This window comes from Pseudoxanthomonas sp. UTMC 1351 (genome assembly GCF_040948865.1).
GTDB lineage: Bacteria > Pseudomonadota > Gammaproteobacteria > Xanthomonadales > Xanthomonadaceae > Pseudoxanthomonas_A.
Window position 1 is genome coordinate 1 of record NZ_JAVGJT010000005.1, and the last position, 183,387, is coordinate 183,387.

The 183,387-nt window shown below is 61.7% G+C and carries 185 protein-coding genes, 1 tRNA gene and 2 pseudogenes; 61 read left to right on the forward strand and 127 right to left on the reverse strand.

All coding sequences use genetic code 11. The features are described 5' to 3' along the window. The 5 genes from AB6O04_RS03015 to surE form a co-directional block, all read right to left on the reverse strand. A partial coding sequence (locus AB6O04_RS03015) for an endonuclease/exonuclease/phosphatase family protein (RefSeq protein WP_368562221.1) occupies window positions 1–775 on the reverse strand: 775 nt, incomplete at its 3' end. Between the two features lie 120 nt (window positions 776–895). Then, on the reverse strand, window positions 896–1,618 hold the full coding sequence (locus AB6O04_RS03020) for a peptidoglycan DD-metalloendopeptidase family protein (protein WP_368562464.1): 723 nt from the start codon (window positions 1,616–1,618) through the stop codon (window positions 896–898). Window positions 1,619–1,704: 86 nt separating this feature from the next. Beyond that, entirely contained in the window at window positions 1,705–2,358 is a 654-nt protein-coding gene (locus AB6O04_RS03025; protein ID WP_368562222.1) for an exopolysaccharide biosynthesis protein, read from the reverse strand. Window positions 2,359–2,363: 5 nt separating this feature from the next. Beyond that, window positions 2,364–3,056, reverse strand: a complete 693-nt coding sequence (locus AB6O04_RS03030) for a protein-L-isoaspartate(D-aspartate) O-methyltransferase (RefSeq protein WP_368562224.1) — start codon at window positions 3,054–3,056, stop codon at window positions 2,364–2,366. After that, window positions 3,053–3,832: a 5'/3'-nucleotidase SurE gene (surE, locus tag AB6O04_RS03035; RefSeq protein ID WP_368562225.1), complete on the reverse strand. Its 780-nt coding sequence runs from the start codon at window positions 3,830–3,832 to the stop codon at window positions 3,053–3,055. The genes AB6O04_RS03030 and surE overlap by 4 nt, the downstream gene beginning before the upstream one ends. A 120-nt stretch (window positions 3,833–3,952) precedes the next feature. Here surE and AB6O04_RS03040 point away from each other — a divergent pair, with 120 nt between their 5' ends. Next, on the forward strand, window positions 3,953–4,507 hold the full coding sequence (locus AB6O04_RS03040) for a Smr/MutS family protein (protein WP_368562226.1): 555 nt from the start codon (window positions 3,953–3,955) through the stop codon (window positions 4,505–4,507). Window positions 4,508–4,574: 67 nt separating this feature from the next. Here the strand turns inward: AB6O04_RS03040 and AB6O04_RS03045 are convergent, their stop codons facing one another. From AB6O04_RS03045 to AB6O04_RS03090, 10 genes are all read right to left on the reverse strand, one after another. Further along, window positions 4,575–4,802 (reverse strand): hypothetical protein, encoded by a 228-nt coding sequence (locus AB6O04_RS03045; protein WP_368562227.1) that lies wholly within the window; start codon window positions 4,800–4,802, stop codon window positions 4,575–4,577. A gap of 289 nt (window positions 4,803–5,091) precedes the next feature. Beyond that, window positions 5,092–6,123: a tRNA pseudouridine(13) synthase TruD gene (gene truD / locus AB6O04_RS03050; RefSeq protein WP_368562228.1), complete on the reverse strand. Its 1,032-nt coding sequence runs from the start codon at window positions 6,121–6,123 to the stop codon at window positions 5,092–5,094. After that, window positions 6,120–6,611 (reverse strand): 2-C-methyl-D-erythritol 2,4-cyclodiphosphate synthase, encoded by a 492-nt coding sequence (ispF, locus tag AB6O04_RS03055; RefSeq protein ID WP_368562229.1) that lies wholly within the window; start codon window positions 6,609–6,611, stop codon window positions 6,120–6,122. The genes truD and ispF overlap by 4 nt, the downstream gene beginning before the upstream one ends. Window positions 6,612–6,767: 156 nt before the next feature. After that, complete coding sequence (gene ispD / locus AB6O04_RS03060) at window positions 6,768–7,460, reverse strand: 2-C-methyl-D-erythritol 4-phosphate cytidylyltransferase (RefSeq protein WP_368562230.1); 693 nt, start codon at window positions 7,458–7,460, stop codon at window positions 6,768–6,770. Continuing rightward, a complete protein-coding gene (ftsB, locus tag AB6O04_RS03065; protein WP_368562231.1) occupies window positions 7,460–7,801 on the reverse strand; it encodes a cell division protein FtsB in 342 nt (113 codons plus the stop codon). The genes ispD and ftsB overlap by 1 nt, the downstream gene beginning before the upstream one ends. An 11-nt stretch (window positions 7,802–7,812) precedes the next feature. Next, a complete protein-coding gene (gene eno, locus AB6O04_RS03070; protein WP_368562232.1) occupies window positions 7,813–9,096 on the reverse strand; it encodes a phosphopyruvate hydratase in 1,284 nt (427 codons plus the stop codon). A gap of 290 nt (window positions 9,097–9,386) precedes the next feature. After that, window positions 9,387–9,920, reverse strand: a complete 534-nt coding sequence (locus tag AB6O04_RS03075) for a hypothetical protein (protein WP_368562233.1) — start codon at window positions 9,918–9,920, stop codon at window positions 9,387–9,389. A gap of 3 nt (window positions 9,921–9,923) precedes the next feature. After that, window positions 9,924–10,757, reverse strand: a complete 834-nt coding sequence (gene kdsA, locus AB6O04_RS03080; RefSeq protein ID WP_368562234.1) for a 3-deoxy-8-phosphooctulonate synthase — start codon at window positions 10,755–10,757, stop codon at window positions 9,924–9,926. A 159-nt stretch (window positions 10,758–10,916) separates the two neighbouring features. Then, window positions 10,917–12,578, reverse strand: a complete 1,662-nt coding sequence (locus AB6O04_RS03085) for a CTP synthase (protein WP_368562235.1) — start codon at window positions 12,576–12,578, stop codon at window positions 10,917–10,919. Window positions 12,579–12,724: 146 nt separating this feature from the next. After that, window positions 12,725–12,982, reverse strand: coding sequence for a hypothetical protein (locus AB6O04_RS03090; RefSeq protein WP_368562236.1), 258 nt, complete (start codon window positions 12,980–12,982; stop codon window positions 12,725–12,727). A gap of 204 nt (window positions 12,983–13,186) precedes the next feature. Between AB6O04_RS03090 and parE the strand changes: the two genes are divergently transcribed. From parE to AB6O04_RS03105, 3 genes are all read left to right on the forward strand, one after another. After that, entirely contained in the window at window positions 13,187–15,076 is a 1,890-nt protein-coding gene (gene parE / locus AB6O04_RS03095; RefSeq protein ID WP_368562237.1) for a DNA topoisomerase IV subunit B, read from the forward strand. A 108-nt stretch (window positions 15,077–15,184) separates the two neighbouring features. Next, window positions 15,185–15,273: transfer RNA gene (locus tag AB6O04_RS03100), tRNA-Gly, on the forward strand. Window positions 15,274–15,385: 112 nt separating this feature from the next. Next, window positions 15,386–16,510: a carboxylate-amine ligase gene (locus AB6O04_RS03105; protein WP_368562238.1), complete on the forward strand. Its 1,125-nt coding sequence runs from the start codon at window positions 15,386–15,388 to the stop codon at window positions 16,508–16,510. Window positions 16,511–16,663: 153 nt separating this feature from the next. On the opposite strand, the gene hutG is transcribed toward AB6O04_RS03105, so the two are convergent. Together hutG and AB6O04_RS03115 are read right to left on the reverse strand one after the other, a co-directional pair. Then, on the reverse strand, window positions 16,664–17,440 hold the full coding sequence (gene hutG, locus AB6O04_RS03110) for an N-formylglutamate deformylase (protein WP_368562239.1): 777 nt from the start codon (window positions 17,438–17,440) through the stop codon (window positions 16,664–16,666). Between the two features lie 9 nt (window positions 17,441–17,449). After that, window positions 17,450–18,367 carry a MurR/RpiR family transcriptional regulator gene (locus AB6O04_RS03115; RefSeq protein WP_368562240.1) on the reverse strand — a complete coding sequence of 306 codons (918 nt, stop codon included), beginning with the start codon at window positions 18,365–18,367 and terminating at the stop codon, window positions 17,450–17,452. A gap of 104 nt (window positions 18,368–18,471) precedes the next feature. Between AB6O04_RS03115 and AB6O04_RS03120 the strand changes: the two genes are divergently transcribed. The 5 genes from AB6O04_RS03120 (at window position 18,472) to AB6O04_RS03140 (ending at window position 24,937) form a co-directional block, all read left to right on the forward strand. Then, window positions 18,472–19,290 (forward strand): N-formylglutamate amidohydrolase, encoded by an 819-nt coding sequence (locus AB6O04_RS03120; protein ID WP_368562242.1) that lies wholly within the window; start codon window positions 18,472–18,474, stop codon window positions 19,288–19,290. A 35-nt stretch (window positions 19,291–19,325) separates the two neighbouring features. Beyond that, complete coding sequence (locus tag AB6O04_RS03125; protein WP_368562243.1) at window positions 19,326–20,819, forward strand: amino acid permease; 1,494 nt, start codon at window positions 19,326–19,328, stop codon at window positions 20,817–20,819. A 55-nt stretch (window positions 20,820–20,874) separates the two neighbouring features. Next, window positions 20,875–22,242, forward strand: coding sequence for a glutamine synthetase family protein (locus AB6O04_RS03130; RefSeq protein ID WP_368562245.1), 1,368 nt, complete (start codon window positions 20,875–20,877; stop codon window positions 22,240–22,242). Between the two features lie 129 nt (window positions 22,243–22,371). Next, complete coding sequence (locus AB6O04_RS03135) at window positions 22,372–23,769, forward strand: aldehyde dehydrogenase family protein (RefSeq protein WP_368562247.1); 1,398 nt, start codon at window positions 22,372–22,374, stop codon at window positions 23,767–23,769. Between the two features lie 10 nt (window positions 23,770–23,779). Next, complete coding sequence (locus tag AB6O04_RS03140; protein WP_368562250.1) at window positions 23,780–24,937, forward strand: iron-containing alcohol dehydrogenase; 1,158 nt, start codon at window positions 23,780–23,782, stop codon at window positions 24,935–24,937. A 373-nt stretch (window positions 24,938–25,310) separates the two neighbouring features. On the opposite strand, the gene gorA is transcribed toward AB6O04_RS03140, so the two are convergent. The 4 genes from gorA to AB6O04_RS03160 all read right to left on the reverse strand — a co-directional run bounded on the left by gorA (window position 25,311) and on the right by AB6O04_RS03160 (window position 29,868). Next, window positions 25,311–26,660, reverse strand: coding sequence for a glutathione-disulfide reductase (gorA, locus tag AB6O04_RS03145; RefSeq protein ID WP_368562252.1), 1,350 nt, complete (start codon window positions 26,658–26,660; stop codon window positions 25,311–25,313). Next, window positions 26,657–27,919 (reverse strand): NAD(P)/FAD-dependent oxidoreductase, encoded by a 1,263-nt coding sequence (locus AB6O04_RS03150; RefSeq protein ID WP_368562254.1) that lies wholly within the window; start codon window positions 27,917–27,919, stop codon window positions 26,657–26,659. Before AB6O04_RS03150 ends, gorA begins: the two co-directional genes overlap by 4 nt. A gap of 99 nt (window positions 27,920–28,018) precedes the next feature. Further along, complete coding sequence (locus tag AB6O04_RS03155; RefSeq protein WP_368562255.1) at window positions 28,019–29,275, reverse strand: DUF418 domain-containing protein; 1,257 nt, start codon at window positions 29,273–29,275, stop codon at window positions 28,019–28,021. Between the two features lie 104 nt (window positions 29,276–29,379). Further along, window positions 29,380–29,868 (reverse strand): peptidylprolyl isomerase, encoded by a 489-nt coding sequence (locus AB6O04_RS03160; protein WP_368562257.1) that lies wholly within the window; start codon window positions 29,866–29,868, stop codon window positions 29,380–29,382. 155 nt (window positions 29,869–30,023) lie between these two features. Here AB6O04_RS03160 and AB6O04_RS03165 point away from each other — a divergent pair, with 155 nt between their 5' ends. Beyond that, a complete protein-coding gene (locus tag AB6O04_RS03165; protein WP_368562465.1) occupies window positions 30,024–30,530 on the forward strand; it encodes a C40 family peptidase in 507 nt (168 codons plus the stop codon). Window positions 30,531–30,868: 338 nt separating this feature from the next. Next, window positions 30,869–31,483, forward strand: a complete 615-nt coding sequence (locus AB6O04_RS03170; RefSeq protein WP_368562466.1) for a C40 family peptidase — start codon at window positions 30,869–30,871, stop codon at window positions 31,481–31,483. A 51-nt stretch (window positions 31,484–31,534) separates the two neighbouring features. Here the strand turns inward: AB6O04_RS03170 and AB6O04_RS03175 are convergent, their stop codons facing one another. Then, a complete protein-coding gene (locus AB6O04_RS03175) occupies window positions 31,535–32,035 on the reverse strand; it encodes an acyl-CoA thioesterase (protein ID WP_368562259.1) in 501 nt (166 codons plus the stop codon). Window positions 32,036–32,193: 158 nt separating this feature from the next. Here AB6O04_RS03175 and AB6O04_RS03180 point away from each other — a divergent pair, with 158 nt between their 5' ends. Continuing rightward, complete coding sequence (locus tag AB6O04_RS03180) at window positions 32,194–33,069, forward strand: bile acid:sodium symporter family protein (protein ID WP_368562261.1); 876 nt, start codon at window positions 32,194–32,196, stop codon at window positions 33,067–33,069. Between the two features lie 172 nt (window positions 33,070–33,241). On the opposite strand, the gene AB6O04_RS03185 is transcribed toward AB6O04_RS03180, so the two are convergent. Together AB6O04_RS03185 and AB6O04_RS03190 are read right to left on the reverse strand one after the other, a co-directional pair. Then, window positions 33,242–33,664 carry a GNAT family N-acetyltransferase gene (locus tag AB6O04_RS03185; protein WP_368562262.1) on the reverse strand — a complete coding sequence of 141 codons (423 nt, stop codon included), beginning with the start codon at window positions 33,662–33,664 and terminating at the stop codon, window positions 33,242–33,244. Beyond that, window positions 33,661–34,995: a dicarboxylate/amino acid:cation symporter gene (locus tag AB6O04_RS03190; protein WP_368562264.1), complete on the reverse strand. Its 1,335-nt coding sequence runs from the start codon at window positions 34,993–34,995 to the stop codon at window positions 33,661–33,663. Before AB6O04_RS03190 ends, AB6O04_RS03185 begins: the two co-directional genes overlap by 4 nt. Window positions 34,996–35,134: 139 nt before the next feature. On the opposite strand from AB6O04_RS03190, the gene AB6O04_RS03195 reads away from it, so the two are divergent. Further along, the gene (locus AB6O04_RS03195) at window positions 35,135–36,835 is read left to right on the forward strand and encodes an alkaline phosphatase (protein WP_368562265.1); all 1,701 of its coding nucleotides are present in this window, start codon (window positions 35,135–35,137) and stop codon (window positions 36,833–36,835) included. A gap of 273 nt (window positions 36,836–37,108) precedes the next feature. Here the strand turns inward: AB6O04_RS03195 and AB6O04_RS03200 are convergent, their stop codons facing one another. Then, on the reverse strand, window positions 37,109–37,528 hold the full coding sequence (locus tag AB6O04_RS03200) for a CopD family protein (RefSeq protein WP_368562267.1): 420 nt from the start codon (window positions 37,526–37,528) through the stop codon (window positions 37,109–37,111). 333 nt (window positions 37,529–37,861) lie between these two features. On the opposite strand from AB6O04_RS03200, the gene AB6O04_RS03205 reads away from it, so the two are divergent. Together AB6O04_RS03205 and AB6O04_RS03210 are read left to right on the forward strand one after the other, a co-directional pair. Next, window positions 37,862–38,452: a class I SAM-dependent methyltransferase gene (locus AB6O04_RS03205; RefSeq protein ID WP_368562269.1), complete on the forward strand. Its 591-nt coding sequence runs from the start codon at window positions 37,862–37,864 to the stop codon at window positions 38,450–38,452. Between the two features lie 104 nt (window positions 38,453–38,556). After that, a complete protein-coding gene (locus AB6O04_RS03210) occupies window positions 38,557–39,804 on the forward strand; it encodes a polyhydroxyalkanoate depolymerase (RefSeq protein WP_368562270.1) in 1,248 nt (415 codons plus the stop codon). A 78-nt stretch (window positions 39,805–39,882) separates the two neighbouring features. On the opposite strand, the gene AB6O04_RS03215 is transcribed toward AB6O04_RS03210, so the two are convergent. The 3 genes from AB6O04_RS03215 to AB6O04_RS03225 form a co-directional block, all read right to left on the reverse strand. Next, on the reverse strand, window positions 39,883–40,098 hold the full coding sequence (locus AB6O04_RS03215) for a DUF6289 family protein (RefSeq protein WP_368562271.1): 216 nt from the start codon (window positions 40,096–40,098) through the stop codon (window positions 39,883–39,885). 291 nt (window positions 40,099–40,389) lie between these two features. Continuing rightward, window positions 40,390–41,295, reverse strand: a complete 906-nt coding sequence (locus AB6O04_RS03220; protein ID WP_368562273.1) for a sensor domain-containing protein — start codon at window positions 41,293–41,295, stop codon at window positions 40,390–40,392. Beyond that, window positions 41,292–41,657 (reverse strand): PadR family transcriptional regulator, encoded by a 366-nt coding sequence (locus AB6O04_RS03225; RefSeq protein WP_368562275.1) that lies wholly within the window; start codon window positions 41,655–41,657, stop codon window positions 41,292–41,294. The genes AB6O04_RS03220 and AB6O04_RS03225 overlap by 4 nt, the downstream gene beginning before the upstream one ends. Window positions 41,658–42,090: 433 nt before the next feature. On the opposite strand from AB6O04_RS03225, the gene AB6O04_RS03230 reads away from it, so the two are divergent. From AB6O04_RS03230 to AB6O04_RS03250, 5 genes and pseudogenes are all read left to right on the forward strand, one after another. Beyond that, window positions 42,091–44,043 carry a TonB-dependent receptor plug domain-containing protein gene (locus AB6O04_RS03230; RefSeq protein ID WP_368562277.1) on the forward strand — a complete coding sequence of 651 codons (1,953 nt, stop codon included), beginning with the start codon at window positions 42,091–42,093 and terminating at the stop codon, window positions 44,041–44,043. Window positions 44,044–44,096: 53 nt separating this feature from the next. Continuing rightward, window positions 44,097–44,594: a YfiR family protein gene (locus AB6O04_RS03235; protein WP_368562279.1), complete on the forward strand. Its 498-nt coding sequence runs from the start codon at window positions 44,097–44,099 to the stop codon at window positions 44,592–44,594. Then, window positions 44,591–46,444: a putative bifunctional diguanylate cyclase/phosphodiesterase gene (locus AB6O04_RS03240; RefSeq protein WP_368562281.1), complete on the forward strand. Its 1,854-nt coding sequence runs from the start codon at window positions 44,591–44,593 to the stop codon at window positions 46,442–46,444. The genes AB6O04_RS03235 and AB6O04_RS03240 overlap by 4 nt, the downstream gene beginning before the upstream one ends. Window positions 46,445–46,669: 225 nt before the next feature. After that, on the forward strand, window positions 46,670–47,596 hold the full coding sequence (locus AB6O04_RS03245; protein WP_368562283.1) for a peptidylprolyl isomerase: 927 nt from the start codon (window positions 46,670–46,672) through the stop codon (window positions 47,594–47,596). A 213-nt stretch (window positions 47,597–47,809) separates the two neighbouring features. After that, a pseudogene (locus AB6O04_RS03250) lies at window positions 47,810–48,112 on the forward strand (hypothetical protein); the annotation flags it as partial. On the opposite strand, the gene AB6O04_RS03255 reads toward AB6O04_RS03250, so the two are convergent. Continuing rightward, window positions 48,023–48,928: a DMT family transporter gene (locus AB6O04_RS03255; RefSeq protein ID WP_368562467.1), complete on the reverse strand. Its 906-nt coding sequence runs from the start codon at window positions 48,926–48,928 to the stop codon at window positions 48,023–48,025. The pseudogene AB6O04_RS03250 and the gene AB6O04_RS03255 overlap by 90 nt on opposite strands. A gap of 98 nt (window positions 48,929–49,026) precedes the next feature. On the opposite strand from AB6O04_RS03255, the gene AB6O04_RS03260 reads away from it, so the two are divergent. After that, window positions 49,027–49,977 (forward strand): LysR substrate-binding domain-containing protein, encoded by a 951-nt coding sequence (locus AB6O04_RS03260; RefSeq protein WP_368562285.1) that lies wholly within the window; start codon window positions 49,027–49,029, stop codon window positions 49,975–49,977. 202 nt (window positions 49,978–50,179) lie between these two features. Here the strand turns inward: AB6O04_RS03260 and AB6O04_RS03265 are convergent, their stop codons facing one another. Further along, window positions 50,180–52,534, reverse strand: a complete 2,355-nt coding sequence (locus AB6O04_RS03265) for a TonB-dependent receptor plug domain-containing protein (protein ID WP_368562287.1) — start codon at window positions 52,532–52,534, stop codon at window positions 50,180–50,182. 331 nt (window positions 52,535–52,865) lie between these two features. On the opposite strand from AB6O04_RS03265, the gene AB6O04_RS03270 reads away from it, so the two are divergent. The 6 genes from AB6O04_RS03270 to AB6O04_RS03295 all read left to right on the forward strand — a co-directional run bounded on the left by AB6O04_RS03270 (window position 52,866) and on the right by AB6O04_RS03295 (window position 63,320). After that, entirely contained in the window at window positions 52,866–54,677 is a 1,812-nt protein-coding gene (locus AB6O04_RS03270) for a DUF885 domain-containing protein (protein WP_368562289.1), read from the forward strand. A 262-nt stretch (window positions 54,678–54,939) separates the two neighbouring features. After that, a complete protein-coding gene (locus AB6O04_RS03275) occupies window positions 54,940–55,749 on the forward strand; it encodes a helix-turn-helix domain-containing protein (RefSeq protein ID WP_368562291.1) in 810 nt (269 codons plus the stop codon). A 54-nt stretch (window positions 55,750–55,803) separates the two neighbouring features. Next, a complete protein-coding gene (locus AB6O04_RS03280) occupies window positions 55,804–56,247 on the forward strand; it encodes a VOC family protein (RefSeq protein ID WP_368562293.1) in 444 nt (147 codons plus the stop codon). A gap of 431 nt (window positions 56,248–56,678) precedes the next feature. Beyond that, complete coding sequence (locus tag AB6O04_RS03285; protein WP_368562294.1) at window positions 56,679–61,205, forward strand: PAS domain S-box protein; 4,527 nt, start codon at window positions 56,679–56,681, stop codon at window positions 61,203–61,205. A 34-nt stretch (window positions 61,206–61,239) separates the two neighbouring features. After that, window positions 61,240–62,238, forward strand: coding sequence for a two-component system response regulator (locus AB6O04_RS03290; RefSeq protein ID WP_368562295.1), 999 nt, complete (start codon window positions 61,240–61,242; stop codon window positions 62,236–62,238). 254 nt (window positions 62,239–62,492) lie between these two features. Further along, the gene (locus tag AB6O04_RS03295) at window positions 62,493–63,320 is read left to right on the forward strand and encodes a DUF72 domain-containing protein (protein ID WP_368562296.1); all 828 of its coding nucleotides are present in this window, start codon (window positions 62,493–62,495) and stop codon (window positions 63,318–63,320) included. Here AB6O04_RS03295 and AB6O04_RS03300 read toward each other — a convergent pair. From AB6O04_RS03300 to AB6O04_RS03310, 3 genes are all read right to left on the reverse strand, one after another. After that, on the reverse strand, window positions 63,317–64,618 hold the full coding sequence (locus AB6O04_RS03300) for an MFS transporter (RefSeq protein ID WP_368562297.1): 1,302 nt from the start codon (window positions 64,616–64,618) through the stop codon (window positions 63,317–63,319). The two genes, AB6O04_RS03295 and AB6O04_RS03300, sit on opposite strands and share 4 nt — an antisense overlap. A gap of 226 nt (window positions 64,619–64,844) precedes the next feature. Then, window positions 64,845–65,495: a Pr6Pr family membrane protein gene (locus AB6O04_RS03305; RefSeq protein ID WP_368562298.1), complete on the reverse strand. Its 651-nt coding sequence runs from the start codon at window positions 65,493–65,495 to the stop codon at window positions 64,845–64,847. Between the two features lie 283 nt (window positions 65,496–65,778). Then, window positions 65,779–66,150 (reverse strand): TfoX/Sxy family protein, encoded by a 372-nt coding sequence (locus AB6O04_RS03310; protein ID WP_368562299.1) that lies wholly within the window; start codon window positions 66,148–66,150, stop codon window positions 65,779–65,781. Between the two features lie 70 nt (window positions 66,151–66,220). Here AB6O04_RS03310 and AB6O04_RS03315 point away from each other — a divergent pair, with 70 nt between their 5' ends. Then, window positions 66,221–67,177, forward strand: coding sequence for a DMT family transporter (locus AB6O04_RS03315; RefSeq protein WP_368562300.1), 957 nt, complete (start codon window positions 66,221–66,223; stop codon window positions 67,175–67,177). A gap of 258 nt (window positions 67,178–67,435) precedes the next feature. Here AB6O04_RS03315 and AB6O04_RS03320 read toward each other — a convergent pair whose 3' ends face one another. From AB6O04_RS03320 to AB6O04_RS03350, 7 genes are all read right to left on the reverse strand, one after another. Then, complete coding sequence (locus tag AB6O04_RS03320) at window positions 67,436–67,858, reverse strand: universal stress protein (RefSeq protein ID WP_368562301.1); 423 nt, start codon at window positions 67,856–67,858, stop codon at window positions 67,436–67,438. A 140-nt stretch (window positions 67,859–67,998) separates the two neighbouring features. Continuing rightward, entirely contained in the window at window positions 67,999–68,718 is a 720-nt protein-coding gene (locus AB6O04_RS03325) for a pseudouridine synthase (RefSeq protein WP_368562468.1), read from the reverse strand. A 78-nt stretch (window positions 68,719–68,796) separates the two neighbouring features. Further along, on the reverse strand, window positions 68,797–69,111 hold the full coding sequence (locus AB6O04_RS03330) for a metalloregulator ArsR/SmtB family transcription factor (protein ID WP_337343016.1): 315 nt from the start codon (window positions 69,109–69,111) through the stop codon (window positions 68,797–68,799). Continuing rightward, window positions 69,108–69,641 (reverse strand): hypothetical protein, encoded by a 534-nt coding sequence (locus AB6O04_RS03335; protein WP_368562302.1) that lies wholly within the window; start codon window positions 69,639–69,641, stop codon window positions 69,108–69,110. Before AB6O04_RS03335 ends, AB6O04_RS03330 begins: the two co-directional genes overlap by 4 nt. 64 nt (window positions 69,642–69,705) lie before the next feature. Continuing rightward, entirely contained in the window at window positions 69,706–70,125 is a 420-nt protein-coding gene (locus AB6O04_RS03340) for a hypothetical protein (protein ID WP_368562304.1), read from the reverse strand. A 338-nt stretch (window positions 70,126–70,463) separates the two neighbouring features. Continuing rightward, window positions 70,464–72,437, reverse strand: coding sequence for a DEAD/DEAH box helicase (locus AB6O04_RS03345; protein WP_368562306.1), 1,974 nt, complete (start codon window positions 72,435–72,437; stop codon window positions 70,464–70,466). A 207-nt stretch (window positions 72,438–72,644) separates the two neighbouring features. Further along, window positions 72,645–73,676, reverse strand: coding sequence for a fatty acid desaturase (locus tag AB6O04_RS03350; RefSeq protein WP_368562307.1), 1,032 nt, complete (start codon window positions 73,674–73,676; stop codon window positions 72,645–72,647). Between the two features lie 400 nt (window positions 73,677–74,076). Here AB6O04_RS03350 and AB6O04_RS03355 point away from each other — a divergent pair, with 400 nt between their 5' ends. After that, on the forward strand, window positions 74,077–74,298 hold the full coding sequence (locus tag AB6O04_RS03355) for an RNA-binding S4 domain-containing protein (RefSeq protein ID WP_368562308.1): 222 nt from the start codon (window positions 74,077–74,079) through the stop codon (window positions 74,296–74,298). Between the two features lie 18 nt (window positions 74,299–74,316). On the opposite strand, the gene AB6O04_RS03360 is transcribed toward AB6O04_RS03355, so the two are convergent. Together AB6O04_RS03360 and AB6O04_RS03365 are read right to left on the reverse strand one after the other, a co-directional pair. Further along, window positions 74,317–75,429, reverse strand: coding sequence for a hypothetical protein (locus AB6O04_RS03360; protein WP_368562309.1), 1,113 nt, complete (start codon window positions 75,427–75,429; stop codon window positions 74,317–74,319). Between the two features lie 296 nt (window positions 75,430–75,725). Beyond that, complete coding sequence (locus tag AB6O04_RS03365; protein WP_368562310.1) at window positions 75,726–76,301, reverse strand: OmpA family protein; 576 nt, start codon at window positions 76,299–76,301, stop codon at window positions 75,726–75,728. Between AB6O04_RS03365 and AB6O04_RS03370 the strand changes: the two genes are divergently transcribed. Beyond that, window positions 76,300–76,545, forward strand: coding sequence for a hypothetical protein (locus AB6O04_RS03370; RefSeq protein ID WP_368562311.1), 246 nt, complete (start codon window positions 76,300–76,302; stop codon window positions 76,543–76,545). The two genes, AB6O04_RS03365 and AB6O04_RS03370, sit on opposite strands and share 2 nt — an antisense overlap. Before the next feature lie 48 nt (window positions 76,546–76,593). Here AB6O04_RS03370 and AB6O04_RS03375 read toward each other — a convergent pair whose 3' ends face one another. From AB6O04_RS03375 to AB6O04_RS03395, 5 genes are all read right to left on the reverse strand, one after another. Next, window positions 76,594–77,700 carry a WD40/YVTN/BNR-like repeat-containing protein gene (locus AB6O04_RS03375; RefSeq protein ID WP_368562313.1) on the reverse strand — a complete coding sequence of 369 codons (1,107 nt, stop codon included), beginning with the start codon at window positions 77,698–77,700 and terminating at the stop codon, window positions 76,594–76,596. Between the two features lies 1 nt (window position 77,701). Next, window positions 77,702–78,031 (reverse strand): hypothetical protein, encoded by a 330-nt coding sequence (locus AB6O04_RS03380; RefSeq protein WP_368562315.1) that lies wholly within the window; start codon window positions 78,029–78,031, stop codon window positions 77,702–77,704. A 236-nt stretch (window positions 78,032–78,267) separates the two neighbouring features. Next, a complete protein-coding gene (locus tag AB6O04_RS03385; RefSeq protein WP_368562316.1) occupies window positions 78,268–79,416 on the reverse strand; it encodes a DUF1501 domain-containing protein in 1,149 nt (382 codons plus the stop codon). A 1-nt stretch (window position 79,417) separates the two neighbouring features. Then, on the reverse strand, window positions 79,418–80,830 hold the full coding sequence (locus AB6O04_RS03390; protein WP_368562317.1) for a DUF1800 family protein: 1,413 nt from the start codon (window positions 80,828–80,830) through the stop codon (window positions 79,418–79,420). Window positions 80,831–80,969: 139 nt separating this feature from the next. Then, a complete protein-coding gene (locus AB6O04_RS03395) occupies window positions 80,970–81,392 on the reverse strand; it encodes a RidA family protein (RefSeq protein ID WP_368562318.1) in 423 nt (140 codons plus the stop codon). Window positions 81,393–81,585: 193 nt separating this feature from the next. Here AB6O04_RS03395 and AB6O04_RS03400 point away from each other — a divergent pair, with 193 nt between their 5' ends. Together AB6O04_RS03400 and sigJ are read left to right on the forward strand one after the other, a co-directional pair. Then, window positions 81,586–82,017 carry a carboxymuconolactone decarboxylase family protein gene (locus AB6O04_RS03400; RefSeq protein ID WP_368562319.1) on the forward strand — a complete coding sequence of 144 codons (432 nt, stop codon included), beginning with the start codon at window positions 81,586–81,588 and terminating at the stop codon, window positions 82,015–82,017. Then, the gene (gene sigJ / locus AB6O04_RS03405) at window positions 82,018–82,905 is read left to right on the forward strand and encodes an RNA polymerase sigma factor SigJ (protein WP_368562320.1); all 888 of its coding nucleotides are present in this window, start codon (window positions 82,018–82,020) and stop codon (window positions 82,903–82,905) included. A 201-nt stretch (window positions 82,906–83,106) separates the two neighbouring features. On the opposite strand, the gene AB6O04_RS03410 is transcribed toward sigJ, so the two are convergent. The 3 genes from AB6O04_RS03410 to AB6O04_RS03420 all read right to left on the reverse strand — a co-directional run bounded on the left by AB6O04_RS03410 (window position 83,107) and on the right by AB6O04_RS03420 (window position 85,679). Further along, a complete protein-coding gene (locus tag AB6O04_RS03410) occupies window positions 83,107–84,087 on the reverse strand; it encodes a DMT family transporter (RefSeq protein WP_368562322.1) in 981 nt (326 codons plus the stop codon). Between the two features lie 255 nt (window positions 84,088–84,342). Continuing rightward, a complete protein-coding gene (locus tag AB6O04_RS03415; protein WP_368562323.1) occupies window positions 84,343–85,176 on the reverse strand; it encodes an AraC family ligand binding domain-containing protein in 834 nt (277 codons plus the stop codon). A gap of 50 nt (window positions 85,177–85,226) precedes the next feature. Then, window positions 85,227–85,679, reverse strand: coding sequence for a nuclear transport factor 2 family protein (locus tag AB6O04_RS03420; protein WP_368562325.1), 453 nt, complete (start codon window positions 85,677–85,679; stop codon window positions 85,227–85,229). Between the two features lie 280 nt (window positions 85,680–85,959). Here AB6O04_RS03420 and AB6O04_RS03425 point away from each other — a divergent pair, with 280 nt between their 5' ends. After that, on the forward strand, window positions 85,960–86,193 hold the full coding sequence (locus AB6O04_RS03425; RefSeq protein WP_368562326.1) for a hypothetical protein: 234 nt from the start codon (window positions 85,960–85,962) through the stop codon (window positions 86,191–86,193). Here the strand turns inward: AB6O04_RS03425 and AB6O04_RS03430 are convergent, their stop codons facing one another. From AB6O04_RS03430 to bla, 3 genes are all read right to left on the reverse strand, one after another. Further along, complete coding sequence (locus AB6O04_RS03430) at window positions 86,194–87,096, reverse strand: hypothetical protein (RefSeq protein ID WP_368562327.1); 903 nt, start codon at window positions 87,094–87,096, stop codon at window positions 86,194–86,196. Between the two features lie 171 nt (window positions 87,097–87,267). Beyond that, window positions 87,268–87,960, reverse strand: coding sequence for a GNAT family N-acetyltransferase (locus tag AB6O04_RS03435; RefSeq protein WP_368562329.1), 693 nt, complete (start codon window positions 87,958–87,960; stop codon window positions 87,268–87,270). Window positions 87,961–88,047: 87 nt separating this feature from the next. Then, complete coding sequence (gene bla, locus AB6O04_RS03440; RefSeq protein ID WP_368562330.1) at window positions 88,048–88,938, reverse strand: class A beta-lactamase; 891 nt, start codon at window positions 88,936–88,938, stop codon at window positions 88,048–88,050. 166 nt (window positions 88,939–89,104) lie between these two features. Between bla and AB6O04_RS03445 the strand changes: the two genes are divergently transcribed. Next, a complete protein-coding gene (locus AB6O04_RS03445; RefSeq protein WP_368562331.1) occupies window positions 89,105–89,470 on the forward strand; it encodes a DUF1428 domain-containing protein in 366 nt (121 codons plus the stop codon). A gap of 60 nt (window positions 89,471–89,530) precedes the next feature. Here the strand turns inward: AB6O04_RS03445 and AB6O04_RS03450 are convergent, their stop codons facing one another. Both AB6O04_RS03450 and AB6O04_RS03455 read right to left on the reverse strand, forming a co-directional pair. Then, window positions 89,531–90,427, reverse strand: a complete 897-nt coding sequence (locus AB6O04_RS03450) for a TolB family protein (RefSeq protein ID WP_368562332.1) — start codon at window positions 90,425–90,427, stop codon at window positions 89,531–89,533. Window positions 90,428–90,666: 239 nt separating this feature from the next. Beyond that, the gene (locus AB6O04_RS03455) at window positions 90,667–91,383 is read right to left on the reverse strand and encodes a hypothetical protein (protein ID WP_368562333.1); all 717 of its coding nucleotides are present in this window, start codon (window positions 91,381–91,383) and stop codon (window positions 90,667–90,669) included. A 291-nt stretch (window positions 91,384–91,674) separates the two neighbouring features. Between AB6O04_RS03455 and AB6O04_RS03460 the strand changes: the two genes are divergently transcribed. Next, the gene (locus AB6O04_RS03460) at window positions 91,675–92,124 is read left to right on the forward strand and encodes an SRPBCC family protein (RefSeq protein ID WP_368562335.1); all 450 of its coding nucleotides are present in this window, start codon (window positions 91,675–91,677) and stop codon (window positions 92,122–92,124) included. A 36-nt stretch (window positions 92,125–92,160) separates the two neighbouring features. Here AB6O04_RS03460 and AB6O04_RS03465 read toward each other — a convergent pair whose 3' ends face one another. The 4 genes from AB6O04_RS03465 to AB6O04_RS03480 form a co-directional block, all read right to left on the reverse strand. Continuing rightward, on the reverse strand, window positions 92,161–92,727 hold the full coding sequence (locus AB6O04_RS03465) for a transposase (RefSeq protein WP_368562336.1): 567 nt from the start codon (window positions 92,725–92,727) through the stop codon (window positions 92,161–92,163). Window positions 92,728–92,929: 202 nt separating this feature from the next. Beyond that, window positions 92,930–94,384: an MATE family efflux transporter gene (locus tag AB6O04_RS03470; RefSeq protein ID WP_368562337.1), complete on the reverse strand. Its 1,455-nt coding sequence runs from the start codon at window positions 94,382–94,384 to the stop codon at window positions 92,930–92,932. Beyond that, window positions 94,381–94,554: a hypothetical protein gene (locus tag AB6O04_RS03475; RefSeq protein ID WP_368562338.1), complete on the reverse strand. Its 174-nt coding sequence runs from the start codon at window positions 94,552–94,554 to the stop codon at window positions 94,381–94,383. Before AB6O04_RS03475 ends, AB6O04_RS03470 begins: the two co-directional genes overlap by 4 nt. 251 nt (window positions 94,555–94,805) lie before the next feature. Further along, window positions 94,806–96,029 (reverse strand): alpha/beta hydrolase family protein, encoded by a 1,224-nt coding sequence (locus AB6O04_RS03480; protein ID WP_368562340.1) that lies wholly within the window; start codon window positions 96,027–96,029, stop codon window positions 94,806–94,808. Window positions 96,030–96,533: 504 nt separating this feature from the next. Between AB6O04_RS03480 and AB6O04_RS03485 the strand changes: the two genes are divergently transcribed. Next, window positions 96,534–96,983 (forward strand): GFA family protein, encoded by a 450-nt coding sequence (locus AB6O04_RS03485; protein ID WP_368562341.1) that lies wholly within the window; start codon window positions 96,534–96,536, stop codon window positions 96,981–96,983. Window positions 96,984–97,483: 500 nt separating this feature from the next. On the opposite strand, the gene hutU is transcribed toward AB6O04_RS03485, so the two are convergent. Next, complete coding sequence (gene hutU, locus AB6O04_RS03490; protein ID WP_368562343.1) at window positions 97,484–99,151, reverse strand: urocanate hydratase; 1,668 nt, start codon at window positions 99,149–99,151, stop codon at window positions 97,484–97,486. 69 nt (window positions 99,152–99,220) lie between these two features. Here hutU and AB6O04_RS03495 point away from each other — a divergent pair, with 69 nt between their 5' ends. Then, window positions 99,221–99,961, forward strand: a complete 741-nt coding sequence (locus AB6O04_RS03495; RefSeq protein ID WP_368562344.1) for a ThuA domain-containing protein — start codon at window positions 99,221–99,223, stop codon at window positions 99,959–99,961. 167 nt (window positions 99,962–100,128) lie between these two features. On the opposite strand, the gene AB6O04_RS03500 is transcribed toward AB6O04_RS03495, so the two are convergent. Continuing rightward, window positions 100,129–100,491, reverse strand: a complete 363-nt coding sequence (locus AB6O04_RS03500; RefSeq protein WP_368562345.1) for a hypothetical protein — start codon at window positions 100,489–100,491, stop codon at window positions 100,129–100,131. 233 nt (window positions 100,492–100,724) lie between these two features. Continuing rightward, a complete protein-coding gene (locus AB6O04_RS03505; protein ID WP_368562346.1) occupies window positions 100,725–101,261 on the reverse strand; it encodes a DUF4440 domain-containing protein in 537 nt (178 codons plus the stop codon). On the opposite strand from AB6O04_RS03505, the gene AB6O04_RS03510 reads away from it, so the two are divergent. The 3 genes from AB6O04_RS03510 to AB6O04_RS03520 all read left to right on the forward strand — a co-directional run bounded on the left by AB6O04_RS03510 (window position 101,260) and on the right by AB6O04_RS03520 (window position 104,790). Further along, window positions 101,260–102,597, forward strand: a complete 1,338-nt coding sequence (locus tag AB6O04_RS03510) for an ectonucleotide pyrophosphatase/phosphodiesterase (protein WP_368562348.1) — start codon at window positions 101,260–101,262, stop codon at window positions 102,595–102,597. The two genes, AB6O04_RS03505 and AB6O04_RS03510, sit on opposite strands and share 2 nt — an antisense overlap. Window positions 102,598–102,646: 49 nt before the next feature. Next, a complete protein-coding gene (locus AB6O04_RS03515) occupies window positions 102,647–104,170 on the forward strand; it encodes an AlkA N-terminal domain-containing protein (protein ID WP_368562349.1) in 1,524 nt (507 codons plus the stop codon). Window positions 104,171–104,292: 122 nt separating this feature from the next. Further along, complete coding sequence (locus AB6O04_RS03520) at window positions 104,293–104,790, forward strand: methylated-DNA--[protein]-cysteine S-methyltransferase (protein WP_368562350.1); 498 nt, start codon at window positions 104,293–104,295, stop codon at window positions 104,788–104,790. 105 nt (window positions 104,791–104,895) lie between these two features. On the opposite strand, the gene AB6O04_RS03525 is transcribed toward AB6O04_RS03520, so the two are convergent. Next, on the reverse strand, window positions 104,896–106,170 hold the full coding sequence (locus AB6O04_RS03525; RefSeq protein ID WP_368562351.1) for a formimidoylglutamate deiminase: 1,275 nt from the start codon (window positions 106,168–106,170) through the stop codon (window positions 104,896–104,898). 95 nt (window positions 106,171–106,265) lie between these two features. On the opposite strand from AB6O04_RS03525, the gene hutI reads away from it, so the two are divergent. After that, entirely contained in the window at window positions 106,266–107,510 is a 1,245-nt protein-coding gene (gene hutI, locus AB6O04_RS03530; protein WP_368562352.1) for an imidazolonepropionase, read from the forward strand. A 198-nt stretch (window positions 107,511–107,708) separates the two neighbouring features. On the opposite strand, the gene AB6O04_RS03535 is transcribed toward hutI, so the two are convergent. Both AB6O04_RS03535 and AB6O04_RS03540 read right to left on the reverse strand, forming a co-directional pair. Then, the gene (locus tag AB6O04_RS03535) at window positions 107,709–107,888 is read right to left on the reverse strand and encodes a 30S ribosomal protein THX (RefSeq protein ID WP_368562354.1); all 180 of its coding nucleotides are present in this window, start codon (window positions 107,886–107,888) and stop codon (window positions 107,709–107,711) included. A gap of 236 nt (window positions 107,889–108,124) precedes the next feature. Continuing rightward, complete coding sequence (locus AB6O04_RS03540) at window positions 108,125–108,532, reverse strand: MerC domain-containing protein (RefSeq protein ID WP_368562356.1); 408 nt, start codon at window positions 108,530–108,532, stop codon at window positions 108,125–108,127. Between the two features lie 93 nt (window positions 108,533–108,625). Between AB6O04_RS03540 and AB6O04_RS03545 the strand changes: the two genes are divergently transcribed. The 3 genes from AB6O04_RS03545 to AB6O04_RS03555 all read left to right on the forward strand — a co-directional run bounded on the left by AB6O04_RS03545 (window position 108,626) and on the right by AB6O04_RS03555 (window position 112,575). Then, window positions 108,626–110,785: a TonB-dependent receptor gene (locus tag AB6O04_RS03545; protein ID WP_368562358.1), complete on the forward strand. Its 2,160-nt coding sequence runs from the start codon at window positions 108,626–108,628 to the stop codon at window positions 110,783–110,785. Between the two features lie 117 nt (window positions 110,786–110,902). After that, window positions 110,903–111,349 (forward strand): MarR family winged helix-turn-helix transcriptional regulator, encoded by a 447-nt coding sequence (locus AB6O04_RS03550; RefSeq protein ID WP_368562360.1) that lies wholly within the window; start codon window positions 110,903–110,905, stop codon window positions 111,347–111,349. Next, a complete protein-coding gene (locus tag AB6O04_RS03555; protein ID WP_368562362.1) occupies window positions 111,346–112,575 on the forward strand; it encodes an MFS transporter in 1,230 nt (409 codons plus the stop codon). Before AB6O04_RS03550 ends, AB6O04_RS03555 begins: the two co-directional genes overlap by 4 nt. Before the next feature lie 192 nt (window positions 112,576–112,767). Here AB6O04_RS03555 and AB6O04_RS03560 read toward each other — a convergent pair whose 3' ends face one another. Both AB6O04_RS03560 and gltX read right to left on the reverse strand, forming a co-directional pair. Next, window positions 112,768–113,262 carry a transcriptional repressor gene (locus tag AB6O04_RS03560; RefSeq protein WP_368562364.1) on the reverse strand — a complete coding sequence of 165 codons (495 nt, stop codon included), beginning with the start codon at window positions 113,260–113,262 and terminating at the stop codon, window positions 112,768–112,770. Between the two features lie 12 nt (window positions 113,263–113,274). Continuing rightward, window positions 113,275–114,681 carry a glutamate--tRNA ligase gene (gltX, locus tag AB6O04_RS03565; protein WP_368562366.1) on the reverse strand — a complete coding sequence of 469 codons (1,407 nt, stop codon included), beginning with the start codon at window positions 114,679–114,681 and terminating at the stop codon, window positions 113,275–113,277. 285 nt (window positions 114,682–114,966) lie between these two features. On the opposite strand from gltX, the gene lpxH reads away from it, so the two are divergent. Then, window positions 114,967–115,704, forward strand: a complete 738-nt coding sequence (gene lpxH / locus AB6O04_RS03570; RefSeq protein ID WP_368562368.1) for a UDP-2,3-diacylglucosamine diphosphatase — start codon at window positions 114,967–114,969, stop codon at window positions 115,702–115,704. A gap of 98 nt (window positions 115,705–115,802) precedes the next feature. Here lpxH and AB6O04_RS03575 read toward each other — a convergent pair whose 3' ends face one another. The 8 genes from AB6O04_RS03575 to AB6O04_RS03610 form a co-directional block, all read right to left on the reverse strand. Next, a complete protein-coding gene (locus AB6O04_RS03575; protein ID WP_368562370.1) occupies window positions 115,803–116,663 on the reverse strand; it encodes a ferritin-like domain-containing protein in 861 nt (286 codons plus the stop codon). Window positions 116,664–116,677: 14 nt separating this feature from the next. Further along, a complete protein-coding gene (fosX, locus tag AB6O04_RS03580; protein ID WP_368562372.1) occupies window positions 116,678–117,115 on the reverse strand; it encodes a FosX/FosE/FosI family fosfomycin resistance hydrolase in 438 nt (145 codons plus the stop codon). A gap of 10 nt (window positions 117,116–117,125) precedes the next feature. Next, window positions 117,126–118,595 (reverse strand): amidophosphoribosyltransferase, encoded by a 1,470-nt coding sequence (gene purF, locus AB6O04_RS03585; RefSeq protein ID WP_368562374.1) that lies wholly within the window; start codon window positions 118,593–118,595, stop codon window positions 117,126–117,128. A 17-nt stretch (window positions 118,596–118,612) separates the two neighbouring features. Beyond that, complete coding sequence (locus tag AB6O04_RS03590) at window positions 118,613–119,302, reverse strand: CvpA family protein (RefSeq protein ID WP_368562376.1); 690 nt, start codon at window positions 119,300–119,302, stop codon at window positions 118,613–118,615. A 126-nt stretch (window positions 119,303–119,428) separates the two neighbouring features. Continuing rightward, window positions 119,429–120,421: an SPOR domain-containing protein gene (locus AB6O04_RS03595; RefSeq protein WP_368562378.1), complete on the reverse strand. Its 993-nt coding sequence runs from the start codon at window positions 120,419–120,421 to the stop codon at window positions 119,429–119,431. A gap of 65 nt (window positions 120,422–120,486) precedes the next feature. Next, window positions 120,487–121,887 carry a folylpolyglutamate synthase/dihydrofolate synthase family protein gene (locus AB6O04_RS03600; RefSeq protein WP_368562379.1) on the reverse strand — a complete coding sequence of 467 codons (1,401 nt, stop codon included), beginning with the start codon at window positions 121,885–121,887 and terminating at the stop codon, window positions 120,487–120,489. 61 nt (window positions 121,888–121,948) lie between these two features. After that, the gene (locus tag AB6O04_RS03605; RefSeq protein ID WP_368562381.1) at window positions 121,949–122,593 is read right to left on the reverse strand and encodes a histidine phosphatase family protein; all 645 of its coding nucleotides are present in this window, start codon (window positions 122,591–122,593) and stop codon (window positions 121,949–121,951) included. A gap of 174 nt (window positions 122,594–122,767) precedes the next feature. Continuing rightward, window positions 122,768–124,933 carry a S46 family peptidase gene (locus AB6O04_RS03610; protein ID WP_368562383.1) on the reverse strand — a complete coding sequence of 722 codons (2,166 nt, stop codon included), beginning with the start codon at window positions 124,931–124,933 and terminating at the stop codon, window positions 122,768–122,770. 182 nt (window positions 124,934–125,115) lie between these two features. On the opposite strand from AB6O04_RS03610, the gene tdh reads away from it, so the two are divergent. Then, entirely contained in the window at window positions 125,116–126,150 is a 1,035-nt protein-coding gene (gene tdh, locus AB6O04_RS03615; protein ID WP_368562385.1) for an L-threonine 3-dehydrogenase, read from the forward strand. A gap of 134 nt (window positions 126,151–126,284) precedes the next feature. Here the strand turns inward: tdh and AB6O04_RS03620 are convergent, their stop codons facing one another. Next, the gene (locus tag AB6O04_RS03620) at window positions 126,285–127,280 is read right to left on the reverse strand and encodes a helix-turn-helix transcriptional regulator (protein WP_368562387.1); all 996 of its coding nucleotides are present in this window, start codon (window positions 127,278–127,280) and stop codon (window positions 126,285–126,287) included. A gap of 147 nt (window positions 127,281–127,427) precedes the next feature. Here AB6O04_RS03620 and AB6O04_RS03625 point away from each other — a divergent pair, with 147 nt between their 5' ends. Both AB6O04_RS03625 and AB6O04_RS03630 read left to right on the forward strand, forming a co-directional pair. After that, on the forward strand, window positions 127,428–128,513 hold the full coding sequence (locus tag AB6O04_RS03625) for a sensor histidine kinase (protein WP_368562389.1): 1,086 nt from the start codon (window positions 127,428–127,430) through the stop codon (window positions 128,511–128,513). Beyond that, window positions 128,510–129,256, forward strand: coding sequence for a LytR/AlgR family response regulator transcription factor (locus AB6O04_RS03630; protein ID WP_368562391.1), 747 nt, complete (start codon window positions 128,510–128,512; stop codon window positions 129,254–129,256). Before AB6O04_RS03625 ends, AB6O04_RS03630 begins: the two co-directional genes overlap by 4 nt. A gap of 198 nt (window positions 129,257–129,454) precedes the next feature. On the opposite strand, the gene AB6O04_RS03635 is transcribed toward AB6O04_RS03630, so the two are convergent. Further along, window positions 129,455–130,225: a TonB-dependent receptor gene (locus AB6O04_RS03635; protein WP_368562393.1), complete on the reverse strand. Its 771-nt coding sequence runs from the start codon at window positions 130,223–130,225 to the stop codon at window positions 129,455–129,457. A 386-nt stretch (window positions 130,226–130,611) separates the two neighbouring features. Here AB6O04_RS03635 and AB6O04_RS03640 point away from each other — a divergent pair, with 386 nt between their 5' ends. After that, complete coding sequence (locus AB6O04_RS03640; protein WP_368562469.1) at window positions 130,612–131,070, forward strand: DoxX family protein; 459 nt, start codon at window positions 130,612–130,614, stop codon at window positions 131,068–131,070. A gap of 354 nt (window positions 131,071–131,424) precedes the next feature. On the opposite strand, the gene AB6O04_RS03645 is transcribed toward AB6O04_RS03640, so the two are convergent. The 5 genes from AB6O04_RS03645 to AB6O04_RS03665 all read right to left on the reverse strand — a co-directional run bounded on the left by AB6O04_RS03645 (window position 131,425) and on the right by AB6O04_RS03665 (window position 136,283). After that, on the reverse strand, window positions 131,425–132,171 hold the full coding sequence (locus tag AB6O04_RS03645) for a TorF family putative porin (RefSeq protein WP_368562395.1): 747 nt from the start codon (window positions 132,169–132,171) through the stop codon (window positions 131,425–131,427). A 195-nt stretch (window positions 132,172–132,366) separates the two neighbouring features. Next, window positions 132,367–133,428, reverse strand: a complete 1,062-nt coding sequence (locus AB6O04_RS03650; protein WP_368562397.1) for a sulfate/molybdate ABC transporter ATP-binding protein — start codon at window positions 133,426–133,428, stop codon at window positions 132,367–132,369. 9 nt (window positions 133,429–133,437) lie between these two features. Beyond that, entirely contained in the window at window positions 133,438–134,406 is a 969-nt protein-coding gene (gene cysW / locus AB6O04_RS03655; RefSeq protein ID WP_368562399.1) for a sulfate ABC transporter permease subunit CysW, read from the reverse strand. Then, window positions 134,403–135,257 (reverse strand): sulfate ABC transporter permease subunit CysT, encoded by an 855-nt coding sequence (cysT, locus tag AB6O04_RS03660; RefSeq protein WP_368562401.1) that lies wholly within the window; start codon window positions 135,255–135,257, stop codon window positions 134,403–134,405. The genes cysW and cysT overlap by 4 nt, the downstream gene beginning before the upstream one ends. 3 nt (window positions 135,258–135,260) lie before the next feature. After that, window positions 135,261–136,283, reverse strand: coding sequence for a sulfate ABC transporter substrate-binding protein (locus AB6O04_RS03665; protein ID WP_368562403.1), 1,023 nt, complete (start codon window positions 136,281–136,283; stop codon window positions 135,261–135,263). A 400-nt stretch (window positions 136,284–136,683) separates the two neighbouring features. Between AB6O04_RS03665 and kbl the strand changes: the two genes are divergently transcribed. After that, window positions 136,684–137,901 carry a glycine C-acetyltransferase gene (gene kbl, locus AB6O04_RS03670; RefSeq protein WP_368562405.1) on the forward strand — a complete coding sequence of 406 codons (1,218 nt, stop codon included), beginning with the start codon at window positions 136,684–136,686 and terminating at the stop codon, window positions 137,899–137,901. Window positions 137,902–137,998: 97 nt separating this feature from the next. Here the strand turns inward: kbl and AB6O04_RS03675 are convergent, their stop codons facing one another. The 4 genes from AB6O04_RS03675 to AB6O04_RS03690 all read right to left on the reverse strand — a co-directional run bounded on the left by AB6O04_RS03675 (window position 137,999) and on the right by AB6O04_RS03690 (window position 142,374). Then, entirely contained in the window at window positions 137,999–138,781 is a 783-nt protein-coding gene (locus AB6O04_RS03675) for a pseudouridine synthase (protein WP_368562407.1), read from the reverse strand. Between the two features lie 85 nt (window positions 138,782–138,866). Next, the gene (locus AB6O04_RS03680; RefSeq protein WP_368562408.1) at window positions 138,867–139,358 is read right to left on the reverse strand and encodes a hypothetical protein; all 492 of its coding nucleotides are present in this window, start codon (window positions 139,356–139,358) and stop codon (window positions 138,867–138,869) included. 300 nt (window positions 139,359–139,658) lie between these two features. Then, a complete protein-coding gene (locus AB6O04_RS03685) occupies window positions 139,659–140,738 on the reverse strand; it encodes an OmpA family protein (protein ID WP_368562411.1) in 1,080 nt (359 codons plus the stop codon). A 181-nt stretch (window positions 140,739–140,919) separates the two neighbouring features. Beyond that, the gene (locus tag AB6O04_RS03690) at window positions 140,920–142,374 is read right to left on the reverse strand and encodes a bifunctional 2-methylcitrate dehydratase/aconitate hydratase (protein WP_368562413.1); all 1,455 of its coding nucleotides are present in this window, start codon (window positions 142,372–142,374) and stop codon (window positions 140,920–140,922) included. Window positions 142,375–142,534: 160 nt separating this feature from the next. On the opposite strand from AB6O04_RS03690, the gene AB6O04_RS03695 reads away from it, so the two are divergent. Further along, a complete protein-coding gene (locus AB6O04_RS03695) occupies window positions 142,535–143,317 on the forward strand; it encodes a dioxygenase (RefSeq protein WP_368562414.1) in 783 nt (260 codons plus the stop codon). A gap of 185 nt (window positions 143,318–143,502) precedes the next feature. On the opposite strand, the gene AB6O04_RS03700 is transcribed toward AB6O04_RS03695, so the two are convergent. After that, window positions 143,503–144,423: a LysR family transcriptional regulator gene (locus AB6O04_RS03700; RefSeq protein WP_368562417.1), complete on the reverse strand. Its 921-nt coding sequence runs from the start codon at window positions 144,421–144,423 to the stop codon at window positions 143,503–143,505. Window positions 144,424–144,524: 101 nt separating this feature from the next. On the opposite strand from AB6O04_RS03700, the gene AB6O04_RS03705 reads away from it, so the two are divergent. Genes AB6O04_RS03705 through AB6O04_RS03715 form a run of 3 tightly spaced genes read left to right on the forward strand, consistent with a single transcriptional unit; the run spans window position 144,525 to window position 147,842 of the window. After that, the gene (locus AB6O04_RS03705) at window positions 144,525–145,736 is read left to right on the forward strand and encodes an MFS transporter (protein WP_368562420.1); all 1,212 of its coding nucleotides are present in this window, start codon (window positions 144,525–144,527) and stop codon (window positions 145,734–145,736) included. A 35-nt stretch (window positions 145,737–145,771) separates the two neighbouring features. After that, the gene (locus AB6O04_RS03710; RefSeq protein ID WP_368562471.1) at window positions 145,772–146,803 is read left to right on the forward strand and encodes an aldo/keto reductase; all 1,032 of its coding nucleotides are present in this window, start codon (window positions 145,772–145,774) and stop codon (window positions 146,801–146,803) included. 22 nt (window positions 146,804–146,825) lie between these two features. Beyond that, the gene (locus tag AB6O04_RS03715) at window positions 146,826–147,842 is read left to right on the forward strand and encodes a zinc-binding alcohol dehydrogenase family protein (RefSeq protein WP_368562423.1); all 1,017 of its coding nucleotides are present in this window, start codon (window positions 146,826–146,828) and stop codon (window positions 147,840–147,842) included. On the opposite strand, the gene AB6O04_RS03720 is transcribed toward AB6O04_RS03715, so the two are convergent. Further along, window positions 147,811–148,116 carry a hypothetical protein gene (locus tag AB6O04_RS03720; RefSeq protein ID WP_368562425.1) on the reverse strand — a complete coding sequence of 102 codons (306 nt, stop codon included), beginning with the start codon at window positions 148,114–148,116 and terminating at the stop codon, window positions 147,811–147,813. The genes AB6O04_RS03715 and AB6O04_RS03720 overlap by 32 nt on opposite strands. 41 nt (window positions 148,117–148,157) lie before the next feature. On the opposite strand from AB6O04_RS03720, the gene AB6O04_RS03725 reads away from it, so the two are divergent. The 3 genes from AB6O04_RS03725 to AB6O04_RS03735 all read left to right on the forward strand — a co-directional run bounded on the left by AB6O04_RS03725 (window position 148,158) and on the right by AB6O04_RS03735 (window position 151,549). Further along, window positions 148,158–148,508, forward strand: coding sequence for a LysE family translocator (locus AB6O04_RS03725; RefSeq protein ID WP_368562428.1), 351 nt, complete (start codon window positions 148,158–148,160; stop codon window positions 148,506–148,508). A gap of 111 nt (window positions 148,509–148,619) precedes the next feature. After that, a complete protein-coding gene (locus AB6O04_RS03730; protein WP_368562472.1) occupies window positions 148,620–150,695 on the forward strand; it encodes an FAD-dependent oxidoreductase in 2,076 nt (691 codons plus the stop codon). Between the two features lie 395 nt (window positions 150,696–151,090). Beyond that, window positions 151,091–151,549, forward strand: a complete 459-nt coding sequence (locus AB6O04_RS03735; protein WP_368562431.1) for a cell wall hydrolase — start codon at window positions 151,091–151,093, stop codon at window positions 151,547–151,549. Between the two features lie 160 nt (window positions 151,550–151,709). Here AB6O04_RS03735 and AB6O04_RS03740 read toward each other — a convergent pair whose 3' ends face one another. From AB6O04_RS03740 to AB6O04_RS03780, 9 genes are all read right to left on the reverse strand, one after another. Continuing rightward, on the reverse strand, window positions 151,710–152,033 hold the full coding sequence (locus AB6O04_RS03740) for a type II toxin-antitoxin system RelE/ParE family toxin (RefSeq protein ID WP_368562433.1): 324 nt from the start codon (window positions 152,031–152,033) through the stop codon (window positions 151,710–151,712). After that, window positions 152,030–152,269, reverse strand: coding sequence for a type II toxin-antitoxin system ParD family antitoxin (locus tag AB6O04_RS03745; protein WP_368562434.1), 240 nt, complete (start codon window positions 152,267–152,269; stop codon window positions 152,030–152,032). The genes AB6O04_RS03740 and AB6O04_RS03745 overlap by 4 nt, the downstream gene beginning before the upstream one ends. A 164-nt stretch (window positions 152,270–152,433) precedes the next feature. Then, window positions 152,434–152,841, reverse strand: a complete 408-nt coding sequence (locus tag AB6O04_RS03750; RefSeq protein ID WP_368562435.1) for a hypothetical protein — start codon at window positions 152,839–152,841, stop codon at window positions 152,434–152,436. A gap of 320 nt (window positions 152,842–153,161) precedes the next feature. Further along, window positions 153,162–154,313 (reverse strand): 2-methylcitrate synthase, encoded by a 1,152-nt coding sequence (gene prpC / locus AB6O04_RS03755; protein WP_368562436.1) that lies wholly within the window; start codon window positions 154,311–154,313, stop codon window positions 153,162–153,164. A 71-nt stretch (window positions 154,314–154,384) separates the two neighbouring features. Beyond that, complete coding sequence (gene prpB, locus AB6O04_RS03760; protein WP_368562437.1) at window positions 154,385–155,272, reverse strand: methylisocitrate lyase; 888 nt, start codon at window positions 155,270–155,272, stop codon at window positions 154,385–154,387. Between the two features lie 174 nt (window positions 155,273–155,446). Beyond that, window positions 155,447–156,433, reverse strand: coding sequence for a malate dehydrogenase (locus AB6O04_RS03765; RefSeq protein ID WP_368562438.1), 987 nt, complete (start codon window positions 156,431–156,433; stop codon window positions 155,447–155,449). A 193-nt stretch (window positions 156,434–156,626) separates the two neighbouring features. Then, entirely contained in the window at window positions 156,627–156,986 is a 360-nt protein-coding gene (locus AB6O04_RS03770; RefSeq protein ID WP_368562440.1) for a glutaredoxin family protein, read from the reverse strand. Between the two features lie 18 nt (window positions 156,987–157,004). Continuing rightward, complete coding sequence (locus tag AB6O04_RS03775) at window positions 157,005–158,207, reverse strand: aminotransferase class I/II-fold pyridoxal phosphate-dependent enzyme (protein ID WP_368562442.1); 1,203 nt, start codon at window positions 158,205–158,207, stop codon at window positions 157,005–157,007. A gap of 146 nt (window positions 158,208–158,353) precedes the next feature. Beyond that, window positions 158,354–158,848 carry a peptidylprolyl isomerase gene (locus AB6O04_RS03780; RefSeq protein WP_368562443.1) on the reverse strand — a complete coding sequence of 165 codons (495 nt, stop codon included), beginning with the start codon at window positions 158,846–158,848 and terminating at the stop codon, window positions 158,354–158,356. Between the two features lie 192 nt (window positions 158,849–159,040). On the opposite strand from AB6O04_RS03780, the gene typA reads away from it, so the two are divergent. The 4 genes from typA to AB6O04_RS03800 all read left to right on the forward strand — a co-directional run bounded on the left by typA (window position 159,041) and on the right by AB6O04_RS03800 (window position 166,029). Continuing rightward, the gene (gene typA / locus AB6O04_RS03785) at window positions 159,041–160,870 is read left to right on the forward strand and encodes a translational GTPase TypA (RefSeq protein ID WP_368562444.1); all 1,830 of its coding nucleotides are present in this window, start codon (window positions 159,041–159,043) and stop codon (window positions 160,868–160,870) included. A gap of 17 nt (window positions 160,871–160,887) precedes the next feature. Continuing rightward, window positions 160,888–161,379 (forward strand): DUF2127 domain-containing protein, encoded by a 492-nt coding sequence (locus tag AB6O04_RS03790; RefSeq protein ID WP_368562445.1) that lies wholly within the window; start codon window positions 160,888–160,890, stop codon window positions 161,377–161,379. 51 nt (window positions 161,380–161,430) lie between these two features. Continuing rightward, on the forward strand, window positions 161,431–163,038 hold the full coding sequence (locus AB6O04_RS03795) for an amidase (protein WP_368562446.1): 1,608 nt from the start codon (window positions 161,431–161,433) through the stop codon (window positions 163,036–163,038). A gap of 279 nt (window positions 163,039–163,317) precedes the next feature. Next, window positions 163,318–166,029 carry an EAL domain-containing protein gene (locus AB6O04_RS03800; RefSeq protein WP_368562447.1) on the forward strand — a complete coding sequence of 904 codons (2,712 nt, stop codon included), beginning with the start codon at window positions 163,318–163,320 and terminating at the stop codon, window positions 166,027–166,029. Window positions 166,030–166,350: 321 nt separating this feature from the next. On the opposite strand, the gene AB6O04_RS03805 is transcribed toward AB6O04_RS03800, so the two are convergent. The 30 genes and pseudogenes from AB6O04_RS03805 to AB6O04_RS03950 all read right to left on the reverse strand — a co-directional run. Beyond that, window positions 166,351–167,748, reverse strand: coding sequence for a class II 3-deoxy-7-phosphoheptulonate synthase (locus AB6O04_RS03805; protein ID WP_368562448.1), 1,398 nt, complete (start codon window positions 167,746–167,748; stop codon window positions 166,351–166,353). A 49-nt stretch (window positions 167,749–167,797) separates the two neighbouring features. Continuing rightward, window positions 167,798–168,316 carry a disulfide bond formation protein B gene (locus tag AB6O04_RS03810; protein WP_368562449.1) on the reverse strand — a complete coding sequence of 173 codons (519 nt, stop codon included), beginning with the start codon at window positions 168,314–168,316 and terminating at the stop codon, window positions 167,798–167,800. A gap of 159 nt (window positions 168,317–168,475) precedes the next feature. Further along, the gene (rplQ, locus tag AB6O04_RS03815; protein WP_368562450.1) at window positions 168,476–168,850 is read right to left on the reverse strand and encodes a 50S ribosomal protein L17; all 375 of its coding nucleotides are present in this window, start codon (window positions 168,848–168,850) and stop codon (window positions 168,476–168,478) included. A 186-nt stretch (window positions 168,851–169,036) separates the two neighbouring features. Next, window positions 169,037–170,035 carry a DNA-directed RNA polymerase subunit alpha gene (rpoA, locus tag AB6O04_RS03820; RefSeq protein WP_337343120.1) on the reverse strand — a complete coding sequence of 333 codons (999 nt, stop codon included), beginning with the start codon at window positions 170,033–170,035 and terminating at the stop codon, window positions 169,037–169,039. A 51-nt stretch (window positions 170,036–170,086) separates the two neighbouring features. Continuing rightward, window positions 170,087–170,713 (reverse strand): 30S ribosomal protein S4, encoded by a 627-nt coding sequence (gene rpsD / locus AB6O04_RS03825; RefSeq protein ID WP_337343121.1) that lies wholly within the window; start codon window positions 170,711–170,713, stop codon window positions 170,087–170,089. Between the two features lie 14 nt (window positions 170,714–170,727). After that, entirely contained in the window at window positions 170,728–171,120 is a 393-nt protein-coding gene (gene rpsK / locus AB6O04_RS03830) for a 30S ribosomal protein S11 (RefSeq protein ID WP_337343122.1), read from the reverse strand. Window positions 171,121–171,132: 12 nt separating this feature from the next. After that, window positions 171,133–171,489 carry a 30S ribosomal protein S13 gene (gene rpsM / locus AB6O04_RS03835; RefSeq protein WP_337343123.1) on the reverse strand — a complete coding sequence of 119 codons (357 nt, stop codon included), beginning with the start codon at window positions 171,487–171,489 and terminating at the stop codon, window positions 171,133–171,135. Window positions 171,490–171,836: 347 nt separating this feature from the next. After that, on the reverse strand, window positions 171,837–173,195 hold the full coding sequence (gene secY / locus AB6O04_RS03840) for a preprotein translocase subunit SecY (RefSeq protein ID WP_368562451.1): 1,359 nt from the start codon (window positions 173,193–173,195) through the stop codon (window positions 171,837–171,839). 7 nt (window positions 173,196–173,202) lie between these two features. Further along, window positions 173,203–173,646, reverse strand: coding sequence for a 50S ribosomal protein L15 (gene rplO, locus AB6O04_RS03845; RefSeq protein ID WP_368562473.1), 444 nt, complete (start codon window positions 173,644–173,646; stop codon window positions 173,203–173,205). Then, window positions 173,646–173,852 (reverse strand): 50S ribosomal protein L30, encoded by a 207-nt coding sequence (gene rpmD / locus AB6O04_RS03850; RefSeq protein WP_337343125.1) that lies wholly within the window; start codon window positions 173,850–173,852, stop codon window positions 173,646–173,648. Before rpmD ends, rplO begins: the two co-directional genes overlap by 1 nt. Next, on the reverse strand, window positions 173,845–174,387 hold the full coding sequence (rpsE, locus tag AB6O04_RS03855) for a 30S ribosomal protein S5 (protein WP_337343126.1): 543 nt from the start codon (window positions 174,385–174,387) through the stop codon (window positions 173,845–173,847). Before rpsE ends, rpmD begins: the two co-directional genes overlap by 8 nt. 155 nt (window positions 174,388–174,542) lie before the next feature. Next, complete coding sequence (gene rplR, locus AB6O04_RS03860; protein ID WP_337343127.1) at window positions 174,543–174,899, reverse strand: 50S ribosomal protein L18; 357 nt, start codon at window positions 174,897–174,899, stop codon at window positions 174,543–174,545. A gap of 29 nt (window positions 174,900–174,928) precedes the next feature. Beyond that, window positions 174,929–175,456: a 50S ribosomal protein L6 gene (rplF, locus tag AB6O04_RS03865; protein ID WP_368562452.1), complete on the reverse strand. Its 528-nt coding sequence runs from the start codon at window positions 175,454–175,456 to the stop codon at window positions 174,929–174,931. A 12-nt stretch (window positions 175,457–175,468) separates the two neighbouring features. Then, the gene (gene rpsH, locus AB6O04_RS03870) at window positions 175,469–175,867 is read right to left on the reverse strand and encodes a 30S ribosomal protein S8 (RefSeq protein WP_337343129.1); all 399 of its coding nucleotides are present in this window, start codon (window positions 175,865–175,867) and stop codon (window positions 175,469–175,471) included. Window positions 175,868–176,068: 201 nt separating this feature from the next. Continuing rightward, a complete protein-coding gene (gene rpsN / locus AB6O04_RS03875) occupies window positions 176,069–176,374 on the reverse strand; it encodes a 30S ribosomal protein S14 (RefSeq protein WP_337343130.1) in 306 nt (101 codons plus the stop codon). A gap of 18 nt (window positions 176,375–176,392) precedes the next feature. After that, window positions 176,393–176,935 (reverse strand): 50S ribosomal protein L5, encoded by a 543-nt coding sequence (gene rplE / locus AB6O04_RS03880; protein ID WP_368562453.1) that lies wholly within the window; start codon window positions 176,933–176,935, stop codon window positions 176,393–176,395. An 11-nt stretch (window positions 176,936–176,946) separates the two neighbouring features. Next, on the reverse strand, window positions 176,947–177,264 hold the full coding sequence (rplX, locus tag AB6O04_RS03885) for a 50S ribosomal protein L24 (RefSeq protein WP_337343132.1): 318 nt from the start codon (window positions 177,262–177,264) through the stop codon (window positions 176,947–176,949). A gap of 15 nt (window positions 177,265–177,279) precedes the next feature. Continuing rightward, a complete protein-coding gene (gene rplN / locus AB6O04_RS03890; protein ID WP_042614221.1) occupies window positions 177,280–177,648 on the reverse strand; it encodes a 50S ribosomal protein L14 in 369 nt (122 codons plus the stop codon). A gap of 14 nt (window positions 177,649–177,662) precedes the next feature. Then, complete coding sequence (rpsQ, locus tag AB6O04_RS03895; protein ID WP_368562456.1) at window positions 177,663–177,929, reverse strand: 30S ribosomal protein S17; 267 nt, start codon at window positions 177,927–177,929, stop codon at window positions 177,663–177,665. 11 nt (window positions 177,930–177,940) lie between these two features. Continuing rightward, window positions 177,941–178,126, reverse strand: coding sequence for a 50S ribosomal protein L29 (gene rpmC / locus AB6O04_RS03900; RefSeq protein ID WP_368562457.1), 186 nt, complete (start codon window positions 178,124–178,126; stop codon window positions 177,941–177,943). After that, window positions 178,126–178,539 (reverse strand): 50S ribosomal protein L16, encoded by a 414-nt coding sequence (rplP, locus tag AB6O04_RS03905; RefSeq protein ID WP_097121890.1) that lies wholly within the window; start codon window positions 178,537–178,539, stop codon window positions 178,126–178,128. The genes rpmC and rplP overlap by 1 nt, the downstream gene beginning before the upstream one ends. Window positions 178,540–178,545: 6 nt before the next feature. Beyond that, window positions 178,546–179,265, reverse strand: a complete 720-nt coding sequence (gene rpsC, locus AB6O04_RS03910; RefSeq protein ID WP_368562458.1) for a 30S ribosomal protein S3 — start codon at window positions 179,263–179,265, stop codon at window positions 178,546–178,548. A gap of 4 nt (window positions 179,266–179,269) precedes the next feature. Further along, window positions 179,270–179,617, reverse strand: coding sequence for a 50S ribosomal protein L22 (gene rplV, locus AB6O04_RS03915; RefSeq protein WP_337343136.1), 348 nt, complete (start codon window positions 179,615–179,617; stop codon window positions 179,270–179,272). A gap of 12 nt (window positions 179,618–179,629) precedes the next feature. Continuing rightward, a complete protein-coding gene (gene rpsS / locus AB6O04_RS03920; RefSeq protein ID WP_337343137.1) occupies window positions 179,630–179,905 on the reverse strand; it encodes a 30S ribosomal protein S19 in 276 nt (91 codons plus the stop codon). A gap of 6 nt (window positions 179,906–179,911) precedes the next feature. Continuing rightward, window positions 179,912–180,739 (reverse strand): 50S ribosomal protein L2, encoded by an 828-nt coding sequence (rplB, locus tag AB6O04_RS03925; protein WP_368562459.1) that lies wholly within the window; start codon window positions 180,737–180,739, stop codon window positions 179,912–179,914. Window positions 180,740–180,750: 11 nt separating this feature from the next. After that, window positions 180,751–181,047 (reverse strand): 50S ribosomal protein L23, encoded by a 297-nt coding sequence (gene rplW / locus AB6O04_RS03930; RefSeq protein ID WP_368562460.1) that lies wholly within the window; start codon window positions 181,045–181,047, stop codon window positions 180,751–180,753. Then, window positions 181,044–181,649, reverse strand: a complete 606-nt coding sequence (gene rplD / locus AB6O04_RS03935) for a 50S ribosomal protein L4 (protein WP_368562461.1) — start codon at window positions 181,647–181,649, stop codon at window positions 181,044–181,046. The genes rplW and rplD overlap by 4 nt, the downstream gene beginning before the upstream one ends. A 12-nt stretch (window positions 181,650–181,661) precedes the next feature. Continuing rightward, window positions 181,662–182,315, reverse strand: coding sequence for a 50S ribosomal protein L3 (gene rplC, locus AB6O04_RS03940; RefSeq protein ID WP_368562462.1), 654 nt, complete (start codon window positions 182,313–182,315; stop codon window positions 181,662–181,664). Between the two features lie 10 nt (window positions 182,316–182,325). Then, window positions 182,326–182,637, reverse strand: a complete 312-nt coding sequence (gene rpsJ / locus AB6O04_RS03945; protein WP_162109793.1) for a 30S ribosomal protein S10 — start codon at window positions 182,635–182,637, stop codon at window positions 182,326–182,328. A 657-nt stretch (window positions 182,638–183,294) separates the two neighbouring features. Further along, window positions 183,295–183,387: pseudogene (locus tag AB6O04_RS03950) on the reverse strand (elongation factor Tu); the annotation flags it as partial.

Genomic DNA, 183,387 nt, shown 5'->3' on the forward strand with positions numbered 1-183,387 from the left:
TCACCCACACTCCGTAATGATCCGATGGCCAGGCGCCATCGCTATCCGGCCGGTTCAAGATGATCCGCGCTTCAGTAACGCGGAATGCATCCTTCTGGAAGAACACATGATCGATGCGTACCGGAGGATGACCCAAATGGGTGTTCAACGTGGTGTGTTCCGGAGCATTAACCGCTTCGTTCGGGCGCGCCACCGCATAGGCGTCGACGAAGGTTGCCGTTAGAGGCTGTAGCTCTGGTGCGTCGGCGCGAGTGTTGAAATCCCCGGCCAATATGGAGTGCGCGTCGCCTCGAGTAGAACCGATGAACTCCAACAGACTGCGCACCTGCTGCGCACGAACAGCGCCGCCATCGGGCGCGTGATTCAGATGCGTGACATAGAGGCTCAAGGGGCCGCTGGCACCTTCGACACGCACCCAGCCTACGTTACGGTAGTCGTTGAGCGGCAGCACCTTGAATTCCTGCACTTGCTGCGGGGAAACCCGAGTGAGGATGGCATTGCCGTAACGGCGTGCCCGCTGCGACGGATCCGCGGAAAAGAAGCGGTAGTGATAGCCCAACCGTTGCGCGAGCGTGGCGGCTTGGTTGGGCAGCGCCGCGTCTTGCAACACTTCCTGCAACAGGATCGCGTCGGGCTTAAGCGCCTGCAGTTCGCGCAGGATCATGTTCTGCCGTTTCGGCCAGTCCTGCTTGTCGTGCCACAGGTTGAGGCTGACGACACTCAGCGAAGTCGCCTGCTCTGGTGCTTGCGCCGTGATGGACGTGGCGTCGGGCATGGATTGGCATGCTGACAGCACCATCAAGGCAGCCAGTGCGATCCCCGATGCGATCAGTGATCCAACACGAGATTTCGGCACAAGCGAACCTTCGAATACGAACTCACGAACAGATGGTGCTCAGCGCCTGGGAAGATACTGCTGCGGATCCACCGGCTTGCCGTTGTAGCGGATTTCGAAGTGCAGCATTTCCCGAGACGCGCCGCTGCTACCCATTTCGGCGATCTGCTGGCCGGCTTTGACGTTCTGCCCTTCGTTGACCAGCCGCTTGCGGTTGTGGCCGTACGCGGACAACCAGGCCTCGCTGTGCTTGACGATGATCAACTCGCCATAGCCGACCAACCCCGCGCCCGAATAAACCACGACTCCATCCGCAGCGGCACGCACCGACTGGCCGCTGCTACCGGCAATATCGACGCCTTGCTTGGTGGCGTCGTTGGCGACGAAACGGCCGATGACGTGTCCGTCGGCCGGCCAGCGCCACGAAATACCGCTATTGACGGGCGCCGGTGCTGGCACGGCAGGCTTGGGGGTAGCAGGACGAGTGGGCGCCGGGGTTGCAGTAACTGGACGCGTCGACGATGAAGTCGAACCGGTCCCGGGATACAGTTTGATGGTCTGCCCGGGATAGATGGTGTAAGGCGCGGGAATGCCGTTCCAACTGGCCAGATCGCTCATGTTGATGCCATTGCGCGAGGCGATGCCATACAGCGTGTCGCCACGTTGCACGCGCACCGTGACACCCGGCCTTGGCTGCGACGCTGTCGGGCGCGAAGCCCCGGAAGAAGTCTCCCGCACAACGGTGGACGAACACGCCACGAGTATCAGGGAGGCAAAGCCCATGATGAGAAAACCAAGCCATTGCCCAGAGCGGATATTCGTGGTCATGCGTTTTGTCGTGTCTCCGAAATTATGGGCCTGCGTACTGATCAACCCGTGAAGCGCTGCAGAAGCCCATGCGCCGCTACTCCACCGCCGCCGATCAGTACACCGAAGTAGATGATCGTTCCGATATTGGAAAGATGCCCCAGTAATACCGCTCCGCCATCGCGTTGCATGAACCCAATGGCGTATAGCAACAATGCCAAGGCTGGCAGGGTATTGCTGAATGGCACGAATCCAAACGGCGCCATCAGCAACACGGCCGCAAGTATGAAAGCCAGGTTGTTGAGTAGGTCGGGCATGCGCCCATCGACAAAGCCGCGCAACCGATGCGGCCGGCTGATCTTTTCCATACGCCGCACCCACACCATGCCGGTGTTCAGACCGGGGCGCAGCTTGCTGGCGGGCAGTTGCTTGTGCAGGAGTTTGGCAGGCAACCATAGCGGCCGCTTCAGCAGCCGGCTGATACCGATCAGCAGAATCGCCGCGCCGAACACCGTGCTGACACCCGGAATAGACACCGGAATCAGGAACACCAGCGTCAGCAGGATCGTCAGCAGCAGCATGCCTTCGTCGCTGAAAGTTTCCAGCAGTTCGCCCAACGTCAGCTTGTCTTCGGGAAGCCGTTCGATGATTCCCGCCAGCTGCTCTCCCAAAGAACCGGCGGAATTCGAGGCGCGCGGAGAATCCGGGTGCGGCATCGGGCTCAATCCAACGTGCCCGACAGCAAGGGAACGAACACCACTGGCGCCAGCGTGGTTTCGGTCACCGAGCCGTCGGCTTGCTTGCTCAGCATGATCAACGACTGCGAAGACGCGCCACCCACGGGAGCGATGAGATTGCCACCTACTGCTAATTGCTCGACCAATACGCTCACCAGCGCCGGTGCGGCAGCCGTCACCAGAATGCCGTCGTAAGGCGCGTGCTCCGGCCACCCGATGCGGCCGTCATCGTGTTTGCTGCGCACATTCATGCCCAACTGGCGCAAGCGCTTGCGTGCCTGCCGCAGCAGATCGCCAATCCGCTCGACCGTGTAGACCTCCAGCCCCAGCGCAGCCAGCACAGCGGCCTGGTAGCCTGAGCCGGTGCCGATCTCCAGCACTTTCTTCGGCGAATTCAGCAGCAGTGCCTCGGTCATGCGCGCGACCACCCATGGCTGCGAGATGGTCTGGCTGTGGCCTATCGGCAGCGCCGTATCTTCGTAAGCGCGGGTGGCCAGCGCCTCGTCGACAAACAAATGACGCGGCACGGTGCGAATGGCATTGAGCACTCGCTCATCGCGGATACCCGCGCCGTTGGCGGTACCGTCACGAAGGCGCTCAACCAGACGGTCTCGGACGCGTTGCGATGTCATGCCAACGCCGACAGCTTCCGGCTGCAGGCGCAACCGCGGCGTCATGCCGAAACCTCCAGCGCCGCGCTCAGCCCGTCCACCCAGCTGGCCACTTTTTCCAACGCCTGGTAGCGGGTCAGGTCCACATGAATCGGCGTGATGGAGATGTTGCCGGTGCGCACGGCGTGGAAATCGGTGCCCGGACCCGCGTCCTGTTCCGGGCCGGCGGGACCGATCCAATAGACCGTGCGGCCGCGTGGATCCGACTGTGGAACGCAAGGCTCGGAACGGTGGCGGTTGCCCAGGCGGGTCACTTCGAAACCGGCAACGTCCGACCAGGCCAGATCGGGCACATTGACGTTCAGGATGGTGTCGGCCGGTAGAGGGTCGGCCTTCAGGCGCGCGACGATCTCGACGGCGGCGCGCGCGGCGGTCTCGAAGTGCTTGGGGTCGTGGTTATGTGTCACCAATGACATCGCTACAGCCGGCAAACCGAGGAAGCGCCCTTCCATCGCCGCGGACACGGTGCCCGAATAGATCACGTCATCGCCCAGGTTGGCCGAATTGTTGATGCCGGACACCACGATATCGGGTTCGAAGTCCAGCATGCCGGTCAGCGCCAAGTGCACGCAGTCGGTGGGCGTGCCGGCGATGCTGCAGGTGTACTGATCGATCCGCTTCAGCCGGATCGGCAGATCCAGCGTCAGCGAATTGCTTGCACCAGAACGGTCGCGGTCCGGCGCGACCACGAATACTTCGTGGCCGGCGGCTCGCAGGCCTTCTGCCAAGATTCGGATGCCGGGGGCGTCGACGCCATCGTCGTTGCTGACCAATACGCGCATGGGGTTCCTCGAAAACCACCCCATGATACCGGAAGCGCCGGCTCCATTCCGCGCTTGCTCATTCCTGTCCCGCTCCATTCTTGCGCTTGCGTCACACTGCGATGCCGCTACGCTGTGGCCATGGTCAGATCTCCCGGCGACGAAGACGAAGATAAGGACGACGCGGCGCTGTTTCGCTCTGCCATCGGGAACGTCAAGCCTTTAGCTGACGTCCCTGCGCCACCGGCGAAACCACGCCCGAAGCCCGCCGCGCGCATGGCGGAGCAGGACGAGCTCGACGCACGCAGCGAATTCCAACGTGGGTTGGATGAGATGGCAGTGCTGGAAGCGGGCGATGTATTGAGCTATCGGCGTGAGAACGTACCTGCACGGGTATTCCAGCGGCTCAAGCGCGGCCAGTTCTCGGTGCAGGACGAGTTGGACCTGCATGGCGCGACCGCTCTACAGGCGGAATCGCTGATCCGGCGATTCCTGGCCGAGGCGCACGATCATGAGTTCGGCTGCGTGCGGATCATCCATGGCAAAGGACAACGTTCCGATCGCGAGGCGCCGGTGCTGAAGAATCTGGTGGACCGGATTCTGCGCCAGCGTGCCGACGTCCTGGCGTTCCACTCCGCTCCGCCCACGCAGGGCGGAACCGGAGCGGCAGTGGTGTTGCTTGCGCGGAGAAGTTGAAGCGGGCAAACAAAGAAGCCCTGCCCGCTCTGAAGCAGGCTACAGAGCGCTGTGCCCAGAGTACGCGCTACTTCTTCTCTAACGTCTTCGGCGGGTTCACCCAGGTCAAGTGAATACCGCGGCGCTTGGCGATGCGCTCGACATAGGCGATGTATAGCTGGTCGCTGGTCAGTTCAGGCTGAGCCTGTGGTTCGGAAGCCGGTGCGCCGGTCGAGGTCATTTCCTGAGTACCCGCGCAGGCACCCAGCAGCATGACGACGAACGAAATGGCGGCGATGCGAAGCGATGCTTTCATGACAATCTCTCCGTTGTATCTCGCGTTGGCCTAGCGGCGCCTGGCACCCCTAAAACGCCGAAATGCCAAGCTCGCAACTTGGCTTATACGCCGGCCATCGCCGCCTACCAGTGCTCTTATGTGCTTTCCGACGAACGGTGCCGGATGCCGCCGCAATCGGTGGTAGGGCGTGTTGAGCCGGCACGGCCGCCAGCCGGCGCCCGCGCGGCTTGACCCTGCCTTCTGACGGCCAGTCAAGCGCTACGCCACGCAACCCCAGCTGGCGGCCGTATCGACCCAACGCGGGCGGCTACCCAGTGGATGACACGCCCTCGCCCAGTTCGTGTAGCACCGCAGTGGCATAGCTGCCCGGCGGCAGGTCGAAACTAAGGCGCACGGTGGCAGAGTCCGGCCATTCCCACTGCAGCGCTTCCGGTCGCAACCGCAGCGCGCGGCGCTCCTGTTTCAGGCCGGCTTGCTCCAGACCACTACGGATAGCCAGCGCATCCGCGTCTGACAACGCATCCAACTCGATCTGCGCCGCATGATCCTCACTGCGCAACTCGCCTACACCCCACAGGGGACCGGAAGGATGAATGTCGAACGCCGCCAACCGCTGGGCCAAGGTTTCGCTCCAGGGTTCCGGTCCGAACACGCTGCGGCTGCCGTTCAATGCCCAGACTTCGCCTTCCAATCCGCTGTCCCAACTGCCGTCGGCCAAACGCGCCGCCAATACCCGGTTGAACAACTCAGAACGCGCCGCCGACAGCAGGATGGAACGCTGATCGCGATGTACCCGCTGTCCGCCGAACATGGCGAGCGCGGCTTGGACGTTGCCGCCGTCGCGGCCGAAGCGCTGCTCGCCGAACCAATTAGGCAGGCCACGTGCGGCGATCTGAGCCAAGCGCGCTTCGATAGCCACCTGATTTCCCTCGACCTGTCGGAGCACCAGCACGAACCGATTGCCGGCCAAGGCGCCGCGCGGCAGCTTGCGGTTGTGCCAAGTGGCTTCCAGCACCCGGAGATCATCCGATTGCAATGTCGCCGTGTCCGGTGCCACTCGCTTCGGCAAGTGCACGCTGAAGCGCTGGCGCGTCACCGCATGGCGATCCTTCAATCCAGCGTAACCGATGGCGTGTTCCGGCAAGCGGGCCCACGCGGCGATGCGCTTGGCGGCGAAGGCGGTATTCATGCCACGCTTTTCCACCGTCAGCAGCAAATGTTCACCCTCGCCCGCCGGCTCGAAACCGGCGATTTCCTCAACCAGGAAATCCTCAGGCGTGGTGCGGATGTTCGCCTTCAAGACCGGATCGCCGAAGGCGCGAGGCAGCGTGTCGCTCATGCCTTCACCAGCAAGACCACGGCTTGCGCCGCAATGCCTTCGCCGCGACCGGTGAAGCCAAGTTTTTCGCTGGTGGTCGCCTTCACGCTGATGTCGCCGATGTCGATACCCATGTCTTCAGCCATCAACCTGCGCATCGCGTCGGCATGGGGCCCCACCTTGGGCCGTTCGCAAATGACGGTGACATCGGCATTGCCGACCCGCCAACCCCGCTCGGCAATCAACGTGTTGCACTGGCGCAGGAACGTACGGCTATCGGCATCTTTCCAACGCGCATCGGATGGTGGGAAGTGCTGGCCGATATCGCCCAGCGCCAGTGCGCCCAGCATCGCGTCGCACAATGCATGCAGCACCACATCACCGTCGCTGTGGGCCAGCACCCCGCGATCATGCGGCACGTGGACACCCCCGAGCATGACATGGTCGCCTCCGCCAAAGGCATGCACGTCGAAGCCCTGGCCGATGCGAATGGAAGGAAAATCTGGCATGGCGAAATTTCCGGTAATAGCCTGAAACCATGTAAGAGCGGCCGTCGACTGGTAGGAGCGCCGTCTCGGCGCGAACTCTTCGCCTCTATCGCAATTCGACGGGAAGAGCTCGCGCCGAGACGGCGCTCCTACCAACCTGCGGCTGCTCCTACATGGCTACGAAGCGCGTTGAGACAACAGGAAGATAAAGCGATTCAAGTCCGCCGGCGTAGTGACCTTGAAGTTGTCCTCAGAACCTTCCACCAGCAACGGCCGCAACCCCAGCCGCTCCATCGCCATGGATTCATCGGTGCATTCCACGCCTGCTGCATCGGCGGTTTCCAGCGCGCGCGACAACTGCAGGCGGCGGAACAATTGCGGGGTGAATGCGCGCCACAGCCGTGAACGGGGTTCGGTTCCATCGATACCGCCGTCATCGCCGGCACGCTTGAGCGTGTCGCGTACCGGAGCGGCCAGGATCGCACCCACCGGATCGTTGCGCCCGCGCTCCAGCAACTGCTCCAGATCGGCCGCGGAAAGGTTGGGGCGCGCCGCGTCATGCACCAGCACGAAGTCGTCAGAACGCACGTTGTCGGGCAATGCCTTCAAACCAGCCAGCACCGATTGCGCACGCGTGGCGCCCCCGATGCAGGTCAGAACCGGCTTACCTCCGTATTGCGTCCAGCCCGGCCAGTCGGCGTCGTTTTCGGAAATCGCCACTACCGCGCCTTCCACCGCCGGATGCGCCAGCAATGCGGACAACGCATACGCGATCAGTGGCTTGCCGCCAGCATGCAGATACTGCTTGGGAGTTTCGCCACCAAAGCGCAGTCCCCGTCCGGCCGCCGGAATCACCACCCAGATGGGCATCAGGGCGTCTCCGCCTCGGATTCCGAAGCATTGTCGTCAGCCGGCGGTGGTATGGACGAGACGGGCTCGACTACCCGGTAGAACTTCTCGCCCGGCTTGATCATTCCCAACTCACTGCGGGCACGTTCTTCCACCGCCGCTTCGCCGGACTTCAGATCCTCGACTTCCGCGGCCAGTGCGTCGTTGCGCTCCTGCAAGCCGGCGTTCTCGCGCTTCTGGTGGGCGACCTGATTCTCCAACGCGACCACTTGGCCCGAGCTGGCGGCACTGAACCAGAACCGGTACTGCAGCCATCCCAGCAGCAGTACCAGCACCAGCAGTACCCAGCGGAGTCCCCGCACGGCAGGACCTGTTAACGCTTCAGCGATACGAAAGCTTGACGGCCGGCGTACTGAGCCGCGCTGCCCAGCGCTTCTTCGATACGCAGCAACTGGTTGTACTTGGCCACGCGATCGCTGCGGCACAGCGAGCCGGTCTTGATCTGGGTAGCCGTCGTTGCCACCGCGATGTCGGCGATGGTGGTGTCTTCGGTTTCGCCGGAACGATGCGACACGACGGCAGCGTAGTTGGCCCGGTGCGCCATGGCGATGGCTTCCAAGGTCTCGCTGAGCGTACCGATCTGATTGACCTTGATCAGGATGGCGTTGGCGGTGCCGGACTCGATGCCTTCCTTGAAGATCTTGGGGTTGGTGACAAACAGGTCATCGCCGACCAGCTGCACCTTGTGTCCGATGCGCTCGGTCAGCAGCTTCCAGCCGGCCCAGTCGTCCTCCGCCAAGCCGTCTTCAATGGTGATGATGGGGTACTGCGCGGACCAGTCGGCCAGGAAATCGACGAACTGCTCGCTGGTCAGGCGCTTGCCTTCGCCCACCAAGTGGTACTTGCCGTTGTCGTAGAACTCGCTGGAAGCCACATCCAGGCCCAGCAGGACGTCTTCGCCCGCGGTGTAGCCGGCCTTGCCGATGGCTTCCAGAATCGTATCCAGCGCTTCCACGTTGCTGCGGAAGTCCGGTGCGAAGCCGCCTTCGTCGCCCACCGCCGTGCTCAGGCCATGACCCTTCAGCACCGATTTCAGCGAATGGAATATCTCGGTGCCGGCGCGCAGCGATTCGGCGAACGAGTCGAATCCGACTGGCAGCACCATGAACTCCTGGAAGTCCACGTTGTTGTCGGCATGCGCGCCGCCATTGATGATGTTCATCATCGCCACCGGCAGCGTGACCTTGCCGGTGGACAGGTGCTGCCACAGCGGAATCTTGCGGGAGGCGGCCACCGCATGCGCATTGGCCAGCGAAACGCCCAGCAGCGCGTTGGCTCCCAGGCGGCCCTTGTTTTCGGTGCCGTCCAGATCGATCAGCCGGCGGTCCAGCCCCTCCTGGTCATTGGCGTCGAAATCCTTCAGCGCGTTGGCGATAGGACCGTTGACGTTGGCCACCGCGTTGCGCACGCCCTTGCCCAAGTAGCGGGTCTTGTCGCCATCGCGAAGTTCCACGGCTTCCTTGGCACCGGTGGAGGCGCCTGACGGCACCATGGCGCGACCAAAGGAGCCATCTCCCAGCGTGACCTCGGCTTCGAGGGTGGGATTACCGCGGCTGTCGAGGATTTCACGGGCGTGGATCTTGGCGATGTTGGTCATGGTGGGTGGTCTTGGCTCATGAGATGAAGACGGTCGGCACTTCATCGGCATGGGTGGCTATCTGGATCGGGCCGAATCAATTCGGGATCGATCCAGTCCAATACCAATCCATCCGATGAAGGTTTCCTGAGTGTAAAGATTAGCGCGGTTTTCTCACGTTATCCGGGTGGATCAGAAATGAGTGGGCAGTGCATAGCGGCGAAAGGCCGACAAGTAGCTAGTGCGAAAGCAAAATGGCACCGCGCAGCCCGCTGCCTGGGCACGCAGGATTCTGCTCGTGACGTCGCGGTTCAAGGACCAATACCTTGGCTTTGCTGATGAATTCGCAGGATCAGCTCCAGGTCGTCGTCAGCGGAGCCCGCCGTCGGATCCAATCGGCTTGAAAATGGATCGATGCCCACATAGTCCAACCCGCCCTGAGAATAAGCACGGGTCATGACGAGTGCGATAGCGCCCTCGCTATGGGGACTAATCAACCAAGGCCCGCAGGCAATTCCTGGCGGATTACCAGGCAATGGCGCGTAAGGATCAAATTCTGTCAGGACGCCGTACGACGCGGGCTGGCCTTTGACGGCTTCGATCAGCTCGTAGTCCAGCTGACGCAACATGTATTTCCCGCCTGCGGGCGGCGCGACCACGCGATACGAAGTTAAGCGGGCAACGAATACTTCATCGCTGGATTCGTAGGACCGCTTCAGGTCTTGCTCGCGAATGCCCGAGCCTATCGAACAAGCGTCAGCATCTACAGCGCAGACTGCAAGCGCAACAGCGATCACGACGCTGAGCGCCCCCATCGACCGCCGTGCACACGAGACAGCAGCCATACGTCAGACCTGCTGCTCCAAGAACCCATTCTTCTTCGTGATCGAATCCAGCGCCAGCAAGGTTTCCAGCAGCGCTTCCATCTTGTCCAGGGGCCAGGCATTGGGACCATCGGACAGCGCCTTGGCGGGGTCCGGATGGGTTTCGGCAAATAGGCCGGCCACGCCCACAGCCACTGCCGCGCGTGCCAGCACCGGCACGAACTCACGCTGGCCGCCGGAGCTGGTGCCCTGCCCGCCCGGCAGCTGCACCGAATGCGTGGCATCGAACACCACCGGGCAGTTCGTCTCGCGCATCACGCTGAGGCTGCGCATATCGCTGACCAGATTGTTGTAGCCGAAGCTCGCACCGCGCTCGCAGACCATGATGGCCTGATTGCCGGTGGACTTGGCCTTCTCGACGACCGGCTTCATGTCCCAAGGGGACAAGAACTGGCCCTTCTTGATATTGACGGGTTTGCCGGCCGCGCAAACCTTCTTGATGAAGTCGGTCTGCCGCACCAGGAAGGCCGGCGTCTGCAGCACATCCACCACTGCCGCGACTTCATCCATCGGCGTGTATTCGTGCACGTCGGTCAGCACCGGTACGCCGATCTGCTTCTTCACCTCGGCCAGCACTTTCAGGCCTTCTTCCATCCCAGGACCACGGAAACTGGTGCCGGAGGTGCGATTGGCCTTATCGAAGCTGGATTTGAAGATGAAGTTCATCCCCAGCTTGCCGGTGATTTCTTTCAAACGGCCAGCGACGTCGAGCTGCAACTGCATCGACTCGATCACACAGGGACCGGCGATCAGGAACAAGGGCTGATCCAGACCAACTTCGAAACCGCAGAGTTTCATTGAGACTCCAACTGGTGGTGCCCCTCTCCCGCCGGGAGAGGGGTTGGGGTGAGGGTACGGCGAAGTCCGGATGGGGCAGGCGTCATGTTGTCGCCGGACCCTCATCCGCCCCTTCGGGGCACCTTCTCATGGAGGGAGAAGGGGACAGCGCGGGTTTGTTCACGCCCGCGCTTCCTTCAACAACTTGCCGCCAGCCTTTTTTTCGCGCGCAGCGCGGATGAAGCCGACGAACAGCGGGTGGCCATCGCGAGGGGTAGACAGGAATTCCGGATGCGCCTGGCAGGCCAGGAACCATGGGTGCTGACTGCGCGGCAGTTCGACCATCTCCACCAGCAGGTCGTCCATCGACTTGGCGGAGATCACCAGGCCGGCATCTTCCAGCTGAGTGCGGTAGCGGTTGTTGAACTCGTAACGGTGGCGATGGCGTTCTGACACCACGTCCTTGCCATACAGCTCGCGCGCCAGTGCGCCCGGTTTCAGACGCGCTTCCTGCAGGCCCAGGCGCATGGTGCCGCCCAGGTCGGATTTCTCGTCGCGCTTTTCCACGTCGCCGCTGGCGGTGCGCCATTCGGTAATCAGGCCGATGACCGGGTGCGGGGATTGCTTGTCGTTCTCGGTGCTGTTGGCGCCGGTCAGGCCAGCCACGTGCCGGGCATAGTCGACCACGGCGGCCTGCATGCCGTAACAGATGCCGAAATACGGCACATGATGTTCCCGCGCGAACTGCGAGGTAAGCACTTTGCCTTCGAAGCCGCGGTCACCGAACCCGCCCGGCACCAGGATGCCATCCACACCCTGCAACACCGACATATCGGTACCTTCCAGCTCCTGCGCTTCGATCCACTTCAGGTTGACCCGTGTGCGCTGGCGCAGGCCGCCGTGCTTCAGCGCTTCACCGACGGATTTGTAGGCGTCCTGGTGGTCGACATACTTGCCGACGACGGCGATGGTCACTTCGTCCAGCGGGTTGAGCGTGGCGTCGACGGCCGCTTCCCATTCGGAAAGATTTGCCGGCTTGGTCACTTCCAGGCGCAGCTGGCGGATGGCGATGTCGTCCAGGCCCTGGTCATGCAGGCTCAACGGAATCTTGTACAGCACGTCCACGTCGGGGACGCTGATGACCGCGCGCTCGGGCACGTTGGTGAACAGCGAAATCTTGCGGCGTTCGGAATCGGGAATGACCTGCTCGGAACGGCACAGCAACACGTCGGGCTGGATACCGATCGAACGCAGCTCCTTGACCGAATGCTGAGTGGGCTTGGTCTTCAGCTCTCCGGCCGCGGCAACATAAGGCACCAGCGTCAGGTGCATGAACAGTGCCTTTTCCGGACCGCGTTCAGTGCGGATCTGGCGGATGGCTTCCAGGAAAGGCAGCGACTCGATATCGCCCACCGTGCCGCCGATTTCCACCAGCGCCACATCGAAGCCTTCGGTGGCTTCGTCGATACAGCGGCGGATTTCGTCGGTGATGTGCGGGATCACCTGCACGGTGGCGCCGAGATAGTCGCCACGACGCTCCTTGCGGATGACGTTCTCGTAGATGCGGCCGGTGGTGATGGAGTTCTTGCGCGACAGCCGGGTGCGGACGAAGCGTTCGTAATGGCCCAGATCCAGATCGGTTTCGGCGCCGTCGTCGGTGACGTACACCTCACCGTGCTGGAACGGGCTCATCGTGCCCGGGTCCACGTTGATATAAGGGTCCAGCTTCATCATGGTGACCGTCAGGCCACGTGCTTCCAGGATGGACGCAAGCGAAGCGGCGGCAATACCCTTGCCTAGCGAGGACACGACGCCGCCGGTAACGAAAATGAGGGGAGTCATTTGGCAGGGCTCCGGAAAGCCATAGTCTACCGGCAAGGCCGGGTTTCTCAAAGCACGACGCCCCGCCGAAGCGGGGCGCCAACTGTCGCCGCGGTGCCTGGAAGGCCTTGTGCGGCAAGGGTTTCAGCAGAAGATAAAGACGTGAATCAAGGCTTGCGCTCTTCTTCCTCTTCCTGCGGGCCGGACTTCTTGCCCTCCTCGCCCTGCTTCTTGGCGCGCGCCGCTGCCGCGGCTTCATTGGCGGCGCGGCGCTTGGCTTTCATATCGGCCTCGGAGTCACTGGATTGCGACTTCTGGTCGCCGCTTTGGGCTCCGGCACCGGTGCGCGATTGAGCAAAGCTCGCCGTCGCGGCAAGCGCGGCAGTAATGGCGGTGGTGAGCAACAGGATATTTCGCAGTTTCATTCGGCATTCTCCGGTGACGCGGAATCTCAGCTGGGCAGACGCGGCCCGTCTAAAGTTCGATGACTTTAGCCCTCCCCGCCCAACTTGCCGGTGAACGTGCAAAAAACGCCGCCAAGCCGCACACTTCCGCGCCGGTCGCAGCCGCCCATGCTCGCCGTCCCGGAAGCCGCATACGTCCAGTGATCCGAGAAACGAAACAAACTTATGAGTAGCCGCTACAACGCCGCCGATATCGAAGTCCTCTCTGGCCTGGACCCGGTCAAACGCCGCCCTGGCATGTACACCGACACCACGCGCCCCAACCATCTGGCGCAGGAAGTGATCGACAACGCCGTGGACGAAGCCTTGGCCGGCCATGCCCGCGAGATCGAGGTGACACTGTTCAAGGACGGCAGCTGCGAAGTGAGCGATGACGGCCGCGGCATGCCGGTGGACATCCATCCGGAAGAGAAGATTCCCGGCGTCGAACTGATCCTCACCCGCCTGCACGCCGGCGGCAAGTTCAACAACCGCAACTACACCTTCAGCGGCGGCTTGCACGGCGTGGGTGTCAGTGTGGTCAACGCGTTGTCGAAGAAGGTGGAGCTCTTCATCAAGCGAGACGGCAACGAATACCGCATGGAGTTCCGCGATGGTGATGCGGCGTCCAAGCTGGAAACCGTCGGCACCGTCGGCAAGAAGAACACCGGCACCCGCCTGCGTTTCTGGGCCGACCCGAAATACTTCGATACACCTAAATTCAATGTGCGCGCCCTGCGCCACTTGCTGCGTGCCAAGGCGGTGCTCTGCCCCGGCCTGAATGTCAGCCTGTTCGACGAGGCCACCGGCGAGCGCGATTCGTGGCGTTATGAGGATGGTCTACGCGACTACCTGAAGGGCGAAATGCAGGGCCGCGAACTGCTGCCGCCAGAGTTGTTCGTCGGCCATGTAAAGAAGGACATGGAGATCGTCGACTGGGCGGTGGCCTGGGTCCCGGAAGGCGAGTTGGTGCAGGAAAGCTACGTCAATCTGATCCCCACCGCTCAGCACGGCACCCACGTCAACGGATTGCGCAGTGGCCTGACCGACGCGTTGCGCGAGTTCTGCGACTTCCGCAATCTGCTGCCGCGTGGCGTCAAGCTGGCGCCGGAAGATGTCTGGGACCGCGTAGCGTTCGTATTGTCGCTGAAGCTGACCGATCCGCAATTCAGCGGACAGACCAAAGAGCGTCTGAGTTCGCGCCAAGCGGCTGGCTTTATCGAAGGTGCCGCGCACGATGCGTTTTCGCTATGGTTGAACCAGCACGTCGAAACCGGCGAGAAGATCGCGCAGATCGCCATCGATCGCGCCAGCGCTCGCCTGAAGACGGAAAAGCAGATCGTCCGCAAGAAGGTCACTCAAGGCCCCGCCCTGCCCGGCAAGCTGGCCGACTGCATCAGCCAGGATCTTTCCCGCACCGAACTGTTCCTGGTGGAAGGCGACTCGGCCGGTGGCAGCGCCAAGCAGGCGCGCGACAAAGACTTTCAGGCCATTCTTCCGCTGCGCGGCAAGATCCTGAACACCTGGGAAGTCGCTTCGACCGGCGTGCTGGCATCAACCGAAGTGCACGACCTGGCGGTGGCGATCGGCTGCGATCCAGGCAAGGACGACATCACCGGCCTGCGCTACGGCAAGGTCATCATCCTGGCCGACGCCGACTCTGATGGCCTGCACATCGCGACATTGCTCACCGCGCTTTTCCTGCGCCACTTCCCTGCACTGGTCGATGCCGGCCATGTCTTCGTCGCCATGCCGCCGCTGTTCCGTGTGGACGTAGGCAAGCAGGTGTTCTACGCGCTGGATGAAGAAGAGAAGCGCGTGCTGCTGGACAAGATCGAGCGCGAAAAGATCCGTGGCGCGATTAACGTCACCCGCTTCAAAGGCCTCGGCGAAATGAACGCACCACAGCTGCGCGAATCCACCATCCATCCGGACACGCGGCGGTTGGTGCAGTTGACGGTGGACGACGTCGCCGAAACGCGGTCCTTGATGGACATGCTGCTGGCGAAAAAGCGCGCGGGAGACCGCAAGGCCTGGTTGGAGAACAAGGGCGATCTGGCTTCGTTGGAAGTCTGATCAGCCCGTAAGATTGGTCGAGCGCAGCGACACCCATCAATCCGTCCGGTAGATGGGTGTCGCTGCGCTCGACCCATCCTACGAATCTTCTGGGCGCAGGGATTCTTTGCCGACGTGAAGGGATAGGTAGACGTACTGCCACAGTAGTCCCCATCGGATTTCCGGTGCGGGTGCAGGTTCAATCCCTGCCGTCGGCACCCGGCTCATAAGATAAGCCAATCAGGCACCGGCCCTGTCACAGCCCGTTCAACGAATCATTCACCAGCCCAATGCGATAAACGAAATCGCGCTACCGCGTTGGGAGAACGGATGCAGGATCATCCCTACACCTTCGGCATCGAGGAAGAATATTTCCTGATCCGCCGCAACGCGCGGCGGCTTCGCCATATGCCGCGGGCCTTTTTTGACGAATGCGTGCGGACACTCGGCGAACGGTTCGGTAGCGAAATGCTGCAGACCCAGGTCGAAGTGCAGACCACGGTGCACCACTCGCCCAGCGAGGCGCTGGCCGACCTCACCGAGATGCGCGGCAGACTGGGCGAGATCGCGGGCCGCCACGGCTTGGCCATCATCGCCGCCGGCACTCACCCGTTAGGTTTCTGGCGCGGCCAGCGCAGCACCGACAAGCCGCATTACGACCAAGTCATGGACGAATTGCAGATGCTCGGACAACGCAACCTGCTGTGCGGCTTGCATGTGCATGTGCAGCCTGAGCAACAAGCATCGCGCATCAGTCTACTCAGCCGATTGCAGCCATTCCTGCCGCTGCTGCTGGCATTCAGCACGTCCTCGCCGTTCTGGATGGGCCACCCCACCGGTCTGATGGGGTACCGGCAGACGGCGTATCAGGAAATCCCGCGCTCCGGACTGCCGCCGCTTTTCCATAGCGAGGGCGAGTACAACAAATATGTGCAACGCCTCACGCAGGGAGGCGCGATCAAGAACGCGAGTTTCCTATGGTGGGCGCTACGTCCCTCGTTGGCGTTTCCCACTATCGAACTGCGCGTCACCGACTGCTGTACGGACCTACGGGACGCTTTGGCGATCGCGCAGTTGTTCCGCTGCCTGGTTCGGCACCTTGAGCGCCACCCCGACCTACACCGTTCGTTGGACGCCGGAGGCCAAGCCGTCATCGACGAGAACCTGTGGCGCGCGCAGCGCTATGGGTTTGATGCAGGCCTGATCGACCTGTCCAGCAACCGGCTGGTCTCGGTACGGGAAACACTGCGCAGCACTTTGGATGCACTGGCGGACGACATCCAGGCACTGGAGTGCGGGTCACAAATAGAACGGCTGTGGACGATCATGGCCGAAGGCAGCAGCGCACATCGGCAACTGGCGCTCTACCGTGAACAACGCATGCTGGGAAGGAACCGCACCGAGGCATTGCAGGCGGTAGTCGATTGGCTGGCGGAGGCCAGCGTCGCGGTTTGATTTTCTTGATGGCGCCGCACTTCGACACTGTCGTAGCGTGCGCTGTGCGCACGGGCGCCTTCACGCACTCCGTCAACGTGCGCACAGCGCACGCTACGTCTTTGCCGCGAGACCCCGCTCCACTCATTACCGTGCCGCTTCATGATTCGGCGGTCATGACAGAGTGAGCTCCAGCAACTGGCGAATCAGCCCCTGCGTCTTTTCCGCACGTTGCGGCAAGTACTCGAAACTGTCTTCATCCATGTAGTTCAACTGCGCCAGTTCCAGTTGCACGGTTTCCACGCCCGCGGCGACGTCGCTGTAGTGGCGGGTGATGTAGCCACCGCGAAAACGTCCATCCACGATGAAGCTGCAGTCCGCCTGCGTTTCCAAAGCCTGTACCAGGCGCTGCCGCAATGCCGGCGAACAACTGATGCCTCCCGCGGTGCCCAGATTGAAATCGGGCAATCGTCCTTCAAACAGGAACGGCACCACGCTGCGGATGGAATGGCCCTCCCATAGCACCACGCGGCCATGCGCCGCACGAATGCGGGCGATCTCTTCGGTGAGCGCCTGATGATAAGGACGCCAGTAGCGATCGACGCGCGCGGTGATCTCGTCCGGCGTCGGTTGCTGCCCGTCGCGATATACAGGCTCGCCAGTGAATTGCACGATTGGGCACAGGCCAGTGGTGTTCTGTCCGGGATAAAGCGAAACATCGTCTTCCGGACGATTAAGGTCGACCACATAACGCGAATAATGCGGGACCAGGATCGAAGCGCCCAGGACGCGTGCGAAATCGTACAGTCGCGCGACATGCCAATCGGTATCGGGAACGCGCTTTGCGGTACCGGTAAGACGGTCCGCGACATCGTCGGGCAATGCAGTGCCGTTGTGCGGGAGGCTGATCAGCAGGGGTGCCGAACCCCGGTGCAGAGTAAAGATATCCATTCGAATATTTTAGCGCTTGCCGGCAGCCCCTCGGCGAACAGGCGCTTTCTTCGCCGCGCTTACGGCTTTGGCGGATGACGGTGCCGCGTCTCGTACCGCTTCCAGTTCGCGCATCCGCTTCTGACCGTATTCCCAATCCAGCTGAGTGGCCTCCGCCAACAAGGCTTCCACGATCGCCATCAATGCCACGCTGGAATCCCAAACCGATGGGACCGCCACCCGGGCCGGCAGCACATGCGCCGCCAGCCGGGAAATCGGCGACAGCCATTGATCGGTGACCAGCACCAATCGGGCCTGACGCTTGGCGGCGGCTTCAGCCAGCCGCAGCAAGCTGGGTTGGTAGCGGCGGATGTCGAACACAATCAATACATCTCGCTTGCCCATATCCAACACCTGGTCATACCAGTTGTCTTCCTGGTCTTCCAGGTGATTGACGCCAGGACGGACGATGCGCAACTGCGCCGACAAATAGCGGGCCAGTGCATCGGTGAAACGACCGCCAATCAGGTGCAGGCGCAGGCGGCGGTCGGCCAATAACCGCACTACCCGGTCGAACTCGGCGGTGGGTAGATGGGTAAAGGTTTCGTGCAGATTGCCTTCCAACACAGTGACGAATTTCTGTAGGCGTGGCGCTACCGTCGTACCCATCTGCCGGCGCGTCGCGGCAGGCGATTTACTGAGCGGCGAGCTGAGTTGGGCGGTCAGTTCTTCGCGCATTACCCGCTGAAAATCCGGATACGAGGCGAACCCCATGCGTGACACCATCCGCAGCACGGACGGCGCGCTCACCCCCACATCGCGGGCCAGGTCGCTCGCACTTTGCAGCCCGGCGACCGGGTAATCGGCCAGAATCCGGTGCGCCACCCGCCGCTCCGTGGCGGGAAAACCGTCCAGTCCGTCGCGCAATCTCTCCATCACCGTCCGCATGGCTTTCACGTCCCAGTTGACAATTGGCTCCAATTGTTAGACTTTTTTCAGGAAAGGCAATCTCTTCATGTTCTGTACTTTTCATTACAGGGCGGCAAACAGCCATGTCGGACGCGGTAAATTCCGAAGCGACGAATACTGAAGCGACGCACGACGAGAGCACGGTGCGCATCGTGGGTGCGGGCCGCGGTGGCGCCTTCGTCATTACCTGCGACCATGCCAGCCATTACATCCCACCGCACTACCAAGGGCTCGGCTTGGCGGATGCCGACTTGCTGCGCCACATCGCGTGGGACATAGGAGCGCTGGCGTTGTCGGAACATCTGGCCGAAGCGCTGGACGCGCCACTGCTGCACCCCACCATTTCCCGCTTGCTGCTGGACGTCAATCGCCACCCGGACGCACACGATTCCATCCCAGCAACCAGCGAAAACACCACGATCCCGGGTAATACCAGCCTCGACGCTGAAGAACGCCGGCGTCGCCGCAACCGCATCTACGCGCCCTACCACGACGCCATTGCCGAAATGATCGCCAAGCGCCGGGAACAGCAACGGCCCACTGCGGTCATCGCCATACATTCGTTCACGCCTGTCTATCGCGACCATGCGCGCCCTTGGAAAATCGGCGTGCTTTCGCATCGCGACCGCCGAATGGCCGATCCATTACTGGCGGCATTGCGCGCAAGCGACGCCTCGTTGGACATCGGCGACAACGAACCCTATGCGCCGGAGAACGGCGTCTACCACACGCTCGACCGCCACGCCGAAGCCCATGGCCTACCCTGCGTGATGATCGAAGTCCGCAACGATCTGATTTCCGAACCATCCGACCAGCGCGCCTGGGCAGACCGCCTGGCGCCGCTGCTGGTGCGCGCATTCCAAGATGCCACTGCAGGCCAGGAGGCCACTGTACGCAGCTAACCGTCCATCGCTGTAACCACCGCAAGGGGATTTACATGTCTCAGCAATCGGGTATCAGCTACACCAAGGTCGATCAGGCGTACTTCGAAAAACGCGGCTTGCGACGATATGCCGGCGTGTGGTCGTTGTGGGCGCTCGGGGTGGGCGCGGTTATTTCCGGACATTTTTCCGGTTGGAACCTGGGCTTGAGCAACGGCTGGGGCAGCATGCTGGTGGCCGGCATCATCATCGCGGTGATGTACTTGGGCCTGACCTTCTCAATCGCCGAGATGAGCCCCGCGCTACCGCATACCGGCGCTGCCTATTCTTTCGCGCGCACGGCAATGGGGCCTTGGGGTGGATTCTTGACCGGCCTGTCGGAAAACGTGGAGTACGTACTCACGCCGGCGGTCATCGTGTTCTTCATCGGCAGCTACATGGGAGGAATATTCGGCACGCCCGATGCGGCGCAGCCGCTGTGGTGGATCGGCTTCTACGTTGTCTTCATCGGCTTGAACATCATCGGCGTGGAATTGTCTTTCCGGATCACGCTGGTCGTGACCTTGCTGGCGCTGGGCTGTCTGGTGGCGTTCTGGATCAGCGCGTTACCGCATATCGACTTCAATCGCTGGGCGCTCAATATCGGGGCGGGCCCGGATGGTAAGCCCATCGAACTGCCCGATGGCGGCGGCAGTTGGTTCCCCTTCGGCTGGAAAGGCGTACTGGCCACGCTGCCGTTCGCGGTCTGGCTGTTCCTGGCCATCGAGCAACTGCCGTTGGCTGCTGAAGAATCTGTGGATCCCAAGCGCGACATGCCGCGCGGCATCATCCTGGGCATGTTTACCTTGATCGTGTCCGCTTTCATGATCATGTGGCTGAATCCAGCCGTCGCCGGCATCGGCTCGTTCAAGCTCGCCACCTCCGGCGAACCGTTGCTGGACGGTTTCAAGGCCATCTATGGCGAAGGCATCGCCAGCCTGCTCGCGCTGGTGGCGGTGCTGGGCTTGGTGGCCAGCTTCCACACCATCATTTTCGCCAAGGGTCGACAGGTCTACTCACTGAGCCGCGCGGGCTACTTCCCGCCCGGGCTTTCCGTAACGCACGGCACGCGCAAGACCCCGTACGTGGCGATGATTTTTGGTGCACTGGTCGCGCTGGCGGTGATGTTCGCCCTGTGGTTTGGCCTTGGCACCGATCGCGGCGGGGCCGTTATCGGTGCGACGCTGTTGAACATGGCGGTATTCGGTGCGATGTTCAGCTACTTCATGCAGGCGCTGTCATTCATCGTGCTGCGCAAGAAGCTACCGCACATTCATCGGCCTTACCGCAGTCCATTCGGGATATTCGGCGCTGCGTTGACCATGATCATCGCGGTCGCCACGCTGTATTACCAACTGACCGATCCGGTCTATCGCCAAGCGGTGCTTTGGGTGGCGATCTGGTTCGTCATCGGCATCCTGTACTTTGCTGTACGCGGCAGGCACCGGCTGATCCTTTCGCCGGAAGAGGAGTTCGCGCTGGAGCACAAAGAGAAAGCTGCTGCTCGCTAATCGAATCGGGCGGTGGCACTGCGCCACCGCCTCTTTGGCACGACGGATGGAACTCATGACCGCACCTCTAAGCTTCGCCGACCTCAAGCGCGCCGTCGCGGACGGCAGCATCGACACCGTGTTGGCCTGCATGGTGGACATGCAGGGACGACTGATCGGCAAGCGCTTCCAGGCCGAGTTTTTCCTGGATAGCGCACACGACGAAACCCACGGCTGTAACTATCTGCTGGCCGACGACATCGACATGGAGCCGGTACCGGGTTATGCCGCGGCCAGTTGGGACAAAGGCTATGGCGACTTCGCGCTGAAGCCGGACCTAACCACACTGCGCCGCATACCCTGGCTGGAAGGCACCGCGCTGGTGCTCTGCGATGTACTGGATCACCACCACAATGATCTGCCGCACAGCCCGCGCGCGATATTGAAGAAACAGATCGCCCGTTTGAAGGAACGTGGGTATGTGGGCATGTTCGCTTCGGAACTGGAGTTCTATCTGTTCGACGAAACCTACGAAGCGTTGAATGCGCGCGACTACCGCAATCCCAAGACCGCGGGCTACTACATTGAGGATTACCACATCCTGCAGACCACCCGCGAAGAGCCGGTGATGCGGGCGATGCGGCGCGGGATGCAGGCGGCCGGCATTCCGGTGGAGAACACCAAAGGTGAATGGGGACCCGGACAGGAAGAAATCAACGTGCGCTACGCCGAAGCGCTGGAAATGGCCGACCGCCACGCGATCATGAAGAACGGCTGCAAGGAGATCGCCATGCAGTACGGCAAATCGATCACCTTCATGGCCAAGTGGAAATACGACCTGGCAGGTTCCAGCAGCCATATCCACAATTCGTTGTGGGACGCGAAGACCGGCAAACCGAATTTCCACGACCCCAAGGACGAGCACGGAATGTCCGAGCTGATGCGCCAATGGGTGGCCGGCCAAGTGAAGTACGCGCGCGACATCACCTGGTTCCTGGCGCCTTACATCAACTCCTACAAGCGCTTCCAGGCAGGCACTTTCGCCCCGACCAAGGCGATCTGGAGCGTCGACAATCGCACGGCCGGCTTCCGCCTATGCGGCGAAGGCGGCAAAGGCATCCGCATCGAATGCCGCATCGGCGGCGCCGACCTGAACCCCTACCTCGCCTACGCCGCACTGATCGCCGCGGGGCTGGCCGGCATCGACGAGAAACTGAAACTCGGCAAGCCGCATGATGGAGACGCCTACCACGGCGACAAACTCCCCGAGGTACCCAAGACGCTGCGCGACGCCACCGATGCGTTGCGTGGGTCGAAGATGCTGCGCAAGGCACTGGGCGATGAAGTGGTCGATCACTACGTCCACACGGCCGAATGGGAACAATTCGAGTACGACCGGCGGGTGACCGATTGGGAAGTCCGGCGCGGTTTTGAGCGGTATTGAAAAGCAGCTCCTTGTAGGAGTGGTGCCGGCATGCCGGCACCGGTGAGTCGCGATAGGGCGTTATCGGCAAAGCTTCATCGCGACTCACGTCGCTCCCACAGGGAAAGTACTCCAGCACGAAGGAAACGCATGACCAACGAAGTAAAACTGATTTCCCCAGTGGATGGCCGCGTCTATGCGGAACGCCATTACGCCAGCGACCAGACGGTCGCCGCAGCGCTAGACGCCGCGGGCCATGCACAGCGCGCATGGAAGCGGGTACCGCTGGCCGAGCGCGCGGCGTATTGCCATGCCGCCGTCGATGCGATGCTGGCGATGCGGGAAGAAATCGCGCCGGAGCTGGCCTGGCAGATGGGTCGCCCAGTGCGCTACGGTGCCGGCGAACTGCGCGGCTTCGAGGAACGCGCACGCCACATGATCGATATCGCGCCATCGGCTTTGGCTGATATCCATCCGGAACCGAAGTCCGGCTTCCGCCGTTACATCCGGCGCGAACCGCTGGGCACCGTCTTCGTAATCGCGCCCTGGAATTATCCGTATCTGACCGCGGTCAACTCCATCATTCCTGCGCTGATGGCAGGCAATGCGGTCATCCTGAAGCACGCCACCCAGACCTTGCTGGTCGGTGAGCGCTTCGAACAGGCATTTCGAGAAGCGGGACTGCCGCCTGGTCTGTTTCGCAATCTGTTGCTGGATCACGACCAAGCCGCACGCGTCATTGGGTCGGGCCGGGTGCAACAGGTCAATTTCACCGGCTCGGTGGAAGGCGGACGCGCGATGGAAGGCGCCGCAAGCGGCCATTTCCTGGGACTGGGCCTAGAGTTGGGCGGCAAGGATCCCGCTTATGTACGTGCCGATGCCGATCTTGCCTTCACCGTCGAGAACCTGGTGGACGGCAGCTTCTTCAATTCGGGACAGAGTTGTTGCGGCATCGAACGCATATACGTGGCGCGGAAGTTGTACTCCGAGTTCGTCGAACGCTTCGCCGAACTGACGCGCACCTACGTGCTGGGCGATCCATTGGACAAAGCCACCACGTTAGGGCCAATGGTCAAGGCGTCCAGTGCTGATTTTGTACGCGCGCAGATTGCGCAAGCCATCGGCCATGGCGCGCGTGCACTGATCGACGCGACCACGTTTACTGCCGACGCCATCGGCACACCGTATCTGGCACCGCAGGTCCTGATCGATGTGGATCATTCGATGTCGGTGATGCGCGAGGAAAGCTTCGGCCCGGTTGTCGGCATCATGGCGGTGGAGAACGACGAGCAAGCGGTGAAGCTGATGAACGACAGCGCCTACGGCCTGACTGCTTCGCTCTGGACGCGCGATCTGGAAGCGGCGGAAGACCTCGGCGATGCCATCGCCACCGGCACGGTCTACATGAATCGCTGCGATTATCTGGACCCCGCATTGGCGTGGACCGGCGTCAAACATACCGGGCGCGGCGCCACGCTGTCGCGCGTGGGCTACGAAACACTGACCCGCCCGAAATCCTTCCATCTTCGCCACGAGATCACCTCTTAAGGGGTTCTGCATGACTCGCGCCAACTGGAACTACCCCACCGCCATCCGTTTCGGCGCCGGCCGTATCGCCGAACTCGCCGAGGTCTGCCTGGCTAATGGCATCCGCAAACCCCTGCTGGTCACCGATGCCGGTCTGGCGTCTTCGCCGATCACCATCGGCGCGCTTGCCGGTTTACGCGCGGCGGGATTGGACGCCGAACTGTTTGCCGATCTCAAATCCAATCCTGTCGAAGCCAACCTCAACGATGGTCTGTTGGCTTATCGCGACGGCGGCCATGACGGCGTGGTGGCTTTCGGTGGCGGCAGCGGACTGGACACCGGCAAGTTGATCGCTTTCATGAGCGGACAATCGCGGCCGATCTGGGACTTCGAAGACATCGGTGATTGGTGGACACGTGCAGATCCGGACGGCATTGCGCCGATCATCGCAGTCCCCACCACCGCGGGCACGGGTTCGGAAGTGGGCCGCGCCGGCGTATTGACCGATGAAACAACCCACACCAAGAAGATCATCTTTCACCCGAAGATGATGCCGCGCGCGGTGATCTGCGATCCGCAACTCACTGTGGGCATGCCGCCGCGGATCACCGCCGGCACCGGCATGGACGCGCTGTCGCACTGCCTGGAAGCTTATTGCGCGCCCGGCTATCACCCGATGGCCGACGGCATTGCCCTGGAAGGCATGCGCCTGGTGAAGAACGCCCTGCCCCGCGCCTACGCGCGGCCCGACGACATCGACGCACGCGGCGACATGATGACCGCGGCCGCCATGGGCGCCACCGCCTTCCAGAAAGGCCTGGGCGGCATGCATGCTTTGTCGCATCCGATCGGCGCGCTATACGACACTCATCACGGCATGACCAATGCGGTGTTCATGCCCTACGTACTGGCGTTCAATCGCAGCGCCATTGAGGAACGCATTGCGCGACTGGCCGCTTACCTGCAGCTGCCACGTACGGATTTCGTCGGTTTTCTGGATTGGATCCTGGAGCTGCGCGCGCAGTTAGGCGTGCCGCATACGCTGCCGGAGTTCGGCGTGGATGGAAACCGCGCCGGCGAGATTGCGACGATGGCCGAAGCGGATCCGTCGGCGGGTGGGAATCCGATCAAGTTCGACGCGGCGGCAGCGGCGAAGGTGTTGGACGCGGCATTGGTGGGGCGTGTGTGATACATCCAGCCCGTGACAACCCAAAGCGGGTTGGCCGCCAGCATTAACGTAGAGCGGAGCTTGCTCCGCTGCTTTTGCTCCGGACCAAGAATTTAAAGCTCGGCTCCACAAGAAGCATCTTTCAAGCGAGTATTCGGTATTGCCTGCCGTTGCTACGGCCTCACCGCTACTGACACATTCCTATCGCGGGGCGCAGCTCGCTCTACAAACGCGGACATGTCCCTTGTGGGAGTGGTGCCGGCATGCCGGCACCAGTGAGCCGCGACCGGGAAGATCAACGTCGCGACTCACGTCGCTCCCACAAGGACGCTATACCGATGTTCCTGCCATAACGTGTTGACCGCCAACACAGCATCTCGGCTCTACACCAGACCTACCGCATCAACACCACTTCTTCCGCGCTGGTCGGGTGAATGGCCACGGTGTCGTGCAGATCAGACAGGGTGATGCCCTTCTTCATCGCCACCGCGAAGCCCTGCAGGATTTCGTCGGCGCCCTCGCCCAGCAGATGCAATCCCACCACGCGCTCTTCGGGGCCCACGCAAACCAGCTTGAACAGGCTGCGTTGCGGCGAATCGGCCAGCGCGTGCAGCATGGGGCGAAAGCGTGTCCGGTAAACTGCGACGGCGTTGCCGTAACGGTCCCGTGCTTCCTGTTCGGTCAGCCCGATCTTGCCGATGGGCGGATGCGAAAACACCACCGTGGCGATATCCGAATAATCCAGCTTTGCTTCGGGCTTGCCGCCGAAGACCCGATCCATCAGCCGGCGCGCCGCCGCGATCGCGACCGGCGTCAATGCGGGTCGGTCGGTGACGTCGCCAACCGCGTAGATACCGGGCGCCGTCGTGTTCTGATAGTCGTCCACCTGGATATAACCCGATAAATCCAGCTCGACGCCTGCAAGCTCCAGCCCCAGGCCTGCCGTGGTCGCGCTGCGCCCGGTGGCAAAGATAAGGCAGTCGAAGCGCTCGCTGCGCACTTGCGCCGTATTGATCAGCGCGACGCCATTGTCAGCGGTCGATTCCACACCCGCCAGCGAATAGCCAAAGCGCGCATGGATGCCATGCTGCTTCGTATCCTCCAGTAGCTCGGCGGTCAGGTCGGGCTCAAAGCTATCCAGCAATCTCTGGCCGCGCACGAACAATTCGACTTGGCTGCCCAATGCCTGCAGCACGCCGGCCAATTCCACAGCCACATAGCCAGCGCCCACGATTGCCACGCGCGGCGGCGCTTCGCAGAAATTGAAGAAGTCATCCGAGACCAAACCATGTTCCGCACCCGGCACGGCCGGGCGCCGCGGCCGGCCACCGGTGGCGATCAGAATGTGCTGCGCCGTCAGCCGAGTGCCGTCTTCACTCTCGACGGTGTGACGGTCGATCAGTCGGCCACGGCACGGCATCCACACGATGCCGTTCTCATCCAGACGCTTGCGATAGCTGGTGTGGATACCGGCAATGTAGCGCTGGCGATGGACGATGAATTCGCGCCAGTCCAGCTTTGGCGCCGGCGTGTCGAATCCCAGTTCTCCCGCCAGGGTGATGTGCTGCGACAGCTCGGCCGCCAGCCACATCGCCTTCTTCGGCACGCAACCCACATTGACGCAAGTACCACCGAGTTCGCCGGGTTCCAGCAGCGCCACGCGCGCGCCGTGCGCCGCCGCGCGGAATGCGCCCGCCAAGCCGCCGGAACCACCGCCAACAACGATCAGGTCGAAATCGCTCATGCGAAGCGCTCCACGCGATAAGGCGCAGGATCGAAGGCCGGCGCGCGTTGGTTGATCAAATCCGCCATCAGTTGTCCCGTTGCAGTGCTCATGCTGATTCCCAGCATGCCATGGCCGGCAGCAAGCCACAGTCGCGAATGATTCGGCACGCGCCCCAGTAGCGGAAGATCGTCGTAGGTCATCGGTCGCCAGCCGTACCAGCGCTCTTGCACTACTTCACCCACCGGTTCGCGCAGGTACTCGCGCGCGGCACGCTCCAATGCGGCCAGCCGGGTGGTATTGAGTGTGGTGTCGGGCCCTGAGAACTCCATGGTGCTGCCCAAGCGGAAACCGCTGTCCCACACGGTCACGCACACCGAGCGATCCTTCAACACCATCGGGCGTTGCGGCACCAGCGCAGGCCGCGAATAGGTAATCGAATAGCCTTTGCCGGGCTGGATGGGCAGCTTTAAACCCAGTGGCTTGGCGAATGGGGCCGACCATGCGCCGAGTGCGATCACCACATCGCGGCCGTGGCGAACCCCCAGCACCGTGTCGACGATAACGCCGCTTTCCCGCGGGTCCAGACGCTCTACTGTGCATTGTTCTTCGATGACGCCGCCACGCTCACGCACCGCCCGCGCCAGTTCGGCGACATAGCGGTCCGGCCGCAGGCGTGCGTCACCAGGAAAACGGATGGCGCCGGCGACACCGGGCAAAATTGCGGGTTCGTTACGTTCGTACTCCTGGCCGGCGATTATCTCGCTGGCGATACCGAATTCGCGCAAGGCTTCGCATTCGGCGGTATAGCGTTCGAAATTGCGTGATTCGCGAAAGACATAGTCCAGGCCTTCCTGTTCGAATTCGCAGTCCAGTCCATAACGCTCCACCCAGTCAACCAGACGAACTCGTGCGTCGTTGAGCAGCACGGACCGGGCCGAAGTGCTTTGGCGCCAATCGCGCAGATTGCAGCGCGCGGCAAAACGCGCGAGCCAGCGCCACAACGCGGGATCTACTCGAGGTTTCAGGTAAAGCGGCGCATCCGGCACGAACATCCATCGCAGCGCCTGCACGACGACGCCGGGCGCCGCCAATGGTGGTGCATGGCTGGGAGTGATGGTGCCGCAGTTGCCATGCGAGGCGCCGCCGCCGATCTTGCCGGCTTCCAGCACGCGAACTCCACGACCGGATTCCAACAACGCCAAAGCGGTGGCAAGGCCGATCGCGCCGCCGCCGATGATTAGTATGTCGTCCTGCGATGGAGTGGTTTGAGCGCTCACCTGCGCAGTTTAGAGCGTGTCACGCGCTTTGGGATGAGATGCTGTGTTGCCGCAACCACGCGTTGCGAGTCCGCACACCACGACGAGCGGGCGATCTTGTCAGCGTGTTGCTCGCATTGGCTGAAGCTTCAAATACGTCAGTGATCGCCACAGCCATTCCATCGGACCGAAGCGATAGCGCCTCAGCCATGCATGGCTGAGCAGCACCTGCGCCGCGAACAGCACCACGACGAACGGCACCTGCCACGCGCGCGGAAGCCGTTCGAAGTAGCCCAAACCATAACCGTAGAAAATCCATGTGCAAACCAGCGACTGCAGCAAATAATTGCTGAGCGCCATACGGCCAGCCGGCGCCAACCCTTGCAACAATCGCTTCCAGGGCGGCGACTGCAGGCCCCGCACGATCCAGGCCATGTACCCCAGACACATCAGCGCGCTGCCAAAGGCATTCAATGCGAAAGCGGTGGCCGTGGCGATGTTGAAGGTGACGAAATCCATCGTGGGTTCCAGCGCATAGGCGCCCAGCATCGCCACCAAGCCAACTGGCAACGCCAGCCAGCGGAGCCGCAGGAACAAAGGCGAATGCTGCTCCGGCCGCGCAATAGCCCCGCTCTTCACGAACCAACTACCCAGCAAAAACATGCCGAGCACCGAGAATCCCATCACCGGCAGATTGCCGAGCATGAACCCGGTGTCCTCGACGCGTTGCACCGTCGCTTGCAGGAAGGTTCCGACGCTGTAGGCCTGCCGTTCGCCCTCGCGCAGTGCTTCCATCTGCCCGCCGAGTTCGGCCATGGACTTACTCCATTCCGCGGCCGCCGTAGGCTCCAGCTGCATCAGCGTGCCGAGCAGACCGAGTGCTCCCATGAAAGCCACCGGCAGCAGATAGACGCCTGCCGCCAACCATGGCAGCCATTTTTGCGGCGTGGGGCGAAAGGCCAGCAACAGGAACGACACCAGCGCGTACGTCACCAGAATGTCGCCAGCCCAGATCAGCAAGGCGTGCATCAGCCCGATGCCCAGCAGGACCAAACCGCGACGCCAGTACATCCCCGCGAACGGACGCTTCGTCGCCTCGGCACGTTGCGACATCACCGCGAATCCCATGCCGAACAACAGCGAGAACAAGGTGTAGAACTTTCCCTGGATCAGCACGTAGATCGCCGCGTCCACCCAGCGATCCGCGCCGGTCAACGTGGGATCGAGGCCGGTGAGGGCACCGACCAGCGTCCCGGCGAACCCTTCGATATTCATCAGCAGGATGCCCAGCAAGGCGAAGCCACGCAGCACATCCAGCGTCCCGATACGCTCGGCAGGAGCGATCGGCGATAGATTCTGAATTTGCGATGGCTCCATTGCCTGCCCCTGGCGGTTTTCCGGATTAGATCACGGCACCTGCGACCGAATACGACAACGGCCCGATACCCGGGCCGTTGCAGCGACTACATACGGGAAATCGGTCAGTGCTGGTGGCCGCCGTCGCCGTGCACGTGGCCGTGCTCCAGCTCTTCCTTGCTCGCTTCGCGTACATCGACGATTTCCACATCGAAATGCAAGTCCTTGCCGGCCATGGGATGGTTCAGATCCACATCCACCACGCTCATTCCGATCTTCTCGACGGTTACCGCGCGCGGGCCGAAGTTGGTCTGCAGGATGACCTGCTGGCCCGGGGTGAGCTTCTGGTTGCCGAAATGCTTCTTCGGCACACGCTGGGTAAGACCCTCACGACGCTCGCCGTACGCATCCGTCGCTGCGACATCCACACCGAAGCTTTCGCCGGCTTCGCGGTCCTGCATGGCGTTTTCCAGGCCAGGAATGATGTTGCCGTGGCCGATCAGCACGGCCAGCGGTTCGCGTTCCTTGGAGGTTTCCAGCGGCTCCTGTTCGTGGGCGGTGCGCTCGGATACGGAGTAATGGAAACGGACGACGCTGTCTTTTGCGATTTTCATACTGGACTCTGTAATAGGCTGCCGCTGGGCAGGCAGGAACGGCTTGTAGGCCGCGATGGATTGAGGCGAAGATGCGCCCGATGAAGACCGACCATTATCCCGGCTTGACCGCCAGCACGCCACCGATCACGCGAACGCGCCGGTTTTCCCACCGGATGGTCCTGCCCAGTCTGGGCTTGGCTTTAGCGGTGTTGCTGACCAGCTGCGGCGGCAAGGGAAATACGCGCCCCACCTCCGCACCGGCATCTCCACGCCCTTGGCCCGTCGTGCAAGCCGCCGATCCGGCCGGCGCCAATGCGGTGCTGATGCGGGCTATAGGGCTGGTCGGCACACCGTATCGGTACGGCGGCAACACGCCCGAATCGGGCTTCGACTGCAGCGGCCTGGTGGCCTATGTTTATCGGGACGTGCTGGATCTGCGCCTGCCACGCACCTCACGGGAATTGGCCCAGGTACAGGGCCCGCGCATCGCGCCGCGGCAGCTGGCACCGGCCGACCTGGTGTTTTTCGGCAGCCGCGGGAATGTCAGCCACGTAGGGATCTATGTCGGCGAGGGCCGCTTCGTGCATGCCCCCAGCACCGGCGGCACCGTCCGCCTGGATCACCTGGATGGCGCATATTGGCGGGACCATTACACTGGCGCGAAACGCGTGTTGAACTGACGGCAGGTCAGTTCTGTGACGGGGCACTGCTGAACTTAACTAAATTTTAACTATTTGTGAACAAAATGAAGGCGGCATGAAGGCATCATCGCCCCTTCGTATGTAACCAGCCCGCCCGAGTGATCGACGACGACCTGCCAACAGGCCTGCCTGCCGCCACCCTCTACCGCACTTCAAAGAGCGAGACTTCCCAGGGCTGGACTTCAAAGAGTAATTTCCGCTTCGTTGTAGCTACCCTGCTCTTCTCCTGCAGCGCGGCGGTCTGGGCTCAGACCACTCCCGCGGAAATTCCGGCTGACGCTGCCGCCGAAACCGTCGCCTCTACCGACGTCGTATCCATCGAAGCCAAGCCCGGCGCCGCTTCGGCAGGCGTATCGGCTATCGATAACGTCAAAGCCAAGGCGACCGAAGCCGCCGCCGCCACGCTGACGGCATTGCTCCCACGTTTGGCTGCCAGCGACACGGTGCCGTTGCTGGACCGGTCGACCTTGGTCGCCGGCGATCTCAGCCGCCTGCTGGCCAGCTACGACCTGACCCGCACCGGAGTGATCGCCCAAGAGGAAGAAGGCGGCAAGATCCAGTCGCTGCTCAAGCGTGCGCTAACGCTGATGGGTACGCCGTACCGCTGGGGCGGCACTTCACCGGACAGTGGATTCGATTGCAGCGGTCTGGTGGGTTACGTTTTCCAAACCGCCCTGGGTATCGAGCTGCCGCGCGTCTCGCGCGAGATGGCCGCCAAGGCCGACGCGGAACTGATCAAGAATCGCGAAGATCTCAAGCAGGGCGACCTGGTGTTCTTCGGACCGAAAGGCCGCGTCAACCACGTGGGCATCTACGTCGGCGAAGGCCGCTTCCTGCATTCGCCCAGCCGCGGCAAGGACGTACGCGTGGATAGCCTGACCACCGGCTATTGGGGCAACCGCTTTCTGCAGGCGCGCCGGGTCGCCCTGTAAGCTTTGCAACCTCGTTAGACCCGCTCTTAAGCGAGACACGGAAGGCCGCTATCAAGCGGCCTTTATCGTTGCCGCATCTTGGTAATGCGCGACGGTCTGTTCGATGTTCTTGCTCAGCTCCATCACCTTGGTGGCGTACTCAGCCAGCTGGCAGTCTTCAGGCGCTTGCGGTTGCCATGAAGGCACCGGCGTAGGCTTGCCTTCCACCGCATCCAACGCCACGAACACGATAATGCAGTGGGTACACAAGCGGTTTTCGCCGCCCATGGGATCGCGAGCCCGCACATCCACCGCGAAATGCATGCTGCTGGTACCGGTGTAGACCAGCTTCGCCGATATCGTCACCAGGTCGCTGATGCGGATCGGTGAAACGAAGCGGATGCCGCCGACCGCCACGGTGACGCTGTAATTTCCACTCCAACCTACCGCCGCGGCGTAACCCACCTGGTCGATCCATTTCATGACCACGCCGCCATGCACCTTTCCGCCATAGTTGACGTCCGCGGGCTCGGCCAGAAAACGGAAAGTCAATTCGCGTTGCTCGCCACTCATTGTCGGGCTCCTTGGTTGGGGCGTGTCATTGCTGGAGGGGAACAGGGTATGCCGCCTTGCGGCGTCGCAGGTTAGCCGCCATGCTGCGCCGACCCCGGCCGGTGGAATGGCACCGGTCGTTCCTTCAGTACAAGAGCCTCACTCAGGAGCCGTACGCAATGCAAGCTTCTCTGCTGACGAATCTGCTGTTGCCGCTGGCATTGGGCATCATCATGCTAGGCCTGGGCTTGGGCCTGACCACCGAAGATTTCCGGCGAGTGGCGCGTTACCCGCGTGCGGTATTGACGGGCTTGAGTTTGCAGACGCTGGTGCTGCCGTGGGTGGCGTTCGCATTGGCGCTGGGCTTCGGCCTGCCGCCCGAGCTGGCCGTGGGATTGATGCTGCTGGCGGCATCGCCAGGTGGCGCGACCGCCAACATCTACAGTCATCTGGCACGTGGCGACGTCGCGTTGAACATCACCTTGACCGCCATCAACAGCCTGCTTTGCCTGCTCACTCTGCCGCTGATCCTGAATCTTTCGCTGGAATACTTTCTCGGCGCCGGCCAGTACGTACCGCCGCCGACAAAAAAAGTCATCGAAGTCGCCGTCATCATCGTCTTGCCGGTTGCGTTGGGCATGCTGATCCGCGCCAAGGCGCCCGGCTTCGCCGCGCGGACTGAAAAGCCGTTGCGCCTGCTCTCCGTGCTGGTATTGGTGCTGTTGATCGTCGCGGCCGTGAGGCAGGAATGGAACACACTGACACGCTACTTCGCCGTCGTCGGTCTGGCGTGCTTGTTGTTCAACCTGATCAGCATGGCGACCGGCTACGCCGCGCCGCGAGCGTTGAAGCTACCCAAGCGCCAGGCGATCGCCATTGCGATGGAAATTGGCATCCACAACGGAACGCTGGCGATCTTCATCGCGCTCAACGTCCTGCAGAACCCCACCGTGTCGGTACCGGCCGCGGTCTACAGCCTGCTGATGTTCTTCACCGCGGCGCTGTTCGCCTTCTGGTCGGCGCGAGGTCGCGCGACGGCAGGCGATAGTGAATAACCGTTTACCGCGCTCTCGTAGAGCGTAGCTTGCTGCGCTGCTTTTCGCGTATTGGCTCCGGAGACGATCAGCCGAGCAAGCTCGGCTCTACATGAGGTCACGGCTATTCACTATCGCCCGCCGTTGCGACGACCTTATTGTCATTGACTAGGGGCTATCGCGGGGCGCACCCTCAGCGGCGAACCGTGTAGTCCATACCGACCGAAACCGGCCCGACTTCAGCAAAGCCGAAACGTGCGTACAAATGCTTGGCATCGCCATCGGCGATCAGCGAGACATTGGAACTGTCGGGCGCATTCGCACGCAGCCAGGCGTCCAGCGCCGACATGATGCCCCTGCCCAGGCCGCGTCCCTGATGCTCGGGCTCCACCGCGATATCGACCACGATGAAGAAACAGCCGCCGTCACCAATCACGCGTCCCATGCCGACGGTTCTTTGAGCGTGTAGCACGCTCACACCATACAAAGTGTTGGGCAATCCGCGCGCGGCGGCTTCCGCCGAACGTGGCGCCATTCCGGCAACCGAACGCAGGCGCCGATAGTCGTCGGCCTGTGGGAATTGATCCAGCAACTGATAACCGTCCGGCAACGTCATGATGTCCTGCCTGTCGCTTCAGTATCTTCCAGGCCTACATTGGACGATGCCGCTTGGTAGACCTGCGCATCCAGCAATCCGGTCTCTTTGGCGACCAGTACCGGCACCAGCATCTGGCCGGTCACATTGGTCATGGTCCGCATCATGTCCAGCACGCGATCGATCGCATACAGATAGCCGATGGTTTCCAGCGGCAGACCCGCCGCGCTCAGCACCACGGTCGCCATCACCACCGCGGTGCCTGGCACGCCGGCAGTGCCGAAGCTGCCGAGCACCGAAGCGATCAGCACGATCAAATACTGATCCGGAGTGAGCGCGTGCCCCGTGTATTGCGCGATGAATATCGCGCACAGCGCCGGATAGATAGCGCCGCATCCATCCATCTTGATGCTCGCACCTAGCGGAACCGCAAACGCCGCATAGTCCTTGTCGACACCCAGATTGTGGGTGACCGCTCGTAGCGACGCGGGCATGGCGGCAAAGCTGGATGAACTGACGAATGCCACCTGCATTCCGGGCGCAGCGCCGCGGAAGAATTTCAGGGGATTCAACCGGTGTGCCAACAATAGGCCGCTATAGACCACCACGATGTGCAAGGCGCAGGCGATATAGAGCGCGCCGACGAAGTTCGCCAGCGGCAGCAACTTACTGAAACCGTAAGACCCTACCAGTGAAGCGATGAGGCCGAAGGTACCCAGCGGCGTGATTTCCAGCACGAAACGCGTGATCTGGATCATGATCTCGCTGGCTTCGTCTGCCAGCTTGCGCGCGCCGGCAACGCGTTCGCCCAGCTTCACCATCGCAAAACCAATCAGGCCGGCGAAGAAGATCACCGGCAGGATCGAGCCCCTGCCCGCAGCCAGCACGGTCTCGCCCGCCGCATTCTTGGTCGTACCGATGCCGGTGAGTGCCTGGAACGGATTGGAGGGCACCACGTTGAGCAGCACCTGGATCGGACTGGGAATGTCCCTGGGCTTGTAACCGGGATCGACCTGCAGGCTGGCGACGCCCACGCCAGGCTGCATCACCACACCCACCGCCAAACCAATAGAGACCGCCAGCACGGCGGTGATCACGAACCACAGGAAGGTGCGTCCGCCCAGCGCCGCGACCGATTTCTGCCCATGCAGGCGCGACACCGCATTGATCACCGCGAAGAACACCAGCGGTATTGCGATCATCTTGATCAGCGTGACGTACAAGTCGCCCAAAGGTCCAAACCAGGTATCGGCCGCCGGACCCATCAGCCAACCGGCCAACGCGCCCAGTACGAAACCAGCGAGCACGCGCTGCCAGAACGGAATCTTGAACCAAGCAGCAACCAGCTTCATGCCATCAACCTGTGGGGGGTGTCCGCACGATAGCCGACCCCGCCACCCGAGGCGACCGCACCATTGGAATACCGGTGTGTCATCAGCGGGACACTGTATACGCGGCATAATCGCCTTTCGTCATTTCTCCGGTACCCGTATGCGTCGCAGCCTTTTCGCCTTGCCAGTGCTCGGCACCACTTTGATCACTCTGCTCGCAGGTTGCGCTTCCAGCCCAGGCAGGGTCGGCACCGCCAAGACTTATCAGGTAGACGTCACACCTGTCACACATCCCCAAGGCGAGACGCCCGCGTGGTGGTACCGCAGCGGCGCTGCTCGCGCTGCCGGCAACGGTGCCATGCAAGGGCGTGCGAAGAACGTGATCCTGTTCCTGGGCGATGGCATGAGCCTGACCACGGTCGCCGCCGCCCGCATCCTGCAGGGACAGCGTAAAGGCCAACCCGGCGAAGAGAACCTGCTGTCGTGGGAACACTTTCCCCATACCGCGCTCGCCAAGACTTACAACACCGATTCGCAAACCCCCGACTCCGCCGGCACCATGACCGCGATCGTGGCTGGTGTAAAAACGCACATGGGTGCCATCGGCGTTTCCACCGGCCACCGCAACGACTGCGCGGGCAGTTTGCAGAAGCCGCTGCTCAACTGGCTGCAATTGGCTGACAGCGCCGGTCTGGCGACCGGCATTGTGTCGACCGCGCGCCTCACCCATGCCACGCCCGCCGCGTTGTACGCGCACTCGCCGGATCGCAATTGGGAAAACGACACCGACCTGCCCGCCAACGCTGTGGCGGAAGGCTGCAAGGACATCGCACAGCAACTGCTATCTGCTTCGCGCTTCGGCCAAGGTCCCACAGTGGCACTGGGTGGCGGTCGCGCCGAGTTCACCAGCACCGAACAACGCGACCCCGAGTACGACGACAAAGTCGGCGAACGCCTGGACGGACGCGACCTGACTGAAGAATGGCGGCGCGCCAATCCGCAGGGCGCCTACGTCTGGAATGCGCAACAGCTGCAAGCGGCAAAGAACGCGCCGCGGCTGCTGGGTTTGTTCGAACCGGATCATATGCAGTTCGAGCATGATCGCCCCAAGGACGTCGCCGGCGAACCTTCGCTGGCCGAGCTCACCCGCGCGGCCATCGGCGTGCTGGCGGACAATCCGGAAGGGTACGTATTGATGGTTGAAGGCGCGCGCATCGATCACGCCAATCACTACGGCAACGCCTACCGTGCGCTAGACGAAACCATCGCGATGTCCGATGCGGTGCAGGCTGCGCTGGATGCCACGTCGCGGGAGGACACGCTGATCATCGTCACCGCTGATCATTCGCACACGCTGAACTTCGTCGGTTATCCGGTGCGTGGCAATCCCATCCTGGGCAAGGTTCGTGGCCAAGGCAGCGAAGACGACACGCCTGGCGACTGGGCTCGCGATCAGACCGGGCAGACCTTCACCACGCTCAGCTACGCCAACGGGCCGGGTTATACCGGCGCCAGCAATCAACAGCCCGCCGGACCCAAGCACTTCCTGCACGCGCCCAGCAGTGTCGAAGCGGCGGAAGGCCGTCCCGACCTGGGTCACGTGGATACCGAACATCCGGATTATCTGCAGGAAGCACTGGTGCCACTGAAATCCGAATCGCACGGCGGCGACGATGTCGGCATCTGGGCCATCGGCCCGGGCAGCGACGCCGTGCGCGGCACGGTGGAACAGAACGTGATCTACCACTTCGTCGTACAAGCCACGCCCAAGCTGCGCGAACGCCTGTGCGCCGCCAACACCTGCAATGCTGATGGTGTGCCGGTGGAACTGCCTAAGCCAGGGGATTTCGAGAAGGAATAGTCGCTTTGGTAGACCCGAGGTCCTCGTGCCTTGGTAGAGCCGAGCTTGCTCGGCTGCTTTTGGCTTGCGAGCCTTGACGCGAAGATCAGCGGAGCAAGCTCCGTTCTACGAGAAGCGCTTTTCATAAGCCGTTTAATGGCTGAAAAGCGGCTATTCGCTATCGTCTGCCGTTGCGACGGCCTCATTGCTGTTGACTCGTCACAATCCCGGGGCGCAGCTCCGCTCTACGAGAAGCGGAGCCGCGCATAGGCTTTTATATGCTGGAGGCGGACCTTAAAACGGTTTCGCCAGCACCAGCCACACCACACCGATCAACAACAATACCGGCGCTTCGTTGAACAGCCTCAGTTTGAACGAAGAAGGTAACGCACGGCCTTTCTCGGTGCCTTTCAACCAACGTCCGGCAATGATGAAGTGCGCCAGAAGCAGCACCACCAGCGTCAGCTTGGCGTGCAACCAACCGCCCGCGATGCCGAAGTAGAACCACAGCACCAGACCCAGGATCATCGCGATGCCGAACATGTTGTGCCCGAACCGGTACAACTTGCGCCCCATCAGCAACAACCGCGCCTGCGTTTCGGATTGTCCCTGCGTTTCCGCCAGATTGACCAGAATGCGCGGGAGATAGAAAACCGTGGCCATCCACGCGATCACGAAAACGAGATGGAAAGTCTTGACCCAAGGGTAGAGCATCGCTTTATCCACGCTGGCCGTCTCCGTTGCTGGCAATTGGGCGTGGATTCTCCGCTATCGGAATCAAGACTGTCCAATCAGTGAGCGGTGAGCGTTTAAAGCTTTTGCTTTACCTCCCCCTTTTGTAAAGGGGGATGACCCGCCATTCGGCGGTTGAAAAACATTTGAGGGGGATTTGCTTTTGCTCTTAAAAAGAACAAAAACACAGCGAAAAGCAAATCCCCCGTAGCCCCCTTTACAATGCTTTTTAACCGCCGAATGGCTGGTCAAGGGGCAAAAGCCGCATGCTTTCACCGCTGACCGCTCATCATTTCTACTGACCGCTCCCCACCCATGCCCAAACAATACGACCAACACTACTTCCAACATTGGTACCGCCAGAAAGATATCGGCGGGCCGCAGCGGTTGGCGAGGAAGGTGGCGTTGGCGGTCTCTACCGCTGAATATTATCTGGAGCGACCCATCCGGACCGTGCTGGACATCGGGTGCGGTGAAGGCGCTTGGCGCGCGCCGCTGATGAAGCTTCGCCCAAAGCTGCGCTACATGGGATTCGACAGCAGCGAGTATGCGATCGCCCGCTATGGACGGACCCGCAACCTGCATTTCGCTCGATTCGGCGATTTCGAATTCCTGCGCCCCTGCCCGCCCGTGGATCTGCTGGTCTGCGCCGACGTCCTGCATTACCTGCCCTCACGCGAGTTGCAACGTGGCCTATCTGGCGTTGCCGATCTTTGTGGCGGCGTTGCATTCCTGGAGACCTTCACCCACGAGGATGAGTTCGAAGGCGACCACGCTGGCTTCCAGCCCCGCACTGCCGCTTGGTACCGGGCACAACTGCAGAAGCACGGCCTGCGCTCAGCGGGCTCGCATTGCTGGCTATCGCCCGCGCTGGCCGGCGAAACCGCGGCGCTGGAATCGGCCTGATTTTCCGCCCAGCCCCTACCTGAACAGGGGAGGCCCGGGACACGCGGGTTTGCGGTATGCTGCAACGCAGCACTTTGCACCAAATTCGGGATTCCCCAACCGCTATGAATCTTTACCAATTGCACGAACTCAGCCGCGCATGGATGGCACCGCTGGTTTACATGGCCGAAGCGAACGCGCACATGTTTTCCACGCCGAGCAGTTGGTTGTCCAGCATGCCGGGCGCCGATCAATTCGCCGCCGGCAACGAATTGATCTATCGCATCGGTAAGGATTACGAAAAGCCGGCTTGGGAAATCCATGAAATCGAAGCCAACGGGCACACCGTGCCGGTGGTCGAGCAGGAAGTGCTGAAGAAGCCGTTCTGCCGCCTGCTGCGCTTCAAGCGTTACACCGATGATGCGCAGAGCATCGCGGCGCTGAAGGACGACCCCGCGGTATTGGTGGTGGCGCCGCTATCCGGCCACCATGCCACCCTGTTGCGCGACACCGTGCGCACGCTGCTGCGCGACCACAAGGTGTATGTCACTGACTGGGTCGACGCGCGCATGGTGCCCACCGAAGAGGGTGCCTTTGGCCTGGACGACTACGTCGCCTATGTTGAGGAATTCATCCGCCACATTGGTGCCGAGAAGCTCCACGTCATCAGCGTCTGCCAACCCACCGTGCCGGTGCTGGCGGCGGTCTCGCTGATGGCGGCACGCGGCGAAGCCACACCGCGTTCGCTGGTGATGATGGGCGGCCCGATCGATGCGCGGCTCAATCCCACCCAGGTCAACGGCCTGGCCACGCGCAATCCACTGTCGTGGTTCGAGAACAACGTCATCCACACCGTGCCCGCCCCGTATCCGGGTCAAGGCCGGCATGTGTATCCGGGATTCCTGCAACACGCCGGCTTCATCGCCATGAATCCCAGCCGCCACTTCATGTCGCACTGGGATTTCTACGCGAACCTGATCAAGGGCGATCTGCAGGATGCGCAATCGCACCGCCGCTTCTACGACGAATACAACGCCGTGTTGGACATGCCGGCCGAGTACTACCTGGACACCATCCAGACCGTCTTCCAAGAGTTTTCATTACCGCGCGGCAAGTGGAAGATCAACGGCGAGCGGGTCAATCCGGCCGCCATCAAGAAGACCGCGCTGATGAGTGTGGAAGGCGAGTTGGACGACATTTCCGGATTGGGCCAGACCGCCGCCGCGCACGATCTTTGCACCGGTATTCCCAAGGCGCATCACCAGCATCTGACGGTGGAAGGCGCTGGCCATTACGGCATCTTCAGTGGCCGCCGCTGGCGCGAGAATGTCTATCCGCAAGTACGCGACTTCATCGCCAAGTACGCGGCCTAAACCTCCGTCGTTTTAGACGGCGCAGTTAAGACGAAGCCCCGCTGACGCGGGGCTTCTTTTTTAGCGTCCTGGCGGAGCTCAGCTTTCCGAGCGACAACCCTGGGTAAAGCTCTTGTTGTCGGTTTCCACACCCCAGCGCCCGTCGGCAGCGCCGCAACCGGCGGTCCACCCACCGACCAATGCGCCTTCCTCATCGTAGTAGTGCCAAGTGCCTTGCCAATTCGCCGAGGCATTGAACGAAGCTGCGGCCGGCATGGCCAATAACAAAGCGACTGCGAAGTTCCGAATACGCATGTACTTCTCCTTTGGGTGATGCGGCTTACTTGCCGCGCCGCAAAGGTAAGTGAGCCGGCGTGGTGGTTCCGTCAACACCGCCGGTAGGCCGGGGTGCATCTCGTACGCACGTGGAATAGTGAGCGTGCCACGGATCGCCCAACAGGCACTATAGAAACGGCTGGAAGCAAGCTCTTCCTATCAGATCGCGGGAGAAGCTAAGAGCTCGCGGCGGGACGCCGCTCCTACCGCCGAGACGGCGCTCCTACCTAGCACTCGTTAGCTAATTTGCGTTGAAAGCTAAATTCCAGCTCATACCACCGGGTTGCGCACCAGCAGCAGCTTGGCGAACTGGCCATGTATCTTCCCGACGCCACGCGCCAGGTGAAGGGTAGCGAACAGCATCAGGATGCCGACGATGCTCACCAGTGGCAGCAGCCACGGGGCCTGTTCCGTCAGGCTCCAATGGAAGAACGTGACGTCGAAGTAATGCGGCAGAAGCAGACTCAGCGGTGCGGCAACAAACGCCAGCGAAACGCTCAACAGGGTGACCACCAGAGTGAAGTACAAGATGCCCAGCGGCAACATCAGCAGCATGTACAGCATGGCGGTCCAGGTGCGCGCATCGGTAAACAATTCGGTGATCCGCGTCATCCATGGCTTGTCGCGTTGCGTGTACAGCGGCCGGCGCGGCATGCGCTCACCCAGCAGCACTTCCACCATGCGTCCTTCCACAAGCGACAGCAGGCGCACCGACGCAAGAAACAGCAGTAGCAGCGGAATGCCAACGATCAGGATCAGCAGGCCACCTGACAAACTTGCACCGGTCACCACCCAGGTGAAATAGAAAATGCCGGTCGCCAGCGACAACAGCATGTAGAACAGCGCGCCGTACGTGTGCGGATCGGCCACGACACCGAAAAAGCGACCCAGCGTCGACTGACGCTTCGGCGGAGCCGGCGGCCGCAGCGCGCGCGTCACCGTCACTTCGGTATCGCGATAGATATCGGCCACTTCCTCCGGCGCGCCGTAGCTGCCTGCCACAGATGCGATCACTTCCGCTTCGCTCTTGCCGGGCTGCTCGGCCAACTCCGCGCGCAGATATTCCTCGGCGTCGTAAAGCGCGTCCTGGATCATGGCGGGGTCGGCGCCGCGCAGCGCCGCACGCAGCTGCTCCAGGTACTCGGGAATCGTGGTGGGCAGGGCGGTGGTGTTCATTCTGGAATCCCCATCAGGACGGAATCGACGGAATCGCGGGTCGCGCGCCAGGCTGCGGCCCATTCGCGCAGGGTGTGCCGCCCTGCTTCGGTGATGCGGTAGTAGCGGCGTGGCGGGCCGGATACCGAAGGCTCGATGAAACTCTCCAGCAATCCGGCCCCCTCCAGGTTTCGCAAGACCGGATAGAGCGCGCTCTGCTTGCCGCTAAGCACGCCCTCGCCCACGCGTTCCAGCTGCTTGGCGATCAAATAGCCGTACATCGGTTCCCCTTCCCGCGCCAGGACAGCCAGCAGTGCCAACGAAACCGTGCCGGCACTCAGCTCCTTCTGGAACTTCTTCAGCTGGGCATCGGCGTCGTTCATGGCCTCCCCTCGTCCCGGCGGACTGCTAGGTTGAAGGCCACACTACTGTTGAGTTAGCTATAGTGAATGTGCCATTAGTCATTCGGCGCAAATTCGGCACGAACCGGGACTTGGCGCTGACGAGAATCCGGACGTGTGCGACTCTTCCCAAAGGCGCTCTGGCAGATGTTTCTCCGCCTCCGTCTGGGAGAAGTTGGTGGTTGTCTCAACCAGGCACCGCCACCAAAGCAGCACACAGGGGAACCGCAAAGATGAACAGTGCGGGGATTTTTCCGACTTTAGTCGCCGCCGGCCGCGCCGATAGCTCTTCCAATGCGGATCCCCGCGGTTAGGCCATTCGGCAATGCAGTCGAACAACGTAAGCCGGTCGGTTGAAGTGTCGTGTGCGGGACAGCGGCTACGGCGTGCCTGCCGAAAGCTGTTTCTGGTACAGATGCTTTTCGTCTACATCGCCGCGCAAGCCAACGCCCAGGAAAATCCAGCCGACTTGGCGAGCCTGTCGCTGGAACAGCTGCTGGATATGGAAGTCGTCACCGCATCGCGCTTCGATCAGAAAGTCGATCACGCGCCTTCCGCGGTGCAGGTGATCAGCGCCCAGGACATCCGCGCTCACGGCTGGCGCACCCTGGGTGAGGCCCTGGAAAGTTTGCCGGGCCTGTATTTGAGCGACACCGGCCTGTACACCTACATGGGCGCACGCGGTCAGTTGCGCGCGGGCGACTACAACACCCGCTTTCTGCTGCTGATCGACGGGCATCGCATCAACGATCCGGTATACAGCCAAAGTCCGGTCGGTGCGGAATTCCCGCTGGACATGGCGTTGGTGGAACGCATCGAGTACGTGCCCGGTCCTGGCTCGGCGGTCTATGGATCCAACGCCTTCTTTGGTGTCATCAATGTCCTGACCAAATCGCCCGGACAGCCCGGCAGCGGCGAACTGGCGGTCGATGGCGGAAGCTACGGCAGCCATGGCGCTCGAGCGGTGCTGTCCACCAGCGGCGCATGGGGTCAGACCTTGATGTCGGTCAGTCATTCGCATTCGCGAGGGCGCGACTTCTACTTCCCGGAATTTGCAGGAACGGAAACCAACGGGGTGATCTCCGACGGTGTCGTCCGCAATCAGGACGACGAACGCAGCCAGCGTCTGTTCTTGCGCCACATCGCAGGCGATTTGACTGTGATGCTGCTGGCCAGCGATCGCCGCAAGGACGACCCGGTCGCGCCATACAACCAGGCGTTCGGCATGCCGGGTGCCAATATCCAGGACAGCTGGGTGGTGCTGGGCACGAAGTACGGCCGCGCGCTGAGCGAAACCACGCACTGGCAGGCGCAGCTGGATTTGATCGACTATCGCTATGTGGGCAACTACGCGTACGACGATCCGTACACCGTCATCAACCGGGACATCTCCACGGGCCAATCGATCGTGCTGGGAAGCCGCATCGTCACCAAATGGCGGCGCCATACCATGGCGGCCGGCTTCGAAGCGCAGCTGGATAGAGCGGTCGAGCAGCGCAACATCGATCTCGATCCTTACCTCAGCTATCTCGAATCCAAGCACGACGTTTCCAGCCTGGGATTCTTCGTCAACGATGAGTTCGCGATGGGAGGAGACTGGCTGCTCAACAGCGGCCTGCGCCTGGACCGCAGCGATGTCGGCACGCTCCGCTTGAGCCCGCGCGTGGCACTGATTTCGGCACGTCCTGGCGGCACCACCTTCAAGGCGATCGTCGGCAAGGCCTATCGCTCCCCGAATGCTTACGAACGCTTCTACAACCTCGAGACCGACAGCGGCAGCCAACTGACCAATCCAGGGCTCAGAGCCGAGAGCATCCGGACCGCGGAACTGTTCTTCGGCCGCACCCTGGGCCAACACAGCCGTGCGGAAGTCTCCCTGTATGACTACAGGTTGCACGATCTCATTACATTGGTGGGCGACGAGGAGATGCTCACGCTGGAAAACGCCGCGAGCGCCTCTACCACCGGCGCTGAAATCGCACTTCTGTATCACTGGGAAAACGGCGCGCTGCTGCGTACCAGCTACGCCTACAACCGCGTGCGCGATTCCAGGGATGGGCCGGTGTTGAATGCGCCACGCGGTATCGCCCGGCTATCGGCCACGGTGCCATTGGGCAACGGCATATCGGTCGCAGCCGCCGCACAGCACGTTGGCCGCCGCGCGACCAAACTCGGCTCGGTGGACCACCACACCGTGGTCAACGCGAACCTTCTGTGGGAGCCCGCAGCTCTGCCATTGGCACTGTCGGCAGGCGTTCGTAATCTCCTGGACGAAAAATACGCCGATCCGGTCGGGCCTGAATTCGTCCAGGATGCGATTCCCCGCCGCGGGCGCGAATATCGCGTCGAACTGTCGTGGCGGTTCTGATGAGACCACCGCGCTTGCGCCCAGGCAGGCAGTCGTCTGGCAGACTCAGGGTAATGCTGACGCTGCTTGCGCTGCTGGTCGTTGGCCCGCCGTCCGCCTTCGCGCAAGTGGACGAGTCGGCGCTGAAGGCCGCATTCGTCTACAACATCGTGGCGTTCGCCAGTTGGGGCAGCGAAGACGCGACGGGCGCGGGCACCATCATCGATCCCAACGCACTGGTCATCTGCACTGACGCCAACAAGTCTCTGGACGCTGCGCTCGCGCATCTGACGGGCAGAGCGATAGGACGCCGCCGCATCACCGTGCATCCTGCAGCAGTGGAAGGGACCTGCAACGTCCTGGTCCACGCCGGCCGCCCAGATCCCACCTATACCACCATGTCCAATGCATTGGTCATTTGTGATGGCTGTGATCTTCCGGATGGCAACACGGCTGTCGCGCTGGTCCGCGAAGGCAACAGGATCCGTTTCGATGTGGATCCTGCATCCGCCGCCAAAGCCGGCGTCAGTTTCAGCAGCCAGCTGTTGCGGCTCGCCCGGCGGGTGATGTGAACGTGTCTATTCCGAACACCCGGGCGGCGAACCTACGATCCACGGCGGGCGGCGCCGGATTGGCATTGGTCCTGGCCGGTGGCCTATTGCTGATGCTGCAATACCTGAGCCTGCGGCGCGAGGCACTGGACGATGCGCGCGCGCAAGCCCAGATCATCGCATCCAGCAGCGCCGCCGCGGTGATGTTCCAAGACTCGGAAGCCGCTGGCGACACGTTGGATTCGCTCAGCACATTGGCCTCGATCCAGAGCGCTCGGATCAGCGATGCAGCAGGCAACGTGATCGCCGTCCATCCGCGGTCTGAAGACCTGGCGTCAGTGTCTAACACCGAATGCGGTTTCCGCTGCGCCCGGGTCAGCGCGCCTATTGCGCTGCAAGGGCAGCCAGTCGGCACGGTGCAGCTGCAGCTTGATTTGCGTCGAGTGCACACGCGCCTGCTGGGCTTGGCGGGTGCGTTCCTGATCGCCGCGATGGCGGCGCTGGCGTTGACGTTGCCGTTGATGAAACGCATGCGCGCACGCGTGAGTGCGGCCGAGTCGCGGCTGGAGTACCTGGCGCACTTCGATCCGGTAACCGGACAGAAAAACCGCAACGCTTTCAATGCTTGTCTCAATCGCTCGTTGCAGCGCGAAAGCGGCGTACGCCAAGCACTGATGCAGTTGGACATCGACCGTTTCAAGGAAGTCAACGACACGCTGGGGCACCTTGGCGGCGACGAACTGCTACGGCAGGTCGGCAGCCGCATAGCATCGGCGATGCGGCCAGGCGACCAACTGTTCCGCCTGGGTGGCGATGAGTTTGGCGTGGTGATGGGTGCGGTGAAGTCCGCGACAGAAGCCCGTTTGGTAGCCGAAGCGATCCTCGATCAGTTCGGTGCGCCCTTCCGTATCGACGGCCAGCAACTGATTGTCACGGCGAGCGCCGGTATCAGCCTGTGGCCGGACGATGCCGAACAGTTCCAGGAACTGGCCGGCAATGCCGATGCCGCCATGTATGCGGCCAAGCGCGAAGGCCGCAACCGGGTGGCATTGTTCGAACCGCGGTTGCGCGAAGCGCAAATAGCGAAATTGAAGCTGCAAACGGATCTGCGGCGTGCGCTGGAGCAGAATCAATTCCAACTGCATTATCAACCGCAAGTACGTACCCAGGATGGACAGCTGCAAGGCGCCGAGGCACTGTTGCGCTGGAGTCATCCTGAGCTCGGACGGATATTGCCGGGCACGTTCATTCCCATCGCCGAAGACTGCGGCCTCATCGTCGAGATCGGCCGCTGGGTCATTCACGAAGCCTGTCGCCAAGCTGCAGTCTGGCGCACGCAGGGCTACGGCAACATCCGGCTGGCGGTCAATCTTTCGGTACGCCAGACGCGCGACGAGCAGCTGCCCGCCTTCATCGATTCGGTGCTGGCGGACACCGGCATGCCCCCCAACTACCTGGAGCTGGAGATCACCGAAAGCGTACTGATGGAAGAAGCCGATCTGGCGATTGCCCAGTTGGCCCGGCTACGCGCGCGTGGTTTGCATCTGGCTATCGATGATTTCGGCACCGGCTATTCGTCGATGGTGTATCTGAAGAGGCTTCCCATCGACAAACTGAAGATCGACATGACCTTCGTGCAGGCTATTCCCGGCGATGGCGAAGCAATCACCACCGCCATTCTGGCGATGGCGAACGGGCTGGGCTTGGCCGTGGTGGCCGAGGGTGTGGAGACTGCCCTGCAACACGAATTCCTTCGCCGCAACGGCTGCGAACAGGTCCAGGGCTTCCGCATCGGAGCGGCAGTACCTCCCGAGGAGTTCGCCGCATGCTGGCTGGCACCCGCGACACAGCAGGATTTGCGAATGGTTTGACGGTGGTCGCCGTAGGGTGGGCCCAGGCCCACCATTGCCATCTCGACGCGTGCACCCAATGACTGTCGAAGCCGTCTCGCGGTATTTCGAGCCAGCTTCGCTGATTGCCGTCGTGAGTTCGGGCATGGCAATGGTGGGCCAGGGCCCACCCTACGCTTGGCGAGGACAGCAATAGGCATGCCGCTCGCCTACAATCGGGCCACCACACTTATCGGGTTCCCGCCCATGCGCCTTCGCCCTGCTCTGCTCACCTGCGTTCTCGCTTCGATCTGCTTGCCGTTGTCCGCGCAGGAGACGCCCAAATACAAGAGCTCGCAAGAAATCCTGGATGCTTCACCGGCCAGCGATTGGCGCATGTTGGATCCCGCCAATACGCTGTATCTGGAACTGGAAGATACAGATGGGAGCAAGGGTCGCGTCGTCATCGAGCTAGCGCCTGCCTTCGCACCCGAGCACGTAGCCAATATCCGCACATTGGCGCGCGAGGGCTTCTGGAATGGCTTGAGTATCTATCGCTCGCAAGACAACTTCGTGGTGCAGTTCGGCGATCCGGATGCCGAAGATGCGAGCAAAGCCAAGTCGCAAGGCTCGGCAAAAAAATCACTGCCGGCCGAATTCGCGCGCAAGGCAAAAGGACTCGACTTCACTCGGCTGCCCGACAGCGACGGCTGGGCGCCTGAGGTTGGATTCGTCGACGGCTTCCCTGCCGCGCGCGATCCGAAAACAGGCGAGGCCTGGCTGGCGCATTGCTACGGCGCCTTGGGTGCCGGCCGTGGTGCCGAGCCGGATAGCAGCAACGGCAGCGAGTTGTACGTGGCGACCGGACAGTCGCCGCGGCAGTTGGACCGCAACATCACGGTGGTCGGCCGCGTCGTACAGGGGATGGAGTTGCTGAGCATCATCGATCGCGGCCCACCGCCGATGGGCTTCTACGAAAAACCGGACCAGCGCACGCCGATCAAGGCAATCCGCCTGGCCAGCGAAGTACCGGAAAGCCAGCGTACGCCGCTGCAGTTGCTGCGCACCGATACCAAGACGTTCCTTGAGGCCACCGAAGCGCGCCGCAACCGCCGCGACGGCTGGTATGTTCGCCCCGCCGGCCACATCGATTTGTGCAACGTACCCCTGCCGGTGCGCACGCCGAAGGGTTAATCCGATCGAATAGGGCGGGCCCCGGCCCGCCATTGCCATCTTTCCGACTACATCGCTAACAATCGAAAAAGGGCTTCCATATCCGTAGGGCGGGTCTCGACCCGCGCTTCCGACCATCTAAAGCATGCGTGGCGATGACGAAGCGCATATTCCGCTTGTTGGCGATGCCATCGGCGGGATGGCAATGGCGGGCCTGGGCCCGCCCTACGCACGCTTGTGCGCTTCTACGATGATGCGTTTGTCCAGGATGCGTACGCTGCCAACCATCAGCAGGCGCAGATCACGGACGATGTAGTCGGCCAATGCTTCCTCGGCGATGTCGTCGCCATCGATGTCCAGCCGAAAACCCTGTCCTTGCAGGCCGCCCCCGTTGCTGAAATCGATCTCGAAATCGAATACCACGCGCTTCTGCATCTTCGTTACCCGTTATGTGCGCGGCGCGCGCTGGCTGACAGCCACGCTGCCCAGGATCAATCCACCCGCCAAAACCATCATCGGCGTTACCGGCTCGTCTAAAAACATCCAGGCGAACGCAGCACCAAACAGCGGCACCAGGTACGTCACCGTGGCCGCACGAGCCGCACCGATGCGCTGGATCAAGCGGTAGTACAGCAAGAAGGCATAGCCGGTGCAGAGCAGGCCAATGGCGATGGCGCTGCCCCAGGCGGCTGCGGGAATCGGCCCGGCAGGCCAATACATGACGGCGAACGGCATCAGCAGCAGGGCCGCGCAACTTAGGGTGGCGGCAGCGGCGGCTGCCGGTGGAATGCCACCCAGGTGCCTGCGCACCAGGTTCACGCCAACGCCATACAGCAACGCGGCCGTGGCGCCCGCAGCCACCGCTGGACCAACGCTCAAGCCACCCGCCTTGCTGGTGGCCAACACAACCACACCCAGGAAACCGACCAGCAGCGCTATGGCGCGTCGCATCCCAATCTTTTCGCCGAAGAACAGAAACGCCACCAAGGCCGCGAACAGCACCGTCATCGCATTGCAGATCGCACCAATCGCGGCCGGGGACCGCTGCGCGGCCCAGGCGAACAACAAGAAGGGAACCGCGGAATTGATGGCACCGATCAGCGCCAGCTTGGGCCAAAGACCCCGGGAGAAGGCCGCGCGCTCGCGCCACAGAAAGGGCAGCAGAATCAGTGCGCCCAACGCCAGCCGCACTTCGACCAGCGCGAATGCACCAAACGGCTTTGCCGCCACCCGCATAAACAGGAACGACCCGCCCCAGATGGCGCCCAGCAACAACAACTCCGCTGGCGTGCGCCAATCACGCACCAGGGGCTCGGAAACCAGCGTACCCACCGCACCACTGTTGCCTGCCATGCCCGTTGCCTCGCTTTTGCCTGGTGCCATTCTCCCAGCACCTAACGGCTCTACAAGCGGATATTATCTGGCCAAGCCACAAATCTGGTGCGTGTCTCATGAATCTACGCCCTTCCCTACTGCCGGCGCTGGGCGTGTTCGCAGCCGCCGCCCGCCATCAGAATTTCGCCCACGCCGCCGATGAGCTGCACCTCACCGCCAGCGCCGTCAGCCATCACGTGCGCAAGCTGGAATCGCTGCTGGGGGTGACCTTATTCCAACGCCATGCCCGCGGAGTGAAACTGACCACTGAAGGCCGGCAACTGGCCGATGCCGCGACGGTCGCGTTGAACGACATCGAAGCGGTCGCGGCCAATCTGCACCAGACCGGCGACGTCGTGACCTTGCGCATCACCACGTTGCACTCGCTGGCCTACTGCTGGTTGTTGCCGCGACTGCCGCGCTTTTGTTCCCAACATCCCAATATCCGGCTCAGCCTGGACACCGGTACGGCACTGACGCGCTTCGATGAAGGCGGACCGGACCTGGGCATCCGGCATGGAACGGGACATTGGCCCGGGCTCACGGCGCACCACCTGATGGACGACGAATTGTTTCCTGTTGCATCCCCTGGTTTGGCTGGCGTCGGCGCCGTACGCGAACCGCGCGATATCGCGCGACTGCCGCTGGTGACCGATCTCGCGCTGCAAGGCTGGCGCGATTGGTTCCGCGGGGCCGGTGTGCGTGGGCTGCGGCTACCCGACATGCACAGCTTCAGCGACAGCACCGACGCGATGCGTGCGGCGGTGTACGGCATCGGCGCCGCACTGGCGCGCAAACACATCGCCACACCGTATTTGCAACGTTACGAACTGATCCGCCTGCCCGGCCCCGCCCTGAAGGCGCGCTTCGCTTACTACGCGATACACCCGGCGCACCGCCCGCTGCATCCAGCGGCGATTCCGTTTATCGATTGGCTGAAGCGAGAGGCATTGGACGAACGCACTCCGCTGCCGCCTATGCCGGATGATTTGTTGGGTAGGGATTCGGTGGCACCGGGAGCTTCCTAGCACTGATAAATTAGTCGCTCGCAAGCTGTTGCTTCCCTTCTCCCTCCGGGAGAAGGTGGCGCGCAGCGACGGATGAGGGAGTGAAGTGTCCGCTTGTAACGAATTTCGCTACCGAATCATCGCTATTCCCTCATCCGCCCTTCGGGCACCTTCTCCCGGAGGGAGAAGGAAAAGCCCTGCCTCCCCTTGGTAGGAAGTCACCTCAAAACCTATACCAAAACCGCGCAAAGTAAGCCCGGCCATTCAAACCGAACTGCAGGCTCTCATAGATGTGCCCGTTGTCGGTTTCGTTCGGATCCTGCCGCGTGGGGAACACGTCGAAGATGTTCGCGCCCCCTACCGTCAACTTGGCGTTTTCGGTAAAGCTATACGTCAGGCTGAGGTCGGCCGATGTCTTGGCGGCGTAGCGCTGATTGGGCACCGGCGGACCTGAGAAGGTGCCCAACGTCTGCTTGCCGAAGTGGATCACTTTCAGATTGGTGTTCCACTTGCCCCACTCATGGTCGAAGCCAAGCACTGCCTTGCTGCGCGGCGCACCGTTTTCCACGAACAGGCGGTCGCGCTCGGGCAACACCACTTCCTCCCGTCCTTCGAATCCTGCCGGCAGATTAACGTTGGTCACTTCGGTCTTGCTGTAGTTGACGCCCAAATAGCTCGACAGTTTGCCCTCGCCCAGCGCCATGTCATGCGAAAGCGTCAGGTCCACGCCTTCGGTACGCGTATCCACTGCGTTGAAGAAGAAGCGCGCCAGTCCCACGCCCAGGTCTTCCAGGATCGGGCCGATATCCGGGTCGCTGGTATCGAAGTCGCCGCTCAACACGATGCGGTCATCGATATCGATACGGTACGCATCCAGCGTCAGCGACAGATTGTCGCGCGGCTCCCATGTCAAGCCCATGGTGTAGCCACGCGAAGTTTCCTCGACCAGATTGGGCACGCCCGCTGCACGCGCCAGTTCACTGTCGTTGGATGCGATCACCACGTCCACCGCTTCGCCACTGATGAAATCAGTGATGGTGGAAGAGAAGTATTTCTGCTGCAGCGACGGCGCGCGGAAACCGGTGCTGACCGAACCGCGCAGCAGCAGCGTGTCGCTGGCGCGGAACGCCGCCGCGACTTTTCCGTCCAGGGTGGACCCGAAATCGCTGTAGTCCTCGTAACGAGTCGCCACGCTGGCCATGAATCGGTCGGTGAAGTCGATTTCCACATCCGCATAACCAGCCCAGGCCTCGCGGCTGCGATTGGTCACGTCGCCAGGCTGGAAACCCGGGAAACCCTGACTGCCTGGGTTGCCGCCGTCCGGACCGTCGACGTCGATGTAGGAACCCGCTTCACCAGCGCGGATGCGGTAGTTCTCATCGCGATGTTCCAGGCCGAAGGCGACATTCATGCCGTTGAGCACGCCATCGAAATAGCGCGACACGTCGAAGTTGGTGGTGTTCTGCTTGAACGAGAAACCGCCGGCGTCGAAGCTGCTGGGGCTGATGCCGGTGCCGCCATTCAATAGATCCAGGTTGGCGATGGAAGCATTGAGCGTGTTGTTGATGGTGTAGCGCAGCTCGTTGTAGCCGAAGGTGTGCGATAGATCCCAGTGCCATTCGCCCGCGTCGCCGCGCAGTCCGACGATCGAATAGCGGTCCTGCAGATCGCCATCGATGAAAGGCACGAAACCATTGGGATACATCGCTTCGGAGTTGCGCGAAGGAATGTCGTCCGAACCCACGCCGCCGCGCGCGAATGCGGCCGATGATGCGTCGCGGCTCTGCATGCCAGCGGTGAAATAGAACTCCGCCACATCACCCAGCGGAATATCGCCGTTGATGTAGAGCGTACGGTTCTCCACCTGGCTATCGCCGATGATGCGCAGCGGGTTTTCCGCCGTCGTGCGATTGGAACGATCACGGTCCTGCCATTCCCCCGTGATGGCGAAATGGCCTCCATTGGACATTTCCAAACCGCAGTACGCGGATGCCAGCCAGTTCTCGCCATCGCCACGCGAATACTCACCCCAGCCCAGCACGCTCTCGCAGCCGGGGCGCCGCTTGAGTGCAATGTTCATCACGCCCGCGATCGCATCCGAACCGTATTGCGCCGCGGCGCCATCGCGCAGCACTTCCACGCGGTCGATGGCCAACACAGGAATCGAGTTCAAGTCGGTGCCGGTATTGCCGCGATTGCGCGCGCCATAGATGTTGACCAGCGATACGGTATGTCGGCGCTTGCCGTTGACCAGCACCAGCGTCTGGTCCGAACCCAGGCCGCGCAATGCGGCACCGTCGATCAGGTCGGCGCCATCGGCGCCGGTCTGGCGAGTAGAGGTGAACGACGGCGCGGCGTATTGCAGCGTCTGCGCCAGATCGAACTGCGCGCCCTGTTCGGCCAGCTTCTCCATGGGGATCACATCCACCGGCACCGGCGTCTGGGTATCCGAAGAGCGCTCCACGCGCCGCGAACCCAACACCGTGACTTGGTCCAGCGTCTTGGCCTCCGAGCCCTCCTCTCCCGTGGACGCTTCCTGTGCCGACACCGCGGTGGTCATTCCGTACAACGGAAGCATCAACGCCAGATTCAAAACGGTATAAAGCCGATTCCTTCGCATACGAGAGCCCTTGGATCAGTGAAGTTATAAAGAGACGGCGCAACACGGCCTGGCCCCGGAATCTACGCTTGGCTTGTCCACAGCGTCCAGTCGGCAGCGGGACTCTTCGCCAGAACGTAATCGTGTTTACCGCCGAATCGCGGAACGCGTCCAATCGTCGCTTGACTGCTTAGAACTAGCGTCAACTATCGTCGCATCCGTGTTTGCGCAAGGGTAACGGATGGCAGATGCATCGTCATTCCCTAATCCTTATGCTTGGCGTTCCCTGCTGCATAGCAACGAGAATCCCATGCGCAAAAGTCTGTTAGCCGCCGCTCTTCTTGCCGCCCTGGCCGCCTGCCAGAAAGCCGAATCCCCTACCGCGCCTACCACCGGTGCTTCGCCAGCCACCGCTGAAGCGACCGCGGCAGCCGATGCCCGATTCGCCGACCTTTCCAAGCGTGCACTGGAAGGCTGGTTGCAGCTCTCGCCGGTCAGCGCAACCCAGATAGGCGAGCACCGCTACGACGGCGAACTGGACGACTTGGGCGCGGCGGGCCGGCAGAAAGGCCTGGAGTTTGGCAAGAAGATGCTGGCCGAACTCGACGCGTTGGATGTCGCCCAGCTTTCTCGCGAAAACCAGGTGGACGCGGCGATCCTGCGCAACCAGTTGCAGTACGACGTCTGGAGCACGGAAACGCTGCAAAGCTGGGCCTGGGATCCGCAGGTCTACAACAACCTCGCCGGTGGCGCATTGTATGGCCTGATGGCGCGCGAGTTCGCACCGCTGCCCGACCGCCTGAAATCGGCCACCGCCCGCATGGAAAAGATCCCGGCGCTGCTGGCGCAGGCGCGCGAAAACCTGGAGCCGGCACGCGTGCCCAAACCGCATGCCGAGACAGTAGCCAAGCAGAATGCCGGCATCCTGAGCATCGTCGATACCTTCATCACACCGCATGTGAAGGAACTTCCAGAGACGGACCGCCAGCGTCTGGAAACGGCGACAGCAACGCTGAAGAAAGCCGTTACCGAACACCAGGCCTGGCTGGACAAGACTCTGGTTCCCAACGCCAAGGGCGATTTCCGCATCGGTGCGGAGTTGTACGACCAGAAGTTGCAGTTCGCGCTGCTGTCGTCGCTGTCGCGTGCCGACATCAAGCAGCGGGCCGAAGACGAACTCAAGCGCGTGCGCGAGGAGATGTATGGCATTGCGCGCACCGTACTGAAGGACAAGCCGAACGCTCCCAACGCACCCGATGCGCCGAGCGCCGACGAACAGCAGAAGGTCATCGAAGCAGCGCTGGAACTGGCCTACGCCGAGCGCCCCGCGCGCGACAAGGTAGTGCCCGAAGCGGAGGCCGCGCTGGCCACTGCCACGGAATTCGTGCGCAGCAAAGACCTGGTCACGTTGCCTGACGCTCCGGTCGAGATCATCGAAATGCCTGAGTTCCAACGCGGCGTGGCAGTGGCTTACTGCGATTCGCCGGGGCCGCTGGACAAGCATCTGAAGACCTTCTACGCGGTCTCGCCGATTCCCGAAGACTGGAACCAGCAACAGGTGGATTCGTTTCTGCGCGAATACAACAGCCGCATGATCCACTTGCTCAGCATCCACGAAGGCACGCCGGGCCACTACCTGGAAGGCTGGCACTCGGCCAAGTTCCCGTCGATTCTGCGTGCGGTGCTGCGCTCGGGCATGTTTGCCGAAGGCTGGGCGGTCTATACCGAAAAAATGATGACCGATGCCGGCTACCTGGATAACGACCCGCTGTTCCGTCTGGTGCAGCTGAAGTTCTATCTGCGTGGCATCGCCAACGCCATTCTCGATCAGGGTGTGCAAGTGGATAACTGGACCCGCGAACAAGCGCTCGATCTAATGGTCCGCCAGACGTTCCAGCAGCAATCGGAAGCCGAAGGAAAATGGCGCCGAGCACAACTGACATCTGCTCAGCTACCCACCTACTTCGTCGGCGCGCAGGAGCATTTCGACCTGCGCAAAGCGATGGAAGCCAAGCAGGGCGACCAGTTCAACCTGAAGGCCTACCACGACCAGGTGCTGTCCTACGGCGCGCCACCCGTACGCTTCGTTCGTCAGTTGATGCTGGACGAGCCGATCAAGTAAGCCATGAAGCCGGCGGCAAAACCGCCGGCTTCATACATACGAGCTATGTAGGGGCGGCGCCCCGCCGCGAGCTTTGACCAGCTTCGCTGTTGAAGAGCTTTTAGCTTCCACCGCGATCTGACGGGAAGAGTTCGCGGCGGGACGCCGCTCCTACAAAAGCAACGGCCGCTCCTGCAAGCAACCCGCGACACCAATCAGCCCTGGCTAAACACCCGCTTCACCGCATTCGGCTATCCTGCGACAAACCGCTTCAGGCATCGCCATGAACTTCGTTTCCATGGTTCCGCCCGCGCCGCTGTCCGGCCTGGTGCAACAACTCTGGGACTGGGAAGCTGCTCCCCAACCCGACGGGTTGGAGCGGCTGCTGCCGATGCCCAGCGCCGCACTGGTCATCAATCTGTCCGAAGACGAATCGCGCGTCTATGACGAAAACCGTCAATGCCACCGCTATCTCGGTGCGGCATTGGATGGCCCACGCAACCTCAGCAGCATCATCGACACGCGGGAACAGGTGGCGGTGATGGGCGTGGTGTTTCGTCCGGGCGCTGCCGCCAGCTTTTTCCGCGAACGCATGGATTCGCTGGTCAACCGCTGCGTCAATCTGGAAGACCTTGCGGGCAGCGGGGCTGGCTACCTGCGCGAGCGACTGCTGGAAGCCGGCAGTGCATCGCGCCGCATGCGAACGCTTCTGAATTGGCTGACGCGGCGATGCTCTGACGCACATGCGGTTCCTCGCTGCATCGCGCATGCGCTGACGGCACTGGAACACAGACCGGACATGGCCACGCTGATTTCCACCGCGCGCGAGCTGGGCATCTCATCGCGCAACCTGGGCGAACAGTTTCGCCAGCACGTCGGCATGACACCCAAGCGCTATCTGCGCGTCCAGCGCTTTCACCGCGTGGTGGCGCGGGCCTCTGCCATCACCGAGCGCGACTGGGCCGATATCGCGCTGGAGTGCGGCTACTTCGATCAAGCGCATCTGTCGCACGAATTCCGCGAGTTCTGCGCGATGTCACCCACGGAGTTCGCTCGCCAAGGCTATTGGAACCGCCATATCGCATTGCAATGACCGAAACATGTCGCGCATCGCAATCCAGCAATCCGCCGATCAGAGGAGAACGCCATGACGCTCGCCGCCGATACCACCGCGACCATCATTCCCTGCCTGCGCTACCGCAAAGCGCACGTCGCCATCGATTGGCTGTGCAACGCCTTCGGCTTTGAACGTCGCGCGGTATACGCCGATGCCGACACTGTCCACCATGCGCAGCTGACCTTCGGCAACGGCATGATCATGCTGAGTTCGGCCGGCGATAGCGGCAGCGAATGGACGAACCATATCGTGCAGCCCGCCGCCATCGGCATGAAGCAGACGCAGGGTCCCTGCGTGATCGTCGCCGATGCCGATGCCCACTACACCCGCGCCAAGGCCGCCGGTGCCGAGATCGTCATCGAGATCGCGGACCAGGACTACGGTGGCCGCGGCTACGGCTGCCGCGACCTGGAAGGCCATCTCTGGTGGTTCGGTAGCTACGATCCCTGGAAGGACGAAACCGCCGCGACGTGAATCGCCGCCTCACCGTCTATGAGGTTCCACGAGCGGGAGCCAGCGGGCGAACGGCCAATCCACAAGGCAATGGCTTCACTTTGTTCACTATCGTGAGGGTCGCAAGCAACCTTGTGTTACCCGCAGATGTGACTTACATTCGGCCGGCATCACGGCGCCGCAGCAGCGACATTGCTCCTGCCAGCGGCACGGCACGTTCAAGAAGGACCGCAAGGGGAATACGGTTCAACGATCCGCCCGACACGTCTTGGCCTGACCGCCCCCAGGGAAAGGCTGCACATATCCGGCACGCTGCCAAGCCGCAGCGCTGAGAATGCGAAACAAGCGATCGAGCTTTCGCTGAGCCTCCAGTTGGAACCTCCACAACTGCCGTGATGTCGCGGCGATTGTGGGATCGGAACAGGATGCACTGATCACCGGGGCTGAAGCGTATGGGGAAACATCAAGGAGAAGCCGCATCCGGCGCCTCGGCGGGCCCGAAGCGGTATGCGCTGCTCGCGCTGCTGGTCGGATTGGGGATCGCCGTGTTGGCGGGCCTTCAACTGGATCGCAGCAACCGTGAGGAGCGCCAGATTCGTTTCCAAGCGCTGAGCCACCGGGTCGCCGGTGAACTGAAGATGCGCATCGGTATCTATGAAACCGGGTTGCGCGGAGCACGCGGTGCCGTGATCGCCGCGGGCGGCGAATCCGTCACCCGCGAACGGTTCCGCGAATACAGCCAGTCGCGCGACTACAAACGCGAATTTCCCGGCGTGCGTGGTTACGGCTATATCCACCACGTTCTGCGCGCGGAGGAAAACGCATTCCTGGAAACTGCGCGCCTCGACGTCACGCCGGCGTTCGCCATTCAGCAGATCGCACCGCACGACCACGACCGCTTCGTGATCCGCTATATCGAACCTGAAAACAGCAATCGCGAAGCGATCGGTCTGGACATCGCTTCGGAAGCCAATCGCCGCGCCGCAGCGATCCAGGCGGCACGCAGCGGAATGCCAACCCTCACCGAACCCATCACGCTGGTGCAGAACGCATCCAAGCCCCTCCATGGCTTTCTCCTGCTGTTGCCGATCTATCGCACGGGCGCCGCCACCGACACGCCCGAGCAACGCTGGCAATCCACCTTCGGCTGGTCGTTCGCACCGATCAGCATCGATGAAGTGCTCCACGATTTCGACCTGGCGGAAAGTGACTACTCTCTGGCGTTATGGGATAGCGATGCCATACCGCCCAAGGTGCCGTTCTATTTCACCCGTGACTACCGGCAGCCCGCCGCATCCGGACTGACTGACCGGCAGCCGATCACCGCCTATGGCCAGCAATGGGAGTTGGGGATCAAAGCACGGCCTTCGTTCGTCGCCAGCCTCAACCAGACATCGCCGACCGCCATCGGCGGCGCCATCGCTGCGATAGCGTTATTGGTCTCAGCCCTGGTGTATTTTTTCCTGCTGAATCGGCAACGCCGCCATCAGGTGTCACTGGACCAGGCGCGCATGGCCGCGCTGGTGGAAAGCTCGACCGACGCGATTCTCGCGGAGGATACCCATGGCGTGGTCACTCATTGGAACCGTGCCGCCGAGCGCATGTTTGGCTATTCGCCGTCGAATGCGATTGGCCAGCCGTTGCGCGAACTTATCGCGCCGCCAAAGAAACATGCGGACGAGCACGATCTGCTGGCGGAAATTCTGTCCGGCCAAACAGTGCCTAGTTTCACCAGCCAACGCAGGCACCGCAGCGGGCATCTTATCGACGTGCTGGTCAGCTCATCGCCGATTCTCGGCAGGAACGGCAGCATCGTCGGGGTTTCGCACATCCTGCACGACATCACCGACCGGCTGCGCGCGGAGGAACGTTTTCGGTTGGTTGTGGAGGCATCGCCCAGCGCCATGCTGATGATCGACCAGGACGGCGTGATGGCACTGGCCAATCGCAAGGCGGAGGAGCTGTTTGGCTGGCCGCGCCGTGAACTGGTCGGCCACCACATCTCCAAACTGTTGCCGCCAACAGTGCACCGCCACCACGGCGACTACATCCGCCACTATTTCCTGCAGCCGGAAACACGCGCCATGGGGGCCGGTCGCGACCTGTTCGGACTTCGTCGCGATGGGGCACTGGTTCCGGTGGAAATCGGGCTAAACCCCATCGATACCTCAGAAGGCCGATATGCGCTGGCTTCGGTCATCGACATTTCCGAGCGCAAGCGCGCCGAAGCGCGTGTGATGGAGTTGAACGCCACCCTGGAGCAGCAGGTCGCCGAGCGCACCGCGCAGATCCAGACCTATTCGCTACTGCAACGCGCCATCCTGGCTCATGCCGGCTACGCGATCATCGCCACCGACAACAACGGGATCATCACCCTGTTCAATCCCGCCGCCGAAGCCATGCTGGGTTACCGCGCCGATGAGGTCATCGGTCGGCGGACCGTTGATGCCCTCCATGATCATGACGAGCTAGCAGCGCGCACCGATCCTTCATCGCCGGAGGCCGCCGGCTCCCGTCTTGAAAAAAGCGGTACCGAAAAAGGCGACACCGACGAATGGATATTCGTTCGCAAGGACGGTTCGCGCTTGCCGGTGCTACTGACCCTCAGTACGCTGCGCGGCGAAGACGGCGAGGTCATCGGCCATCTGCGAGTCGCCGTGGACCTGACCGAACGCAAATCCAGGGAGCAGCAGCTGCGCCAAGCAATGAGCGCGGCGGAAAGCGCCAACCGCTACAAGAGCGACTTCCTGGCCAACATGAGCCACGAAATCCGCACGCCCATGAATGCCATCCTGGGCATGGTGTACCTGCTGGAAAAAAGCGAACTTCCGCCCGCCGCGCAGGATATGGCGCGCAAGATCAACAGCTCGGCACGCTCGCTGCTGACCATCATCAACGACGTACTGGATTTCTCCAAGATCGAGGCCGGCAGGATCGAACTGGAGAACGAACCATTCGACCTGGGCGAAGTATTGGAGAACATGGCCACGCTGATGTCCTCGGCGGTAGGCACCAAACCGGTGGAAATGGTGGTGTCGCCACCGCCACCCGGTGCGCGCTGCCTGAAGGGCGATGCGCTGCGGCTGGGGCAGGTGCTGATCAATCTGGTGGGCAACGCCATCAAGTTCACTGAGCGCGGCGAAGTGATGCTGGCCGTGCGCCGCCTGAAAACCAGCGAAGCGGGAAAAGTCAGCCTGGAGTTCTCGGTGCGCGACACCGGCATCGGTATTCCCAAGGAGAAGCAGGACCTCATCTTCTCGGCGTTCAACCAGGTGGATACTTCCACCACCCGCAATTTCGGTGGCAGTGGATTGGGCCTGACCATCAGCAGACGGTTGGTGAACCTGATGGGCGGCGAACTTCGGGTGGACAGCGAACCAGGACGCGGCAGCGAATTCTCGTTCGTCATTTCACTGGAGCCGGACGAATCCTTTGGACCGGACAACGACCGCGAACTGCCGCACCAGGTGCTGGTGGCCGACGACCACGATCTGGCGCGCGACACTCTGGTCGCGATCATCCAGAGCTTTGGCTGGAGCGTGCAGGCGGTCGACTCGGGCGAAGCGGCGATCGCTGCGGCCGCACACGATACCAATGAACACAGCGATTCCGCTGATCGCTACGACATCATCCTGCTGGATTGGCAGATGCCGCAGGTGGACGGATTGGCCGCCGCCGAGGCCATCCGCAAGCAAGCTGGCGCACAACGCCAGCCCATCATCATCATGGTGACCGCACACGAACGGAAACTGCTGGAACAGAATCTGAAAGACGACATCATCGACGCGGTCCTCACCAAGCCGGCCACCGCTTCCTCGCTGTTCAACGTCATCATGGATTCGCTGGCCAAGCGCGGCCGCCACGCTGCCCCGCGCAAGCGTGGTCCACGGCATGCGCAGCGACTGCGCGGCATGCACCTGCTGGTGGTCGACGACAGCGACATCAACCGGGAGGTCGCGCAACGGATATTGGAAAGCGAAGGTGCACTGGTGGAACTGGCCAGCGACGGGCGCGACGCGCTCGACTGCATCGCCAGCGGTCCAGGGCGTTTCCAAGTGATCCTGATGGACGTGCAGATGCCTGAAATGGACGGCTATGAAGCGACCCGGCGCATCCGGCAGATTCCTGCCATGGCGCACCTGCCGGTAGTCGCATTGACCGCTGGCGCATTCAAGCGCCAGCAAGAGGCGGCGCTGGCTGCCGGCATGAATGCGTTCGTCGCCAAGCCTTTCGAAGTGGATGAGTTGGTGGACGTGATCGTTCGGCTCAGCCCGTCCGGCTCACGTCAGATAACGCCATTGGAGCTGATGATCGAGAACACGGATGACATACCCGCGGTGGCCGACGAAGAAGGGCCGGACCCGCAGTTGCTGGACGTGCATCGCGGCTTGGCCTACTGGCGGGAGGAAGCCCCGTATCGAAAATACCTGGCTCAGTTCGCCCGGAACTACCCGCATGCGGCGCAGGAGATCGGCGACCACCTCCACCGCGGCGAACGCGATGCAGCGGCGTCCTATGTGCACAAGATGCGCGGTGCGGCGGGATCACTGGCACTACCTACCGTGGCGTCCATCACAGCGGAGATAGAGACGGCATTGCACGGCAGCGGCGATGTATCGGACCTGCTGGACGCGCTGCAATTGGTCCTGCGCGAGACCTTGGCGGATATCGCCAGCTATGCCGGGGCGGCCAACATGGCCGACGCAGCTTCGCCTACTGAAAACAAACCGTTCGCAGCCGAAAACGTTCCGCAGCTTCGCCAATATCTTCAGGCATTGTTGCAATCGCTGGACAGCGACGATCCAGCGCAGATCGAGCCGCAGTTGACGCCATTGAACGGCCTGGTTCCACCCGAGCGGTTGCGCAAGCTGCAGAAATGCATCGATGAATTCGACTTTCGTTCGGCCGAAACCTTGGTGAGGGACTGGTTGGCCTCTTTGCCGGGCGAAGCCATCGTCAATCCAGAAACCGCCACATAGTCAAGCAGCAATCCCCGCGCGCCAAGGAGCTCCTATGCCCAATCGCCCTATCCTCTGCGTCGACGACGAGCCAAACAATCTCGCGTTGATACGGCAGGTATTGCAGGACGAATACCGACTGGTCTTCGCGCGCAATGGGGTCGAGGCGCTGCAAGCCGCCGCCAAGCACCAGCCTTCACTGATCCTGCTGGACGTCGACATGCCGGATATGGACGGCTACACAGTGGCCCATACCCTGAAGGGCGATACCGCGACCGAGCACATCCCTATCATCTTCGTGACGTCATTGGACAAGGAAGTGGATGAGCGCGAAGGCTTCGCATCCGGCGGCGTGGACTACATCGCCAAGCCGGTATCGCCTTACATCCTGCGCGCGCGGGTACGCACGCATCTGTCACTGGTGCGCGCCTCGGCGTTGAACAAAAGCTATCGCGATGCCATCCAGATGCTGGGCATGGCCGGCCATTACAACGACACCGACACCGGCACGCATATCTGGCGCATGGCCGCCTACGCGCGCGCACTGGCCGTCGCCGTCGGTTGGGACCAGGAGCGAGCGGCCCTGCTGGAACAGGCCGCACCGATGCACGACACCGGCAAGATCGGTATTCCCGACTCCATCCTCAAGAAGCCCGCCAAGCTGGACGAGGACGAATGGAAAATCATGAAAACCCACCCGCGCATCGGCTACGAAATCCTCAGCAAAAGCGAAGCACCGCTATTCAAGCTGGCCGCCGAGGTGTCGCTCTATCATCACGAGCGCTGGGACGGCGGAGGCTACCCGAATGGATTGGCACGCGAAGACATCCCCGAGTCTGCACGTATCGTCGCCGTCGCCGACGTATTCGACGCACTGACCACGCGACGCCCGTACAAGGATCCCTGGCCGCTGGATCGCGCCATGGAAGCCCTGGAAAACGCCGCGGGCAGCCACCTGGACGCGCGCCTGGTGTCGGCATTCCGGGACATCCTGCCCAATATCCTCGCCATCAAGGATTATTGGGATGAGCAGGCGCGGGACCAGATAGCTTGAATCAGTTTTTTATTTTCTGAAAACCTAGTTCCGAGTGCCGAATCCCACTACGTCCGCGAACTCACCAAGCCGTCATCCCAGCGCAAGCTGGGATGACGGCATAAGCCCTGCGGATTGCGGCGGCTATTTGGCACAGAAGGAACGTAGGCAAGCTTTTGCTTCATCCAAGAAGGACAAGACGGGGATTGCACAACGAACCCACAACATCGCCGGTATGATCGGAGCCCTTCCCTCCGCCCGATTCCGCGTAACCCATGAGCGATCTGTTCTCCGCACAAGAAGGCATCGCCTCCCACGGCATCCGCGTCGGTATCGGCGGTTGGAACTTCGCACCCTGGCGCGACAACTTCTATCCGGCCGGATTGGTGCAGCGCCGCGAACTGGAATATGCCAGCCGCCACGTCACTGCGATTGAGATCAACAGCACGTATTACGGTACGCAGAAGCCGGCTACCTATGCGAAATGGCGAGATGAGACACCTGAGGATTTCGTGTTCTCCGCCAAGGCACCCAAGCGCATCATGCAGGCGCGCTCGCTGACCGGCGCGCAGGCGCAGATCGAAGATTTCATCGGCGGCATCAGCGAGCTTGGCGACAAGCTCGGCCCATTGGTCTGGCAATTCGAGAAAGGTCGCAAGATCGACCGCGATGACCTGGCGGGTTTCCTGAAATCGCTCCCACGCAAAGCGGGCCGCCGCCGTTTGCGCCACGCCCTGGAACTGCGCGACCCCGCCATCATCGACAACGAACTACTGGCGCTGGCGCGGCACCATGATGTGGCGACGGTGTTCACTGATTCCGACGAACACCCTTCTTTCGCCGACCTCACCAGCGATTTCGTGTACGCCCGGCTGATGCGCTCCCGCCCCATCGACACCGGCTATCCCGGCCCGGAACTGGACCAGTGGGCGAAACGCGCCAGGGAATGGGCGGCGGGAGGCGATCCGCAAGACCTTCCGCACATCGGACCACCTACGCCATTGCCCAAGCGCGAAGTCTTCATCTACTTCATCAGCAGCGCGAAAGAGCGCAACCCGGCTGCTGCAATGGCGCTGTTGCAGAGATTGGATCAGGCACGCTAATACGACGGTGGACGCCGCACGATCAGATATACAGCGACTCCAATGCCGATCAGACACGTAAACGCCACGTAGTGCGCCGGTGCAAGTCCACCCAGCGCCTTCGACAAATAGCCGATCAGCGGCGGCGTGAGTCCGCCGAAAATGGCGTAGGCCACGTTGTAGGAAAACGACAGGCCGGAGAAGCGAATCACTGGCGGAAACGCCGCCACCATCAACGCCGGCACGATACCTACCACGCCGCAGAAGAATCCCGCCAACGCGTATAGCGCAACGAAATGCGGCCCGCCCCCGGAGGCGAGGTACAGATACAACGCATAGGTGCAACTCGCCAACGCCAACGATCCGATCAATAACGAACGCGCCACACCGAAACGATCCACAGCCAGACCCGCGGCCAGGCAGCCGAATATCAGTGACAAGGTCGCCATGCTGTTGCCGCGGAAGACCAGCGCCGGCGGCATCTGGAACAGCGCCTGCGCCAGCGTCGGCGTCATCAGCACCACCACCACGATCGCCGCCGTCAGCTGCCAGGACACCAGCATGGAAACGGCCACCGCGCCGCGATGCTCGGCCAGCACCTGCTTCACCGGCAGGCTTTGCGCCAGTTGCCGGCGCTCCCGCATCTCGGCGAACACGGGCGTTTCATGCAACCAGCGCCGCAGCCAGACCGCGATGAAACCGAACACGCCACCCAACAGGAATGGCACTCGCCACACCCATTGCAACACTTCCTGCTGCGTGAAATGGGTGTTGATCCAGGCGGCCAGCAACGAACCGATCAGGATGCCGGCGGTCAATCCCGCGGTAAGCGTTGCGCATGCGAAACCCACGCGGCGGCGCGGCACATGTTCGGCCACGAAGACCCAGGCACCGGGCACTTCCCCACCCACCGCGATGCCTTGCAGGATGCGCAGCACCAGCAGCAACACTGGCGCCAGCACGCCGATCTGCGCATACGTGGGCAACAGACCGATCAGCAGCGTGGGCACCGACATCAGCAACACGCTGAGGGTGAACATCCGCTTGCGCCCCACCAGATCGCCGAAGTGCGCCATCACGATGCCACCCAACGGGCGCGCCAGATAACCGGCGGCGAAGATGCCGTAGACCTGCAACTGCGACAGCCATGGCGCCGTGCCCGCGGGAAAGAACAGCTGGCTCAGTGCCTGGGTGAAAAAGACAAAAACCACAAAGTCATAGAACTCCAGCGCTCCGCCCAACGCGGACAACCCCAACGTCTTGGCATCGCGGCGATTGAAGGGCCTGTTGGCCCCGATATTCTCAATAGCGCTCGTCATTGGTCTCGGTCGGCATCAAAACCGCGCGAACATCGCATGTTCGCTCCGCACCGTCCAGTCACTCCCCGTAGAAGCGGCTTCCCGGCCTCTGTAGGAGCGCCGTCTCGGCGGTAGGAGCGCCGTCTCGGCGCGAGCTTTTTGCTTTTTGCGTGAATCGTTGGGAAGAGCTCGCGGCGGGGACGCCGCTCCTACAAAAGCAACGGGCGCTCCTAACGGGCTGCTGTCCCTACAACGAAGCCTTCGGCCGCCGCCCTAGCAACCGATCCACCCCAACCAGCACCAACCCCACCACCACGAACAACAGCAGCATGCCGGCGGAATTCATCAACACCTTCGACCAGCCCAACTGCGCCACATCGATGAAGGGGTACGGATACTCGTGCACCCATGCGCCGCGCAGAAACGCCCAGCACACATACAACGCAGGAAACGTCAGCCACATTCCCACCTGCCGCCAGGACAACCCGCCATGCGGTACGCAGCTCAGCCACCACATCAAGTACAGCAGCGGCACTGCGTAATGCAGGCCGGTGTCGGCCCACCATTGCGCGCCCTGCGGGCTCCATAGATGCCGCAAGATGAAAAAGTAGATGCCGCCGGTGACCGCGATATACAGCGTCACGCCGCCACGTACGGTCAGTGACGAAAAAAAACCAGGCCGCGCCAATGCGGCGTGTATCGCCACCAGCACCACGGCAATGTTGCTGAGGATCGTGAAGTAGCTGAAATAACGCAGCGTTCCCAGTGCGGGGCCGATGTTTTCGCGCGTCACGCCTAGTATCAACAGATACTGCAAGACCAAGGAAGCCACCGCCACCAAGGTGATCAGCGCGGCGAATACGCGGCCAGCGACACCCATTCCCGGACTAACCAGCATGCGCGCACTCCTCGAAGAGTCGGCCAAGGATGCCATGATTAGACGGGTAGAGCCGATACCTTATGTTGACGGCCACGCATAGCCTCCTTGTGGGAGTGGTGCCGGCATGCCGGCGCTGGTGAATCGCGACGTTGATGTTTCCGGTCGCGACTTACGTCGCTCCCACAAGAGAAGTATCCGCGCTTCCGTAGAGCCGAGCTTGCTCGGCTGCTCTTCGCTCGATGACAAGAGCCATCCGACTATTCGACATTTCGGATTGAAGAGCAGCGGAGCAAGCTCCGCTCTACGACCGTCCACCTGCTGGGGAGCGCTTCCGCTTCGCTGGCTTCTTCGCCGCGCCGCGCAAGGCAGCCGCCCACGCCAGTTGCGCCCAGGGCAGCATGTCCTGCGCCGATTCGAACGCCTCGGCCGGCGGCGACCAGTAACTTGTCGTTATGGGCTTACCCTTGCCCGTATAAACAAAAGGTTCCCCACCGGCGGCCTGGAACTGCGGCCGCGTCTGCTCATCCGTCTTGAGGAACAGTGCTTCGCCGATGATCAGGCCAATGATGATGTCTTGGTAGTACAGACCTCGGCCACCGAACATCCTGCGAAGATCGACCGGTCCCAGCGCTGAAAACAGGTCCGACAGAAAAACCGTGTATTCGTCATCCATTGCGAACTCCCACTCGGGCGGCTCTCACTGATGTCGCGCAGCATAAGCCGGCATCGGCGACAATACGAACATGCCGATGACGCCTACCGCCAAAGCCCAGCTGCAAATCCATTTCTGCGTATTGCTATGGGGCTTCACCGCCATCCTGGGCAAGATGATCAGCCTGCCCGCGTTGCCGTTGGTGTGGTGGCGCATGCTGCTGGTAGTCGTTGCGCTGGCGCTCCTGCCGCGGGTATGGCGCGGCTTGCGGGCCATGTCCCCGCGCCTGGTGCTGGCCTATTCCGGCATCGGCGCACTGGTGGCGTTGCACTGGCTGACGTTCTATGGCGCCATCAAATTGGCCAATGCCTCGGTGGCCGCTACCTGTATCGCGCTAGCGCCCGCGTTCACCTCAGTAGTGGAACCCTGGCTGGCCAAGCGGCCGTTTTCGCCGCGCGAACTGGCGTTCGGCCTGGCGGTGCTGCCGGGCGTGGCAATGGTGGTCGGCGGCGTCCCCGACACCATGCGGACCGGTGTCGCCGTGGGCGCAGTATCGGCCTTGCTGGTGGCGTTGTTCGGCTCTTTGAACAAGCGCCTGGTCGATCACGGCGACCCACTCACGGTAACCGGCGTGGAACTGGGTGCGGGCACGCTGCTGTTGACGGTGCTCGCCCCATTGATGCCGTTCGTCTTCCCCTCTTTTGCCGGCGATCTGCTCGTCCTGCCGGGACTGCAGGACGGCGCGCTGCTATTGGTGCTGGCACTGCTCTGCACACTGCTGCCGTTCGTCTTGTCGTTGGTGGCTTTGCGCTACCTCAGTGCATATTCGGTGCAACTGGTAACCAATCTGGAACCCATCTACGCCATCTTGCTGGCCATGGTGTTGCTGGGCGAGCAGCACGAACTGACACCGTTGTTCTATCTGGGCGTGGCGATCATCCTGATCGCGGTCTTCATCCATCCGCTGCTGGGCCGCAAAAAGCCCAGAGAAAACGTGCAGCATCCGGAAGTGCTGGGCACATCGGAAGCCAAGGGCATGGTGGATTGAGTTGGCGCTGGAGCGTCGAACCTTGGCTTCCTTCTCCCTCCGGGAGAAGGTGCCCGAAGGGCGGATGAGGGAATGGCGATGACTTATCACCGACATTTGCTAAAAGCGGATTTCTCATGCCCTCATCCGCCGCTGCGCACCTCCTCGCTTCGCACCCCGGCCCTGCATAGCACGCAGGGCATTCACGCATGCACGAGCCATGGCTCGTAAACCGCATGCCTTCCATCCGGAAGTAGAAGGGAAGAGCCGTAACAAGCCCTAGCGCACCACCGTCACCGGTATGTCGCTGGTGGAAATGACCTTCTGAGTTACCGAACCCACAATCAGGCTTTTCAGCGCACCGCGGCCGTGGGTTCCCATCACGATCAGATCCACCCGGCTGGATTTGGCTTGCTTGAGAATTGTCGCCGCGGGCTCGCCGACCAACGGTCGTTCGGCGAAAGCCAAGCCGGCACGCTTCAGCACGGCCCTGGCCTTCTTCAGCGCCACCGCACCATTGTCCGCGTGATATGCCGCCACGTCCTCCTCGCCCAGTTCCAAGGCAACGGCTTTCGCCAGTGGTGGATCGGCATGCAACAGCGTGATCGTCGGCTCTGCCTTCAGAGATTTGCTCAAGGCCACCACATGGTGAGCCGCCTTCAGCCCGGTTTCGCTACCGTCTACCGCCAACAGGATTTTCATCGTCGTACTCCGCGGATGGCAGCGGCAATGAGCCGCCCTTCGGCCTGAAGAATACGCCTGCGGCAACGAGCGGGCTATTGACGAAGATCAAACTCGCACTTGGCAAGCCGAGCGGATTCCGCTTCACTCCTTCGGCCGGTTCACCATTCTTGCTGCTGCGGCAGCAAACCCTGCAGTTCGTGATCGTTGAGATTGCGCCACTGGCCGGGCTTCAATGCACCCAGCTTGATGTTGTCGATACGCACGCGGCGCAACTGGGTCACGCGGAAATCGAAGGCAGCGGCCATCAGTCGAATTTGCCGGTTCAGCCCCTGGGTCAGCACGATGCGAAAACCGAATTTGGCGATCTTGCCGGTGCGGCAGGGCAAGGTGTTTTTCCCGTGAATGGGCACGCCGCGCGCCATGCCACGCAGGAACTCATCGGTGACCGGACGATTGACCGCGACCAGATATTCCTTCTCATGCCGGTTCTCGGCGCGCAGGATCTCGTTGACGATATTGCCATTGCTGGTCAGCAGGATCAGGCCTTCGGAATCCTTATCCAGGCGCCCGACAGGAAAAATGCGCTCCTGATGACCGATGAAATCAATGATGTTGCCGCTCACCGCCGACTCGGTGGTACAGGTAATCCCCACCGGCTTATTGAGAGCGATATAGACGTGCTTGCGACCGCCAGCGCGCTTGTTGCGCACGCGCAAGGGCTGTCCGTCGACTTTCACCTCGTCGCCCTCGCCCACCACGGCGCCCATGCCGGCGGGCAGGTTATTGACGGTGACGCGCCGTTCGGCGATCAGACGGTCGGCCTCGCGGCGCGAACAGAAGCCGGTTTCGGCGATGTGCTTGTTGAGGCGAGTGGTCATGCCGCCATTATCGGCGATTGCCGGCATGCATGCAGACATATCGTGCAGCCTGCGGGAATGCCTTGGTTCTCCGCTGGCTTATCCAGCAGTCTTTTTCGCCTTGCGCGCTTCACGCTTGAGCGGGCCGCCCACCGGGCATATCTCGAATGCGAACTGGCTAAGCGTATTGACCAGATTGTCCGGCACCAGCTTGTAGACCACGAACTGGCCGCGGCGCTCGCCGACGATCAGCCCGGCGTTCTCCAACACCGCCAGGTGACGCGATATCGCCGGTGCGCTCATCTCGAAACGCGCGGCAATATCGCCCGCCGGCAACTCCTGCTCGGAGAGGTAAGCCAGTATCTGGCGCCGCGGCGAAGACGCCAGGGCTTCGAAAATCTTGTCGGTACTCATTTCATCTGCGGATCAGGAAACCCGCCTATCGCCTCAAAATTACGGATGGATTGCGGAGCGGCCACGCCACGACGGCAATATAACCAGGTGAACCAGAACGCCAGCGCGCTGGCCACGCCCAGCAAACCGAATGTTGCCACACCTTCCAGGTACCTGAACCAGCCGAACATCGTGGGCAGGCCATCGGCGATGAAATCAACCTGTCTGCCATGCCACATACCTGAGCTTGAATACGAATATCGCTGGCTCAGCGGGTACGGCCAAGTGATCACTGCCATCGGCAGGGCGCCGGCGAGCAGGCCCGCGGCCGCGATCGTGCGAGTTTTCAACCAACCCCGCCAGCGCAAAAGGAAGAATGCCGGCAATCCCAATAGCAGCACGTGGGCTAGAGACGACACCAGGGCGACCACCATGATGAGCAGCAGCGCTCCCTTCGAATCGTAAGGACCGATCAGCACATAGACGTAAAGCGACAACAGTAGCGGCGCGGCCAGCGTAGCGGCCAGTACCGCCGAAAGGAGCGACATCATCTGACTTCCTCCCAGACTGAGGCGCCCGTTCCAGGCGCCTGCTATGAAAGTTGAGGCATGCGATTCAACGATGCCCGGCAGGAATAGGGGGAATACCGCGCGGTTCCGCTGCCTGCTGCGCCACCCGGTTATCCGACGCCCAACTGGCCACCGTGCGGCCATAGCGCGAGATCATCAGCATGTTGAAAAAGTGCATGCCGCCCAGCACCAGCACCGACAAACCTATCTTGCTGCCGACGTACGGAATCATGGATGTCACCGCCTTCTGCGCGTCCCATCCGTCCAACCGCATGGCGATGAAGCCGACATTGATCAGGTAGAACCCGACCACCAGCAAATGGTTGGTGGACTTGGCCAGGACCTCGTCCTGGCCGAAGCACTTCACCAGGAAGACCTCCCCGTTTTTCGACAACGTGCGCGCCACCCAGATCGTCATGGCGATCGAGATTCCCAGGTACAGCAGATAGCTGATGTGCAGCGTCATGGCCTTTCTCCTTTGTTGAATTAGCCTATTGCATATTTAACTATATTGTTAATATATTAAACATCACTGTCAAGCCCCGTCCGCCGCTCGCTGTTCCCATGCCATTGGAGGCTTTGTTTCTGCTGTGATCTGACGGAAGAGCTCGCGGCGGGACGCCGCTCCTACCGGGTTACAACCTGCTTTTCGTAGGAGCGTCTCGGCGCGAGCTCTTTGTTTTTTGTCGTGATCTGATGGAAGAGCTCGCGGCGGGACGCCGCTCCTACAGGGGCTACACCCGCTTTTTCGTAGGAGCGCCGTCCTCGGCGCGAGCTCTCTTCGCTTCCGCTTCTATCGCCGCTTCATTCCTGCGGCTTGGGCGGGCCTTTGCGGTGCGGCTTGGCGGCGTGGGGTTTAGGCGCGCCTTTGAATCCGCTTGGTTTCCCAGGCGCTGCTTTCCCAAACGACTTTCCGGCGGGCTTGCCCGCACCCGGACCGAAGCGGCGCGGCGGCGCTTCGCCGGCGTCCTCGCCCGCCTTGTGGATACGCAACTGCTGCCCGGATACCCACACTTTCTTCAGATGCGTCAGCACTTCACGCGGCATGCCTTCCGGCAAATCCAGCATGGTGTAGTCGTCGTGGATGTCGATGCGGCCGATGTAGCGGCTTTCCAGCCCGGCCTCGTTGGCGATGGCACCGACGATATTGTTCGGCTTCACGCCATGCACGTGGCCTACTTCAATGCGGAACGTTTCCATGCCCACTTCCGCTTCGCCGCGCGGCGGCTTGTCGGCGCGCGGACGTTCGGTGCGTTCGAATTCAGGACGCTCAATACGCGAATGCTCGCGCGGTGCCGCCGGTTTGTCGAACGTGCGTGCAGGGCGCTCGAACGGCGCATCGTCACGGCGTTTCGGACGATCCTCACGCGACGGGCGCTCATCACGCTGCGGGCGATCGAAACGTCCCGCAGGCTTCTCGAAACTTTCGCGGCGCGCCGGTGCGCGTTCCGGCGAAAGCAACAGCGGCGTATTGCCCTGCAGCAGTTTCGCCAGCGCCGCGGCGATATCGACGGCAGGTACGTTGTGCTCGCGTTCGTAGCCTTCGATCAGGCTGCGGTACTCGCCCGCTTCGTTCGCGGCCAATGTATCGGTGATACGTCCCAGGAATTTGGCCACGCGCTTGTCGTTGACCGCTTCCACGCTGGGGAGCTGCATCTCTTCGATCGGCTGGCGGGTGGCGCGTTCGATGGCGCGCAGCATGCCCTTCTCGCGCGGGGTGACGAACAGGATCGCCTCGCCGCTACGGCCTGCGCGGCCAGTGCGGCCGATCCGGTGCACATAGCTTTCGGTGTCGTACGGAATGTCGAAGTTCAGGACATGGCTGATGCGCTCCACGTCCAACCCGCGCGCGGCCACATCGGTGGCTACCAGCACGTCCAACTTGCCGTCCTTCAACTGCTGGATGGTCTTTTCGCGCTGCGCCTGCTGGATATCGCCATTGATCGCCGCCGCGGCCAGACCGCGGGCCTGCAGCTTGCCGGCCAGCTCATCGGTCGCCGCCTTGGTGCGGGCGAAGATAATCATGGCTTCGAAAGGCTCGGCTTCCAGGATCCGGGTCAACGCATCCAGTTTGTGCATGCCGCTGACGAACCAGTAACGCTGACGGATATTGGTCGCGGTGGTGGTCTTGGCGGTGATGGTGACCTCCGCCGGCTCCCGCAGGTACGTCTGCGCGATGCGGCGGATAGCCGCGGGCATGGTGGCCGAGAACAGCGCGACCTGGCGCGCTTCGGGGGTCTTCTTGAGCACGGTTTCGACATCGTCGATGAAGCCCATGCGCAGCATTTCGTCGGCTTCGTCCAGCACCAGCGTGGTCAGTTCGGACAAATCCAGCGTGCCGCGTTCCAGGTGATCGATGACCCGGCCCGGCGTTCCCACCACCACGTGCACGCCGCGCTTGAGCGCCTGCAACTGCGGCGCGTAGCCCTGGCCGCCATAAATCGGCAGCACGTTGAAGCCGGGGATCTTGTTGGCATAACGCTGGAACGCTTCCGCCACCTGGATGGCGAGTTCGCGCGTCGGTGCCAGCACCAGCGCCTGCGGCTTCTTCTGGTCCAGCTTGAGCCGCGACAGGATTGGCAGCGCGAACGCGGCGGTCTTGCCGGTGCCGGTCTGGGCCTGGCCCAGCAGGTCCTTGCCGGCCAATAGCGTGGGAATGGTCGCCGCCTGAATGGGCGATGGGGACTCATAGCCGACTTCGTTGACCGCCGCCATCACGGCAGCGGAGAGACCTAAATCGGCAAAAAGGAGAGGCGTTGGGTTGGTTTCAGCAGACATGGGAGGACTCCGAGGCGTCGCGGAGTGCGCACGCAAGCAGCGTATTGTGCGCTTTTAGCCCCCTTCCTGTCGCCCTGAAGTTGAACCCAGAGCACCATGGAGACAACCTCACAGCGCTGTCCATGCCCCCCTGGATCGTTGATCCGGCGGGGAATTACCTGCTATCGCCGACCAGCCGGGCCCTCAAAGAAGCCCCCGGCAGCCGGATCAAACCGAAGCGGTCGTCCGTGTCCTGCGGCTGAAACCGACCATCTGCTGGCGTTCTTCGTCCCACAGCTTCAGCCCTGCGCATTTCAGGCTGGACCACAGGGTCAGCCGCGGTGCCGCCTGCAGCAGTTCGCTTGATTCGAACGCTTCCCGCAAGCGGTAGTTCGGGATGCGGGCCGCCAGATGGTGAATATGGTGATAGCCGATATTGCCGGTGAACCAGTGCAGCACGCGCGGCAGGTCGAAGTAGGAACTGCCTGCGATCGCAGCTTTACCAGCGTCCCATTCTTCCTTGTTGGTCCAGTACGCGCCTTCGAACGTGTGCTGCACGTAGAACAACCAGACGCCCACGGCGCCCGCGATCAACACGATGGGCAGGTGCACCAGGAACACGGTATGCCAGCCGATCGCGAAGCCCATCGCCAGCACGGTGATCGCCAGCATCAGGTTGTTGACCATCACGCTGGCCCACTCTTTCTTCCAGCTGAAAGGCAGATCGAACGGGAAACGGTGCTTGATGACGAACTGGTAAAGCGGTCCGATGCCCAGCAGCACCGGTGTGCTGCGGTACAAGCGATAGGACAGGCGGCCGAGCCAGGATCTCGCTTCGTATTCAGCCACCGTCAGTGTTTCGATATCGCCGATCTCGCGTCGATCCAGGTTTCCGGAGGTGCCGTGGTGAATGGCGTGGGTCTTCTTCCAGTATCCGTAGGGAAACAGCGTGATCAGTCCCAGGCACCGGCCGACCAGATCGTTGGCGCGGCTGCTGGCGAAGAACGAACCATGGCCGCAGTCGTGCTGGATGATGAACAGGCGCACATAGAAACCCGCCGCGGGTACCGCCATCAGCAGCGTCCAGCCATAGCCCCACTCCGCCACCACACTCCAGGCCATCAAAGCCCAGATGGTGAGCAAAGGCGGCAGTGTGTTGATGAGTTGCCAAATGGCGTGGCTAAGCTTGGGCTTGGCGAACTGGGCGCATAGCTTGCGCAGTTGTGCAGCAGGATTGGGCAGCGTAGGGGCAGCGCTCAAAGAATATCTCCGTGGAATGAGCCGATTCTCCGCTACCCAGATGACGTTCGCTAGGGTACGGCCGACTTCCCGACCGGCGGCAGTCATATTTCACGCGAAATTTGTGACGAATGTGAGTGTTCGCGGCTGAAAGTGACTGGACTGTTCAGATGGGAGGTATGTAAATGGGTGTAGTAGAAAAGGGAAAAGGGAAACTCCGCTTTCGCCCCCTTTTTTAAAGAGGGGCTACGGGGGATTTGCCTTTGCTGTTGCCTTCCAAAGAGCCAAAAGCAAATCCCCTCAGATGCTTTTCAACCGCCGAATGGCGGGTCATCCCCCTTTAAAAAAGGGGGAGGCAAGCATGAGCCGATTATTTCCGTTTCCCGTTTCCCGTTTCCCGGCTCCTGGCTACACTGCCCACATGCAAACGATCGAATTCAAACTGGAACGCGAACACGTGGAGCTCAATCAGCTCCTTAAGCTGGTGGGTCTGTGCGACAGCGGCGGCGCGGGGAAAGCTATCGTCGCCAGCGGGGAAGTCCGCGTGGACGGCCAAGTGGAGCTTCGCAAGACCTGCAAGATCCATGCGGGCCAGACGGTGGTTCTGGACGATGTGGAGATCAGAGTGATCGTCGCCGGCTAAAGCACTTCATGGCGGTGGCTACGGCAACCCGGCCGTTTCTTTCTGCTCGTCTTTCTTCTCGCGATCGAACTCGGCGAACGGACTGTCGGCCGGGCACCGGCTGTCAGGAAAGTCGAAGCGTTCGCGCAGCGCCAATCCGCAGGCCTGCATCTGGTCCAGCTCGGCGCCCGTCGCTTTGCAGTCGCTATCGAAGGCGCGGATGAAGGCATCCTTGCGCAGCACGAACGACTCGCCGCAGCGGCGCATCAACTGCAGGCGGTCCAGATCGTCCTGCGCGGCATTGGTGCCGTCCAATCCGTACTCCTGCAGTTCCGTTTTGCCCAGCAACCGCAGCTTGCGGTTCGGCACGGTCATCATCAGGTCTGCCACGGCCACCGCCACGCCATTGCGCTCCAGATAGTCCTTCACGCGCGAATACACGCCGCGCAGTTCCTCGTTGAGTTCGGAACGCGTGGTGGCCGTGGAACTCATGCGGATGATGCGGTGAATGCCCACCTTGCCGGAAATCAGGCGATTGTCCCCGGCACCCAGCACGAATACGCAGGCGCTGTGGCAGACGGAGTCTTCCCGCACCCAGATACTCCAACGCGAAGCGCCGATCGCGTCGCCCGCCTTGATAGCGTCCTCGACTTGGCCACCGGCCGAATCGATATCCAGAATGCGCTTGTCTATGCCCATGCGATCGGCGATATCGGCCACCCGAATCACCAGGTCGGTAAAGCCGTCGGCGATTTTGCCCTTGTAGCGGACGCGCACCACCCCGCTCTCCTGGCACGGCGACAGGGCATCCACCACGCTGAAGAAAGCCAGAGATTCCAGCGGTTCGCCGTCGCCTTTGGCGGCGTAGTCGGTCTCGCAGCTGATCAGCGCTTCACCGGACCCCAGCTTGGCCGGCGGCCAATCGGTCGGCAGCCGCTCCGGAGCTGGCGGCGGGTTGGCCGGGAGGTCTTGGACCGGCGCAGTGGAAACTGCACCGTTGGCGGCCTGCTCGTCTTCTTCCGTCGTCGGTGCCTGCGCTTGCGCGTCAGAAGCCTCGTCGGCTGCCGAACGCCCATCACAGGCCGACAACCACAGACTCAAGGTCAGCAGAAAGCAGATAGTGCGCAGGCGCGAGAGCAGTATCCGGGGCATTAAATCCCGCGACACCAGATTGGCGCCGCGTTTTTGTTGGGGGTCGCCAGTAGTCTAGTGTCAAACTCCCGGGTGTATCCAACCTGGCGATAAACACGGCAGGAGGCGCTGGGGGATGTCTGGCGCGCTGCGGCCGCGTCATAGGTGGCCCGGCGGACATGACTGCCCAGCCTGGTCCTCATAGCGGATAGCGAAGTCGGGGCAGCTTCATCAACCCAACACCGTAACCGGATCGCACAGCCCTCGAAACCGGTGCGACCGAACAGGCCGCACCGGCTATCTCAGCTACTTGTTAATTACATCGCCGCCGTGCTGCGCGGCGCGCCGGCGTAATCGACGACCAGCGATACGCGGCGGTTGTCGCGGCCGGCTTCGCCGGTGGCACCAGGGCGCACCAGGCGGTTCTTGTCTTCGCCATAACTGACCGCCCGTAGCTGTTCGGCGGATAAGCCCGCGCTGACCAGATAGTCGCGAATAGCTTCGGCACGGCGCTGCCCAAGACGGCGGTTGAATGCGGTGGAACCGGCCGGATCGGCGAAGCCTTCCACCGTGATCACGGCGTCGGAATGGCTTTCCCGGATGACCCGGGCGAAATCATCCAGAAGCGGCTTGTCCTGTTCACTCAACGTGGCGTCGCCTGTTGCGAAATGGGCACCGGTTTCCACACGCGTACGTCCAGCCAATTGGGTCACCAATGCGTCATGTTTCTGCGATAGCGTATCCAGCTGCGACTGCAAACGCTGATCGGTGGCGCGCAGATCGGCGATGGTGCTGTCGAACTCGTCACGCTTGATGTAGTTGGAACAGCCGCCCAAGGCCACGGTCAACAGGCTTACAGCGAGTAAGGCGTTGCGGGACGTTCTGCTTGCCATGAAAAAACTCCTCAACTTCGATCCCTGCACGGCAGCGCGGAGGCAGGGACCCGCGTCGTCGGGAAAAGCGCTGCTGGCGCGAATCTCCCGTATCGGCAAGGGACGCCATGTGAAAATCGTAAACGGCCGTTCAGCGGATTTTGCGCTTCGCTTCTACACACGACGTGCACAAAACATAACGCGCGTGACGGCGGTTTCGATAAAACAAGGACTTGCGGCCGTAAAATTTCCCGGCGTCTCGTAGTGCGTTGCACCAATGCCGCTAATCGCCTGGCATTCGCGCGATGCTTCTTCACATACTCACGAAGCTGACCGCATGTATCGGCGGCAACCGAGCCGGCAATGCCTGCCAGTGATCGCCTTGGTCATCACTGGTCCATAGACCGCCTGTTGTGGAGCCAAACGCCAGCCGCTCCCCGCTGTTGTCAACCGCCAATCCATGCCGATAGACCAGATCGTATGCAGGCATTTGCGGCAGCCCTTCAGTGAGCGCTTCGAAGCTGGCACCGCCATCGCGCGTGCGTGCGACCACCAAGCGGGCATCGACCGGGAAGCGGCGCTCATCCTTGACGGCCGGCACGAACCAGGCGGTCCCGGGACTGCGCGGATGCACTGCCACTGCGAACCCGAATACCGAAGGCGACACGTCGGGAACGTCCTGCCATTGGCCGCCACCCTGGGTACTGCGAAATACCGCGTTGTGGTGCTGCGCCCAGAAGTGATCGGGCGAATCGCGGCATTGCACCAGCCGATGCACGTCCTGGATGTTGGGATCACGCGCGCGTTCGCCCGGCCAATAGGCCGCGAACATGCCGTCGGCGGTTTGCGTCCACGTTTCACCCGCGTCATCGCTGCGCCAGACGCCACCACTGGAGATGGCGATACGTATGCAACGCGAGTCGCGCGGATCCACGCAGATGGAATGAATGCCGGGTTGATCATAACCACCACCAAACCATTCACCGCGCTCAGGCCGATCCCATAGCGAGCGCACCAACTGCCAACTTTGGCCGTAGTCATCGGAACGGAACAACCCGCCAGGGATCGTGCCTGCCCATAAACGTCCCGGCTCGGTCGCGCCGCCGGCTTCCAACGACCAGATCAGACGCAAGGTAGCCGGCTGCGGCGGTTTGCCATCGCCGGTGATGACTTGGTCCTCTTCGCCATACGCAGGCACTGCGACCTCTTCCCAGGTCTGGCCCTGATCGCGCGAACGATGCAGCTTGCCGCCGAAATGCCCCAGATCCAGCGCGGCGTACCAGCTGCCATCACGTGGGTCGGCGAGAGTCACCGCCACGTTGTCGCCCAGGAAAGCTTCCCGGGTGATGCGCCAGGCTTCGGCTTCGCGTTGCAACACGAACAAACCCTTGCGCGTGGATACCAACAACCGGTCGGACATATCAACCTCCCGAAAGCGCCTGCATGATGTAAAGCTCGCCGCGCTCACCGAGCGGCTGCCCCAGATTCTGTTTGTCGCGAATCGCTTCGCCTTCCACGATCACCGCCACGTGATGACGCACCGTGCCCTGCTCATCAAGCACGTAACCGCGCAAGGAGGGATACAACAAAAACAGGGAACCCAACGCCTGATCGACGGTATCGCCTTCCACGTCCACCGACAGCTCACCCTGCGGGCCTCGCTGTGCCTGCGGCAACCAGCGCGTCAGCGACGATGCCAGCACCACTTTGGCCATGGACTTCACCCGCTCGCCCAACAAAGCGCGGAGCATACGCCGCTGAGGAACGACGGCAAAGGCGCACTGCGGCATGGGGGTCGGTGAAGGGTGAAGGGTGAGATTGTTGCTTTGCCTCCTTTTGACCAGCCGTTCGGCTGTTAAAGGCGCAAAGGGGGATGACCCGCCATTCGGCGGTTGAAAAGGCCGTCGGCTTCGCGGTGACGTCGGGGAAAAGCTCGCGGCGGGACGCCGCTCCTACAGAGGCGCGGCTCCTACACAACGTCAACGAATCAGGAAATCACCAGATCGCGTAGCGTCGGGGCCGGCTGGCTATCCGGAAATACCTGCCCGTTTAGCTTGCCGTCGGCGACTTGCATATGCGTCGCCAGCACGCCTTTGAAAACGCTGCGCAGGTCGGTGGTGGCGCGCAGGTCGCGGCGCTCGTTCAATGCATCCGGCGCCAACCCGGGCCAGTCGCCGACGATGCGCCCGCCCGCCACTGCCCCGCCCGCCAGCATGGCAAGCGTGCCCGTGCCGTGATCGGTACCGCCGGTGCCGTTGACCGCGGCGGTGCGGCCGAACTCGGTCACCACCATGACCACGGTCTTGTTCCAGATGGAAGACGCGTGCTCGTGAAATGTGCGCAGGCCTTCATCGAGTTCTGTCAGCTTGCGCGTCAGCGTGGCGGCTTGATTGCTGTGCGTATCCCAACCGGCGTTCTCCACGAAACCCAGGCGCGGTCCATCGGGTTTTGCCATGAAATCCGCAGCCGCTCTCATCGCCTGCGGCAATCGGCCGGTGCCACCACCAGCCGCCATTCCCTGCGCTTCGACGGCTTTGGCAAACGGATCAGCCAGTGCCGGGTCGGCGGCGTACAACACCTGCAGCCGCTGCAACAGGACGGGATTGACGTCTTCCGGCAGTGGTGGAGACCACGTCGCCGCATCACCCGGACCACGCAGGATCAGCGGCATCACCGCAGTGATGGACAAGGCCTGGGTACCGCTGATCGCGGCAGCACAGCGGTTGAGCCATCCGGTGGAAGCACCGCCGGCTTGGGCGGTGCCGTTCTCCAGGCAGTCCTGCGCTTCGAAGTGCGAGCGTTGCCGATAGGGGGGCGCCACCGCCACGACCGGCAGCCATTGCTTGCGGCCATATAGCGCGTGCGAAAACTTCAACGAAGGGTGCAACGCGAAATCGCTGTTCAACGCCAGCGTATTCTGAGGAACCAGTGTGCCCCGCAGGCTTGCGTGGTGCGGATCTCCAACGGGCAGCAGAGCATGCAGACCATCCAGTCCACCACGCAGCAAGACCACCAACAGACGCGTGTCATCCGCAGCGGCGGCCCGGCTCGTACGCGGCCACAATGTCAACGCGGTGATCGCGCCGGCAGCGCCAAGAAAACGGCGTCGCGTCAATGTTCGATGATCGCCAGTCATGTCAGGTTCTCCATTGGAAAGCAGGACTGGCGAAAAGCAATGCCAATCCTTCGCGTGGCGACTCGGCACGACGCAGCGCACTGGCCGTGGCATCGTCCAGGTGTTCGCCAAACACGGCGGCAGCCGTGGCGATCGGATCCGGCTGCGCGCCCGGCGCGGTCTCGGCCAAAGCCTGTGCTGCCTGTATCCGCTTCCACACCGCATCGGGGCCGCTCCATCCATCCGCGGCATCGGCAAAACCCGCTGGCGAACCCGGATTGAACGGCGGCTGCCCCATGCGTGTGAGCAGTTGCAGCAGCGCGCGCGGTCGTTCATTTGGAATCGTGCCCGTGGCGCGCATGGCGGAAACCACGAAATCGTCCGGCGTCTTGAACTTCCGCGCATCCGGCGACCAGGCCTCGTCACTGCCAATCAGTGTGCGGTATACCGCGCGCAGATCGCCTTCTTCGCGCTGCCAGGTTTTCGCCAGGCGCTCCACCAAAGCAGGCGGCGGGGCGTCGCCAACGAAATGGCGCGCCAGCTTGTAGGACAGATGGCGGGCGGTGGATGGGTGATGCGCCAGATCTTGCAGAATGGTTCGTCCTTGAGCTTCGCCGGTTTCGGCGTAATGCTTTCCCACCACCGAGCGGGTTCCGCCTTCATGCGCGCCCGCTCGGAAAACAAAAGCCGACGTCGCGCGACCACGCTCCCAGTCCTGCTGCACCGGCAGGCTCCAGCCCGTGATCGCTTTCGCCAGTTCGGTTACGTCCGCCTGGGTATAGCCGCCGTTGACGCCCAACGTATGCAGTTCCAGAATTTCACGCGCCAGGTTCTCGTTGAGACCCGCACGACGCGCGGGAGCATCATCAGCCCTGCGCATCGCACGCTCGCGCGCACGTTGCGCAAAGCGCGATTGCTCGCCCACTGAACGCACATTGTCGAGATAGCGCAGCATCGCCGGGTGTTGCTCCACCGCGATCAGGAGATCGGAGAAGCCTCCCAGCACGTGCGGGCGGATCGCCTCGCGTTCCATCGGTGCGGCGTACAACGCGGACGTCCGCTTGTCGACGGAAACGGCGAAATGATTGGACCAGAAGCGCACCAGACGCTCGAAGAAACCGGCATCGGTCGAGACCGCCAGCCGATAGCGCCGGGCCAGTTCCTGCATCTGCGCATCGCGAAAGCGCTGCGCGAAGGTGTCCTGTCCCGGCATCGCTTTGTTTGCCTTCCGTGCCGCGGTTCGCTCGCGCCGGTAGTCGTTCTCCAACCGCAGGTATTGCAGACTGTCAGGCAGGCCGGCGAACGCCGGCGTGCTTTTGTCGTGCCGCAATTGCGCCAGCAACCACTCACGTGGGTCGCCCAGGTTCACCAACTCTCCGGGCTTGGCGCCCAGTCCGAAACGATTGACCGCGCTGACGGCCTGTGCAGCGACCATGTCGGCATCCCGAATTACCGTAATGGGGGAAGTAACGTTCCAGTTGCCGGGCGGTTGACGCAAGCTTTCATCGATTGAGGAACGTGGAAGAATCCTCACCACTGAACGCACGTCATGCCACGACCGGGACGTGGCTCCATCACGCCGCGATGGCCGCCACCGCCTCCACTTCGAACAGCATGCCGTCCAATGCAAGGCGCGGCACTGGAATCAACGTGCATGCCGGTTTGTGGTGTGGCCCGAAGGCGGCCTCCAACTCCGCGCCGAACAGGTGAAGGCGCTCCTCGCTATGCGCCACGACCAGCACCGTCAGCTTTAGCACGTCTCTGGTACCGGCTCCCGCGGACGCCAACGCGGTTTTCAGATTCGAAAACGCCTGTCGCACCTGGGTGCGGAAATCCGGCGACAAGGCGCCGTCCTGGGTTTCGCCGCCCTGCCCGGCAATCCACAGCCATTTCGCGCCCGGCTTCACGATGGCTACGTGCGAGTAGCCATTGGGCGCCGGATCGTACAGGCCGGGCGGATTGTCGAGGACGAGAACGGGCGAGATAGATGTGTTCATGCTTTTTCCTGTGTGAGTGGCTTCAACCCGCGTGGCATTCCGATAAGGAAAAGCGGGCTTCCACAGGATTGTCGATCCAGATGGCCGCGTTGTGACGCACGCGCCAAGAACGATGCGTTCGCCCCGTGTCACGAACCCCGGTGGTCAATCGTCAGCTCTGTACAAACCCCTTCCATTCCCAAGGAGCCACCCGATGACCATTACCCAAGCCGTGCGTTACGAACAGGAAATCCCCAATGTGCTGAAGGCCCTGGCCGACGTACACCCCGCCATCGATCTCCATGGCATCGACAAATCGTTGCAACATCTGGTGCACCTGAGGGCTTCGCAGATCAACGGCTGCAACTTCTGCATTCGCATGCATACCCGTGAGGCGCTGGAGGATGGCGAAAGCCAACAGCGGCTTGAACGTCTGGCTGACTGGCGTCAGGCGAATGACTTCAGCGCACGCGAAAAAGCGGCCTTTGCCTGGACCGAGGCGCTGACCGTACTTGGCTCTGTAAGCGACTACGGCGCACTGCGTTCTCAGCTGCGGCAGCACTTCGACGAAAACGGGATCGCTGCGCTTACCGCCTCGGTGGGTATGATCAACGTCTGGAACCGCATCCAGATTTCGAGGCATTGAATGAGCGACATAAGCACTGACGCCGTGTTCGAAAACGCACGTTCGCGGCTGCTGGGGCTGGCCTACCGCATCCTGGGCTCGCGCGCCGATGCCGAGGATGCAGTGCAGGATACCTATCTGAAGTGGCAAGGTGCCGATCACGCTGCCATTGAAGGTGCGGACGCCTGGTTGACCACGGCCTGCACCCGCCGTTGCATCGATCTGCTGCGCTCGGCCCACCGGTCGCGCACCGAATACGTCGGCTCATGGCTGCCGGAACCGGTGCTGACACCCGATGAAGACACGCCCGAAGTACAGCTGTCGCTGTCGTCTTCGCTGACGACGGCGTTCCTGTTGTTGCTGGAACGGCTGACTCCGAAGGAGCGCGCGGCCTATCTTCTGCATGAGATATTCGACATGCCCTACGGCGATGTGGCGACGACATTGGATATGCAAGAACCCGCCTGCCGGAAACTGGTTTCGCGCGCCAAGTCCCGGGTGGACGCGGCGCAGGTCCGGCATGTCACTCCGGCCAGCGCGCAGCGACGCCTGCTGGCGGCATTCCAATCCGCCATCGCCAGCGGCAATCCAGCGGCATTGGCCGGATTGTTATCGCAGCAGGTTGAACTGTCCGCCGACGGTGGCGGCAAGGTATCCGCGCTAGCCCATGTGTTGCATGGCGAATCGGATGTGCTGTCCTTCATCAGCAAGGACCTGCATCAGTACTGGTCGGACTACGAATGGGACTTCGCCGGCATCAACGGAGGCGGCGGCATTGTGCTGCGCAAGGAAGGCCAGGCCAGTGTGGTGGTGTCCTTCTCGTACGACGCCGACGGCTTGGCCAACGGCATCTATATCGTTCGCAATCCGGACAAACTGGCGCGGCTGGATGGGACGTTGGTCGCCTGAAGCCTGTTGGGGCTCTGGTAGAGCCGAACTTGCTCGGCTGCTCTTCGATTCGTGTTCGCAACGCGTCGCGCGAAGAGCAGCGGAGCAAGCTCCGCTCTACGAGAAGCGCTTCTGAGTGGCTATTCGCTATCGCCGCCGTTACGACGGTCTGCTACCGACTCGGCGCTATCGCGGGGCGCAGCTCCGCTCTACGAGGAAACATCAAGATGGATGAACGTATGCTTGGACCGTGGTTTTTATTGGCTGCGGTTTTATTCGCACCGCCCAAAGCACGCCGGCCACCAGCAAGGCAATGCCCAGCATCGTCAGCGGAGGCGGCATGGTGCCACGCAAAGCAAATGCATAGCCCAGGGCGGCCAGTGTCTCGAATACGATCAACTGCCCCGCCAATGCGGTGGGCAGGCGCTGGCTGGCCTGGTTCCAACACAAGGTGCCCAGCCATGAGGCCAGCAGGGCGATTACCACCATCAACCCGATGAAAAAGCCAGGCCTGGGGCCAAACGGCATCGGAAAGCCATCGCCTCGATAGACCTGCCACATCCAAAGCAGCAGATAGCCCACTAGCGCCAGCGGCAGCGTGGCCAAGCCCTGGGCAGTCGCCCAGACGCGCGGGTTGCGGCCAGGGTGCGCCCGCAGCCAGTCGGCGTTGCGTAGCGGATACCAGGTCCAGCAAATCACCGCGATGAACGCCAATGCCGCGCCCGTCGCATAGCGCGCGGAATCGGCCTGAGACATGACGCGCAGGGTCTGCCATTCCGCTTGGTTGACGCAGGCGATGCCCAACGCAATCAACAATAGCGAAGGCACCATCCGCTTCCACGGCAGCCGTCCATCGCGCCTTCCGTTGCGGAGGTTGGCGCTGATGGCGATCACCACCGGCAGCGTACCGATGATCATTGTCGGCACCGGACCGCCTGCGCGCTGGATGGCTGCCGCAAGGCAGACGTAGTACAGCAGATTGCCGACGGCGGATAACTTCAAGGCTTCCTTCCAATCGCTGCTGCTCAGCCGGCGTAGCTCGGTGCGATCGAGCCACGCCAGTGGCAGGGCAATCAATCCGAACGCGAGATAGCGCCCCACCGACTGCAAGGCGGCCGGGTATTCGGGCAACAGTAGCGGTCCGACGAACACCAGGCCCCACGTCAATCCCGCCACCAGTGCATACAAGATCCCTACCCACATACCGCGTCCACTATTTCGCATGAAGGGAGGAATCTATGACGAAGCGACGCGGCGCGTCTTGAACCAGATTGCGCAGGTGCGCTTGAAGTCTGTCAAACCTCTGCCTGGCATCAACTGTTCTGTCATGACCAGCCATTCGGCTGTTGATAAGCGGCCCCAGCGCCGGCCGGGACCCATGGACCTGAACTATTACTCTCTGGGTTCAAGGCGCTGGGCCCCGGCCTGCGCCGGGGTGACGAATTTTTAGTGAGTGCCTTAGCTCCGCACCTGCCGCTGATAGTTCGCGGGAGTGACGCCATAGCGGCGCTGGAAAGCGCGGGTCAGGTGAGCTTGATCAGCCAAACCGCTGGCAACCGCGACTTGTGCGGCGGGCTCTCCCGCTGCCAACCGCCGCTTGGCGTCGTGCAGGCGCAGCGCCATCAGCATCTGCTGTGGAGTGACGTGGTATTGCGTGCGGAAGCGGCGCAGAAAGTGGAAAGGGCTTAGCCCGGCAACAGCAGCCAAATCCTGCAATGTCGGGCGCTCTGCCAGGTGCGCGTGCAGATAGTCGATTACCTTCGTGAAGCGCATCGACCGGCCTTCACTTGGAACCTTCGCTGCACGCGCGTCTTCGCACAACTCGCTTAACAACCTGCCCAGGACGCTATCGAACGCCAGCGCCTCTCGCGCGCACCACAAAGCATCGAGCATGGCAGTAACGCGCTGCGCGCGAGCCGGATCACTGCGCACGGCATCAGGAAACCAAATGCCCGCCTGCCCCGTCGCTTCCTCCAGCACGGTGCGGTCGATATAGATCATGCGGTAGCGCCAACCGCCCTGGGTTTCCGCACGGCCGGTATGCAGAACCTCCGGGTTCATCAACACCAATGAACCGGCCGGTGCCAGATGATCCGAACCGGCGTAGCGAAAGCGTTCCACTCCCGACTCGATCGCACCCAATCCGAACGCTTCGTGCGTATGCGGCTCGAAAGCGTGGCGGACGATGTGCGCGCGGTACAACTCGATGCCCGCCCGTTCCCGCGGATGCAGGAACTGAGCGGCATCATTGAGACTTTCGAATTGTTCCGGCACGCCATGCATGGATTTCATGATGCCATGCATGGGGTTGGAGCCGGGAATGGGGAATCAGCCCACCTTTCTTATTCAGGCGCTTTAGATTCCAAACGGCTCGCGTGGCTGGCGACCATCTTCCAGCCGCCATCACGATATACCCAGGTATCGGTGAACTGAAAATCGGCGGCAAACGGCGCTCCGTTCGCACGGCCTTTGACCGCGGTAATGCCAGTGGTAATGGCGGCATCGCCGTACAGGCGCACTTTCTGGCTGTGATTGCGGAATACTTCATAGCGCGGTTCGCGCCGTTCCACTTCCGCCACGTTCTGGGCGAAGTCCGTAACCGTGCCCCGGGAATCGGTCAGGGTGAACGTCTCATCCAGGTATCGGCGCAACGCGGTGGCATTACCGGCCTCGAACGCGTCACATAGTGCGGCTTCAACCCGCAGTATTTCGCGCTCGTCCTGCGTAGTATCGCGCGCCATCGCCAGTTGGCTGACAAGCAGCAGTGAGACCGACAACCAAACTGCATAGCGCATATCAATCCCCTGCTGTCAGAGAGCCGAGCGCATCGTACGCCATGGCTGCGGAGGCGGTTGTTCTGGTCTTGCGAAATCGGCAGCCGTGCGATGGTCTGGCAGCAGGCTCATCACAGATCCGGCGGCATCTTGTTCGCAGGAGGATAGTCCGACCGGCTGTTTAACAACGGGTCCACAGGCTTCGGCGCATTCTTGTTGTCGCGCAGGCACCCGCAGGAAGTACTAGATAGCATCCATAGACGCGGGCGACTCGCGAAACGCTCCGCATCAAGAGAACGCCATGCTACTCAACCACGCTCCTCCGCAAGATCCCATTCCCGGCCAGGTTCCGAATCCAGCCCGTGATCCGATACCTGACAAGCCGATCGATCCGGTTCCGGACAAGCCGATCGACCCCACACCAGACAAGCCCATCGACCCCAAGCCCGACCAACCAATTGATCCCATTCCCGACCGGCCAACCGATCCGGTGCGGTTGCCCGAGGACGATCCAGAAGGCGAGCAGGAGAAGTAACTAGAAAAATCCGATCCCCGGCCGCAGAACGAACTGAAATACCAGCAAAATCAGCACCGCCGCGCCCATCGGAACAACAATGCGCAGATTGCTTGTGCTTCCGTTCGCCTGCGCAGTGCGCACGCGCCAGGCACCCGCCTGTATCCACGCGATACCGATCACGGTCACCAACACAGGCAACAGAACGACCTCTAGCAATTCGCGTGGAATGCGGAACGGCAGGATCAGCGCAATACCGAGCAATGCCGGCAGCGTGGCGACCTGGAAGATGAAGCGTGTCCTTGCGCCCGCGCTGGAAATCTCGCCTTGATGGGCGGCCAAGGTCAACAAGGGCCGCGTCAGCAACAAGGCCAGCACGGGCATGGCGACCAGCGCCAACAGTGCCGCTGCTGTTTTGGCGGCAGCGCTCAACTGCAGATAGTCCATTGCCATGCCCACATCGTTGCCGGGATTGAGCGCGCCGATGACCACCTGCGGCAGCGCCATGAACAGCCCGCAGTACGCCACCCAGACAAGGAAAAGCCGGATCGGTGCCGAACGTCCCGCACCGCGCCGCAGCAACAACAAGCAGGCCACGCCGATCAGGAAGGTAGCCAACGCACCGGTTCCCTGAAACAAATGGGTCAGCGGATGCTCGCCCTCCCAGGCATGATTATTGTGGAACAACGTAGGCCGCACCCCGGGGAGGAGTGCTTTCGGCAGCACCAGGAAAATCTCCTGGACGAAGAAGATCAGATTGAAGGCCAACGTGTAGAGCAATGCCGAGAGCAGGATCAGCTTGCTGTTCCAAGCTGAAGATGTTGGGATTTCACGTTCTCGCGAACGCAAACTCGGAATCAGCCCCGCCAAGCCCAATAATAATGGGCCTACAAGCAATATCGATACGGCGGCAATTCCAATCATGCTCTCGTCCAAGGTTCAGCGTGCCGTGATCATAGCGGCCGCCATCAGGTTTATGCGAAACACGGAATCCGCCTTTACTTCCCCCTTTTAAGGGGGATGACCCGCCATTCGGCGGTTGAAAAGCACTTGAGGGGGATTTGCTTTTGCTACATAAAATCACCGACCTGCGGATCAGCCGCGCCTCAACGACCAAAACCCGATATCGCGACGGTGGCGATACCCAATCTCTTCGTAAAGTCCTTTGGCGCGCGGATTCTCATGACTGACATGCAGGAAGGGTGTGCTGCCGCGCCGCAACGTATCGTTGGTCAGTATTGCCGTCAGCCGGCGCGCATAGCCGCGGCCGTTGAAATCCGGATGCGTGCAGATGGCGCTCATTTCACGATACGTCTCCGTGCCCATGCGCTCGCCGACCATCGCCGCAAGCCGGCCATCCTGATAGATGCCGAAGTAACGGCCCATTTCCATCGTGCGTGGACGGAAATAGTGCGGGTACACCAAAGCGGTCAGCTCCAGCACGTCGGCGCGATGCGCTTGGGTCAGCTCGATGATCTCGGGTCCATCGATCACTTCAAGCTCGGAAGTACAGATCATCTGCGCCAAAGGACGGTACGCTTCGATCTTCCACCCATCCGGCACGCGCCCCGGCGCCACACCAATGAGGTAGACCGCTTCGCCCGGCGCGACCAATGCATCCAATGCATCAGCCACACCGGCATCGGCATCCGCCACGCCCAAAAAAGGCGCGTATTCCGCCGGATAGCGCGCCACCTCGCCTATGGTCTGCGCGATCCCACGATGCAGCGTGCGCAAAGAGGACCAGAAGGGATTGTCGAGTGCCGATACTTCAGAAGAAATCGCCATCGCCAGTACTTACCAAAATAGATACCCACATTGCCAGTTTAAGCCGCTCGCGGAGGTCGATACCTTTCCAGGCGGAATGAATTTAATCTAGGCAATAAGTCCGGCGGCGATCCGCCCAACTTCGGCCAGCACGCCATTACGCTGATCCTGCGGTATCGACGACTCAGCGTAGTAGGCCGTGATCAGCAGAGGAGCACGGCGACCCGGCGGCCAGGCGATGCCGATGTCGTTGGTGACACCATTATTGCTGGTTCCCGTCTTGTCGCCGACCCGCCAACCCGCCGGTAGTCCCGTGCGGATCCGTTGGTCGCCGGTGGTGGTGGCGATCAGCCAGTCGGCCAGTTGTGTACGCGAAGCAGGCGACAACACGTCACCCACCAACAGCGCGCGCATATCTTCCAGCATCGCCGCCGGCGTGGTGGTATCGCGCGGATCACCGGGGATCGCTTCGTTGAGTTCGGTTTCGATGCGGTCCAGTCGTGTCACCTCATCGCCTAGTGAACGCGCGAAGGCAGTCAAACCCGCCGGTCCGCCGAAGCTGGCCAGCAACAAGTTGCCGGCGGTGTTATCGCTGACAGTGACAGCGGCATGGCAGAGCTCGGCCAGCGTCATGCCGTGCTCCCCCGCATGTTGCTCGGTAACCGGGGAATACGCCACCAGATCGTCTTTGGTGTACACCACACGGCGGTCCAGCCGCTCCTCGCCTTGGTCCACGCGCGCCAGCACCTGCGCGGCCGCGAGGAACTTGAACGTGCTTAACATCGGGAACCGTTCGTCGGCGCGATGCCCGATCCGCCGGCCGCTTTCCATGTCCAACACGGAAACGCCCAGCCGCCCGCCATGGCGTCGTTCAAGCGTCGCCAACTTGTCCTGCAAGTCGGACGGACGGTCCCCTGCCGCCAGCACGCGACCCACAGGCCATAGCGAAACAGCGCAGATGCCGGCCACAAGCGAGCGGCGATTCGGATCGAACTTCATGCGTTCTCCAGGGGTGTGGGGGTTTTAGAAATCTTAACCCGGCTATCAGTACGCTGACATTCAACGGGGTCGTCTCACACGTGTCGATTTCTGGCCCGCCCGTTCGTCGTACAAACGAAGGCGCCTGTGCCGGGCGTCCTCTTCCCCTGGAACCAAGGAAAAAACCATGCCCTACGTCGACGGCTTCGTTATCGCGGTACCGACCGCCAACAAACAAAAATTCATCGATCATGCCAATAGCTTCGATCAAATGTTCCTGGAATTTGGTGCCACCCGTATTCTTGAATGCTGGGGCGACGACGTGCCCGATGGCACCGTCACCGATTTCCGCAAGGCCGTACAGGCCAAGGACGATGAAACGGTGGTGTTCTCATGGGTCGAATGGCCCGACAAGGCGACGCGCGACGCAGGCGTGAAGAGCATGATGGAAGACCCGCGCATGAAAATGGAAAACAACCCCATGCCCTTCGATGGCAAGCGGATGATCTACGGCGGATTCGCGTCGGTGGTGGAAGTGCGCGTAAAAACGTAACGCGGCACTGATATCGCTGCTCATTGGGGTGGGCACCTGTGTGCCCGCCCTGGTTGTCGATTATTTGCACACCGGCGGCCAGGCCGCATCGCTATCTGGCTGAAGCTCCGCAAGAAACAGTTCGCCGGATCGTTCGCCGTCCGCCTGCGCGAACAGCAAGCGTTTGCCATCCGGCGATAGCAGCGGACCTACCTGAAATACGTCGTCACGTGCAGGCACCCGGCCGCGTTCGCGCCAGCCATTGTGGTTGTCCTTGTCGTCGCGATCGAACAGGTACAGATGCGAACGTTCGCCACGGTTGGCCACCACCACCATCACACGGCCATCCCGTGACAAGTCGGCCTCGTATTCGTCGCCGGCGGTGTTGATCGGTGCCGGCAGCGGCTTCACTTCCCAACCATCGCCGGCTTGCTGCGTTGCCACATACAGGTCGCGCCCGCCCGGTCCGCCGGGCCGGTTCGATCCGAACAGCAAACGGCCATCGGCCAGTTCCCGCGGCAGCAGTTCGGTTTGCGGACTATTGATCGGTTCCGGCAGGCGTTGCGGTTGGCCCCATTGTCCGTCCGAATTCCGCTCTACCTTCCAGATATCGAGGTCGTCAGGGCGATCACGTGCCGATACGTAGTACAGGCGCTGACCATCAGGGCTGAAAGCAGGATCGGCTTCCAGTACGCCGGGCGAAGCAGCGAAAGGCGGTTCCACCGGTGCGAACCACTGGTCCTTTTCGCACCGCGAGTAAAGCAACCGGTAGTTGTCGAACTGACGATCGGCACGGAAGAAGAACAGTTCGCGACCATCGGGCGATAACGTGGGAGAGGATTCGTATTGGTCCGTCGATAGCGCCTGTGGCGTCCAGCGCACCGGCGTATCGATCGGAAGCTTGGAGTCACCAGGCGTGGCATGACATGCGCCGCACAACGCGGTCGCTACCAACGCGATGGTCCAGCGATAGCCCATGGTTCGGCCCGATGCGGTATTGCCTTGAAGCTAATGGCCCGCAAAACGCGCCGGTAGCGAATATCGTACAAGGCTGGGTTGAGCCGAGTTCAAGACGGGTTCCTCGAGGGCCGAGTAGGATGCGGTGAGCAAGGCGAACCGCATCGCTCGCGAATCCCCGAAGCCAGGAAAACGCCGCATCCCCCCAAGACGCGAACGATGCGGTTCGCCTGCGGCTCACCACATCCTACCCAAGCCGTCTACAAACCCGCGTACCAAACGGCGAAACGCTGCCATGCCTGCGTCGCCGGTACCGTCATGATCAGCGCATGCAACGTAACGAATAGCCCCAGCAGCACCCACAGTGCAGATCGCCCACGTCCGGATTTTCTGTCCAGCACGATCAGCAGCGACAGGATCGCGTACACCGTACCGAAAGTGACCAGTTGATAAAACGGCGGTGGCACCGAGGGCACCCAGAAGATCAGTACGCGCGCCATCGACGGGTCGATCAACGTCAATGCGGTTCCCGCCATGTAGCGCGCGTGCAGTGCGGGCTCGCCCCGATAAAAGATCCCCAGCGTCCAGACGATCGCAAAGAGAGCTGCCGTCGATACGCCCAGAAACAGGATGAACTGCTGCGTAGGCAGCATTTCCGCAGGCGCTTGACTGATGCGCAGCTGCGCCAGCACAAGCGCGCTTACCACGACCAACGGCACCACCACATACGACGCCTTACCGACGCGTCGATGCCACGCCCACTGGCGCGAACGGATGAGCAGCGGCTGCGCCACCAGCATCCCGATCCACGCCAGCATGGAGGCCGCATGCAGGTGCGCCATGCCCTGGGCAGCGCCCAGCCGGGAAAAATAGGGTTTCCAGAATCCGAATACCACTACCGCTAGCAGCAGGACGACCCATGGCCACCCGCGCGTGCCCCACAGCCCCGGCCGCGAGGCCGCGATACTTGTTGCCATTGCCTTCTCCCCGTCCCACTGCGGGACCTAGGGAAAACGCAGCTTCCCGAGACGACCGGCCAGGGAGGGTCGGGCGGCGGCCAAGGTAGGATGTGGTAAGCAAAGCGAACCGCATCGATCGTGACGCCCCAGGCCAAGATCGGCCCCCTACTACTGAGATGCGCCGCCCGCTGACAATTGAAATCTACGTAGCTGAACCCGCACTCTTCCGCACGTATGAGGCATGTCGATTTTTTATCTGCCCGGTCGTCGCTATTACAAGAGAATGTCCTCTGCCAACGAGATAAGGTTATGTCCACGAACAACACTGTCCGACTCCACCGCGTCCTCCGCGCACCGGCCGAACGCATCTACCGCGCCTTCCTGGATGCCGATGCCAAAGCCAAATGGCTGCCCCCGCACGGCTTCACCGGCAAGGTCCACCATCTGGATGCCACCGTCGGCGGCACCTACAAAATGTCGTTCACCAATTTCTCGACCGGCCAGACGCACACCTTCGGCGGGAAATACTTGGAACTGACACCACACGAACGCATTCGCTACACCGATGCGTTCGATGATCCCAACCTGCCCGGTGAAATGCAGACCACCATATCGCTGAAGCAAGTGTCCTGCGGGACCGAATTGCACATCGTGCAGGAAGGCCTTCCGGAAGTGATACCTGTCGAGCAGTGTTATCTCGGCTGGCAGGAGTCACTGACATTGCTGGCGCAGCTGGTGGAAGCCGATATTCCGGAGTGAACCTGACGTCTCTCGTGCGGTGTGCCATGGCCCACCCTACAACTCCACATAGGGTGGGCCCTGGCCCACCGCGCGAGGCTCAAACAGGTCGCGTGGCGGGACAGCATCGCCAGCCCAGTCAGCCGGAAGCTGACCCGACGCGATATACCGGTGCACAGAGGAGTAAGGCCATTCCACCGCCCGAGATACATGGCCATGCTTGACCGGGTTGTAGTGGATGTAGTCGAAATGGCTTTGAAGATCGTGCTCATCGATGACCATGTGCTCCCAGAACCTGCGTTGCCAAATGCCACGCTCACGCTTGGAGATGCGTGTCGCTGAGCGGTACTCGGTCTTCGGAAGACGGCGGGAGAATCCGGATTTTATGCGCGCCCAACGATCTGCGTTATCCGCATCGCCATCAGGCAACTGCCACAAACAATGCAAGTGTTCGGGCAACACCGCAATGGCGATCACACGGAACGGGCGTGCGCATTGCGCCTCGCGGAAAGCAACACGCAACATATCGGCGTGTTCAACCAATAACCGCTGGCTACGGTCCAGCAAGTTGACAGTAAAGAAGAAGGTACCGCCTGGTACCCAAACTCGTCGATAGTTAGGCATGGACTAAGCCTGTCCAAGCCACAAAGAGGAAGCTATCGGACTATTTTGCTTCCAAGCGTAGGAAATCCGCCCGCAACGAAAGCAGCAGCACCAAACATCCACGCGGTGGGCCGGGGCCCACCCTATGTGGGGTTCATAGGGTGGGCCCCGGCCTACCGCATGGCGGTTCAGCGGCACGAAGTCCACCTATGCCGCGAAGACCCTACACCTGCGCCGTCTTCCACTTGCCGCGCGAGAACAGCCACAAGGTGAACAGTCCCACCGACGTTTCTGAGACGAACACGCCCCAGAACACGCCCGAATGCTGCCAGCCCATGGTGATGGCCAAGGCGTACGACAATGGGATCTGGATCAGCCAGAAGAACACCAAGTTGATCTTGGTGGGGGTGACCGTGTCGCCGGCGCCGTTGAACGCTTGCACCGCCACCATCCACCAGCCGTAGACGAAATAGGAGTACGACAGGATCTGCAGCCAGCTCCCGCCAATCTCGATAACCCTCGGGTCACTGGTGAAGATGGCGATCAAGCTGTCATGGAAGAAGAAGAACACGACCGATATCGCGACCGTGAACACCATGTTGTACCAGCCGATCCGCCATACAGAAGCTTCGGCGCGGTCGGGCTGATTGGCGCCCAGGTTCTGGCCTACCAGCGTGGCCGCCGCGTTGGACATGCCCCAGGCCGGCATCAGGGTGAACATCATGATGCGGATCGCGATGGTCGCGCCGGCGACCGCCTCACTGCCGATGCTGGCCAGGATACGCATCAGCAATATCCACGACGTCATCGCCACGATCATCTGGCCGATGCCACCCAACGAGGTACGAACGATGTTCCACAGGATGGCGCCATGCCATCCCAACTGCGAGGCCACCACACGGATATGCTTGCCGCCGCGGAACAGTATCCACAACTGCATCAACACGCCGGCACCGCGGCCGATATTGGTCGCGATGGCCGCGCCCTCGATGCCCATCGCCGGGATCGGACCGAAGCCGAAGATCAGGATCGGATCCAGCACGATGTTCAGCCCGTTGGCCACCCACAGCACGCGCATCGCGATGGCCGCATCGCCGGCGCCGCGGTAGATCGCGTTGATCACGAACAGCAACATGATCACCGCGTTGCCGCCGAGCATCCATTGCATGTAACGGTAGCCGTGTTCCAGCGTCCACGGGTCGGCGCCCATCAGCCGCAATAGATCCTTGGCGAAGAAGATGCCGGCCGCCGCGAATGGCACCGACACCAGCAGCGCCAGGTAGACCGCCTGCATTGCCGTGATCGCAGCGTCCTCAGGCTTGTGTTCGCCGATACGCCGTGCCACCACCGCCGTCGTCGCCATGGCCAGCCCCATCGCAATCGCGTACAGCAGGAACAGGTAGCTTTCGGTCAGCCCGACCGTCGCCACCGCGGACGAGCCCAGCTTTCCGACGAAATAGATATCCACCACCGCGAACGTGGACTCCAGCACGAGTTCCAGCACCATCGGCACCGCCAGCAGGAACACCGCCCGGCGCATCGGAATTTTGGTGTAGTCGGCGCCAGTGCCGCGTATCGCGTCGCGCAGTTCTGCCCACATGGACGGCTTGGGTGCCGGTGCTGCCAGTGTGTCGGCGCCGGAATCGGTATCGATATCGGGTCGCGGATCGGTATTCATAGGCGGCTATCTTCCTTGTTCGCGAAAACCAGCGCGCATGGTAACCGCAGCATGGCGCTTGAGCAGCCGTTGCGCTCCACTGAACCGGGGTAAATGACGGCGAAGCGTTCGATTAACTTGCCGTTGCCAACCGTGAACACGATGGACCCGCGCGCACTAATACCGGGCATGTTTTCCTCCTGTTTCATGACGAATACACGACAGCCACCGGCCGCCTTCCCCTCTGCGACGAATGGGCGGCACCGGAATCGACATGGTCCGACAAGACCGACCGCCCATGTTATGCACATGCAGCGGTATCAGCGCAGGGCGGGTCTTGACCCGCCGCTCTTGACCCACTAAATGAACGCCTGCGGCGCTTCAATCTTGAAATGGCTGGTCAAGCGATGCCGGCGCAGAAGGCGGCGGATCAAGCTCCGCCCTACAAACGCGGCGCAGCTTCTATCTCTGCGCTTCCGTAGCCTGATTCCTGCGGCGTTCCTTCAATGAAATCCCTCATCAAAGGGAAGTAGCCTTCTGGCTGCCGGGTCGAGAGACGTTCGCCGTCGGGGAGCGTCTCGAATTCGTACATGCCGTGATCGGCATCGGGAAACACCGCCGTGGTGATCGGCCGACCGGCGTTTTGTAATGCGGCCAGACGGCGGAGGGTCTCTCCAGGAGGTGCATCGCGGTCCTGGCCTCCGAGTACCCACAGCTGTGGAACGTCCAGGTTCGTCAATACAGGCATCGGGTCGTACTGCGCGGGCAGCCCTTCGAGCAAGAGAGGGCCTTGCTTGCGAATTGTTTCGGGGGTTTCGGCAAGCAGATAGGCGGTGAAATTGCCACGGACCGATTTGAACCAGGGTTCGCGGCCATACTTGCGCTTCACCGTTTCAAGCTGCTCGTAGCCTTCGGTGAAGTTGCTTTCGACGATTGCCGCCGTAGCATCCGCCACCTTCATCGCCTTGGCTTTGATGTCCGGACCATAGCCCGCACGCGTCATATCGAAGTCGATCGCCTCGCGGTCTTCATCCAATGCCGAGACCGCCAGCCCGAAGCTCACGATGACGAAGTCCACCGGCTCTATTTGTGCGGCCAGCGGCGCCACCCAACCTCCCTGACTGCCGCCCTGGTACCCCACTCGCCCCGCCCGTTCACCCGCCAGGCGACGCGCCTCCCGCATCGCCAGTACCGCGTCGGTGGCAAGTATCAGGTAGTTCTGCGAGTAGCGGCCGCCCGACGCGCCGGTGCCGCGCTTGTCATAGGCGAACACACCGATGCCGGCACTGGCGAACTGACGCTGCAAGGCATAGTCCTCAAGCGCCGACGAGTGTTCGGCGCCATGAATCAGAACGACGATCGGAACACGCGTCTTCCCCGGCGGCAGTGTCAACCGCCCGGCCAATTCGACGCCGCTTCCCTGAAAGCGCGTGTCGACCTGGCTCAACGGCTGCCGTTGGCCCACGACATTGTCGAAACGCAACTCGCCCCGTTCGCAGTCGGAAAACGTAATGCGGTGCCCATCCGGGCGGCCGGTCCAGCCGAGCGTGCTGGTCCAGTGCCCCTTTTCCTTGGGGCTCAATGCACCTGTGCGCCCATCCAATCGCCTCCAGCGAAGCTGGCCCGGCGCACCAGGGGCGATGTCCAGCAATGTGCCATCTGCCATGAGATAGCTGCCTATTTCGCAGGAAGGAGATTGCGCGGCATCGGAAGAACGTACTTGGGCGCTTGCGGATACCACACCGCTTAACGCCAGGAGGATCGCGATGCTCGTACGGCTTAGGTAACCCATGGAGTTTTCCCTACTCTGTTTTAGTTGGCCTTAGCAGTAACGTCTATCGAGCCACGATTGACACAAACCGCTGGCGTGCAAGCGCCGGACAGAAACACTGGCCGAGCTTCAGGGTAAGGTGCGCAAGAAGCTGTCGGACGTGCCAAATGCCCTAGTGACATGAGGCATGCCGGAGGCCGGTGGCTAAACGCGATGACGAAATATCGGCAGACAGCGAAAGTCGGTTTTATGGTCCACTGCACTTGTCGATTCCAGGCCGCACGCTTCGTCGTCCAGGCAAGTACCCGCATCACCCAATCCGAATATCGGAGCAACCCGTCAGGACCCTATGCTGCGCTGTCCCGATGAGCCACCTATCGCCACGAGGAACCAACGCCCATGATTCAAACCCGCCACGGAAGCTGCCATTGCGGCGCAGTACGATTCTCCTGCGACATCGATCTTTCTCCGGAAGGCGAGCGTTCCCCACAACTCCGTCCCGGTTCGTGGTACGCGTCCACGTTGCGCTGCAACTGTTCTTTCTGCGGCAAGACAAGGATGTGGAAAAACCATACACCTGCCGAAGCGTTCCACCTGATTCAAGGCGCCGATCAACTGAGCCACTACCGCTTCGGCGAAGGCTCGATCGACCACACCTTCTGCAAGACCTGCGGCGTCTACGCTTTCGTCAGCGCCAGCGAGCCGGTGATGGGCGGCGACTTCTACTGCGTCAACGTGGCCTGCCTGGATGACGTGAGCGAAGACGAACTGGCAGCCGCACCGATCCGCTACGAAGACGGCGCGCATGATGATTGGGGCAATGCGCCTCGGGTGACGAATTATCTGTGACCGGCTGACAATTTAGAACCTTAGCCAGGGAAACGTGCCGAAGGAGTTCGGGTAAGGCCATCGGTCATCCTAGGGCCACGTTACTAGGCCGCTACTTCAGAGCAGGCCGCATGACCCAGCATCCACGCGGGGTGGGCCAGGGCCCACCCTATGAATGCCATAGGGCGGGCTCAAGCCCGCCGCACGAAGCTCAAGATGATTTCGCCGCACATCGTCACGAGGATGCCGCATTCAAGTAGGATGCGGTGAGCAAAGCGAACCGCATCGATCGCGAATCTTCGGAATCAGGAGATGCCTCTACTGCCAAGGACGCGAACGATGCGGTGCGCCTGTGGCTTACCGCATCCTACAACCGTTTTGTGATCGACGCGACGTTGAAACGGGTTTTCGCATCCGCACACTGATTCAGGCCTGACGGATGTCGTCTACGGACTCCCCAGAACTGACAACTTCAGTGTGCATCCGCGTCGAGAACCGCGCGACTCCTCTCGCAAATCGCGCTAAGCCATCGGCAACTTCAACCCCATTTCTTTCGCACACTGCTTCGCCACCTCATACCCCGCATCCGCATGCCGCATAACGCCGGTCCCCGGGTCGTTCCACAGTACACGTGCAATCCGCTTGTCAGCGGCCTCGGTACCATCGCACACAATCACCACGCCTGAGTGTTGGGAATACCCCATCCCCACTCCGCCGCCGTGATGCAGCGACACCCACGTCGCGCCGCCGGCCACGTTCAACATCGCATTCAACAGCGGCCAGTCGGACACAGCATCGCTGCCGTCCTTCATCGCTTCGGTTTCGCGGTTGGGGGAGGCGACGCTGCCGCTGTCCAGGTGATCGCGGCCGATGACGACGGGGGCTTTGAGTTCGCCGTTGCGGACCATCTCGTTGAAGGCCAGGCCCAGCTTGTCGCGCAGGCCCAGGCCAACCCAGCAGATGCGTGCGGGCAGGCCTTGGAAGCTGATGCGCTCCTTGGCCATGTCGAGCCAGCGATGCAGGTGCGCGTCGTCGGGGATCAGTTCCTTCACCTTGGCGTCGGTCTTGTAGATGTCTTCCGGGTCGCCGCTCAGTGCTACCCAACGGAACGGGCCTACACCACGGCAGAACAACGGACGCACGTACGCCGGTACGAAGCCGGGGAAGTCGAACGCGTTCTTGCAGCCTTCATCCAGGGCCATCTGGCGGATGTTGTTGCCGTAATCGAAGGTGGGGATGCCTTGTTTTTCGAACGCCAACATCGCTTCGACGTGCACGCGCATGGATTGCTTGGCGGCGTCGCGGACCTTCCGCGGGTTCGCCTTTTGATCGGCCAGCCACTGCTCCACCGTCCAGCCGATCGGCAGGTAGCCGTGCACTGGGTCGTGCGCGCTGGTCTGGTCGGTCACCGCATCCGGGCGAACGCCCATGCGAACCAGTTGCGGCAGGATTTCCGCGGCGTTGCCGAGCAGCGCGATGGATTTGGCCTGGCCAGCCTTGGTGTACAGATCAATTCGCGCGAGCGCATCGTCCAGATCGGTGGCTTGTTCATCCACGTAGCGCGTGCGCAGGCGCATGTCGATGCGCGACTGCTGGCATTCGATATTGAGCGAACAAGCGCCAGCCAGCGATGCGGCCAACGGTTGCGCGCCGCCCATGCCACCGAGGCCGGCGGTGAGTATCCAGCGACCGGTCAGATTGCCGCCGTAGTGCTGGCGGCCCATTTCCACAAACGTCTCGTACGTGCCCTGCACGATGCCCTGGCTGCCGATGTAGATCCAACTGCCGGCGGTCATCTGGCCGTACATCATCAGGCCCTTCTTATCGAGCTCGTTGAAGTGCTCCCAGGTGGCCCAGTGCGGAACCAGATTGGAATTGGCGATCAGTACGCGCGGCGCATCGGCATGGGTGGGGAATACGCCCACCGGCTTGCCGGATTGCACCAGCAGGGTCTCGTTGTCTTCCAGGTTGCGCAGTGATTCGAGGATGGCGTCATAGCAGGCCCAGTCACGCGCGGCGCGGCCGATGCCGCCGTAGACCACCAGCGAGGTCGGGTCCTCGGCTACTTCCGCATCCAGGTTGTTCTGGACCATCCGGTATGGCGCTTCGCTGAGCCAGGACTTGCAGCTCAACTCGGTGCCGCGTGGGGCGCGGATGACGCGGGTGGAATCGTGGCGCGGATCGGACATTTGGGCATCCTGATGAAATCGATGTCGGATTATCGCAGGGCCTCACGGCAGCTGTGGCAAACTCGCCGCATGAACCGTCCATCTATCTCCCTACTGCGCGGCCTGCTGGTCGCTGTCTTGTGCGCCTTTGCCGGCACAGCGTTAGCCGAGCCGCCCCGAGCACTGATATTCACCAAGACCGCCGGATTCCGCCACGATTCGATTCCCACCGCGATTGCTGCGTTGCAGCGCGTTATCGAGGAGCAAGGCATGCAGGCGGACGCGACCGAGGACGCCGCCGCCTTCACGCCGCAGAACCTGGCGCGCTACCGCGTGGTGATCTTCGCCAGCACCACCGGCGATGTGTTGGATGCGGCGCAGCAAAACGCGATGGAAGAATTCGTCGACGGCGGCGGCGGTTTCATGGGCGTGCATGCGGCGTCCGATACCGAATACGACTGGCCCTGGTATGCACAGTTGGTGGGCGCCTATTTCCACAGTCATCCCCCGGGCCTGCAAACCACGCGCGTGCTTTTCGACCGCGATGGCATTGCCGAGCAAGGACGCGAATGGAAGGTCACCGATGAAATCTACAACTATCGCGACAACCCGCGAGGACGCGTGCAAGTGATCGCCACGGTGGACGAAAGCGACTACACCGGCGGCACGATGGGCGAGGACCACCCCATCGCGTGGTGTCATGCTTCAGCGAAAGGCCGTGCCTGGTATACGGGGCTTGGGCATGATGTGGCGGTGTTTGCCGACCCGGTGTTTCTGCGGCATTTGGCCAGCGGCTTGCGGTATGCGAGCGGAAAGTCTGGTGATTGCTGAACTCTGAAGAACGCCGATACCCAACAAAATGCCCGTCACATGCGGGCATTTTTTATGTTGAACCTAGAACATTCAATTGTGGGAGCGACGTAAGTCGCGACAGGTAACATGGAAAGCGTCGCGACTTACGTCGCTCCCACAATGAACGTTTGCTTTTCTCAGGCAGTCTACTGAATCGCCGGGTCCAGAAGGCGCAGTGAATGCGCCAGGTCGCGACCGCCGGTGCGCTCCAGTTCTTCGCGCGTGTAAGCCCGGCCTGTGGCATTGGCGCAGCCCTTGCCCTTGGCGTCACGGCGGATGACACGGGAGCCGGTCTGGCGCAAGCAGTTGTGGTCGCTCAAGGGACGGGGCTTGGAGTCGGTGTTCTGATCGGGCGTGCTTTGGCCGACAACGCTCTGGTCAGCGGTGCCCTGATCGGCAACGGTCTGTTGGGGTTCGGCTTGAGGCGTTGCAGGAGCGGGCGACACGGATTGCGCGCCAGCGGCAAACGCCAAAGCTGACAAGAAGACAAACAGGGCGGGACGTTTCATGGGAGCCTCCGGCAGGAGTGAGTGCGATCGGATGGCTTTTTTATACGCCTATTCGGCCGGATCAGCGCAGCGTGGGGCAGCCGGCGTTTAGAGCATGTTATGGCGTCGAGGGGCCTTTTCCTTCGGGGTGACGGTATGTGGCTTAGCTCGTGCATGTCTGAACGTCTGCGCGTTGCGCAGGGCCGGCGCAAAGCGGGCTTTCCCTTCTCCCGGAGGGAGAAGGGAGCCAAACATCAGGCCGGCGGGCACTCCGCCCGCCGTCCGTCACGGAAAGCCTTCACCGCTGCGGCATCGGCAGGTGCCGGGCGGGTGCCGTCGTCGAAAATGACCCGCCACACGCCATCGGCACCGCGCTGCCAGACCGAGCCGAAGCGGCTAAGCGATGTGGCGCCGGTCTTGGGGTCTTCGAACAGAGCCGGGCCGCTGGAATACGCCGTCGTGCCATCGCCGCCCACGGTAACGATAGCCGGGTACCACTCCAGCTTGACGGCCGACCCATCAATGATCCCGGTCCACTCCCGGGTAATGGCGTCACGGCCGCGGGTGGGCTTATTGCCGACGCCGAAGACGGCGTTGGGGTGCAGGTGCTCGGCGAAGGCTCCAGCGTCGTGGTCAGCGACGGACTGGGCGAAGCCGAGTTCGCGGGCCCATACCGCGCATCGTGCATCGCCCGATGGCGTGGATTCCGCGGCCTGCAAGGGCGCGGCAACCATGGCTGCGCACAGCAGTAGCGGGAATCGTAAGCTCGCCGCCATGCGAATCTCTGTCATGCGAATTTCTCCCGAGTCTGCCAAGCTTGCGCATTCGATACATTTTCCGTCGCCTATGCACCTGCCATTTGTCAGGGGGGCGTGGCTCGCATTGCTGCTGTTGCTCAGCGCCTGTGCCACCGCGCCATACCGCCCTGTTGTTACCGGCTCGCCGCCCATTCCATTGCTGCTGATTTCGCTGGATGGCGTCCGTCCGGACTATTTGGAACGCGGCATCACCCCTCATCTTTCGGCCCTGGCGCGCGAGGGCGTGCATGCGAAATGGATGAATCCCTCCTACCCGTCCCTGACTTTTCCCAACCACTACACGCTGGTGACCGGCCTGCGCCCGAACCGTCACGGCATCATCAACAACACGATGTGGGATGAGCACCTGGGCGATTTCACCCTGAGCAACCGCGAGGCGGTGGGCGATGCCCGCTGGTGGAGCGGCGAACCGATCTGGGTCAGCGCCGAAAAAGCGGGCATGCGTACGGCGACGATGTTCTGGCCAGGTTCGGAAGCGGCCGTAGGGGGTGTGCGCCCGTGGCAATGGCGCAAGTTCGACCATCAGATGTCGATCGATCAGCGGGTGGACCAGATATTGGCGTGGTTGTCGTTACCCGCGGCGGAAAGGCCGCAATTGGCGACGCTTTACTTCGAGCATATCGACACCGCCGGCCATGAGGGAGGACCGGATTCCTTAGAAGTCACTGAGGCATTGCGCCAAGTCGATGCTGGCATCGGCAGGCTGATGGCAAGCCTGGAAGCACGCGGACTGCGCGACAAGATCAACATGATTGTCGTGTCGGACCACGGGATGGCCGCCACTTCGCCGCAGCGAACCGTCATCGTGGAAGATCTGATTTCGCCCGAAGACGCCCGCGTGGTGACTACCGGGCAAGTGGTCGGCTTCACTCCAAAGCCTGGACGAGAAGCCGTTGCCGCGCAAAAGCTGCTGGGCAAGCATGGCGCTGTGGAATGCTGGCGCAAACAGGACATGCCTGCGCGCTGGCACTACGGCACGCACCCGCGCATACCACCTATCGTCTGCCAAGCCGACGAAGGCTGGCTGCTGGTCAAGCGCGCAACCTACGAGAAAGGAGTCAGCATAGGCTGGCAAGGCGGCGGCTCGCATGGCTACGACCCGGCGCTACCGTCGATGCGCGCGATCTTCATCGCGCACGGGCCGGCGTTTCGCGAAAGGATGACGGTTCCGGGTTTCGATAACGTCGACGTCTATCCGCTACTAGCGCGCCTGATGGGTGTCTCGCCTGCCGAAAACGATGGCGATGCACAGACGCTGCTGCCCATCCTGAAACCCGCCTCAAAGGAAGAAAGCGATCCCCAGCGTTGATGTCCGAAAACGGTTAGTCAGGGCTGGGAACCGGTGCTAGCCTGCTCCCATGTTCACCGCCTTCGCCCACGCCACCCTGCCCGATCTCCGCGTCTGCGAACAGGCGCGGCTTAGCCGCGATGCTCGCTTCGACGGCCTATTCTTCATTGCCGTCACCACCACGCGCATCTACTGCCGGCCGGTGTGTCCTGCGCCGCAACCCAAACCTACCAACATCACCTACTACCCGAATGCCGCGGCGGCGGAAGCGGCGGGTTTTCGCCCCTGCCTGCGCTGCCGACCGGAGTTGTCGCCCAGCGACGGCGCCTGGCGGCGCGGTGATGCCGCGGTGGCGCGTGCGTTGAAGCTGATCGACGAAGGCGCCTTGGCCGACCAATCGCTGTCGCAACTCGCAGATAAGGTCGGCCTGGGCGAACGCCAGCTGCGGCGTCTATTCAATGATCGGCTGGGCGCCAGTCCCATTGGCGTGCACGGTACGCGGCGGTTGCTGTTCGCCAAGCAGTTGTTGACCGAAACGCGACTGCCGGTGACGCAGGTCGCGATGGCCGCCGGCTTCGGTAGTCTGACCCGCTTCAACACCACATTCCGCGAGGCCTACCGGATGGCGCCGCGCGATCTGCGCAAGCGCACAGAGCTGGCGGCGGAAGACCGTATCGCGTTGCGTCTGGGCTATCGCCCGCCGTACGACTTCATCGCGATGCTGCAATTCCTGCGTGGCCGCGCATTGCCGGGCGTGGAGTTCGTCGACGAAACCAGCTATGCGCGCGTGTTCGGCCCGGCGGAGGCGCCCGGCTGGCTACGGGTGAGCCAGTGGAACGATAAACCGAACGATCACGCATTGAAGCTGGAGCTGCATGGCGCCATGCCTTCGCAGCTGCTGACCATCGTCAACCGCATCCGGCGCATGTTCGATCTGGATGCGGATCCGCAGGCCATCGCCGCCGCGCTATCCGCAGACGAACGGCTGCGCCCGCTGCTGAAAAAGCGGCCAGGCCTGCGGCTACCGAGCGGCTGGGATGGTTTCGAGATCGCGGTACGCGCCATCATCGGCCAGCAGGTCAGCGTCGCCGCCGCACGCACGCTGACGTCGCGGCTGGCGCAACATTTCGGCACCGCGCTGCCGACACCTTTCAGTGCGGAGTTGGCGCATCTGTTCCCCACGCCCGAAGCGCTCGCCGACGCCGATCTGACCTCCATAGGCCTGACTCGCGCCCGCGCGGAAACGGTGCGCACTGTGTCCCGCGCGTTGCTGGACGGCCGGGTGGATTTCCATGCCGAACGCATGCTGGAAGACTTCGTTGCGCGCTGGGTAGCGTTGCCGGGCATCGGCCCGTGGACAGCGAACTACATCGCGATGCGTGCGTTGGGCCATCCGGATGCGTTTCCCGCTGATGACCTGGTACTGCAGAAAGCGGTGCCCACCCAGCCTGACTCCGCGAAGGCGGGGGGTACGCGCATGACCGCAAAAGCACTGACCGCGCGCGCGGAAGCCTGGCGACCGTGGCGTGCCTATGCGGTGATCCAACTGTGGCGCGACAGCATGCCGGCGCCGAAGCCTACGAATGCTTTGTAGGAGCGGCCCTGACCTGTAGGAGCGGCGTCTCGCCGCGAGCTCTCCCGTCAGATCCCAATAGAAGCGAAGAGCTCGCGGCGGGACGCCGCTCCTACAGTAAAAGATGGAATGGAGATTGAAACGTGATCATCTACCGACATATCGAAAGTCCCGTTGGCCCGCTGCTGCTGGCAGCCGATAACAACGCACTTCGCCTCATCGAGTTCCACACACCGCGCCATCCGTATCCGCGCGGGGTGGATTGGCAGGAAGGCGACAACGCGGTGTTGCAGGTCACGGCCACGCAGTTGAACGAATATTTCGCTGGCGTACGCCAGGATTTTGACCTGCCGCTGGGGCCGCAAGGCACCGAATTCCAACGCCAGGTATGGCACACGCTGGCTGCCATTCCCTATGGGCAGACGATCAGCTATTCCGAAATGGCACGTCGCGTTGGCAAGCCGACGGCGACGCGTGCGGTCGGCGCGGCCAACGGGCGCAATCCCATTCCCATCGTGCTGCCCTGCCACCGCGTGATCGGCGCCGACGGCAGCCTCACCGGTTTCGGTGGTGGCCTGCCGACCAAGCAGTATCTGCTGCAGTTGGAAGGTGCGTTGCCGAGTGATGATCTTTTTGGCTGATTGGCCTTGTTGTAGGAGCGGCGTCCCGCCGGGAGCTTTTTGCTTTCGTCGCGATCTGAGGGAAAGAGCTCGCGGCGGGACGCCGCTCCTACGAGAAGCGCATCGTCAGATATCAGCCAACAATTCCTGCAACGTCTGTCGATAACGCGCAGCAATTGCATCGCGATCGTGGTGCCGTCCTTCGGCAACGACTTGCTTGCCATCGACATGCACCTCGCGCACCAGCGGCCGGTTTCCGCTGAATATCCAGCGGTCGACAATATTTTCAGGCCTTGCTCCGGCAAATTCCGGTGCTTCCTCATCCAATATCAGGAAGTCCTCGCTTTCAGGGCCGAATCCAGTGGCGTTGGCTCGGCTATCCATCACGCCCTGCAGTAAGGTTTCCCCAACGCTGGCGGAACGGTCACTGACGGCGATGCTGCGGTGATGTGTGATCAGGCGCTGGCCGTATTCCAGCCAGCGCAGCTCTTCCACCGGCGACACCGAGATGTGCGAATCCGAGCCAATGCCCCAGGCGCCGCCCGCATCCAGATAAGCGCGCAACGGAAACAGGCCATCGCCCAGATTGGCTTCGGTGGTGGGGCAGATCGCCACCGTGGCGCCGCTGCGGGCAATGCCCCGCATTTCCTGATCAGTGAGATGGGTAGCGTGTACCAGCGTCCAGCGTGAGTCGATATCGACATTGCTCAACAGCCATTCGACTGGCCGTGCACCGCGTATTGCCAGGCTGTCCTGCACTTCGCCGATTTGTTCGGCGATATGGATGTGCAAGGGGAAATCTTGTGGCAATGCTGCTAACACTTCACGCATCGCGGCCTCGGGTACGGCGCGCAAGCTGTGGAAAGCGCAGCCAAGCCGCACGTTGTCGTTCCGTTCCGGCATCAAACGATCGATCAAGCGAAGAAACGCTTCGACGTCATGGCCGAAGCGGCGTTGGCGTTCCGACAAGGGGCGGCCATCGAAGCCGCCTGTCATGTACAGCACCGGCAACAGCGTCAGGCGAATGCCGGTGTCGCGTGCGGCTGCGATCAGCGCCTGCGACATCGCAGCCGGATCCGCATAGGGCCTTCCATCCGGTGCGTGATGCAGATAGTGGAACTCGCAGACGCTGGTGTAGCCCGCCTCCAACATCTCGACATACAACTGCGTCGCTACGGCATGCACGCTTTCCGGCGTCATCCGCGCCGCGAAACGGTACATCGTCTCCCGCCAGGTCCAAAAGCTGTCTTCCGGATGCGTCTGCCGTTCCGCCAACCCGGCCATGGCACGCTGAAAGGCATGCGAATGCAGGTTGGGGACACCAGGGACGGCGTAAAGGCTGATGGACCGGAACGATTCGGCCCTGCTCTCAATAGCGGGCTTGGCGGAGAAAGTGTTCATGCCGGGCATTCTCGCCTGCCAGCGGGACGAACGCGATGGCGGAAGGCGCCATCCACCTACTGCGTCCCTCTACAGCATCCCTCTACAATCGCGCCATGAACAACCGACCCGACTTGCGCTGGGATGGCCTGATCGTTGGCGCGCATTTGGCGACGCTGGCCGACGATAGCGGCTACGGCACCATCGAGAACGGCGCCCTGGCTTGGCGCGACGGGACGCTGGAGTTTGTCGGCCGTGCGGCCGACCTGCCTGGCGAGCCGGCGGCATTGGCGCACGAAGTAGTGCACGCCGGCGGCGAATGGCTGACGCCCGGGCTGATCGATTGCCACACCCACACTGTGTTTGCGGGCGACCGCGCCGGTGAATTCGAGCAGCGCTTGCAAGGCGCTAGCTACGAAGATATCGCCCGAGCCGGTGGTGGCATCGTGTCCACGGTACGCGCCACCCGTGACGCCAGCGAAGACGAGCTGTTCGCGCAATCGCTGCCGCGCGCGCGCGCGTTGGTGGCCGATGGCGTGACCACGCTGGAAATCAAATCCGGCTACGGCCTGGATCTGGAGAACGAACGCAAGATGCTGCGGGTGGCGCGGCGTATCGGCCAAGCGCTGCACGTCACCGTCAAGACGACGTTCCTGGGAGCGCACGCACTGCCACCGGAATTCGCCGGCCGCGCGGACGATTACATCGCCGCCGTCTGCCAATGGCTGCCGCAACTGCATGCGGAAGGATTGGTGGATGCGGTCGACGCGTTCTGCGAGCGCATTGGCTTTTCTTCCGAACAGACACGACGTGTATTCGAAACCGCACGCGATTCGGGACTGCCGATCAAGCTGCACGCCGACCAGTTGAGCGATAGCGCAGGCGCGGCGTTGGTCGCGGAATTCGGCGGCTTGTCCGCTGATCACGTGGAATACACCTCGGAATCCGGTGTTGCGGCGATGGCCGAAGCGGGTGTTGTTGCAGTGCTGTTGCCGGGCGCATTTCATGTATTGCGGGAAACAAAATTGCCGCCGCTGGATGCTTTCCGGAAACACAACGTATCGATGGCGGTTGCCACCGACTGCAATCCAGGTACCGCGCCACTGCAATCGCTACGGATGGCCATGTCGCTGGCGTGCACGCACTTCCGGCTGACACCGGAAGAAGCATTGCGCGGCGCTACGGTGCATGCCGCGCGCGCGTTGGCGCTGACCGATCGCGGTGCGTTGCGCATAGGTCAACGCGCCGATTTTGTACGTTGGAGGATCACTCAGCCGGCGCAGCTCGCGTATTGGTTGGGTGGTGACTTGGTGGCTGGCGTCTACGCTGCTGGAAGACGCGTGGATGTTCAGTCTGTCTAGACGTCTTGGTAGCGTTTACTCGATTCAGTAATTTCTCGTCATCCCGGCGTAGGCCGGAGGCGCTTTTCAACAGCCGAATGGCTGGTCATGACGGCTCCGATATAGCCCGACACGAAATGGTTCTAGCCCACAAACAAAAACCCCGGCATAGGCCGGGGTTTTGCGACGGCTGGCCTGACGGCCGGTGCAGCGGACGACTCAGCCCTTGGCAACAGCCTTCTTGGCCACAGCCTTCTTGGCCGGTGCCTTCACGACGGCCTTCTTGGCGGCGGTCGCCGTAGCGCCCACGCCTGCCTTGGCCACCACATGCTTGCGCGCATTGCCGTAGCTGGATACGTAGCGCTTGCCCTTGGCGGTTTTGCGGTCGCCTTTGCCCATTGTCGTTCTCCTGAATTAATGAATTAAGTCCGCGAGGTCTGCGGCGCTTGCGAAGTTTTTCGCTCGCCAGCGCCCTGCGCGAAGGCGGAAAGCCTATCACAGCGCGGCCTGAAAGCCTTTAGCTGCGGGCTAAAAGCCCTGGTCGCGGGCTGAAGCTTCGCGATCGCGGGCTAAAAGCCGTCGGCCATGGCTGAAAACCTTGTTCGCCTGCCGCGGCGTGACGAACTCGCTGGCGCCTAGTGCGCGCAGCTGGCGTCGTGGATGTGCCAGTGGTTCAGCCGCAGGTTCACCAAGTGCGCCAGCCCGACCAGCGTGCCGCCGATGGTCATCACGATAGCGTGCGGTACCGGCGCCTGATGCAGCGGCGCGTACAGCACGCCCGCCCAAAGTGCCGCCAAACCGAACAGCAGCATGCCCAGGGCACGGAAAACCCGGTGCCGGCGATAGCCCCAGATCATGCTGAAAAGCCCCAGCACCGTGACGAACGTGACGAACCCGCGCTCGAAGCTGTCGCCAAGCCAGACCGACAGGCCCAGCGACGGAATCGCCGCCAGCAGCAACGGCGTGAGCGCGCAATGCAGGGCGCAGATGATGGAGCCGGTAGCGCCGAAGCGGTCGAGCAGGCTGTTGAGATGCGATTTCATAAGCAACAAGTATGACTTCCGGGGGAGGGAAGTTTTCAATTTTGGTATAATATAACATTCGTCAAGCCCTCCCAAGTGAGTCCTCCTCCCCACATGAAATCTATCCGTCGTCTGCCCTCGCCCCATCAACTTTCCTGTGCGCTCGCCGTCGCCCTGCTGTCCTGCGCGGTCTCCGGCTGGGCGGCCGATGCCCCTCAGAGCACGAAAGACCTGGATGCCATCGTCGTCACCGCCACACCCTTGAAAGGCAGCGTCGAGTCGCTGGCCACGCCGGTGGAGGTGCTGGTCGGCGAGGAACTGGACCGAAACAAGGCATCCACGCTGGGTGATACGGTCGCCAAGCTGCCGGGCGTGCAGACCACTTATTTCGGCACCGGCGTCGGCCGTCCGATCATCCGCGGCCAGGAAGGCCCGCGCGTGCAGGTGCTGTCCGGCGGCATCGGGTCGATGGACGCCTCCACCGTCAGCGCGGACCACGCGGTCAGCATCGAGCCGTTCCTGGCCGACCAGATCGAAGTACTGAAGGGTCCGGCGACGCTGCTGTTCGGTAGCGGCGCGATCGGCGGCGCGGTCAACGTGGTGGATGGTCGCCTGGCGGACACGCTGCCCGACCAGCCGCTCAGCGGCCGCGCCGAACTGCGCGGCAACACCGTCAATGACGAACGCAGCGGCATGTTCCGCCTGGATGGCGTCAACGGGAACTGGGTGCTGCACGTGGACGGCCTGGTGCGCAATACGGACGACTACGAGATCCCAGGTTTCGCCGCCGTCGAACACGAGGGCGAAGAAGAAGAGGAGGAGGAAGGACACGAGGAGCCCGTCAAGGGCAAACTGCCGAATAGTTCAGTCGAGACCCGCGCGGGCGCTGTCGGTGCGACCTGGCTGGGGGAAAAGGCGTATTTCGGCCTGGCGGCCAGCACTTATCGCACCAACTACGGCATTCCCGCCGGCGCGCATGTGCACCATGAGCACGAGGAAGGGGAAGAGGAAGAAGAAGAGGCCGGGGAAGAAGGCGCGGTGCGCATCGACATGGTGCAGAACCGCCTGGATATGAAAGCCGGCGTCTATAACCCGCTGTCGTTCCTGCAAGCGATCAACGTGCGTGGCGCCTACACCGACTATGAACATGTCGAGCTTGAAGGCGGCCTGCCGGCTACCCGCTTCACCAATCTGGGCCGCGAACTGCGCCTGGAAGCCGTGCAAAAGGAGCTCGCCGGCTGGAACGGCGCATTTGGACTGCAGTACAGCAATAGCGATTTCGGCGCCGTCGGCGAAGAAGCCTTCGTACCCACGACCAATACCGACGCGCTGGGTTTGTTCGTAGTGCAGGAGAAAGACTTCGGGCCGTTGAAGCTGGAGTTGGGTGGCCGTCACGAACAGGTGAAGCTGCAGCCGCAGGGCCACCAGGATCGCGACTTCGACGTGACCAGCTTGTCCGCCGCGGCGATCTGGCGTATCAGTCCGGCCTTCGATCTTCGTTTCGGTCTGGATAGCTCGGAACGCGCACCAACCAATGAGGAACTGTTCGCCGCGGGCACCCACGTTGCAACTCAGTCGGTGGAAATCGGCGACGCCAGCCTGGACAAGGAACGCGGTCGCCGCGCGGAGATCGGCCTGCACGCCCATTCCGATCGGGTCGACTTCAAATTCGCCCTGTACCAGACCAAGTTCAAGGACTTCATCTATCTGGCCGACACCGGCGTCGAGGAAGACCTGCCTGTGCGCCTGTGGACGCAGGATGACGCCACCTTCAAGGGCGCAGAAGCCGAAGCCCGTATCAAGCTGCTGGATTCCGACACCGCGGGCGATTGGGACCTGCGGGTATTCGGCGACACGGTGCGCGCGGAATTGGATGGAAGCGGCACCCGGCAGGTCGAGTTCGATGTTCCTCATGGTGACCACTCGCATCACTATGCGATCGAGCTGATGCAAGGCGGCAATATCCCGCGCATCGCACCGACGCGTTTCGGCGCGGACCTGAATTGGGCGCTAGGTGGCTGGCGCGCTTCCGTTGGCGCGGTGCGTTACGCCAAGCAGGACGACGTGGCGCAGAACGAAGAGCCCAGTCCTGGCTACACGCTCGTGGACGCGCATCTGGCTTACCGCTGGGACCGCAATGCCAGCAGCTGGGAAATCTTCCTGGATGGCAGGAACCTGACCGACAAGGAAGCGCGCCCGCATACGTCACTGCTGCGTGAGTACGCTCCATTGCCGGGACGCGGGGTGGGGTTCGGTATTCGGGCTTATTTCTAAACCCGACTCTCTCCATCACTCCCCCCCTTGCGGCTGCCTTTCCAGGCAGCCGTTTTTTTATTGAATTATGTGTATATGCACCTATAATCGAGCCTCCATCGCCACCCCGTCCGTCCCATGTCTATCGCTGCCGGACTCAGTCCCTGCACCTGCTTCCACCTGCGCCGCGCCACGCGCCGGGTGACCCAGATCTACGACCATGAATTGGCAGCGGTGGATTTGAGCCTCAACCAGTACAGCATTCTGCGGCGCACCCAACGCGGTCCCCGCGTCCTGGGCGAACTGGCCGAAGAACTGGGCATGGACCGCACGACACTCAGCCGCAACCTCAAACCGTTGCTGGTTGGTGGCCTGCTTGGTGAAACGCGCGGCGAAGACGCCCGCCAGCGCCTCATCGTTCTCAGCGATGCCGGCCACGCTCGCCTGAAAGCGGCGATACCGCATTGGCAGCGCGCCCAACAACTTATCGATACCGTGTTCGGGGCGGACGCGGTCGCCCGCCTGCACATCGAACTGGACACTTTGACCGAGCGGCTACGTCCGCACACCGGAGGAGCCGCATGAACGCCGCCACGCCCCGTACGCCCTGGCCGCTGCTGCTCGCGGCCGCCGCCATGCTGATGATCACCATGGGCGCGCGCCAGACGACTGGCCTGTTCGTCGCGCCGATTCACCAGAGCACCGGAATCGGCATAGCGGCAATCAGTTTTGCGCTGGCGATAGGCCAGTTCACCTGGGGCGCGGTGCAGCCGGTGTTCGGCGCGATCGCCGACAAACGCGGCTCCACCGGAGTGCTTGTGTTCGGCGGCATCCTGCTGGCCATCGGGTTGGCATTGACGCCTCTGATGACTTCTCAATTGGGGTTGATGTTCACCTTGGGCCTGCTGACGGCGGCGGGCGCAGGCGCGGGCAGTTTTTCCATCCTGATCGGCGCGACAGCGCAACAGCTGACGCCGGAAAAGCGCTCGTTCGCTGCAGGCTTCATCAATGCGGGCGGTTCGTTGGGTCAGTTCGTTTTTGCGCCATTGGTTCAACTGATGATCAGCGTGGCAGGCTGGGCCACCGCGATGTACGGCTTGGCGGCAGCGTCGCTTCTGGCGATTCCGTTGGCGTGGCCATTGCGGCGTAAAGTCGATACCACTTCCCAAGGTGCCACTGCAGGCGCCAAGGCGGTCGGGGAACTCTCTCTGCGCGAACAGCTGCGCATCGCACTCCGCGACCGCAGCTATTGGATGCTGCACATCGGCTTTTTCACCTGCGGTGTGCACATCGCGTTCCTGGTCACGCATCTGCCCGGCGAAATCGCGCTGTGTGGGTTGCCCGCCAGCGTTTCAGCCGCGTCGATTGCGCTGATCGGTTTGTTCAATGTCGCCGGAAGCCTGGTGGCCGGCGCATTGGGACAACGCATGCGGATGAAGTGGATCCTGGCGGCGATGTACGCCAGCCGCGCCGTGATGATCGGGATCTATCTGCTGTCGCCACCCACGCCGATCACCTTCTACATCTTCGCCGCCGCGCTGGGTTTCACCTGGCTGGCGACAGTGCCGCCGACAGCGGGACTGGTTGGCAAGCTGTTCGGCCCACGCTATCTGGGAACGCTGTTCGGGCTAACGTTGTTGTCGCACCAACTGGGTGGTTTCTTCGGCGCCTGGCTGGGCGGCGTGGCCCTGGAGAAGTTCGGCGACTACAGCTGGATGTGGTACGCGGATATGGCGCTGGCATTGCTGGCCGCGGCCGCCAATCTGCCGATCCGCGAGAAGTCGCCGAAGTTGGCGCTGGCAGCTGCTTGAGGTAGCGAATGTGGGAGCGATGTGAGTCGCGACCGGAAGAATGGCAAAGCCTTGGACACGGATTAACCCGGATGAACACAGATAAAAAATTGATGCTTCTATCCGCGTTGATCCGTGTCTAGAGCTTTAAGTTTCCGGTCGCGACTCACCGGTGCCAGCATGCCGGCACCACTCCCATAACAGCAGCTGATCTCAAGCCGCGCAGCGCGCGCACAGGCCGTGCACTTCCAAGGTTTGCGCTTGCGGTTGGAAACCCAGCGCCTTGGCGCGCTTTTCCAGTTGATCGACGACTTCGCGGTCTTCCAGTTCCACCGCGCTATGGCAGCGGTCGCAGATCAGAAACGGTACCGAATGCTGGGCGCTGTTGGGGTGATGGCAGGCAACGAACGCGTTGACCGATTCCAGCTTGTGCACAAAGCCATTGGCCATCAGGAAGTCCAGCGCACGATAGACCGTGGGCGGCGCGTCGGCGCCTACGCCTTTCTTGCTGCGCACCCATTCCAGCAGGTCGTAAGCCTTCACTGGCTTACCGGCCTCGGCGATCAGCTCCAGCACGCGGGCGCGAATTGGCGTGAGTCTCAGGCCGCGCTCCTGGCACGCGCGCTCAACCGCCACGACGAAGCTCTTGGCGTCGCTGACGTGGTGCTTGGGGTCGGTGCAAGCGTGCTTGGACTTGGAAGGGGACATGGCTAGGGCCTGTTAGGCGGACTCAGGTAACTTGATAAGCGCTGCGCCGATGCGTTTCAAGGCCTCTTCGCGGCCGGCCAGGTAGACCGTCTGGGAAATATCGGGGCTTACCTGGGTGCCGGTGATGGCCACACGCAGCGGTTGAGCCACTTTGCCCATGCCCATGCCCAACTGCTCGGCAGCCGCATGCAGAGCGGCGGATACCGATTCAACGCTCCAATCCGCGGCCTGAGCGAGCAGTTCCTGCGCTTTGGACAACGGTGCGTGCGCCGCAGCGGTCAGGTGCTTGGCGACGGCCGCTTCGTCATAGCTCTCCAGCGGCTGATACCAGACCACCGCGCGTTCGGCCATTTCCTTCAACGTCTGCACGCGATCGCGTAGGGCAACCACAACGTCGGCCGGCTGCGGCCCTTGCGCCGGATCCAGCCCCAGCTTACGCAGCTGATATTCCAGCTGCGGCGCGATGCTGGCCGGATCGTCGGTCTTGAAGTAGTGCTGGTTCAGCCAGCCCAGCTTGGCCATGTCCAGGCGCGCGGCCTTGGAATTAACGTCTTCCACCGAGAACAGATCGATCAGTTCCTGACGGCTGAAGATTTCCTGGTCGCCATGCGACCAGCCCAGACGAGCCAGATAGTTGATCAGCGCATGCGGCAGGTAACCCGCGTCCTTGTACTGCATCACATCGGCCGCACCGGTGCGCTTGGACAGCTTGGCGCCCTGCTCGTCCAGGATCATGGGCATATGCGCGAACAACGGCACAGGCGCGCCGAGCGCCTGATAAATGTTGATCTGCCGCGGGGTGTTGTTGATGTGATCGTCGCCGCGGATGACGTCGGTGATGCCCATGTCCAGATCGTCCACCACCACCGCAAAGTTGTAGGTAGGAAAGCCATCGGGACGGAAGATGACCATGTCGTCCAGTTCGCCGTTGCTGATCTCGATACGGCCCTTGATGCGATCTTCGAACACCACGCTGCCTTCGGTGGGATTCTTGAAACGGATCACCCGGTTGGGATCATCGCGGTACGGTAGATTCTGCTCGCGTGCGCGACCGTCGTAACGCGGCTTGAGGTTGGCCGCCATCGCCGCTTCGCGCATGGCCTCCAACTCTTCCTTGGTTTCGTAGGCGTAGTAGGCCTTGCCGGCAGCGATCAGCTGCTCGGCCACCTCGCGGTAACGGTCGATGCGTTGGGTCTGGTAGATCGGGCCTTCGTCGTAGTCCAGGCCCAGCCAATCCATCGCTTCCAGAATGGCGTCAATGGCCGCCTGGGTGCTGCGCTCGCGGTCAGTGTCCTCGATGCGCAGGATGAACTTCCCACCGCGGTGACGCGCCTCCAGCCAGCAATACAGCGCCGTGCGGGCGCCGCCGATGTGCAGATAACCGGTAGGACTGGGAGCGAAACGGGTGCGGCAGGTCATGAAATCGTCCGGAATTGCTGAATAGCGCGATTTTACCTTGTCGGTAAGGTGGGGCGGTGATGTGGGGATGCGGGGATGCTTCGTCTCCCACTTGACCCGCCATTCGGCTGTTGAAACGCTTCTCAACAGCGAAGCTGGTCAAGCGTAAAGGGGGATCAAGGGGGATTTGCTGTTGCTCTTGGAAGCAAAGCCATAGCAAATCCCCGTAGCCCCCTTCTATAAAGGGGGAAAAAGCAAAATGCCCTTGCCGCTCACCGCTCACCGATCACCCTTTATCATTCGCCCATGACGATCCTCTTCATCTCCGACCTGCATCTGGACGCCGAGCGGCCAACGATCACTGAGTTGTTCGGTGCATTCATGCACCGGGAAGCGCGCCAAGCGGATGCGTTGTACATCCTGGGCGATCTGTTCGAAGCCTGGGTAGGCGACGACGATCCATCGGAAACCGGTGCTTACGTAGCCGATCGGATACGAGAAGTAGTGGATGTAGGCGTGCCGGTATATTTCATCCGCGGCAATCGTGATTTCCTGGTGGGTGATGCGTTCGCGCGCCGTTCCGGCATGCGGATCCTGCCCGATCCTGCGGTTGTGGTGCTGTACGGCAAACCGGTGCTGCTCATGCATGGAGACTTGCTATGCACCGACGACACCGCGTATCAGGCTTTTCGCGCACAAACGCGCAACCCCGAATGGCAGCAGCAGTTCCTATCGCAGCCATTGGCGGCGCGGCTCGCATTCGCCGCTCAGGCGCGGGCGGCCAGCCAGGCGCGCCAGCAAGGGATGAAGCATGAGGACCGTGCACAGTTCGAAACGGTGACCGACGTGGCACCCGTGGCGGTGGACGCACTGTTTGCACGCTATGGCATCGATACGCTGATTCATGGGCACACTCATCGTCCGGCGATTCACGACCTGAGCGTTGGCGACCGCACCTGCCAGCGAATCGTACTGGGCGATTGGTATGAGCAGGGGTCGGTGTTGCGGGTGGAACCAGATGGAATGATGTTAGAGAGTTTGTAATTCCCGACTCTTGTAGGAGAGCCGTCTCGGCGCGAGCTCTTTCCGTCAGATCGCGGTGAACGACGAAAAGCTCGCGCCGAGACGGCGCTCCTACAGGTTTATCGGGTCTCGGCTTGCAACGCCGCCAACTCATCCTCATCGAAGCCGGCCGCCAATCTCGCTTCGAGGTTGAACGGTCTGTGCAGATAGCCACCGGCATATTCCTTCAGCAGCTCGCGGAAACGCACGCGCGGCTCGACGCCGGCGCGTTCGCAATACCAGCGGAACCAGCGCGAACCCGCGGCGACGTGCGCGATTTCCTCGCGCAGGATGATTTCAAGGATATCGGCGGTAGCGTCATCGCCAAGCGCACGCAGTTTGACGATCATGCCCGGCGTCACGTCCAGGCCGCGCGCCTCCAGCACACGAGGCACCAGCGCCATTCGCGCCAACCCGTCGTGCGCGGTTTTCTCGGTCATTTCCCACAAACCGTTGTGCGCATCGAAATCGCCATAGTCGAAACCCAGCTCACGCAGGCGATCACGCAACAAGACGAAGTGACGGGATTCGTCGTTGGCGACTGCGACCCAATCGGCATAGAACCCCGCAGGCAATCCACGGAAGCGGTAGACCGCATCCCAGGCCAGATCGATGGCATTGAGTTCGATATGGGCGATGGCGTGGATGAAGGCAGCTCTACCCTCCTGGCTGCCCAGACCTCGACGCGGCAGGTCGCGAGGGTGAACCAAGAGCGGCCGCGATGGGCGGCCTGGCGTACCAATAGGCTGCGGTGGTGGTGCGTCTTCCGGCATCACTAAGCCGGCAACCGCGAATTCGCCGGCATAGGCTTGCGTTAGTGCGACCTTGTGATCGACCGACGCTGCGTCGAGGCAGTTGCGTGCGGCTTCAAAGAGACTAGGACGCTTACCGGTCTTCGTGGCGCCGGAGAGATCATTGGTTTCGGGAACAACAGATCGCATCGCCAACACCCTGCTCAGACAGAACCTGCGGCTGCGGGCACTTCTCCGGAATCCACGGCGCGGTAAGCGGCCAGCCGCTGTTCCAGCGTACCGGTATGCAGCTCGAACAAGTGGTTGTCGAAATCATAGAAATAAATCGACTGTCCCTCGCCCATGATGCGGCCACGCGGCTGCCGTATCTCCACACCAAGGGCAGACAGTTTGGCTACGTAGTCCGGCAGATCGGATTCCTGTACCGAAAAGGCGACATGCTGATAGGACCTTTCGCTCGGAGGCTCTCCCTGCATTGCAGCAATCCATATTCCGCCCAGCAGAAAGAATTTCTCCGGCGAAACCGAATGCGGGTGAGCACCGCTATCGTAGACCTGGCGCGCCCCCAGCCCTTGGCATAGCAACACCGCCATGCGCTCTAGATCGCGCACGATGAAGGTGATATGGCTAATGCCCTGCATTAGGCGCGGATTACGACACCCGGCGCTTACGCTTGGCTTCGTCCGAGCGCATGTGTTCTATGCGCTCGAAATAACCCGCTTCGATACCAGTGACGTATTCACCATCGAAACACGATGAATCGAAATTGGCGAGGCTGGGATTGCCTTCACGCACCGCCGCTTCCAGGTCTTCCAGGTCCTGGTAGATCAGCCAGTCGCAGCCCAGCAGCTTCTCGATCTCTTCGATGCTGCGGTCATGCGCGATTAGTTCGTCCGCGGCCGGCATGTCGATGCCATAGATGTTGGGATGGCGAACCGGCGGTGCCGCTGAGGCCAGGTAGACCTTGCGCGCACCGGCGTCGCGCGCCATCTGCACGATCTGCTTGGAGGTGGTGCCGCGCACGATGGAATCGTCCACCAGCAGCACGACGCGGTTACGGAATTCCAGGTTGATGGGATTGAGCTTGCGGCGCACCGACTTCACCCGTTCGCCCTGCCCCGGCATGATGAACGTGCGGCCGATATAGCGATTCTTGATGAAGCCTTCCCGGTACTTCACACCCAGCACGTTGGAAATTTCCAACGCGGCGTCGCGCGAGGTATCGGGAATGGGAATGATGGTGTCGATGTCGTGATCGGGGCGCAGGCGGAGGATCTTCTCGCCCAGCTTCACGCCCATGCGCATGCGCGCCTTGTGCACCGAGACGTTGTCGATCATCGAATCCGGGCGCGCGAAATACACGTACTCGAAGATGCACGGCGCGTGGCCTTCCGGTTCGGCACAGATTTCGGAGAACAGCTCGCCACGCGCGGTGATGACAATGGCCTCGCCCGGCTGCACGTCGCGCATCCGCTGGAAACCCAGGACATCGAGCGCGGCGGATTCGGAAGCAACGATGTACTCGGTGCCTTCATTGTTCTCGCGCTTGCCCAGCACCAGCGGGCGAATCCCGTGCGGGTCGCGGAAAGCCACCAGACCCAGGCCCAGCACCACGCTGACGACCGCATAGCCGCCACGGCAGCGCCGGTAAACGCCCGCCACGGCACGAATGGCCGTCTCCGGGCTGAGCGTGCGCTGCATGTCCAACTCATGCGCGAACACGTTCAGCAACACTTCGCTGTCTGAGTCGGTATTGATGTTGCGGCGGTCTTCGGCGAACACATCCTGGCGCAGCGCGTCGGTATTGATCAGGTTGCCGTTGTGCGCCAGTGCGATGCCATAGGGCGAATTCACGTAGAAAGGCTGCGCCTCGTCCATGCCTTCCGAGCCGGCCGTCGGGTAGCGGCAGTGCGCGATGCCGACGCGGCCTTCAAGGATGCTCATGGCCTTAGGATTGAAGACGTCCCGTACCAGCCCGTTGTCCTTGTGCACGCGTAGCCGAGTGCCGTCGGCGGTGGCGATGCCGGCGGCGTCCTGGCCGCGATGCTGGAGGACGGTCAGCCCGTCATAAAGCTGTCCGGCAACATTCTGGTTGCCGACGATACCGACGATACCGCACATGGTTTGGCGCTCTCCGCTTAGGGCTGTTTAGGCTTTGGCCTTGCCTGGCCGCTGGATTCGATGTTGGCGGGATCCGACTCGCCCGTCCTGACTTTTGCCGGATCCGGTCCGGCCGGCCCCTCCACCGAGGGCGGCAGGGGCGCAGGCTTGAGCGCCTGAGACATTGCTTGTTGCAACGCCGGCAGGGATTCAACCCCGCCATTATCGCCTGTCAGCGGGTTGCTGGGCAGGTTTATTTCCGGCACAGACCAATCCGGCAGCTTGGCGCGCATCCACCCGGCGACGGGCGAGAGCAGCGGCAAAACTTGTGACTGCTGCCAGGAGGGTTCGCGCACCAGAGGCGTGAAGCCCATCAGCAGGACCAGCACACAAGCAAAGAACGCACCGCGCAATACTCCCAAACCGAAGCCCAGCGCGCGATCCGTGCCGGACAGATTTGTGGACCGAACCAGCGATTTCAAGATCATTCCGATCAGGCCGACGAATACAAGAACGCCGACGAAGGTCAGCGCATAGCCGCCGAATACCTCCGAAGCCGTGGGCGTTCCGTCATCCGACAACCATAGTCCGGCATCTGCACCAAACTGAAAGCTTGCCCAACCGCCCAGCAGCCATGCGGCCGTCGAAACCACGATACCCACAAATCCGCGAAACAAGCCAAGCAGCGCGGATACGCCGACGATCGTCAGTAGCACCAGATCGATCATGCGGCGGGCGATCCGGGTGGGAATGTGGCCCGACCGAGAGGAGCGCGCGCGCTAGCGCTGTCGTGGTTCATCATTTGCATTTCCCCTGTGCCAGCTGATGTCGCTCTCTCGCCGGCTGCCGCACCGTCACGGGTGCGGACGCACCATACCGTTGATACCGAACTTGGCCGCCACCTGCGATTTCAGCTTTTCGGCGTCGGCGCGGCTGGCAACCGGCCCTACTCGCACTCGGTTCAATGCACCCTTGTCGGTGCGGACCTGTTCGACGAAAGCACTGAAGCCACCGGCGCGGACCTTGTCGCGCAAAGCGTTGGCATCAGCCGCATTGGCGAAGGCACCCAGTTGCACCGCAAAACCGACATTCGAAGCAGCCGGCGTACTGGCTGTCGCCGTCGCCGTCGAAGCAGCGGGTTTCGCAGCAGGCTTGGTCTCCGCTGGCTTTGCCGCCGTGGTACTCGTCGCCGGCTTGGCAGGCTCGGGCGGCAGTGCCTGCGTCGTTACCGCCGGTGTAGCGGCGGCTGGCGCGGGCACTGAAGCGGTTGAAGCCGCTGCGGGAGCCGCCGTCGCGTTCAGCACCACGACCTCGGCTTTGACGTCGTTGCGTACCTGCACCGCCCGCAGACGCGCGGATTCGGCCGCTGCCCGGTCGGCGTAAGGTCCGATACGAACGCGGTACGCGGTCTTGCCGTTGATCGTGGCCGGCTCTTGGTAGCTCGGCAGCTGCGCCTGCTTCAAACGCGCGATCACCGCATCGGCATCGGCGGTGGACGCATAGGCGCCAAAACTGACCGCGAAATCGCCCGCCGCATCGGTGGCCGGCAACATTTCCCCGCCTGTAGCGGGTGCACTGTCGGTAGCGGGATTGGCCCGCGCACTGTCAGCGTTGGCGGGTGCGGCGCCCTTCAGTCCAACGGCACCGCTATTGGGCACATTGCCGGGCGCCACCAGAGGTAGTTCCCGGGTTTCGTACTGCCCGTCGGGTGCCTGGGGTACATCCAGCGGCACATCGGAAACCCCGCTGTCCGGCGCGGGCCCCTTGATCAACATCGGCAGGAAAATGACGGCCAGCGCCACCAGTACGACGGCGCCAATGAGACGCTGTTTGAGAGCAGTATCCATCCAAGTCCATGAAGCGATGCGGCAGGAGTGCCGCGATTATACGCGGCGCACGTGGGCCATCCCGGTTACGGAACTGAATGCAGCGATACCAACGCCTCGGCAGCGGTATGGAATGAACCAAATACCAGCACACGGCCGCCAGGTTGCGAAGCCGCGATAGCCGCCTCAAGGGCCTGCCGTACAGTGACATGGCGTTCGCCGTCCGCCGCCGCGGTTCCGGTTAGCCGCGCCGCCAGTGTTTCCGCATCCTGCCCGCGCGGCCCTGCGTCCTCCAGGCCGGCCAGATACCAGTGTTTGATCCCTTCGAAGGCAGCCACGACGCCTGCCACATCTTTGTCGGACAAGGCCGCGAATACCGCCCGGGTCTCGCCTTCATCTGGCTGCGCCTGCAACCAGGCGTTCAGTTCACGCGCCGCCTGCGGGTTGTGGCCTACGTCCACCACCACTTCCACGCCCGCATGCTGAAAGCGTTGCAATCGTCCGGGCAGCGAGGCCGCGGCCACGCCGGCGGCGAATGCGGGCTCTGGAACCACCGCCTCCAACGCGCGCAATGCGGCAATTGCGGTGGCGGCATTAGCGCGTTGAACGGGTGCTGCCAGCGTGGGATTGGGCAGAGTCAATTCGGCGCCTACTTCACGCCAGCGCCAATGATCTTGATCGATGGGTTCGTGAAAGAAATCGCTGCCCAGACGGATAGCATTGGCGCCGATAGCATATGCATGACGCAAGACACTGGAGGGCGAATCGATTTCACCCAGCACCAGTGGTTTCCACGGGCGCGCGATGCCGGCTTTCTCGTAACCGATCTTCTCGCGGTCCTCGCCCAGCCAATCGATATGGTCGATGTCGACGGTGGTGATGACCGCCACATCGGGGTCTATCAGATTGACGGCGTCGAGGCGTCCACCGAGTCCAACCTCCAACACCGCCAAGTCGAGTTCCGCTCTCTGGAACAGCCATAGCGCCGCCAGCGTGCCGAATTCGAAGTAGGTCAGCGGGATGGCCTTTGCGTCTAGCGCCACCTCCGTATCGGCCGCAGCGAATGCTCCGGGTGCGCGCGCACCGCTGTCCGCGTCGCTGGCATTGTCCAAACTTCGCCGTACCCTCTCCCCAACCCCTCTCCCGGAGGGAGAGGGGCTCAAACGTGCCGCTTCCACCACCTCGAAAGCGTCCACCAGTTCTTCATCGCTGGCTGATTGGCCATCGATGCGCACGCGCTCGTTGTAGCGCAGCAGATGCGGCGACGTGTAGGTGCCGACGCGCCAACCCGCTGCACGTGCAATGGATTCGATGAAAGCGACCGTCGAGCCTTTACCGTTGGTACCACCGACGGTAACGACATACTTCGCGGGCTTTTCCAAGCGCATGCGCGAGGCGACTTCGCGCACGCGGTCCAATCCCATCTCGATGGACTTGGGATGTTGCTGCTCGATGTAGGCGAGCCAGCCGTTGAGGTCTCGTTTCATGGCCCTGCCCATCGCCTTTCTTCACTACCATCCACCATGCGCGATACCCGCTTCTAGCGGCTTACAACGCCCGATGCACCGCTTCGCCGAAAAACAGGGTGTGGTGCGAGCAGTCGTTGAGGCGAACCACTTCCAACCGGTTCACGTCCGGACCTTCCAGCAGATTGATGGTGGTCGGTGCTTGGCGGAAGCTCCACAGCTTGCCGATCAGCAGGCCCAGGATGCGGCACAGCAGGACGCGGTTGACGGCGTCGTGCGCCACGACCAACAGAGTGTCGTGGTCGCCCAAACCCTCGGTAGCCCGCTCGAAGCCCCGCCAGGAGCGCTCCAGCACCTGATCCAGCGATTCGCCGCCGGGCATCAGCACGGTCTGCGGCTCTTCGCGCCAGGCGCGCAGCCGGACCGGATCTTTGTCGTTGATCTCGCTGGCCAGCAAACCTTCCCATTCGCCATGGGCGATTTCCTGCAGATCGGCATCGGTCGTCAGCATCGACGCACGCTCCGGTCCGAGTGCCAGTTCCGCGGTATGCCGCGCGCGCGACAACGGAGACGCGACCGCGCGGGTAATGTCGACCTCGCGCAAACGCTTGCCCAAAGCTGCGGCTTGGGCTTCGCCAACGTGCGAAAGCGGGATGTCGATCTGGCCTTGGTAACGGCCTTCGGCATTCCACGGCGTTTCGCCGTGGCGGGCAAGCAAGATGCGCATGCAGTAGGAAATCCTAGTGGGGAATCAGGCCGTGGCCTGACGCGGCGACGGGAACGGAATGATACCGCGCCCCGGCAATCCCAAAGCGCCGCGACGCCGAACGCGCCGCAGCGCGTAAGGACCCTGACGCACCACAAGGCCCGGCGTCCATGACGCCGGGAAGATACGATCGGCCTACTTGCCGACGTTCATTTCCTTAAGCAGCTGCGGCGCCGGGTAAACCTCTTGCATGATCCAGCGCAGATAACGGCCATCCACCGCGATCATGCGGGTCATCTTGGGATCGAACACCCAATTGGAGCTCACCGATTCCCAGTTGCCATCAAACGCCAGGCCAACCAACTTGCCGTGCGCGTCCAGCACTGGCGAACCGGAATTGCCGCCAGTGATGTCCAGGTCGGACAGGAAATTGACTGGAACGGTGCCCAGGCGCTTGTCTTCCAATCCGCCGTAACGCTTGGCCGCCACCGCATCCAGCAGCGTTTTTGGCGAGTCGAACGGGTCCTGCCCGGTTTCCTTGGCAACTACACCCTCAAGCGTGGTGAACGGGGTGTACGCCACGCCATCCTTGGGTCGATAGCCCGTGACATTGCCGAAGGTGATGCGCAGCGACAGATTGGCGTCCGGGTAAACGAATTTGCCCTGGCTCTTTTTGTAGTTCGACAGGGCTTGCAGGTAGACCGGACGCGCCACCAGCGCCTCGCCCGCACGCGTCTTGCGCTCCTGCTCCAGTTTCAACAGCGTCGGCATCACCGCCACCGCGTACTGAATGGCGGGATCCTTGCTGGTTTCGAACGCTTTGCGGTCGGCGGTGAGCCATTTCATCCGCTCTTCGGTGCTGCCGAGCTTGGTCGCCGCCAGCTTGTCGAGTGCGCGATTGATCGCCTTGGAATCCTTGCCACCCAGCCATTTATCCACCGCTGGCACTCGCTGCGACGCGGGCAACTTGAGGTATTCGCCCAGCCAATATGCCTGCAGCTGTCGGTTCATCGCGGGGACGTAGCGGCGTTCCAACTGTTTCAGGCCACCCTCGATGGTGGGCAGATCGCGCTCCTGGTAGCCGGACTCGCGCTCGGCATTAGACTTCTCGCGCTCCATCGACAGACGGTACAACTGCGTCGCGACGCCGACCGTCCCCGTGCCGTTGAACTGATTCAGCACAATGTCTCTGTCGCGCGTGGCTTTGCTCTGTTCCAGCAGCTCGATTAACTTGGCGTGCGCCGCCAGCGCCGTGGCGCCTTTTCCGCCCTGCCCTTTCAGCCAGTTCAGCACCGCTGTTTCCTCGGCCTGCTTCTGCGTGGCCGCATCGATACGCTTGAAGCCTTCCAATTGGCCGTCATAGTTTTTGCTGGTGTTGTTCCAGCTGGCCATGGTGCTGGCGTACTTCACCTGGATGTCCGGGTTCTTCTTGCCCGCCGCCGACACCAGCGCGATCAACTGCTTGTAGTGTTTGGCGAGGGTGGGATAAGTCCATTCGGCGGTGTTATCGAATTCCTCAGCCAGGGCATACCGATTGGTCGAGCCCGGGTAGCCCGCGACCATGACAAAGTCGCCTTCGCCAAGTGGTTTATCCGCCAACTTCAGCCAGTGCTTGGGACGATAGGGCACGTTGTCCGGCGAATACGCGGCGGGCTTGCCGTCCTTGCCCACGTAGGCGCGATAGAACGAGAAGTCGCCGGTATGTCGCGGCCACATCCAGTTGTCGATGTCGCCACCGAACTTGCCCACGCTGCCGGGCGGCGCATAGGCCAGCCGGACATCCTTGATTTCCAGATTGCGGAACAACCGGTAGGTGTTGCCGCCGGAAAAACTGTACAGCCGGCAGCGGAAACCCGCCTCGGCTTCGCAATCGGCGATCAGCTTCTTCTCGAAGGCTTCCAGCGCTTTGGTGCGACCCAGCGCGTCGCCGCCGGCCGAGGCAATGGCGGCCTTGGCCTCTGTCGTCACGTCCTTGATGGAATCCAGGACGTAGACGCGAGCGTTCGGGCCGGCACTGACCTCATCGGCCGGTGTCGGCGCGTTGAAGCCATTCTTGATCAGGTTCTTTTCCGGTGTGGAGTTGAGCTGAATGGCGCCGTAGGCGCAATGGTGGTTGGTGACCACCAGGCCCTGCGGCGAGACGAAGCTTGCGGTACAACCGCCCAGGGCCACCACGGCGCCCATCGGGTCACCGGTCAGATTGGATAGCTGCTTTGCCGACAGCTTCAAGCCCGCCTTTTTCAATGGGCCGGCGATCTCCGGCAGTTGTTGCGGCACCCACATCCCCTCCCCGGCATGGGCGAAGCCCGCCGACATCAGACCGGCGACGGCAAGCGAAACGACTAACGGATTCAAGCGCATGGACAATCCCCTGGCAGATGTGGCCTGGATTGTAACGAAGGCGTCATTCCAGCCATCCATGACTTATGGCACGGCGCGAACCAGGCGCCTGCCCCTGCGCAGGTCAATGGGCACCGCAACATGGCCGCAAGCGGCGGGAGCTTATAATTCCGCTCCTTACTTACGCATGGGTCAGTACCGACATGGCGCAAACGATGAAAGCGCTGGTAAAGCGCGAGGCGGGCAAAGGCATCTGGATGGAAGAGGTGCCGGTTCCGCAGCCTGGCCCCAATGAGGTGCTGATCAAGCTGGAAAAGACCGCGATCTGCGGCACCGACCTGCACATCTATCTGTGGGACGACTGGAGCCAGCGGACCATCAAGCCCGGACTGGTGATCGGGCATGAGTTCGTCGGCCGTATCGCCGAGCTGGGTCCCGGCGTCAGTGGCTACACCCTGGGCCAGCGCGTCTCCGCCGAAGGCCATATCGTTTGCGGCCATTGCCGCAATTGTCGTGGTGGCCGTCCGCACCTATGCCCATACACGGTGGGTATCGGCGTGAATCGCGATGGCGCGTTCGCCGAATACATGGTGATGCCGGCCAGCAATCTGTGGCCCATCCCGGATCAGATCCCCAGCGAGCTGGCGGCATTCTTCGACCCCTACGGCAATGCCGCGCACTGCGCGCTGGAATTCGACGTGGTCGGCGAAGACGTATTGATCACCGGCGCCGGCCCGATCGGCGTGATCGCCGCGGGTATCTGCAAGCACATCGGCGCGCGCAACGTGGTGGTCACCGACGTCAACGACTTCCGGCTGAAGCTGGCCGCCGACATGGGTGCTACCCGCGTAGTCAACGTGGCTAATCAGTCACTGAAGGACGTGATGGCCGACCTGCATATGGAAGGCTTCGACGTGGGCCTGGAAATGAGCGGCAATCCGCGTGCGTTCAACGACATGCTGGATTGCATGTACCACGGCGGCAAGATCGCATTGCTCGGCATTCTGCCCAAGGGCGCCGGCGTGGATTGGGACCGCATCATCTTCAAGGGCCTGACCGTGCAAGGCATCTACGGCCGCAGGATGTATGAGACCTGGTACAAGATGACCCAGCTGGTGCTGTCCGGTTTTCCGCTGGGCAAAGTACTCACCCATCAATTGCACATCGACGATTTCCAGAAAGGCTTCGAGCTGATGGAAACCGGCAAGGCCGGCAAAGTGGTGTTGAGCTGGGCTTGAATCTAGCGTAGTTCACCGCAGGCAACTCCTTGTGGGAGCGACGTAAGTCGCGATGAAGCGTTACCGGTAACGCTTCATCGCGACTTACGTCGCTCCCACAAGGCTACATAGATGCCGCGGCGGGCAGAACCAACTCACCGGTTATTTCCGGCGTTAACGGATTCCCGATACTGCGCACGCACCGCACTGGGCGTCATTGCATACACTTTCTTGAAGGCGCGGCAGAACGAACTCTGGCTTTCGAATCCGGCTGCCTCGGTGATATCGCAGAACGCCAGAGCGCTATGCCGAACCAGTTGCAGCGAGCGGTCCAGGCGCAGGCGAGTGGCGTAGTCGCTGGGCGTTTCATCGAACACCGCGCGGTAGACGCGCGTCAGATGCCAGACCGAATAATTCACCTGCTTCGACAACCACACCATGTCGTGATGCCTGTCCAACTGCGTGCGGATAAGGTGCTGAACGCGCAACAGCCGCAGTAGTGTTCTGTGCTTTCCGCGGAACGTCCGGCCGGCGCAACGCGGCAGCAGATTTCTCAGCGGCCTTTGTTGCTCCTGCAACGTCGTACTGATTTCGGAAACCTGGGACGATACCTCGGAGATATCAGGCAACGGGCGGCCAGTCGAACGCACCAGCCGTATCAGCAACCGAAACAGTTCGCGGGCACAGGGCTGTTCCTCGGGAAGAATCTCCGCGACCGCGGTAGTGTCAGCCCCCGCGCGGCACCAGCTTTCCGGTGGACCACACAGCACGATCCATCCACTACCGTTTCCTGCCTTGATCTGCAGTGCGCCGTTCCACGCCAGCATCCTGCCGCGCCGGAGCTGCCAGTTGAGATCGGCTGATCTGGCGCGCAACAAACCGCCCAGCGGCAACACCACCGAAATCCATCCGGCAGGAATATCCAGCGTGGCGGTGCGTTCGCTGCTTCTGACCAGGTGCAACTGATCGGTACGCGGGTGATCGGCTGTTTCGTCCGGCACACGCTCGTCCAAAAATAGATGTTCGCCGAACTTCATCCGGTGGACTTGGAATGCGGTGGAAACAGGCGCGCGCGTGGCAGGCGTCCGATATCGTTCGGCGGAGTCGGGCCAAACCGTCAAAGGCGGGGCGAAATGGGTGTCCAGGTTCATTCGGTGCACTCAATCCTGCAAGCGACAACGGATGTTGTTGCAGGTCAGGAGCCGCTTTCAATGGAACTGGGATGAAGCGTCATCTTGCGGGGACCAACGACACGTCGCCGCTTGCACCGGTGATCGGATGTACCTAGTGTTCCCACCATGTCGCGACGTTCCCTTTGCCTGTGGCTTGCGGTGGTCACCTGGTGGACCCTCTACGGCGTTGTGCTGGCCATAGAATCGCTGACCATCCAGACCGCCGCCGGCACCCACTTGGAGCCGGATTTCGCCCATGCGTTTCGCACCAGCCTGTCCAGCGCCTGGATCTGGATTCCGCTCACCGTCGGGCTGATCGAACTGGCCCAGCGTTGTCCGATCGAGCGCGGAGGGCTCGCCGTTTCATTGTCTCTGCATAGCCTGGCGGTGGTGGCCATCATCGCTATCCGCACGGCGCTGTTGTTTGGATTCAACCGCTGGATCGGCTGGTATCCGCAGCTGCCCGACTTCTCGGTGGTGTTGGCCAGCAGCGTGGCGAAGAACTCGCTCATCGGCTGGCTGATCGTCGGCGTTTCCCACGCACTGCTGTACTACGAACGCGCCAACACGCGCGAGCGGCAAGCAGTAGAGTTGGAAGCACGGCTGGCGCAGGCGCGCCTTCAAGCGCTGTCGGCGCAGCTCAATCCGCATTTCCTGTTCAATGCACTGAACTCAGTGGCCGAGCTGGTGCACCGTAGTCCCGCGGCCGCCGACCGGATGCTGGTATCGCTAGGCCAGCTGTTGCGCGCCAGCCTGGAGGGTTCACAGACCCAGGAGGTGCCGTTGCGCGAAGAGCTGGCGCTGCTGGAGCGGTACATCGAGCTGGAGAAAATGCGGTTGGAAGATCGCCTGCGCATGTATTGGGAGATCGATCGTTCGCTGCTATCGGTGCCAGTGCCACGGCTGCTGCTTCAACCACTGGTCGAAAATGCGATTCGCCATGCGCTCGGTCAGCGGACCACGCCGGGCAAGGTGGTGGTGCGAGTCGCCCGGCAACAGGATTGGCTGGTACTGGAAGTCCGCGACGACGGCCAAACGCCTGTCGCGCAGTCGGCACACCACAGCAATGGCATCGGCCTGACCAACACGCGGGCGCGGCTGCGCGCGCTGTATGGCGACGAACATTCGTTCGCATTGACGCGCACCGATGCCGACGACGGCACGGTCGCCCAAGTGAAATTGCCGATCCGTATGCTGGAACAGGCTGCATGAATCGTGCGTTGCGAGCGATGATCGCCGATGACGAACCACTGGCGCGCGCACGCTTGCTGCGGATGCTGGGCGAACTCGGCTCGGTCGAAGTGGTGGCGCAATGCACATCCGCACGCGAGACCATCGACGCGCTGCGCACAGTGGTGACGGATGTACTGTTCCTGGACATACGCATGCAGGATGCGGATGGCTTCCAGGTATTGGAAGCGGCACCGGCCGCACGTCCTCATGTGGTGTTCGTGACCGCTTATGCCGAACACGCCGTGCATGCGTTCGAAGAGGCGGCGGTGGATTATCTGCTCAAGCCCTACTCCGCCGATCGCCTGCAAGCAGCACTGGAACGCGTTCGCGTGCGAGTACCCGGCATGGTGCCGGCAACCACAACCCACTCGCCGATTGCACCACACGCTTACGCCACGCGTCTGGCGGTATCGGTCGGCCGCCGAACCCGAGTCATCCAGGTCGCCGAGATCAGCTACGCGCGCGCGCAAGCCAACTACGCCGAACTCCGCGTGGACAAGCGAGACTACCTGCTGCGCACCACCATCGCCGAACTGGCCGAGCGGCTGGACCCAACCGAATTCGTACGCGTGCACCGATCCGCATTGGTGCGCATCGACGCCGTGGAAAGCCTGGAATCCTGCGGCGGCGGTCAGTACCGGCTACACCTGCATGACGGCGTCGCGCTACGCAGCGGACGCAGCTATCGCAATGCAGTGAGGAATGCGTTCGGACTGGCGTAGCTTGCTGGAGCGGGGAGCGGGAATCGAAAGACTCTGCTTATTCTCCGTTTCGTCAAACCCCGTAGGAGCGGCGTCTCGCCGCGAGCTCTTTCCATCAGATCGCGATAGAGGCGAAGAGCTCGCGGCCGGACGCCGCTCCTACCAAGCCCGAGGCGGCACGGCCCCAGCCAGGGCCATGCCGGTAGCGCATCGCGATACTCAGAACCGCTGCTGATAGCGCATATAGCTGAAGCGGCCGATGTCGAACATGCCCTGGTACTTGGTACTGGTGCTGGAGTTCGGATTGGAATACATCGGCGGACCGATATGCTCGAACACGTTGTTGACGCCAAAGGTGATGGTCGCATCCCACGGCGCTTCCCAACGCAGTTGGAGGTCATGAAAGGTGTTGGAGCCCACGCGGTTGATGTTGCCGCTTTGCTGCGGATTGCGTGCGATGTAGCCGGGATGCGAGCACTCTTCCGGGAACAGGTTCGGTTCCAGGCAGGCTTCCTTCATAGAAGAGAAGTAGCGTGCATTCCAGTTGACGCCGAATGCCCCGCGGCTCCAACCCAAGCCCAGCGTAGAGCGGATGCGGAAGGTGCCGGTTGCGCCGGCAGTGGTTGCGAACCCGACCAGCTGGATCGGCAAAGCATTCGGATCGGTGGCTGTCTTCAGTTCGTCGCGGCGGGTATAGGTGTTCTGCCAGTTGACGGTGAAGTCGCCATAGCCGGTAGCCAGCCGGTAATTCAGATCGAAGTCGAAGCCTTCGGTTTCGCGGAAACCCGCATTGATGAGGTCGAATGTCATCGCATCGACATAGCCCAACACCGGATCGCGAGTGAAGCGCGTGCAACGGCTGCTGTCGCCCTGCACATAGCAATCATTGAGGATCTGGGTAGGCGTGTCGGGAACGATGGTGTCTTCGACGCGAATTTTCCACCAGTCCAGACTCATGTTGAGGCCACTGATGAATTGTGGGCTCCACACGAATCCTCGGACGGACTATCGGGCGTACCGCCCTGTTGCGCGTAGGCATCAGCGAACGGCAGCATGCCGACGATGCCACCGCCGGAATCAGCAGAACCTGACGGATGGTGGTGGTGAGAATTTGCTTGTGCATTCGTAACTCCAGATGGGACGGACGCGCGGCTAAGCCGTCCTATGAAATTACGACTGTTTAACCGGCCATCTTGCGCCGGATGGGCGGTCTAATTTGGCCTAAATAGGCGACTAGCACCGGCGGTTGATTAGCCGGTTGTCAGCACACGGAGCGCTCACCAGAATGCAGCGTCGGGGCGTCGCACGCCATGCAAGTTAGATTCGAGTAATGCGTTCTGCCTGTTCCGTTCGCGCACGCACCATCATTGGAGATCGTGATGCACACTCCGTCGTCCGCCAGATCATTGCCGTCATTGAGCGGTTTAAGCGCCTACGAAGATCACGCTCTACTGTTGCTACGCATCGTAGTCGGAGCGTTCCTCGTATGGGGCGTGTCCGACAATATCCTCAGCGCGGCACGCATGGCCGAGTTCTCCTCGTTTCTCGGGCATCATGGCTTCCCCTATCCGAACGTACTCGCTCCGGTTTCAGTCTGGGCCCAATGCCTGTGCGGATTGGGATTTATCTCTGGGCTCGCGATACGTTGGGCCGGGCTGCTGTGCGCGGTGAACTTCATCGTGGCCGTGGTGATGGTGGACGGAAAAGCTGGCATCCGCCCAGCGTTTCCAGCCACCATGCTTGTGCTCGTTGGCCTGTATCTGGCCGCTCGCGGTGCAGGTAGATTCGCGATACCAAGCGTGCGCTTGCCGATATTCGCTTCGCGTCGGAGCTGAGCGATCTTGCCGCTGAGCTCAGCGTCGACTATCGATCTGCCCAGCGCCTGGTTCACATGACAAGACCTCATTCTTCTGAAGCGCTCGTCCTGGCGAGGCCGGTTTCTTCGCACTTGTATCTAAGTGAAATATGCTGCATCCAGCATGTGTACGGAAGTTGCTGAGGGAGCGGCCTCCGGTAGCGAGCTTTTCTCATTGATCTCGCTAAAGCAAAAGCTCGCGGCGAGACGCCGCTCTTACGAGTTCTTCCGATATCCCAGTCGATGGCATCGCGCTTTTGGATACGTCTTGTTCTGCAACGGCCACGAAAGAGGGCGCCTTGCGGCGCCCTCTTTCCTTTAAGCGAAAAATCTATCAGGGAACAGCGACTGCGACAGTCAGCACAACGCCCGGCTTGTAGATGTCCGAGCCACGGCGCAGTTCTTCCGCGTCGGAGCCGAATGTGTCGTAATAGCCAAGGGTTGCGGTCGCCGGGCCGAAGCCTTTTGAAACGCTGACCGAACCGTCAAAAAAGTCTGCGCGACCGCCATTATTGTCGGCTTCGATGGAGGTGTAGCCGGTGGAAGCGCCCAGCGAAAATCCGGAATCGCCCAGATCGTAGCCGGCTGACAGGCCGGCGTAGATTTCTTCGGCACCCGTGTTGCCGTAATCATCGGCATACGCGAGGATGCCCCCGACCGTCACCGGGCCGCTCCAGGTCAGCTTGGCGATGTACTCGTTGTAGTCGATGTCGCCGTAGCCGTCGTCCGAACCCTCGTAGGTGTAGCGGGTCACGCCCAGGTCAAGGTTCCAAGCGTCACTAAGATCCTTGTTCCAGCCGGCGTAGTAATCGAACTCGAAGTTAGGCCCGCCTGCACCAAAGTCCACATTTGAACCCCATGCGCCTACATACAGGCCAAAGGGTGCCGTGTACGTCACACCCGCTTGGAACGCAGGTCCGTTATCGGTCTGGGACACGCCACGAAACACGTAATCGGTGGTCACGGCCAAGGACACACTGACGGGTGACGAGGCTTCTTCCTCGGCTTCTTGCGCCGACGCGACGAACGGCGTGGCCAGCATGGCGACGGCTAGAGCGAAACTGAGCTTGGATGACTTCATCCGGATTCTCCTGGTGGGCTGTTTTCTAGGGGTTGAGGGCTGGCGCCGGTTTGGGGCGCTGTCTCCAAACTGCAACATCAGTTTTACAATTTCTTAACCGGCTTGATATTGCGGCGCAACAATCCTCGTAGTCAAGTGCCCGCCGCCGGATTTTTCGGTTGCTTTTGAAACCATTCCATCGCTATCGCTTGACGGTCATAACCCCGTTCCGGCAGTCGCCGGAAACAACCTGAAACGTGTCGGCGACAGCCGGATGGAACTGCCTTCGGCATTGGCAGGACTGGCCGCATGCGCAGGCAGTTCAATTTCCAACTCATCATGTGTTTCCTGCAGGCGGGCTCTCAGCCGCAGCCGCGGACCGCTGCGCTGCGCCCAAATGACGGTCGCCTGCCAACCCGGTCCATCACCGTCCAGTTGGAGGTCTTCCGGACGAACGAACAGCTCCACCGCGCCCTCGCCTTTTGTCGCCGCCGGCGGAAACAAATCGGCGCCGGCAACACGTAGGCGATCGTCATGCCATTGGCCCGGCAGGCGATTCACCGCGCCTACGAAGGAATAAACAAACGGCGAAGCCGGTTGGTCATATGCCTCGGCGGGACTGGCCAATTGCTCGATGCGGCCCTGATGCAGAATGGCGACGCGATCCGCCAGCTCCAGCGCTTCTTCCTGGTCATGGGTCACGAAGATCGTGGTCAAGCCGGTGCGGTCGTGCAGTTCACGCAGCCAACGGCGCAGATCGCGGCGCACACGTGCATCCAACGCTCCGAACGGCTCATCAAGCAGCAACACGCGCGGCTCGATCGCCAGGGCGCGCGCCAATGCCACACGCTGGCGTTGACCGCCGGACAGCTGTGCCGGATAGCGCGCCTCCAGTCCATCCAGTTGCACCAGTGCGAGCAGTTCGCGCACTCGTTCTTCTATCTTGGTTTTCGGCCAGCGATCCTCACCACGTCGCACGCGCAGGCCAAAGGCGATGTTCTCGCGCACGTTGAGGTGCCGGAACAAAGCATAGTGCTGAAATACGAAGCCCACCCGCCGCGCCTGCACACTGAGTCGCGACGCGTCCTCGCCGTCGAACCAGATAGCGCCACGGTCGGCTTGTTCCAGGCCGGCGATCGTGCGCAGCAAAGTCGTCTTGCCGGAACCCGAAGGGCCTAACAGCGCCAGCAGTTCACCTTGCCGCACATTCAGGCTGATGTCGTCCAGCGCAGCGAAATCGCCGAAACGCTTGCTCAAATGCTCGATCTTGATACCCATGGCTTACCTCTAGTGGCGATGGATGGCGGCCAGCGATTCGCCGTGGCGCCATTCCAGATATGACTTCAAGACAAGCGTGACCAATGCGGTCAGCGCCAGCAAAGAGGCGACGGCGAAAGCCGCGCTGTAGTTCTGCGCGATGTCGTTGTAGAGAACCTCCACGTGCAGCGGCAGCGTATTGGTGCGCCCTCGGATATGGCCCGAGACCACCGATACCGCGCCGAATTCTCCTAACGCGCGCGCGCTGCACAACAGCACACCGTACAGCAGCGCCCAGCGGATATTGGGCACGGTGACACGCCAGAATGTCTGCCAACCATTGGCACCCAGGCTGAGCGCGGCTAGCTCTTCGTCGGTGCCTTGCTGCTCCATCAGCGGCATGAGTTCGCGCGCGATGAAGGGAAAGGTCACGAACAGCGTCGCCAGTACGATGCCGGGCACGGCGAAGATGATCCTGGGTAGCTGCAGAGTGATCTCGCCCCACACAGGCAGGCTGAAATGCCATCCCTCATCGATCAGCGGCCAAGCCCAGCCCTGTGCACCGAAGATAAGCACGTACACCAAGCCGGCCACCACCGGCGATACCGCGAATGGCAGATCGATCAGGCTCACCAGCAAACGTTTGCCCGGGAACTGATGCTTGCTCACCGCCCACGCCGCGGCGACACCGAATATCAGATTCAGCGGCACCACGATCCCTGTCACGAGCAGAGTAAGTTTGATGGCGGACAACGCGTCCGCTTCGGTGACGGCGGCGATGAAAGCCGGAGCGCCATTGCTCAGCGCTTGCGCGAACACCAGCAGTAACGGCAACAACAGAAAACCCAGCAAAAAAGCCAATGCGACCGCGATCAACAGCACACGCACCCACTTCGGTTCCGTGGTCGCGGCGACAGGATCGGAGCGGCGGGCGCTGACAGATTCCAGAAGCGAGCCCTCGGAGGGAAAGGCCATAGCAGCGGAGACGGTTTCGCTCATCTTAGCGCGCCTCGCTTAGCCAACTTGGATTGCAATGTATTGATGGCCAGCAGCATCAGCAGTGATAGCAACAACATGGCCAGTGCGATGGCGGTTGCGCTGGCGTAATCGTATTCATCCAGACGGAAAGTGATCAACAGCGGTGCGATTTCGGTGACTCCGGGCAGATTGCCCGCAATGAAGATCACCGAGCCGTACTCGCCCACACCGCGCGCGAATGCCAGGCCGAAGCCTGCCAATATGGCCGGCCACAACGTGGGCAACACCACTCGCCGGATCGCCTGCCAACGGTTCGCGCCCAGCGTCGCCGCGGCTTCTTCGAGCTCCCGCTCCACTTCCGCCAACACCGGTTGCACCACTCGCACTACGAATGGCAGGCCGATGAACACCAGCGCCACCGTGATGCCCAATGGCGTGTAGGCCACTTTGATTCCCGCCGCTTCCAGCCAGCGTCCTATCCAACCGGTAGGGCCATAGAGTGAAGTCAAGGCAATGCCCGCGACCGCGGTGGGCAATGCGAATGGCAAATCAATCATCGCGTCGAACAAGCGTTTGCCAGGAAATCGATAACGCACCAGCACCCAGGCCACCAGCGTACCCATCACCGCGTTGAAAGCGGCCGCCGCGAGCGCCGTGCCAAAACTTAGTTTCAGCGACGACAGCACGCGTGGTTCAGTCCAGATGTCCCATAGACCTTGCCACCCCAATCCGCCCGCCTTGATGAACAGACCCGCCAGCGGTATCAGCACAATCAAGCCTAGCCATATCAACGTATAGCCCAGGCTGAGGCCAAAACCGGGCACGACCCGCGTGCGCCGAGCGCGCTTTATCGATGACGATACTGCCGCCATCGATTACTTTTCCGCCTGGATCTGGTCGAACACTCCGCCCTCGGCGAAGTGCGTGGCCTGCGCCTTGGCCCAGGAGCCGAAAACCTGATTGATGGTCACCAACTCGATCTTGGGGAAAATCGCCATATCGGCTGGATCGACCTGCTGCGGATAACGCGGGCGATAGTAATGTCGAGCCGCGATTTTCTGGCCTTCCGGCGAATACAGGTAGTCGAGATAAGCCTGCGCCACTTCGCGCGTGCCGTGCTTGTCCACATTCTTGTCCACCAAGGCTACCGGAGGCTCAGCCAGGATCGATAGCCTGGGAATCACGATTTCGAACTTGTCGGGTCCGAGCTCCTTGACCGACAGGATTGCCTCGTTTTCCCACGCCAGCAGCACGTCGCCGGTGCCGTGCTGCACGAAGGTGGTGGTCGCACCGCGCGCACCGGTATCCAGCACCGGAACGTTGCGGAACAGTGCACGCACCATGTTGCGTGTCTTGGCTTCGTCGCCTTTGAATATCTTCAGGCCATAGGCCCACGCCGCCAGATAGTTCCAACGCGCACCGCCGGAAGTTTTCGGATTCGGCGTAATCACCGACACACCGGAACGCAACAGGTCGGGCCAATCCTTTATCTTTTTCGGATTGCCCTTGCGCACCAGAAACACAATGGTGGAGGTATAGGGCGAACTGTTCTCGGGCAGGCGCTTTTGCCAGTCGGCAGGAAGCAACTTGGAACGCCCGGCAATGGAGTCGATGTCATAAGCCAGCGCCAACGTCACCATGTCGGCTTCCAATCCATCGATCACCGCACGTGCCTGCTTGCCGGAACCACCATGCGAAGTGTCGACCGTGACCTTGCCGCCGGTCTTCTGCTGCCAACTCTGCGCGAAGGCGGCGTTGATTTCGCGATAGAACTCGCGGGTCGGGTCATACGACACGTTCAACAACTTGGCGTCCCGCGCGTTTGCGCTCGCGGCCAGCGTCAGTCCCAGGGCAACCAGCAAGTTGCGCATGTGGCGGCGAAGGGTCGAGCTATTCATTCAAAACAATCTCCGGTGGATCAGAGCGGGGCGCGATTTCGGCGGCATCAAATTGTTGTTCTCACCGTTCGCGGCCGCTGCAAGGCTAAGTACACGCATACGTCTCATGTACCTGCATACATCATCAGCTACAGGATCCCCAGAAGGCCGCTGCCATGCGGACAGAAAGCACGACAATGGCGATATGCGGCCATTGCCATCGTCTTGTGCGATTTTGTCGGGATCGCGCATTCTCGGCACGTGAAAGCGACGGAAGGTCCGCCAGAGCTTGAGATGCTGCGCACCTGCCTTGTCGCAGAGAAATGACGAAAAGGCCGGTGCTTATGTCTGATTCGCATGACGGCCGGGGACAGGCCGGCAGGAGGTTAAAATGGCCGCTTGTTTCCCGGGCCCAGCCGTCATGTCCATCTCTCCAACCACACCCTCCGTCCTGACCCAGCGTTATGCCGCCGAGTTGGAATCCATCCGCTCCCAGGGCCTGTTCAAGGCCGAACGCATCATCACCAGCCCCCAATCGGCCGAGATTGAACTGGAAGACGGCCGCAAGGTGCTGAACTTCTGCGCCAACAACTATCTGGGCCTGGCCGACCACCCGGACATCATCCAGGCGGCGAAGTCGGCACTGGACACCCACGGATTCGGCATGGCCAGTGTGCGCTTCATCTGCGGCACCCAGGACCTGCACAAGCAGCTGGAAAAAACCATCGCCGACTTCTTTGGAACAGAAGACACCATCCTCTACGCGGCTTGCTTCGACGCCAACGGCGGTCTGTTCGAACCCTTGCTGGACGAGAACGACGCGATCATTTCCGATGCACTGAACCACGCGTCGATCATTGACGGCGTACGTTTGTGCAAGGCCAAGCGCTTCCGGTACGCCAACTGCAACATGGCCGAGCTGGAAGCGCAGCTACAGGCCGCCGATGCCGCCGGCTGCAGAACCAAGTTGATCACGACCGATGGCGTTTTCTCGATGGACGGCTTCATCGCGCCGCTGGACGAGATCACCGCGTTGGCGAAAAAGTACGGCGCGCTGGTTCACATCGACGAATGCCACGCCACCGGCTTCCTGGGTGCCACCGGCCGAGGATCGGCCGAGGTCAAGGGCGTGATGGAGAAGATCGATATCTTCACCGGAACACTGGGCAAGGCCATGGGCGGCGCTCTGGGTGGCTTTACCACCGCGAAAAAGGAAGTCGTGGAACTGTTGCGGCAGCGCTCGCGTCCTTATCTTTTTTCCAACTCGCTACCGCCGCACGTCGTGGCGGCTGGCATCAAGGCCTTCGAGATGCTTTCCTCCGCGGGCGAACTGCGCGAACGGCTCAAGGACAACACACGCCATTTTAGAGAAAAGATGACTGCGGCCGGTTTCGACATCAGGCCTGGCGTGCATCCGATCTGTCCGGTGATGTTGTACGACGCACCGCTGGCGCAGCGTTTCGCCGGACGATTGTTGGAAGAAGGCATCTACGCGACCGGCTTTTTCTATCCGGTGGTGCCGCAGGGACAAGCGCGGATTCGCACCCAGATGTCCGCCGCGCACACTCGTGAGCACCTGGATCATGCCATCGAAACATTCATCAAGATCGGGCATGAGCTCGGTGTTCTGAAGGCATAGAACCGGCCAGCGTGGCCGACGCATGCCAAGTAGCTCGGCCCCACGCGGCCGACGCATGCCGTGTCAGGCAAACCTTGCGTCGGGGCGTGGCCCCGACCTAAAAGTCTGAGCTTTGGCTTTGGCGGTATTCAGATCGATCGCGCAGAACCAGCGACTCGGCTTCGCTGGCACTCAGCCACCGCCACTGACCTTTTGGTAGATCGCCCAATTCCAGGCCACCTATTGCAGTGCGCAGCAACCGCAGCACGCCGATGTCGAGCGCCGAAAGCAACCGGCGGATCTGCCGATTGCGACCTTCATCCAGAACGATTTCCAGCCAGGCGTTCTTTTCTCCCTGGCGTAACAGGCGCACCGATTTTGCCGCAAGCGTCTGTCCTTCCGACACCATGCCTGACACCATGGCAGCAAGCGATGAAGCATCCGGGATACAGTTGATCTGTACGTGGTATGTCTTGTCGGGTCCGGTATCTGGATCAGTGACATGCGCGGCCCACTCAGGATCGTTGCTGAAAAGCAGCAGTCCTTCGCTTGCTTTGTCCAGCCGGCCCACGGGGGCGAGCCAGGGCAATGCCGCGCCGCCTTCCAGACAGCGGTAAACGGTATCGCGGCCATGCTCGTCGCTCACTGTCGTTACCACGCCGCGAGGTTTGTTGAGCATCAAATAGCAGCGTTGGCTTACACCGATGGGCTTGCCGTCCACGGTAATCCGCGGCCTATCCTTGGCGATGGGAAACTCGGGGTCGCGAATCACCCGTCCTTCCACGGCGACGCGGCCCGCCGCAATCCAACGAGCGGCTTCCGTTCGCGAGCACAAGCCTTGCTTCGAAAGCACGCGCGCCAAGCCATGCCGCGGAGCGGAGGAAGAGGATTTCGATTCCATGCTGTCGCCGACCGATGCGCCGCGGTTGCACCGCACCTTTGATCGGCGCGAGGGAAAAGGCTCCCGAAATGCGGGAGCCTTCGCTTTACTTGGTTTTCTCGACGACCGGCACTGCCGCGGGAACCGCCGCGGGCGCTGCACCCTTGGCCACGCGAACACCACGCGATTTCATCCAGGCATCGAATTCTTCGGCGGTCATCCGCTTGCCGTTCTGATTCATATCGAAACGCCAAGGCGTGTTGTCGAACTCGGTCTTGGGCTTATAAGCCGCTGCACTGCTGGCGCCGGCCGCTGCAGCCGAAATCGCCGCCGGCAGCGCTTTGGCGACATTCTGGCAACCTTCGATACGCAAACGCAGCAAAACGCGATCCACCGACAACGCTTCGTCGAACGCATGCGCCAAGACGCCACTAGGCGCGCCCAGCTGCGTTGCGTTGGCAACAAACTCCGGGGCAACCGGGGCGGCCACGGAACGGGATGGTAGCGGCGGCTGCACCAAGTTCCCTGTGCAGTTAGGTGCGGCATGCAAGGCCGGAGCCGCAATGCTGATCAGACTGGCGAAAACGATACGGCGCATTGGCGTGGCCCTGCATGAAGTTCGGCGATGAGTGTATGAAGCAGCGTTGCCAATATCAAGAAATCAACGCCTTTTCCGCCAAGCGGCAAAGAATATTGGAACGAACCGCACTAGGACGTGCCATCGATTGAGTCGCCAGGCGCTGCGCCACCCTCACCGTCCGGCGGACGTACTGCTCGATGCGGGTGGTATTCAATGGATGACGTGTCCTAGCCCTATTCATCCCATTCACCGCTCCCAAAAGCACGAAGCCCGGCACTAGGCCGGGCTTCGGTATTGCTTTGCGATTGAAGCGTCCGATTAGTTCTGGACGTTCAATTCCGTACGACGGTTACGAGCACGGCCTTCAGCGGTGTCGTTGGTGTCGATCGGGCGGCTCTCGCCGTAGCCGTTCGGGCCAACCAGACGCGAAGCGTCCACACCATTGCTGGTCAGGTAGTCGTACACGGTCTTGGCACGACGCTCCGACAGACCCTGGTTGTAGGCATCGGTACCGACGGAGTCGGTGTGACCGGCGACTTCAACTTTCAGGTCAGGATAACGCTTCAGGATTTCGGTAGCTTCGCTCAGGATGGAGACCGCGTCCGGACGCAGCGTCGACTTGTCGAAGTCGAAGTTCACGCCCTTCAGGTCGATCGACACCGGTACCGGGCAGCCGTCCGGACCAATGGTCTGGCCAGCCTGCGAACCGGGGCACTTGTCGTCGCAGTTGTTCACGCCGTCGCCGTCATCGTCCATGTCGGCGCAGGTGTTGACGGGAGCCGGGGGAGCCGGCGGCGGCGGCGGAGCAGCAGCGGCGCCCAACGGGATGATCACACCAACCGACGCGAGTACGTCGCCGAACCAGCTTTCATCGGGAGCGGCAACGCTCTGGTCGTTGAAGTCGGCACGGTAGGCGAGCTCAGCACGCACACCAACGCGCTTTTCAAGCGTGGTCTGCAGACCAACACCGACCTTGGCGGCAAAGTTGCCGTCTTCAGCCTGACCCGGGGAATCCGGGCTCGGGAAAGCATCGAACTCTTCTTCCGAACGCTGGTAACCCAGGCCGGCCAGCAGGTAAGGATTCCAACCACGGCCTTCAGTGACGAAGTGGCGACGCAGATCGAACGAGATGCCGTACTGGCTCCAGTTCATATCGCGGTTGTCTTCGAACTTCGGGTTCTGATAGTTCAACTCACCATCGATGGACCAGTTCGGGCTGATGAACTTGCCGAGGCCCAGGCCGACAAACGGTGCATTGCGGGTTCCGCGCTGATCGTCTTGCAGGTTGAAACCGGTAGAACCGGTCAGGTACCAACGGTCGTCGAACTCCTGAGCGGAAGCGGCCTGCGCCACGCCCAGACCGCACAACATGGCGGCACAGAGAAGTTTCTTGTTCATTTGCTGCTCCTTGTAAAAATTCAGTTATAGAGAACCGAAGTACGTACGTTACTTGCGTGGTTCCAGCTTTCTTATTGTCGAGACGGCTGTATCCGACGCCATCCTGAACAGATTATGCTGCAATAAGTGAAGACTGTGTTAACGGGACCCTAACAAGTACGGAAAACGTTAAGAACCCGCCTCATTCGCCAGCTTGGTATAGAGCCATGAAATCCTGTACTGACATTGCGTCGAACCGGGCCGGATCGGCGGCTGCAGCCAGTATCTGGTCCACCTGCCCCGTCGGAAGATGCGCCCGCAGGGCGGCCTCGCATTTGGCCATTAGTACCGGAATGCCCTCCGCACGACGCTTACGATGGCCAATGGGATAGTCCACCAAAATCCTGTCGGTCGAGCTGCCGTCCTTGAAGAACACTTGCAAGGCGTTACCGATATAGCGTTTGTCGGGATCGAAATAGTCGCGGGTGAACTGCGGATTTTCCTTGACCTCCATCACGCCACGCAATGCATCGATTCGCGGATCTGCGGCCACAGTGTCGGAGTAGTCCTCCGCGGTCAAGCGTCCGAAGATCAGCGGCACCGCCACCATGTATTGAATGCAGTGGTCCCGGTCGGCGTAATTGGCCAACGGACCGGTCTTGTCGATGATGCGAACCCCGGCTTCCTGGGTTTCGATGACAATCTTCTCGATCTGGTCCAACCGGTCCCGAACCTGCGGGTGCAGCGTCATGGCGCACTCCACGGCCGTCTGGGCGTGGAACTCGGCCGGGAAGCTGATCTTGAACAGCACGTTCTCCATGACGTAGCTGCCGAACGGGCGTTCGAACTGGAACGGCTTGCCTTTGAAGGCGATATCGTAGAAGCCCCAGGTCGGTACGCTCAATGCGCTGGGATAGCCCACCTCGCCATTGACCGCATTCAAGGCATGGATGACCGCTCGTCGGCAGGCATCGCCGGCGGCCCAGCTCTTGCGCGGACCGGTATTGGGCGCATGGCGGTAGGTGCGCAGCACGCCGTTATCGATCCAGCTGTGCGAAACGGCATTGATGATCTGTTCCTTGTCGCCACCCAGCATGTGCGTGGCCACGGCGGTGGAAGCCAGACGTACCAGGATGACGTGATCCAGGCCTACCCGGTTGAACGAGTTCAAAAGCGCGTAGCCGCCTTGAATCTCGTGAGCCTTGATCGCGTAAGTGAGCACGTCGCGCACGGTTAGCGGCTGGCCGCCATCGCGCACGGCACGGCGGCTGAGGTAATCGGCGACCGAAAGAATGGTGCCCAGGTTGTCCGACGGATGGCCCCACTCGGCGGCTAGCCAAGTGTCATTGAAGTCCAGCCAGCGAATTTGTGCGCCGATGGCGAACGCACCCTGTACCGGATCCAGTTCGTGGGTCGTGCCAGGTACGCGAACGCCGCCGGGCATGGTGGCGCCCGGCACGACCGGTCCGAGGTGCTTCACGCAATCGGGGAACTTCATCGCCAGCATGGCGCAAGCCAACGAGTCCAGCAGCATGTAGCGGGCGGTGTCGTAAGCCTCCTGCGAATCGATCCGGTAGTCGGCGACGTAGTCGGCGACATCGACCATCGGCTGGTCGGGATTAGGGCGGGTGGCGGATCGGATGTCGTGGTGGCTCATTGAAAGACTCTGCAGGAAAAATCCGCGCTATTTTGCCAGACCGCCATGTTTGCCGTGAGCATCGCGGCCGGCAGACGGCCAAGCGAGCCGTTGCGGCAGTGCAACACATCGAATCGTGGGCGGCACTTGGCGCAGTCGGCATCGGCACAATGCTTTAGGCATGCCCACCATCCTTCCCGCTCTATTCGTCTCCCACGGTTCGCCGATGCTGGCCGTTGAGGATTCCGCCACAGCTCGCTTCCTGGACCAGTTGGGGACGCAGTTGCCGCTGCCCGTGGCTATCGTCATCGCCTCCGCTCACTTCACTGCGGCAACTCCCACCGTGACCTCAGCGCCAGCACCGGCAACGATTCACGACTTCGGAGGTTTTCCTGCGCCGCTGTACGACATCGAATATCGCGCTCCAGGTGCGCCTGAGCTTGCCAAGCGCATTGTGCGGATGTTGACCGCTGCCGGCTTCGACGCACGTCAGGACGATCGCATCGGTATCGACCATGGCGCCTGGGTGCCGCTTCGCCGCATGTTTCCGCACGCCGATGTTCCTGTGGTCGCCTTGTCGGTGAATCCGCAAAGCGACGCCGAATGGCATTACCGCATCGGGCGCACGCTGGCGCCGTTGCGAAAAGAAGGGGTGCTGGTGATCGGATCCGGTGGCTTCTCGCACAACTTGCGTGCGCTGGATTGGGGTCGCACGGATGCTCCGGCGTTCTCCTGGATGGCGGCGTTCACCGATGCGTTGCGCGACAGACTGATCGCTGGCGATATCGCAGGTGCGCTGAATTGGCTGGCGTTGCCCGAAGCGCTGCGCAATCATCCTACGCCGGAGCATCTTTATCCCTTGTATGTGGCCTTGGGTGCGGGTGGCGATGGCGCGCGTGGTCGACTGTTGCATCGCGATGTCGAGCTTGGTGGGTTGGCGATGGATGCTTTTGCTTTTGAGTGAGGCGGATGTTTGCTTTACGTAGAGCGGAGCTTGCTCCGCTGCTTCTTCTCTGGACCTGCTCCGCAAAAAGCAAATCCCCCTCAATCCCCCTTTAAAAAGGGGGAGGTTTCTTCTTTTATAGAGGGAAAAGGAGAGGAGATTCCTTCTCGAAGAAAGCGCTCGGCAACGCGACTGGCGCTTAGCTGTCAGAACCGCAATCCACGCTCCCAAGGCGGGTCGTCTCCAAACTCATCGGTCAGCAAATCGATAAAAGCGCGTACCCGCGGCGGCACCAGTCGCCGCTGAGGCATGACCGCGCTGATGGCGGTAGTCGCCGGCGGGTAATCCGGCAATACGATTTCCAATCGCCCCGCCCGCAGATCGTCGGCGATATGCCAGAGCGAATGGACCACGACCCCTTCACCCGCCAACGAAGCATCGCGCAACACTTCGCCGAAGTTGCTTTCGAAGCGCCCCTGCACGCGCACGGCGATCTCCTGGCCATCGGGTGCTTGCAGCCGCCAAACGTCCTGCCGGCCGTTGCTGCCGAACAACAACAAGCAATCATGTGCGGTCAAATCTTCGGGCACCCGCGGCCGGCCGCGGCGACGCAAGTAATCCGGCGATGCGCATAGCACCCGGCGATTGGATGCGATGCGGCGCGCGACCAACCCGGAATCCTCCAGCGCGCCGATACGGATCGCCAAGTCGAAGCCTTCGCTGACCAGATCCACCACGTTGTCGCTCAAATGCGCGCTCAGTCGCAGCTTGGGATGTTGCGCCAGGAAACTGGGCAGCAATGGCGAGACATATTGGCGGCCGAAGGACGCCGACATCGTCACTCGCAGAATCCCTGCCACTTCATTGCCCGCTTCCCGCAATCCGGCGCCCAGCGATTCCAGGTCCTCCACCAGCACTCTGCCCTGCTGGGCCAAAGCCGCGCCCTCTGGCGTGGGATGTAGCCGGCGGGTGGTCCGGTGCAGCAGGCGGACGCCCAATTCTTTCTCCAGCCGCTTCAAACGTTGACTGGCGACGGCGACCGACAGATCCAAGCTGCGGGCAGCGGCAGTGATCGAGCCAAGGTCGATGACACGCAGGAACAGGGTCAAGTCGCCAACACGATCCATGATTATCAATATTTTATTGAAAGTGATTAGCCATATTCGCTGTTTTTGGCAGGCAGCGAAAGTCCCAAGCTGCCCGCCTCCTCCAGTTGCCGGGACCGCTCGTGAACTCCATTCCCTCCAAGTCACGCTTGCCAATCGCGCTATACGCGCTGACCGCCGGCGCCTTCGGCATCGGCACCACCGAGTTCGTCATCATGGGCCTGTTGATGCAGGTCGCCGCCGACCTGCAGGTCACCATCGCGGCCGCCGGGCTGTTGATTTCCGGCTATGCGCTGGGCGTGTTCGTTGGTGCACCGCTGCTGACCGCAGCCACCAGCCGGATGCCGCGCAAGGCGGTGCTGGTGGCCCTGATGGTCATCTTCACGTTGGGCAACCTGGCCTGCGCTATTGCGCCGAACTACACCTCGCTGATGATCGCGCGCGTGATCACATCACTGGCGCATGGCACTTTCTTCGGCGTCGGTGCCGTGGTGGCGACCGGCCTGGTCGCCGAAGACCGCAAGGCCTCGGCGATCTCCATCATGTTTACCGGCTTGACGGTGGCGACGCTGCTGGGAGTGCCTGCTGGGGCCTGGCTGGGACTGCAGCTCGGCTGGCGCGCGACCTTCTGGGCCGTGACGGCCATCGGCGTGATCGCCACCATCGTCATCGCCTCACTGGTGCCTGCCGATCGCAGCGACGCGCCATCGATCGCTTTCCGCGAGGAACTTAAGGCCATCGCCCGCCCGCAGGTGCTGCTGGGCCTGTTGATGACGGTGCTGGGCTTCGGCGGCATGTTCACCGTGTACACCTACATCCAACCGCTGCTCACTCAGGTCACCGGATTCTCCGAAAGCGCGGTCTCACCCATCCTGCTGATGTTCGGCGTCGGCATGATCCTAGGCAATCTGTTGGGCGGCCGGTTCGCCGACAAGCGATTGGTGCCGGCGCTGCTGGGCACGTTGCTCGCGCTGGCCGCCGTAATGGGATTGATGACCTTCGTGCTGCACAGCCGCTGGGCCATGGTGCTGTTCGTTGCTTTGTTGGGTGCTGCGGCGTTCGCCACGGTGTCGCCGCTGCAGCTGTGGGTGCTGCAGAAAGCCGGTGGTGCGCAAAGCCTGGCATCCAGCCTGAATATCGGTGCATTCAACCTGGGCAATGCGCTTGGCGCTTGGCTCGGCGGTGTGGTGATCACGCACAGCGCGGGACTTACCGCGTTGACCTGGATCGCGGCGTTGGTACCTGCATCGGCGTTCCTGGTTGCTTTGTGGAGCATTGCGCTGGAACGCAAACAAGAACGCACCGCGTTGATCGAACAGGCCGAATGCGCCTGATCAAAACCACCTTTCTTTTTCTTCAGGAATACGCCATGGAATTCCGCTTTCTCGGCAACTCAGGATTCAAGGTTTCCGCGCTCGGCTTCGGCGCCGGCACCTTCGGCGGCAAAGGGCCACTATTCAGCGCATGGGGCAATACTGAAGCGGCGGAAGCGCGCCGCATGATCGACCTCAGCCTGGATGCCGGGCTCAACTTCTTCGATACCGCCGATGTCTATTCCGACGGTGCGTCGGAATCGATCTTGGGTACCGCCATCCAGGGTAAACGCGACCAAGTCATTCTTTCCAGCAAGACTGGGTTGCGCTTGGGCGATGGTCCGAATGACGCCGGCACCTCTCGCTTTCGTTTGCTGAAAGCGGTGGATGCGTCGCTGAAACGACTGGGAACCGATTACTTGGATCTATTGCAGTTGCACGCTTTCGATGCGCTGACGCCGATCGAGGAAACCCTGTCGACGCTTGAGGATCTGGTGCGCGCGGGAAAGGTGCGCTATCTGGGCGTATCTAACTTTTCCGGATGGCAGTTGATGAAGTCGCTGGGGATCGCCGGTCAGCGCGGCTACACGCGCTATGTGGCCAACCAGACCTACTATTCGTTGATTGGTCGCGACTACGAATGGGAGCTGATGCCGCTGGGCATCGATCAGGGTGTCGGTGCGGTGGTGTGGAGCCCGCTGGGATGGGGGCGATTGACCGGGAAAATACGCCGCGGCCAGCCGCTGCCGGCTACCAGCCGCCTTCATGACACCGCTGATATCGGACCGCCTGTGGATGACGAACGCCTTTTCCGCATCATCGAAGCCATGGATGTCATCGCCGAAGAGACTGGCAAAACTATTCCGCAGATCGCCATCAACTGGTTGCTTCAGCGCCCGACGGTGTCGACCGTGCTGATCGGGGTGCGCAACGAAGAACAGCTCAAGCAAAACCTCGGTGCCGTCGGCTGGAATCTCAACGCCGACCAGATGCAACGATTGGATGCCGCCAGCCGTGTCGAGGCGCCCTACCCTTACTATCCTTACTGGCGCGGGCAGTTCTCCGAACGCAGTCCGCTACCTGTTTGATTCTTTTGTTCCCGGAGTTGCCATGAAAGCCGTCGGACTTACCCGTTATCTCCCCATTGACGATCCGCAATCGCTGATCGATCTCGAGCTTCCCAAGCCCACAGCAAGCGGATACGACCTGCTGGTGCGTGTCGAAGCCGTGTCGGTCAATCCGGTGGATACCAAGATTCGCTCGCCCAAGCCGCAGGAGGAATCGCAGCCCAAGGTGCTGGGCTACGACGCCGCCGGCGTGGTGGAGGCTGTCGGCGAGCAGGTAACGCTGTTCCAGCCGGGCGACGAGGTGTACTACGCGGGCGACATCACCCGCAGCGGCACCAACGCGCAGTTCCATCTGGTGGACGAACGCATTGTCGGCCGCAAGCCGATCACATTGGATTTCGCCCAGGCCGCGGCGCTGCCGCTAACCACGATCACGGCCTGGGAGCTGTTGTTCCATCGCATGCCGTATTCGATCGACGCGGAGCACAACGACCGCAGTTTGCTGATCATTGCGGGTGCGGGCGGCGTGGGTTCGATCGCGATCCAGTTGGCGCGCCGGGCTGGCTTCACCGTCATCGCCACCGCTTCGCGGCCGGAAACGGTCGATTGGTGCAAGGCGATGGGCGCTCAACACGTGATCGATCACGGACAGCCGTTGTCGCCGCAGTTGGCAGCATTGGGCTATTTGCAGGTGGACGCCGTGCTTAATCTGGCCAGCACCGATCGTTACTGGGATGCCATCGGCGAAATCATCGCGCCGCTGGGCCATGTGGGACTAATCGTGGAGCCCGCCGTCGCATTGAAAATAGGCGATCCATACAAAGCCAAGAGCGTCGGTCTGCATTGGGAAATGATGTTCGCCCGCCCCCGCTTCAAGACCCCGGACATGATCGAACAGCATCGCCTGCTCAACCGCACCGCCAGCTTGATCGATGCTGGCGAACTACGCACCACGCATACTGAAACTGTAGGGCCGATCAGCGCCGCCAACCTGCGGGAAGTACATCGCCGCCTGGAATCAGGAACGACTATCGGCAAGCTGGTGTTGGCTGGCTGGTAGTTGCCCGCAGCAATAGCAACGAGAAAATCACGATGAGCTTTTCCGCTTGGTCGCTGTTCTGCACGTTATCGCTGGTGACTGCCTTCAGTCCGGGCCCGGCGGTGCTGCTGGCGGTGTCGAATGCCGCAACGCTGGGCATGCGCCGAGCACTGACCAGTTCCGCTGGCAATGCGGTCGGCGTGTTTTTAGTTTCGGCGACGGCGATGCTCGGCCTGGGCGCATTGTTGAAGGCCTCAGCGCTGTGGTTCGGCGCCTTGAAACTCGCTGGCGGCATATCTGATTTATTTGGGTATCCGCCAATGGCGAAGTCGCGTTGTGCTATTCGAACACATGGAGAATGCCGCGCTGGCACCGGCGCAATCTTCGGGCCGCCTCTTCCTGCAAGGCCTGTTGGTGGCCACGACCAATCCAAAGAGCATCCTGTTCTTCACGGCGTTGCTGCCTCAGTTCATGCGGCAGGACGCCCCGATGAAGCGTCAATTCCTGCTACTGACGCTGACATTTGCCGCTTGCACGGTGTTATCGCACCTTTGTTATGTCGCCGTGGCGCGCGGTTTGGGCCGGTGGTTCACCGGAAATCGCGGGCGGTGGTTCAACCGCCTCTCCGGCGCGATGTTCGTGACCCTGGGCCTGGGACTGCTGCGCCTGCGCCGACAAGCTGTCTAACGCGGAGCAGCCGGCTGGCGGAGATTGCTGTAGCGTGCGCTTGTCAGCCGCGACGATTCCGGGCATCGTGCGCTCTCCATACGCAAGCGTATCCAATCCCGCATGACCGTGATCGCGCCCGCCGCTGGCCAGCCCTCCTTGTCGTCCGACATTCCGTCTTCGCACTATCCCCATCTTTTCGCCCCGCTCGATTTGGGTTTCACCCGCATCCGCAATCGCGTGCTGATGGGTTCGATGCATACAGGCCTGGAGGACCGCGCCCGCGACTTCCCTAGGTTGGCCGCCTATTTCGCCGAGCGCGCGGCCGGCGGTGTCGGATTGATCGTGACCGGCGGTTTCTCGCCCAACTTGGTCGGTTGGCTCAAACCCTTTGGCGGCAAGCTGTCATGGCCGTGGGAAGCACGTCCGCACAAATTCGTCACCGGTGCCGTGCACAAGCATGGTGCCAAGATCTGCGCACAACTGCTGCATGCCGGCCGCTACGGCTATCACCCGTTCACCGTCGCGCCTTCCAAGGTGAAAGCGCCGATCAACCCGTTCACGCCACGCGCGCTGTCGGCACGCGGTATCGAGCGGCAGATTTCCGCCTACGCCTATGCAGCGCGACTGGCGCGCGACGCCGGCTACGACGGCGTGGAGATCATGGGTTCGGAAGGCTACTTCATCAACGAGTTCACTGCGCCGCGCACCAATAAGCGCAATGACGCCTGGGGCGGCACTCCGGAAAAGCGCATGCGCTTCGCAGTGGAAATCGTACGCCGTGTACGCGAGGCCTGCGGACCGGATTTCATCATCATCTATCGGTTATCGCTGTTGGACCTGGTGGAAGATGGCAACCAGTGGAACGAGATCGTCGCCCAGGCCAAGGCCGTCGAAGCGGCCGGCGCGACGATCATCAATTCAGGCATCGGTTGGCACGAAGCGCGGGTGCCTACCATCGTCACCTCGGTGCCGCGGGCCGCTTTCGTCGACGTTACCGCCAAGCTAAAGCCGCACACCGCATTGCCGGTCATCGCGACCAACCGCATCAACATGCCGGAGGTGGCGGAAAGCATTCTTGCTGACGGCAAGGCCGACATGGTGTCGCTGGCACGCCCATTGCTGGCTGATCCGGATTGGGCCAACAAAGCACGTGCCGGCAAAAGCCACGCCATCAACACCTGCATCGCCTGCAATCAGGCGTGCCTGGATCATGTCTTCGAAAATAAAAACGCCAGTTGCCTGGTGAATCCGCGCGCCTGCGCCGAAACCGAATTGATCTACGCCAAGACCCACTCGGCCAAACGCATTGCGGTGGTCGGCGCCGGGCCTGCTGGCTTGGCCTGTGCGACCGTCGCGGCGGAACGCGGGCACCGGGTCACGCTGTTCGACGCGGCGAACGAAATCGGCGGGCAGTTCAATTATGCGAAACGGATTCCGGGCAAGGAGGAATTCCACGAAACCCTGCGCTACTTCCGCCACAAGCTGGAGGAAACCGGCGTCGAAGTGAAGCTGGCGACCCACGTGACGGCGGAAGCACTCGGCGGTTTCGATGAAGTCGTGCTGGCTACGGGCATCGTGCCGCGCAAGGTCGATTTCCCGGGTGTCGACCACGCCAAAGTTGTCAGTTACGTGGACGTGCTAAGCGGCAAGGTCCGGATCGGCGCCCGAGCCGCGCTGATCGGCGCGGGCGGCATCGGCTTCGACGTGGCGGAGTATCTGGTGCATGCCGGTGCGGACTCGCACGACGCGCCGCATCCTCAAGAAAAGTCCCGCTGGATGGCCGAATGGGGTGTGGATCCCACCTTCGAGACCCGCGGCAGCCTGGCCCCGCCCCAGCCAGAACCGCCCGCCCGCGAGGTCTGGCTGCTGCAGCGCTCCCCTGGCAAACCCGGTGCCCGCCTGGGCAAGACCACAGGCTGGGTGCACCGGGCCACTTTGAAGGCCAAGCAGGTGAAGATGCTGGGCGGGGTGGAATACCTGGGTGTGGGCGACGCCGGTTTGCGGATCCGAATGGATGGGACCGAGCAGGTGTTGCCAGTGGACCAGGTGGTGATCTGTGCCGGACAGGAGCCGCGTCGCGATCTGCACGCTGCGCTGTTGGCTGCGGGAAAACCCGCCCACCTGATCGGCGGCGCCGATGTGGCTGCCGAGCTGGACGCGAAGAGAGCCATTGCGCAGGGCAGTCGGCTAGCGGCAGTGCTGTAACGCGAGAGCGCTACAGCGCGCGCATCGTCACATTCCTGTAGGAGCGGCGTCTCGCCGCGAGCTCTTCGCCTCTATCGCGAGTTGATGGAAAGAGCTCGCGGCGGGACGCCGCTCCTACACCGTGTCAATCGCAATCTCATTCCCGATCAAGCACTTAGTCGAACTGTCAACCCCGCGTATTCAGGTCGCGTTCCGGCTTTCGCCCTTACCTTGCGCGCACTCTTCGGCCCGCCACCCAGTTCAGGCAGGCCACACCGGCGCCTTTCTATTAAGCCGGACCCCGGGCAGCCCGTGTGATGGCTGCCTCCCCATGACGCCCTGCCGTGTCCAGTTAATGTCCTTTTCCACGTGTGGAGAAGTACAGGGACCCGGGAAAGACGGAGCAAGGAGTTCCTATGAAACTGGCCTGGATTTTATGGCTGTCGCAAATGCTTCCGCAGCCGGCCGCCGATTCGCTGTGCCTAAGTACCACCGTATACCTGGAAGCCCGCGACCAGACCTTGCGGGGCCAGGAAGCCGTCGCCGAAGTTGCCTTACGTCGCCGCGATAGCGGCCTCTGGGGTGACTCCATGTGCGAAGTCGTCACCGCTCGCAAGCAGTTTGCCCCGACCATCGTCGCACCCGGCACCCGCCTGCAGAACGCCGACGCCTGGGCTAAGTCAGTCACCGTGGCTCTGAACGCAGAGCGTAATTGGGCCTTGCCGCCCAATGAACGCAAGGAAATCGTGCCCGGTGCCAGCCACTTCGCCGCACTGTCGATTTCCAATCCGAGCTGGCGCAACGCATATCACGTCGCGACCATCGGCAGCCACACGTTCCTCCGTGTGCAGAAGCTGAAGCCGCGCGGGTCTTAACGCGGGCTACTGCGACACATCGGGTAGCAGGTCGATCACGCGCCTGAAACGAAAAGCCATCTGACATGCTTCTCGCCACCCGACGAGTGGCCAGTAGCACCACGTCGCTGACTTGACCCGCTGCCTTAGCGGCCTGATCGGGAATCTTCTTTGAACGTACTCACTGAAGCTCTCCCATCCATTCTGGAATATCGCGCTGTGCGTGCAGCACGCGCCAGACGTCCACCTGCGTTTCCCGTTCGACATAGAAGATCAAGTACGGGAATTTCGGGACCGGCCAGAACCGCAGGCCGCCCAAGTTCAGTGCGACGGCGTAGCGCGATGCGCCTGTGCGCGGATGGGCGGCGACATGACGAAACGCCGCCGACACTGCCTCCACCCATTTCGTCGCCAACGCCTCACCACTCTGTTCGCGATACCACGCCGTGGCTTGCCGCAGGTCGTTTTCCGCTTGTGGCAGGACATGGACGGGTTTGCCGGTCATGCACCGCCCTGGTTCTTGGCAATGGCGCGAAGGTCAGCAAAAAAAGCGTCATCCACCAAACGGCCTGGCCCGGAATCAGCGCCTTCCAGCAACATCCCACGCAGCCGTTCCACGTCACGCTGCTTACGGATCAACTCGCGCAGATATTCGCTGCTGGAGCCGTAGCCGTGTTCGGCGACCTGTGCATCGATGAACTGTTTGAGCTCGTCGGGCAGGGAGATGTTCATCGTGGCCATGCAGCCTCCTTTGGCAAAGATTGCCAAGAAAGTGTGTGCTTGGGCCTTCTGGGATGCAAGCGGCCGCCCGGATCAGGCAGCCAGGCTATGGATGCCACCCCGTCGGTATGCCAATGTCGCGCATGCGAGAAAGCCCCGCGACGCCTGAGTGCGCGGTCGCGGGGCTAATCGATAATAGTTTGTGCGCTTTTTAGCCAGCGCGTTGCGAATGCGTGATCTTTCGCGCGGGAAAGTGCATTCGCCATTTCGGGTAGCAGCTCCTGCAGCGCGTCCAGATCCGTGCAGCGCTCGACTTTCAGCTGCATGAAATAGCCCTTCAAACCCAAATGGGCGCGGATGCTCTCGGTCATCAGTGCATACAGCAGCAGGTACTTTTCCCCGGCTGCTTGTGGAGACGGTAACGTCCCAGCATCCGCATCAGGACGCTTGCGAGATGCTTCCGCTGCTAGTTCGTCCGGCCGTACGGCGGCGATCAGGCCAAGGCCGAGCAACTGTTGCAAGGTATCGGGCGGCGCGTGCAGGGCCGCGATCAACTCGGTCAACTCCGTCTCGTTGCGTTGTCCGTCGGTCATCAACAAGATCGAACGCGCCCCCGACGTCAGCTTGCGGCTGCGCTCGAGAATCTCCTGCTTACCGGCGTCGGTCTTGAAAAAAACCGTAGCGTGCATCATCCCCTCCCCATTTTGATCCCGGCCCCAGGCCCCCGCCCGGTTAAGAGGTGCACGACAAGTGCAGCTAGATGTGAACCTATCGGCATGAAAAGGTCCGTGACGATGCTCACGGTACGATCATAGCAGCACACCGCATGCACGCATCCAGCCGGTCAGGGGGCTGAATGCAACGCCCGACAAGGCCCCGCTCCGGCAATCGCCGTGGCGGGGCTCCGAACGGCCTAACGGTCGCCGATCGGCACGAACGGCAGGTCTTCCGGCCCAGTGTAGTTGGCGCTTGGGCGGATGATCTTGCCGTCGATGCGCTGCTCGATCACGTGCGCGCTCCAACCGCTGGTGCGGGCAATTACAAACAGCGGCGTGAACATCGCCGTCGGCACGCCCATCATGTGGTAGCTGACCGCACTGAACCAATCCAGGTTGGGGAACATCTTCTTGATGTCCCACATCACTGCTTCCAAACGTTCGGCGATGGCGTACATCTTGGTGCTCTGCTGCTCTTCGGACAGCTCCTTCGACACCTGCTTGATCACCTGGTTGCGCGGGTCGCCAACGGTATAGACCGGATGACCGAAGCCGATGATCACTTCCTTTCGCTCGACCCGTGCCTTGATGTCTACCTCCGCCTCATCCGGCGTCTCGTAGCGCTTCTGCACTTCGAACGCCACTTCGTTCGCGCCGCCATGCTTGGGCCCGCGCAGCGCGCCGATGGCGCCGGCAATGCAGGAATGCATATCGCTGCCGGTGCCGGCGATGACGCGTGCAGCAAAGGTGGACGCATTGAACTCATGCTCGGCGTACAGGATCAGCGAGGTATGCATCGCACGCACCCACGAATCGCGCGGCTTCTCGCCATGCAGCAAGTGCAGGAAATGACCGCCGATGGAATCGTCATCGGTTTCCACATCTATCCGCTTGCCGTTGTGGCTGAAGTGATACCAATACAACAGCATCGATCCCATCGAAGCCATCAGCTTGTCGGCGATGTCGCGCGCACCCGGATGATTGTGATCTTCCTTTTCCGGCGAGACACAGCCCAGCACCGATACACCCGTCCGCATCACATCCATCGGGTGCGCCGAAGGCGGCAATTGCTCCAGCGCGGCTTTTACCGCTGCGGGAACGCCACGCAGCGATTTCAGCTTGATCTTGTAGCCCTTCAGTTCAGCGAGATTCGGCAGCTTGCCGTGGACCAACAAGTAGGCGATTTCCTCAAACTCGCTGGTGGTCGCCAGGTCCAGGATGTCGTAACCGCGGTAATGCAGATCGTTGCCAGTACGGCCGACCGTGCACAACGCGGTGTTGCCGGCGGCGGTGCCACTCAGGGCAACGGATTTCTTGGGCTTGAAGCCGGGACTAGCAGCGTCGGTCATTGTGCATCTCCAAAAACAAAGGAAAACCTAGTGGTTCTGCTTCCCTTCTCCTAATAGGAAAAGGCGAAGCATCATTTCTTCGCCGCGAACAACGCGTCCAGTTTCTGTTCGTACTCGTGATAGCCGATGCGTTCGTACAACTCCTCGCGCGTCTGCATCAGGTCGACCACGTTCTTCTGGTGGCCGTCGCGACGGATGGCGGTGTATACGGCTTCGGCCGCCTTGTTCATTGCTCGGAACGCCGACAGCGGATACAGCACAATGCCGACGCCGGCGCTTTTCAGTTCTTCGACCGTGAACAGCGGCGTCTTTCCGAACTCGGTGATGTTGGCCAGCACCGGCACTTTCACCGCGTCGACAAAACGCTGATAAGTGGGCAGGTCGTAGGCAGCTTCCGCAAAAATGCCGTCGGCGCCGGCTTCAACACAGGCGATGGCGCGTTCGATAGCCGCATCCACGCCATCGACCTGGATGGCATCGGTGCGGGCGATCAGGAAGAAATCCGCATCGGTCTTGGCATCCGCCGCGGCTTTCACCCGGTCGGCCATTTCGCTGGCAGTGACAATCTCCTTACCCGGGCGATGACCGCAACGCTTGGCGCCTACCTGGTCCTCGATATGGCACGCGGCTGCGCCGGCCTTGATCAATGACTTCACGGTGCGTCCGATATTGAAGGCGCTCGGGCCAAAGCCCGTGTCGATATCGACCATCAGCGGCAAATCGCACACATCGGTGATGCGGCGCACGTCGACCAGCACATCGTCGAGCGTATTGATGCCCAAATCCGGCAAGCCCAGTGAACCCGCCGCTACGCCGCCGCCGGACAGATAAATGGCGCGATAGCCGGCGCGTTTGGCCAGCAGCGCATGATTGGCATTGATGGCGCCGATCACCTGCAGCGGCGATTCCTCGGCGAGCGCCGCACGAAACTTGGCGCCAGCGGACAACGTGTTTGCCATGAGACTCTCCCTTCCGCTGCGCTCATGCGCAGCAGGTCATTTTAGCTGACTAGCGCCCGCACCAAGCGCTTCCGGACTTTCACAAGCCAATCTCTCCCGAAACTCGCTTTTGCTTTGCAGCAAAAAAATGGGCGGCCAATCGGCCGCCCATCGCTACAACGTCACGGGACCGTATCAGCCCAGCAGATGCGCCACACCGGCGCGCTCTTCTTCCAGTTCCGCCAAGGTCTTGTCCATGGCGGTGCGGCTGAATGCGTCCACTTCCAGGCCTTCCACGCGCGTGTATTCGCCGTTCTCGGTGATCACCGGCACGCCGTAGATGATGCCTTCGGGAATGCCGTAGCTGCCATCGGATGGCACGCCCATGGTCACCCACTTGCCATTGCTGCCCAGCACCCAGTCGCGGATGTGATCGATGGCGGCGTTCGCCGCGGAGGCAGCGGAAGACAGACCGCGCGCCTCGATAATCGCAGCGCCGCGCTTGCCCACCTGCGGAATGAAAGTGTTGGCATTCCAATCGGCGTCGTTGATCTTGTCTTTCAGCGACGCGCCCTTGGCGGTGGCGAAGCGATAGTCGGGATACATGGTGGGGCTGTGGTTGCCCCAGACAATCAGATTTTCGATATCGCCCACGGCCACGCTGGCCTTGTTGGCCAACTGGCTCAGCGCGCGGTTGTGGTCCAGGCGCAGCATCGCAGTGAAGTTCTTCGCCGGCAGGTCCGGCGCGGACTTCATGGCGATGTAAGCGTTGGTGTTGGCGGGATTACCGACCACCAGCACTTTGACGTTGCGGCTGGCAACCTTGTTCAGCGCGGCGCCCTGAGCGGTGAATATCTTGGCGTTTTCCAGCAGCAGGTCCTTGCGTTCCATGCCCGGACCACGCGGACGCGCGCCAACCAGCAGCGCCACATCAACGTCCTTGAAAGCCACTTCCGGATCGTCGGTGCCGACCATGCCGGACAGCAGCGGGAATGCGCAGTCTTCCAGTTCCATCATCACGCCCTTGAGCGCGGCCTGGGCTTTGTCGATCGGCAGTTCGAGCAACTGCAGGATGACCGGCTGATCCTTGCCGAGCATTTCGCCGGAAGCGATGCGGAACAACAAGGCGTAGCCGATCTGGCCGGCAGCGCCGGTGACCGCAACACGAACGGGAGTCTTCATGGAATGTCCTCTACAGTGGATCGTGGGGTGGTATTAGGGCCTGTTAACACTTATGGAGCATGCCGCGCCGCGCAGCTTGACCCCTGCCTTCGCAGGGGCAGGCTCTGGCAAGACAGCGAGGCGCAGCGCTGCGCAACACCACCTGGCGGCCATTGGGAAACAACGCGGCATACTCCATAAGTGTTAACAGGCCCTAGTAGACGTCGTAACCGAGCGGCGTCAGGTTTTCTTGCAGGGCCGCGGTGTCGTAGCCTTGAATCACGCGCTGCCCCACCACGGTCACAGGCACGCCTCGGGTGCCCAGTGCGGTGGCGGCGCGGCGGCCTTCTTCGGTATCGACATCAAGTACGCGATAACGCACTTCGGCAAGTTCGAAGTCTTTTTGCTGCTTGCGGCAGTAACCGCACCACTCCGCTGCCAGCATGACCACGCCGCGATCGCCGGTTCGCATCCGCGGATCATCCGGATGGAGTTTGTCCTCGCTCGCATTGTGCCAAGCGTAGATACCACCCGCCGAAGCGACCAACAGCAATAGCCAGATGATGGGACGCATGAGTCGGTTGTATTCCTGTCAGGCCAGCTCGGCGAAGAATTCTTGAAAGCGTTGCAGTCCTGGCGCCAATTGCGTTGTCGGACAGGTGTAGCTGATGCGCAGCGCGCGTGGTTCGCCAAAAGCCGAACCGGGTACGCAGGCCACGCCTTTGGCTTCCAGCAAGGCCGCGCAGAAATCAACGTCATTATTGATCGCGGTGCCGTTGTCCGACTTGCCGAAAGCGCAGCTGATATCCGGAAATACGTAGAAAGCACCTTGCGGCCGCGGGCAGACCACACCCGGAATTTCCGCTAGGGCCGCCAATACCTGGTCGCGCTTTTCCTGGAACTCGGCGTTCTTCGCAATCGGCACATCCTGCGGACCCGCGAGCGCTGCGATGGCCGCCGCGGTGGTCACTTCCGGGATGTTGGTGATGTGGTTGGAATTGAGCGTGGTCACCGCCTGCGCGATGGCCTCGGGTCCGGCCATGAAACCGACGCGCCAACCCGGCATGCCGTAGGTCTTGGACAGCGAGTCAACGAAAATGGTGCGGCTACGTAGCTCCGGGCGGGCCTGCACGAAATTGGAATACCGCAGGTCGTCGAACAGCATGCGGTTGTAGATGTCGTCGGTGATGATCCACATCTGGGGATATTTCACCAACACATCGGCCAGCGCGGCGACCTCATTTTCCGTGTAGACCATGCCAGTCGGGTTGGACGGATTGTTGAACAGGAACACCTTGGGCTTGTGCGCAGCCAGTGCTGCATCCAGCTGCGCCGCCGTGAGCTTGTAATCCTGAGTGGCCGGGCAAGGCAGTTGGAGCGCCCTGGCACCGACGATGTCGGCGATGTCGGCGTAGGTGGTCCAATACGGCGTCGGAAAGGCGATGGTGTCGCCTTCGTCCAGCAACGTCTCGGCCAGGTTGTACAGAATATGTTTGGCACCGATGCCCGTGGACAGGTTGGCGCGGGTATAGCCGCTCAGTCCCAGCGTCTCCATGTGCGCCAGGAAGGCATCCAGCAGCGCTTCGGCGCCGCGGTTGCTGCCGTACTGCCCGGAATCCTTGGTCAGCGCGTCGCGCGCCGCCTGATACACATGCTCGCCCGGCAGGAAATTGGGCACGCCGATGGAAAAGCTGATGATGTCCCGGCCTTCGGCCTTGAGCTTCTTCGCCTTCTCGGCGACCGCCATGATCGCACTGGGCTTGGCGCGACCGATGCGCCGGGCAAGCGTGGGCATTACAGAACCTCGTGATGAGGAAGACGAGCGGTGGCTTCGGCGGTGTTGCTTTTCGGCGCGAATTTTAGCACGGGCCTTTCAGCCGCCCGGGTACGCCAATGGTCCAATCGCTCCCTCCCGGCATCGCCGGGAAGGAGCGAGACGGATCAGGCGCTCAGGTACCGGTTCCACTCCGCCACGCGATCGGCCTTGGCGGCCAGCACGGCGTCGGTGTCGCCTTCCAGGGTGATGGACTTGATCTCGTCATCCTGTTTCACGCTGTCCACCACGTCCAAGCCTTCAATGACCTTGCCGAAGACGGTGTGCTTGCCGTCCAGCCACGGGGTCGCCACATGGGTGATGAAAAACTGGCTGCCATTGGTGTTGGGACCGGCGTTGGCCATCGACAGCACGCCGCGCTCATGGGACAAGCCGTTCTTGGTTTCGTCCTCGAAACGGTAACCGGGACCGCCGCGGCCGGAGCCTTCCGGGCAGCCGCCCTGGATCATGAAATCGGGGATGACCCGGTGGAACTTCAAGCCGTCGTAGAAACCGCGCTTAACGAGGTTGACGAAGTTGGCGACCGTCAGCGGTGCCTTGTCGGGGTAGAGCTCGATTTTGATCGGGCCGCGCGAGGTATCGAAGGTAGCAATCAGGGACATGAGGGCTCTGAGGTGGTAGGGAATTGGAATGGAAATGGCGCGAATAAGCGGTATTTCAAGTCGATTCCGTTCGTTTTTATGCTTAATCCGGGTTGATCGCCCGACGGGCGAGTCATATGGCTGTTGTGTAACACGCTATAATACGCCTCATTCCTCCCTAAGCCTTGCGCGCAGTTCGGTGCGCCTTTCCGCATGTCCATCCAGAATCTCCGCAATATCGCTATCGTCGCCCACGTCGACCACGGCAAGACCACCCTAGTCGACTGTCTGCTGAAGCAGTCCGGCACGCTATCCGAGCGCACCGTGCTTGCCGAGCGCGTGATGGACAGCAACGACCAGGAAAAGGAACGTGGCATCACGATCCTGGCCAAGAACACCGCCATTACCTGGCAGGGCAACCGCATCAATATCGTCGACACCCCAGGCCACGCCGACTTCGGCGGTGAGGTCGAGCGCGTGCTGTCGATGGTCGACTCGGTGCTGATCCTGGTCGATGCGATGGACGGCCCGATGCCGCAGACCCGCTTCGTCACCCAGAAGGCCTTCGCGATGGGCTTCAAGCCAATCGTCGTGGTCAACAAGATCGACCGCCCGGGCGCACGCCCGGATTGGGTGATCGACCAGGTGTTCGACCTGTTCGACAAGCTGGGCGCCACCAACGAACAGCTCGATTTCCCGATCGTCTACGCCTCGGCGCTGCACGGCTATGCCAGCCTGGACGACGCCGCGCGCGAAGGCGACATGACCCCGCTGTACGAAGCGATCATGAAGCACGTCCCCGCGCCCGCCGTGGATCCGGATGGCCCGTTCCAGATGCGCATCAGCCAGCTGGACTACAACAGCTTCGTCGGCCTGATCGGCATCGGCCGCATCCAGCGCGGCAAGGTCAAGAAAAACCAGCCGGTCAGCATCGTCAGCCGCGAAGGCAAGAAGCGCCAGGGCAAGGTGCTGCAGGTGCTCGGCTTCATGGGCCTGGAGCGCATCGAAGTCGAGGAAGCCGAAGCCGGCGATATCGTCGCCATTTCCGGCGTGGCGGATCTGAGCATCTCCGATACCGTGTGCGCACTGGATACGCCGGAGGCGCTGCCGGCGCTGACCGTCGATGAGCCCACCATCAGCATGACTTTCCAGGTCAACAACTCGCCGTTTGCGGGCAACAAGGACCTGTCCGGCGGCAAGTTCCTGACCAGCCGCCAGATCCGCGAGCGCCTGGAACGCGAAACCCTGCACAACGTCGCGCTGAAGGTCGAGGAAGGCTCGGATCCGGACAAGTTCCTGGTGTCCGGCCGCGGCGAGCTGCACCTGTCGGTGCTGATCGAAACCATGCGCCGCGAAGGCTTCGAGCTGGCCGTCTCGCGCCCGGAAGTCATCATCAAGGAAATCGACGGCAAGCTGATGGAGCCGGTCGAGCAGCTGGTGGTCGACGTGGAAGAACAACACCAGGGCGGCGTCATGGAGAAGCTGGGCGTCCGCAAGGGCCAGCTGAAGAACATGGAATCCGACGGCAAAGGGCGCGTGCGCCTGGACTACATGATCCCGGCCCGCGGCCTGATCGGTTTCCAGAACGAATTCCGTACGCTGACCCAGGGTTCGGGCCTGCTGTTCCACGTGTTCGACCACTACGGTCCGAAGGAACAGGGCGCCATCGCCAAGCGCCAGAACGGCGTGATGATCGCCAATGCCGCCGGCACTACCCCCGCCTACTCGCTGGGACCGTTGGAAGAGCGCGGCAAGCTGTTCGCGGCCGAAGGCGACAATGTGTACGAAGGCCAGCTGATCGGCATCCATTCGAAGGACAACGACCTCACCGTCAACGCCATCAAGCCCAAGCCGCTGACCAACATGCGCGCTTCGGGCAAGGATGACGCCATCAAGCTGACACCGGCCATCAAGTACACGCTGGAACAGGCGCTGGATTTCATCGAAGACGATGAACTGGTTGAAGTGACGCCGAAGGAAATCCGCCTGCGCAAGAAGCACCTGAACGAAAGCGACCGCAAGCGCGCCTCCCGCGCGGCTTGAGGTAGGCCAGGAGTTTCATGCAAACAGGCGACGCCGCCTGCGACCCGAGTCCCAACCAGCATCTGGGACTGCACCTGATTGCAGTCTTCGAAGGCTTGAAGGGACTTCTGGCGCTGGCGGCGGCCGTCAGCTTGGCACTGCTTGGGCCGCAGCCGCTGCGGCATGCAGTGTCGGATCTGATTTCCAGGTTCCGCCTCAATCCCGACCACGGCGTGCTGCCGGGGCTGCTGAGTGCCATCAACCCCGGGGCGGTGCACCTGGCGGTGGTCGTGCTGCTGATCTACGCGCTGATGCGCTTGCTGGAAGCGTGGGGCCTTTGGCGCACCCGCGCCTGGGCCTCCTGGCTGGGCTGTTTGGGCTCCGCGGCTTATTTGCCGCTGGACCTGTATGCGCTGTACCACCACCACGGCTGGCACACCTGGGCGGTGCTGATCGCCAACCTGGTCATTGTCGCAGTGCTCGGGCGCGACATCCTTAAACGACGCGCCGTCAAGCGGCTTAGGATTTGACGCGCGCCCATCAGACTGCGTAGCCTGCGATGCACTTCCTGGGGATTTGGAATGCGTCGACTCGCGCTGCTGATCGTCATCCCGCTGGCACTAGCCGCTTGCCAAAAACAAGCCTCTTCGTCCACGGATGAAATGGTCGAATCGCCTGTCGATTTCACCTTCGCCGAGATGGACATCGACAGCCTGCAGGAACGCATGCGCAGTGGTGAATTGGACAGCCGCACGCTGACACAGGCGTACCTGGATCGCATCGCCGCCATCGACAAGGCTGGCCCTCGCCTCAATGCCGTCATCGAGGTCAATCCGGACGCTATGAAAGAGGCCGCCCTGCGCGATGTCGAACGCAAGCAGGACGCCATGCGTGGTCCGCTGCATGGCATTCCGATCCTGCTGAAAGACAATATCGACGCCACGCCCATGGTCACCTCGGCTGGCTCGCTGGCGTTGAAGGATTTCCGCCCTTCACAGGACGCCTTCCTGGTACGGCGACTGCGGGAGGCCGGCGCGGTAATCCTGGGCAAGACCAATCTCAGCGAGTGGGCCAACTTCCGTTCGATGCACTCCACCTCCGGTTGGAGCGCGCGCGGTGGCCAAACCCGCAATCCCTATGCCCTGGATCGCAATCCTTGCGGCTCCAGCTCGGGCAGCGCGGTCGCTGTGGCGGCTAATCTGGCGGCCGCCGCCATCGGTACCGAAACCGATGGCAGCATTCTTTGCCCAGCCGCCGTGAACGGAGTGGTAGGCCTGAAGCCCACCGTGGGACTGGTCAGCCGCAATGGCATCATCCCGATTTCCTACAGCCAGGACACGCCTGGTCCCATGACCCGCAACGTTGCCGACGCCGCATTGTTGCTGACCGCACTGGCTGGCCGCGACACCGCCGACCCGGCCACCGATAACGCCGCCTGGAACGTCACTCTGGACTACCCTGCCCGCCTCAAGCTGGATGGTTTGAAGGGTGCCCGAATCGGCGTGCTGCGCAGCAAGTTCGACATCCATCCCGATGCCGCTGCCGCCATGGAAGCAGCCATCAAGGTAATGCGCGATGCCGGCGCCACAGTCGTCGATGCCGAAGTCCTCACCGATGGGCAGTGGGAGGACGACGAGCTGGAACTGATGCTCTATGAGTTCAAGTTCGGGGTGGAGCGTTATCTGACCGAACGCAATGCACCGCTGAAGTCCCTGACGCAACTGATCGGTTACAACCGGCAGCACCGCGCATCCGAAATGCCTTACTTCGGACAGGACCTACTCGAAGCAGCCGAAACCAAGGGCGGTTTGGGTGAGGCGGCCTACATCACCGCGCGTAGCCGCGCACGGCGCGTCGCAGGCCTGGAAGGCATCGATGTCGCATTGAAAGCTCAGCAACTCGATGCGTTGATCGCACCGACCACCGGTCCCGCTTGGCTGACCGATTACAACGCCGGCGACAATTTCCCCGGTGCCGGATACCGGGCCGCGGCGGTCGCCGGATACCCCAGCCTGACCGTGCCGATGGGGCATAGCGACGGTCTGCCGCTGGGCATCGTGTTCATGGGCACCGCCTGGAGCGAGCCGCGCCTGATCGAGCTGGGCTATGCCTACGAACAGCTGACACGGGCGCGCAAACCACCGGAGTACTGGCCAACCTTGCCTGCCTCCGAGGCCAACGGTCGCTGATCTTCTGGGCAATTGTGGGCTTTTGTCTGATGTCGCCACGCCGCAAGCCAAGTGATCCGCGTCGGCGTAGGATGGGTTCGGCGTCGCGACGATGAACGTTCGTCTTGGGGGAAACAGGGCCTGTCAACGCTATTGGGATAGGCCGCCCGGCAAGCCAGTGCGTGCTGGGCGAGGAAGAACGAGGAAATGTATGTCGATACATGCCCGAGTGATGACACTGTCCCGTACGGACTGGCTTGCGGGACGGCCTATCCCAGTAGCGTTGACAGGCCCGGGATGATGGCCAATCCCGACCGCGCTTCCGAACTGCGCGTGCTCAGCGGCTCTCGATCCGCTTCGACCCGGCGATTGCGCCGTTTCTACGCGCTGGCCTGGCTGTTGCTGGTCTTCGTGATATTGATCTCCGGATGGTTTGGCTACGTAGCCTGGACGCAGGCGACGCGCGCAGCCATGCCCAATAAGTTGCCGATCCTGCTACTGACTGCGGCAGGCTTTGCCGCCGGCGGACTGCTCTTCGTGTTGCTGATTCGCCTGGCACGCGCGGACCGAAGCAGCCGCGCCCTACTGGACGCGGTGGCGGATCATTTGCCGGCGCTGATCGCCTACGTGGATCCTCATGGCTGTTACGGCTTCGCCAACTGCGCCAGCAGGGAATGGTTCGGATCGCAAAGGGCATGGAGCGGCCGGTCGCTGGACGATGTGCATGCGGACGATCCCTGCTTCCGCGAATCGTTGAAGCGTGCGATGCGCGACTGCACGGCAGAGCACGGGGTGACTTGGGAAGTGGAAATAGGCCAGCCCCCCCGGCCAGCGCAGCTCTATCTGGTGCCTGATGTGGAGAAGGACCAACGAATCTCCGGCTGGTACCTGATGGCCAACGACATCAGTGAGCAACATCGCGCCAATCGCGAGTTGTTGGCGGCACGCGATCACCTGAAACGCATCACCGAAAATCTACCCGCCTTGATTGCGCAATACGATCTCGACGAACGAGCCGTTTTTTTTAATCGCGCCTGCGCCGAGCAAGTCCTATGGAAGCAGCCATTCCGTCCGGGCATACATGTTCGCGAACTGTTCGGCGAAGAAGCCTATGCCAGACGCAAGCCTTATATCGACGCAGTGTTGTCCGGCAAGGATGTCGATTTCGAAGGCACCTTCAACACAGTTGATGGCTTCCGGCGGATGCATACGTACTACACGCCGGATATCGACGACAACGGAAGCATCCGTGGTTTCTTCGTGATGGCGATTGATATCACCGAGAAGAATCGACTGGAACACGCGCTCCACGACGCGAACGAACGTGCCGACGTCACGCTGACGTCGATCAGCGAAGCGGTGATCACCGTCAACGCCGGCTCACGAATCACCTACATGAACCCGGCTGCGGAGAAGCTGAGCGGCTGGACGCTGGAAGAAGCACTCGAACAACCGCTGGAGACGGTGGTGCCGTTGACCACGGTCGACGAGGCAACCTCCCCGGAAGAGCCGCATCCGGTTGCCCTGGCGGGCGATATCGAACTGATCCGGCGAGATGGCAGCCGCCTGCTGGTGGAGCGATCGCAATCCCCGATCCATGATCGCAATGATCTCGCGATTGGCTCGGTCATGGTGCTGCGCGACATCACCGAAGCACGCGCGCTGAGCTCGCGCATGACGTACCTCGCCCATCATGATGCGCTGACCGGTCTGCCCAATCGTCTGCAGCTCAACGAAACACTGAGCCTGCTCATCATCAACGCCACCAACCGCGGCAACGGCGTCGCTGTCTTGTTCATCGATCTGGATCTTTTCAAGCACGTCAACGATGCGCTGGGGCACCACACCGGCGACCAGCTGCTGCAGCAGGTCGCGCGCCGCATCCAGCGCAACATCGGCACTGCCGGCAGCGTCTACCGAACGGGTGGCGATGAGTTCGTGGTGGTGCTCGATAACGTCATTGGCCGCGACGCCGTGCTGCAGATGGCCGACCGTTTGCTTGCCATCGCCGGCACGCCGTACAGCGTGGCGGCGCACGAACTACACCAGGCTTTCAGTATCGGCGTCGCGCTGTTTCCCGAGGATGGCTACGATGCCGCCACCTTGATGATGCGCGCCGATGCGGCGATGTATCTCGCAAAGCGCAGTGGCCGCAACGCGGTGCGCTTCTATACACGCGAGCTGGCGACCAGCGTCGAGGCCCGCATCGAACTGGAGAACAGCTTGCGTCGCAGCCTGCGCAATGGCGACTTGTTGCTGCACTATCAGCCGCAAATAGACCGGCAGACTGGCCACATTGTAGGCGTGGAAGGATTGGCGCGCTGGCAGCGCAGTGATCGCCTGGTACTGCCTGGCGAATTCCTGCCCATCGCCGAAGAAACGAATCTGATCGTCGATATCGACCGCTGGGCGATTCAGGCTGCCTGCCGCCAGAACCGCATCTGGCAGCAGGCGGGATTACCGCCAATCCGCGTATCGGTGAACATTGCGGCTGCCAACTTCGATACCGATCAATTGCTCGATACGGTTATCGCAGCGCTGGAGGACAGCGGGCTGGCACCGGAGTTCCTTGAGCTGGAAGTTACCGAAACCACCATCATGCGCGACGTGCAACGCACGGACCGAATATTGCGCGCACTCAAGGCACTGAGAGTGCGCATCGCCATCGATGATTTCGGTACCGGCTTCTCCAGCCTGAGTTACCTGGGCAACTATGGTTTCAACGTACTGAAGATCGATCAATCCTTTGTGCGCGACGTCACCGAACCCAATCAGGGCGCCATCACCCGCGCCATCATCGGGCTGGCCAACCAGCTCCAATGCCGCACGATCGCCGAGGGAGTTGAAACGCCGCAACAGGCTGCGTGGCTGGCCGATAACGGCTGCGACGAAATGCAGGGAAACCTGTTCAGCCCACCCTTGCCTGCAGCGGATTTCGCGCGCCTGCTTGCACGCAGGAATCGATGGACCATTCCATCGCCATCACGAACGATGGGTAGCCATTGGTCATGATGAACCGGTCAGTTTTTGGCTTTTGGTAAAGCTTGCTGCTTCTCTCTCAACGATTTAGTTGAGGTGGGGCCAGCTCCCTTCTCCCTCTGGGGAAGGTGCCCGAAGGGCGGATGAGGGAATGGCACTGACTCACCGGCCGCCTTTGCTACAGACGGATATATCACTTGCCACTTTCAACCATGGGCTCTTAGATGTCGTCATCCGGCGTCCTGACCAGAGCCAACTTTAAGCTTCGAAGAGTGGAAGCTCGTTTTAAGAACGACGCCAAGGATTGGCTTGCAGGCTGAAGGACAGCGTCAAAGCAGCGGGGTAGAGCCCGTCCTATGACCGCGCGGCAGGTGCTGCGACTTGGTTCTGCTTACGTACGATCGACATGGCGATTTCGAGCGACTGCTCGTAGTTCATGCGCGGGTCCACCGTTGAACGATAGGCGCGTTCCAGATCAACGTCGGTAAGCTCGCGCGCACCGCCGGTGCACTCGGTCACATCTTCACCAGTCAGCTCCAAGTGCACGCCACCCAAACGGGTACCCGCGGCAGCATGCAGGTCGAAGGATTGTTCGACTTCACTTCGGATGTTGTCGAAACGGCGGGTCTTGAAACCATTCGGCGTGCTTTCGGTATTGCCATGCATGGGATCGCACACCCACAGCACCCGGCGACCGTCGCGGCGCACCGCCTCCAGCAGCGGCGGCAGCTTCTCGGCGATCTGCGCGGCACCCATGCGATGGATGAAGGTCAACCGCCCAGGTTCGTCTTCCGGATTCAAAATGTCGATCAGACGCAATAGCTGATCCGAACTGGCCGATGGCCCGACCTTGATGGCGATCGGGTTACGCACACCACGCAGGTATTCCACATGCGCGCCGTCGACGGCGGCGGTACGCATGCCGATCCACGGATAGTGCGTGCTCAGGTTGAACCAGCCCCACTGCCTCGGCACTTCGCGTGTCAGTCCTTCCTCGTACGGCAGCAGCAAGGCTTCGTGCGACGTGTAGAAATCAATGCGATTGAGGTTATGTACTTCAGAACCGGACAGCGTTTCCATGAAGCGAACGGCGTCGCCGATGGAAGTCACCATGTGCTGATATTCGTTCGCCAACGGCGAATAGCCGACCCAGCTGAGATTCCAGTACTCCGGGTGGTGAAGATCGGCGAAACCGCCATCGATCAGCGCTCGCACGAAGTTCATGGTCATCGCCGACCGCGCATGCGCTTTGATCATCCGCCGTGGATCGGGCACCCGGGCCTCGGCAGTGAACTCCGGTTGGTTGACCAGGTCCCCGCGATAACTGGGCAACGTCACGCCATCGCGGGTTTCGGTATCGGCCGAGCGCGGCTTGGCGTACTGGCCAGCGAAACGGCCCACCCGCACGACAGGCAAACGCAGGCCGTGCACCAGCACCAGGCTCATCTGCAGCAATACCTTGAGCCGGTTGGAAATCAAGCCGGACTCGCAATCGCTGAAGCTTTCAGCGCAGTCGCCGCCTTGCAACAGGAAACGCTTGCCTTCCTGTGCTTCGGCTAGCTGCTTCTTCAACGACAGGATTTCCCAGGACGTGACTAGCGGCGGCAACTGCCGTAGTTCTGCCAGCGCCGACTCCATCGCAGCCGGGTCCGGATACGTCGGCATCTGCAATGCCGGGCGGGCGCGCCAGCTGTCCGGCGCCCAATCGGCCGGGAGGTGCACAGCATGGAGATTGCGGTCAGTCTGGCTCATAGGGATCCTTTTCGGCCCATCATCCTGCCAGATTGATGCGCCGCGTCAATTATCGGAAGGTATACGTCTTGCGGCTGCGGAAACCGGCATACAACGCCCAAAGCGCCAACAGCACGAACCAGACCAGGCTCCACGCCGGCATCGCCATGCCCAGGAAGCTCCAATCAACCAGGGCGCACTCACCCGAGCCGGTGAACACCTTGCGCAGCACATCGCCCAGCGGGAAGGCTTCCATCATGTAAGACAAATCCGGCCCGCAGGCCGGCACTTGGTCTGGCGGCAGATTCTGCAACCAGACATGCCGGCCAGCGATGCTGACGCCCAAGCCAGCCGCCAGTAGCGACAGCAACGCGTATACGCGGCGCCCACCTTTGCTTTTTGGCGAGTGCAGTGCGCCTAGCAAGAATACTGCCGCTAACAGCAGAAAGGCGCCTCGCTGAAACGTGCATAGCGGGCAAGGAACCAAGCCCTGAAAATGCTCGAGATACAGCGCAAATCCCAGCAGGCCTGCGCAGATCGCGAAACCGAGCAGAAACTGCGCCCGAAAGGTCCAGCGGAAAGGATTCATCGGCACGCTTCTCGACGAGAAAGGAAGTCCGCATTATCCACATGCAGCCGCCGGCGCGTCACCCATCTACGGCACCCCAGCGCCGGCGTACGTTGACAGTTGAAACGAAAACCCCGGCGCTGGGCCGGGGTTCTCAATACTACAAAGCAGCTGCTTCGATTATTCGGCGGCGGCTTCCGGACGATCTACGAGTTCCACATAGGCCATCGGCGCATTATCGCCAGCGCGGAAACCGCACTTGAGGATACGCAGATAACCACCTGGGCGGGTCTGGTAACGCGGACCCAAAGTGGTGAACAAGGTCCCGACGGCTTCCTTGTCGCGCAGACGCGAGAAGGCGAGACGGCGGTTCGCAACGCCGTCGATTTTGGCGAGCGTGATAAGCGGTTCGGCGACGCGGCGCAGTTCTTTGGCCTTCGGCAGCGTGGTGCGGATCAAGCCATGCTTGATCAAAGAAGCCGCCATATTGCTGAACATGGCATCGCGGTGGGCGCTGGTGCGGCTGAACTTGCGGCCGGATTTCTGGTGGCGCATGGTCTTGATTCCTGATGAATGTTGAAACTACTGAAGTTCGCTGTCGCCTTCATGGCGTTGAAACATGGACTGCGGATGGTCCGAGCCGGCCCTCCTTGGCCGGTCATTGCCGCGAGCCTTTAGGCCCGTCGGCGTTGGTCATGCTTTGCTTCGACCCCCGAACGTCAGGGACTCGACTTATTGCTTTCAGCCCAGCATGCCGTGCTGAGCGACACCGGCCGGCGGCCAGTTCTCCAGCTTCATGCCCAGGGACAGGCCGCGCTGTGCGAGGACTTCCTTGATCTCGGTCAACGACTTCTTACCGAGATTGGGGGTCTTCAGCAGCTCGACTTCGGTCTTCTGAATCAGATCGCCGATGTAATAGATGCTCTCGGCCTTGAGGCAGTTGGCCGAGCGCACCGTCAGCTCCAGGTCGTCGATCGGGCGCAGCAGCACCGGATCCACGCCGCTGGCGGCGGGCTTGGCGGCACCGCGGTCACGGTGAGTGAAATCGCCGAACACCGACAGCTGATCGCTGAGGATGTCGGCGGCGGTGCGCACGGCTTCCTCTGCGTCGATGGTGCCGTTGGTTTCGATATCCAGCACCAGCTTGTCCAGGTCGGTACGCTGTTCCACGCGCGCGGCTTCCACCGCATACGCGACGCGGCGGACCGGCGAGAACGATGCGTCCAGCACCAAGCGACCGATGACACGGGTTTCTTCATCCGGACGGCGGCGGGCGGCAGCAGGCTGATAGCCAAAGCCGCGCTCGATCTTCAGACGCATGTTGACGGCTGTGTCCTTGGTCAGATTGCAGATGACCAATTCCGGATTGAGGATCTCGACGTTGTGATCGGTCTTGATGTCGGCAGCGGTCACTACGCCCGGGCCTTGCTTGGCCAGGGTCAGCGTTGAAGAGTCGCCGGTGTGGATGCGGATCGCGACGTCTTTAAGGTTCAACAGAACTTCAAGCACGTCTTCTTGCAGGCCTTCGATGGTGCTGTATTCGTGCAGCACGCCGTCGATCTCGACTTCGGTAATAGCGAAGCCGGGGATGGACGACAGCAGCACGCGGCGCAGCGCGTTCCCGAGCGTATGGCCGTAACCACGCTCCAGCGGTTCGATGACCACTTTGGCGCGATTGCCGCTGAGGCGCTCGATCTGCGGGCCGCGGGGGCGCAGCACTTGCTGAGTAATACCCGTCATGTTGCTTTGTCTCCTGCGATCCCCCGGCTTGACCGGGGGTGCGTGAATGAATTACTTCGAGTACAACTCGACGATCAACGCTTCGTTGATGTCGGAAGGCAGGTCAGAACGTACCGGGACTGTCTTGAACACGCCGCTGAACTTCTTCGAGTCCACTTCGACCCACGAAGGGCTGAGATCGAGTTGTTCGGCCACGGTCAGGGATTCCTGGACCCGTAGCTGCTTCTGGGCGCGCTCGGACAATTCGATCGCATCGCCGGCCTTCACCTGATACGACGGCAGATTGACCGACTTGCCATTGACCAGCACACCACGGTGCGAGACCAACTGGCGAGCGGCCGGCCGCGTCACCGCGAAACCCATGCGATAGATCACATTGTCCAGACGGGTCTCCAGAAGCTGCAACAGGTTTTCACCGGTGTTGCCCTTCTTGGTCGACGCCTTCTTGTAGTAGTTACGGAACTGACGCTCCAGCAGGCCGTAGATACGCTTGACCTTCTGCTTCTCGCGCAGCTGGGTAGCGTAGTCGGACAACTTGCCCTTGCGGGCGGCACCATGCTGGCCGGGCTTCTGCTCCAGCTTGCATTTGGAATCCAGCGCACGCGCCGGGCTCTTGAGGGAAAGATCGGCGCCTTCGCGACGCGCGAGCTTACAGGTAGGACCAATATAACGAGCCATTTCTCTTCAGCTCCTCAGACGCGACGCTTTTTGGGCGGACGGCAGCCGTTGTGCGGGATCGGCGTGACGTCGATGATGTTGGTGATCTTGTAACCAACATTGTTGAGAGAACGCACAGCCGACTCACGGCCGGGGCCGGGGCCCTTGATGCGTACTTCCAGCGACTTCAAACCGTAATCCAGCGCGGCGCGACCTGCTTTTTCAGCGGCGACCTGTGCGGCGAACGGGGTGGACTTGCGCGAACCACGGAAACCCGCGCCGCCCGACGTGGCCCACGACAATGCGTTGCCCTGACGGTCGGTGATGGTGACGATGGTGTTGTTGAAAGAAGCGTGGACGTGGGCGACGCCATCGGTGATGACGCGCTTGATCTTCTTCTTGACTTTAGCTGCTGCTGGCTTGGCCATGATGTGCGCCCCTTACTTCTTGATGGCTTTGCGCGGACCCTTACGGGTACGGGCATTGGTGCGGGTGCGCTGGCCACGCAGCGGCAGGCCGCGACGATGGCGCAGGCCGCGGTAGCAGCCCAGGTCCATCAATCGCTTGATGGCGATGCCCACTTCGCGACGCAGGTCGCCTTCGACGATGTACTTGCCGATCTCGGCGCGCAAGCGCTCGACTTCGGGTTCGGACAGGTCGCGGATCTTGGTGCTCGAAGCAACGCCTGCGGCTTCGCAGACCTTCTTCGAACGGGTACGGCCAATGCCGTAAATGCTTTGCAAACCGACCCAGACATGCTTCTGGGCAGGCAGGTTGACACCTGCAATACGCGCCATGACGCGGTCTCCAACTTTGTTGATGGCCCGGAAGCGGTCGATCCCTGGCGGGATTTGGGCACGCGGGCGGAGTGAACTGGAAAGTTTAACAAGATCTCGGGTTACATGGAAGCCCGTGCCGGCCAATGACCAGCACGAACCCGGCATGGGGAGTGTGCCCATGCTCCGGCGCCGGAACCCGCCTGGAATGGTGCACCGGGTCGCCCCAAGTGCTCCGCCCCGCCCGCGCTACTCTGGCGCAGGACTGGCTTGTTCTCACCTGCGCACGAGATCGCTGCACAGGCCGCCCTTTCTTGAGATCTGCCCGAAGGGCCGATCTCCGCGGAGGGAATCCGCTTCGTATTTCGTCAGCCGCGGGCTAAACCGCCGCGCGAGCCACCTTTCAGATTCGCCTTCTTCAACAGGCTTTCGTACTGATGGGACATCAAGTGCGCCTGGATCTGCGCGATGAAGTCCATCACCACCACCACCACGATCAGCAGCGAGGTGCCGCCGAAGTAGAACGAAGTATTCAATTGGGTCCGCATCACTTCCGGCAACAGACAGACCGTTACCAAGTAGAGCGAACCGATGGCTGTCAGGCGGGTAAGCACTGCGTCCACATAGTCAGCGGTCGCCTTGCCCGGCCGGATGCCTGGAATCAATGCGCCCGACTTCTTCAGGTTCTCAGCGGTTTCCTGCGAGTTGAACACCAGCGCCGTGTAGAAAAACGCGAAGCCGATGATCATTGCAGCGAACACGATCATGTGCAGAGGCTCGCCCGGGGCAAGCGCCTGCGATATCCGCTGCAACAGGTTGGCGGTCTGGCCGCCCTGCCCCGACCACATGGCTAGCGTTGCGGGGAACGCCAGGATGCTGGAAGCGAAGATCGGCGGAATGACACCCGCCATGTTCAACTTCAACGGCAGGAACGAGGTCTGGTTCATGTACGCGTTGCGGCCGCCCTGGCGGCGGGCGTAATTCACCGTAATTCTGCGCTGGCCGCGCTCGACGAACACCACGAAGAAGGTAAACGCCAGAACCACCAGCACAATCAGCAGCAGCGAGATGAAGCTCAAGGTGCCGTCGCGGAAAGCACCGACGGTCTGAATAACCGCGCCCGGCAAGCCCGCCACGATACCGGCGAAGATGATCAGCGAAACGCCGTTACCGACGCCTCGCTCAGTGACCTGTTCGCCCAGCCACATCAGGAAGATCGTGCCGGCGGTCAATGCCACGACCGCGGTGAGCACGAAACCCATGCCCGGCGCGTACACCACTGGCATGCCGCCTGGTGCAACTTGATTCTGCAATGCGACGGCGATACTGCCGCCCTGCACGACCGCCAGCAGCACCGCGCCGATGCGCGAATACTGGGTGACCTTGCGGCGACCGGACTCGCCTTCTTTCTGCAGCGCTTTCAGCGTGGGGAAGATGTGCACGCCCAACTGCATCACGATGGACGCAGAGATATACGGCATGACATTCAGCGCGAAAATGCTGAAGCGGTGCAAGGCGCCGCCCGAGAACATGTTGAACATGTCCACGATACCGCCGCCCTGCGCCTGCATCATCGCCAGCATGGCATCGGGATTGACGCCCGGCACCGGTATGAAGCAACCGATGCGGTAGACGATCAGCGCACCTACGACGAAGAGCAGGCGCTGGCGAAGTTCGGTGAACTTGCCTGCGCCCGCCAGCGCACCGGCGGCATTACCCTGCGCCATGCGTCCGTTACTCCTGCACGCTGCCGCCAGCGGCTTCGATAGCCGCCTTGGCACCTGCGGTGGCTGCCACGCCCTTCAGCACGAACTTCTTGGTCAGCTCGCCCTTCATGACGATCTTTGCGCGCTTGGCACTATTCGGAACCAGCTTGGCGGCACGCAGCGCGGCGAAATCGATCTCGCCGGCTTCCAGCTTCTCCAGCTGGTAGGACAGCACTTCGGCGCAATCCAGCTTCAGCTTGGAGCGGAAGCCGACCTTCGGCAGACGCTTGACCAAGGGCATCTGGCCGCCTTCGAACTTGGCCTTGATCTTGCCCTTGCCCGAACGCGCGAACGAACCCTTGTGGCCGCGGCCGCAGGTTTTGCCCAGGCCGGAACCGATACCACGACCGACGCGCTTGCGCGCGGTGCGGGCGCCGTCGGCGTGTGTAAGTGTATTGAGATGCATTTGGATTACTCCTCGACCTTGACGAGGTAGTGAACTTTGTTGATCAGGCCGCGTACCTGCGGGCTGTCCTTCAGTTCACGCACATCGTTGAGCTTGTTCAGGCCCAGCGCCTTCACCGACAAACGGTGAATAGCCCGGGAACCACGCAGACCGCGCACGAGGCGGACTTTAACGGTGCCGCCATTGACGGTCGTGTTGGACTCATTAGCCATTGAGGAGTTCCTCTACTTTCTTGCCGCGCTTGGCCGCGATGCGGGAGGGCGACTGCATGTCGCTCAGGCCCTTCAGCGTGGCCCGCACCAAGTTGATCGGGTTACGCGAACCAACAGCCTTGGCCAGCACGTTCTTGACGCCGACCGCTTCCAGCACGGCGCGCATCGCGCCACCGGCGATGACACCAGTACCTTCGGAGGCAGGCTGCATGAACACGCGCGCCGCGCCGTGGCCGGCCTTGACCGGGTGCCACAAAGTGCCGTTGTTCAGGTCGACATTCAACATACCCTTGCGGGCATATTCCATCGACTTCTGGATCGCGACCGGTACTTCGCGCGCCTTGCCATAGCCAAAACCGATCTTGCCGTTGCCGTCGCCGACCACCGTCAATGCGGTGAAGGTGAACTGACGACCGCCCTTGACCGTCTTGCTGACGCGGTTGACCGCGACCAGCTTTTCGATCATGCCGTCATCGACTTTCTCTTCGCGGTTGCGGTCGCGATCACGACCCCGCGGTGCACGTTCTTCTGCCATTTCCAGATTCCTTGATTGATTGAGTATGTACGGCTTGGCCGCTTATGGTTGTGGAGTGTTGCGGTGAAGCGGCGACATCTGCAGAAGAGACGTCGTGCCCGGTGCAGCCTGCACCGGCAGGTCGAAGCGTGGGCGAACCCACACTTCTTCAATACTTAGAACTGCAAGCCGCCTTCGCGGGCAGCATCGGCCAGTGCCTTGATGCGACCGTGATAGCGGTAGCCCGAGCGATCGAAAGCGATTTTCTCGATGCCCGCGGCCTTGGCCCGCTCAGCGATCACACGGCCCACCTTGGCGGCGGCGTCGGTGTTCTTGCCGTTCTTCAGGCCTTCCTTGACGTCGGGCTGCAACGTGTTGGCGGCGGCGATAACGGTAGCGCCGTCGGCGCTGAACAGCTGGGCGTACACATGCTGGCCGGTGCGCAGCACCGACAAGCGCGGCACGCCGAGTTCGCGGATGTGCGCGCGGGTCGACTTGGCACGACGAAGACGGGCGGTATTCTTGATGCTCATGATCTGGTTCCTCGAAGCCGAAAGCCCAATTAGGCCTTCTTCGCTTCCTTACGGATGATGGTTTCGTCGGAGTACTTCACGCCCTTGCCCTTATAGGGTTCCGGCGGACGGAAACCGCGGATCTTTGCTGCCACTTCACCTACGCGCTGCTTGTCGGCGCCCTGGACCAGGATTTCGGTCTGGGTCGGGGTGGCGATGGTGATGCCTTCCGGGGTCTTGAACAAGACCGGGTGCGAGAAACCCAGCGACAGGGTGAGATCCTTGCCCTGCATGGCAGCGCGATAACCCACGCCAACCAGCTCCAGTTTGCGCTCGAAACCTTCCGAGACGCCCTTGACCATATTGGCCAGGATGGCGCGGATGGTGCCGGTGATGGCATCGCGCGAGGCATCGGCCGGAGCCAGATTGACGTTGCCGTCTTCCAGCTTGATCTCGACGCCGGCGGGCTTGGCGATCGACAAGGTGCCCTTCGGGCCCTTGACGCTGACGCTATCCGTTTGGATGTTCAGTTCGACGCCCTTGGGCACGCCGATCGGCATTTTGGCTACACGGGACATACAGTTACTCCGTTAGGCCACGAAGCACAGGACTTCGCCACCGACGCCCTGTTGGCGCGCCTGCGTGTCGGTCATGATGCCCTTGGAAGTGGAAATGATGGCGATACCGAGACCGGCAAGCACCTTCGGCAGATCGTCCTTGCCGCGGTACTGGCGCAGGCCGGAGCGCGAGACGCGGCTCAGCTTGTCGATGACCGGCTTGCCTTCGAAGTACTTCAGGACGATTTCCAACTCGGCCTTGTTGTTTTCGGTCTTGGTCACGCGCGAATCCGCGATATAGCCTTCTGCCTTCAATACGTCGGCGATGGCGACCTTGATCTTGGACGACGGCATTTTCACCGTCTGCTTGCCGACAGCGGCCGCATTCTTGATGCGGACCAGCATATCGGCGATGGGATCAGTCATGCTCATTAGTGTTTACCTTTGAGTAGCACCGATATCCGCTTTCGCGAAAATCTTGGGATATCCCTGGAAACCCCAGGAGGTATGCGGCCCCGGAAAGGGGCCAGCCGCGGCTGGCCGCGGGAACTGCACATTATACGACAACAAGTCCGGTCAATGCCGGACTTGCTTAACCACCCGCTCCGGGAATGTCCCGGAACCGGCAGATTCTTACCAGCTGGCCTTGCGCAGACCCGGAACGTCACCGTTCATGGTCGCCTTGCGCAGCATGTTGCGGCCCAGGCCGAACTTGCGGTACACGCCACGGGACCGGCCGGACAACTCGCAACGGTTGCGTTCGCGGCTGGGCGACGAGTCGCGCGGCAGCTTCTGCAGCTTGGTCACGGCTTCCATCTTCTCTTCAAAAGAAGCGGTGGTGCTGGAAATGGTCTTCTTCAGTGCGTCGCGCTTGGCGCCGTACTTTTTTGCAAGCTTGGCCCGCTTGATATCGCGGTTCACCATTGAGGTCTTAGCCATATTTGGTTTCCTGGCGTATCAGTTACGGAACGGGAACTTGAATGCTTCGAGCAACGCCTTGGCTTCGGCGTCGGTCTTGGCGGAGGTGGTGATGGCGATATCCATACCGCGGACGGCGTCGACTTGGTCGAAGTCGATTTCCGGGAAGATGATCTGTTCCTTCACACCCATGTTGTAGTTGCCGCGACCGTCGAACGAACGGCCGGACACACCACGGAAGTCGCGAACGCGCGGCAGCGAGATGCTGACCAAGCGGTCCAGGAATTCGTACATCTTGGAGCGACGCAGGGTGACCTTGCAGCCGATCGGCCAGCCGTCGCGGATCTTGAACGAAGCCACCGAAACGCGGGACTTGGTCGTGATCGGCTTCTGGCCACTGATCTTGGCCAGGTCGGCCACGGCGTTTTCCAGGATCTTCTTGTTCGTAGCGGCTTCACCGACACCCATGTTGATGGTGATCTTGGTGATCCGCGGAACTTGCATCGGATTGGTGTAACCGAACTTCTTCATCAGAGCCGGTGCCACTTCTTCCTTGTAGATTTTTTCGAGACGGGTGTTCATGACCTCATTCCTCAGGCGTCGAGCGCCTCACCGCTGGAGCGGAACACACGCAGTTTGCGTCCATCCTCCAGCACCTTGAAACCAATACGCTCGCCCTTGCCCGTCGCCGGGTTGAAGACCGCCACATTGGAGATATGGATCGAAGCTTCGCGTTCGACCACGCCACCAGCCACTCCGGCCTGGGGGTTCGGCTTGGTATGGCGTTTGATGATGTTGACGTTGGAGACGACCACGCGGTCACCATCCACACGCACCACATCGCCTTTTTTGCCCTTGTCCTTGCCGGCGGTGACGACTACTTGGTCGCCTTTCTTGATTCGGTTAGCCATTTCTATGTCCTCCGCTCACAGCACTTCGGGTGCGAGCGAAACGATCTTCATGAACTTCTCGGATCGCAGCTCACGGGTGACAGGCCCGAAGATGCGCGTGCCGATCGGCTCTTGCTTGTTGTTGAGCAGCACGGCGGCGTTGCCGTCGAAGCGGATCAGCGAACCGTCGGGACGGCGAACGCCCTTACGGGTGCGCACGACCACGGCGTCGTAGACTTCGCCTTTCTTGACCTTGCCGCGCGGGATGGCGTCCTTCACGGTCACCTTGATGATGTCGCCAATGTGCGCGTAACGGCGCTTGGAGCCGCCCAGCACTTTGATACACATCAGTTCCTTGGCGCCGGAGTTGTCGGCCGCGTCAAGGTAGCTCTGCATCTGGATCATGATTCAGACTCCTCTTATTCAGCCGCGCGGGTGACGATTTCCACCACACGCCAGTTCTTGGTCTTGGAGATGGGGGCCACTTCGGTCACGCGGACCACGTCGCCTTCCTTACAGCTGTTGTCGGCATCGTGGGCGTGCAGCTTGCTCGAACGGCGGATGTACTTGCCGTACAACGGATGCTTGACCTGACGCTCCACCAGCACGGTGACCGTCTTGTCCATCTTGTTGCTGACGACACGGCCTTCGACCGTACGCTGTGTCTTTTCTTGGTTATCGCTCATCGCGGCATTCCTTACTTGGTGCTGCCGAGCAGGGTTTTGACGCGAGCAATCTCGCGGCGCACCCGCCGGGTTTCATGGGTCTTCGGCAGCTGGCCGGTGACCTTCTGCATACGGAGCGAAAATTGCTCTTTGCGCAGATCGATCAGATGGGCCTTGAGTTCGTCAGCCGACTTCTCGCGGAGTTGCTTGAGTTCCATTAGCGCACCGTCCGGGTCACGAAAGTGGTGGTGACGGACAGCTTGGCGGCGGCCAGGCGGAACGCCTCGCGCGCGATTTCCTCGCTGACGCCTTCGATTTCATAGATCATGCGGCCGGGCTGAATCTGCGCCACCCAGTACTCCACGTTGCCCTTACCGGAGCCCATGCGGACTTCGATGGGCTTCTTGGTGATGGGCTTGTCCGGGAACACGCGGATCCACATCTTGCCGCCGCGCTTCACGTAGCGGCTGATGGAACGGCGCGCGGCCTCGATCTGGCGCGCGGTCAACTGACCATGCGCCGTGGCCTTCAGGCCGTACTCGCCAAAACTGACGAGATTGCCGCTCCAGCTCAGGCCTTCGTTACGGCCCTTGTGCATTTTGCGGTATTTGGTTCGCTTGGGTTGCAACATTGCCTATTACCTCGCGTCACGGTCACGGGCTGGACGCGAAGGACGTTCGCTGCGCTCGGAGCGCGCGTCGTCCTGCTTTTCCTGACCCACCTGGCTGAAATCGAAGATTTCGCCCTTATAGACCCACACCTTGATGCCGATGATGCCGTAGGTGGTCTTCGCCTCGGCAAACCCGTAATCGATGTCGGCACGCAGCGTATGCAGCGGCACGCGGCCTTCGCGGTACCACTCCGAACGTGCGATTTCTGCACCGTTCAAACGGCCAGCAACGTTGACCTTGATGCCCAGCGCGCCCAGACGGATCGCGTTGCCCACGGCGCGCTTCATCGCGCGACGGAACATGATGCGGCGCTCCAGCTGTTGCGCGATCGACTCGGCGACCAGCTGCGCGTCCAGTTCCGGCTTGCGCACTTCGGTCACGTTGATGTGCGCCGGAACGCCCATCAGATCGCTGACTTCCTTACGCAGCTTCTCGATGTCCTCGCCGCGCTTACCAATCACCACGCCCGGACGGGCGGTGTGAATGGTGACGCGCGCCGTCTTTGCCGGACGCTCGATCAGAATCTTGGAGATGCCGGCCTGAGCCAACTTCTTGCGCAGCATTTCGCGCACCTTGAGATCGGCCGCCAAGTACTCGGCGTAGTCACGCTTGTTGGCGAACCACTTGGAATTCCAGTCCTTGGAGATACCAAGACGGATTCCGGTCGGATGAACTTTATGACCCATAGTCTTATTTGCCCTTGCCGGTGGCTTCGCCCACCACGACGGTGATATGGCTGGTGCGCTTGAGGATACGAGTGCCGCGACCCTTGGCACGGGCCATGAAACGCTTCAGCACCGGACCTTCGTCAACCATGATGGTCGTGACCTTCAGTTCGTCGACGTCGGCGCCCTGGTTGTTCTCGGCATTGGCGATCGCCGACTCGACCACTTTCTTGATCAGATGAGCGGCTTTCTTGTCCGAGAACTTCAACAGATTGACGGCGCGTTCGGCCGATAGACCACGCACTTGATCGGCGACCAGGCGGGCCTTCTGCGGAGAGATGCGCGCGGTGCGCAGGATGGCTTTAGCTTCCATAGTCATCTCTCCTTACTTCTTGCCGCCGGCTTTCTTGTCGCCGCCGTGACCTTTGAAGGTACGGGTGACGGCAAATTCGCCGAGCTTGTGGCCGACCATGTTCTCGTTGACCAACACCGGAACGTGGTTCTTGCCGTTATGCACGGCGATGGTGAAACCCACCATTTCCGGCAGGATCATTGAACGACGCGACCAGGTCTTGATCGGTCGCTTGCTGCCGCCCGCGGCCTCCACCTTCTTGATGAGGTGGTGATCGACGAACGGGCCCTTCTTGAGTGAACGTGCCATGGTCGATTAGCCCCTACGATCGCGGACGATGAATTGCTGGGTGCGCTTGTTCTTGCGCGTCTTGTAGCCCTTGGTCGGCACACCCCACGGGGTGACCGGGTGCGGGTTGCCCTGCCCTGCCTTGGCCTCACCACCACCGTGCGGGTGATCGACCGGGTTCATGGCTGCACCGCGAACGGTCGGCTTGACACCGCGCCAACGCTTGGCGCCGGCCTTGCCGAGCTTCTCCAGGCTGTGCTCGTCATTACCGACTTCACCGACGGTAGCGCGGCAATCGACCTGCACCTTGCGCATTTCGCCGGAGCGAAGGCGCAGCGTGGCGAAGCCCTGCTCGCGAGCGACCAGCTGTACGGCGGCACCGGCGGCACGAGCGATTTGAGCGCCCTTACCGGGCTTCAGTTCGATGCCGTGGACCGTCGTACCGACCGGGATGTTGCGCAGCGGCAGCGTGTTGCCGGTCCTGATGGGAGCATCACGGCCTGCGATCACTTGATCGCCAGCCTTCAAGCCCTTCGGAGCGATGATGTAGCGACGCTCGCCATCGACGTAGCACAACAGCGCGATATGCGCGGTGCGGTTGGGATCGTATTCGATCCGCTCCACGCGCGCCGGAATGCCTTCCTTATCGCGCTTGAAGTCGATGATGCGGTAATGCTGCTTGTGGCCACCTCCGATATGACGGGTGGTGATACGGCCATGGTGGTTACGACCGCCGCTCTTGCTCTGCGGTTCCAGCAGCGCAGCATGCGGAGCACCTTTGTGCAGGTCCGGCGTTACCACGCGGACCGCGGAACGGCGGCCGGCAGAGGTTGGTTTGAATTTCATCAATGGCATGTGGATCTACCTCAGGCCTTGGCCGTTACATCGATAGCCTGGCCATCGGCCAGACGCACATACGCCTTGCGCCAGTCGCCGCGACGGCCGGTGCGGTTACGGAAGGACTTGTTCTTGCCCTTGACGTTGACCACATTGACTGCCTCGACCTTGACGTCGAACAACTTCTCCACTGCAGCCTTCACATCGGCCTTGGTGGCGTCGTTCGCAACTTCGAAGACGTACTGATTGGAGACTTCCTGCAGACGCGCGGTCTTCTCGGACACGCGCGGAGCACGGAGCACGCTGAAAATCTTTTCGTTACTCATGCCAGCCACTCCTCGATCTTCTTGATGGCATCGGCGGTGACCACAACCGTGTCGGCGCCAACCAGCGAAGCCGGATCCAGGCCCTGCACGTCGCGCACTTCCACATAGGGGAGATTGCGGGCGGACAGGTACAGATGCTCGGAAGCTTCTTCAGTGACGATCAGCGGACGGCGACCGACTTCCAGACCCTTGAGCTTGGCGATCAGGCCCTTGGTGTTGCTGGCATCCACATCGAACGCATCCACGACCATCAGACGATTCTGGCGGTTGAGTTCCGACAGGATGGCGCAGATGGCGGCGCGGTACATCTTACGGTTGACCTTCTGCTCGAAGCTGCGCGGCTTAGCCGCGAAGGTCACACCACCACCGACGAAGATCGGGGCGGTCAGGGCACCGTGACGAGCACCGCCACCCTTCTGCTTCTTCGACTTCTTAGTGGTTCCGTTGACTTCCGAACGGGTCTTCTGCGCCTTGGTGCCGGCACGACCTGCGTTGCGGTAGGCAACGACGACCTGGTGAACCAGGTCTTCGCTGAATTCGCGACCGAACACTGCGTCGGAGACCGACAGCTTGTTGGCGCTACCTGTGATGGCTAGTTCCATCGTCGTTCTCCTTTAACCCTTGCTCGCCGGGCGGACGATTACATCGCCGCCTGGCGCACCTGGCACTGCGCCACGGATGGCGATGAGGCCGCGCTCGGCGTCCACTTTCACCACTTCCAGGTTCTGGGTGCTTTGCTGCACGGCGCCCATGTGACCGGACATCTTCTTACCCGGGAACACACGACCTGGCGTTTGGCGCTGACCCAGCGAACCCGGCGCGCGATGCGACAGCGAGTTACCGTGGGTAGCGTCACCCATGCGAAAGTTCCAGCGCTTGATGGTGCCCTGAAAGCCCTTGCCCTTGGTCACGCCCTGGACGTCGACTTTCTGGCCCACTTCAAAGATGTCGGCCTTGATTTCGCCGCCCACCGTGAAGTCACCCAGCTTGTCGTCTTCGACACGCAGCTCCCACAAACCACGACCGGCTTCCACCTTGGCCTTGGCCAGGTGACCCGTAGCGGGCTTGTTGATCAGCGCGGCACGACGGGTGCCGACGGTCACCTGCACGGCACTGTAGCCGTCGGTTTCCGGAGTTTTGATTTGGGTAATGCGATTCGGAGTGGCTTCGATCAGGGTCACCGGCACGGACTTGCCATCTTCGGTGAACACCCGGGTCATGCCGGCTTTACGGCCGACGAGACCCAACGAATATTTCTTCGCGGTCATGATCAGGGCCTCAGGTCAGCTTGATCTGGACGTCGACGCCAGCCGCGAGCTCGAGCTTCATCAGCGCGTCCACGGTCTTGTCGTTGGGGTCGACGATATCGAGCACACGCTTGTGCGTGCGGGTTTCATACTGGTCGCGCGCGTCCTTGTCGACGTGCGGGGAAACCAGGATGGTGAAACGTTCGATCTTGGTCGGCAGGGGGATCGGGCCGCGCACCTGCGCGCCGGTCCTCTTGGCCGTCTCAACGATCTCGCTGGCCGAGCGATCGATCAAACGGTGATCGTACGCCTTGAGCCTGATTCGGATCTTTTGGTCCGCCATGACGGATATTCCTTCGTTAAAAAGAGCGACGGGCGCGGCCTCTGGGATGCCTTGCCCCGGTTAGTTCCAGATGTTGCTTTTCCCCTTGCCGGCGCCGTTGTAATCCACGACCGGTTTTGAGCCGAAAGGCTGGGGGTTCTTCCTGAAAAACTAGGCAGGCCGGTAAACCGGCCCGCCCAGACAGAAAAGTATAGGACGCGTAACTCTCCTCGTCAATAGCGAGGAACACCCGTTGGCGCGAATCCACCATGGGTCAGTACGCGACTCTCCTTGTCCGGCGAACACGAGGCGCTTCCTGCGTCTCTTTTCGCGGTAGGCCGACGGCCTCCCAGGGGGCGCCGGCGAATATTGCGTAACCCTAGAGAGACCAAAGCCTCACAGGGGCTGCGAAGTATAACGGGGTTCTTGCTGGTTTTACAGCGATCCGGAGATTTTATTCGCCGGATTGCGAATGCTGGAGCCAGTTGCTGACGAATAAAGTCAAGGTCGCTGGATCCCCGCCTGTGCGGGGATGACGATTGACCACGCCGGAGAAGCCCGAATATCGTCTTCGCGGAGGTTAACGCTCCAGTCAACTCACGTCGCTGGACCCCGGCCTGCGCCGGGGTGACGGCCTGACAAAGCCGGGCGGGCTTGGCGCCCGCCCGGGTCAGGACGTCACTTGATGATCTTGGCTACCACGCCGGCGCCGACGGTACGGCCGCCTTCGCGGATCGCGAAACGCAGACCTTCGTCCATCGCCACCGGGTT

Bases quoted from the DNA above. Each gene is read 5' to 3' on its own strand.
- AB6O04_RS03020 (WP_368562464.1), bottom strand. From the start codon at position 1,618: ATGGGCTTTGCCTCCCTGATACTCGTGGCGTGTTCGTCCACCGTTGTG.
- AB6O04_RS03025 (WP_368562222.1), bottom strand. From the start codon at position 2,358: ATGCCGCACCCGGATTCTCCGCGCGCCTCGAATTCCGCCGGTTCTTTG.
- AB6O04_RS03030 (WP_368562224.1), bottom strand. From the start codon at position 3,056: ATGACGCCGCGGTTGCGCCTGCAGCCGGAAGCTGTCGGCGTTGGCATG.
- surE (WP_368562225.1), bottom strand. From the start codon at position 3,832: ATGCGCGTATTGGTCAGCAACGACGATGGCGTCGACGCCCCCGGCATC.
- AB6O04_RS03040 (WP_368562226.1), top strand. From the start codon at position 3,953: ATGGTCAGATCTCCCGGCGACGAAGACGAAGATAAGGACGACGCGGCG.
- AB6O04_RS03045 (WP_368562227.1), bottom strand. From the start codon at position 4,802: ATGAAAGCATCGCTTCGCATCGCCGCCATTTCGTTCGTCGTCATGCTG.
- truD (WP_368562228.1), bottom strand. From the start codon at position 6,123: ATGAGCGACACGCTGCCTCGCGCCTTCGGCGATCCGGTCTTGAAGGCG.
- ispF (WP_368562229.1), bottom strand. From the start codon at position 6,611: ATGCCAGATTTTCCTTCCATTCGCATCGGCCAGGGCTTCGACGTGCAT.
- ispD (WP_368562230.1), bottom strand. From the start codon at position 7,460: ATGCCCATCTGGGTGGTGATTCCGGCGGCCGGACGGGGACTGCGCTTT.
- eno (WP_368562232.1), bottom strand. From the start codon at position 9,096: ATGACCAACATCGCCAAGATCCACGCCCGTGAAATCCTCGACAGCCGC.
- AB6O04_RS03075 (WP_368562233.1), bottom strand. From the start codon at position 9,920: ATGGCTGCTGTCTCGTGTGCACGGCGGTCGATGGGGGCGCTCAGCGTC.
- kdsA (WP_368562234.1), bottom strand. From the start codon at position 10,757: ATGAAACTCTGCGGTTTCGAAGTTGGTCTGGATCAGCCCTTGTTCCTG.
- AB6O04_RS03085 (WP_368562235.1), bottom strand. From the start codon at position 12,578: ATGACTCCCCTCATTTTCGTTACCGGCGGCGTCGTGTCCTCGCTAGGC.
- AB6O04_RS03090 (WP_368562236.1), bottom strand. From the start codon at position 12,982: ATGAAACTGCGAAATATCCTGTTGCTCACCACCGCCATTACTGCCGCG.
- parE (WP_368562237.1), top strand. From the start codon at position 13,187: ATGAGTAGCCGCTACAACGCCGCCGATATCGAAGTCCTCTCTGGCCTG.
- AB6O04_RS03105 (WP_368562238.1), top strand. From the start codon at position 15,386: ATGCAGGATCATCCCTACACCTTCGGCATCGAGGAAGAATATTTCCTG.
- hutG (WP_368562239.1), bottom strand. From the start codon at position 17,440: ATGGATATCTTTACTCTGCACCGGGGTTCGGCACCCCTGCTGATCAGC.
- AB6O04_RS03115 (WP_368562240.1), bottom strand. From the start codon at position 18,367: ATGCGGACGGTGATGGAGAGATTGCGCGACGGACTGGACGGTTTTCCC.
- AB6O04_RS03120 (WP_368562242.1), top strand. From the start codon at position 18,472: ATGTCGGACGCGGTAAATTCCGAAGCGACGAATACTGAAGCGACGCAC.
- AB6O04_RS03125 (WP_368562243.1), top strand. From the start codon at position 19,326: ATGTCTCAGCAATCGGGTATCAGCTACACCAAGGTCGATCAGGCGTAC.
- AB6O04_RS03130 (WP_368562245.1), top strand. From the start codon at position 20,875: ATGACCGCACCTCTAAGCTTCGCCGACCTCAAGCGCGCCGTCGCGGAC.
- AB6O04_RS03135 (WP_368562247.1), top strand. From the start codon at position 22,372: ATGACCAACGAAGTAAAACTGATTTCCCCAGTGGATGGCCGCGTCTAT.
- AB6O04_RS03140 (WP_368562250.1), top strand. From the start codon at position 23,780: ATGACTCGCGCCAACTGGAACTACCCCACCGCCATCCGTTTCGGCGCC.
- gorA (WP_368562252.1), bottom strand. From the start codon at position 26,660: ATGAGCGATTTCGACCTGATCGTTGTTGGCGGTGGTTCCGGCGGCTTG.
- AB6O04_RS03155 (WP_368562255.1), bottom strand. From the start codon at position 29,275: ATGGAGCCATCGCAAATTCAGAATCTATCGCCGATCGCTCCTGCCGAG.
- AB6O04_RS03160 (WP_368562257.1), bottom strand. From the start codon at position 29,868: ATGAAAATCGCAAAAGACAGCGTCGTCCGTTTCCATTACTCCGTATCC.
- AB6O04_RS03165 (WP_368562465.1), top strand. From the start codon at position 30,024: ATGGTCCTGCCCAGTCTGGGCTTGGCTTTAGCGGTGTTGCTGACCAGC.
- AB6O04_RS03175 (WP_368562259.1), bottom strand. From the start codon at position 32,035: ATGAGTGGCGAGCAACGCGAATTGACTTTCCGTTTTCTGGCCGAGCCC.
- AB6O04_RS03180 (WP_368562261.1), top strand. From the start codon at position 32,194: ATGCAAGCTTCTCTGCTGACGAATCTGCTGTTGCCGCTGGCATTGGGC.
- AB6O04_RS03185 (WP_368562262.1), bottom strand. From the start codon at position 33,664: ATGACGTTGCCGGACGGTTATCAGTTGCTGGATCAATTCCCACAGGCC.
- AB6O04_RS03190 (WP_368562264.1), bottom strand. From the start codon at position 34,995: ATGAAGCTGGTTGCTGCTTGGTTCAAGATTCCGTTCTGGCAGCGCGTG.
- AB6O04_RS03195 (WP_368562265.1), top strand. From the start codon at position 35,135: ATGCGTCGCAGCCTTTTCGCCTTGCCAGTGCTCGGCACCACTTTGATC.
- AB6O04_RS03200 (WP_368562267.1), bottom strand. From the start codon at position 37,528: ATGCTCTACCCTTGGGTCAAGACTTTCCATCTCGTTTTCGTGATCGCG.
- AB6O04_RS03205 (WP_368562269.1), top strand. From the start codon at position 37,862: ATGCCCAAACAATACGACCAACACTACTTCCAACATTGGTACCGCCAG.
- AB6O04_RS03210 (WP_368562270.1), top strand. From the start codon at position 38,557: ATGAATCTTTACCAATTGCACGAACTCAGCCGCGCATGGATGGCACCG.
- AB6O04_RS03215 (WP_368562271.1), bottom strand. From the start codon at position 40,098: ATGCGTATTCGGAACTTCGCAGTCGCTTTGTTATTGGCCATGCCGGCC.
- AB6O04_RS03220 (WP_368562273.1), bottom strand. From the start codon at position 41,295: ATGAACACCACCGCCCTGCCCACCACGATTCCCGAGTACCTGGAGCAG.
- AB6O04_RS03225 (WP_368562275.1), bottom strand. From the start codon at position 41,657: ATGAACGACGCCGATGCCCAGCTGAAGAAGTTCCAGAAGGAGCTGAGT.
- AB6O04_RS03230 (WP_368562277.1), top strand. From the start codon at position 42,091: ATGCTTTTCGTCTACATCGCCGCGCAAGCCAACGCCCAGGAAAATCCA.
- AB6O04_RS03235 (WP_368562279.1), top strand. From the start codon at position 44,097: ATGCTGACGCTGCTTGCGCTGCTGGTCGTTGGCCCGCCGTCCGCCTTC.
- AB6O04_RS03245 (WP_368562283.1), top strand. From the start codon at position 46,670: ATGCGCCTTCGCCCTGCTCTGCTCACCTGCGTTCTCGCTTCGATCTGC.
- AB6O04_RS03255 (WP_368562467.1), bottom strand. From the start codon at position 48,928: ATGGCAGGCAACAGTGGTGCGGTGGGTACGCTGGTTTCCGAGCCCCTG.
- AB6O04_RS03260 (WP_368562285.1), top strand. From the start codon at position 49,027: ATGAATCTACGCCCTTCCCTACTGCCGGCGCTGGGCGTGTTCGCAGCC.
- AB6O04_RS03265 (WP_368562287.1), bottom strand. From the start codon at position 52,534: ATGCTTCCGTTGTACGGAATGACCACCGCGGTGTCGGCACAGGAAGCG.
- AB6O04_RS03270 (WP_368562289.1), top strand. From the start codon at position 52,866: ATGCGCAAAAGTCTGTTAGCCGCCGCTCTTCTTGCCGCCCTGGCCGCC.
- AB6O04_RS03275 (WP_368562291.1), top strand. From the start codon at position 54,940: ATGAACTTCGTTTCCATGGTTCCGCCCGCGCCGCTGTCCGGCCTGGTG.
- AB6O04_RS03280 (WP_368562293.1), top strand. From the start codon at position 55,804: ATGACGCTCGCCGCCGATACCACCGCGACCATCATTCCCTGCCTGCGC.
- AB6O04_RS03285 (WP_368562294.1), top strand. From the start codon at position 56,679: ATGGGGAAACATCAAGGAGAAGCCGCATCCGGCGCCTCGGCGGGCCCG.
- AB6O04_RS03290 (WP_368562295.1), top strand. From the start codon at position 61,240: ATGCCCAATCGCCCTATCCTCTGCGTCGACGACGAGCCAAACAATCTC.
- AB6O04_RS03295 (WP_368562296.1), top strand. From the start codon at position 62,493: ATGAGCGATCTGTTCTCCGCACAAGAAGGCATCGCCTCCCACGGCATC.
- AB6O04_RS03300 (WP_368562297.1), bottom strand. From the start codon at position 64,618: ATGACGAGCGCTATTGAGAATATCGGGGCCAACAGGCCCTTCAATCGC.
- AB6O04_RS03305 (WP_368562298.1), bottom strand. From the start codon at position 65,495: ATGCTGGTTAGTCCGGGAATGGGTGTCGCTGGCCGCGTATTCGCCGCG.
- AB6O04_RS03310 (WP_368562299.1), bottom strand. From the start codon at position 66,150: ATGGATGACGAATACACGGTTTTTCTGTCGGACCTGTTTTCAGCGCTG.
- AB6O04_RS03315 (WP_368562300.1), top strand. From the start codon at position 66,221: ATGCCGATGACGCCTACCGCCAAAGCCCAGCTGCAAATCCATTTCTGC.
- AB6O04_RS03320 (WP_368562301.1), bottom strand. From the start codon at position 67,858: ATGAAAATCCTGTTGGCGGTAGACGGTAGCGAAACCGGGCTGAAGGCG.
- AB6O04_RS03325 (WP_368562468.1), bottom strand. From the start codon at position 68,718: ATGACCACTCGCCTCAACAAGCACATCGCCGAAACCGGCTTCTGTTCG.
- AB6O04_RS03330 (WP_337343016.1), bottom strand. From the start codon at position 69,111: ATGAGTACCGACAAGATTTTCGAAGCCCTGGCGTCTTCGCCGCGGCGC.
- AB6O04_RS03335 (WP_368562302.1), bottom strand. From the start codon at position 69,641: ATGATGTCGCTCCTTTCGGCGGTACTGGCCGCTACGCTGGCCGCGCCG.
- AB6O04_RS03340 (WP_368562304.1), bottom strand. From the start codon at position 70,125: ATGACGCTGCACATCAGCTATCTGCTGTACCTGGGAATCTCGATCGCC.
- AB6O04_RS03345 (WP_368562306.1), bottom strand. From the start codon at position 72,437: ATGTCTGCTGAAACCAACCCAACGCCTCTCCTTTTTGCCGATTTAGGT.
- AB6O04_RS03355 (WP_368562308.1), top strand. From the start codon at position 74,077: ATGCAAACGATCGAATTCAAACTGGAACGCGAACACGTGGAGCTCAAT.
- AB6O04_RS03360 (WP_368562309.1), bottom strand. From the start codon at position 75,429: ATGCCCCGGATACTGCTCTCGCGCCTGCGCACTATCTGCTTTCTGCTG.
- AB6O04_RS03370 (WP_368562311.1), top strand. From the start codon at position 76,300: ATGAAAAAACTCCTCAACTTCGATCCCTGCACGGCAGCGCGGAGGCAG.
- AB6O04_RS03365 (WP_368562310.1), bottom strand. From the start codon at position 76,301: ATGGCAAGCAGAACGTCCCGCAACGCCTTACTCGCTGTAAGCCTGTTG.
- AB6O04_RS03375 (WP_368562313.1), bottom strand. From the start codon at position 77,700: ATGTCCGACCGGTTGTTGGTATCCACGCGCAAGGGTTTGTTCGTGTTG.
- AB6O04_RS03380 (WP_368562315.1), bottom strand. From the start codon at position 78,031: ATGCTCCGCGCTTTGTTGGGCGAGCGGGTGAAGTCCATGGCCAAAGTG.
- AB6O04_RS03385 (WP_368562316.1), bottom strand. From the start codon at position 79,416: ATGACTGGCGATCATCGAACATTGACGCGACGCCGTTTTCTTGGCGCT.
- AB6O04_RS03390 (WP_368562317.1), bottom strand. From the start codon at position 80,830: ATGGTCGCTGCACAGGCCGTCAGCGCGGTCAATCGTTTCGGACTGGGC.
- AB6O04_RS03395 (WP_368562318.1), bottom strand. From the start codon at position 81,392: ATGAACACATCTATCTCGCCCGTTCTCGTCCTCGACAATCCGCCCGGC.
- AB6O04_RS03400 (WP_368562319.1), top strand. From the start codon at position 81,586: ATGACCATTACCCAAGCCGTGCGTTACGAACAGGAAATCCCCAATGTG.
- sigJ (WP_368562320.1), top strand. From the start codon at position 82,018: ATGAGCGACATAAGCACTGACGCCGTGTTCGAAAACGCACGTTCGCGG.
- AB6O04_RS03410 (WP_368562322.1), bottom strand. From the start codon at position 84,087: ATGTGGGTAGGGATCTTGTATGCACTGGTGGCGGGATTGACGTGGGGC.
- AB6O04_RS03415 (WP_368562323.1), bottom strand. From the start codon at position 85,176: ATGAAATCCATGCATGGCGTGCCGGAACAATTCGAAAGTCTCAATGAT.
- AB6O04_RS03420 (WP_368562325.1), bottom strand. From the start codon at position 85,679: ATGCGCTATGCAGTTTGGTTGTCGGTCTCACTGCTGCTTGTCAGCCAA.
- AB6O04_RS03425 (WP_368562326.1), top strand. From the start codon at position 85,960: ATGCTACTCAACCACGCTCCTCCGCAAGATCCCATTCCCGGCCAGGTT.
- AB6O04_RS03430 (WP_368562327.1), bottom strand. From the start codon at position 87,096: ATGATTGGAATTGCCGCCGTATCGATATTGCTTGTAGGCCCATTATTA.
- AB6O04_RS03435 (WP_368562329.1), bottom strand. From the start codon at position 87,960: ATGGCGATTTCTTCTGAAGTATCGGCACTCGACAATCCCTTCTGGTCC.
- bla (WP_368562330.1), bottom strand. From the start codon at position 88,938: ATGAAGTTCGATCCGAATCGCCGCTCGCTTGTGGCCGGCATCTGCGCT.
- AB6O04_RS03445 (WP_368562331.1), top strand. From the start codon at position 89,105: ATGCCCTACGTCGACGGCTTCGTTATCGCGGTACCGACCGCCAACAAA.
- AB6O04_RS03450 (WP_368562332.1), bottom strand. From the start codon at position 90,427: ATGGGCTATCGCTGGACCATCGCGTTGGTAGCGACCGCGTTGTGCGGC.
- AB6O04_RS03455 (WP_368562333.1), bottom strand. From the start codon at position 91,383: ATGGCAACAAGTATCGCGGCCTCGCGGCCGGGGCTGTGGGGCACGCGC.
- AB6O04_RS03460 (WP_368562335.1), top strand. From the start codon at position 91,675: ATGTCCACGAACAACACTGTCCGACTCCACCGCGTCCTCCGCGCACCG.
- AB6O04_RS03465 (WP_368562336.1), bottom strand. From the start codon at position 92,727: ATGCCTAACTATCGACGAGTTTGGGTACCAGGCGGTACCTTCTTCTTT.
- AB6O04_RS03470 (WP_368562337.1), bottom strand. From the start codon at position 94,384: ATGAATACCGATCCGCGACCCGATATCGATACCGATTCCGGCGCCGAC.
- AB6O04_RS03475 (WP_368562338.1), bottom strand. From the start codon at position 94,554: ATGCCCGGTATTAGTGCGCGCGGGTCCATCGTGTTCACGGTTGGCAAC.
- AB6O04_RS03480 (WP_368562340.1), bottom strand. From the start codon at position 96,029: ATGGCAGATGGCACATTGCTGGACATCGCCCCTGGTGCGCCGGGCCAG.
- AB6O04_RS03485 (WP_368562341.1), top strand. From the start codon at position 96,534: ATGATTCAAACCCGCCACGGAAGCTGCCATTGCGGCGCAGTACGATTC.
- hutU (WP_368562343.1), bottom strand. From the start codon at position 99,151: ATGTCCGATCCGCGCCACGATTCCACCCGCGTCATCCGCGCCCCACGC.
- AB6O04_RS03495 (WP_368562344.1), top strand. From the start codon at position 99,221: ATGAACCGTCCATCTATCTCCCTACTGCGCGGCCTGCTGGTCGCTGTC.
- AB6O04_RS03500 (WP_368562345.1), bottom strand. From the start codon at position 100,491: ATGAAACGTCCCGCCCTGTTTGTCTTCTTGTCAGCTTTGGCGTTTGCC.
- AB6O04_RS03510 (WP_368562348.1), top strand. From the start codon at position 101,260: ATGCGAATTTCTCCCGAGTCTGCCAAGCTTGCGCATTCGATACATTTT.
- AB6O04_RS03505 (WP_368562346.1), bottom strand. From the start codon at position 101,261: ATGACAGAGATTCGCATGGCGGCGAGCTTACGATTCCCGCTACTGCTG.
- AB6O04_RS03515 (WP_368562349.1), top strand. From the start codon at position 102,647: ATGTTCACCGCCTTCGCCCACGCCACCCTGCCCGATCTCCGCGTCTGC.
- AB6O04_RS03525 (WP_368562351.1), bottom strand. From the start codon at position 106,170: ATGAACACTTTCTCCGCCAAGCCCGCTATTGAGAGCAGGGCCGAATCG.
- hutI (WP_368562352.1), top strand. From the start codon at position 106,266: ATGAACAACCGACCCGACTTGCGCTGGGATGGCCTGATCGTTGGCGCG.
- AB6O04_RS03535 (WP_368562354.1), bottom strand. From the start codon at position 107,888: ATGGGCAAAGGCGACCGCAAAACCGCCAAGGGCAAGCGCTACGTATCC.
- AB6O04_RS03540 (WP_368562356.1), bottom strand. From the start codon at position 108,532: ATGAAATCGCATCTCAACAGCCTGCTCGACCGCTTCGGCGCTACCGGC.
- AB6O04_RS03545 (WP_368562358.1), top strand. From the start codon at position 108,626: ATGAAATCTATCCGTCGTCTGCCCTCGCCCCATCAACTTTCCTGTGCG.
- AB6O04_RS03550 (WP_368562360.1), top strand. From the start codon at position 110,903: ATGTCTATCGCTGCCGGACTCAGTCCCTGCACCTGCTTCCACCTGCGC.
- AB6O04_RS03555 (WP_368562362.1), top strand. From the start codon at position 111,346: ATGAACGCCGCCACGCCCCGTACGCCCTGGCCGCTGCTGCTCGCGGCC.
- AB6O04_RS03560 (WP_368562364.1), bottom strand. From the start codon at position 113,262: ATGTCCCCTTCCAAGTCCAAGCACGCTTGCACCGACCCCAAGCACCAC.
- gltX (WP_368562366.1), bottom strand. From the start codon at position 114,681: ATGACCTGCCGCACCCGTTTCGCTCCCAGTCCTACCGGTTATCTGCAC.
- lpxH (WP_368562368.1), top strand. From the start codon at position 114,967: ATGACGATCCTCTTCATCTCCGACCTGCATCTGGACGCCGAGCGGCCA.
- AB6O04_RS03575 (WP_368562370.1), bottom strand. From the start codon at position 116,663: ATGCGATCTGTTGTTCCCGAAACCAATGATCTCTCCGGCGCCACGAAG.
- fosX (WP_368562372.1), bottom strand. From the start codon at position 117,115: ATGCAGGGCATTAGCCATATCACCTTCATCGTGCGCGATCTAGAGCGC.
- purF (WP_368562374.1), bottom strand. From the start codon at position 118,595: ATGTGCGGTATCGTCGGTATCGTCGGCAACCAGAATGTTGCCGGACAG.
- AB6O04_RS03590 (WP_368562376.1), bottom strand. From the start codon at position 119,302: ATGATCGATCTGGTGCTACTGACGATCGTCGGCGTATCCGCGCTGCTT.
- AB6O04_RS03595 (WP_368562378.1), bottom strand. From the start codon at position 120,421: ATGGATACTGCTCTCAAACAGCGTCTCATTGGCGCCGTCGTACTGGTG.
- AB6O04_RS03600 (WP_368562379.1), bottom strand. From the start codon at position 121,887: ATGAAACGAGACCTCAACGGCTGGCTCGCCTACATCGAGCAGCAACAT.
- AB6O04_RS03605 (WP_368562381.1), bottom strand. From the start codon at position 122,593: ATGCGCATCTTGCTTGCCCGCCACGGCGAAACGCCGTGGAATGCCGAA.
- AB6O04_RS03610 (WP_368562383.1), bottom strand. From the start codon at position 124,933: ATGCGCTTGAATCCGTTAGTCGTTTCGCTTGCCGTCGCCGGTCTGATG.
- tdh (WP_368562385.1), top strand. From the start codon at position 125,116: ATGGCGCAAACGATGAAAGCGCTGGTAAAGCGCGAGGCGGGCAAAGGC.
- AB6O04_RS03620 (WP_368562387.1), bottom strand. From the start codon at position 127,280: ATGAACCTGGACACCCATTTCGCCCCGCCTTTGACGGTTTGGCCCGAC.
- AB6O04_RS03625 (WP_368562389.1), top strand. From the start codon at position 127,428: ATGTCGCGACGTTCCCTTTGCCTGTGGCTTGCGGTGGTCACCTGGTGG.
- AB6O04_RS03630 (WP_368562391.1), top strand. From the start codon at position 128,510: ATGAATCGTGCGTTGCGAGCGATGATCGCCGATGACGAACCACTGGCG.
- AB6O04_RS03645 (WP_368562395.1), bottom strand. From the start codon at position 132,171: ATGAAGTCATCCAAGCTCAGTTTCGCTCTAGCCGTCGCCATGCTGGCC.
- AB6O04_RS03650 (WP_368562397.1), bottom strand. From the start codon at position 133,428: ATGGGTATCAAGATCGAGCATTTGAGCAAGCGTTTCGGCGATTTCGCT.
- cysW (WP_368562399.1), bottom strand. From the start codon at position 134,406: ATGAGCGAAACCGTCTCCGCTGCTATGGCCTTTCCCTCCGAGGGCTCG.
- cysT (WP_368562401.1), bottom strand. From the start codon at position 135,257: ATGGCGGCAGTATCGTCATCGATAAAGCGCGCTCGGCGCACGCGGGTC.
- AB6O04_RS03665 (WP_368562403.1), bottom strand. From the start codon at position 136,283: ATGAATAGCTCGACCCTTCGCCGCCACATGCGCAACTTGCTGGTTGCC.
- kbl (WP_368562405.1), top strand. From the start codon at position 136,684: ATGTCCATCTCTCCAACCACACCCTCCGTCCTGACCCAGCGTTATGCC.
- AB6O04_RS03675 (WP_368562407.1), bottom strand. From the start codon at position 138,781: ATGGAATCGAAATCCTCTTCCTCCGCTCCGCGGCATGGCTTGGCGCGC.
- AB6O04_RS03680 (WP_368562408.1), bottom strand. From the start codon at position 139,358: ATGCGCCGTATCGTTTTCGCCAGTCTGATCAGCATTGCGGCTCCGGCC.
- AB6O04_RS03685 (WP_368562411.1), bottom strand. From the start codon at position 140,738: ATGAACAAGAAACTTCTCTGTGCCGCCATGTTGTGCGGTCTGGGCGTG.
- AB6O04_RS03690 (WP_368562413.1), bottom strand. From the start codon at position 142,374: ATGAGCCACCACGACATCCGATCCGCCACCCGCCCTAATCCCGACCAG.
- AB6O04_RS03695 (WP_368562414.1), top strand. From the start codon at position 142,535: ATGCCCACCATCCTTCCCGCTCTATTCGTCTCCCACGGTTCGCCGATG.
- AB6O04_RS03700 (WP_368562417.1), bottom strand. From the start codon at position 144,423: ATGGATCGTGTTGGCGACTTGACCCTGTTCCTGCGTGTCATCGACCTT.
- AB6O04_RS03710 (WP_368562471.1), top strand. From the start codon at position 145,772: ATGGAATTCCGCTTTCTCGGCAACTCAGGATTCAAGGTTTCCGCGCTC.
- AB6O04_RS03715 (WP_368562423.1), top strand. From the start codon at position 146,826: ATGAAAGCCGTCGGACTTACCCGTTATCTCCCCATTGACGATCCGCAA.
- AB6O04_RS03720 (WP_368562425.1), bottom strand. From the start codon at position 148,116: ATGCCGCCAGCGAGTTTCAAGGCGCCGAACCACAGCGCTGAGGCCTTC.
- AB6O04_RS03735 (WP_368562431.1), top strand. From the start codon at position 151,091: ATGAAACTGGCCTGGATTTTATGGCTGTCGCAAATGCTTCCGCAGCCG.
- AB6O04_RS03740 (WP_368562433.1), bottom strand. From the start codon at position 152,033: ATGACCGGCAAACCCGTCCATGTCCTGCCACAAGCGGAAAACGACCTG.
- AB6O04_RS03745 (WP_368562434.1), bottom strand. From the start codon at position 152,269: ATGGCCACGATGAACATCTCCCTGCCCGACGAGCTCAAACAGTTCATC.
- AB6O04_RS03750 (WP_368562435.1), bottom strand. From the start codon at position 152,841: ATGACCGACGGACAACGCAACGAGACGGAGTTGACCGAGTTGATCGCG.
- prpC (WP_368562436.1), bottom strand. From the start codon at position 154,313: ATGACCGACGCTGCTAGTCCCGGCTTCAAGCCCAAGAAATCCGTTGCC.
- prpB (WP_368562437.1), bottom strand. From the start codon at position 155,272: ATGGCAAACACGTTGTCCGCTGGCGCCAAGTTTCGTGCGGCGCTCGCC.
- AB6O04_RS03765 (WP_368562438.1), bottom strand. From the start codon at position 156,433: ATGAAGACTCCCGTTCGTGTTGCGGTCACCGGCGCTGCCGGCCAGATC.
- AB6O04_RS03770 (WP_368562440.1), bottom strand. From the start codon at position 156,986: ATGCGTCCCATCATCTGGCTATTGCTGTTGGTCGCTTCGGCGGGTGGT.
- AB6O04_RS03775 (WP_368562442.1), bottom strand. From the start codon at position 158,207: ATGCCCACGCTTGCCCGGCGCATCGGTCGCGCCAAGCCCAGTGCGATC.
- AB6O04_RS03780 (WP_368562443.1), bottom strand. From the start codon at position 158,848: ATGTCCCTGATTGCTACCTTCGATACCTCGCGCGGCCCGATCAAAATC.
- typA (WP_368562444.1), top strand. From the start codon at position 159,041: ATGTCCATCCAGAATCTCCGCAATATCGCTATCGTCGCCCACGTCGAC.
- AB6O04_RS03790 (WP_368562445.1), top strand. From the start codon at position 160,888: ATGCAAACAGGCGACGCCGCCTGCGACCCGAGTCCCAACCAGCATCTG.
- AB6O04_RS03795 (WP_368562446.1), top strand. From the start codon at position 161,431: ATGCGTCGACTCGCGCTGCTGATCGTCATCCCGCTGGCACTAGCCGCT.
- AB6O04_RS03800 (WP_368562447.1), top strand. From the start codon at position 163,318: ATGGCCAATCCCGACCGCGCTTCCGAACTGCGCGTGCTCAGCGGCTCT.
- AB6O04_RS03805 (WP_368562448.1), bottom strand. From the start codon at position 167,748: ATGAGCCAGACTGACCGCAATCTCCATGCTGTGCACCTCCCGGCCGAT.
- AB6O04_RS03810 (WP_368562449.1), bottom strand. From the start codon at position 168,316: ATGAATCCTTTCCGCTGGACCTTTCGGGCGCAGTTTCTGCTCGGTTTC.
- rplQ (WP_368562450.1), bottom strand. From the start codon at position 168,850: ATGCGCCACCAGAAATCCGGCCGCAAGTTCAGCCGCACCAGCGCCCAC.
- rpoA (WP_337343120.1), bottom strand. From the start codon at position 170,035: ATGACGGGTATTACTCAGCAAGTGCTGCGCCCCCGCGGCCCGCAGATC.
- rpsD (WP_337343121.1), bottom strand. From the start codon at position 170,713: ATGGCTCGTTATATTGGTCCTACCTGTAAGCTCGCGCGTCGCGAAGGC.
- rpsK (WP_337343122.1), bottom strand. From the start codon at position 171,120: ATGGCCAAGCCAGCAGCAGCTAAAGTCAAGAAGAAGATCAAGCGCGTC.
- rpsM (WP_337343123.1), bottom strand. From the start codon at position 171,489: ATGGCGCGTATTGCAGGTGTCAACCTGCCTGCCCAGAAGCATGTCTGG.
- secY (WP_368562451.1), bottom strand. From the start codon at position 173,195: ATGGCGCAGGGTAATGCCGCCGGTGCGCTGGCGGGCGCAGGCAAGTTC.
- rpmD (WP_337343125.1), bottom strand. From the start codon at position 173,852: ATGGCTAATGAGTCCAACACGACCGTCAATGGCGGCACCGTTAAAGTC.
- rpsE (WP_337343126.1), bottom strand. From the start codon at position 174,387: ATGGCAGAAGAACGTGCACCGCGGGGTCGTGATCGCGACCGCAACCGC.
- rplR (WP_337343127.1), bottom strand. From the start codon at position 174,899: ATGAGCATCAAGAATACCGCCCGTCTTCGTCGTGCCAAGTCGACCCGC.
- rplF (WP_368562452.1), bottom strand. From the start codon at position 175,456: ATGTCCCGTGTAGCCAAAATGCCGATCGGCGTGCCCAAGGGCGTCGAA.
- rpsH (WP_337343129.1), bottom strand. From the start codon at position 175,867: ATGAGCATGACTGATCCCATCGCCGATATGCTGGTCCGCATCAAGAAT.
- rpsN (WP_337343130.1), bottom strand. From the start codon at position 176,374: ATGGCTAAGACCTCAATGGTGAACCGCGATATCAAGCGGGCCAAGCTT.
- rplE (WP_368562453.1), bottom strand. From the start codon at position 176,935: ATGAACACCCGTCTCGAAAAAATCTACAAGGAAGAAGTGGCACCGGCT.
- rplX (WP_337343132.1), bottom strand. From the start codon at position 177,264: ATGGCTAACCGAATCAAGAAAGGCGACCAAGTAGTCGTCACCGCCGGC.
- rplN (WP_042614221.1), bottom strand. From the start codon at position 177,648: ATGATCCAGATGCAGAGCTACCTTGACGCGGCCGACAACTCCGGCGCC.
- rpsQ (WP_368562456.1), bottom strand. From the start codon at position 177,929: ATGAGCGATAACCAAGAAAAGACACAGCGTACGGTCGAAGGCCGTGTC.
- rpmC (WP_368562457.1), bottom strand. From the start codon at position 178,126: ATGGAACTCAAGCAACTCCGCGAGAAGTCGGCTGACGAACTCAAGGCC.
- rplP (WP_097121890.1), bottom strand. From the start codon at position 178,539: ATGTTGCAACCCAAGCGAACCAAATACCGCAAAATGCACAAGGGCCGT.
- rpsC (WP_368562458.1), bottom strand. From the start codon at position 179,265: ATGGGTCATAAAGTTCATCCGACCGGAATCCGTCTTGGTATCTCCAAG.
- rplV (WP_337343136.1), bottom strand. From the start codon at position 179,617: ATGGAAGCTAAAGCCATCCTGCGCACCGCGCGCATCTCTCCGCAGAAG.
- rpsS (WP_337343137.1), bottom strand. From the start codon at position 179,905: ATGGCACGTTCACTCAAGAAGGGCCCGTTCGTCGATCACCACCTCATC.
- rplB (WP_368562459.1), bottom strand. From the start codon at position 180,739: ATGCCATTGATGAAATTCAAACCAACCTCTGCCGGCCGCCGTTCCGCG.
- rplW (WP_368562460.1), bottom strand. From the start codon at position 181,047: ATGAGTAACGAAAAGATTTTCAGCGTGCTCCGTGCTCCGCGCGTGTCC.
- rplD (WP_368562461.1), bottom strand. From the start codon at position 181,649: ATGGAACTAGCCATCACAGGTAGCGCCAACAAGCTGTCGGTCTCCGAC.
- rplC (WP_368562462.1), bottom strand. From the start codon at position 182,315: ATGACCGCGAAGAAATATTCGTTGGGTCTCGTCGGCCGTAAAGCCGGC.
- rpsJ (WP_162109793.1), bottom strand. From the start codon at position 182,637: ATGGCGGACCAAAAGATCCGAATCAGGCTCAAGGCGTACGATCACCGT.